The organism is Ruegeria sp. THAF33 (assembly GCF_009363615.1).
Taxonomy (GTDB): Bacteria; Pseudomonadota; Alphaproteobacteria; order Rhodobacterales; family Rhodobacteraceae; genus Ruegeria.
On record NZ_CP045385.1, the window covers coordinates 172,002 to 402,687 of the forward strand.

General features: G+C 57.5%; 202 protein-coding genes, 2 tRNA genes, 5 pseudogenes and 1 riboswitch (2 of these 210 only partly in view). Of the genes and pseudogenes, 114 read left to right on the top strand and 95 right to left on the bottom strand.

The annotated features are described in order from the left end of the window. The 6 genes from hisD to FIU92_RS18050 all read right to left on the bottom strand — a co-directional run. Nucleotides 1-281 carry the start of a histidinol dehydrogenase gene (gene hisD, locus FIU92_RS18025; protein ID WP_152460105.1) on the bottom strand. The gene continues 1,051 nt to the left of window position 1, outside the view, so the window shows 281 of its 1,332 coding nt (coding positions 1-281); it begins with the start codon at nt 279-281; the stop codon falls past the left edge of the window. An 11-nt stretch (nt 282-292) separates the two neighbouring features. Next, nucleotides 293-823, bottom strand: coding sequence for an ester cyclase (locus FIU92_RS18030; RefSeq protein ID WP_152460106.1), 531 nt, complete (start codon nt 821-823; stop codon nt 293-295). A 127-nt stretch (nt 824-950) separates the two neighbouring features. Further along, nucleotides 951-2,105: a carbohydrate ABC transporter permease gene (locus FIU92_RS18035; protein WP_152460107.1), complete on the bottom strand. Its 1,155-nt coding sequence runs from the start codon at nt 2,103-2,105 to the stop codon at nt 951-953. A gap of 1 nt (nt 2,106) precedes the next feature. Beyond that, nucleotides 2,107-3,129: a carbohydrate ABC transporter permease gene (locus FIU92_RS18040; protein WP_152460108.1), complete on the bottom strand. Its 1,023-nt coding sequence runs from the start codon at nt 3,127-3,129 to the stop codon at nt 2,107-2,109. A 66-nt stretch (nt 3,130-3,195) separates the two neighbouring features. Then, the gene (locus tag FIU92_RS18045; protein WP_152460109.1) at nt 3,196-4,407 is read right to left on the bottom strand and encodes an ABC transporter substrate-binding protein; all 1,212 of its coding nucleotides are present in this window, start codon (nt 4,405-4,407) and stop codon (nt 3,196-3,198) included. A gap of 75 nt (nt 4,408-4,482) precedes the next feature. Next, complete coding sequence (locus FIU92_RS18050) at nt 4,483-5,529, bottom strand: ABC transporter ATP-binding protein (RefSeq protein WP_152460110.1); 1,047 nt, start codon at nt 5,527-5,529, stop codon at nt 4,483-4,485. A 152-nt stretch (nt 5,530-5,681) separates the two neighbouring features. Between FIU92_RS18050 and FIU92_RS18055 the strand changes: the two genes are divergently transcribed. Then, nucleotides 5,682-6,695: a nuclear transport factor 2 family protein gene (locus FIU92_RS18055; RefSeq protein WP_152460624.1), complete on the top strand. Its 1,014-nt coding sequence runs from the start codon at nt 5,682-5,684 to the stop codon at nt 6,693-6,695. After that, nucleotides 6,692-7,564 carry an amidohydrolase gene (locus FIU92_RS18060; RefSeq protein ID WP_152460111.1) on the top strand — a complete coding sequence of 291 codons (873 nt, stop codon included), beginning with the start codon at nt 6,692-6,694 and terminating at the stop codon, nt 7,562-7,564. Before FIU92_RS18055 ends, FIU92_RS18060 begins: the two co-directional genes overlap by 4 nt. 98 nt (nt 7,565-7,662) lie before the next feature. Here the strand turns inward: FIU92_RS18060 and FIU92_RS18065 are convergent, their stop codons facing one another. From FIU92_RS18065 to FIU92_RS18080, 4 genes are read right to left on the bottom strand one after another with little or no spacing between them, the layout of a single operon-like run. After that, on the bottom strand, nt 7,663-8,700 hold the full coding sequence (locus tag FIU92_RS18065) for an ACP S-malonyltransferase (protein ID WP_152460112.1): 1,038 nt from the start codon (nt 8,698-8,700) through the stop codon (nt 7,663-7,665). Continuing rightward, entirely contained in the window at nt 8,697-10,886 is a 2,190-nt protein-coding gene (locus tag FIU92_RS18070) for a thiamine pyrophosphate-dependent enzyme (protein WP_152460113.1), read from the bottom strand. The genes FIU92_RS18065 and FIU92_RS18070 overlap by 4 nt, the downstream gene beginning before the upstream one ends. A gap of 11 nt (nt 10,887-10,897) precedes the next feature. After that, nucleotides 10,898-12,100, bottom strand: a complete 1,203-nt coding sequence (locus FIU92_RS18075; protein ID WP_152460114.1) for an acyl-CoA dehydrogenase — start codon at nt 12,098-12,100, stop codon at nt 10,898-10,900. Continuing rightward, entirely contained in the window at nt 12,097-13,272 is a 1,176-nt protein-coding gene (locus FIU92_RS18080) for a pyridoxal phosphate-dependent aminotransferase (protein WP_152460115.1), read from the bottom strand. The genes FIU92_RS18075 and FIU92_RS18080 overlap by 4 nt, the downstream gene beginning before the upstream one ends. Before the next feature lie 98 nt (nt 13,273-13,370). On the opposite strand from FIU92_RS18080, the gene FIU92_RS18085 reads away from it, so the two are divergent. Continuing rightward, entirely contained in the window at nt 13,371-14,267 is an 897-nt protein-coding gene (locus FIU92_RS18085) for a LysR family transcriptional regulator (protein WP_216646608.1), read from the top strand. 44 nt (nt 14,268-14,311) lie between these two features. On the opposite strand, the gene FIU92_RS18090 is transcribed toward FIU92_RS18085, so the two are convergent. Further along, the gene (locus tag FIU92_RS18090; protein WP_152460117.1) at nt 14,312-15,187 is read right to left on the bottom strand and encodes a LysR family transcriptional regulator; all 876 of its coding nucleotides are present in this window, start codon (nt 15,185-15,187) and stop codon (nt 14,312-14,314) included. A 132-nt stretch (nt 15,188-15,319) separates the two neighbouring features. On the opposite strand from FIU92_RS18090, the gene FIU92_RS18095 reads away from it, so the two are divergent. The 13 genes and pseudogenes from FIU92_RS18095 (at nt 15,320) to FIU92_RS18155 (ending at nt 26,691) form a co-directional block, all read left to right on the top strand. Beyond that, nucleotides 15,320-16,285, top strand: a complete 966-nt coding sequence (locus tag FIU92_RS18095; RefSeq protein ID WP_152460118.1) for an NAD(P)-dependent oxidoreductase — start codon at nt 15,320-15,322, stop codon at nt 16,283-16,285. Between the two features lie 35 nt (nt 16,286-16,320). After that, complete coding sequence (locus FIU92_RS18100) at nt 16,321-16,533, top strand: hypothetical protein (RefSeq protein WP_152460119.1); 213 nt, start codon at nt 16,321-16,323, stop codon at nt 16,531-16,533. Nucleotides 16,534-16,631: 98 nt separating this feature from the next. Further along, nucleotides 16,632-17,663, top strand: a complete 1,032-nt coding sequence (locus tag FIU92_RS18105) for a sterol desaturase family protein (protein WP_152460120.1) — start codon at nt 16,632-16,634, stop codon at nt 17,661-17,663. 166 nt (nt 17,664-17,829) lie between these two features. Beyond that, nucleotides 17,830-18,645, top strand: coding sequence for a PaaX family transcriptional regulator C-terminal domain-containing protein (locus FIU92_RS18110; protein ID WP_152460121.1), 816 nt, complete (start codon nt 17,830-17,832; stop codon nt 18,643-18,645). Nucleotides 18,646-18,876: 231 nt separating this feature from the next. Beyond that, complete coding sequence (pcaF, locus tag FIU92_RS18115; RefSeq protein WP_152460122.1) at nt 18,877-20,079, top strand: 3-oxoadipyl-CoA thiolase; 1,203 nt, start codon at nt 18,877-18,879, stop codon at nt 20,077-20,079. A 15-nt stretch (nt 20,080-20,094) separates the two neighbouring features. Beyond that, nucleotides 20,095-21,072: a 1,2-phenylacetyl-CoA epoxidase subunit PaaA gene (gene paaA / locus FIU92_RS18120; RefSeq protein ID WP_152460123.1), complete on the top strand. Its 978-nt coding sequence runs from the start codon at nt 20,095-20,097 to the stop codon at nt 21,070-21,072. Between the two features lie 23 nt (nt 21,073-21,095). Next, nucleotides 21,096-21,380, top strand: coding sequence for a 1,2-phenylacetyl-CoA epoxidase subunit PaaB (gene paaB, locus FIU92_RS18125; protein WP_050604311.1), 285 nt, complete (start codon nt 21,096-21,098; stop codon nt 21,378-21,380). Further along, complete coding sequence (gene paaC / locus FIU92_RS18130; protein ID WP_152460124.1) at nt 21,380-22,138, top strand: 1,2-phenylacetyl-CoA epoxidase subunit PaaC; 759 nt, start codon at nt 21,380-21,382, stop codon at nt 22,136-22,138. The genes paaB and paaC overlap by 1 nt, the downstream gene beginning before the upstream one ends. 6 nt (nt 22,139-22,144) lie before the next feature. After that, the gene (paaD, locus tag FIU92_RS18135; RefSeq protein WP_152460125.1) at nt 22,145-22,603 is read left to right on the top strand and encodes a 1,2-phenylacetyl-CoA epoxidase subunit PaaD; all 459 of its coding nucleotides are present in this window, start codon (nt 22,145-22,147) and stop codon (nt 22,601-22,603) included. Between the two features lie 13 nt (nt 22,604-22,616). Continuing rightward, a complete protein-coding gene (locus FIU92_RS18140) occupies nt 22,617-23,690 on the top strand; it encodes a 2Fe-2S iron-sulfur cluster-binding protein (RefSeq protein WP_152460126.1) in 1,074 nt (357 codons plus the stop codon). A 13-nt stretch (nt 23,691-23,703) separates the two neighbouring features. Continuing rightward, complete coding sequence (locus tag FIU92_RS18145; RefSeq protein ID WP_152460127.1) at nt 23,704-24,465, top strand: Phenylacetic acid catabolic protein; 762 nt, start codon at nt 23,704-23,706, stop codon at nt 24,463-24,465. Nucleotides 24,466-24,546: 81 nt separating this feature from the next. Beyond that, a pseudogene (locus FIU92_RS18150) lies at nt 24,547-24,804 on the top strand (transposase); the annotation flags it as partial. Between the two features lie 255 nt (nt 24,805-25,059). Next, on the top strand, nt 25,060-26,691 hold the full coding sequence (locus tag FIU92_RS18155; RefSeq protein WP_152460129.1) for a bifunctional aspartate transaminase/aspartate 4-decarboxylase: 1,632 nt from the start codon (nt 25,060-25,062) through the stop codon (nt 26,689-26,691). 117 nt (nt 26,692-26,808) lie between these two features. Here FIU92_RS18155 and aspT read toward each other — a convergent pair whose 3' ends face one another. From aspT to FIU92_RS18170, 4 genes and pseudogenes are all read right to left on the bottom strand, one after another. Beyond that, a complete protein-coding gene (aspT, locus tag FIU92_RS18160; protein ID WP_152460130.1) occupies nt 26,809-28,509 on the bottom strand; it encodes an aspartate-alanine antiporter in 1,701 nt (566 codons plus the stop codon). A 234-nt stretch (nt 28,510-28,743) separates the two neighbouring features. After that, nucleotides 28,744-29,337 (bottom strand): annotated as a pseudogene (locus FIU92_RS18165) (transposase). An 11-nt stretch (nt 29,338-29,348) separates the two neighbouring features. Beyond that, nucleotides 29,349-29,552, bottom strand: a complete 204-nt coding sequence (locus tag FIU92_RS22880; RefSeq protein WP_172978536.1) for a hypothetical protein — start codon at nt 29,550-29,552, stop codon at nt 29,349-29,351. Beyond that, nucleotides 29,543-30,673, bottom strand: coding sequence for a zinc ABC transporter substrate-binding protein (locus tag FIU92_RS18170; RefSeq protein ID WP_152460131.1), 1,131 nt, complete (start codon nt 30,671-30,673; stop codon nt 29,543-29,545). The genes FIU92_RS22880 and FIU92_RS18170 overlap by 10 nt, the downstream gene beginning before the upstream one ends. A 57-nt stretch (nt 30,674-30,730) precedes the next feature. On the opposite strand from FIU92_RS18170, the gene FIU92_RS18175 reads away from it, so the two are divergent. The 3 genes from FIU92_RS18175 to FIU92_RS18185 are packed head-to-tail and all read left to right on the top strand — an operon-like array spanning nt 30,731 to nt 32,783. Then, nucleotides 30,731-31,243, top strand: a complete 513-nt coding sequence (locus FIU92_RS18175; RefSeq protein ID WP_152460132.1) for a Fur family transcriptional regulator — start codon at nt 30,731-30,733, stop codon at nt 31,241-31,243. Between the two features lie 2 nt (nt 31,244-31,245). Further along, nucleotides 31,246-31,986, top strand: coding sequence for a metal ABC transporter ATP-binding protein (locus FIU92_RS18180; protein ID WP_152460133.1), 741 nt, complete (start codon nt 31,246-31,248; stop codon nt 31,984-31,986). Continuing rightward, a complete protein-coding gene (locus FIU92_RS18185) occupies nt 31,986-32,783 on the top strand; it encodes a metal ABC transporter permease (protein WP_152460625.1) in 798 nt (265 codons plus the stop codon). The genes FIU92_RS18180 and FIU92_RS18185 overlap by 1 nt, the downstream gene beginning before the upstream one ends. A 124-nt stretch (nt 32,784-32,907) precedes the next feature. Here the strand turns inward: FIU92_RS18185 and FIU92_RS18190 are convergent, their stop codons facing one another. The 7 genes from FIU92_RS18190 to xdhA form a co-directional block, all read right to left on the bottom strand. Next, nucleotides 32,908-33,981 carry a BMP family ABC transporter substrate-binding protein gene (locus tag FIU92_RS18190; protein WP_152460134.1) on the bottom strand — a complete coding sequence of 358 codons (1,074 nt, stop codon included), beginning with the start codon at nt 33,979-33,981 and terminating at the stop codon, nt 32,908-32,910. Nucleotides 33,982-34,012: 31 nt separating this feature from the next. After that, entirely contained in the window at nt 34,013-34,933 is a 921-nt protein-coding gene (locus FIU92_RS18195; protein WP_152460135.1) for an ABC transporter permease, read from the bottom strand. 3 nt (nt 34,934-34,936) lie between these two features. Next, entirely contained in the window at nt 34,937-36,019 is a 1,083-nt protein-coding gene (locus tag FIU92_RS18200) for an ABC transporter permease (protein WP_152460136.1), read from the bottom strand. Nucleotides 36,020-36,082: 63 nt separating this feature from the next. Further along, nucleotides 36,083-37,600, bottom strand: coding sequence for an ABC transporter ATP-binding protein (locus tag FIU92_RS18205; RefSeq protein ID WP_152460137.1), 1,518 nt, complete (start codon nt 37,598-37,600; stop codon nt 36,083-36,085). Then, the gene (gene xdhC / locus FIU92_RS18210; RefSeq protein ID WP_152460138.1) at nt 37,597-38,532 is read right to left on the bottom strand and encodes a xanthine dehydrogenase accessory protein XdhC; all 936 of its coding nucleotides are present in this window, start codon (nt 38,530-38,532) and stop codon (nt 37,597-37,599) included. Before xdhC ends, FIU92_RS18205 begins: the two co-directional genes overlap by 4 nt. Beyond that, entirely contained in the window at nt 38,532-40,934 is a 2,403-nt protein-coding gene (gene xdhB / locus FIU92_RS18215; RefSeq protein ID WP_152460139.1) for a xanthine dehydrogenase molybdopterin binding subunit, read from the bottom strand. Before xdhB ends, xdhC begins: the two co-directional genes overlap by 1 nt. Then, nucleotides 40,931-42,292: a xanthine dehydrogenase small subunit gene (xdhA, locus tag FIU92_RS18220; protein WP_152460140.1), complete on the bottom strand. Its 1,362-nt coding sequence runs from the start codon at nt 42,290-42,292 to the stop codon at nt 40,931-40,933. The genes xdhB and xdhA overlap by 4 nt, the downstream gene beginning before the upstream one ends. A gap of 344 nt (nt 42,293-42,636) precedes the next feature. On the opposite strand from xdhA, the gene dnaE reads away from it, so the two are divergent. The 3 genes from dnaE (at nt 42,637) to FIU92_RS18235 (ending at nt 46,826) form a co-directional block, all read left to right on the top strand. After that, a complete protein-coding gene (gene dnaE, locus FIU92_RS18225; protein WP_152460141.1) occupies nt 42,637-46,137 on the top strand; it encodes a DNA polymerase III subunit alpha in 3,501 nt (1,166 codons plus the stop codon). Between the two features lie 85 nt (nt 46,138-46,222). Continuing rightward, a complete protein-coding gene (locus FIU92_RS18230; protein ID WP_152460142.1) occupies nt 46,223-46,441 on the top strand; it encodes a hypothetical protein in 219 nt (72 codons plus the stop codon). Nucleotides 46,442-46,457: 16 nt separating this feature from the next. Continuing rightward, a complete protein-coding gene (locus FIU92_RS18235; protein WP_253283557.1) occupies nt 46,458-46,826 on the top strand; it encodes a hypothetical protein in 369 nt (122 codons plus the stop codon). A 4-nt stretch (nt 46,827-46,830) separates the two neighbouring features. On the opposite strand, the gene FIU92_RS18240 is transcribed toward FIU92_RS18235, so the two are convergent. Then, nucleotides 46,831-47,025: a SlyX family protein gene (locus FIU92_RS18240; RefSeq protein WP_152460143.1), complete on the bottom strand. Its 195-nt coding sequence runs from the start codon at nt 47,023-47,025 to the stop codon at nt 46,831-46,833. A 129-nt stretch (nt 47,026-47,154) separates the two neighbouring features. Between FIU92_RS18240 and hisS the strand changes: the two genes are divergently transcribed. Genes hisS through hisG form a run of 3 tightly spaced genes read left to right on the top strand, consistent with a single transcriptional unit; the run spans nt 47,155 to nt 50,420 of the window. Further along, nucleotides 47,155-48,642 carry a histidine--tRNA ligase gene (hisS, locus tag FIU92_RS18245; RefSeq protein ID WP_152460144.1) on the top strand — a complete coding sequence of 496 codons (1,488 nt, stop codon included), beginning with the start codon at nt 47,155-47,157 and terminating at the stop codon, nt 48,640-48,642. 3 nt (nt 48,643-48,645) lie between these two features. Then, the gene (locus FIU92_RS18250; protein WP_152460145.1) at nt 48,646-49,734 is read left to right on the top strand and encodes an ATP phosphoribosyltransferase regulatory subunit; all 1,089 of its coding nucleotides are present in this window, start codon (nt 48,646-48,648) and stop codon (nt 49,732-49,734) included. Then, nucleotides 49,731-50,420, top strand: coding sequence for an ATP phosphoribosyltransferase (gene hisG, locus FIU92_RS18255; protein WP_152460146.1), 690 nt, complete (start codon nt 49,731-49,733; stop codon nt 50,418-50,420). The genes FIU92_RS18250 and hisG overlap by 4 nt, the downstream gene beginning before the upstream one ends. On the opposite strand, the gene FIU92_RS18260 is transcribed toward hisG, so the two are convergent. Next, a complete protein-coding gene (locus FIU92_RS18260; RefSeq protein ID WP_152460147.1) occupies nt 50,421-50,852 on the bottom strand; it encodes a DUF1489 family protein in 432 nt (143 codons plus the stop codon). A 129-nt stretch (nt 50,853-50,981) separates the two neighbouring features. On the opposite strand from FIU92_RS18260, the gene FIU92_RS18265 reads away from it, so the two are divergent. Next, the gene (locus tag FIU92_RS18265; protein ID WP_152460148.1) at nt 50,982-53,264 is read left to right on the top strand and encodes an adenosylcobalamin-dependent ribonucleoside-diphosphate reductase; all 2,283 of its coding nucleotides are present in this window, start codon (nt 50,982-50,984) and stop codon (nt 53,262-53,264) included. A 319-nt stretch (nt 53,265-53,583) separates the two neighbouring features. Further along, on the top strand, nt 53,584-53,862 hold the full coding sequence (locus FIU92_RS18270; RefSeq protein ID WP_152460149.1) for a hypothetical protein: 279 nt from the start codon (nt 53,584-53,586) through the stop codon (nt 53,860-53,862). A gap of 296 nt (nt 53,863-54,158) precedes the next feature. On the opposite strand, the gene FIU92_RS18275 is transcribed toward FIU92_RS18270, so the two are convergent. Then, nucleotides 54,159-54,419, bottom strand: coding sequence for a hypothetical protein (locus tag FIU92_RS18275; RefSeq protein WP_152460150.1), 261 nt, complete (start codon nt 54,417-54,419; stop codon nt 54,159-54,161). A gap of 24 nt (nt 54,420-54,443) precedes the next feature. Next, the gene (locus FIU92_RS18280; RefSeq protein ID WP_152460151.1) at nt 54,444-54,902 is read right to left on the bottom strand and encodes a DoxX family protein; all 459 of its coding nucleotides are present in this window, start codon (nt 54,900-54,902) and stop codon (nt 54,444-54,446) included. 95 nt (nt 54,903-54,997) lie between these two features. On the opposite strand from FIU92_RS18280, the gene FIU92_RS18285 reads away from it, so the two are divergent. Further along, nucleotides 54,998-55,963, top strand: a complete 966-nt coding sequence (locus FIU92_RS18285) for a LysR family transcriptional regulator (protein WP_152460152.1) — start codon at nt 54,998-55,000, stop codon at nt 55,961-55,963. Nucleotides 55,964-56,334: 371 nt separating this feature from the next. Here FIU92_RS18285 and FIU92_RS18290 read toward each other — a convergent pair whose 3' ends face one another. The 5 genes from FIU92_RS18290 to FIU92_RS18310 form a co-directional block, all read right to left on the bottom strand. Continuing rightward, a complete protein-coding gene (locus tag FIU92_RS18290) occupies nt 56,335-57,345 on the bottom strand; it encodes a cytochrome d ubiquinol oxidase subunit II (protein ID WP_152460153.1) in 1,011 nt (336 codons plus the stop codon). A 6-nt stretch (nt 57,346-57,351) separates the two neighbouring features. Then, complete coding sequence (locus FIU92_RS18295; protein WP_152460154.1) at nt 57,352-58,725, bottom strand: cytochrome ubiquinol oxidase subunit I; 1,374 nt, start codon at nt 58,723-58,725, stop codon at nt 57,352-57,354. Between the two features lie 206 nt (nt 58,726-58,931). Further along, entirely contained in the window at nt 58,932-59,162 is a 231-nt protein-coding gene (locus FIU92_RS18300; RefSeq protein ID WP_152460155.1) for a hypothetical protein, read from the bottom strand. Nucleotides 59,163-59,469: 307 nt separating this feature from the next. After that, nucleotides 59,470-60,081, bottom strand: coding sequence for a TetR/AcrR family transcriptional regulator (locus tag FIU92_RS18305; protein ID WP_152460156.1), 612 nt, complete (start codon nt 60,079-60,081; stop codon nt 59,470-59,472). A gap of 72 nt (nt 60,082-60,153) precedes the next feature. Further along, nucleotides 60,154-61,428, bottom strand: coding sequence for a serine hydrolase (locus tag FIU92_RS18310; RefSeq protein ID WP_152460157.1), 1,275 nt, complete (start codon nt 61,426-61,428; stop codon nt 60,154-60,156). A gap of 380 nt (nt 61,429-61,808) precedes the next feature. Between FIU92_RS18310 and FIU92_RS18315 the strand changes: the two genes are divergently transcribed. From FIU92_RS18315 to FIU92_RS23215, 6 genes and pseudogenes are all read left to right on the top strand, one after another. Next, the gene (locus FIU92_RS18315; RefSeq protein ID WP_152460158.1) at nt 61,809-62,705 is read left to right on the top strand and encodes a hypothetical protein; all 897 of its coding nucleotides are present in this window, start codon (nt 61,809-61,811) and stop codon (nt 62,703-62,705) included. Nucleotides 62,706-62,853: 148 nt separating this feature from the next. Beyond that, nucleotides 62,854-64,140, top strand: coding sequence for a serine hydrolase (locus tag FIU92_RS18320; RefSeq protein WP_152460159.1), 1,287 nt, complete (start codon nt 62,854-62,856; stop codon nt 64,138-64,140). A gap of 75 nt (nt 64,141-64,215) precedes the next feature. Continuing rightward, a complete protein-coding gene (locus FIU92_RS18325; protein ID WP_254705408.1) occupies nt 64,216-65,496 on the top strand; it encodes a phosphatase PAP2 family protein in 1,281 nt (426 codons plus the stop codon). A 540-nt stretch (nt 65,497-66,036) separates the two neighbouring features. Beyond that, nucleotides 66,037-66,543 carry a hypothetical protein gene (locus FIU92_RS18330; protein ID WP_152460160.1) on the top strand — a complete coding sequence of 169 codons (507 nt, stop codon included), beginning with the start codon at nt 66,037-66,039 and terminating at the stop codon, nt 66,541-66,543. 3 nt (nt 66,544-66,546) lie between these two features. Beyond that, nucleotides 66,547-67,134, top strand: a complete 588-nt coding sequence (locus tag FIU92_RS18335) for a hypothetical protein (RefSeq protein WP_152460161.1) — start codon at nt 66,547-66,549, stop codon at nt 67,132-67,134. Next, a pseudogene (locus FIU92_RS23215) lies at nt 67,119-67,231 on the top strand (IS5/IS1182 family transposase); the annotation flags it as partial. The gene FIU92_RS18335 and the pseudogene FIU92_RS23215, both read left to right, overlap by 16 nt. 30 nt (nt 67,232-67,261) lie before the next feature. Here the strand turns inward: FIU92_RS23215 and FIU92_RS18340 are convergent. Further along, nucleotides 67,262-68,545: a cytochrome-c peroxidase gene (locus FIU92_RS18340; protein WP_152460162.1), complete on the bottom strand. Its 1,284-nt coding sequence runs from the start codon at nt 68,543-68,545 to the stop codon at nt 67,262-67,264. A gap of 3 nt (nt 68,546-68,548) precedes the next feature. On the opposite strand from FIU92_RS18340, the gene FIU92_RS18345 reads away from it, so the two are divergent. Further along, entirely contained in the window at nt 68,549-69,019 is a 471-nt protein-coding gene (locus FIU92_RS18345) for a tetratricopeptide repeat protein (RefSeq protein ID WP_152460163.1), read from the top strand. A gap of 30 nt (nt 69,020-69,049) precedes the next feature. On the opposite strand, the gene dctP is transcribed toward FIU92_RS18345, so the two are convergent. Genes dctP through FIU92_RS18375 form a run of 6 tightly spaced genes read right to left on the bottom strand, consistent with a single transcriptional unit; the run spans nt 69,050 to nt 74,626 of the window. Beyond that, on the bottom strand, nt 69,050-70,111 hold the full coding sequence (gene dctP, locus FIU92_RS18350) for a TRAP transporter substrate-binding protein DctP (RefSeq protein WP_152460164.1): 1,062 nt from the start codon (nt 70,109-70,111) through the stop codon (nt 69,050-69,052). A gap of 24 nt (nt 70,112-70,135) precedes the next feature. Next, nucleotides 70,136-71,425: a TRAP transporter large permease gene (locus tag FIU92_RS18355; RefSeq protein ID WP_152460165.1), complete on the bottom strand. Its 1,290-nt coding sequence runs from the start codon at nt 71,423-71,425 to the stop codon at nt 70,136-70,138. Continuing rightward, complete coding sequence (locus FIU92_RS18360) at nt 71,426-72,013, bottom strand: TRAP transporter small permease subunit (protein ID WP_152460166.1); 588 nt, start codon at nt 72,011-72,013, stop codon at nt 71,426-71,428. A gap of 53 nt (nt 72,014-72,066) precedes the next feature. Further along, nucleotides 72,067-72,582: a flavin reductase family protein gene (locus FIU92_RS18365; RefSeq protein WP_371419761.1), complete on the bottom strand. Its 516-nt coding sequence runs from the start codon at nt 72,580-72,582 to the stop codon at nt 72,067-72,069. Beyond that, nucleotides 72,582-73,472: an aldo/keto reductase family oxidoreductase gene (locus FIU92_RS18370; protein ID WP_152460168.1), complete on the bottom strand. Its 891-nt coding sequence runs from the start codon at nt 73,470-73,472 to the stop codon at nt 72,582-72,584. The genes FIU92_RS18365 and FIU92_RS18370 overlap by 1 nt, the downstream gene beginning before the upstream one ends. Further along, entirely contained in the window at nt 73,472-74,626 is a 1,155-nt protein-coding gene (locus FIU92_RS18375) for an LLM class flavin-dependent oxidoreductase (protein WP_152460169.1), read from the bottom strand. Before FIU92_RS18375 ends, FIU92_RS18370 begins: the two co-directional genes overlap by 1 nt. A gap of 105 nt (nt 74,627-74,731) precedes the next feature. Between FIU92_RS18375 and FIU92_RS18380 the strand changes: the two genes are divergently transcribed. The 3 genes from FIU92_RS18380 to FIU92_RS18390 all read left to right on the top strand — a co-directional run bounded on the left by FIU92_RS18380 (nt 74,732) and on the right by FIU92_RS18390 (nt 77,978). Next, complete coding sequence (locus FIU92_RS18380) at nt 74,732-75,442, top strand: GntR family transcriptional regulator (RefSeq protein WP_152460170.1); 711 nt, start codon at nt 74,732-74,734, stop codon at nt 75,440-75,442. 12 nt (nt 75,443-75,454) lie between these two features. Then, on the top strand, nt 75,455-76,552 hold the full coding sequence (locus FIU92_RS18385; protein WP_152460171.1) for a Gfo/Idh/MocA family protein: 1,098 nt from the start codon (nt 75,455-75,457) through the stop codon (nt 76,550-76,552). A gap of 343 nt (nt 76,553-76,895) precedes the next feature. Continuing rightward, a complete protein-coding gene (locus FIU92_RS18390) occupies nt 76,896-77,978 on the top strand; it encodes a hypothetical protein (protein WP_152460172.1) in 1,083 nt (360 codons plus the stop codon). Nucleotides 77,979-78,095: 117 nt separating this feature from the next. Here FIU92_RS18390 and FIU92_RS23220 read toward each other — a convergent pair. Beyond that, nucleotides 78,096-78,712 (bottom strand): annotated as a pseudogene (locus FIU92_RS23220) (hypothetical protein). Between the two features lie 292 nt (nt 78,713-79,004). Between FIU92_RS23220 and FIU92_RS18395 the strand changes: the two are divergent. The 8 genes from FIU92_RS18395 to FIU92_RS18430 all read left to right on the top strand — a co-directional run bounded on the left by FIU92_RS18395 (nt 79,005) and on the right by FIU92_RS18430 (nt 87,783). Then, nucleotides 79,005-80,045: a GlxA family transcriptional regulator gene (locus FIU92_RS18395; protein WP_152460627.1), complete on the top strand. Its 1,041-nt coding sequence runs from the start codon at nt 79,005-79,007 to the stop codon at nt 80,043-80,045. An 82-nt stretch (nt 80,046-80,127) separates the two neighbouring features. Beyond that, nucleotides 80,128-81,267, top strand: a complete 1,140-nt coding sequence (locus FIU92_RS18400) for an SRPBCC family protein (RefSeq protein ID WP_152460173.1) — start codon at nt 80,128-80,130, stop codon at nt 81,265-81,267. Further along, a complete protein-coding gene (betC, locus tag FIU92_RS18405) occupies nt 81,264-82,793 on the top strand; it encodes a choline-sulfatase (protein ID WP_152460174.1) in 1,530 nt (509 codons plus the stop codon). Before FIU92_RS18400 ends, betC begins: the two co-directional genes overlap by 4 nt. Then, the gene (locus FIU92_RS18410; protein WP_152460175.1) at nt 82,793-83,590 is read left to right on the top strand and encodes an SDR family NAD(P)-dependent oxidoreductase; all 798 of its coding nucleotides are present in this window, start codon (nt 82,793-82,795) and stop codon (nt 83,588-83,590) included. Before betC ends, FIU92_RS18410 begins: the two co-directional genes overlap by 1 nt. 148 nt (nt 83,591-83,738) lie before the next feature. Beyond that, nucleotides 83,739-84,671, top strand: a complete 933-nt coding sequence (locus tag FIU92_RS18415) for a 3-keto-5-aminohexanoate cleavage protein (protein ID WP_152460176.1) — start codon at nt 83,739-83,741, stop codon at nt 84,669-84,671. A gap of 15 nt (nt 84,672-84,686) precedes the next feature. After that, on the top strand, nt 84,687-86,105 hold the full coding sequence (locus tag FIU92_RS18420; protein WP_152460177.1) for an aminobutyraldehyde dehydrogenase: 1,419 nt from the start codon (nt 84,687-84,689) through the stop codon (nt 86,103-86,105). Continuing rightward, nucleotides 86,105-86,839 (top strand): SDR family NAD(P)-dependent oxidoreductase, encoded by a 735-nt coding sequence (locus tag FIU92_RS18425; RefSeq protein ID WP_152460178.1) that lies wholly within the window; start codon nt 86,105-86,107, stop codon nt 86,837-86,839. Before FIU92_RS18420 ends, FIU92_RS18425 begins: the two co-directional genes overlap by 1 nt. Then, nucleotides 86,839-87,783 carry a 3-hydroxyacyl-CoA dehydrogenase NAD-binding domain-containing protein gene (locus FIU92_RS18430; RefSeq protein ID WP_152460179.1) on the top strand — a complete coding sequence of 315 codons (945 nt, stop codon included), beginning with the start codon at nt 86,839-86,841 and terminating at the stop codon, nt 87,781-87,783. Before FIU92_RS18425 ends, FIU92_RS18430 begins: the two co-directional genes overlap by 1 nt. 530 nt (nt 87,784-88,313) lie before the next feature. Here the strand turns inward: FIU92_RS18430 and FIU92_RS18435 are convergent. Both FIU92_RS18435 and FIU92_RS18440 read right to left on the bottom strand, forming a co-directional pair. Continuing rightward, nucleotides 88,314-88,390 (bottom strand) — tRNA-Pro (locus FIU92_RS18435). Between the two features lie 389 nt (nt 88,391-88,779). After that, the gene (locus FIU92_RS18440; RefSeq protein WP_152460180.1) at nt 88,780-89,895 is read right to left on the bottom strand and encodes a class I SAM-dependent RNA methyltransferase; all 1,116 of its coding nucleotides are present in this window, start codon (nt 89,893-89,895) and stop codon (nt 88,780-88,782) included. 297 nt (nt 89,896-90,192) lie between these two features. Here FIU92_RS18440 and FIU92_RS18445 point away from each other — a divergent pair, with 297 nt between their 5' ends. Genes FIU92_RS18445 through nqrF form a run of 6 tightly spaced genes read left to right on the top strand, consistent with a single transcriptional unit; the run spans nt 90,193 to nt 96,065 of the window. Next, nucleotides 90,193-91,536 carry a Na(+)-translocating NADH-quinone reductase subunit A gene (locus FIU92_RS18445; protein WP_152460181.1) on the top strand — a complete coding sequence of 448 codons (1,344 nt, stop codon included), beginning with the start codon at nt 90,193-90,195 and terminating at the stop codon, nt 91,534-91,536. Nucleotides 91,537-91,541: 5 nt separating this feature from the next. Then, nucleotides 91,542-92,750 carry an NADH:ubiquinone reductase (Na(+)-transporting) subunit B gene (locus FIU92_RS18450; RefSeq protein ID WP_152460182.1) on the top strand — a complete coding sequence of 403 codons (1,209 nt, stop codon included), beginning with the start codon at nt 91,542-91,544 and terminating at the stop codon, nt 92,748-92,750. Continuing rightward, entirely contained in the window at nt 92,743-93,570 is an 828-nt protein-coding gene (locus FIU92_RS18455; RefSeq protein ID WP_152460183.1) for a Na(+)-translocating NADH-quinone reductase subunit C, read from the top strand. Before FIU92_RS18450 ends, FIU92_RS18455 begins: the two co-directional genes overlap by 8 nt. Next, nucleotides 93,570-94,223, top strand: coding sequence for an NADH:ubiquinone reductase (Na(+)-transporting) subunit D (locus FIU92_RS18460; RefSeq protein ID WP_152460184.1), 654 nt, complete (start codon nt 93,570-93,572; stop codon nt 94,221-94,223). Before FIU92_RS18455 ends, FIU92_RS18460 begins: the two co-directional genes overlap by 1 nt. Beyond that, on the top strand, nt 94,223-94,831 hold the full coding sequence (nqrE, locus tag FIU92_RS18465) for an NADH:ubiquinone reductase (Na(+)-transporting) subunit E (RefSeq protein ID WP_152460185.1): 609 nt from the start codon (nt 94,223-94,225) through the stop codon (nt 94,829-94,831). The genes FIU92_RS18460 and nqrE overlap by 1 nt, the downstream gene beginning before the upstream one ends. A 10-nt stretch (nt 94,832-94,841) precedes the next feature. Further along, on the top strand, nt 94,842-96,065 hold the full coding sequence (nqrF, locus tag FIU92_RS18470) for an NADH:ubiquinone reductase (Na(+)-transporting) subunit F (RefSeq protein WP_152460186.1): 1,224 nt from the start codon (nt 94,842-94,844) through the stop codon (nt 96,063-96,065). Nucleotides 96,066-96,124: 59 nt separating this feature from the next. Here the strand turns inward: nqrF and FIU92_RS18475 are convergent, their stop codons facing one another. After that, on the bottom strand, nt 96,125-97,138 hold the full coding sequence (locus tag FIU92_RS18475; protein WP_152460187.1) for an NAD-dependent epimerase/dehydratase family protein: 1,014 nt from the start codon (nt 97,136-97,138) through the stop codon (nt 96,125-96,127). A 184-nt stretch (nt 97,139-97,322) separates the two neighbouring features. Between FIU92_RS18475 and FIU92_RS18480 the strand changes: the two genes are divergently transcribed. Next, entirely contained in the window at nt 97,323-98,087 is a 765-nt protein-coding gene (locus FIU92_RS18480; RefSeq protein WP_152460188.1) for a metallophosphoesterase family protein, read from the top strand. An 11-nt stretch (nt 98,088-98,098) separates the two neighbouring features. On the opposite strand, the gene FIU92_RS18485 is transcribed toward FIU92_RS18480, so the two are convergent. Continuing rightward, a complete protein-coding gene (locus tag FIU92_RS18485; RefSeq protein WP_152460189.1) occupies nt 98,099-98,623 on the bottom strand; it encodes a CBS domain-containing protein in 525 nt (174 codons plus the stop codon). Nucleotides 98,624-98,746: 123 nt separating this feature from the next. On the opposite strand from FIU92_RS18485, the gene FIU92_RS18490 reads away from it, so the two are divergent. The 7 genes from FIU92_RS18490 (at nt 98,747) to FIU92_RS18520 (ending at nt 106,202) form a co-directional block, all read left to right on the top strand. After that, the gene (locus tag FIU92_RS18490; protein ID WP_152460190.1) at nt 98,747-98,932 is read left to right on the top strand and encodes a hypothetical protein; all 186 of its coding nucleotides are present in this window, start codon (nt 98,747-98,749) and stop codon (nt 98,930-98,932) included. 66 nt (nt 98,933-98,998) lie between these two features. After that, nucleotides 98,999-100,024 (top strand): FAD:protein FMN transferase, encoded by a 1,026-nt coding sequence (locus FIU92_RS18495; RefSeq protein ID WP_254705409.1) that lies wholly within the window; start codon nt 98,999-99,001, stop codon nt 100,022-100,024. 15 nt (nt 100,025-100,039) lie between these two features. Next, on the top strand, nt 100,040-100,276 hold the full coding sequence (gene nqrM / locus FIU92_RS18500; RefSeq protein ID WP_152460192.1) for a (Na+)-NQR maturation NqrM: 237 nt from the start codon (nt 100,040-100,042) through the stop codon (nt 100,274-100,276). A 71-nt stretch (nt 100,277-100,347) separates the two neighbouring features. Continuing rightward, entirely contained in the window at nt 100,348-102,018 is a 1,671-nt protein-coding gene (locus FIU92_RS18505; protein ID WP_152460193.1) for a sulfatase-like hydrolase/transferase, read from the top strand. A gap of 192 nt (nt 102,019-102,210) precedes the next feature. Further along, complete coding sequence (gene gpmI / locus FIU92_RS18510) at nt 102,211-103,728, top strand: 2,3-bisphosphoglycerate-independent phosphoglycerate mutase (RefSeq protein WP_152460194.1); 1,518 nt, start codon at nt 102,211-102,213, stop codon at nt 103,726-103,728. Then, nucleotides 103,725-104,855, top strand: a complete 1,131-nt coding sequence (locus tag FIU92_RS18515) for a murein hydrolase activator EnvC (protein ID WP_152460195.1) — start codon at nt 103,725-103,727, stop codon at nt 104,853-104,855. Before gpmI ends, FIU92_RS18515 begins: the two co-directional genes overlap by 4 nt. Before the next feature lie 6 nt (nt 104,856-104,861). Then, nucleotides 104,862-106,202, top strand: coding sequence for a S41 family peptidase (locus FIU92_RS18520; protein ID WP_152460196.1), 1,341 nt, complete (start codon nt 104,862-104,864; stop codon nt 106,200-106,202). 42 nt (nt 106,203-106,244) lie between these two features. Here FIU92_RS18520 and FIU92_RS18525 read toward each other — a convergent pair whose 3' ends face one another. The 3 genes from FIU92_RS18525 to FIU92_RS18535 all read right to left on the bottom strand — a co-directional run bounded on the left by FIU92_RS18525 (nt 106,245) and on the right by FIU92_RS18535 (nt 108,982). Further along, nucleotides 106,245-107,771 (bottom strand): MFS transporter, encoded by a 1,527-nt coding sequence (locus FIU92_RS18525; protein WP_152460197.1) that lies wholly within the window; start codon nt 107,769-107,771, stop codon nt 106,245-106,247. Nucleotides 107,772-107,849: 78 nt separating this feature from the next. Further along, a complete protein-coding gene (locus FIU92_RS18530) occupies nt 107,850-108,209 on the bottom strand; it encodes a hypothetical protein (RefSeq protein ID WP_152460198.1) in 360 nt (119 codons plus the stop codon). An 11-nt stretch (nt 108,210-108,220) separates the two neighbouring features. Further along, complete coding sequence (locus FIU92_RS18535; RefSeq protein WP_152460199.1) at nt 108,221-108,982, bottom strand: DUF6478 family protein; 762 nt, start codon at nt 108,980-108,982, stop codon at nt 108,221-108,223. Between the two features lie 252 nt (nt 108,983-109,234). Here FIU92_RS18535 and FIU92_RS18540 point away from each other — a divergent pair, with 252 nt between their 5' ends. From FIU92_RS18540 to FIU92_RS18555, 4 genes are read left to right on the top strand one after another with little or no spacing between them, the layout of a single operon-like run. Next, a complete protein-coding gene (locus FIU92_RS18540; protein ID WP_152460200.1) occupies nt 109,235-112,342 on the top strand; it encodes an ABC transporter transmembrane domain-containing protein in 3,108 nt (1,035 codons plus the stop codon). Then, complete coding sequence (locus FIU92_RS18545) at nt 112,335-113,219, top strand: CPBP family intramembrane glutamic endopeptidase (RefSeq protein ID WP_152460201.1); 885 nt, start codon at nt 112,335-112,337, stop codon at nt 113,217-113,219. The genes FIU92_RS18540 and FIU92_RS18545 overlap by 8 nt, the downstream gene beginning before the upstream one ends. Nucleotides 113,220-113,279: 60 nt before the next feature. After that, nucleotides 113,280-114,209 carry an acetyl-CoA carboxylase, carboxyltransferase subunit beta gene (accD, locus tag FIU92_RS18550; RefSeq protein WP_152460202.1) on the top strand — a complete coding sequence of 310 codons (930 nt, stop codon included), beginning with the start codon at nt 113,280-113,282 and terminating at the stop codon, nt 114,207-114,209. After that, on the top strand, nt 114,206-115,480 hold the full coding sequence (locus FIU92_RS18555; RefSeq protein WP_152460203.1) for a folylpolyglutamate synthase/dihydrofolate synthase family protein: 1,275 nt from the start codon (nt 114,206-114,208) through the stop codon (nt 115,478-115,480). Before accD ends, FIU92_RS18555 begins: the two co-directional genes overlap by 4 nt. A 60-nt stretch (nt 115,481-115,540) precedes the next feature. Here the strand turns inward: FIU92_RS18555 and zapE are convergent, their stop codons facing one another. After that, complete coding sequence (gene zapE / locus FIU92_RS18560) at nt 115,541-116,608, bottom strand: cell division protein ZapE (RefSeq protein ID WP_152460204.1); 1,068 nt, start codon at nt 116,606-116,608, stop codon at nt 115,541-115,543. A 148-nt stretch (nt 116,609-116,756) separates the two neighbouring features. Here zapE and FIU92_RS18565 point away from each other — a divergent pair, with 148 nt between their 5' ends. Then, nucleotides 116,757-117,992: an MFS transporter gene (locus FIU92_RS18565; RefSeq protein ID WP_152460205.1), complete on the top strand. Its 1,236-nt coding sequence runs from the start codon at nt 116,757-116,759 to the stop codon at nt 117,990-117,992. A 45-nt stretch (nt 117,993-118,037) separates the two neighbouring features. On the opposite strand, the gene FIU92_RS18570 is transcribed toward FIU92_RS18565, so the two are convergent. The 6 genes from FIU92_RS18570 to FIU92_RS18595 form a co-directional block, all read right to left on the bottom strand. Next, a complete protein-coding gene (locus FIU92_RS18570; RefSeq protein ID WP_371419762.1) occupies nt 118,038-120,077 on the bottom strand; it encodes a bifunctional aldolase/short-chain dehydrogenase in 2,040 nt (679 codons plus the stop codon). Between the two features lie 75 nt (nt 120,078-120,152). After that, nucleotides 120,153-121,247, bottom strand: coding sequence for an S-methyl-5-thioribose-1-phosphate isomerase (mtnA, locus tag FIU92_RS18575; RefSeq protein WP_152460206.1), 1,095 nt, complete (start codon nt 121,245-121,247; stop codon nt 120,153-120,155). A 121-nt stretch (nt 121,248-121,368) separates the two neighbouring features. Beyond that, nucleotides 121,369-121,824, bottom strand: coding sequence for a YaiI/YqxD family protein (locus FIU92_RS18580; protein ID WP_152460207.1), 456 nt, complete (start codon nt 121,822-121,824; stop codon nt 121,369-121,371). Then, nucleotides 121,821-123,278 carry a Si-specific NAD(P)(+) transhydrogenase gene (gene sthA / locus FIU92_RS18585; protein WP_152460208.1) on the bottom strand — a complete coding sequence of 486 codons (1,458 nt, stop codon included), beginning with the start codon at nt 123,276-123,278 and terminating at the stop codon, nt 121,821-121,823. Before sthA ends, FIU92_RS18580 begins: the two co-directional genes overlap by 4 nt. A gap of 3 nt (nt 123,279-123,281) precedes the next feature. Further along, nucleotides 123,282-124,115, bottom strand: a complete 834-nt coding sequence (gene fghA / locus FIU92_RS18590) for an S-formylglutathione hydrolase (protein WP_152460209.1) — start codon at nt 124,113-124,115, stop codon at nt 123,282-123,284. A gap of 103 nt (nt 124,116-124,218) precedes the next feature. Further along, a complete protein-coding gene (locus tag FIU92_RS18595; RefSeq protein ID WP_152460210.1) occupies nt 124,219-125,148 on the bottom strand; it encodes an AEC family transporter in 930 nt (309 codons plus the stop codon). Between the two features lie 146 nt (nt 125,149-125,294). Here FIU92_RS18595 and FIU92_RS18600 point away from each other — a divergent pair, with 146 nt between their 5' ends. Then, entirely contained in the window at nt 125,295-125,912 is a 618-nt protein-coding gene (locus FIU92_RS18600; protein WP_152460211.1) for a TetR/AcrR family transcriptional regulator, read from the top strand. 106 nt (nt 125,913-126,018) lie between these two features. Here the strand turns inward: FIU92_RS18600 and FIU92_RS18605 are convergent, their stop codons facing one another. Beyond that, nucleotides 126,019-126,312: a hypothetical protein gene (locus FIU92_RS18605; RefSeq protein ID WP_152460212.1), complete on the bottom strand. Its 294-nt coding sequence runs from the start codon at nt 126,310-126,312 to the stop codon at nt 126,019-126,021. Between FIU92_RS18605 and FIU92_RS18610 the strand changes: the two genes are divergently transcribed. Beyond that, a complete protein-coding gene (locus tag FIU92_RS18610) occupies nt 126,296-126,514 on the top strand; it encodes a LysR family transcriptional regulator (protein ID WP_152460213.1) in 219 nt (72 codons plus the stop codon). The genes FIU92_RS18605 and FIU92_RS18610 overlap by 17 nt on opposite strands. Nucleotides 126,515-126,568: 54 nt before the next feature. After that, nucleotides 126,569-126,991 carry a LysR substrate-binding domain-containing protein gene (locus tag FIU92_RS18615; RefSeq protein ID WP_152460214.1) on the top strand — a complete coding sequence of 141 codons (423 nt, stop codon included), beginning with the start codon at nt 126,569-126,571 and terminating at the stop codon, nt 126,989-126,991. 92 nt (nt 126,992-127,083) lie between these two features. On the opposite strand, the gene FIU92_RS18620 is transcribed toward FIU92_RS18615, so the two are convergent. Continuing rightward, the gene (locus tag FIU92_RS18620) at nt 127,084-127,785 is read right to left on the bottom strand and encodes a GntR family transcriptional regulator (protein WP_152460215.1); all 702 of its coding nucleotides are present in this window, start codon (nt 127,783-127,785) and stop codon (nt 127,084-127,086) included. 78 nt (nt 127,786-127,863) lie between these two features. After that, a complete protein-coding gene (locus FIU92_RS18625; protein WP_152460216.1) occupies nt 127,864-129,225 on the bottom strand; it encodes a formimidoylglutamate deiminase in 1,362 nt (453 codons plus the stop codon). Between the two features lie 82 nt (nt 129,226-129,307). On the opposite strand from FIU92_RS18625, the gene hutI reads away from it, so the two are divergent. From hutI to FIU92_RS18690, 13 genes are all read left to right on the top strand, one after another. After that, the gene (gene hutI, locus FIU92_RS18630; RefSeq protein WP_152460217.1) at nt 129,308-130,519 is read left to right on the top strand and encodes an imidazolonepropionase; all 1,212 of its coding nucleotides are present in this window, start codon (nt 129,308-129,310) and stop codon (nt 130,517-130,519) included. Continuing rightward, on the top strand, nt 130,516-132,054 hold the full coding sequence (gene hutH / locus FIU92_RS18635; protein ID WP_152460218.1) for a histidine ammonia-lyase: 1,539 nt from the start codon (nt 130,516-130,518) through the stop codon (nt 132,052-132,054). The genes hutI and hutH overlap by 4 nt, the downstream gene beginning before the upstream one ends. After that, the gene (gene hutG / locus FIU92_RS18640; protein WP_152460219.1) at nt 132,051-132,845 is read left to right on the top strand and encodes an N-formylglutamate deformylase; all 795 of its coding nucleotides are present in this window, start codon (nt 132,051-132,053) and stop codon (nt 132,843-132,845) included. Before hutH ends, hutG begins: the two co-directional genes overlap by 4 nt. Further along, nucleotides 132,842-134,524, top strand: coding sequence for a urocanate hydratase (gene hutU, locus FIU92_RS18645; protein WP_152460220.1), 1,683 nt, complete (start codon nt 132,842-132,844; stop codon nt 134,522-134,524). The genes hutG and hutU overlap by 4 nt, the downstream gene beginning before the upstream one ends. Before the next feature lie 142 nt (nt 134,525-134,666). Continuing rightward, nucleotides 134,667-135,716 (top strand): quinolinate synthase NadA, encoded by a 1,050-nt coding sequence (nadA, locus tag FIU92_RS18650; protein WP_152460221.1) that lies wholly within the window; start codon nt 134,667-134,669, stop codon nt 135,714-135,716. A gap of 6 nt (nt 135,717-135,722) precedes the next feature. Beyond that, a complete protein-coding gene (locus tag FIU92_RS18655) occupies nt 135,723-137,291 on the top strand; it encodes an L-aspartate oxidase (RefSeq protein WP_152460222.1) in 1,569 nt (522 codons plus the stop codon). Beyond that, nucleotides 137,288-138,136: a carboxylating nicotinate-nucleotide diphosphorylase gene (nadC, locus tag FIU92_RS18660; protein ID WP_152460223.1), complete on the top strand. Its 849-nt coding sequence runs from the start codon at nt 137,288-137,290 to the stop codon at nt 138,134-138,136. Before FIU92_RS18655 ends, nadC begins: the two co-directional genes overlap by 4 nt. A 189-nt stretch (nt 138,137-138,325) precedes the next feature. Beyond that, nucleotides 138,326-139,243: a biotin synthase BioB gene (gene bioB / locus FIU92_RS18665; protein WP_253282607.1), complete on the top strand. Its 918-nt coding sequence runs from the start codon at nt 138,326-138,328 to the stop codon at nt 139,241-139,243. Beyond that, nucleotides 139,240-140,373, top strand: coding sequence for an 8-amino-7-oxononanoate synthase (locus tag FIU92_RS18670; RefSeq protein ID WP_152460225.1), 1,134 nt, complete (start codon nt 139,240-139,242; stop codon nt 140,371-140,373). The genes bioB and FIU92_RS18670 overlap by 4 nt, the downstream gene beginning before the upstream one ends. Continuing rightward, the gene (gene bioD / locus FIU92_RS18675) at nt 140,370-140,990 is read left to right on the top strand and encodes a dethiobiotin synthase (protein ID WP_152460226.1); all 621 of its coding nucleotides are present in this window, start codon (nt 140,370-140,372) and stop codon (nt 140,988-140,990) included. The genes FIU92_RS18670 and bioD overlap by 4 nt, the downstream gene beginning before the upstream one ends. Next, a complete protein-coding gene (bioA, locus tag FIU92_RS18680; protein WP_152460227.1) occupies nt 140,987-142,273 on the top strand; it encodes an adenosylmethionine--8-amino-7-oxononanoate transaminase in 1,287 nt (428 codons plus the stop codon). Before bioD ends, bioA begins: the two co-directional genes overlap by 4 nt. Then, nucleotides 142,270-142,890, top strand: a complete 621-nt coding sequence (locus FIU92_RS18685; RefSeq protein ID WP_152460228.1) for a DUF452 family protein — start codon at nt 142,270-142,272, stop codon at nt 142,888-142,890. The genes bioA and FIU92_RS18685 overlap by 4 nt, the downstream gene beginning before the upstream one ends. Then, nucleotides 142,887-143,642, top strand: coding sequence for a methyltransferase (locus FIU92_RS18690; protein ID WP_152460229.1), 756 nt, complete (start codon nt 142,887-142,889; stop codon nt 143,640-143,642). Before FIU92_RS18685 ends, FIU92_RS18690 begins: the two co-directional genes overlap by 4 nt. Nucleotides 143,643-143,646: 4 nt before the next feature. Here the strand turns inward: FIU92_RS18690 and FIU92_RS18695 are convergent, their stop codons facing one another. Next, nucleotides 143,647-144,420, bottom strand: a complete 774-nt coding sequence (locus FIU92_RS18695; protein WP_152460230.1) for a DeoR/GlpR family DNA-binding transcription regulator — start codon at nt 144,418-144,420, stop codon at nt 143,647-143,649. A 217-nt stretch (nt 144,421-144,637) separates the two neighbouring features. Here FIU92_RS18695 and FIU92_RS18700 point away from each other — a divergent pair, with 217 nt between their 5' ends. The 6 genes from FIU92_RS18700 (at nt 144,638) to FIU92_RS18725 (ending at nt 153,049) form a co-directional block, all read left to right on the top strand. After that, nucleotides 144,638-145,582 carry an ABC transporter substrate-binding protein gene (locus FIU92_RS18700; RefSeq protein ID WP_152460231.1) on the top strand — a complete coding sequence of 315 codons (945 nt, stop codon included), beginning with the start codon at nt 144,638-144,640 and terminating at the stop codon, nt 145,580-145,582. Between the two features lie 74 nt (nt 145,583-145,656). Further along, complete coding sequence (locus tag FIU92_RS18705) at nt 145,657-146,679, top strand: glycine betaine/L-proline ABC transporter ATP-binding protein (RefSeq protein ID WP_152460232.1); 1,023 nt, start codon at nt 145,657-145,659, stop codon at nt 146,677-146,679. After that, on the top strand, nt 146,676-148,667 hold the full coding sequence (locus tag FIU92_RS18710; RefSeq protein WP_152460233.1) for a proline/glycine betaine ABC transporter permease: 1,992 nt from the start codon (nt 146,676-146,678) through the stop codon (nt 148,665-148,667). The genes FIU92_RS18705 and FIU92_RS18710 overlap by 4 nt, the downstream gene beginning before the upstream one ends. A gap of 1 nt (nt 148,668) precedes the next feature. Continuing rightward, on the top strand, nt 148,669-149,550 hold the full coding sequence (locus FIU92_RS18715) for a phosphotransferase (protein WP_152460234.1): 882 nt from the start codon (nt 148,669-148,671) through the stop codon (nt 149,548-149,550). An 8-nt stretch (nt 149,551-149,558) separates the two neighbouring features. Further along, the gene (locus tag FIU92_RS18720) at nt 149,559-152,003 is read left to right on the top strand and encodes an FAD-dependent oxidoreductase (protein ID WP_152460235.1); all 2,445 of its coding nucleotides are present in this window, start codon (nt 149,559-149,561) and stop codon (nt 152,001-152,003) included. Nucleotides 152,004-152,269: 266 nt separating this feature from the next. Continuing rightward, nucleotides 152,270-153,049 carry an inositol monophosphatase family protein gene (locus FIU92_RS18725; RefSeq protein ID WP_152460236.1) on the top strand — a complete coding sequence of 260 codons (780 nt, stop codon included), beginning with the start codon at nt 152,270-152,272 and terminating at the stop codon, nt 153,047-153,049. Nucleotides 153,050-153,072: 23 nt separating this feature from the next. On the opposite strand, the gene FIU92_RS18730 is transcribed toward FIU92_RS18725, so the two are convergent. From FIU92_RS18730 to FIU92_RS18765, 9 genes and pseudogenes are all read right to left on the bottom strand, one after another. Next, complete coding sequence (locus tag FIU92_RS18730) at nt 153,073-154,083, bottom strand: iron ABC transporter permease (protein ID WP_152460237.1); 1,011 nt, start codon at nt 154,081-154,083, stop codon at nt 153,073-153,075. Between the two features lies 1 nt (nt 154,084). Continuing rightward, nucleotides 154,085-155,035, bottom strand: a complete 951-nt coding sequence (locus tag FIU92_RS18735) for an ABC transporter substrate-binding protein (RefSeq protein ID WP_371419763.1) — start codon at nt 155,033-155,035, stop codon at nt 154,085-154,087. A 13-nt stretch (nt 155,036-155,048) separates the two neighbouring features. Then, on the bottom strand, nt 155,049-155,825 hold the full coding sequence (locus FIU92_RS18740; protein WP_152460238.1) for an ABC transporter ATP-binding protein: 777 nt from the start codon (nt 155,823-155,825) through the stop codon (nt 155,049-155,051). Then, on the bottom strand, nt 155,822-156,178 hold the full coding sequence (locus FIU92_RS18745) for a DUF1636 domain-containing protein (RefSeq protein WP_152460239.1): 357 nt from the start codon (nt 156,176-156,178) through the stop codon (nt 155,822-155,824). The genes FIU92_RS18740 and FIU92_RS18745 overlap by 4 nt, the downstream gene beginning before the upstream one ends. 97 nt (nt 156,179-156,275) lie before the next feature. Then, nucleotides 156,276-156,473, bottom strand: a riboswitch (cobalamin riboswitch). Beyond that, nucleotides 156,467-157,156 carry a D-lyxose/D-mannose family sugar isomerase gene (locus FIU92_RS18750; RefSeq protein WP_371419764.1) on the bottom strand — a complete coding sequence of 230 codons (690 nt, stop codon included), beginning with the start codon at nt 157,154-157,156 and terminating at the stop codon, nt 156,467-156,469. It overlaps the preceding riboswitch by 7 nt. A gap of 95 nt (nt 157,157-157,251) precedes the next feature. Further along, on the bottom strand, nt 157,252-158,178 hold the full coding sequence (locus tag FIU92_RS18755; protein ID WP_152460240.1) for a carbohydrate kinase: 927 nt from the start codon (nt 158,176-158,178) through the stop codon (nt 157,252-157,254). Nucleotides 158,179-158,208: 30 nt separating this feature from the next. After that, a complete protein-coding gene (locus FIU92_RS23040) occupies nt 158,209-159,267 on the bottom strand; it encodes an ROK family protein (RefSeq protein ID WP_254441684.1) in 1,059 nt (352 codons plus the stop codon). Next, nucleotides 159,244-160,545 (bottom strand): annotated as a pseudogene (locus tag FIU92_RS23045) (GH1 family beta-glucosidase); the annotation flags it as partial. The pseudogene FIU92_RS23045 and the gene FIU92_RS23040, both read right to left, overlap by 24 nt. Next, nucleotides 160,542-161,579, bottom strand: coding sequence for a LacI family DNA-binding transcriptional regulator (locus FIU92_RS18765; protein WP_152460242.1), 1,038 nt, complete (start codon nt 161,577-161,579; stop codon nt 160,542-160,544). The pseudogene FIU92_RS23045 and the gene FIU92_RS18765, both read right to left, overlap by 4 nt. 220 nt (nt 161,580-161,799) lie before the next feature. Between FIU92_RS18765 and FIU92_RS18770 the strand changes: the two genes are divergently transcribed. The 14 genes from FIU92_RS18770 (at nt 161,800) to FIU92_RS18835 (ending at nt 179,137) form a co-directional block, all read left to right on the top strand. Beyond that, nucleotides 161,800-163,158: an ABC transporter substrate-binding protein gene (locus tag FIU92_RS18770; RefSeq protein ID WP_152460243.1), complete on the top strand. Its 1,359-nt coding sequence runs from the start codon at nt 161,800-161,802 to the stop codon at nt 163,156-163,158. Between the two features lie 55 nt (nt 163,159-163,213). Next, nucleotides 163,214-164,221: a carbohydrate ABC transporter permease gene (locus FIU92_RS18775; RefSeq protein WP_152460244.1), complete on the top strand. Its 1,008-nt coding sequence runs from the start codon at nt 163,214-163,216 to the stop codon at nt 164,219-164,221. Between the two features lie 3 nt (nt 164,222-164,224). Beyond that, nucleotides 164,225-165,373: a carbohydrate ABC transporter permease gene (locus tag FIU92_RS18780; RefSeq protein ID WP_152460245.1), complete on the top strand. Its 1,149-nt coding sequence runs from the start codon at nt 164,225-164,227 to the stop codon at nt 165,371-165,373. A 9-nt stretch (nt 165,374-165,382) separates the two neighbouring features. Further along, on the top strand, nt 165,383-167,038 hold the full coding sequence (locus FIU92_RS18785; RefSeq protein ID WP_152460246.1) for an alpha-glucosidase: 1,656 nt from the start codon (nt 165,383-165,385) through the stop codon (nt 167,036-167,038). A 3-nt stretch (nt 167,039-167,041) separates the two neighbouring features. Beyond that, nucleotides 167,042-168,124 (top strand): ABC transporter ATP-binding protein, encoded by a 1,083-nt coding sequence (locus FIU92_RS18790; RefSeq protein ID WP_152460247.1) that lies wholly within the window; start codon nt 167,042-167,044, stop codon nt 168,122-168,124. Between the two features lie 71 nt (nt 168,125-168,195). Beyond that, nucleotides 168,196-168,945 carry a sugar phosphate isomerase/epimerase gene (locus FIU92_RS18795; protein WP_152460248.1) on the top strand — a complete coding sequence of 250 codons (750 nt, stop codon included), beginning with the start codon at nt 168,196-168,198 and terminating at the stop codon, nt 168,943-168,945. Next, nucleotides 168,945-169,991 (top strand): LacI family DNA-binding transcriptional regulator, encoded by a 1,047-nt coding sequence (locus FIU92_RS18800; RefSeq protein ID WP_152460249.1) that lies wholly within the window; start codon nt 168,945-168,947, stop codon nt 169,989-169,991. The genes FIU92_RS18795 and FIU92_RS18800 overlap by 1 nt, the downstream gene beginning before the upstream one ends. Before the next feature lie 22 nt (nt 169,992-170,013). After that, nucleotides 170,014-170,763 (top strand): basic amino acid ABC transporter substrate-binding protein, encoded by a 750-nt coding sequence (locus tag FIU92_RS18805; RefSeq protein WP_152460250.1) that lies wholly within the window; start codon nt 170,014-170,016, stop codon nt 170,761-170,763. Between the two features lie 64 nt (nt 170,764-170,827). Next, nucleotides 170,828-172,474, top strand: coding sequence for an amino acid ABC transporter permease (locus tag FIU92_RS18810; protein ID WP_152460251.1), 1,647 nt, complete (start codon nt 170,828-170,830; stop codon nt 172,472-172,474). Continuing rightward, complete coding sequence (locus FIU92_RS18815; protein WP_172978539.1) at nt 172,471-174,435, top strand: beta-galactosidase; 1,965 nt, start codon at nt 172,471-172,473, stop codon at nt 174,433-174,435. The genes FIU92_RS18810 and FIU92_RS18815 overlap by 4 nt, the downstream gene beginning before the upstream one ends. A gap of 147 nt (nt 174,436-174,582) precedes the next feature. After that, nucleotides 174,583-175,707, top strand: a complete 1,125-nt coding sequence (locus tag FIU92_RS18820) for an extracellular solute-binding protein (protein WP_152460253.1) — start codon at nt 174,583-174,585, stop codon at nt 175,705-175,707. 116 nt (nt 175,708-175,823) lie between these two features. Next, a complete protein-coding gene (locus FIU92_RS18825; protein ID WP_152460254.1) occupies nt 175,824-176,936 on the top strand; it encodes an ABC transporter ATP-binding protein in 1,113 nt (370 codons plus the stop codon). Nucleotides 176,937-176,948: 12 nt separating this feature from the next. Then, nucleotides 176,949-177,869 (top strand): ABC transporter permease, encoded by a 921-nt coding sequence (locus FIU92_RS18830; RefSeq protein WP_152460255.1) that lies wholly within the window; start codon nt 176,949-176,951, stop codon nt 177,867-177,869. Continuing rightward, nucleotides 177,866-179,137 carry an ABC transporter permease gene (locus tag FIU92_RS18835; protein ID WP_152460256.1) on the top strand — a complete coding sequence of 424 codons (1,272 nt, stop codon included), beginning with the start codon at nt 177,866-177,868 and terminating at the stop codon, nt 179,135-179,137. Before FIU92_RS18830 ends, FIU92_RS18835 begins: the two co-directional genes overlap by 4 nt. Nucleotides 179,138-179,177: 40 nt before the next feature. On the opposite strand, the gene FIU92_RS18840 is transcribed toward FIU92_RS18835, so the two are convergent. The 10 genes from FIU92_RS18840 to FIU92_RS18885 all read right to left on the bottom strand — a co-directional run bounded on the left by FIU92_RS18840 (nt 179,178) and on the right by FIU92_RS18885 (nt 190,442). Beyond that, on the bottom strand, nt 179,178-181,094 hold the full coding sequence (locus tag FIU92_RS18840) for a beta-galactosidase (protein ID WP_152460257.1): 1,917 nt from the start codon (nt 181,092-181,094) through the stop codon (nt 179,178-179,180). After that, nucleotides 181,091-181,951, bottom strand: coding sequence for an SMP-30/gluconolactonase/LRE family protein (locus tag FIU92_RS18845; protein WP_152460258.1), 861 nt, complete (start codon nt 181,949-181,951; stop codon nt 181,091-181,093). The genes FIU92_RS18840 and FIU92_RS18845 overlap by 4 nt, the downstream gene beginning before the upstream one ends. Beyond that, a complete protein-coding gene (locus FIU92_RS18850; RefSeq protein ID WP_152460259.1) occupies nt 181,948-182,553 on the bottom strand; it encodes a 2-dehydro-3-deoxy-6-phosphogalactonate aldolase in 606 nt (201 codons plus the stop codon). The genes FIU92_RS18845 and FIU92_RS18850 overlap by 4 nt, the downstream gene beginning before the upstream one ends. Next, complete coding sequence (locus FIU92_RS18855; RefSeq protein ID WP_152460260.1) at nt 182,550-183,443, bottom strand: 2-dehydro-3-deoxygalactonokinase; 894 nt, start codon at nt 183,441-183,443, stop codon at nt 182,550-182,552. The genes FIU92_RS18850 and FIU92_RS18855 overlap by 4 nt, the downstream gene beginning before the upstream one ends. A 4-nt stretch (nt 183,444-183,447) precedes the next feature. Next, the gene (locus tag FIU92_RS18860; RefSeq protein WP_152460261.1) at nt 183,448-184,212 is read right to left on the bottom strand and encodes an SDR family NAD(P)-dependent oxidoreductase; all 765 of its coding nucleotides are present in this window, start codon (nt 184,210-184,212) and stop codon (nt 183,448-183,450) included. Further along, nucleotides 184,212-185,918: an IlvD/Edd family dehydratase gene (locus FIU92_RS18865; RefSeq protein ID WP_152460262.1), complete on the bottom strand. Its 1,707-nt coding sequence runs from the start codon at nt 185,916-185,918 to the stop codon at nt 184,212-184,214. Before FIU92_RS18865 ends, FIU92_RS18860 begins: the two co-directional genes overlap by 1 nt. A gap of 58 nt (nt 185,919-185,976) precedes the next feature. Next, the gene (locus FIU92_RS18870) at nt 185,977-187,317 is read right to left on the bottom strand and encodes an alpha-glucosidase/alpha-galactosidase (RefSeq protein ID WP_152460263.1); all 1,341 of its coding nucleotides are present in this window, start codon (nt 187,315-187,317) and stop codon (nt 185,977-185,979) included. After that, nucleotides 187,314-188,162: a carbohydrate ABC transporter permease gene (locus tag FIU92_RS18875; protein ID WP_152460264.1), complete on the bottom strand. Its 849-nt coding sequence runs from the start codon at nt 188,160-188,162 to the stop codon at nt 187,314-187,316. The genes FIU92_RS18870 and FIU92_RS18875 overlap by 4 nt, the downstream gene beginning before the upstream one ends. Before the next feature lies 1 nt (nt 188,163). Then, entirely contained in the window at nt 188,164-189,090 is a 927-nt protein-coding gene (locus FIU92_RS18880) for a carbohydrate ABC transporter permease (RefSeq protein WP_152460265.1), read from the bottom strand. Between the two features lie 92 nt (nt 189,091-189,182). Then, nucleotides 189,183-190,442, bottom strand: coding sequence for an ABC transporter substrate-binding protein (locus FIU92_RS18885; protein ID WP_152460266.1), 1,260 nt, complete (start codon nt 190,440-190,442; stop codon nt 189,183-189,185). Nucleotides 190,443-190,583: 141 nt separating this feature from the next. On the opposite strand from FIU92_RS18885, the gene FIU92_RS18890 reads away from it, so the two are divergent. From FIU92_RS18890 to FIU92_RS18900, 3 genes are all read left to right on the top strand, one after another. Beyond that, nucleotides 190,584-191,390 (top strand): IclR family transcriptional regulator, encoded by an 807-nt coding sequence (locus FIU92_RS18890; RefSeq protein ID WP_152460267.1) that lies wholly within the window; start codon nt 190,584-190,586, stop codon nt 191,388-191,390. Beyond that, nucleotides 191,387-192,445, top strand: coding sequence for an ABC transporter ATP-binding protein (locus FIU92_RS18895; RefSeq protein ID WP_152460268.1), 1,059 nt, complete (start codon nt 191,387-191,389; stop codon nt 192,443-192,445). Before FIU92_RS18890 ends, FIU92_RS18895 begins: the two co-directional genes overlap by 4 nt. A 318-nt stretch (nt 192,446-192,763) precedes the next feature. After that, the gene (locus FIU92_RS18900) at nt 192,764-194,977 is read left to right on the top strand and encodes an NADP-dependent isocitrate dehydrogenase (RefSeq protein ID WP_152460269.1); all 2,214 of its coding nucleotides are present in this window, start codon (nt 192,764-192,766) and stop codon (nt 194,975-194,977) included. 576 nt (nt 194,978-195,553) lie between these two features. On the opposite strand, the gene FIU92_RS18905 is transcribed toward FIU92_RS18900, so the two are convergent. The 13 genes from FIU92_RS18905 to FIU92_RS18965 form a co-directional block, all read right to left on the bottom strand. After that, the gene (locus tag FIU92_RS18905) at nt 195,554-196,516 is read right to left on the bottom strand and encodes a glycosyltransferase family 2 protein (RefSeq protein ID WP_371419765.1); all 963 of its coding nucleotides are present in this window, start codon (nt 196,514-196,516) and stop codon (nt 195,554-195,556) included. A 266-nt stretch (nt 196,517-196,782) separates the two neighbouring features. Then, nucleotides 196,783-197,892 carry a LysM peptidoglycan-binding domain-containing protein gene (locus tag FIU92_RS18910; RefSeq protein WP_152460270.1) on the bottom strand — a complete coding sequence of 370 codons (1,110 nt, stop codon included), beginning with the start codon at nt 197,890-197,892 and terminating at the stop codon, nt 196,783-196,785. Between the two features lie 44 nt (nt 197,893-197,936). Then, entirely contained in the window at nt 197,937-199,199 is a 1,263-nt protein-coding gene (locus tag FIU92_RS18915; protein ID WP_152460271.1) for a transporter substrate-binding domain-containing protein, read from the bottom strand. Between the two features lie 21 nt (nt 199,200-199,220). Next, nucleotides 199,221-200,003 carry a PP2C family serine/threonine-protein phosphatase gene (locus FIU92_RS18920; RefSeq protein ID WP_152460272.1) on the bottom strand — a complete coding sequence of 261 codons (783 nt, stop codon included), beginning with the start codon at nt 200,001-200,003 and terminating at the stop codon, nt 199,221-199,223. A gap of 3 nt (nt 200,004-200,006) precedes the next feature. After that, nucleotides 200,007-201,047 (bottom strand): FHA domain-containing protein, encoded by a 1,041-nt coding sequence (locus FIU92_RS18925; protein WP_152460273.1) that lies wholly within the window; start codon nt 201,045-201,047, stop codon nt 200,007-200,009. A 201-nt stretch (nt 201,048-201,248) separates the two neighbouring features. Then, on the bottom strand, nt 201,249-203,435 hold the full coding sequence (locus FIU92_RS18930) for a serine/threonine-protein kinase (RefSeq protein WP_152460274.1): 2,187 nt from the start codon (nt 203,433-203,435) through the stop codon (nt 201,249-201,251). Between the two features lie 341 nt (nt 203,436-203,776). After that, the gene (locus tag FIU92_RS18935) at nt 203,777-205,063 is read right to left on the bottom strand and encodes a dynamin family protein (RefSeq protein WP_152460275.1); all 1,287 of its coding nucleotides are present in this window, start codon (nt 205,061-205,063) and stop codon (nt 203,777-203,779) included. Beyond that, entirely contained in the window at nt 205,060-207,102 is a 2,043-nt protein-coding gene (locus FIU92_RS18940; protein ID WP_152460276.1) for a dynamin family protein, read from the bottom strand. The genes FIU92_RS18935 and FIU92_RS18940 overlap by 4 nt, the downstream gene beginning before the upstream one ends. Before the next feature lie 68 nt (nt 207,103-207,170). After that, a complete protein-coding gene (locus tag FIU92_RS18945) occupies nt 207,171-208,043 on the bottom strand; it encodes a hypothetical protein (protein WP_152460277.1) in 873 nt (290 codons plus the stop codon). Between the two features lie 23 nt (nt 208,044-208,066). Then, nucleotides 208,067-208,468 (bottom strand): hypothetical protein, encoded by a 402-nt coding sequence (locus FIU92_RS18950; RefSeq protein WP_152460278.1) that lies wholly within the window; start codon nt 208,466-208,468, stop codon nt 208,067-208,069. A 52-nt stretch (nt 208,469-208,520) separates the two neighbouring features. Continuing rightward, nucleotides 208,521-210,272, bottom strand: coding sequence for a dynamin family protein (locus tag FIU92_RS18955; protein ID WP_152460279.1), 1,752 nt, complete (start codon nt 210,270-210,272; stop codon nt 208,521-208,523). An 8-nt stretch (nt 210,273-210,280) separates the two neighbouring features. Next, entirely contained in the window at nt 210,281-212,293 is a 2,013-nt protein-coding gene (locus tag FIU92_RS18960; RefSeq protein ID WP_152460280.1) for a dynamin family protein, read from the bottom strand. 2 nt (nt 212,294-212,295) lie between these two features. Continuing rightward, nucleotides 212,296-212,889 carry a hypothetical protein gene (locus FIU92_RS18965; RefSeq protein ID WP_253283537.1) on the bottom strand — a complete coding sequence of 198 codons (594 nt, stop codon included), beginning with the start codon at nt 212,887-212,889 and terminating at the stop codon, nt 212,296-212,298. A gap of 662 nt (nt 212,890-213,551) precedes the next feature. On the opposite strand from FIU92_RS18965, the gene FIU92_RS18970 reads away from it, so the two are divergent. Beyond that, a tRNA-Leu gene (locus tag FIU92_RS18970) sits at nt 213,552-213,636 on the top strand. Between the two features lie 454 nt (nt 213,637-214,090). Here FIU92_RS18970 and FIU92_RS18975 read toward each other — a convergent pair. After that, the gene (locus FIU92_RS18975) at nt 214,091-215,269 is read right to left on the bottom strand and encodes an acyl-CoA dehydrogenase family protein (RefSeq protein WP_152460281.1); all 1,179 of its coding nucleotides are present in this window, start codon (nt 215,267-215,269) and stop codon (nt 214,091-214,093) included. Between the two features lie 194 nt (nt 215,270-215,463). Continuing rightward, nucleotides 215,464-216,483, bottom strand: a complete 1,020-nt coding sequence (locus tag FIU92_RS18980; RefSeq protein ID WP_152460632.1) for an AraC family transcriptional regulator — start codon at nt 216,481-216,483, stop codon at nt 215,464-215,466. Between the two features lie 398 nt (nt 216,484-216,881). Here FIU92_RS18980 and FIU92_RS18985 point away from each other — a divergent pair, with 398 nt between their 5' ends. The 6 genes from FIU92_RS18985 to FIU92_RS19010 are packed head-to-tail and all read left to right on the top strand — an operon-like array spanning nt 216,882 to nt 224,069. After that, complete coding sequence (locus FIU92_RS18985; protein ID WP_152460282.1) at nt 216,882-218,195, top strand: amidohydrolase family protein; 1,314 nt, start codon at nt 216,882-216,884, stop codon at nt 218,193-218,195. Nucleotides 218,196-218,222: 27 nt separating this feature from the next. Beyond that, the gene (locus tag FIU92_RS18990; RefSeq protein WP_152460283.1) at nt 218,223-219,206 is read left to right on the top strand and encodes a BMP family protein; all 984 of its coding nucleotides are present in this window, start codon (nt 218,223-218,225) and stop codon (nt 219,204-219,206) included. A 16-nt stretch (nt 219,207-219,222) separates the two neighbouring features. Further along, nucleotides 219,223-220,581, top strand: a complete 1,359-nt coding sequence (locus FIU92_RS18995; protein WP_172978540.1) for an amidase — start codon at nt 219,223-219,225, stop codon at nt 220,579-220,581. After that, nucleotides 220,578-222,098 carry an ABC transporter ATP-binding protein gene (locus FIU92_RS19000; RefSeq protein WP_152460285.1) on the top strand — a complete coding sequence of 507 codons (1,521 nt, stop codon included), beginning with the start codon at nt 220,578-220,580 and terminating at the stop codon, nt 222,096-222,098. The genes FIU92_RS18995 and FIU92_RS19000 overlap by 4 nt, the downstream gene beginning before the upstream one ends. Further along, the gene (locus FIU92_RS19005) at nt 222,088-223,131 is read left to right on the top strand and encodes an ABC transporter permease (RefSeq protein WP_152460286.1); all 1,044 of its coding nucleotides are present in this window, start codon (nt 222,088-222,090) and stop codon (nt 223,129-223,131) included. The genes FIU92_RS19000 and FIU92_RS19005 overlap by 11 nt, the downstream gene beginning before the upstream one ends. Next, the gene (locus FIU92_RS19010) at nt 223,128-224,069 is read left to right on the top strand and encodes an ABC transporter permease (RefSeq protein ID WP_152460287.1); all 942 of its coding nucleotides are present in this window, start codon (nt 223,128-223,130) and stop codon (nt 224,067-224,069) included. Before FIU92_RS19005 ends, FIU92_RS19010 begins: the two co-directional genes overlap by 4 nt. Before the next feature lie 256 nt (nt 224,070-224,325). On the opposite strand, the gene FIU92_RS23050 is transcribed toward FIU92_RS19010, so the two are convergent. The 4 genes from FIU92_RS23050 to FIU92_RS19035 all read right to left on the bottom strand — a co-directional run bounded on the left by FIU92_RS23050 (nt 224,326) and on the right by FIU92_RS19035 (nt 227,750). Further along, entirely contained in the window at nt 224,326-225,150 is an 825-nt protein-coding gene (locus tag FIU92_RS23050) for a hypothetical protein (protein WP_254705410.1), read from the bottom strand. Nucleotides 225,151-225,305: 155 nt separating this feature from the next. Beyond that, the gene (locus tag FIU92_RS19025) at nt 225,306-226,196 is read right to left on the bottom strand and encodes a cation diffusion facilitator family transporter (protein WP_305794679.1); all 891 of its coding nucleotides are present in this window, start codon (nt 226,194-226,196) and stop codon (nt 225,306-225,308) included. A 164-nt stretch (nt 226,197-226,360) separates the two neighbouring features. Further along, nucleotides 226,361-227,269: a cytochrome c gene (locus tag FIU92_RS19030; RefSeq protein WP_152460288.1), complete on the bottom strand. Its 909-nt coding sequence runs from the start codon at nt 227,267-227,269 to the stop codon at nt 226,361-226,363. A gap of 13 nt (nt 227,270-227,282) precedes the next feature. Then, nucleotides 227,283-227,750 carry a cytochrome c gene (locus tag FIU92_RS19035; protein ID WP_152460289.1) on the bottom strand — a complete coding sequence of 156 codons (468 nt, stop codon included), beginning with the start codon at nt 227,748-227,750 and terminating at the stop codon, nt 227,283-227,285. Nucleotides 227,751-227,836: 86 nt separating this feature from the next. On the opposite strand from FIU92_RS19035, the gene FIU92_RS19040 reads away from it, so the two are divergent. The 3 genes from FIU92_RS19040 to FIU92_RS19050 all read left to right on the top strand — a co-directional run. Next, complete coding sequence (locus FIU92_RS19040; RefSeq protein WP_152460290.1) at nt 227,837-228,682, top strand: LysR family transcriptional regulator; 846 nt, start codon at nt 227,837-227,839, stop codon at nt 228,680-228,682. Nucleotides 228,683-229,191: 509 nt separating this feature from the next. Next, entirely contained in the window at nt 229,192-230,334 is a 1,143-nt protein-coding gene (locus FIU92_RS19045) for a sensor histidine kinase (RefSeq protein ID WP_216646611.1), read from the top strand. Continuing rightward, on the top strand, nt 230,331-230,686 hold the 5' portion of the coding sequence (locus tag FIU92_RS19050) for a response regulator transcription factor (RefSeq protein WP_152460292.1). The gene runs 292 nt beyond the window's last position; only the first 356 of its 648 coding nucleotides appear in the window; its start codon is at nt 230,331-230,333; its stop codon lies beyond the right edge, outside the window. The genes FIU92_RS19045 and FIU92_RS19050 overlap by 4 nt, the downstream gene beginning before the upstream one ends.

The window sequence follows — 230,686 nt, forward strand, 5'->3', positions numbered from 1 at the left end:
TCCCGCTGCGCCTGCGCAAAGTTGCGCACCTGTTCCTGCGCGAATTTGATATCGGCCAGCTCACGATCGGACAATTGCCCGATCAGGTCATCAATTTCCTGCTGGCTCAGGCGGAACGAGGCAGGTGAGTAGTTGTCGAACTTCTCACTCAGCTCGCGCACCGCGGAATCCCCACGGGTTTCGATGTCTTTCAGCGTCGCTTCAACCACGGCACGGGTCTTGGCATCATCTTCCGCCCGATCCGCATCGGATTTGCCGCGTTTAAGATACTCGATTGCCATCTTTCCAATCCTCAGTTTTCCGGCCGTGGCGGAGTCTTCTCGCCGCGGTCAAATGCTTCCCAGCCTTCGCTGTTGAATAGGTCCACGCCCAGCTGAGCCGCAACGTGGGCAAAGTCGACATTTACCCAGTTGTCGACAATCTTGCCGTCGACCACTTTCCAGAAGTCCATGTACCTGATTTCGACACGCTTGCCTGTGGGGGCAATGCCCAGAAATTCGCCGGAATGCGTGGCTTCCTGGCGGCCGAAGGCGGCGGCCCATTCACCCATGTAAAGGCGCGCTTCGTCAACGCAGACCTTATCCGAAAACGCGGCTTGAAACGGGCGCTGCCAGTTATCCTGAAATTCCTGCAGGCCGGTCTTGGTGCCGCAGCCCTGATTGCCCATCCAGCGAAAACCTTGGGCGAAGAATTCACCGATGTCATCAATGCGGTGATCATTCAGACCATCAACCATCGTTTCGATCACGCGGCGCGTGTCTTCCGTCTTGCTCATGTCCGTGTCGCGGGTCAGAACCGCTTGTTCGGGACGGGAACCTTTCATTTTTCTATCCTTTGAGGTTGCCGAAGGGAGGGATTGGGACGTGCGGCCCCAATGCTCAGAAAGTCCCTCGGCATCCTGTTCAGCGCCGGGTGGCGCGACATGGCGTTATGTCGGGCGTTCTTGCTCATCAGCCTTTCACCGCCCCGGCTGTCAGACCGCTGACAATCTGGCGCTGGAAAATCAGCACGAGGAAGATCAGAGGCGCGGTGATCGATACGGCAGCGGCAACCGCAACGACCTGATCGGTTGTCGTCGTCTCGCGATTGAACATGCCGACGATGGCGGGAACCATGGTCTGGTTCTGCGCATCAAGCAGCAGCGCGGTGACCAGAAAATCGTTGTACGCCAGCAAGAAGCTGAACAGTCCTGTGGTGATCACGCCTGGCCACATCACCGGCATGATGACACGGCGGAAGGCCTGAAAGTGGCTGCACCCATCCACGCGGGCGGCCTCATCCAGCTCGGCCGGGATGTTCTGGAAGAACGAACGCAGCATCCAGATTGTGAAGGGCTGGTTGATCGCAACCAGAACAGCAATTACCGCAAAAGGCTTGCCGTACAAGGTTGGTGCGTTTTCACCCAAGATCGGGCTGAGCCATTCGGCCGAGTTGATGAACACCGGCAGATAGCCTGCTACCAGAACCGAATGCGGCAATGCCCGGAACACCAGTGCGACGATCAGGATCCAGAAGGCCAACGTTGATCCTGACCGCGCCAGACCGTAGCCCGCCAAAGTGCCCACGGTCAGCGACACTGTCACCACGCCCGTCGTTACGATCAGCGAGTTCTTGAAGTTGTTTGAAAAACCCCGGTCGATCCAGACGGTTTTGTAATGCTCGGTCGTCAGACCAAGCACATCCCGTCCCAGTGGGCCAAACAGCGGGTTCAACACGTTCAGGATTGCAGGCAGGACCACGAAGAACACCAGCAGGAAACCCACCAGCAAGGACAGCACACCGATCAGCCAGCCGAACCATTCCTGACCGGGCTTGGTGTAGGACTTTATCATCGAAGGCAGTGTTTTGGTAGCAGCGAAGATCGTGCCCCAGATAACCGCGATGCCCAGAATGATATCCAGCAGCGACAAGCCCTTTCCGACGCTCAGCGTGGCCGGCCCGAAGATCACGTTCAGCGCGTTGCTGTCGAACGCATCGACGGGTGACTTGAAGCTCATGACCACGATCCAGAAGATCGGAAAGGCCGCGATCAGGCACCAGAGCGCAAGGAAGATGTTCGAGGTCAACCGCAGGCTTAAGGGCTGGCGAAGCGCACGCGAGGACATGTCAGTGACCTCCTTTATGGTCGCGCCATGTACGGCGCAGCGGAAGGATAAGCAGGATGACGACACCGATCATGGTCAGCATCGAGTTGGCGGACGCCCGGCTGATCGACCGGTTGCCGGCCTGATCCGGCGTCAGGTAGTCGAAGGTCAGCCACTGTAGCGAGATGACGTAGCCCTGGCTCGAAAAACCGACGATCTCTTCGAACACGCGGTAGCTGTCCATCAGGTGGATCATCGACACGAAAATGATCAGTGGCATCAGGTGTGGAATGACGATGTATTTCAGGCGCTGCCAACGGGTCGCACCGTCAATCACGGCACTTTCAAGACTGTCCTGATTGACCGTTTGCAGCCCGGCGTAGAAGACGATCGCTGCAAAGGGTGCCACGTGCCAGACGCGGTAGAGCATCATCAGTATTTCGATGGTCCAGGCTTGGGCGAAAAGGGCGATGTCCCGGTTCAGCCACCATTCCATCATTGCGGTCAGGATGCCGTCGCCCCGGAAAAGCCAGTTGATCGACAGCACGCCGATCACGGGTGTGATGATGAAGGGCAGCAAGGACACAAAGATCACCGGCCCGCGGATGGACCGCGCCGCGTTGTTGATCAGTATTGCGATCCCAAGCCCGCACCCGACCACCAGCGGCAGAGTGATCAATGTGAAGGTCAGGGTGAACCGAAGCGCTTTCCAGAAGTTGATCGTAGACAGCACATGCCAACTGCCGTCGCTTATGGCGCGCCATGCGCGTTCAGGCTCCAATACGTTGCGATAGCTTTGCAAGCCGACATATTGGGTTTGGGTAATGACCTCGCCATGTTCGTCAAGTTTTGGCTGCGAAACCATCTCGGTCACGCAGGTCTGCGTCAGGAAACCGGGCGTGCAGGTTTCCTTTTCGACCGTCTCATAGATCGGCTGAGTAACGTAAAAACTCTGCTTGAACACGCTGACCAGAGGAAACGCGATAAAGAGAAGCATCATAAAGACAGAGGGGCCGACAAATGCGGCAAATGTCCGGAAATTCATGGCTCTGCCTTTCTCATGACTCTCGAGGGGAAGGGGCGGGAGGGCCGTAGCCCTCCCACGGGAGGATCAGTTGCTGATCAGACCTGCTTCTTTCGCGGCAGTGATGTAATCTGCCTCGATATCCGCCAGCGTTGTCTGAGCATCCTTGGCGCCGGTCAGGTAGTCGGCAAGACCGTTGCCCAAGGCGGTGTGCATGATGCCCATCGGGCCAGATGCCGGGTATGCCTTTGCGCCCGCTTCAGCCGAAGCGGCTGCTCCTGCCGCCAAAGCACCCGCTGAATAGGCAGGGCTCAGCCAAACAGCGACGTCATTGTTTGCGCTGACCATTTCGCCGTCCATGCCCTCAAGCGCGACGCGGAATGCGGCGTCGGCCTCTTCGTCGCTCATGTTCGAAGCGAGAACGATGCCATCCCACCAGATGGTGGTTGCCGGCGCTGCCGAACCCATAGGAGCGGCTGCCATGGTGACTTTGCCGACGACCTGGCTTTCGGCCTCATCATTCATGGCGGCTGCACGGCTGGCCCAAAGGTTCGCCATGGCGATCTTGCCCTGTTGGAACTGTTGCTGCACGTATGTCGAGTCGGAAACCAGATATTCCGGATCCATGTACTCGGTCATGGCTTTCAGTGTTTCCAGCGCAGCGACGCCCTGCTCGTTGTTGATCGTTGGAACGTTGCCGTCGCCAAAGAACGAGCCGCCTTCGCCAAGGTACATGTTGACGAACTCCTGGCCGAGGTTCCAACCGGTCTTGAACGTTCCCCCGATCGGATAGTCCATGACGCCGGCTTCTTTGATCTTGGCGGCCGCTGCCAGGACGTCATCATAGGTTTTTGGTTCTTCGATGCCCAGTTCAGCCAGAACATCATCGCGATACATCAGGTGCTGCGCATTCACCATCATTGCAATGGCCATGGTCTTGCCATCAACCTTGATCAACTGGTTGGGAAGCAGGTCCTGGCCGTATTTTTCGACCAGATCATCCAGCGGACGGATCGTGCCTGCGTTCAGCAACGGCACCAGGGTCGCGTTTGAAACACCGCCGATCTGATAAAGCGCGGGATCTGCAGCAAATGCTTCGGGCTGCTTTTCGCGGAATTCCTGATCCAGCGATGCGCTGAAATTGCCGCATTCTGCCATCGCATCGGTGACGGCTTTCCACGCTTCAAATCCGGCGGACAGTGATTTTAGCGGCACTTCGTTTTCAAAGGCGCAATCTGCCCACGCGCCGGTGGCGGCGATGGACATGGCACCGGCCATGAGGATCGTCTTGAGTTTCATAGGTTTCTCCCTGTCAGGATCGGTCCGTCGTCGACGTCCGGACCGGTGTTATGCCCTTGCGGGCCGTTTGTGGGGTTAGCCCCCGATCCGCGCACCGCTTCCAGCTTCGAAGAGGTGACAGATATCCGTCGGCACCGAGAACGAGACCGTTTCGCCAATCTCGGCGCGGAATGCTTTGTCTGCTTTCACCGAAACCAGAGCTCCGCCGACCCGAACCGAGATCATGGTCGCGTCGCCCAGCAGTTCCAGCGTATAGATCGGAGCGGTGATCTGACCTTTGCCATCGGCAAGGCTGGCATCTTCGGCCCTGAAACCCAGTGTCATTGGGCCATCCGGTGCATCCACCGCAATTTCGACATGTTCGGCGCGGAATATTCCGCCCGCCACTTCGCCGTCCATCAAATTCATGGCGGGTGAACCGATGAAGCTGGCGACGAACGTATTCGCGGGACGGTCATAAATTTCGGTCGGGCTTCCGACCTGCTGAACCACGCCCTGTTTCATCACGACGACGCGGTCCGCAAGGGTCATGGCCTCGATCTGGTCGTGGGTGACGTAAATGGTGGTGACAGCCAGCTCATGGCTCAGGTTCTTGATCTGGGCTCGTGTGGAAACCCGCAGCTTGGCGTCCAGATTGGACAACGGCTCGTCCATCAGGAACACGTTGGGTTCGCGCACGATGGCACGTGCTAGTGCCACACGCTGTCTCTGTCCACCCGACAACTCGGCTGGCTTGCGATGCAGGAAATCGTCCAGTTCAACCATGGCACTGGCGCGGCGCACTTTCTCGTCGTGTGTTGCCGGGTCGATACCACGCACTTTCAGCGGAAAGCGGATGTTCTCGTAAACGTTCATGTTGGGATACAGAGCGTAGCTTTGGAACACCATCGCCACGTCACGGTCCTTGGGTTCCAGATCATTGACCACGTTGCCGTCGACAAGGATTTCGCCTTCCGTCACGTCTTCAAGGCCGGCGATCATGCGCATTGTGGTTGTCTTGCCGCAGCCTGATGGGCCGAGCAGCACCAGAAACTCACGATCTGCAATCGTGAGGTCGAAATTGTGAACCCCAACGAATGAGCCCCATCGCTTGCCGACGTTCCGCAATTGAATTTCCGCCATGGTGCCCCCTGCAAGGAATCGTTTTGCATACGTTTGCAAAACTGTAATTCGCATGTATCAAATCAGGCAAGACTTTTTTGCATACGTATGCAAAAATAACGGAGAAATCCGACTCAACCTGGCTTCGCGCCGCTCGCAAAACTATGACTACAATGGTAAATACCGTGAACTTTCAGACAGAAAAAAAACTAGTCTCTGCGTTTCACACCGCATTGGAATCCGCCGCAGTGACGGAAACTCCGAAGGTGATGAGCCAATTTTGCGCTCCGGATTCGAGGTGGCGCGGCTTTCATCCGTTCAACGAAATCAACGGCGCCGAACAGGTTGCCCGGAAATTCTGGCAGCCGCTGAAGGGCAGCCTTGCTCATTTGCAGAACCGAGTGGATATTCTGTTTGCGGGGCAAAACTCGTTGCGGAAAGAAACCGACGTTTGGGTTGTCGCCATGGGCCATCTGGTGGGGCTGTTCGACCGACCGTGGTTGGGTATTCGCCCGACCGGCAAGATGGCGTTCCTGCGATATTGCGCGTTCTACAAGGTGGCTGGTGGCAGAATTGTCGAAACAGCGATGTATTTCGACATCCCGCACTTGATGGTCCAGGCTGGCCAGAATCCGTTCCCCCCGCAGACCGCGGCACATCTGGTTCAGCCCGGACCAAGGACCCATGATGGTTTGGTGCTTGGTGAGCAGCCCGCAGACGAAGGCGAAAAAACGCTGGCGGTCATCAACGCGATGATCGCGGATCTGGGCCGTTGGGACAGCGGACTGTCGCTGGAAGAAGAGTTGGCGCGCACGTGGCACCAGGACATGATCTGGTGGGGCCCCGAAGGAATTGGCGCGACCTACACGATCGAACGCTATGCCAGGCAACACTCCGGATCGTTTCGCGCCGCCTTCACGGACCGGTCAAAGACCAATCACGTCTGCCGTCTGGCCGAAGGGCATTACGGTGGCTTCTTTGGATGGCCCAATTTTACTGCCACGCCCACAGGGGGTTTCATGGGGATGCCAGCCACCGGAAAACCCGGCGAATTCAGGGTGATCGATATCTATCGCCGCGTCGAAGACAAGCTGGCCGAAAACTGGATCTTCATCGACTTGCTGCATTTTTGGAAAGGGCAGGGTGTGGATATTCTGGCGCGCACCACCGGGATTGAAGCATCATGAGGATAGATGCGCATCACCACCTGTGGGACCTTTCGGCCGTGCACTACCCCTGGCTTACAGAGAAAGGTATCGTTCGGTTTTTCGGCGATCCGTCTTCCATCCAGCGGGACTATTTGCTCCCGGAGTTTCGCGCAGACGCCGAAGCCATGGGGTTCGGCGCTTCGGTTCACATTCAGGTCGGCGCCGCTGAGCCCTGGGCCGAGGCGCAGTGGGTACAATCCGTTGCCGACCAGTTCCCTGACTGGCCGTTGGTGCAGGTGGCATTCTGCGATCTGACCTCGGATGATCTGGATGCACAGCTCGACCGTCTTCAAACCCTGCCTTCGGTGCGCGGCGTTCGTCAGATTATTGGCCGCGCTCCGGGTGAAGACGCCTCAACTGGCACGAACGCGTTGCTTGAAGACCCAAAGTTCTTGACCGGCCTGAAGCAACTGGGCGCGCGCGGTCTTTCCTTTGATCTTCAGCTGCTGCCAGAGCTGATGGGTCAAACCGCGAATATCCTTGCACAGGCCCCGGAGACCCGGATCGCTCTTTGCCACGCAGGGTCGCCATATGACCGGACTCCGCAAGGGTTGCGACGGTGGGCAGATGAATTGACGGCCTTGTCAAACCTGCCACAAGTCTTTTGCAAACTCTCCGGCCTGGGAATGTTCGACCACGATTGGAATGCTGAGAGCGTCTCGCCGATCGTTTCAACCTGCCTGTCCCAATTTGGCGCCGATCGCTGCATGTTCGGGTCGAATTTCCCGGTCGACAGCCTTACCTCGACCTACAAGGAAACCGTTTCCCGGCATGAGACGCTCATCCCGGGGGCGATGCTGGACGACGTCTTTCGCGGCACGACAGAACGTTTCTATCGCATTGAATAGCGACGGAAACGACAAACCGGACTTCCTGCACTGGTTTTCTGAAACGGCTTGGCAATCCCGGCGCGCCGGCTCTGAGGCTGACCGGCGGGCCCGCAGGTTCATGTCACCTGTTTCCTTTGATCATCCATGCCCATCGAACACAGAATCGGGCTGTTTCTTTGGCGAGACTGAAATGTCGACTTGTCCGACAGTCCGGACCAATTGGTCATGATCAGGCTTTGCGCGACGGCACCGCCCAGCGTGGTGCCGGGACCCGTAACAACGAAAAGATCCGGTGCGAACTCATGCGCGGCCTGTGCGATGGCATGGGTGAAATCATAAGTTTCGGTCACTTGATGGCCCAGGGTGTAATCCCAAAGTGCATTCGGGTCGCAAGCTCCGGGCCACCAAATCCGGCCACGCCCGTCGATCAGGGGCAGGTCCGGTTGTCGGAACAGGTCAGCGCTCAGTCGCGTGCGGCCCTGCGCCGAGACCGGAGTCTGAAGATGCGAATGGAACCCGGCATGGTTGGCCAAGCGCATGGGAAAACGTTCCTGAACCACCGGTACGGCCTTTTCGAGCGCGGCCAAACCGGCGTCGTCACCTGCAAGCACCAACATGCCGCCCAGATCAATCGACAGGGTCAGCGTTGCATCGGTTCGGTCAATGTCATCCACCAAGGCAAGCAGCTCTGCCTTGCGGGCCTGGTCAGGATGCCAGTCGGCATCCACGAAAGGATAGATCAATTGTCCACCGATCATGTTTTCCTGCATCAGAGTGCCCATGGTGTTGACCACCTCGAACCCTCCTTCGGCGGACAGCGCACCGCCGCAGGCCAGCGCCGAATACCAGCCCATCGAATTTCCCGTCACCGCAACCACTTCGATTTTGTCAGGATTGATGGCGCGGAAATCGCCCAAAGTCGCGGCATAGATCAAAGCAGATGCATTGTCGCCGCGCGTGTGCCTGGCAATGGAATATCGGGCGGCACCGTCCAGTTCGCTGAGCGTGTCTTGCCCCTGCGCGCGCCGCATGTCATCAAAGCGTCGCAACAGGGCCTTGTCGCTGAATTGCCGGCCCAAGACACCCAGTTCGGGTCTGTTGTAAGTACCGCGGCCAGGGCAGATGACGACGGCAGTCTGTTTGGCGGAACTCATGTGCCAGCCTCCATCAAGGATCGCGCGGCGGCTTCGATACTGTCCTTCGATGGCATGGTCGCAGCATAGGCCGGGCCTGTTGCGATAAAGCTGTCTTCTGCGGTGACGCGGGCCAGCGGCACATCGCATGTTTCATGAAAATGCGCCATCAGAGCTTCGGCCACGCCGCCATGGTGGCGGGTTTCGTCGACGATCAGGATGCGTTTGGCCCCGATCACGGCCTGTGTCAGTGCCGCTTTGGGCAAAGGGGACAACCAGCGCATATCGATGATCCGTGTCTTGATCCCGTCGGCCAGCAAGGCCGTGCGCGCCTGATGGCTGAGATAGACGCCATTTCCAAAGGTGACGATGGCCAGATCGTCGCCGTCACCATCCACGCCCACCTCGCCGAAGCCGATCTTTTCAGAAGGATCGGGATAGGTTTGCATCCAGCCGCCGTCTCCGGCCTCGTGCAGGTCCCGCATCGGGTATAGGGCGATGGGTTCGAGGAAAACGACCAGCCGCTGTTCTTCACGCGCGAGGCGCACGCATTCACGCAGCATCCGCGCGGCGTCGGCACCGTTCGACGGGCAGGCCAGGATCAGGCCCGGGATGTCGCGCAATACAGCGACCGAGTTGTCATTGTGGAAATGTCCGCCAAACCCTTTTTGATACCCCAGTCCGGCAATGCGCACGACCAACGGGTTGGTGTATTGACCATTCGAGAAAAAGGGCAGGGTGGCGGCCTCACCTCGCAGCTGATCCTCGGCGTTGTGAAGATAGGCCAGAAACTGGATTTCCGGCATTGGCGTGAATCCGTTCTGAGCCATGCCGATCGCCAGGCCCAGGATCGACTGTTCGTCCAGCAACGTGTCGATCATCCGGCCAGGGCCAAACCGTGTTTGCAGCTTTTGGGTCACGCCGTAAACGCCGCCCTTGCGCCCGACATCTTCGCCCATCATGACGATCTCGCCATGTTCCAGCATCAGATCGGTCAGTGCCCAGTTGATCAATCGCGACATGATCTGCGGTTCGGAATGGGCCTTGAGATCGCCGCCGAACACCTCGGCCCGACGCTCGGGTGTTGGGCCATTGGTCGGCGCGCAGGGGCGTGTCGGCGGGATCAGGCTGGCCATTACCTCTTTTGCGTTTTGCAGGCGAGGGCGCGTGATGGCCTGTTCGGCCACGCGGGCGACCCGGGCGCAGGTATCATTGTAGACGCTCAGCGCCTGTTCCGGGCTCATCGCGCCGCACTGATCCAACAGGCGCACGGAATGCAGCAGCGGGTCGTTGGCTTCTTCGGCCTCAACCTCGGCCTTTGGCATATAGGTGGTTGGCATATCGGCCCCGGCGTGACCGTACAGGCGAACAGTCCGAACATGCAGGAAAGCAGGTTTCCTGCGGCTGCGCACATAGTCGGCCGCCTGTTGCGCAACGCGATAGGTGTCGAACAGATCCAACCCGTCGCACGAGAAATACTTCAGGCCCGGACGGTTGGCGAATGTGGCCGCGATCCAGCCTTTCGGCGTTTTGGTCGAGATACCGATCCCGTTGTCTTCGCAGCAGAACAGAAGGGGCAGAGGCACAGATTGAAAGGACGTCCACTGCGCCGTGTTGAACGCGCCCTGTGCGGTGGAGTGGTTGGCCGAGGCATCCCCGAACGAGCAATAGACGATGGCATCCTCGGGCATGTCTGCATGTTCAGGGTGATGACGCCGTGCAGCGGCGACGGCATATGCCGCGCCGACCGCCTTCGGCAGATGGCTGGCGATGGTCGAGGTCTGCGGTGGAATGCACAGCGCTTTCGATCCCAGAACCTTGTGACGCCCGCCACTGATCGGATCCTCGGAAGACGAGGCAAAGGACAGCAGAATATCCCATGTCGGGCTTTGGCCCGGCACCTGATCCGCGCGGGCAATCTGAAAGGCCGCATCGCGGTAGTGCAGAAAGGCCGGATCGGTCGGGCGCAGGGCCGCGGCAACGGCCGCCATGCCCTCATGCCCGGATGACCCGATCGTATAGAACCCCTGGCCCGCCTTCTGCATCGCGCGGCTTTGCCGGTCCAGCGCGCGGCTCAGGCATTGCGCCCTGTAAAGCGCGACGGCTTCATGACCGCTCAGCGGCCCGGCCGGTGCGGACCCTTCGGGAAAGTCCCGCGCCGCAACACGGCGCAGGAAATTGTCATGCACGATTGCGGCGCGATCCATGTCAGATGTCCTTAGGCGAAGGCTTGCAGACCTGTCTGCGCACGGCCCAGGATCAGGGCATGCACATCATGGGTGCCTTCATAGGTGTTGACGGTTTCAAGGTTCACCATGTGGCGGATCACGTGGAAGTCCTGACTGATCCCGTTGCCACCATGCATGTCGCGGGCATGGCGGGCGATCTCAAGGGCCTTGCCGCAATTGTTCCGTTTGATCAGGCTGACCATCTCGGGCGCGGCGCGGGCTTCGTCCATCAGGCGACCCACGCGCAACGCGGCTTGCAGGCCCAGCGTGATCTCGGTCTGCATGTTGGCAAGCTTCAGCTGGAACAGTTGTGTCTGCGCCAGTGGACGGCCGAACTGTTTGCGGTCAAGCCCATATTGCCGGGCCGCGTGCCAGCACGCCTCGGCAGCGCCCATCGACCCCCAGGCAATGCCGTAACGCGCACGGTTCAGACAGCCGAACGGGCCTTTCAAACCTTCGACATTGGGCAGCAGGGCGTCCTCGCCGACCTCGACATTGTTCATCACGATCTCACCGGTGATCGAGGCGCGCAAGGACAGCTTGCCTTCGATCTTGGGCGCCGACAATCCAGCCGTTCCCTTGTCCAGAACAAAGCCCTTGATCTTGCCGCCATGCGCCTCGGATTTAGCCCAAACGACGAACACATCGGCGATCGGGGCGTTCGAGATCCACATTTTCGACCCGTTCAGCAAATAGCCGCCCTCGGTTTTCTTCGCGACAGTCTTCATCGAGCCGGGGTCCGAACCGGCATCGGGTTCCGTCAGCCCGAAGCAGCCGATAAATTCGCCGGTTGCCAGTTTGGGCAGGTACTTCTGGCGCTGCTCTTCGGTGCCGTAAGCGTAGATCGGATACATCACCAGGCTGGACTGCACCGACATCATCGAACGATAGCCGCTGTCCACACGCTCGACCTCGCGCGCGACCAGACCATAGGTCACATAGCTGGACCCTATACCGCCGTATTCCTCGGGAATGGTTGTTCCCAGCAAACCCATCTCACCCATCTCGCGAAAGATGGCCGGGTCGGTTTCTTCATTGGCAAACGCGGCAGTTACCCGAGACAGCAGCTTGTCCTGCGCGTAGGCATGCGCAGCGTCACGAACCATGCGTTCGTCTTCGGCCAACTGGTCTTCCAACAGGAACGGATCGTCCCAGGTGAAAGGGCCAAGGTGCGGGGCGGATTGAGGTTTCATGCAAGTTTCCTTTCCACAGCGGTTTTCAGACGCGCAAGGCCCGCTGCAATTGTATTTTCAGCATATGCGAATGACAGGCGAAGATGGCCCGGCATCCCAAAGGCGCGGCCGGGCACCAGGGCAACGCCGGCATCTTCCAGCAACCACGTGCAGAATTCCGCGTCGCTGTCAAATGGTCCGCCTTGTTCCTTCAACAGGCCAGTGCAGGACGGAAAGGCGTAAAACGCCCCGTCCGGGGTGGAACAGCGCAGCCCGGGTACTGCGTTCAACCCGTCGACGACCAGATCGCGGCGCGCGGCAAAGAGCGCGCGACGCTCCTCCAGCAACTCGGGGTCGCAAGTGATGGCGGCCAGCGACGCCCATTGCGAGATCGAGCATGCCCCCGATGTGACCTGACCCTGAACAGCGACCATGGCGCTTATCAGATCGGACGGTCCGATCCCCCAGCCGATGCGCCATCCGGTCATCGACCACGCCTTGGCCGCACCGTTGACGATCAGCATGCGATGGGTCAGCGCTGGGGCGGCTTCGGCCGCGGACGTGAAAGGTGCAAAGCTGAGATGGCGATAAATCTCATCGGCCAGAACCCAGACCTGCGAGTGGCGCTCCAGCACTTTTGCCAGCCCCGCAAGTTCTTCCTTCGAGTAAATCGCGCCCGACGGGTTCGAGGGTGAATTCAGCATCAGCCAGCGCGTGCGCGGTGTGATGGCGGCCTGCAATTGTTCAGGCAGCAGTTTGAAGCTCTGCTCCATCGGGCACGGCAGAACAACCGGCACCCCACCTGCCATCCGGACAATATCGGAATAGCTGGTCCAATAGGGGGCGGGCATGATGACCTCGTCGCCGGGGTTAAGGCTGGCCAGCATCGCATTTGCGATCACCTGTTTCGCGCCTGTCGATACGATGACCTGAGCCATCTCGGCACCTGCCTGTCGGGCAATTTCCGTGCGCAGTTCAGGCACACCCGCAGTGGGCGGGTACCTGGTTTTGCCCTCCAGTGCCGCTGAATGCGCAGCTTCGACCACATGGGGCGGCGTCGGCAGGTCCGGTTCGCCGGTTGACAGCGCCAGAATATCACGCCCTTGGGTGCGCAGGCGGGCGGCGGCCTCTGAGATCTGGACGATTTCCGACAATTCGATACCGTTCAACCGGTCAGCGCGCTGGAATACCATGAACCTTCCTCTGCAAACAGGTTCGGTTTTAGCCACAAAGTCACTTGAGAAAAATACGCCAATGAGTATCTTTTCAGTGACTAAAACTCATGAGTTCCATGCCCCGGATCAACTCACTGCCATCGCTGGCTCTTATGCGCAGTTTCGAAGCCGCCGCGCGCCATGAAAGCTATACCATGGCGGCCGAAGAGCTTGGCGTGACGCAAAGCGCGATCAGCCGCCAGGTCCGAGAGCTTGAGGCCGCGATTGGCGTTACGCTGTTTCGGCGGGTTGGACGCGCAGTGCGCCTTTCCAAAGCGGGGCGGGCCTTGCGGGACGAGCTGGCAGGTGATCTTGAACGTCTCAGTGGTACGATCAACCGTGCGATTGCAGCCGGAGACGGTGCGTCGCTTTTGACCCTGGCCGTCCTGCCCACCTTTGCGACACGGTGGCTGGTGCCGCGCTTGCCGGATTTCAAAACGCGCCATCCCGGGATCGAACTGGATCTGCACTCTTACACGACGCCTTTCAGCCTTGAAGAACGACGTATGGATCTGGCCATCCATTTCGGGCAGGAGGATTGGCCGGGCGCGCAATTGCGCAGGTTGTTCCCCGAGCATCTGGTGGTCACGGCAGCACCCGCGCTGCTGAGACGTCACAGGCTGGACACCCGCGCACAGACCTTTGAGCTGCCGCTTTTGCATCTGACCTCGCGCCCCGAGCTGTGGTCCACCTATCACTCTCAGCTCGGGCTGGATCCGGGAGCGGTTTTTCCGGGGATGCGGTTCGATCAGTTCTCGATGCTGATCGAGGCCGCCGTCGTCGGTTTGGGTGCCGCCATTCTGCCCTCGTATTTGATTGAAGAAGAGCTGGCGTCCGGTGTTCTGACCGAAATCGGCCAGATCGCCAACACGTCGAACAGCGCCTATTACATCGCGGCGCCAACAGGTCAGAAGAACGAAGCCGTTCAATTTTTTGCAAACTGGATCAGCAAGCAGACGCGGGCACGCGGGTAACTGGTCAAATACAGAAGATCGAACTCACTGCCCGCAGGCACATCTCAGGCGAAAATCTGTTTGAGCCAGGTTTCAAACATCTGTTTGGCAGCAGAGTTCGCGTTTGATCTCTGACCATCGACAAGGAAATGGCTCTGTTCGATTGGAATGGCGTCCCCGACTATCGCGATGGACCTTCCGGCCTTGATTGCGGTTCTGGCAAAGCGCTCAAGGATTACCGCGTATCCTCCACCTTCCGCCACGATGTCCACGGCGGCAATTGTCGTGTCCACGGTGAAGCAAGACGCCGCAGGAGAATATTTTGTGCCGAAAGCGGAAAAATACCGGTGCCACATGTCCTGAAATCCCAAAATCTGTATTTGGGGTTTGACCAGCAGTTCTTGCGCCGAAGGCCATTTCCGATCTCGTGATCCGGCTGCAACCGGTACGATACGTTCGTCCGAGATCTTGCTGAACGGCCCGTCGTTCCATTCCCCGTTCCCCAAACGCAGCTCGACATCGACGTTTTCCCTGCCCGCGGATTCTGCCCAGATATTTGAAACCAACCTGATCGATACACCCGGGTGTGCGCGTGAAAACTCGGGCAATCTGCCGGCAAGGAACAAGCTGGCCGTGGAAATCGGCACACGCACGACCAGCTCGTGCTTGTGACAGGAGCCAAACAGGCTTGCGGTCGACAGGTCGATATCGCCCAAGGCGCGCCGAACTGAAAACGCATACGCCTGCCCGACCTCTGTCAGGCTGAGGTTGCGCGCGGCACGAAAGAACAAAGGGCAGCCCAGCTGTGCTTCCAATGAGCGGACGTGCAGGCTCAGGGCCGTCTGTGTGATGCCAAGTTCTTCTGCTGCAGCAGTAAAGCTCATATGCCGTGCGGCACAGTCAAAAGACCGCAGCCAGACCAGATTGGGCGATTTTGACATTTCCAGCACCAAAAAAATTTATGGATACTGGCGATAATTATTCGTTTTACATGCTGCATTCAACGGCCGTAGATTTCATCAGGGAAAAACAGCGCTGGTCCTCTGATTGGCCACCGGAAAGGGAACGCAGGTATGAAAGTTGGATTTATCGGCCTTGGAAATGTCGGCGGGAAACTCAGCGGCAGTTTGCTGCGCAATGGCGTTGATCTGACCGTACATGATCTGAACTCTGACCTGGTGTCAGGTTTCGTCGACCGCGGGGCAAAGGCTGCCGAGAATCCGGCACAACTGATGCGGGATTGTGATGCGGTGATCACCTGCCTGCCCTCTCCGGCGGCTTCGGACGCTGTGATGGAGGACATGCTGCCCGAAGTGACCGAGGGCAAAATCTGGATGGAGATGTCCACCACGGATGAAGCAGAGGTCAAGCGTCTGGGTGCGATGGTGAAGGAACGCGGTGGCGCTGCCGTCGATTGTCCGGTCTCGGGCGGGTGTCATCGAGCGGATACCGGCAACATTTCGATTTTTGCCGGATGTGATCGCGCCACGTTCGAACGTATTCTGCCCTTTCTGACCACGATGGGGCGTCGCATCCTTCATACCGGTGAACTGGGATCTGCTTCGGTGCTGAAGGTGCTGACCAACTATCTGGCCACTGCAAACCTGATCACCTGTTCAGAGGCGCTTGTCGTCGCCAAGGCCGCCGGAATGGATTTGAATACGGCGTATGAGGCAATGAAGATCAGTTCGGGAACATCCTTCGTGCATGAAACCGAAAGTCAGGTCATCCTAAACGGATCTCGCGATATCTCGTTCACGATGGACCTGGTGTTGAAGGATATCGGCCTGTTTCAGGAGGTGGCGGATCGCGCCGGGGTGCCGCTGGAGATCAATCCGCTGATGATCGAGATTTTCAAGGACGGTATCGAGAAATACGGCCCTCGTGAGTTTTCCCCCAACATCATCCGCCGGCTCGAAGACAAAACCGGGCTGGATATCCGCGCGCCGGGGTTCCCATCGGAAATGCTGGACGATGAACCCGAAGAGCCGGGTTACGAAGTGATCCCGCAAGGATCTGACCTGAAGGCCGCCGAGTAGGGCGGTGCGCGGCGGGCAGGAAACGGATCTACAGCATGGCGGATCATCATTCTTGCGCCGTTGCATTCGCTGACATGGGGGGATCCTGCATCACGCCTGAAGCAAATCGGCTGAAACGTCTGGCCGTTTTTCGTGCCGCCGTTGCTGTGGGGAACGGTTCGCTTTCCGCTGCCGGTGTCCGCAAGAAACCGGATGGGCGGGGCAGGTTGCACAAGGCGCTCGATAACCACCGCCCGTTCCACGAATAGGTCGCATCATGTATCGCCGGCCATCACGCAAATATCCTTACGAGCCGCCTCCGGCTTGGTCCTGAAAAAGGCGACTTTATTCAGGAAAGGACAATCACGTGACGACCCAAGACGCGAACCCTCAGGACATCACCAAAGCAAGCCCCGAGCCCGGCCCCATGAGCCGCGAATGGCATTGGCACCCGGACTTGCCGGTGAAATACGCCCCGTACTGGAACTGGCCACCGAAAATCGACGTCCTGGCGAAATGGGATTGGCAGAACTGGCTTCAGTTCTCGGACCGCTCGATCTTTCTGGCCTTGGCCTTCCTTGTGGCCTTCTGGGTACAACCCGTCGATGCCGGGCAGGCCTCGTTTGCCCCGGGCTGGATGTCATGGGTATTCATTCGGAACTGGGTGCTGCTGTTGATCGTCGCCGGTGGTCTGCACATGTGGTTCTACGGGGTCGACGGGCAGGGAAAGCTGCTGAAATACGACCCACGGCCTTACATGAAGCGCAAGAACGCTTTGTACAAGTTCGGCTATCAGACCTGGGACAACATCTACCATTCGATGGTCTTTGGCGCGACATTCCTGTCGATGCTGGAGTGCTTTCTGCGCTGGATGTACGCCAACGACTATATCGCCACGCTCAGCTTCGCGGCGCATCCGGTCTGGTTCGTGCTGCTGTTTCCGATCCTGGCGATCTGGCAGAGCTTTCATTTCTACGTAGTGCATCTGTTTCTGCACCAGCCGTTCATCTACAGACATGTTCACGCCGTGCATCATCGCAACGTCAACACCGGCCCATGGTCGGGCATGTCGATGCATCCGGTCGAGGCTTTGGGGTATCTCAGTGCCATCCTGATCGTGCTGGTACTGCCCAGCAACCCGGTGCACATGATCTTTCTGGGGTATTGGCTGATGTTGGGTGCCGCCTCGTCTCATTCCGGGTACGAGGCCATCTGGGCGCGCGACCGTCAGGCGTTGTTGATCGGGGCGTTTTTCCACCAGTTGCATCACCGGTATTACGAATGCAATTACGGCAACGCGGAAATGCCCTGGGACAAGTGGTTCGGAACCTATCACGATGGCTCGGAAGAGGCCACGAAACGAACTCGCAACCGCAAACGTGACATGCACGCCAAATAGAGCGGCAGGCAACGCGGCGCGCGCAGGTGGCGCTGCCTCGGCCGATCATTTGTCTTGCCCGACAACGCTTGACTGAACCGACCCCGTTGGCGCAATCCTGACCCTGTACGAAACCGGGCGCGCGGGGCCGGATGGCATTTCCTTCGGGCCCGATTATACTGGGCAAATGAAAGATACCGCTCCAGACTGGTTTGAAACCTGTGTCAGCCGGCTGACCACGACAAGCACCCAGCGGGTGTGGTCTGTTCTGGTCACGATTTTCGGCGATCTGGCGCAGGATGGATCAGATCAGATCAGCGGATCACTCATCACCGCGCTTACGCGTCTGGCGGGGATCAGGGCCGAGGCCACGCGGGTTGCGTTGCATCGGTTGCGCAAGGAAGGCTGGATTGAAAGCACGCGGGTTGGTCGGAACAGTGTGCACAGGCTGACCAGCTTTGGCCGCCGTCAAAGCGTTGCAGCCGCACCGCGTATCTATTCCCGCGACCCGAACATGCCGGATATCTGGCATGTCCTCATCGCCAGCAACTCGGAAAGTTCCCGAAAGGAACTGTCGGACCTGATGCTGACAGGGGATTACTTCTCGCTGAATGCGACTACGGCCATGGCGCCCGGGCCGATGCCGGATGATCTTGAGGAGCTTCTGGGTTTCGAGAGCGACACGATGTCCGTCCCGAACTGGCTTCGCGACCTGTGCGGGCCGGAGCCGTTGAAAACCGCCTATGATCAGTTCTGGGATGCCATTCAGGTGGTTGAGCGGCTTTTGCCCGCAGAGGGGGCGGGCGATCCGATGCGGTCGGCGGTTCTGCGCGTACTGGTGGTGCATGCCTGGCGACGTATCGTTCTGCGCCATCCAAGCCTGCCGCCGGTTTTCCTGCCGGACGACTGGAAAGGCGCCGCGTGCAGAGAAGCTGTCTCGCACTTGTTGGACAGGCTGCCGCGCCCCTCGCTATCGAGCTTGGAAGCCGAGCTGATGGACTGACCCACAGCGGGGCAAAGTTCGGGCGAGCTGTTGGATGTCCTGCCATCGCGAAGGGCTGCGTCGTCTTTTTTGCGGCCAAGAACACCTCTTTGGTCAGCAGTCACCTTTAATGTTACAAGATGTGCGACACATGAGAAGATTGAGTAACATAAGACTTGCATCGAATCAGGGGAGGATTTATTAACCGACCAGACGGTTGATATTGTTCCACGGGAACAGGAGTACTCTAAGATGGACGCTTTCATTTGTGACGCGACGCGCACTCCAATCGGACGCTACGGAGGGGCGCTTTCGTCGGTCCGCACAGATGATCTGGCTGCTCTGCCGTTGGCGGCATTGAAGGCGCGCAACCCTCAGGTCGACTGGGCCAGTGTTGACGACGTGATCTATGGCGATGCCAATCAGGCGGGCGAGAGCAACCGAAACGTTGCGCGTATGGCGGCACTGCTGGCGGGTTTGCCGATTGACGTTCCGGGAACGACGGTGAACCGTCTGTGTGCCAGCGGCATGGACGCCGTGGGAATGGCGGCGCGCGGCATCAAGGCGGGCGACTATGATTTGGCCATTGCGGGTGGCGTGGAAAGCATGTCCCGTGCGCCGTTCGTCATGCCCAAGGCAAGCTCGGCGTTCACCCGCAGCAACGCGGTGTACGACACCACGATCGGGTGGCGTTTCGTGAACCCGAAGATGAAGCAGGCATACGGCGTCGATTCCATGCCGCAAACGGCCGACAATGTCGCCGAAGATTATGGTATCAGCCGGGAAGACCAGGATGCTTTTGCCGCGCGCAGCCAGTCCCGCTGGGCCGCCGCGCATGCCGCTGGGGTGTTCAAGGATGAAATTACCCCGGTTTCGGTTCCCCAGCGCAAGGGCGATCCGATTGTCGTTGATACGGATGAGCACCCGCGCCCGGGAACAACGGCAGAAAAACTCGCGGGTCTGAACGGTGTGAACGGGCCCGACAAAACCGTGACGGCGGGAAATGCGTCCGGTGTGAATGATGGCGCGGCGGCGATCCTGATGGCGAATGAGGCTGCTGCAGCCAAGAACGGTCTGACCCCGATGGCCCGTGTGGTTGGTATGTCGGTTGCAGGTGTTGCACCACGTGTAATGGGTATCGGCCCGGTGCCGGCCAGCCGCAAGGTGTTGGCCCGGGCAGGGCTGAGCGTGGATCAGATGGACGTGATCGAACTGAACGAGGCGTTTGCCTCTCAGGGCCTTGCCACCTTGCGCGAGCTGGGTCTTCCCGACGACGCGCCCCACGTGAACCCCAACGGTGGCGCAATAGCGCTGGGCCATCCCCTTGGCATGAGCGGTGCGCGTCTTGTGCTGACCGCGGCCTATCAATTGAAACGTACCGGCGGGCGCTATGCCCTGTGCACCATGTGTGTGGGTGTCGGGCAGGGTGCGGCCCTTATACTTGAACGCGTGTAACGGAGGAGACGGGACATGTATGCTCAGATGGTAGAATCCGAAGCATCGAATGAAGATCCGGACAAGCTTGCTGAATTCCAGGCGCGGATCGATGCGGATATCAAGATCGAGCCCAAGGACTGGATGCCTCACGGGTATCGCAAGACGCTGATCCGTCAGATTGGTCAGCACGCTCATTCCGAGATTGTGGGTCAATTGCCCGAAGGCAACTGGATCACGCGCGCGCCGACACTGGAGCGGAAGGCGATCCTTCTCGCCAAGGTGCAGGACGAGGCCGGGCATGGTCTTTACCTGTATTGTGCCGCCGAAACGCTGGGTGTCAGCCGCGATGAGCTGACCGAGATGCTGCTGGATGGCCGCATGAAATACTCGTCGATCTTCAATTACCCGACCTTGAACTGGGCCGATATCGGTGCCGTCGGGTGGCTGGTTGACGGCGCGGCGATCATGAACCAGGTGCCGCTGCAAAGAACGTCCTACGGGCCGTATTCGCGCGCGATGATCCGCATCTGCAAGGAAGAAAGCTTTCACCAGCGCCAGGGGTACGATGCCATTCGCAAGATGGCCGAAGGCACGCCGGAACAGCGCAAGATGGCCCAGGATGCGATGAACCGTTTCTGGTACCCGTCACTGATGATGTTTGGCCCGTCCGACAAGGACTCGGTGCATTCGGCTCAGTCGATGGCGTGGAAGATCAAGATCAACACCAATGACGAGCTGCGCCAGAAATTCGTCGACCAGACCGTGCCGCAGGCTGAATATCTGGGCCTGACGATCCCTGACCCGGATCTGAAGTGGAACGAAGAGCGGGGGCATTACGACTTTACGGAACCCGACTGGTCCGAGTTCTTTGACGTGATCAAAGGCAACGGCCCCTGCAACGTGGACCGGCTGGCCGCGCGCAACAAGGCATGGGACGACGGCAAGTGGGTCCGTGACGGGCTGTTGGCCCACGCCCGCAAGAAAAAGGCCGGCAATCTGGCTGCTGAATAAGCTTACCCTGAGGAGGATACCCGATGAATACCGAATGGCCCCTGTGGGAAATCTTCATCCGCGGTCAGCATGGGATGAGCCACCGACATGTCGGTTCGCTACATGCCCCTGACGCGGAAATGGCAATCAAGAACGCGCGCGACGTCTACACCCGCCGCAACGAAGGCGTCTCGATCTGGGTGGTCGAAGCCAACAATATCTCGGCGTCATCGCCCAGCGACAAAGGCCCGCTGTACGAACCAAGCGAAAGCAAGGTGTACCGGCACCCGACCTTCTTCGACATTCCCGATGAAGTGGGGGCAATGTGATGACCCGGGATGAGGCATTTCTGCAATTCCTGCTGCGGATGGGGGACAACACACTGATCCTCGGGCATCGTGTCAGTGAGTGGTGCGGCCATGCGCCGGTTCTGGAAGAAGACATAGCGCTGGCCAACACCGCGCTGGACCTGATTGGCCAGACCCAGATGTGGCTGGGCCTTGCGGGAGAGGCCGATGGTGGCAAAAGCGCCGACGATCTGGCTTTCCTGCGCGACGCCTGGGATTTCCGCAACGTGTTGCTGGTCGAGGTGCCGAACGGCGATTTCGGCCGTACGCTGATGCGTCAATTCCTGTTCGATGCGTGGCACTCGATCATGCTGGGGCGCCTGATGGCTTCCTCGGACGAGCGGGTCGCGGCAATCGCCGCCAAGGCCAGCAAGGAAGTGACCTACCATCTGGAACGTTCGGGCGACACGGTTGTCGGGCTTGGTGATGGAACCGAGGAAAGCCATGCCCGGATGCAGGATGCTCTGGATTACCTGTGGCCCTATGTGGGCGAGATGTTTGCCAGCGACGAGGTGGACGCCCAGATGGTCGCCGCAGGGATCGCTCCGAATCCGGCGGATTTGCGAGAGGAATACGACGCTCTGGTTGAGCGGGTCCTCAATCAGGCAACTCTGACCATTCCGGAAAGCCGTTTTGCCCATAAAGGCGGCCGCGACGGGCGCATGCATACCGAACATCTGGGCCATCTGCTGACGCAGATGCAATGGCTGCAACGCGCCTATCCCGGAGCAAAGTGGTAAAAGCGGATGCGGGTCTCGACTGACCAGATATGGAGCTGGCTGGATGCCGTGCCCGATCCCGAAATCCCGGTGATCTCCGTCGTGGATTTGGGCATTGTGCGCGATGTGCGCTGGGACGCTGACACGCTGGTCGTAACCGTCACGCCAACGTATTCCGGTTGCCCGGCGACATCCATCATTAGTATGGATATCGAAACCGCCCTGCGCGATCACGGCATCGGGGATCTGCGCATAGAAACCAGCATTTCACCCGCCTGGACCACAGAGTGGCTCAGCGAAAAAGGCCGCGCCAAGCTGGAAGATTATGGCATTGCGCCGCCGCAACCCGCAGGCGGCCCGGATCGCTGCCCCCATTGCGGCAGCAAAGCAGTCGAAAAGGTCAGCCAATTCGGCTCGACCCCGTGCAAGGCCCATTGGCGCTGCGCGGACTGTCTGGAACCCTTTGACTATTTCAAGTGCATCTGAGGAGGAGCACCGGATGGCACGTTTTCACGACCTGAAAGTCACCGACATCCACAAAACCATCCGCGATGCGGTTGTCGTTACGCTTGAGCCCGTTAACGGCGCAGCGGAACAGTTCGACTTCGCCGCCGGCCAGTACCTGACGTTCCGGCGCGAATTCGACGGTGAAGAACTGCGCCGCTCCTACTCCATCTGTGCCGGCAAGGATGACGGTGTTCTTCAGGTTGGCATAAAACGTGTCGAGGGTGGCGCATTCTCAAGCTGGGCAAATGAAGAGCTCAACATAGGTGACGTCGTGCAGGCGATGCCGCCCATGGGCAATTTCCATGTACCCATCGATGCGGGTGCGGAAAAACAATACCTTGGCTTCGCCGGCGGATCGGGGATCACGCCTGTTCTGTCGATCCTCAAAACCACATTGGCGCGCGAACCCAAATCCCGATTTACGCTGATCTATGCCAACAAGGGCATCAACACGATCATGTTCCGCGAGGAACTGGAGGATCTGAAGAACCTCTATATGGGTCGGCTGAACGTCATCCACATTCTGGAAACCGACGCGCAGGAGATTGACCTGTTTACCGGTCTGGTAACGCAGGAAAAATGCCGCGAGCTGTTCAAGCACTGGATCGATGTCAAGAATGCAGACACCGCATTCATCTGCGGACCAGAGCCGATGATGCTGGGTATTGCCGCCGCTCTGCGGGAACACGGACTTGAGGACAGCCAGATCAAGTTCGAACTCTTCGCAAGCGCCCAGCCGGGTCGGGCCAGGCGCAAGACAGACGCCGCCGACGCAGGCACGCAGGCAAACCAGACCAGTGCTTCGATCACACTGGACGGTGCGACGCAGACCGTCACCTTGCCGAAGGATCAGTCCATTCTGGATGCCGCCCTGGAAAATGCCATGGACGCGCCTTACGCCTGCAAGGCCGGGGTCTGTTCAACCTGCCGCTGCCGTGTTCTTGAGGGCGAAGTCGAGATGCTCGCCAATCACGCGCTGGAAGATTACGAGGTCGAAAAAGGTTACGTGCTGAGTTGTCAGGCTTACCCGGTGACCGACCGCGTGGTCGTGGACTACGACCAGTAAAGGGAGAGGATCAATGACCGACGCCATGACACTTGACAGCTATCTGGCCGCAGGCGGAGTGCTGACCAATCCGACCAACGTACCGCCGCGTTACCGCGCCGAGCTGATGAAACTGATGGCTACGTTTGTAGACAGCGAACTCGCAGGTGCCGCAGGCTTTGCTGATGTCATCAACCAGGGCCCCGGCATAAAGGAACGCATCGCGGCGGCGAAGATCGTGTTGGAAAAGACGGACCATGCGGATCGGGTTCTGAAAATCATGGGTGAGTTCGGCGCCGACACGGATCGTTATGCCACGCATCACCCGTGGACTGCCCGGTTGGATCGAAAAGCGGATATCGGCGCGACCCGCAGCGAACATGACATGCGGCTTGCGGTGTTCAATTATCCGATTTCCGGTTGGACTGATGCCGTCGTCATGAACCTGCTGATGAGCCGTGCCGTGGCAGAGCAACTGGCGGAGTTCTCGACCGTCTCTTACCAGCCACTGGCCGAGGCTTTTCGGCAGATCGCACCGATCGAGGCGCATCACGGCGAACTGGCGTTGGAAGGCGCTGTGAAGTTGGTTGAAAACGGAGCGTCGCAAGACATGCAAGACGCTGTGGACTATTGGTGGCCACGCGTAGCAGTGTCTTTCGGGAGGGATGACCCGAACCGATTTGAGCATCTGAGATCACTTGGTTTGCGCCATAGCACCAACGCTGCCCTTCGGGAACGTTGGGCTCGGTCAGCGGACGAAGCTCTGAAACAGTTGGGTTTGAAATCACCCTCATAGTGCCACGATGCATCCAATTTCAAGGTACTTCAGGGTACACGTCCTAGAAAACGGAGCGGTGACACGCGTGATCCTTTCTGGTTGACTGACGAGCAGGAGGCCAGGCTCGCCCCCTTCTTAGCAGGGTCGCTTGGCAAGCCTCTGGCTGATGACAAAGGGGTATTAAGCGGGACTATCTTCATCAATCGCAATGGTTCGCGGTGGCGCGACGTTCCCGAGAAATACAGAGCGCACAACTCGCTTTACAGCCGGAGAAAGCGTTGGTGCGAGAAAGGTATCTTCGCCGGAATGCTGGCCGGCCTTGTTGCCGGGCAGGGCGAGAAGAAGACTGTGATGATCCCCATCGTGGCATCATTGGCGTGCCGCCCTGTTGGGCAATAAGCGCGACCTGTTCCAGGATCTTCCAATCAGCGATCGCACCCGCAGCAACAGTCGTTTACTGGTTAGGAATCGCGACCCCAGAGCCTGTTTTGAAGTTCATGGTTTTCTTTTCGTCGGTCGCTCCATTCTGATAGTTCTGTTTACATTTGCTCATCACCTTGCATACGATCCGGTTGAATTCTTTCGATTGTTCTAACGCAAAGGTTTGATGCCATGGCAGAAACGCTGGACCTGCATAAGTTCGAGAACCTAAGTCCTTTCCAGATCAAAGACGAACTCATAAAGCTGGCGCAGAGGGAGTCGCGCCAAATGGCACTGCCATATTTGAACGCAGGGCGCGGCAACCCGAATTGGATCGCTACCAAGGCGAGAGAGGCGTTCTTCCTTTTGGGTCAGTTCGCGATGACCGAGGCACAGCGACATCGCAATGAACCACAAGTTGGACTAGCCGGTATGCCACAAGGGCCGGGATGTTACGAACGGCTCAAGGCATACTGCGCCGAAACGTCGGAAAAAAACGGTCCTCCAGGTGCAGATACTTTGGTGGCCGTGGTGGATTTTGCGATTGAAAAATTTGGTTTCACAGCAGACGATTTCGTACTCGAATTGACCGACGGTATCATTGGCGACCACTACCCGATGCCGGACAGGTGCTTGGAACACAATGAGGCGATCGTCCACGAATACGTGATGTGGGCGATGTGCGCAGGCCATCGGCCCGACGCAAAGTTCGATATCTACGCAGTAGAGGGCGGAACTGCTGCGATGTGCTATATTTTCAAAGCGCTCAAGAACCAGCGGTTGCTTAATGCAGGCGACACAATTGCATTGGGCACGCCGATCTTCACGCCTTATCTGGAAATGCCGGTGCTTGAAGATTACGGGTTGAATACTGTGGATGTGTCTTCTGCTGAAGAAGATCATTTTCAACTTAACGACAACGATTTTGAACTGCTGGCCGATCCCAAAGTCAAAGCGCTGTTCTTGGTCAACCCAGGGAATCCATCCTCTGTCGCGATCAGCCCCGAAGTCATGACCCGACTTGTGGACTTCGTAAAGACCCGCCGTCCTGACCTGATCATATTGACAGATGATGTCTACGGCACATTCGTACCCGACTTTCAATCGGTGATGGGACATCTTCCTGAAAATACGATCGGGGTTTACTCCTACTCGAAGTATTTTGGTTGCACGGGCTGGCGTCTGGGCGCAATTCTGGTGGCCGAGAACAACATCTTTGACAAGATGATTGCTGAGGCACCGGACGAGACCAAAGCTGTGGTGAACGCCCGGTATGAATCGCTGACCCCCGACCCGTCCTCGTTCAAGTTCATTGATCGGATTGTCGCCGACAGCCGGGATGTCGCACTAAATCACACTGCGGGTCTGTCGGTGCCACAACAAGTGATGATGACATTATTCTCGCTTGTTGAATTGATGGACCAAGAGAAAGTTTATCAGAAATTCTGTTGGGGTATCTTGAAGCACCGTTTTGATGAACTGGTCGATGGATTGGGCGTTGAAGTCGCCGACAACCCGTTGTTCGACAAGTATTATGGCATCATAGATTTCGAGTTCTGGCTGCGGAAATACGTCGGCGAAGATGTGGTCGAATGGATCAAGGAAAACGTTCACCCGTTGGATATCTCGTTCAAACTGGCGCAGGACCACGGAATCGTGCTGTTGAACGGGTCCGGTTTTGATGCGCCCAACTGGTCTGCACGCGTGTCTTTCGCCAATTTGGACGACAGCGCCTATCGCCAGATCGGTCGCGCTGTACGGGCTGTGGCCGTTGGATATGTGCAGGCTTATCGCGCGTCAAAAGGATTGCCGTTGCACGGTTAAAAACATGGCCGCTGAGGACGCAGGCGACCCAAACTATCAGCCTGTCTTCTCAGCGGGTCATGTCCTAGCCGCATGCCACATAGTCGCGATCGAAAGTTGAGGTAATTCTGAAGCGACTTACGGTACGAACGCCACAACGAGCGGGCCCCAGAGCGTCAAAAAGATATTTGCAACCGCATAGGTCATGGTGAACGCTGGCGTGGGAGTGGAGTTCCCTGCCTTTTCAAGCAACGTGGCAAACCCCGGGTTCCCGGACCGGGACCCGGTAACAACCGCGCAGGCTTCGACCGGGTTTTTGATGCGCAAGACATAGTAGTTAATAGGGAATTGAACAATCATTGGCATCATTGTGACCAGGACTCCCAACAGAAGCAGGGTAACGCCGTACTGTTGAATTGCTTCCAGAGCAGGTTTACCGGCATTCAAACCAACAACCCCGACGAATACCGCCAATCCGAAACTCTGCAGAAAATTTGCGGCCCCATGGTTGATCCCGCCGATCTTTGGTCGGCGAATACGCAAATACCCGATTATCAACCCTGTCACGAGGCACCCAAGGCCCGAGCCGAGCGACACTTTGGTTCCAGCGATCACGAAGCTGATTTCGCCAATCAAATAGCCAATTGCCACACCAATCCCCAGCGCGATGAAATTTGTGGCCGAAGCCAATGGCGGTACGTATCCCGCCTCTTTTGCCGCTCGGTTCAAGTCGTCTTTGTGGCCGACGATGCAGATCTCATCGCCTGCATGAATTTCGGTATTTTGCAACACCGGCACTTCGTGACCCATTCGGGTAATTTTTGAGATGTGAACGCCGCGTCGTTGATCGGCTGTCAGGGCTTCGCGTAATTCGGCAAGAGTTTTACCTGTCAGTTTCCGATTAGTGACAACAACATTTCGACGTTCTTCCACTACCGTCAATTCAGGTGGGTACTCACCAATTTCTCCGCTTGCACTACCTTCGAACCGGGTCAGGGTTGTAACAAGCCCCGATACAACGATGACGTCTCCTGGGCTGATAATCATGTCCGGTTTGGGATCTAACGGCGCACCTTCATGCAGAATTTTCTCGACGATCAGGTCGCCGTCGTAAGTGTTTTCGATGGATTTAACTGACTTTCCTGCAATCGAGGCGTCGGAACCTACCTGATAGGCACGGGCGTTAAAGCGGTTCATTGGGAGGAACTCGCCTTCTTCCAGTTTGCGGCCACCCCCGCTGAGTTTTTGGGCCAGCTTAATCGCCTCTTTACGCAGATCCACGCGCATTATGATTGGAATGACACTCACCGCCAAAATTGGCCCGATCGAGCCGAAGATGTAAGTGACTGAATATCCCACGGCGATGTTGGTTTTGAGCTTTTCCGCTTCGTCAGCGGCCAGCCCAAGCAGGTCGATGGCATTTCCAGCGGTACCAATGATTGCGGATTGCGTAAGCCCTCCTGCAGCCAGCCCGGCGGCCAACCCTTTGTCCAACCCAGCCAAACGGGCGACGACCACCACAAAGAAAAGTCCCCAGACAGTCATCATAAATGCAGCCAGTAACTTGGTAAGTGCGGTTCGGTTCAGAGCTGCAAAAAATTGAGGGCCACCATTATAGCCGACCATAAAAATGAAGAGAGAGAAGAAAATATTCTGGACATCGGTGCTCAGGTTAATGCCCCCGATTTGACCTACAAGAACGGCCACCAAAAGGGTTCCGGCGATGCCACCAAGTTCGAACTTGCCGACCCTGAACTTTCCAACGCCATAACCTAAGCCCAGACAAAGAAACAGCGCCATAATCGGGAAGGTACGAAGCTGCTCAGAAATCAATTCCATTTTGAAATCTCCTGCGTCTCTCTTCAGGGTCGTTCCGATCAAGATACAGTGACTAACTATATTGAAAACAAAAAAACAATGTGACTGACGTAGCGCGAGGATTTAAGAGCACAGCGCTTTGCATCTCTATTCCGGCGGAAAGGTTTCGAAAAAGAGCTAATGTACATGGGCGAGGATTCCCAGTCAGTGGATGACGGTTTCTTTGAGTGCGGTCGCTGATTGGAAGACCCCGGATCAACGGAGATGGCGAGTTGCCGCACGCCTCCAATTCTTAAGCCCGCCAAACATAGTCTCGATGCAGTTGCGGCGCTTGTCTTCCTTGACTGGCATCACGGCCACGTTCCCCAAGCAGCCAATCCACATTTGGGATGCTACTGAGCAGAGCCCGGGCGTCGATGTAATCATTGTCGCTCCCGGCGGTCACGAACAGGTTGAGCGGGCGACCCTGGCCATCGCAGGCGGGCATCAGCTTGGTATTCATGCCGCCCTTGGTGCGCCCGATCAGGCGGCCACGCCCTCCGTTTTTTCGGCCATACTGGTCTCGGTGCCGTGTGCGATGAGATAAGTCGCGTCCATTGCCCGGCAGGGGATCGTGTTCTTCCTTTCGCCGTGCCCGGCAACCAGTTCGGCCAGCATCCGGGCGAAGATACCCTTCTTGCACCAACGCTTCCACCGGCTGTTAAGCGTCTTGTGAGTTCTGTATTCCTCGGGAGTATCGCGCCACCGCGAACCAATGCAGTTGATGAAGACAATCCTGCGTAACACCGGTTTGTCATCAACCCGAGGCCCGCCGTGCGACTTCACGAAGAAGGGGGCATGCCTAGCCATCTGCGCGCCGGTCAACCAGAAAAAATGACGTGTGTCACCGCCTCGGTTTTCAAGCCGTGAACCGTGCCGCGCAGTGAATACGGATGCACCATGGCATTATTTATGAAGTAGCTGCCGATTTTTTTGGTCTGCGAGTTGATCCGCCCTGTCTTCTGGAATGTTGAACCCGGCCAGTTTCTCAAACTGAACCGGGCTTGCGACAGGGTCAGAGACACTCGGCCAGAGTTTTTGCCATGTTGAGAATAACTTGCGGGTAGAGACCGGCTCCGGGTTCCAGATCAGAGCCCAGCGGATCGATTACGCCCGTTTTCGCCTCGGTCCCGTCTAGCACGGTTTTGACGATACCGGGGTTGAATTGCGGCTCGGCGAGAACGCAGTTGATACCCTCTTCGCGGATACGGGTTTGAATCTCGGCGATACGAGCCGGGCTCGGGTCCGAGGCGTCGGCGATGGAAATCGCACCTGCGGCTGGAAAGTCAAATGCATCCTCGAAATACTGGTAGGCGTCGTGGAACACGACGAAGCTTCCTCCGCGTACCGGTCCAAGCGTCTCGGCCACTTGTTCAGACAGCGCGGCCATTTCAGCGCGCGCGGCTGCGGCATTGGCAAAATATGCACCTGCATTGTCCGGGTCGGCAGACGACAGCTGCGCGGCGATCAGATTCAGCCAGGTTTCTGCATTTGCCGGTGAAAGCCACGCATGTGGGTCGTGCGCGCCATGCGCGTGATCATGATGCTCATCATGCTTGTCTTGATCGGCATGTTCTTCGTGATCGTGATCATCATCCTTGGCGTGGTCGTCGTGATCATGCTCGTGATCATCATCCTTGGCGTGGTCGTCGTGATCATGCTCGTGGTCATCATCCTTTGCATGGTCGTCGTGACCATGTTCATGATCATCATGATCGTGCCGGTCGTCTTCGATGTGCTCATCATCATGATCATGTTCGTCTTCGCCGCCATGATCGTGTGCCTCGAAAACAGCGCTTTCGCGGAACTCCAGAAGAACCGTACCATCCGCGTCAAGAAGGGACGTGACCGTCGCACTGTCGGCAAGGGTTTCGATGGCACTTTCCATCCAAGGTGTCAGGTCTTCTCCTACCCAGAACACCAGATCGGCATCCTGCAATGCGGCCGCCTCGGACGGGCGCAGGTTGTATTCATGAGGCGAGGCACCTGGTGCGACGATCAGGGCCGGTGTTCCGACGCCGTCCATAACCCGGGAAACGAGCGAGTGGATCGGTGCGATATCGACCGCGACGTTCGGAACGTCCGCAATGGCCGTTCCTCCCATCAATGCAACCGTGATCGAAACTGGAAGAAGCTTTCTGGACATCAGACCCTCTGTGTGATTTTATAACGTTACGAGTGGCAATACATGATATGAAATAACATGACAAGCGATACGAACCCTGCCTCTGTCGATGAGGCGGCCCCGGTCGGGTTTCAGGAACATGACCATCAGAGTTGCGTCAAAACTGCGTTGGTATCCGCCGAGGCGCGCTGCAAGGGCGAGGGGCTGCGCCTGACGCCGGTTCGCCGCAAGGTCTTGGAAATGCTGCTGCAAGAGCATCGGGCCCTTGGTGCCTATGCAATTCTTGACCGCCTGCGAGAGGAAGGGTTCGGGTCTCAACCTCCGGTCGCCTATCGGGCGCTTGATTTCCTTGTTCAAAACGGCTTCGTTCACAAGATCGAGCGGCTGAATGCATTCGTTGCCTGCTCTCACCCCGGCGCGTCGCATTCGCCGGCATTCATGATTTGCAGAAAGTGCGATGCCGTTGCCGAGGCGCAGTCCATGCCGGCCAAAGGTGTTCTGGGTGCCGCTGCGCGCGCAGCGGGTTTCGAGATCGAGCGAACGGTTGTAGAAGCCGAGGGACTTTGCCCCGACTGCACCGAAAAGGCCTGAAAATGACGCTCGTCTCGGTCGAGAATCTCAGTGTTCGCTATGGTTCAAACACTGTTCTGAGCCATGTGGACATGGCTGTCGAACCCGGCGAGATCGTCACCATCGTCGGGCCGAACGGGTCGGGCAAAACCAGCCTGTTGCGCGCCATCATCGGTGCGACCAGGCCAAGTGCCGGGCATGTATCGCTGAAACCCGGATTGAAGATCGGGTACGTGCCGCAGAAACTGCACGTGGATCCCACGTTGCCAATCTCGGTCGAGCGATTCATGCGACTGACCGACCGTGTCTCCGGCCGTCAGTGTGTCGAGGCATTGGAAAAAGCGGGCGTCCCGGATCTGTTGAAACGTCAGATGTCGCAACTGTCCGGCGGGCAGTTTCAGCGTGTGTTGCTGGCGCGGGCGCTGATCAACCAGCCTGACCTTCTGCTGCTGGATGAGGCAACCCAGGGGCTGGACCAGCGCGGATCAGCGAGTTTCTATCAGCAGATTGAGGCCGTGCGCCGCGAAACCGGATGTGCAATCCTGATGATCAGTCACGAATTGCACGTGGTCATGAGCGCCTCGGACCGGGTGATTTGTCTGAACGGCCATGTGTGCTGTGAAGGATCGCCGGCGGTGGTCGCTTCGGCACCGGAATACCGGGCCTTGTTCGGAACGGGAACAGGCGGAGCGCTTGCCCTGTACCGGCACGAGCATGATCACCATCACGACCATGATGCAAATCCTCAGGAAGCGGCGGAATGATGCTTGACGATTTCATGATGCGTGCAACGCTTGCAGGTATTGGCGTTGCGTTTGCGGCGGCGCCTCTTGGATGTTTCGTGGTGTGGCGCCGCATGGCGTATTTCGGTGACGCAACCGCACATGCCGCGATTCTGGGCGTGGCCCTGTCACTGACCTTTCAGATGTCGATCTTCACCGGTGCGCTGGCTGTTGCGTTGATTATGGCGCTGACGGTCACTTTGTTGGCGGGTCGTGGCTATGCGATGGACACGCTGCTGGGGGTCCTGGCGCATTCCGCTTTGGCTTTCGGTCTGGTTGCCGTTTCGTTTTTGTCCGGCGTCCGCATTGATTTGATGGCATATCTGTTCGGCGATATTCTTGCGGTATCCCGTTCGGATCTGCTTGTGATCTGGGGCGGCGCGGCGCTTGTCGTGGCGCTGATCGCCTGGCGATGGGCTCAGCTTTTGACGGCTACATTGAACGAGGAACTGGCCTATGCCAGTGGGTTCGACCCGAGGCGGGAACAGTTGATTCTGACTCTGTCTCTGGCGGTGACCGTGGCTGTTGCGATCAAGGTCGTGGGGGTATTGCTGATCGCGGCGATGCTGATCATTCCCGCGGCGGCGGCACGAAATCTGGCCCGCTCGCCCGAATCAATGGCGTTGATAGCGGCAGCAATAGGCGCGATGTCCTCGATTGCGGGGTTACGGGCAGCTTATGTGTTCGATACTCCGGCGGGGCCATCAATTGTCTGCGTCGCCGCAGTCTTGTTTGCCTGTCTCAGCGTGGTGGGGTGGCGAAGACAGGGCAGGGCGTGATGGATCTGAGCTTGATTGCGCTGACCAGGTAAACTCATTCGTTGTTCGGCACTTCAGGTGCGCACAGCACAAAAAAGGGCCCGCACACGGATTGCGGGCCCTTTTTGTTCCTTGACGATACAGCTTACTGCGGAATTTCGCCTTCCAGCCCTTCAACATAGAAGTTCATGCCTGCCAGCGTGCCATCGTCAGCGGTTTCGCCTTCAGCCAGCCAGTCACTGCCGTCCTGCTTCTTCAGCGGACCGGTGAACGCGTGATAGCTGCCATCTGCAAGCGCCGCCTTCAGGGCCAGAGCCTCTTCCTTGACATCTGCCGGAACCGCGTCCGAAATCTCGCCGATTTCAACCATTCCTGCGCCGATACCGTCCCAGGTGTTGGAAGACGTCCAGGTCCCGTCCATTACGGCTTTTGTCCGCGCGATGTAATAGGGGGCCCAGTTGTCGATGATCGATGACACACGCGGAAGCGGTGCGTACTCGCTCATGTCCGACGCCTGACCGAAGGTGATCACATTGCCGGCTTCTTGCGCTGCTGCTTGCGGCGCTGTCGAATCGGTGTGTTGCAGGATTACGTCCGCGCCCTGCTCGATCAAAACGGTGGCGGCGTCAGCTTCTTTCGCCGGGTCGAACCACGTATAGGCCCAGACGATCTTGAACTCGACATCCGGGTTCACTTTCTTGGCGTGGATATAGGCCGAGTTGATGCCGCGGATCACCTCGGGGATCGGGTAGGAGCCGATATAGCCGATGATGTTCGACTTGGTCATTTTACCGGCGATGTGGCCCTGAACCGCGCGACCTTCGTAGAAACGGGCCGAGTAGACCGAGACGTTGTCGGCGGTTTTATAGCCTGTTGCGTGCTCGAACTTCACGTCCGGGAATTTCTTGGCCACGTTGATGGTTGGGTCCATGTAGCCAAACGAGGTGGTAAAGATCAGATCCGCGCCTTCCAGCGCCATCTGGGTCATCACACGCTCGGCATCTGGGCCTTCGGGAACGGATTCAACGAATACGGTTTCAACCTTGTCGCCAAACTCTTTTTCAACGGCCTGCCGGCCTTTGTCATGTTCATAGGTCCAGCCGCCATCGCCGACCGGGCCGACATAGACGAAACCGACCTTGGTCTTGTCTTCGGCCATGGCCCCCGAGGCCAGACCCAGCGCCATGGCGGCGCTCGTCAGAAGTGTAGTGAATTTCATGTGTTACTCCCCAAGTTGGTACTGTTGGCCCCTAGTGTGAGGCATGGAAGGTCCGGCCCAGCGAGGCAGGTGCGCTGCTCTTGTCGGCCGAAAGGATCACAAGCACAAGGATCGTGATGATATAGGGCGACATTGCCAGATACTCGACGGGAATGGCAACGCCCGCTGCCTGCAAATTAAGCTGCAACACGGTAATGCCGCCGAACAAATAGGCACCCAGCAGGACACGCCACGGCTTCCAGCTTGCAAAGACAACAAGGGCCAATGCGATCCAGCCGACACCGGCGGTCATGCCCTCGGTCCACTGCGGCACGCGGATCAGGCTGATATAGGCCCCGCCCAGACCAGCGCAGGCGCCGCCGAACATGATGGCCAGAATGCGGATCTTGATCACCTTGTAGCCCAACGCATGCGCGGCATCGTGGTTTTCACCGACTGCCCGCAGGATCAGACCAAGACGGGTGAATTTCAGCACCGCCCAGACGGCCGCCGTGATCGCGATACCGACATACAGGATCGGGTCATGTTGAAACAGGATCGGACCGACAACCGGAATATCGCTGATCAGCGGAATATGGATGTCGCCCATACTGGGGGGTTTGATCCCCACATAGCTTTGCCCCATCAACGCGCTGAACCCCAGACCAAACAGGGTCAGCGCCAGACCACTGGCCACCTGATTGGCCAGCGCAAACTGCGTCAGCAAGACGAACAGCAGCGATAGAACAGCGCCGCCGATCGCGGCAGCAACAAAGCCCAGCCAGGGCGAGCCGGTCTCGACCGAAATCGCGAAGCCGCTGATCGCACCGACAATCATCATGCCTTCGACGCCTAGGTTCAGAACGCCTGCTTTCTCAACGACCAGCTCTCCGATCGCGGCCAGCAGCAAGGGGGTCGCGGCCACCATCAGTGAAGCGACCAGAAGTACGGGATTGATTTCACCAAGGTCCATGGGTCACGCCACCTCGTTACGGGCCGCACGGATGCGGTAGTTGGTCAATAGGTCGAAGGCCAGCAGGAAGAACAGCAGCATGCCCTGGAACACCTGAATGGCAGCGGCAGGCAGGCCCAGCTGCGACTGCGCGATTTCACCGCCGATATAGGTCAGCGCCATCAGTCCACCGGCCAGCAGAATGCCCACAGGGTGCAGACGGCCCAAAAAGGCCACGATGATAGCAGTGAAACCGTAGCCCACGTTGAAATCGATGCTGACAACGCCTGAAGGGCCGGAAACCTCGAACATGCCTGCAAGTCCTGCAAGCGCGCCGGACAGACCCAGACAGAACAGGATCAACCGGGCCGGGTTCACACCCGCAAATTTCGCGGCGCGCGGTGCTTCACCGGTCAGGCGGATGTGAAAGCCCAGCATGTGCCGGTTCAGCAGGACATAGGCAAAGATCACTGCGATCAACGCGGTCACAACACCCCAGTGCATGCCGGATCCGGCGATCAGTTCGGCATTGTGCGCACTGTCATAGGATTGCAGATTGCGGGACCCCGGGAAGCCAAACCCTTCGGGGTTCTTCAGCAAACCCAGAGAAACCGAGGCCAGCATCTGCTCGGCCACATAGACCAGCATCAACGAGACGAGAATTTCGTTGGTGCCGAAACGCACCTTCAGGAAGGCGGGGATCATGGCCCACAACCAGCCGCCGAAGGCGCCGGCAATCACCATGATCGGAAAGATATAGAAGGCATCCAAAGGGTAAAAGGCCAGCCCGGCACCCGCACCGAAGATGGCGCCCATAATATACTGCCCCTCGGCCCCGATGTTCCAGATGCCTGCACGAAAGCCCAGCGACAGACCGATGGCGATAAGCACCAGCGGAGCGCCTTTCACCAGCAGCTGTGGGCGATAATAAAAGGCGAATTCACCAAAAAGAGGTTCCCAGAAGATGGTGCCGATGGCCTCAACCGGATTCTTGCCCAGTATGGCGAACAGTACTCCGCCAAAAAACATCGTCGCCAAAACTGCAACCAACGGCGTTGCATAAGACCAGACCCTGGAAGGCTGAGGACGTTTCTCCAGCACAATCATCAGCTCGTTCCCCTGACTTCTTCATCTTTTTTCAAATGCTCTCGCCGAAGGCGGCCCAACAGATCAAACATGCGCCACCTCCATTCCGTGGGCACCGCCCATCATCAGCCCGATTTCGTCCACCGTCAGTCCGGTTGTCGGACGTGGCGCGCTCAGGCGGCCCTCGTTCAGCGCAGCAAAGCTGTCCGAGATTTCCATCAACTCATCCAGATCCTGAGAGATGCAGACAACCGCCGTTCCCTTTGCCGCCAGGTCGAGGATTGCCTGCCGGATCGACGCGGCCGCCGCGGCATCCACGCCCCAGGTTGGCTGGTTCACCACCAGCACATCCGGGTTTTGCAGCACTTCGCGTCCGATCACGAATTTCTGCAGGTTTCCCCCGGACAAGGACCGCGCCGCGTTGTCCGGGCCGGGTGTCCGGACGTCAAAAATCTCGATGATCTTCTCCGCAAAGCTCTTGGTCTCGGCCCATTTCAGAAAGCCGTTGCTTTCCAGACCCTCTCGAACGGACCCCGTCAACAGGGCGTTTTCGGTCAGGCTCATGTTCGGGGCGGCGGCATGGCCCAGCCGCTCTTCTGGCGCGGTCAACACGCCAAGTTTGCGTCGCGCGGTCGGGCCCAGCTTGCCGATCGCCTGACCGTTGAACTTGATCGCGTCAGCAGATGTCAGGATTTCACCGGACAGAACGCCCAGCAATTCATCCTGCCCGTTGCCCGCAACGCCGCCAATGCCCAGAACCTCGCCCTTGCGGACGGTCAAATGCACGTTGCGCAATGCGGTGCCGAATTCTGACGGAGAAGGCACCGACAGCCCGCTGACATCCAGCGTCACTGCGCCAAATTCACGCCCCGAACGTTCCGGGGTTTGCAGGGCCGTTCCCACCATCAGTTCGGCCATGTCGCGGGCCGAGGTCTCAGAGGGGACGCACTCGCCCACATTCTTGCCCAGACGCAGGATCGTGGCGTGGTCACACAGTGTCCGTATCTCTTCCAGCTTGTGCGAGATATACAGGATCGACGTGCCCTCGGACCGCAACTTGTTCAGCGTCTCGAACAGGATTTCGACCTCCTGCGGGGTCAGTACCGAGGTCGGTTCGTCCATGATCAGCAGTTTCGGGTCTTGCAGCAGGCAACGGATAATTTCAACACGCTGGCGTTCCCCAGCGGACAGATCGCCGACAGTGCGGAACGGATCCAGCGGCAGGCCGTAGGTTTCCGACACTTCGCGGATGCGCGAGGCCAGATCACCCATGGCGGGCGGGTTTTCCATCCCCAAAGCGATGTTTTCGGCCACGTTCAGGGCGTCAAACAGCGAAAAATGCTGGAACACCATCGCAATTCCGTCAGCCCGTGCGGAGCGGGGCTCGGGCGGCGCAAAAGGCTGACCGCGCAACAGCATGGTGCCACTGTCAGGTTTCACCAGCCCATAGATCATCTTGACCAGCGTGGATTTCCCGGCCCCGTTTTCCCCCAACAGGGCGTGAACTTCGCCCTCTCCGATGTCAAAGGACACCTGATCATTGGCCACGACACCGGGATAGGCTTTGGTCAACCCTTGCAGGCTCAGCAATGGAGTGGTCACGCGCTCAGGTCCTTCTTCAACTCATTCTGCCGGGCCGGGCGCAGCAGTTGCGCTGCGACGCCCACGGCGATCATCTGCGGGTGTTTGCCCAGCGACGGGTCACCAATCGGGCAGGTAATCCGGCTTATCCGGTCGGGCGGATGCCCAAGAGCCGCCAGCCGCGATCGGAACCGCGCCCATTTGGTAGCCGAGCCGATCAGTCCCGCAAAGCGGAAATCGTGCAAAAGCAGCCTGTTGCACAGTTCTAAATCCAGATTGTGTGAATAAGTCAGCACAAGGTGCTCGGCATTGGGCGGTGCATGTCGCACAAGTTCGGCTGGTTTCGTCGCTGGCAGATCGGTCACGCCTGCAGGAATCACGTCCGGAAAGCGCTCGGGGCCGGTATCGACCCAAGTGATCGCAAGATCGGGCAGGGGGGACAGAACATCCACCAGCGCCCGTCCGACGTGACCTGCGCCCCAGATCCACAGGTTTCGTGCCGGTTTATGCACCGGTTCGATCATCCAGCCGTCGATCAGGCGTGGTTCGGGTGCAATGCCCTGACTGCGTGCTGCCGCCAGCACTCGCTTGACCGAAAGAGGCACGGCGCCACCGGATGCTGATCGTGCAATGATCGTATCATCCAGCGTTTCAACCTTCTTGAGATCATAGACTTCGCTGAACAACGAGACCGCTCCGCCGCAACATTGGCCCATGTCCGGTCCCAGCGTGTGATGCGTCAGGCGCGTGGCGACTGTTTGCGATCGTGCGGCCTCTGCGGCCTGGTATTCCAGCGTACCACCACCGATGGTTCCGCTTTGCCCGTCTTTCCAGACCAGCATCGCAGCACCCACCTCGCGCGGGGACGACCCTTTGATCCCGGCGATGACCACCCGAACCACTTTCCCGTGGGTTTTGACCGCCTCCCTCAAAGCCTCAAGGTCAAATCCCATCAGATGCCTCCCTTCATCCTCTGGACCCCGCGCCAAACCTCTTCGGCCGTGGCCGGAGCGTTCAGGGCCGGGTATCTGTCTCCGCAGGCGGCAACTGCGTTCGACAGCGCCAGCCAGGCCGAGATCCCCAGCATGAAAGGCGGCTCGCCCACAGCTTTCGAACGATAGATGGTGTCCTCACGGTTTTCGCCATCCCAAAGCGTGACGTTGAAGATGTCCGGCCGGTCCGAGCAGGCCGGAATCTTGTAGGTCGAGGGCGCGTGCGTGCGCAGGTTGCCCGTGTCATCCCAGACCAGCTCTTCGGTCGTCAGCCACCCTGCACCCTGTACATAGCCGCCCTCAACCTGACCTATGTCCAAAGCCGGATTCAGCGACGCGCCCGCGTCATGCAGGATATCCGTTCGCAGAATGCGGTTTTCACCGGTCAGAGTGTCCACCGCCACCTCGGTAACGGAAGCGCCGTAGGCAAAGTAGAAGAAAGGGCGACCGCGCCCGGCGATCCGGTCCCACTCGATCTTGGGCGTCTTGTAGAACCCGGTCGCCGACAGGCTGACGCGCCCCTGATAGGCCAGTGCGGCGGCTTCGGCGAAGGTGTAGCGCTCTTCTGAGACCGACACCTGCCCATCCGAGAACGTGACCGTCGATGGATCGGCCTGATGACGTTCCGCAAGATAGGCGGCCATCCGGTCGCGGATCGTGTCGCAAGCGGCCTTCACCGCCATACCGTTCAGGTCACTGCCCGAAGATGCCGCCGTCGCAGACGTGTTCGGTACTTTCGCCGTGTCGGTTGCGGTGATTTTCACCATCTCCAGCGGTATGCCAAAGCGCGACGCGGCGACCTGTGCGACCTTCTGGAACAGGCCCTGACCCATCTCGGTGCCACCGTGATTCAGGTGGACTGATCCGTCCTGATAGACATGTACCAGCGCACCCGCCTGATTGAGGTGGGTCAGCGTGAACGAGATACCAAACTTGACCGGGGAAAAGGCGATGCCCTTTTTGATTACACTGTTCTCGGCATTCCATTTCGCGACAGCCGCCTTGCGCGCGGCGTAGTCGCTGGATTTCAGCAACGCCTCGGTCATGCCGTGCAGTTCGAAATCGCTGACCTCCATCCCATAGGGTGTGGTGTTGCCGCCAGCGGGCAGAGGACGCACCGGTGCGTCGCCCATTTCAACGGCGCCGCGGCTGGTCAGGTCTTCGTGCGGATCGGGATGCCCCAGTGGTTTTTCCGTCGGTGTGCTCTCGGCCACAGCGTGCGCGGGTGCATAGTAATTCCGGCGGCGCAGCTCGACGGGATCCAAACCCAGCGCATGCGCGGCATGGTCCATGACCCGTTCGATGCCGACCATGCCCTGCGGGCCGCCGAACCCGCGATAGGCGGTGGCAGATTGGGTGTTGGTCTTCAAGCGGTGGCTTTCGATCCGGGCGTTCGGCAAAAGGTAGGCGTTGTCCGAGTGCAGCATCGCCCGGTCGGCCACGGGCAAGGACAGGTCCTGCGCCCAGCCGCAGATCGCATAGTGGAGGAATGAGACGCCCTGTATATGGCCATGCTCATCGAATCCGGCCTTGTACGAAATGCGGAAAGCGTGGCGCTTGCCGGTGATGATCATGTCATCGTCACGGTCATAGCGCATCTTGCAGGCCTTGCCGGTTGCGCGGGCGGCCACGGCGCAGGCCACTGCCAAAGCGTTGCCCTGACTTTCCTTGCCGCCAAACCCTCCGCCCATGCGGCGGGTCTCGACCCGGACGGCGTGCATCGGAACACCCAGAGCGTCGGCCACTTTGTGCTGAATCTCGGTCGGGTGCTGGGTCGAGCTGTGCACCAGCATATCCGCACCTTCATTCGGCACGGCCAGCGCGGCCTGACCTTCCAGATAGAAATGCTCCTGCCCGCCCAATTCAAACGAACCTTCGATCACATGCGGCGCACTGGCAATGGCCGCATCCGCATCGCCCTTGGCATAGATGCGTGGACCATCTTCAAACCGGCTGTCGGCGGCCAAGGCGTCCGCGATCGTCAGGATCGGCGTTTCCTCGGCATAGTCGACCTTGCCCAATCGCGCCGCTTTGCGGGCGGCCAGATGGCTGGTGGCAACGACCAGGAACACGGGCTGACCGATATAATGCACCGTGCCGTCCGACAGCAGCGGCTCATCGTGGATCGAGGGCGAGACATCGTTGGCAAACGGCAGATCCTCTGCCGTCATGACCATCACGACACCCTCGGCGTTTTTGACAGCCGACAGATCCATTGCGGTGATCTTGCCCTTGGCGATCTGGCTCAGGCCAAAGGCCAGGTGCAGCGTGCCCTTGGGTGTCGGGATGTCATCCACGTACCGTGCCGCGCCCGAAACGTGCAAAGGGGCGGCGTCGTGGGGCAGGGCTTGCGTCACACTCATGCCGACACCTCCAGCACATTGGTGATCTCGCCCTGATCTTCCAGGAAATACCGTTGAAGCATCGCCTTGGCGGTTTCCAGTCGATACAGGGCCGAGGCGCGCATATCCGTGAGTGGCGAAAAGTCGTCGGCAAAGGATGGCAGCGCGGCGTCAACGGTCTTGCGCGTCCACGGTTTGCCGATCAAAGCGGCCTCGACATGGGTTGCCCGTTTCGGAACAGCAGCCATGCCACCATAGGCGATGCGCGCCTGTGTGACGCTGCCCTCCGAAACGGTTATGTTGAAACAGCCGCAGACGGCCGAGATATCCTGATCGAACCGTTTGCTGAGCTTGTAAGCCTTCAGGCGATCTGGCTGGCGGGGGAAGCTGACGGCTTCCACAAACTCGCCCGGAACCCGATCCTGTTTGCCGTAGTCGATGAAGAACTCTTCCAGCGGGATCGACCGCCGCTCGTCGCCCTTGCGCAGGTGCAGTGTCGCGTTCAATGCGATCAGCGCAGGCGGGTTGTCCCCGATGGGCGAACCGTTTGCGATATTGCCGCCCACGGTGGCCGCATGGCGCACCTGCACGCTGGCATAGCGGCGGATCATCTCGGCATAGGACGGATGCAGATCGGCCATCGCCGCGCCCATGCGATTCATGTCTACCATTGCGCCAAAGCGGACTTCTTCACTGCCGAGCGTGATCTTCTTCAAATCATCACAGCGGTTGAGGAAGATCACCGGGTCCAGTTCGCGCAGTTGCTTGGTGACCCAAAGGCCCACATCGGTCGCACCAGCGACCAGAGTCGCATTCGGGTTCTCGGCATACACGGCGGCCAATTCGTCGGATGAGGTTGGCAGCATGCGCGAAGCGGCAATCGTTGCAAGTGGTTTATCTTTGACCCAAACCGGAACGGGCTCTTCCTCGGCCGCTTTCGCTGCACGAATGATCGGCGCATAGCCGGTGCAGCGGCACAGGTTGCCTGCAAGAAAAGTGTCATGGTCCGTTGCACCATTCGTGTGCCCGGCAACCATCGACATGACGAAACCGGGTGTGCAGAAGCCGCATTGCGAACCGTGCAGATCAACCATTGCCTGCTGAACCGGGTGCGCTTCGCCATTCGGGCTGCTGGCACCTTCGACCGTGCGCACCGCTTTGCCATGCAGTTGCGGCAGAAACAGAATGCACGAGTTCAGTGCCTTGGCGCCTTCGTCATCCGTCACCATCACGGTGCAAGCCCCGCAATCGCCTTCGTTGCAGCCTTCCTTGGTGCCGGTCAGGCCGCGATCTTCGCGCAGCCAATCCAGCAGGGTGGCTGTCGGATCGATATCAGCCAACTCCACTGTCTCTCCGTTCAGAAGAAACGTGATGTTCATTCGAGAAACCCGTCGCCTTACCCGGTTGCGCCCTTGTGGCCCTCCTTCGATGCGACGTAGAAAGAGTGGCGGGCGAATTGCTTGCCATGAGATGTTAGAAACAGCGCGGCTTGTCTGGCAAGAAAAACCGCCTCTGTCATACACCATTAGACGTATACGGCCTGTGACCGTCTTTTCTGATTAATGAGCAGCCACTTGTAAATAAAGCGGTTTTTGATTGCGACGCCCAGTCAATCCCGAAGCACCTTCTGAAAAAGCCGAATAATCAATGGCGATTTTTTTTGCGGCAAACGTGAGGCGGTTCAGCCTTTTGCCGCGCAGCCGGCTGGGGTAGCTTGGGCGTCATGAGCAGTTCTCCACGATTCATCCACCTCCGCGTTCACACTGAATATTCCCTTCTGGAAGGCGCCGTGCGGCTGAAAAAGCTGCCGGGCCTGTGCGAGAAGATGGAAATGCCGGCGGTCGCCGTGACGGATACCAATTCGATGTTTTCGGCGCTGGAATTCTCGGTCACCGCAAGCGGCGCCGGGGTACAGCCGATCATGGGGTGCCAGGTCGATCTGACCTATGTCCAGGCCCAGCCGGGCGAGAAGCCAAAGACCCCCGCGCCTCTGGTGCTGCTGGCGCAGTCCGAGACCGGGTACGAAAACCTGATGAAACTCAGCACGTGTCTCTACGTGGACAAGGGCGGGCAACTGCCTCAGGTCACTTTGGAAGAACTGGCCGACCGATCTGAAGGGTTGATCTGCCTGTCCGGTGGACCTGACGGCCCGGTGGGAATGCTACTGCAACAGGGTCAGCGCCCGGCGGCCGAAGCGTTGGTCGATCGGCTGGCGGCAATGTTCCCCAACCGGTTTTATATCGAGCTTCAGCGCCATCCGGGTGAAGATGGCCAGCCCGAGGCCGAACGCCTGACAGAACGCGGCCATGTCGAGATGGCCTATGCCAAGAACCTGCCGCTGGTCGCCACGAATGACGTCTATTTCCCGACGCCGGACATGTACGAAGCGCATGACGCGCTGATCTGCATATCGGAAGGGGCCTATGTCGACCAGCAGGAAGGCCGCCGTCGTCTGACGGCGCAGCACTACTTCAAGTCACAACAAGAGATGGCGACCCTGTTCGCCGATTTGCCCGAGGCCATCGAAAACACCGTCGAGATCGCCAGACGCTGCGCGTTCATGGCCTATCGACGCGACCCGATCCTGCCGAAATTCGCGGATGACGAGGTGGCCGAGCTGCGGCGCATCGCCAATGAGGGCTTGCAGAAACGTCTGGCCGTGATCCCGCATGCGGTGACGCCCGAGGAATACCAGGAACGTCTGGATTTCGAACTGGGCATCATCGAAAGCATGGGTTTCCCCGGCTACTTTCTGATCGTCGCGGATTTCATCCAATGGGCCAAGGATCACGACATTCCGGTCGGGCCGGGGCGGGGCTCGGGCGCGGGCTCGCTGGTGGCCTATGCGCTGACGATCACCGACCTAGACCCGCTGCGCTACAGCCTGCTGTTCGAACGGTTCCTGAACCCCGAGCGGGTTTCTATGCCCGACTTCGACATCGACTTCTGCATGGATCGCCGCGAAGAGGTGATCCGTTATGTTCAGCAGAAATACGGGCGCGACAAGGTGGGTCAGATCATCACCTTCGGTGCCTTGCTGTCCAAGGCCGCCGTGCGCGATATCGGGCGGGTGCTGCAAATGCCCTATGGGCAGGTGGACCGCCTGTCCAAGATGATCCCGGTCGAGGGGGTGAAACCTGTTTCCATCGAAAAGGCGCTGAAAGACGAACCCCGCCTGCGCGAGGCCGCGCGCGAGGAAGAGGTGGTCGACCGCCTGCTGACCTATGGCCAGCAGGTCGAGGGGCTGTTGCGGAATGCTTCGACCCACGCGGCGGGCGTGGTGATCGGTGACCGGCCGCTGGATGCGCTGGTGCCGATCTATCAGGACCCGCGTTCGGACATGCCCGCGACCCAGTTCAACATGAAATGGGTGGAACAGGCCGGGTTGGTAAAGTTCGACTTTCTGGGCCTGAAGACCCTGACCGTGATCCAGAACGCGATGGACCTGATTTTCAAATCCGGGCGCCCGTTGCACATCGCCGCCGATGGCACCGAACTTTATGAGCCGGCTGAGGGGGCTGAGAACCAGATCAACGCCATCCCGCTGGATGATGAGGCCACCTACAAGCTCTATTCCGCGGCCAAGACCGTGGCGGTGTTCCAGGTGGAAAGCTCGGGCATGATGGACGCGCTCAAGCGCATGAAACCCACCTGTATCGAGGACATCGTGGCGCTTGTGGCGCTCTATCGTCCCGGCCCGATGGAGAACATCCCCACCTATTGCGAGGTCAAGAACGGCCAGCGCCAGATCCAATCCGTTCACCCGCTGATCGACCACATCCTCGAGGAAACGCAGGGCATCATCGTCTACCAGGAGCAGGTGATGCAGATCGCGCAGGTCATGGCGGGCTACAGCCTCGGCGGCGCCGACCTGCTGCGCCGCGCGATGGGCAAGAAGATCAAAGAGGCGATGGACGCCGAACGCCCGAAATTCGAGGCCGGCGCGGCCAAGAACGGGGTGGACGCCAAGAAGGCCTCCGAAGTGTTCGACCTCTTGGAAAAATTCGCCAACTACGGCTTCAACAAGTCCCACGCGGCGGCCTACGCGGTGGTCAGCTACCAGACCGGCTGGCTCAAGGCGAACCACCCGGTCGAGTTCATGGCCGGGGTCATGAACTGCGATATCCACCTGACCGACAAGCTGGCGGTGTATTTCGAAGAGGTCCGCAAGGGTTTGGGCCTGCCCTACGTGCCGCCCTGCGTGAACCGCTCGCTGGCGACCTTCGACGTGGTGGATGGCCAACTGGTCTATGCGCTGGGCGCGCTCAAGAATGTCGGCGTCGAGGCGATGAATCTGGTGGTGCAGGGCAGGGGAGACAAGCCTTTCGTCAACCTCTTTGACTTTGCCCGCCGGGTCGACCTGAAAAAGGTCGGCAAACGTCCGCTGGAAATGCTGGCGCGTGCCGGCGCTTTTGATGAGCTCGACAAGAACCGTCGCCGCGTGTTCGAAAGCCTTGACCGTCTGGTACAGTATTCGGCGGCGATCCATGAACAGAAAAACTCCAATCAGGTGTCTCTGTTCGGTGAGGCAGGCGACGACCTGCCCGAACCGCGCCTGTCGCCGACGCCCGACTGGCTGCCGGCCGAGCGCCTCAGCGAAGAATTCAAGGCCATCGGCTTCTATCTCTCGGGGCATCCGCTGGACGATTACATGCCCGCGCTGAAGCGCAAACAGGTGCTGACGCTGGATGAGGTTACGGAAAAGGCCCGGTCCGGTCCGCTCATCGCAAAGATGGCAGGGGTTGTCGCCGGGCGGCAGGAACGGAAATCGGCCAAGGGCAACCGCTTTGCTTTCGTTCAAATGTCTGATCCCACCGGCGCCTATGAGGTCACGCTGTTTTCGGACACGCTGGAGAAGTGTCGCGAGTTTCTGGAAACCGGCGCGCAGGTCGTGCTGACTGCCGAGGCAACGATGGAAGCCGATCAGCTCAAGCTGCTGGGCCGCTCTGTTGGTCCTGCGGATTCCCTTGTGGCCGAGGCCGGAGCAACTGGGCTGCGAATCTACGTTGACGAAGCACAGGCCGTACCAACGGTGGCCAAGGTGTTGGAAGACGCCGCCTCTGCCGCGAAAGGGGCTGCACGGGGACCAGTCCAGTTCATGTTGCTGGACCCCAGCCTGCCCGGCGATATTGAGATGGAACTGGGACGTGAATTCCCAATCAACCCGCAGATCAAGGGCGCGATCAAATCCCTTGAAGGCGTCATGACCGTCGAAGAGATATGACGCCGCTTTGTTGCCAGACTGTTGGTGCCCCGCTAGGCTGACTTGACAGAGATGTCTTTAGGTCATGCCACGGGAGGGCGTTGTTATGACAATAGCAGGTCTCAAGTTCAGAAAGATATTATTCGGCGCAGCAGCGACGCTGGCTTTGGTTTCGGCCTCAGCTGGTCTGGCGGAGGACAAGAAAAAAGAAAACACGATCAAAGGCGCCGTGATTGGCGCGGGTGTCGGCGCGCTGATCGGCGACGGCAAAGGTGCCGCCGCCGGAGCGGTGGCCGGTGCGCTGATCGGCGCGAATTCCAAGTAAGCGGAGGAGCACCCGGATGAGGACGAATTTGCTTAAGCCAGCCGCCACCGCCTTAATGCTTGCAGCGCCCGGATTGGCCCTTGCCGACGAGGAAGCCGAACAGATGATGCAGGACGCGCTGCCGCTGATGTATCACACCTGCACCTCTGTTATCGAAGAGGCTGATGGGAACGAAGAGTACATTCTGGACGTCGTTGGGAAGATGACGGCCCTTTCGCTTTACAACCGTCAGGTTGACATCGAAGCCCACGCGACTTCGGATGAGGAAAAGGCGGCTCTGAGAGAAACATTTGTGGCCGCCTTGAAAGAGGGCTGCACCGGGGACGAAAACGCCCTGTTGGGAGGCGTTGTGGACAACGCGGTAAAATCGACGCTTGGGCTTTAAATCATCAATAGTGAGGCGGTCGTTCGTCACCAAAGACAACGCCGCCTGAACCTTCCTGCGCCCGTTCTGCTTCGCGCTGCAACAGCATTTCAACCCGTTGGGTCAGCCGGTCGATTTCCGACTGTTGTCTGGTGACGACCGTGTTCAGTTCGTCCACGGTACGGGTCAGATGGGCGATCTCTTCTTCCAGATGCTGCATGGGGAACTCCTGTCTTGCGCTGGTCATAGCGACACAGTCGGCCCAAGGCCAGAGAAAGCGCGCCTTGCCCCGATGCGGACCATGGGATAGACCGCGCGCGGAACAAGGACACTCCCAAGGACGCCCCACATGGCCAAGCCCAAGAAACAGCCCCGCCCCAAGGCCGTCACGCCGAAAGGGTTCCGCGACTATTTCGGCGAGGAAGTCACGCAGCGCACCGAGATGCTGCGGACGATTGCGGGCGTGTATCATCGTTACGGGTTCGACGCGCTTGAAAGCAGTGCGGTCGAGACCGTCGAGGCGCTGGGCAAGTTCCTGCCTGATGTGGATCGCCCGAACGAAGGCGTGTTCGCCTGGCAGGAGTTTGACGAGGGCGGCAACGGCGATTGGATGGCGCTGCGCTATGATCTGACAGCACCTTTGGCTCGGGTCTATGCCCAGCACCGCAACGATCTGCCCACGCCCTACCGCCGCTGTGCGATGGGTCCGGTCTGGCGCAACGAAAAGCCGGGGCCGGGGCGGTACCGTCAGTTCTATCAGTGTGATGCGGATACGGTGGGGACGGCCAGCATGGCCGCCGATGCCGAAATCTGCGCGATGCTGTCGGATACGCTGGAAACCGTGGGCATTCCTCGCGGCGATTATCTGGTCCGGGTCAACAACCGCAAGGTTTTGAACGGCGTGCTCGAAGCGATGGGTTTGGGCGAAGACGCAGCCGCCCGTGACAACGTTCTGCGCACCATCGACAAGTTCGACAAGGTGGGCGAGCAGGGCGTGCGCGAGTTGCTGACCAAAGGCCGGCTTGATGCCTCGGGCGCGTTCATCGACGGTGTGGACCTGTCCGAAGATCAGGCCGACCCGGTGATCGCTTTCCTGACCTCCAAGGCTGATGATGCCGCTGGAACGCTGGCCAACCTGCGTGCGGCCGTGGGTGACAGCAAGATCGGCGCCGAAGGAATTACGGAATTGGAACAGATCGGCGAGTTGCTGGCCGCGGGCGGCTATGGCGCTGATCGCATCCAGATCGATCCCTCGGTCGTGCGCGGTCTGGGGTATTATACCGGGCCGGTCTATGAGGCCGAACTGACCTTCGAGATCTTTGATGAGAAAGGCCGCAAGCGGCAGTTCGGCTCGGTCTCGGGCGGCGGCCGTTATGACGATCTGGTCAAGCGCTTTACCGGGCAGGAAGTACCTGCGACAGGCATCTCCATCGGCGTTGATCGCCTGCTCGCCGCGTTGCGCGAAAAGGGCCGGATCAGTGCTCAGGCCACCGGCCCTGTGGTCGTGACCGTAATGGACCGCGACCGCATGGCCGACTATCAGGCGATGGTGGCCGAGCTGCGCAATGCCGGCATCCGGGCCGAGGTCTATCTGGGCAATCCCAAGAATTTTGGCAACCAGCTGAAATATGCGGACAAGCGGAATTCTCCGATTGCAGTGATCGAGGGCGGCGACGAAAAAGCCAAATGCATCGTGCAGATCAAGGACCTGATCCTGGGGGCCAAGATTGCCGAAAGCGCCACGCTCGAGGAATGGAAGGAACGCCCCAGCCAGTTCGAGGTGCCGCGCAGCGATCTTGTCGCCAAGGTGCGCGAGATTCTGGACAGTCAGGACTGAGCCATGCCCAACCGATCCCAGATCCAGGCCCAGGCCGCGATGATGCGCGTGCGCTTCGAGGCCGCCGGGGCGCAGGTCGTCGACCCGCCGCTGCTGCAATCGGCCGAGACGCTGCTGGACCTCTACGGCGAGGATATCCGCGCGCGCGCCTATGTCACCTCGGACGCGCTGCGCGGCGAACAGATGCTGCGCCCGGATTTCACCCTGCCGGTGGTGCAGATGCACATGCGCGACGGGGCCGAACCGGCGCGCTATACCTATTCGGGTGAGGTGTTCCGCCGTCAGGAGCATGACCCCGACCGCGCCAATGAATACATCCAGGTGGGATACGAGGTCTTTGACCGTGACGATCCGGCCGGGGCCGATGCCGAGGTGTTTTCGCTGATGGCGCTTCAGTTGCGCGGGCTGCCCCTGCGCGCGGCAACCGGGGATATCGGTATCCTCACCGCTGCGGTCGAAGGGCTGCGCACGACCGAGCGTCGCAAGGCCGCCCTGATGCGGCACCTGTGGAGACCGCGCCGATTCCGTGTCTTGCTGGATCGGTTTGCGGGTCGCAAGGCGCCCTCGGAAGGGCGCGCCGCGCTGCTGGACGCTGCCGATCCGATGGCGTTTGATGCCCCAATGATCGGCAAGCGCCGCAAGGCCGAAATCGCAGCGCGCATCGAAGCCCTGCGCGAAGACCGCGATACGCCGCCGATTTCCGACAATGAACTGGCCGGGCTGGAAACGTTGCTGAATGTGCGCGAGACCATGCCATTTGCGCTGGAACAGCTGCGCGACGTGGCGGTGGATCTGCCCCAGATCACGCCCGCCTTGGACCGGTTGGAAGCGCGCGTGGCTGCGCTGCAAGCACGTGGCGTCGATGTCGAGCGGTTGGATTTCGAGGCCGCCTATGGCCGGACATCGATGGAATACTACGATGGTTTTGTTTTTGGGTTTTACGCAGAAGGTCGGCCTGACCTGCCTCCGATCGCCACGGGCGGGCGCTATGACGCGCTGACACGGCAATTGGGCCGCGGAGACGAAATCCCGGCTGTCGGCGGCGTGTTGCGCCCCGACCTGATGCTGGAGATCGAGGAGGGTGCTGTATGAGCCTGAAACTGGGTGTGCCCTCGAAGGGCCGGTTGATGGAAAAGACCTTCTCGTGGTTCGAAAAACGCGGCATCACCTTGTCACGCAGCGGGTCGGACCGGGAATATGCGGGCAAGGTCGAAGGGATCGACGGTGTCTCTCTGATCCTGCTGTCGGCGGGGGAAATCCCGCGTGAACTGGCGGCGGGGCGGATTCATCTGGGCGTCACCGGGATCGATCTGGTGCACGAGAAACTGCCGCGCTGGGAACAGCAGGTTGAAGAGGTTTCGCAGCTTGGATTCGGCAAGGCTGATCTGATCATCGCAATCCCGGCATGTTGGGTCGATGTCGATACGCTTGATGATCTGGACGCGGCAGCAGCTGCGTTTCGCAAAACCCATGGCCACCGGCTGCGGATCGCCACCAAGTACCACCGTCTGGTTCGGGAATTCCTGACAGACGCGGGCGTGGCCGATTATACGCTGGTCGACAGTCAGGGCGCGACTGAAGGCACGGTGATGAATGAAACCGCTGAAGCAATTGCCGACATCACCTCGACCGGAGAGACCCTGCGCGCGAACCACCTGAAGATCCTCTCGGACGGTCTGATCCTGCAATCACAGGCCACGCTGTGGCGCAGTCGCGTTGCAAAATATGATCCGACAGAAAAAGCGGTTCTGTCCGAACTGCTGGATCGGTTGCGGTAACTACAGCACACCTATTTCTGCCAGGGCGCGGTTCAGATCATCGGGCAGGGCATCGTCCTGCTCGCGGTTTTTGGGCAAATCGGCAGGGGTATCTTCAGGCTTGAGATAACGCCATCCCTGAAACGGGCGTTTCAGGGCGTTCTGGGTGCGGTGCAGCTTGGGGTCCAGCACAATGGCACAGCGGCGGATACCATCGTCTCCGATCACTTCATCCAGCCGCAGGATCCTTTGGCGACACTGGATTACGCCCTTGATGACCCAATAGATCGATCCGCCGTTCAGAATTTCGGCTTCGCGCTTGGGCCACATGCGGGTGACGTGGCGTGGAAGGCCATCGGCGAACCGCTGGCAATAGCTGTCCTGCCAGGCCATCAGCGTGTCGACGCTTTCCGACCCGACCGAAAGTTTTATGAGGTTTACGTAATTATCCACAGCTTTCCCACAGAGTCGTCCCGAGGATCATCTTTATATTGTAGCTTGGTTCCAGTTGTCATCAAGGTGTTGTGGTGCCCATGTGATTTGAGGTAGTCTGGATACCTCTTTCAGCACAGGGAATCACCAATGAGCCGCTTTGCCGCCCCCATCGCCGAGCAGATCTGGGATATGAAATACCGCTTTAAACAGGCGGACGGCACACCCATCGATCAGACGGTCGAAGACAGTTGGCGACGTATTGCCCGCGATCTGGCGCGGGTCGAAAAAGACCCTGCGCATTGGGAAGAAGAGTTCTATCAGGCGCTGGAGGATTTCAAATACCTGCCAGCCGGGCGGATCACGGCGGGTGCGGGTACCGCGCGGCAGGTGACTCTGTTCAACTGCTTCGTCATGGGCACCGTGCCTGACAGCATGGGCGGCATTTTCGATATGCTGAAAGAGGCCGCGCTGACCATGCAGCAGGGCGGGGGGATCGGGTATGATTTCTCGACCATCCGACCGCGCGGTACAGATGTTAAAGGCGTCGCGGCAGATGCCTCGGGCCCGCTGAGCTTCATGGATGTCTGGGATGCGATGTGCCGCACGATCATGTCCGCAGGCTCGCGCCGTGGGGCGATGATGGCGACCATGCGCTGCGACCACCCCGATATCGAACAGTTTATCACCGCCAAGTCCGACCCGGCCCGTCTGCGCATGTTCAACATGTCGGTGCTGGTATCTGATCCTTTCATGGAGGCGGTCAAAGCCGATGGCCCGTGGGAGCTGGTGTTTGGCGATAAGGTCTATCACACCGTTCAGGCGCGTGATCTGTGGAACAAGATCATGCAGGCGACCTATGACTATGCCGAGCCGGGCGTGATCTTCATCGACCGCATCAATCAGGCCAACAACCTCAGCTATGTTGAGACTATCGCAGCCACCAATCCGTGTGGCGAGCAGCCTCTGCCGCCCTATGGCGCCTGCTTGTTGGGTTCGATCAATCTGGCGCGTTTGGTGGTTGAACCGTTTGAGGCAAAAGCCCGTTTGAATGAAGAGGCCCTTCAAGAACTTGTCGCCACGGCTGTCCGGATGATGGACAATGTCGTTGATGTGTCAAAATTCCCACTGGCCGAACAAGAGGCTGAAGCGCAGGACAAGCGCCGCATCGGGCTGGGCGTGACCGGGCTGGCGGATGCGCTGTTGATGCTGGGCCTGCGTTATGGCTCGGACGAGGCGGCGCGTCAGACCGAGCGCTGGTTGCACGCGATCGCCCGCGCCGCGTATCTGGCGTCGGTCGACTTGGCCAAGGAAAAAGGGGCGTTTCCCCTGTTCGATGCCGAGAAATACCTGGCCAGCGGCACGATGCAGCAGATGGATGAGGATGTGCGTGATGCGATCCGCGAGCACGGCATCCGAAACGCGCTGCTGACCTCGATCGCGCCCACTGGGACGATCTCTCTCTACGCCGGCAACGTGTCGTCGGGGATCGAGCCGGTTTTTGCCTATGCCTACACCCGCAAGGTCTTGCAGAAGGACGGCTCGCGGACCGAGGAAGAGGTGGTGGACTATGCCGTTCAGATGTGGCGCGACAAGTTCGGTGACACAGAACTGCCGGACTATTTCGTGAACGCGCAAACCCTGTCCCCGTCCGATCACGTCAAGATGCAGGCCGCGGCACAGAAATGGATCGACAGCTCGATCTCGAAGACGATCAACTGCCCCGAGGACATCTCGTTCGACGCCTTCAAGGACGTGTATATGCAGGCCTGGGATCAGGGCTGCAAAGGCTGCACCACCTATCGCCCGAATGATGTGACCGGCTCGGTGCTGACCGTCTCGGAAAGCGACGACAAGGTGCCGGGTGAAAGTGCGGATGCGCCGCACGAGGTGGATGGCGGCGATGTCATCTACATGTCCGAACCGCTGGACCGGCCGCAATCGCTTGAGGGTTCGACCTACAAGCTGAAATGGCCCGACAGCGAACACGCGATCTATCTGACCATCAACGATATCGTCATCGGCGGCCGGCGTCGTCCGTTCGAGGTGTTCATCAACTCGAAGAACATGGAGCATTACGCCTGGACGCTGGCCCTGACCCGGATGATCTCGGCCGTGTTCCGGCGCGGTGGTGACGTGTCTTTCGTGGTCGAAGAACTCAAGGCCGTGTTCGATCCGCGCGGCGGGGCTTGGGTGCAGGGCAAGTATATCCCTTCGATACTGGCGGCGATCGGTGGCGTGATCGAGCAGCACATGATCGCGATCGGGTTCCTCGAGGGCGAAGGGATGGGGCTGAAATCCGACCCGCAGGCGCAGGTGGTCAACATGGACGCCCCCCGCGGGAAGGCCTGCCCGTCCTGCGGCCAGTATGACATGGTGATGATCGAGGGCTGCATGACATGCCGCAGCTGCGGGCATTCGAAATGTGGCTGAGACGGGGGGTGGGGTTTCTGTTTGGGTGGGCATAAATAGCCCATAAGGTTGAATTTTGCGCCCATTTGAACGGTCTTTAATGCCCACAGATTCTTAAGGCTTTGAAAAAAATAAAAAAGATTCCTGTAGAGTTTTGAGGCTGTTCTGCGTTGGGCGACCATCGATAACATTCGCGCTATTGACCAAAACCTGAAAATCTCAAGACTGTGGCCATGGAACCAAATCGTCTCATACGCGTCACACGCAAAAGCTGACCAGAATGTTGTACTTGCCCAGCAAAACCGCCCGGGCAGTTCCATGGCTATCGGATACCTAATTGATGAAAAACAAATCGCCTATCGAGGAGTCCCCTCAATACTCCGAATTGAACGCTCGATTTTCCCGTTTTCTCCTGGACTTCCGAAAGGAAAAACTCGCGCAGCAACTTGCCGGAGACGACAAAAACCGTGACGAGATTACTCGCGGAGACTTTCAATCATTCAAAGCGCGGATGACTGAGGGTTTAGAACTAACCGATTACGATCTAGATCGTATTCACCGCCGAGTATTGTCTTTACTTCTCCGCCCCGAAGAGGGCTCGGTGCTACAAGACGAATGAGGCCGGAAGGCGTGAAACTGGCGTGTAGACCGATCCGCTTTGACGATGATTCAGTCCTGAAACTCACTTAAACATCTACGGTCACGTCACTGCGCACTCTCCAGTGACACAACAAACACGTTATTCTAAGCTACTCCCGCTTTTCTCTTATATGCGCAACATCGGCGGGTCGCAGCCCGAAGCGGACAATCATCGTCGGGCTTTGCAAAATCCGAAATGCGGACAATCCTGCCATTCATCTCGCTTAGACGAATGGCAGGACTGGCGCGGTATACCGGTCTGATAACTGAAAGACGCTAAGCTTCGAGCATGACAACAATTGTGTCGGCATGGACACCATCGTGTTTCATCGCCGCCTGGCCGACTGGTCCGTTGTTGATCTCGAAAAACTTGTCCAGATCTGGGATGTTGGCGGACAGGCCGACCTTATTGGGCTCTGTCGGATGGACGAAAGTCACCATGTCGAAGGCAACCTCCTTGAAGATTTCATCGCGCTTGGGGGATGAAAGCCAGTGTTCGACATCGTCCACATCATGCATTGCAATAACTCTGGGCATTGGTCTTCTCCTTGTTGAAAGATCTCAGGTGATAGCGGGAACGGGACGGGTCTGTGCCCTCGGCGTACCTGTCTCAAAAAGAACCGCGAACCTTGAGCGTTGGACCCATAGGATCAGGATTCCGCAAACGATCAGGACAAATGCGAGCGGGAGTCCTCCGGGATTGAGGGTGGCATGAAACAGAACGATAACGGCCATTATCGGTGCCAGCAGGGCCAACCCCAGTGCCGGGGCCCGGTTGGACAGAAGAAGAAGCGCACCTGCCAGTTCGACACCTTTCATCAATGGCCAGAGAAATCCGGCCTCCTTGAGCGCCGCTTCAAGCGCAAGCCCGGCGGAAGAGGTCGGCGGATGTATCAGGTGTGCGCCAGTGAAAATGAACGCAAATCCGTCCAACGCCCCCATCAGAAATATGCCGCCAAGTAACAGACGCGGCGCAGGATCGATCAGAAACGTCCGGAGGTTCGGAAGGGAGAACGGCATCGTGAATTTCCTTCAGGTTGCGATTGCATTTCAGTGCGTTTTCTTCTGAGTATGAGGGTAGGCAGCATCACTCCAGCAAATAGTTTTCAGTCCAGATGAATGAAATTCAGATCAAGAACCTCGACCTGAACCTGCTCCTCGTCTTCCGGGTCCTGATGGAAGAGGGCAGCGTGAACCGGGCCGCCGAACAGCTCGGCCGAACACCCTCGGCCGTGAGTCACGCGCTTGGGCGATTGCGCGAACAACTGGATGACCCATTGCTGGTGCGCGCCGGTGGCATTATGAAACCAAGCCCGCGGGCCGAGGCCCTGTATCGCGAGATCCGACCGATCCTGTCACGGATCGAACGCGTGGTGCAGGCGCCCGCCCCCTTCGAACCCATGACCTGCTCCCGGACCTTTCGCATGGCAGGACCGGCGCTGAATTGCATCGCCTCTGGAGTTGTCTCGCGCATGCAGGCAGAAGCACCGGATGCGGCATTGGCATGGCAACCCTATTCCAAAGATACCATGGATCAGATCATCAAGGGTGAAGTGGATATCGCATTTGGAAACGCCAACTTTCCCTTGCCTGAAGGTCTGAAGGCAAAAGTCCTGAAACCGATGAAACGTTATGTTCTGGCGCGGCGGGGCCACCCGGCGACAAATGACTGGAGCTTGGACAGCTGGATGCGATGGCCGCATGCCGTTGTGCGCATTCCGGCCGCCATCCACGGTACGGTCGAAGAGCATCTTGCCCATCTTGGTCTGAAGCGCCGCATTGGATTTCACGCGGCCAGCTGGTCCGGAATCGCATCGGCGCTGAACGACACAAACATGTTGGGAAACTTCGTTGCGTTAGTCTTGCTGGAGGGCCGCGCTGGCGACGACCTGCAAGTCCTGGAACCGCCCGAACCGATGCCCGATCTTGTCTTTCGTGTCATCTGGAATGCGGAGCTGGACGCGGACCCGGCCCTTGTCTGGATGCGCGGTATTGTTTTGACCACATTTGAAGACCTCGTGGATGAAGCCCAAAAAATCGTGTCAAATCGCGATATCATCGTACCGCGCACCTTCGGTTGATGTTTCAGGCAACCCCAAACACTCTCCATCTTGGAAGCGGTCATTCGTCGTTGGCGCAGCATTGAGCACTTTGGGCTCGAAGCCGTCATTGACGCAATCCCGACAAGTGTCTGCTTCGCGGACAAAGCCCCAATTCGCTGTGGGTGCGCCAATGATTGCTTTCGGAAAATCGGGCCGGTCCAAAACAACCGTGTTTGCCGTTTATTTTGGCGATATTGACGGCTGAAAAATTGAGCAAAAAACGGATTGGATATTTCATGCGGTAGTAAACTGGCCAGAAGCTAAACAAAATAATCATGTCGCCAGAGAAAGCAAGACTTGGTTTCGCCTGGCGCATACGAGTAGAGGACACCAGTTGGAAGTGTCGCCCCTCAGTCGTAGCGCAACTCGGTCGCCTTGCCCCGAAAGATCGTGTAAGCCATCACCGTATATCCGGCGATCACCGGCAAAACAAAGACTGTCCCTATCAGAATGATGAATAGGCTTTCCGGAGCACTTGCCGCTTCATAAATCGTCAATTGCTCGGGGACCACATATGGGTAGAAGCTGTACGCCATCCCGAAAAATGCCAGTGTGAACAGAGTGATAGACGCCGCAAAAGGGAACCAGGCCCAACTGTCGTTGCGGGTTGGCAAGTGACGCAAGGCATACCACAGCAAAGCGATCAAAATGCCCGACATGAGGGGCAGAGGCAGCAGCAGGAAGAACTCGGGGAAGGTAAACCATTTGTCAAAGATGCGTTGGCTTACCCAAGGGGTCGCCAGTGACACAGCGCTGATGCCGGTGATCAGCCCCCAGATGCCACCTTTGGCCCAATCGACGGCTTTTTGCTGCAGCCCCCCGTCGGTTTTGAGAATGACCCAACAGGCTCCGATGAACGAATAGCCAACGGCCAGAAACACGGCCGTGATAGCGGCGAAGATCCAGGTACCGAAAGTGCTTTCCAGCCCCATGACGTATTTGCCCAGCATGAAACCTTGCGCCAATGCGGTCATTAGCGAGCCGGTAAAGAACGCCATATTCCAACTGCTCTTGTGATGCGCCGGGGCTTTGACCCGGAATTCGAACGCGACACCGCGCAGGATCAGGCCAATCAGCATGATGGCTACAGGCAAGTATAGTGAAGTCAGGATAACCCCGTGTGCGGTCGGGAAGGCCACCAAAAGGATGCCGATCGCAAGCACCAACCACGTTTCGTTTGCGTCCCAGAATGGCCCAATTGAGGCAACCATTCGGTCCTTTTCGGCCTCATCGGCGAAGGGGAACAGTATCCCAACGCCCAGATCAAAGCCGTCCAGAACCACGTAGACAAGGATCGAGAGCCCCATAAGCGCAGCGAACGTCAGAGGCAGCCAATGTGTCGGATCACCAAAATAGGTCATGGTCCTTTATTCCGCTGGAACTGCTTTGGGGTATTTTGGCTCTGGCCGGAAGGGTTGGTCGCCTTGCGCCGCCTTCCGAGCCAAATAAAACAGCACGCCGATATACGCCGTGAGAAGTAGGACGTAGATCAGCAGGTAAGCCGCCAGCGTCGTGCCCACCAATGGTGCCGGGACATCAGCCACGGCTTGTTCGGTTGTCAGCACGCCATGAACCAGCCACGGCTGGCGGCCAATCTCGGTTGTGTACCAGCCGGCCAACGTTGCGATCCAACCCGAAAAGGCCATCGGGACCAATGCGATTTGCATGAGTTTGGGCACTCCCGCAGGCCCGCGCCCGCGCCGCATGAACAGCAATGTCGCCCAGCTGAGCAGCAACATGGCCATGCCTGTAGCGACCATGATGCGGAACGACCAAAAGACGGGTGCAACGGGTGGGTGTAGAACTGTGCCATCCTCGGCGACAAAGTCATTCAGGCCGGGCACCACGCCATCGGCCTTATGTGTTAGAATGACCGAAGCGAGGTTGGGGATGCTGACCTCATATTGGTTCTCACGCGCGGTTTCGTCTGGAATGGCAAACAGCACCAGCGGTACGTTAGATTTCGTCTCCCAATTGCCCTCCATCGCGGCGACCTTCTGCGGCTGATATTCAAGCGTGTTCAGCCCGTGCATGTCTCCCATGAAGATTTGCACCGGGATCAACAATGCGCCCAGCCAAGCGCCGGTCATAAAGGTTGCCCGCACGTCCTGCCCGCGATCTCCGAGCAGCCATCGGAAGGCCGAGAAGCCAAGCACCAGGAATGCCACCGTCAGGCCGCTGGCCAGCAGCATGTGGGTCAGTCGGTAAGGCATAGATGGGTTGAATATGATTGCCCACCAATCGGTTGCGAAAGCTACGCCATCCCGCATCTCGAACCCGGCGGGCGTGTGCATCCAGCTGTTCAGGACCAAAATCCAGAAGGCCGACATAGTCGTTCCGAACGCTACAAGGAAAGTCGCGGTTGTGTGCAACCAGTTTGGAACGCGTGAGAAACCGAACAGCATGATGCCCAGAAACACTGCCTCGAGAAAGAAAGCAGTCAGGATCTCATAGGCCAACAACGGCCCGGCGATATTGCCTACGGCCTCCATGAAACCGGGCCAGTTGGTGCCAAACTGAAAAGACATGGTGATACCCGAGACCACACCCATCGCAAATGACAAGGCAAATACCTTCACCCAAAAGCGGTAGGCATCCATCCATTTGGTGTCTTTGGTTGTGTTGAAGCGCAGTTTGAAAAACAGCAGTACCCAACCCAAGGCGATTGTGATCGTCGGGAAGAGAATGTGGAAAGATATGTTTGCCCCAAACTGAATACGGGACAGCAGAAGCGCGTCCATTTTTCACCTGTAGAAGACTTGTTTGAGCCTCAGATAGGTGTGACCGTTTTGGCGTTAAGGGATGTGCGACAGCCGGTCATGCGGCAGGGTGGCGCATGCCTTTGGTTCTCTGGAACCCGGTTTCCCCCCGTTTGTGGGCAAAGTTTTCCGCGACATATCCCTGTGCTCCATCTTTCTCAAAAACCACTGACGACGGACAATCGCGTCTATGAAAGCGCTTCAAAACAGACAAAGACAATCAGTATGGATAAAAACAACAGTGGAGCGAGACGCTTGAATTGATAAAGCTTGCTTCGTGGGTCCGCAGCGGACCAAAGCGGTGCAAAGGCTGCCATTGCTGCAATTCCGTTGCGCCTTTTTAACTTTTCTTGTCGGTTTTTGTTTTGTTGAAACTTAGTTGCTGCGTGAGCGGTCTGGATGTCGTAGTTGTCTTTCATTTGCTACTCCTCGTGACTAAAGGGGAGTTAGAGGTTGAAAATCTATTTCCACAATTGACTGAAAAAAGCGGCAATCTGGCACACTTAGCCGAACGGATACCAGGTTGAAGTATTCGCATAGCTGTCGCGACGGGTTATCGGAGCAGCTGCAAATTTGGGCTCGATGCGGCCATTCTTTGCGGCAAGCATTGTTGGCTGGTCGCAGCCCATAGAGCACGTTGCTCAGATGCATGTTCATTCTGCATATGTGCCTCACAAAACTCTTGAGTGGACCGTGAAAGGTACAGTGCTTGAAAGGATCTGGCTGTCAAACGCCGCGGCTTGGAATGCGATCTGGGATGAACTGCCGCAAATATGAGATCGATGCAGAAAGCCCATCGTCAATCATCTCGGCGGTCAGAGCCCCGTGCCTCTGAAATGATAGGCTGAGGAACAGATCAAATATCTCGATTGCATGGAAGAAACGTAATTCGCGTTGGTCAATGCCGGGCAACACAAAGTAGCCGTCCATGAGCTCGGCGAATTGAACGCCAAGCTCAAAGTCGTTTTGTCTATCGGTAGCCTTGATCGTAGGTGCCGTTGTACTCCCTAAGATAAGTCGGCAATAGCCTGGCTTCCTTTGGTACAAAGCGACGCCTCGGCGTGCTGCGTGTTCGAACAAGCTACGCCAATCCTCCAAGGCAGCGCCTGAGTAGGGCGCGATTATCTCTTCGATCAACTGCTCACCAAAACGAGCGGCCGCAGCTGCAAAAACCTCGTTGACCCCCTTGAAAAAGTGGTAAGCAGAACCTGACGGGATATCGGCTTCTGCCGCGATCCGATGCATGGTGATATCTGGAAGGTCTTCGTTTTCCAGAAGTGTTTCGGCAGCGAGGATCAACTTCAGTCGTCGTTCCTCACCTTTAGCGTAGCGTTTCATTCACAGTCTTGACCATTGGTATATGACACGTCCGTACCAACAACAGGACCCACGCGTCAAATTCCCGCAGCCCTACATCTTTGCTGTTTCATCTAGAATCGCAGGAACAACCTGTAGGAAAATCATGGAATTCATGCGTTCCGTTTCCGTCTGCGGGTAGCCACCGTTCATTGCAATGACGGTTTCACTTTCTGGCTCAACCACCAAAACCTGACCGTGTATTCCGACAAACGCCGCGAATTTGTGTTCACCAATTTCCAAGATCCGGATCTGGTCTTTATACCACCCATTTGGCGCGAGCACGGCCTCTTTTCCGTTGCTCCAAGCACCGCGGACCCTGTCGTTTCCCATCCACAGGGCGTCCAGGAAAGCGGCAGGGATGACTTGATCTCCAGCGTAGTTCTTACCTCCGGCGAGCATCATGCGTCCGACGCGCGCGAGGTCGCGCGTTCTCATGTTCAATCCCCCGGATGCAACTGTTGCTCCCGACGGGTCAGCCATCCAATATGCCTCGCCCTCAGCTCCTAGCTTTGACCACAACTTGTCTTGCAAATACTCGGCCAATCCAACACCGGTCGCCGCTTCGACGGCAAGACCCAGAACTTCCGTGTTGGGGTCCTGGTACTGATAGTGCGTGCCTGGTTCATATTTTCGTTGCGCGATTGTCACCAGATAATCTTCGATGCCGTTCAAACCGCTATCATTGGGTCCGTTCCATTCCTGAGACTCGGTGAATTTTGGGTCCCACGAAAGAAAGGGCGGTGTGGGAATGTCGAGGCCTGAATTCATGTCGGCCACGTCTTGCAACGAAACGCCTTCAAACGCCGTCCCTTTGAACCGTGGCAGATAAGCTTCCACCGGTGCCGTCATGTCCAGCTTACCCTCGGCCGCAGCAATTCCAGCAAGAATGGCAGTGAAGGACTTCGTTACTGACATGTCCAAGTGGGTCGATGTTTCATCCATCCCGTTCCAAAAATGCTGGTGCAGCAGGTCGTCGCCCTTCAGAATTACCATTGAATGGTTCTTGAGCCTGTCCCGTAACAAAGTCTCGATATCCAGTGGACCATCAGCGTCTTCAGCAGTCAGTTCGGACAAGTCGAGACTATTAGACTCCGTCCAGCTCTCGGGCTCAATGTCACCGCTCGGTTCAACAACGTAGTGACGCGTGAACTTGTAGGCATTGGGAAAGGTTACGGCTGCGTTTTCGCCGCTATCCCAGTTTTCTTGGGTGACACCAAAGCCTTCGACTTGATCGAGGAACGCCTGATCTGGAGGCAGTATTGACTGAGCATATGCTGCTGATGACAGGAGAAAGCTAACTGCTACTATACAATTGATTTTGTTCATCTGTTTTCCTTGATGCCGTTGAGCTTAATTCTAATGACTGCGCTGCATATCTTATGAAATCGAAGCGCGGTCAGATCTGAGAAGTGTGCTTCGCGCCATGGGCTGAGCGCGGTATTTGTTATTCGAGTCCAGCTTCACGGATATGGTTACACCAAGAAAGCCGATGTCGACAATAGTCGAGTTTTAGTCGGGATTTCAGCTATGCCGGGTTGTTACTGACGCGCATCCTTGCTAAAAAAATGAGCAATTTAATAACCTTGTGGAAAATCGGTTTCGACAATTTCCCAAACCCAATGCTCTCGAAGTTATCGACACGAGTCGAAAATAGGATATAAGAATCTCGTGGGAGAATCTGGTGTATCTGACCTTAGGAGCTACCCTTGTCTTGCATGGTAATTGGGCCTTGGGCCCGAGCAACTCAGTTAAGCTCGCTGGCCAATCGACTGTGTGTGCTCTCCAGGCTAGTTCTCTTTAGTGTTTTTTGCTCGATAATTTTTTACTCTCTCGCTTATGCGCAGGAAGAGTGCGACGCCGCGTGCCAGGCCGCACGTAAAGCACAGGACCCGCTCGCCGCAGTCACCGCACTACTTACGGATAACACAATCGGCTTTGGCCCCAATAGCGACAGCACAACCTACAATTTTCAACTTCAACCAGTTTACACGTTCGAGGGAGAATCCGCGAATGTGATTTTGCGCGGATTGATACCTTATGTTGGATTGCCTGGCGGTGTAGCGGGCGCAGATGCCAGCCTCCCGGAATTCGCCTTTTCCGACCGTGGCGGAGGAACAGATTTCGGCTTTAGCGATACCATTGTTCAGGCCTTTTATGTACCCGAAGTGGAGCCAGGGACATTTAAGATCGGATACGGCGTCCAACTCTCTTTTGATACAGCTGAAGACGGATTCAACGGACCTGGAAACGGAGCGGGCCTTGCCCTTGTTGGGTTCAATTTTGCTGGCGATTTGTCTTATGGTGGTGTGGTCGGACATCTCTGGGGAGAGGATGATTTTTCTCTCACAACCATACAGCCAATAGTCTTCTACAATTTGGAGGATTTCCTCGGAGGTTCTTACGTCGGCTACTCTAATACAAGTAGCTATAATTGGAGCACAGGTGATTGGGTTGTTCCCGTTGGAGCGACCTTTGGGAAGACGTTTGTCGTGGGTGGCGGAAACGCTATCGACCTTAATGTTGGTGCCTACTATCTCGCCGAGGCGCCGGACAACAGCAATGACTGGCAGCTCAAATTCGGCGTTTCGTGGTTCTTGCCGTGAACCCGCCAAGACCATCCCCATACGATGACTGTCGATGTCATAGAGTAGGCCATCAGGAGAACGTTTTCCCTACTACTTATATCCGCAGAACTCCTTTCCGGCAGTCGCTGTAAGGTTCGCTCAAACAGATGCAAAGAGGTTTTTTGCAATGAGACACATTCCTACAACGGCATTCTGGGCCATTCTGGTTGGAGCGCTGACGGTCAGTGCTGAAGCGACAACCTTTAAAGAGCCGGACGCTGAATTCATCGAAGCTGCGTCAGCAATTGGATTAACAGGAGAGAACTGGGAAACACCTGAATTCATCGCCTCTGCCATGCCACACGTCTACAAGTTTTCCCACAGCTACACGCTGCACAAGGGCGATTATGTTCGTGAGTTGCCCCAAAGCGATCAGGTTCTGAACCTAGAAGAAGTAATGGTTCAGGATTATGACGGGCCAATTTCTGCAAGAGACTTCCTGTTGAACCGGATGCAGAACCACAATGCAGTGATTATTCAAAATGGTGAACTTATTCACGAGCACTATGGAAATGGATTGGACGAGTATTCAACGCATCTCGACATGTCGGTTTCTAAATCCTTTACAGCGATGGCCGCGGCAATTGCTGTTGGAAAGGGTTTGCTCAATTGGGAAGACCCAGCAATCCGGTACGTACCTGAATTAGCAGGGACCGCATTCGAAACCGCCACGGTGCAAGAGATTTCTGACATGCGGACTGCGGTCGTGCTGGCCCCCGGAACAGCAGAAAAATACTGGGATACCCGCCTTTCTGAGGCACAGGGCTATTATGGTCAGGAAAAGTCCGAGGCTTACCCAAACGGCACGATGGACTTCTTTCCTTTGATCACTGAGCGGCAAGACTACGCAATGGGTGAGAAGTACGACTACCAGGATGTCAACAGCGAGCTTCTGGGGCTCATCGTGGACCGCGCGACCGGAGAGTCTTTCACGACAATTCTTGAGCAGGACCTTCTACAGAAGGTGGGTGTCGCTTCAGATGCCCATTTCATGTCCGACAAGAAGGGCCTAGCGATGGGGTCTACAGGCATGAACATGGCTACCAAAGACCTCGCTCGCGTCGGCCTGCTCTTTCTGAATGAAGGCAAGAACGAACTTGGGGAGCAAGTGTTGCCCGCCCAATTTGTCTCTGACCTTTGGGAAGGAAATGAAGCCGTACGCAGCGCTTGGCTTAAGGGCAAAGAATCTGCGCTAGCTCCGGGTTACTACAAAGATCAATTTAGAGTTCTTGAAGTAGGTGATTACCGCATTTTGGCTATGATTGGCGTCAATGGGCAAATGTGCGTCATCAACAAGGAAACAAACTCGGTCATTGCCTTGAACGGTGCGTACCCAATGGCAGAAACCCCTCGTTTCGCCACCATGCAATTCCATCAATTCGTGCCAGCGATCTTAGATGCCATGTCAAATTAGCAGTGGTCGCTGAACCAACTCGTGAGGACAAGTCTGCCCACTAGTTTCAAAGGGGTGCAAGTTGAGGCGTGAACTATGGAAATGTTAAGAAAAGCAACTGCGGTCGTGCTGTGTGCGTCACTAGGTGCGCTGTCTTCTCCGTCAGTTGTATCTGGTGACACAACTGATGACCTCGAAGACGTCGGCGACGTTCTCCAACTGGCAATTCCTCTCGCAGCCCTTGGGATAACTTATGCTAAGGACGACAAGGAGGGGCGACAACAACTCGCAAAGGGTGTTGGCACCACTTTTCTGACCGTTCAGAGCCTTAAGTTTCTTGTGGAGAAATGGCGCCCCAATTACTCGGCGGACAATTCCTTTCCGTCGGGGCACACCGCAGCTGCATTCTCGGGTGCTGCTTTCCTTCAAACACGGTACGGATCCAGCTACGGCGTACCAGCTTATCTGCTAGCGTCTTTTGTCGGTTACACCCGAGTTCGCGCCGAGAAACACTTCTCCGACGATGTCCTGGCCGGTGCAAGTATCGCAATGCTTAGCAATTGGTTGTACGCGACGCCTTTGGAGAAGGGAGTCAAGGTTCTTCCCACAGTCTCGCAGGATGCAGTCGGCTTGCAGGTTTCGATGCTTACTGGATCAAACAAATCGGCAGAGACAAAAGTGACAGAACCCTTCAAACCCAGGTTTAGGTTTTCATTCTCCTTCGGCGCGAGCAGTCTGGACAACAACGACGTACGATCTCCCAGTTCAACCGGCTCACAGCTAGACCTTGAACAGTTTGATACCTTTTCAAACCCGACCACAAGTTCCGCGGCGAGTTTCGAGTATTTCATGTCTGATCAGCATGAGTTCTACGCGGTCCTAAATCCGTTAGAGGTACGAGACGAAGGCACTTTTTCAAACCCCGTTCGGTTTGACGGTACGGTATACCCGGCAAACACCACGACTGCGATGGATTACGTTATGAACGAAATTCGTGGCGGTTACCTGTACAACGTCGTCCCTGAAGGTCGGTTCGATTTGAAAATTGGCGGGGGTCTGACCTTTCAAAATACCTATGTGCGACTTGTTTCCGGCAATTTGGATCGAGAAGTCGAAAGCAACGACTTTGCGCCATACGCGAGCATCCATGCCAGCTATGAGCTGTCTGATCGGTTAGAATTTCAGTTGGGTGTCGACGGCACTTCGTTCGACTCTGTCGAGTTTCTAGATGCGGTCGCCTTGCTGAGCTACAAACTCGCACCACAATGGGATATTGGAGTAGGCGTTCAAAGCTTCAGCCGAAAGCTGGATGTGGCTGAACTGAAGAACAAATACGATGCCACCAGTGTCTTTTTGAATGTTGGGTATTCATTTTGAAAACTTGGAAGCAACCCAAATAGGCTGTTGAGGCTCAAATTACACATCTACCATTGCTCTGACGAATGATCGCGAATGCTGTTAGCGAAACTTTGCAAAGTCCGCTTTCTGCGCATCGCTGTCATTGGAGCTTCGCGCGGCATCAGTCAATTTGGACTCGGTAACGACCGTCGCTGACTTCCGTATATGTGGTTAGAGGAAGCCTCAGGCGGGCCATGCCAACAGTGCTTACAATTCTGCGTTGCGGACAACCTATTTGGCACTCGTTTAGCGAGAGGTTTCCCGAAACTACGCGGTGACTTTCGAAGTGCAGCACACTCCGTCTTGACATAGTGACACGAACTGGTTCAGCTTCAGGTCATGACGTACTCACGCATCCACTGCCATCGAATATCGGTCTGAGGTCGATAACCCACGCGAAATCCGTGGGAGGCAGCATTGGTATGCTGGCGAGGCTTATATCATTGTAATCGCTCCAGATTAGAGTGCACGAGTCGGTTCGATTCCGACTCCTCCTACCATCCTCAGGAGGAGTCCGACATGGCGGACGAAGTCACGAACGCAATTGATTTCAACGACATCAAGCAGTCGGTCGAGAAGAACGTCGGCCACACACCCAAAGGCTGGTCCGGCTTGGTCACGGCGCTCTTTACAGAGGTTAAGGAATACTGCGATCTAAAGGATTTCACCTACTCTTTCATCCTACAGATCAAAGAGAAACTGGGAGAGCTCCGCATCTGCCACCGGTGTGATGATCGACACATCCAATCGATGATCACCTCCACGATTGCACGAGCAAATCGTACCTGTGAGCGATGCTCAAACGCTGCCGAGACCCAGATTTTGGATGGGCGGTACACGACCCTGTGCTGCTGGTGCGCGCATGATGTCGCGAGCAAGAGCCACCCTGAAAGAAAGAGGTTTTTTGGTGTTCGAAAAAAGCCTGCTCGGAATCGAATGACGTGCTCGGTCTGTGGATATTTCGGTCAGATCGACCGAACTGATGACCGCGGACGCTGTCCTGTATGTGTGACGAAAGGGTGGTGAGTGATGCTCAAAATCGTTGTCTACGCAAACGAAAGAGAGATCGCCCGGACCCCAGCCGGGAACGTCAGCGATGACATCGATGGTCTCTGCGACTACGAAGTGCGCGTGAACGAACGAGAGTCTGAGCAGCTCGGTATCGAAGAGAAAGCAGTACGCTTCGATATCTCGCAGCATAATCGCCAGCAGACGGTGTGGACACTCGTTGAGAAGATCGCCGCCATATGGCTGGAGAAGACCGGTGCGCGAGAGCCCCGCACAAAGGCTGACGACGTGACGCGCGCATTCCTGAAGCTGAAGAAGGCCAAATTTCTCGCCGGACAAGCATCGCTGTCTGATCCGATTGGCGCAGAGGAGTTCGACGCGCTCGCTGCTGACGTCGAGATTGATCCACTGACCAGCGCGCTTTTGGCACTGCAAGAGGCAAGGATCGCACTTGGCCGGGCAAAACTATCTGATCCGATTTCCGCAGATGAGATCAGAGCGCGCAAGGTACATGAAGGTAGTGACAACGAATTGCTGTCGCAGATTCGGACGAGCATTCGCGAATTGGATGAGCGCATCGCTAGTGAAGTGAATGCTTCTACAAGTTGAAGAATGCTAGCCGAGTTGCAACACGCTGCGACGTGCCCGCCGAAAGCTCTTCTGCTTCGCCGATTTCGCATCAACCCGTCTCTGGCTCAGCCATTAGTCAACATGAGCTAAATAATATGCGAGATGGCTAAGGAGTAAACCCTTTCGGCACACCGAATATCGGCGAGTCTACGCTGCGACCTGTCAACGAATTCAGAAAAGCAATCAGGTTTTCTATTTCTAATTCCGTGAGTTGGATCGGATCGATATCAATTTTCTTGCGTTGACGTGCCATTTCATATTGGTCCTGCCAAACTAGGAAATCCGTTTTTTGCAACCATGGCACGTGGGGTAAGGCAGCCATTTGTGGGGTCCATTTGTCCAGGCTGGCCTGCGGATCCAAATGATGGCGAATGACGCTTTCAAGATCGGGGAAGGCGCCATTGTGACCGTACGGTGCGGTCAGGGCAACGTTACGGAGCATCGGGGTGCGGAACCTGTAGGCATCCTCAAGGCGGTTGCTTTCACCCATGCGGCCGACATCCCGGACGAAGGGATCCCACTGCCGGGTGCGACCCGGCCCAAAGGGAGGCAAGCCCAGTGCATGGAACTTCTGATCTGACATGAGCGGTCCGCTGTGGCAGGCGGAGCAGCCGGCTTTGCCGTAAAACAGCCTCATCCCCTCGATTTGCGCCGGTGAAAGGGCCTTCGTGTCGCCCGCAAGATAGTGGTCAAACGGGCTGTCGGTGCTGCGCCATTCGATCGCCATGAAAGCGGCCAGAGCGTTGGCGACTTGCGTGATCGTGATGTCCTCGGTCGTCTCGACCTCATCAAAGGCGGCGACCATGGCCGGACCATAGCGCAGATCGGTGCGGACGCGTTTCGCCAGAATGGGCCAGCCCTTGTCGATACGATCATGCACCGCGCCAGTGACTTCATTTTCAGCCACATTGCCCGCCATCTCGAATTGTGAGGTCAGGGGGAACAAAGCCTGTGCCGCCAGCAGGGAGTTCAGGCCCTCGGGCAGCCACTCCTGCGCCGGGGAATTGAAGCCGTTGCCGTAGACGTCGGAAATGCTCAGCCTGCCGTCGTGAAAGACGGTGTGTATGTCCTTGGCCCCAAGATTCCACAGGCCCGGAGAGTTGCGAGGGATGCGTTTGCGTATTCTGTCGGCCCCGGTGCCGGGTGTGCGGTCCGGCCCCAACTCCTGCCCGCCTTCTCCTATGCCCAGAGACAACCCGTCCGAAGTGCCGAAATCCGGGTGGTGACAATGGGCGCAGGCGATGTTGCGGTTGCCTGACAGGATCGGGTCGTAAAACAGTTGATGACCGATGGCGGCCTGTTCCATATCAAAGGGGATAAAGTCATCATCGGTCAGCGGGCGCGGCAAATCCTGTGCCACAGCGGCCCCGACCCAGAAGAAGGCAACCATCCCATGCGCCAGCTTGTTCTTGCCCTTTGCGTATTTGCGTCTCCGGCTCTGGCTGAACTGGAACAAGCGCGCGATATGATGGAAGCCGGACAGTTTGCAGCCGCGCGCGAGGAACTTCTTCCAGCCGCGCGCTCGGGCAACGCCGAGGCTGAAGAGTTGATCGGCGTGATGTACGGGCTGGGTTTGGGGGTCGAGCAGGATTACGAACGGGCTTTTGAATGGTATCTGCGGGCCTCGATGAAGGGGCATCCGGGGGCGCAGTCGGGCGTTGGCTGGTATTACGAATTGGGTCTGGGCATGCCCGCGCCCGATCTGGTGCGTGCGTATATGTGGTACACGCTCAGCGCCATTGGCGGCGACCCCGACGCGGCGATCAGCCTTGAGGAAGTGGTCAAGAAAATGTCGCCGGAGCAGATCGAAAAGGCGCATGTTCTGGTCAACGACTACAAAGGGTGGATGTACCCGTTTCGGTGAGGGCCAGGCCGCAAAGCCCGGCCCAACCGTTCACTTCAGATCCGCATCGCGAGCGGCGTTGACGTCCGCCTCAGCCGCCGCGACCGCCTCGGTCAGTGCAGCAAAGATCTCGTCGCCTCGCGCAACGTTGGACTGGAACCAATCATAGACTGGCGTTGCGGCCTCTTTGAACGCAGCCTTCTGATCGGGTGTCAGCACATAGAGGTCTCCGCCACCGGCGACGAAATCCTCATAGGCTTGGATCGACTTGCGCTTGGGGGAGGCGAAAGTGGCCTGTTGCAGGGCATAGAACCCGTCGACCACGACGCGGCGCAGATCCTCGGGCATCTCCTGGAACTTGGCGTTGTTCATCCACCACAATGCGCCCATATAGGCGTGGCCGTCCAGCGTTACGTATTGCAGGCCCGCATCCGGGAATTTCATGCCCATGATGTCGGTGATGCCGTTCTTGGATCCTTCAACGACACCGGTCTGGAAGCTGGTGAACAGTTCCGGCCACGGGATTGGGGTGGGCGACGCACCTAGCGCCTTGACCAGTTCCTGCGGCAGGTCGGCGACGACGGTGCGGATTTTCAGACCTTCCATATCCGCAGGCTCGGCAATGCGGCGCTGTGTGTTGGCAAAGTTGCGCCAGCCGCCGGTGTTGCCGATGGTCATCAGACGGATCGCGCCGCCCGAGTCCTCAAGCGCCATGTCGCGCATTGTGCGGGTGAAATCGCCCGACAGGACATGCTCGGCAATGCGGTCATCGGCCATCAGATAAGGCAGGTCCAGAACCTGCACGTAAGGAAAGATGCCTGAGGCACCGCCCGAGGTCGAGATGTAGATGTCGATGGTGCCGTCTGCCACGCCCTGCAAGCATTCGGCCCCGTTCGAGCAAAGCTGTGTGCCGATGAACAGTTCGACCTCGATCGCGCCGTTCGAGGCAGATTCGACATAGTTCTTGAAGACGATCAGACCGTCATAATCCTCATCGTTTTCGTTCGAATTTGCGGTTGCGCGCAGTGTATAATCGGCGGCTGTCGCGGCCATGGCGGACGCCGCCACCAGCGATGTGGCCACCGCTGCGGTTTTGATGAATTCTCTGAGCATGCGTTTCCTCCCTGTGGAACTCAGTTAGTTGGCAAATCCCGTTATCCTCGGGATCGTCATGGATAGTGCGGGTATGTAGGTGATCAGGAAAATCACGATGATTTCGACCGCCAGGAACGGCAGGATCGCTTTGGCGATGGTTTCAACCCGTTCGCGCGATACGGCGGCGGCCACGAACAGCACCAAACCCATTGGCGGGGTGGCGAGGCCTACTGTCAGGTTGACGCTCATGATGATGGCAAAATGGATCGGGTCGACGCCGAGGCTGGTGAAGATCGGGCCAAGGATTGGTCCAAGGATGATGATCGCGGGGCCTGCGTCCAGGAACATGCCGACGATGAACAGCAGCAGGTTGATCAGGAACAAAAGGATCAGCGGGTTTTCCGACAGGCTGAGGATCAGCGAGGCCAGTTGTTCCGGCGCATGGCTGAGGCTGACGACCGTCTTGAACGCCATCGCAGCACCAACCAGCAGCAGAACAACGGCTGAAGTCATGCCTGCATTGCTGAGCACCTCGGGGACCTCTTTCCATGTCAATGTCCGCAGGATGAAGAACCCGATGATGAAGGCATAGCCCACGGCGACTGCCGCAGCCTCGGTCGGTGTGAAGATACCACCCAGAATACCGCCCAGAATGATGACCGGTGTCATCAATGGGAAAAAGGCCTTCAAACTGGCCTGACGCCGCTCGGGCCATGTGTATTTGCGGCTGGCGACGGGGAAGTCATAGCGGTCGGCCATCAGTTTGATCATCAGCATCAGACCGACACCGACCATCACGCCCGGAACGATCCCCGCCAGAAACAACGCGGCCACGCTTTCGCCCATCACATAGGCATAGATGATCATGATGCCCGAGGGCGGAATGATCGGCCCGATCACCGAACTCGCCGCCGTGATCGCGGCGGCGAATTTACGGGTATAGCCCTGTTTCTCCATCGCCGGGATCAGCATCGACCCTAGCGCCGAGGTGTCCGCCACGGCGGACCCCGAGAGGCCCGCGAACAGAATCGAACTCAGCACGTTCACATGCGCCAGACCACCGCGCAGATGACCCATCAGAGCCTGCGAAAACTCGACAAGGCGGATGGTGATGCCGCCTCGGTTCATAAGCTCTCCGGCCAGCATGAAGAAGGGGATCGCCATCAGAGGGAAGCTGTCCATGCCGTTATAGACGTTGCGATACAGCAACGTGATGTCGTTCGTCTGGCCGTTCAGCCACAGCAGGATTCCGGGCGCCGCCAGCAAAGCGAAAAAGACCGGCAGGCCGATCAGCAGGAAAATCAGGAAGGTGGGCAGGAACCAGATCAGCATTTATTCGGCCCCCACTGCCGCATCAGGAATTTCAGGCAACAGGTGGCCGCCGCCCAGCAGAGTGATGAAGGATCGCAGGATCAGCTCGATATTCACCGAGATCAGCAGGATGACTCCCACCAGCAGCGATGCCATCATCCAACTGCGCGGAATGCGATACCATTCGTCGAACCCGAAAGAGGTGGGCAGATACAGCGCGGCAGTGGCGAACTTGCCGCCAAAGCCAGTGACCTCGGACCAGCCGATATTGACCGCGACCAGCAGGACGGCGAGCGCGATCAAAAGCAGGAACAGATTCAGCGTTTGGCCGATGATGCGGGGAAGGAGGCGTTCCAGCATGTCGATGGCCACAAAACCGCCGCGCCGAAAGGCTGTGGGGGCCATCAGACCGGTCATCCACAACATGCAGAACCGCGCGGCCTCGTCCGGCCAGGGCAGCGCATTGCCCAGAACGTATCGGAAAAACACCTGGATCAGAATTGCGATCACCATGAGCGCAATCGCAACAACACCAACCGCGCGGCCCAGACGCAGCACGGTTTCGTTCACGAATGCAATCAGTGCAAGCACCGATGCCAGTCCGCCCATGCGGATCCTCCCTTGGTCAGCCGCGGGTGTCCCCCACGGTCATCAAATCGCGCTTAGACTTTCGCGAATTGGCCGAGTTTCCCGGCATAAAAGGTCAGCGCGTCTCCATCCGACATACTGGCCCGTAGAACCTTTCCAACCACAATAACGTGATCGCCTGCATCGTGATAAGCGTGCTGTTCGCATTCGAACCGCGCAAGGCAGTCCGCCAACACCGGCGTCCCATTCTTACAGCGCCCGTGGGTGATGTCCCGCAGTGCAAAGGCGTCTTTCGAGCAGCCGAAACACAGCTCGGCCTGGTCCGAAGACAGCACATGCACGCTGAAATGGCGCGCCTTGTGGAAATAGGGGAAGCGACGCGAGTTTCGGTCTCCGGCCCACATGATCAGCGGTGGGTCAAGCGACAGGGACGAAAAGCTGTTGGCGGTGATGCAGACCGGACCGTCCGCGCTGTCGCAGGTCACGATGGTGACACCGGTTGCAAAGCGGCCGAAGGCGTCGCGCAGGGTACGTGTGTCGTCCTTATGTGGAATGAAGGTGCGGGTCATGTCCTTTGAGATTGCGTTCATCATGGTACCTCGTGCCCCAGTGCCGCCTCGTACAGGCGGAACCAGCTTTCGCGATCCAGTTTGACTTTCAATGCGTCCGAGGCGCGTTTGATCCGGTCAAGATTGTTGGTGCCCAGAACCGGCAGGATGTTGGCTGGGTGGGCCAACAGGAACGCCACTGCGACGGCGGCGCGATCCACGCCAAACCCGGCTGCGACTTCATCGGCGACGACCCCAACCGGCGGGTTTCCGGCCATCAACAGGCCTCCACCCAGCGGCGACCATGCCATCAACGGATGGCCATGCTGTTGGTGAAACGCCAGATCACCGTTGGTGAAAGGGCTGATCTGACCCAGAGAAATTTCGATCTGGTTGGTGACCAACTGCGTTTTCATCGCCGATTGCAGCAACGACCAATCCCACGGGCGGAAGTTTGACACACCCACCGCACCGACCTTTCCACTGGCGACGACCTCATCCAGGGCGGCTCCGGTTTCATGGTGGTCCATCATGGGGTCCGGGCGGTGGATCAACAGCAGATCGATGTGGTCAATCGCCATTTCCGACAGCGACGTGTCGACTGATTTCAGAATGTGGGCGCGCGAGGTGTCGTAGTATTTTACCTTCGCATCCGCGTAACGGCCAACCGGCGCGACGATGTCGCATTTGGTGACGATCTCCATCTTCTGACGAAGGTTTGGATTGGCGCGCAGGGCGGCACCCAGCACGGCCTCGGCCTTGTAGCCGCCATAGATGTCGGCCTGATCGAAGGTGGTGATACCCTGATCCAGACAGGTCTGAATCTTGGCCTCGACATGGGCCGCGGACGTGTCACTGTCATCGCCCAACCGCCACATGCCATAGACAAGGCGGCTCATCTCCAGCGAGTCAGATAGTTTCACACGTTGCATCAGCGGCGTTCTCCGTTGCCCAGCGGTGTGGCCGGGGTCGTTTTGGGAACCCTTCCGTAAGCTTCGGGAAGGGAACAGGTTTTCAAATTCGGCAACACGCGGGCGCCGAAATGGCGGGCTTCGTCCAGATGCGGGTAGCCCGAGAAGATGAAAGCGCGGATGCCCATCTTCTGGTATTCCTCGATCTTCGACATAACCTGATCCGTCGATCCGACCAGAGCGGCACCGCAACCAGACCGTGCCCGGCCAACACCGGTCCAGAGACCGGGTTCGACATAGCCGTACTCATCCGCCAGATCGCGGTTCCTGGCCTGATGCGCCACCCCCAGCGAGGTCGAATCCAGCGCCCGTTCGCGGATGGCGCGACCGTATTCGTCGTCCAGCTTCGAGACGATGTAATCCGCGTATTCCTGTGCCTCAACCTCGGTATCGCGAACGATCATATGGACACGCAACCCGTAATCCAGCGTGCGGTCGTAGTTTTCAGCGACAGCGTGAACGGCCTTCATCCGTTCGGCCAGTTGATCCTTGGTTTCAGGCCACATCAGGTAGACGTCACAATGCTCGCCGCACAGATCCAAAGCAGAGGGAGAATAGCCGCCGAAATAAAGCAGCGGCCCGCCGGTCTGATATGGCTTGGCCGGGTCGGTGGTCAGGCCCGAGAAATTATAGACCTCGCCTGCATGATTGATCTCATCCCGCGTCCAGGCCTGTTTCAGAATCTCCACCACTTCGCGCGAGCGCTGATAGCGGAACGCGCTGTCGGCCTTCTCACCGGGAAAGTCGGATGAGATGATGTTGACCGTCAAACGCCCCTTCAGCATGTGGTCCAGCGTTGCGATGGTGCGGGCCAGCATGATCGGTTGCATCTCGCCACAGCGCACGGCGGCCAGCAGGTTGATCCGCTCGGTGATCGGGGCGCAGCCGGCGACAAAGCTCAGCGTGTCTTGACCGACCTGATAGGAGGACGGGCAGAGGATGTTGCGAAAACCCTGCGCCTCGGCCTCTTTCACAATGTTCGAGCAATGCTCCCAACTCGACCGCAGGGCACCATCGGGAACGCCAAGGAACTGGTAATCATCGGAACACAGCGCAGCGAACCAGGAAACTTCGGCCGCATCCAGATCGGGGGATGTGATGGGGACGATGCTCATTTGATTCACGCTCCGTACATCTTTGACTTTCCTCTTGCGTAGCAATCGCTTTGATGTAGATCAATAGTGTATCAATTTTTCCTGCGACCGAGTGAAGCGTCTGCCGTGCCTGCATCCAACCGAAACCCCAATGCCCTGCCGGTATATATTCAGATCGCGGAACTTCTGATCCGTGACATCGCGGCTGGTCGCCTTATTGACGGTGAACGATTGCCGCCCGAGCGCGAGATGGCCGCAGAGCTGAATGTCTCGGTTGGAACGCTGCGAAAGTCGCTCTCAGAGCTGGAAAAAAAGGGGATGTTGGAGCGTATCCAGGGCTCGGGCAACTACATACGCGAGACCGGTACGCAAAACAGCGTCTATGCAATGTTCAGGCTGGAACTGCCGGAAGGGGGTGGCCTGCCTCGTGCGGATATCCTGTCGGTTGACCATCTGAAAAAGCCGATCGATCTGCCGAAATTCGGTGCTTCTGACGCCGGTTCGCGTGTCCGGCGGATGCGCTACCTGAATGATACAATCATCGCTGTCGAAGAAATCTGGCTGGACGAATCAGCGGGCCTGATCGACCAGAGCCTGCTGTCCGACTCGCTCTATCGCTACTATCAGCGCCAGTTGGGCTTTTGGATCGCAAGAGCCGAAGACAGGGTTTCGGTCCGGCCTCTACCGGACTGGACGCCTTCTGGCTTCACCAAGCCAGCCGGCCAAGCAGTCGGTTACATCGAGCGTTTCAGCTGGTCGGAAAGCGCCGAACCCGTCGAATTCTCAAAAACTTGGTTCGACCCGGATCGGGCCAATTACGTACAACGTCTGAAGTAAAAGGAATTGCGCATGACCCGGACCATCAAATACGGGCTGATTGGATGCGGAATGATGGGGCAAGAGCACCTGCACAATATCGGATTGCTGGAAGGTGCCAGTGTGGCTGCGATCTATGAACCCGATCAGGAGATGGCAAAAGCCGCCAAGGAAATTGCGCCAACTGCAACCATGGTAGGTTCCGTGCAAGAGCTACTGGCGGTAGAGGAACTGGACTGCGTCGTCATTGTCAGCCCGAATCATCTTCATGTGGACCAGATCTGCGAAATCGCAGAAACACGTCCTCTGCCGCTTTTGGTAGAAAAACCACTGTTCACCGACCCGCAAGACGTGCCCCGACTTGAGCAGTTGCAGCGCGACTACCCCTGCCCGATTTGGGTCGCGATGGAATACCGGTACATGCCCCCTATCGCTGCTTTGATCGACAAGGCCGAGGCGACAGGTGGGGTGAAAATGCTGTCGATCCGCGAGCATCGTTTTCCCTTCCTCGACAAGGTCGGCCACTGGAACCGGTTCAACCGAAATACTGGCGGTACTTTCGTCGAGAAATGCTGCCACTTCTTCGACCTGATGCGTCTGATATTGCAATCCGATCCGGTGCGCATCACGGCAAGCGGCGGGCAGGCGGTGAACCATCTGGACGAAAGTTACGACGGTCAAACCCCGGATATTCTGGATCATGGCTTTGTTCTGGTCGACTTTGCTTCGGGTGCGCGCGCGATGTTGGAACTTTGCATGTTTGCCGAAGGCGCACGCTATCAAGAAGAAATATCGGCCGTCGGACCGGACGCCAAGATCGAGGCGTTTGTCCCCGGACCCGGACGATTCTGGCCCGATCACTTGGGAGCCCCGCCATTGCCTCAGGTGATTTTGAGCCCGCGCAATCCCAAAGGTCCGGTATCAATGGACGTTCCGGTGGACCCCACCCTTTTGGCGGCTGGGGATCACAATGGGTCGACCTACTATCAGCACAAAGGGTTCCTGTCCGTGCTTCGTGGCGAAACAGCAAAGCCGGATGTGAGTTTGCAGGACGGCCTCTGGGCTGTCAGGATGGGGCAAGCGGCGCAACAGGCAATTGAAACCGGTGAAACGGTTTACTTGGCCGACTGATCGGGGCCGGAGTCCCGGGTGCGTTTTGCGATCGCTAAAGGACCCCTTAGACTGTTGCAGGCAATGTCTTTCATCGTATGACTAGGACCACGATCGCTTGATTGGTTTAAGAGGGTCAAGCTCGCTGAAACTTCAATCTGCAGCGCGCTGTGTTTATGCAGAACGCGGCGCTTCTGGAATGTCGGGTCTTTGCTTTTCTGTCTGGTCAAGCGCGTCACGGGGTTCTGAGCTTAGTCACTGTCGAAGATTCGCATTCTAAACTAAGTTGAGCTACAGATTATTGTGCCAACTCAAGTGCCGACAGGTAAAAAGGAACACATAAACTAAATAACATCAGTATCTTATGCGCTTAGTAACGAAACTTCTCTCACTGCTTTGTATTCTGGCCATCTTTTCGGTGACCTCAAGACCTTTGCAAGCTTGCTCAGTCTGCGTGACTTTGCCTGAGGCTTCGTCGGCTGATCACATTATTTCCGCGGACATTATCGTTCTGGCCGGTCCCACACCGGACAACCCGTTCCGGTTTTCTCCGGTTCACATTCTGAGAGGGACAGAACAGAAAATCTCAACGCTGCCGGAAATACCGTTTCTGATCGAAAGCAAGACCCGCGCAGCTTTCCGGTCCAATCCAGAAAAGACGGTTCTCTTCACCTATGGCGCAACCGACAAGGATGGTGCAGGGCGTAGCATTTCAAGAAGCTGGAAGCGCTTATTCATGATGACGCCAGACAGATCTCGGTTTGTTGAGGATTTAATAGCTGTTGGAGGATCGTGGGCGTACGGCGACAATGACGGCTCGGAGCGTGTTATGTTCTTTGCGGGCTATCTAAGCCACGAAGATCATGTGCTGAGAAACATCGCTATGGTTGAAATCTACCGTGCCCCATATGAATTTGTTCATCCACTTCGGAACACGGTGCCTACTGAGCAGCTCCTGCAAGAATTTCGTAGTCTGAACAGGATCAGTTACATACCCGTCGCGGTGCGTCTGCTTGGCTTGCAATCTGATGAACAGGCAGCCTCTGTTGTGCGTTCGCGATTTGAACAGGTTTTGAAAAGCAATGGTCAAAACCTTTATGAATGGGCTCTCGCAGGTATCGAAATCGACGGCGCCCTTGCAGTTACTGCGATTGAGCGAGCACTGCAGCGCCCCGGCTGGCAACCGCCCGAAAAGCAATCCCTGATCCGGGCTTTGACCGAAGGCGGCACGGTTTTGCCTGAACTTCGCGCTCAGATTATTGGCATTTTCGCGAGTGAACTCGAAAAGGACCGTAATCTAGCGCCGCGGATCGCAGTTGCCATGCGGAACTGGGGCGAGACCGCCCTGAATCACCAATTTCAAGCGCTTATCGTGAGGGGCGAAATTGATCCCGCGACACAATTTGTTCTCGGAACAATAATCGGCGCGGGGCAGGTCACCGATTGAAAGTGAGCTGTGCGCTGTTCTTTGGCACAAGTAATGCGAAATGGATCTCGATCGCCCGTTTTCAGAGTTTTTTTGGCGTTGGTCTCTTTGTAACGCAGGGTCTGGTTCGGTTTACGTTTAAGTAAAAGTGGCAGCGGCTTTGTTCTGAAACCTACGGTTTCTGATTGTTTGCTTCTTGATCTCCACTCTTATGTTCAGGATTTTGGCGTCTCGGCCATGATAGACCTCGGCGGGTGTCAAGTTGGCCAGTCTCTCGGGGTAACAGTAGTTGTTGTTGTGATCGACAAAGGTGCCGATCTGTCGCTCAAAACCTTTGGGTAAGAAGTAAATTTCCAAGAGAACCCAGTTCTTCTTAGTTTGGTACCAACGCTCGAACTGGAGTGGGGTTTGTGTGTGGTGCGGCGCACCGTGCACGTGATCCGAGACAGTCCACCAGATCACCCGCGGCGTATGTCGAGCCGTTTTCGCTGAGCAGCCTTGGCTCGTGTGCGACCATGACGTGATCTCAGTCCGAGGCCTCAGGGGCAGTCACCTGCCGAGCGGTGTCGCCCGCAAGACGGGCTCTCCCGGCTTCCGGGAACTCCTTCGACCAGAATATAATAGCTTTCGGTAATGCCCTCGCGGAGACACAGCGCCGCAATGCTATCCTCATCGCGCAGACCGGCCGGGACATTACCGACATTCTATTCGGCCCAGTAATGTTTGCGGGTCTTGCGTTTGATGTTCCTGACCAGCTTTTAATCTGCGTTTTTCTAAGTTCCGGATTTCTTGTTCATCTTAGCTTGCTAGTAGGTTCAATGAACTCGAACTCCTCCGTTACACAGATACCCAAATCTACCAGGTGGGTGCTGAAGTCAGACAGCCGAAAATGGAAGATCCTTCGTCGCAGTTCGAGGCGAAAGATAAGCTTAAGTCGCTGCAATGCACGTTGCGCTTCGCGCCTGATTCAGCCTTGAGTTGGTCGTCGATTTTACTTGTTTGGCCGCACTGTCTACCGTTGAGAATGAACAGAAGGGAGTTGGCGACATGGTCGAGGGCGGCGGGCCGGACAGAACAACCGAACTGAGAATCGCTGTAACACCATTTTTCAACCTGGCGGCCACGATGTCATTTATCGATCCATTTCGTGCCGCCAACTATCTCGAGGGAACAACACGGTTCCGATGGCAACTTGTGTCCGAGGCGGGCGGAATGGTGACGGCCAGCAATGGCGTTGAAGTCAACACTGCGAGGTTCTCGGAGGCGGGAATGAACAAAGCGGACATGCTTTTCGTCTCGTCAAGTTGGGAGCCGGAGCGCCATGTTTCTGCAGCATTGCGCGCGAACCTCAGAAATGCCGCGAAACGTCAGGCAATCTTGGGCGGGCTAGATACAGGTGCCTTTGTTCTGGCCTATGCCGGGTTGCTGGAAAACTATACGGCAACAGTCCATTACGAACATATAGATGCGTTTCAAGAATTGTTCCCCAAGACGGGCATCAGTGAAGCGCTTTGGGTTATTGATCGCCGTCGTGTGACTTGCAGTGGGGGTGCGGCTTCGCTCGATCTTGCCCTGCATCTGATCCAGCAGTCTCATGGTAGCGCTCTTGCAAATGCCGCTGCACGCTATGTGTTTGCCCCCCCGATACGCGCCCACGGGGCATTGCAGTACCCCGAGAATACCGAGCCTTTGGGCAACTCCGTTCCAACAAATGTGCGTGCCGCAATTCGTGTCATGGAGGCAAACCTTGAAACGCCACTCTCCATTGCGGAGGTTTGCAGGCATGTCGGGTTATCGCATAGGCAACTTGATCGGCTCTTTGCGCAATGCGTGCGAAAAACACCAGCACTTTACTACCGCGATATCCGCCTCGACCGGGCCCGCGGCCTTGTGACTCAAACTGACCTGACCATGTCGGAGATTGCCTTTGCGAGCGGATTTTCAAGCCAGGTCCACTTTAGTCGGGCCTACAAGGACCGCTTCGGTCTCCCGCCAAGCAAGGATCGTGTGCAGGGACGCATTCCATTCGAGTTCCGAGCATGGCCAATGCACCGCGCACCAAAGCCTAAGGCGAAAAAAGTTAAGTAGTCGGCGATTCATGGTAAGTCTTGTGGTTTGATCCGCGAAATGCTGGTGCAGTGAGTTCCTGATTCCAGTCGTGAGGACAGCCATGACGCAGTTTCCAGATCAAAACGCGTTCGAAGCAATAAAGTCTGGCTTCGACCCAGATCCAAATCGTGCGCTTTCGTTGCGCAAAGAGGCTTACATTGACGCAAACTGGTTTGAGGTCGACCGTACGGAGATCCTTGCCAAGTCTTGGCAATGGGTTTGTCACGTCGAAAAGCTGCGTACGCCGGGGTCATACGTCGCCACACATATCGCGGGGCACCCAATCGCTGTCGTCAGGGATAGGGAAGGGGTCTTGCGCGCCTTCTACAACGTCTGCAAACACCGCGCCCATGAGCTGTTGAGTGGCGAAGGCGAGACGACCCGTATCATGTGTCCCTACCATGCTTGGGTCTACAAGCTTGACGGTCAACTTGTCCGCGCACCTGAAACAGACCACCTGGAGGCCTTCACGCCACGCGATATCTGCCTGGATGCTGTTCAAGTGGAAGAATTTGCCGGTTTCGTTTTCGTCAACCTCGACACGCAAGCTGCCTCGCTGTCGGATCAATCCGGCAATCTGGAGACCGAAATCCGCCACTGGGCCCCTGATATCGAACAACTTACCTTCGGGAAAAGACTGACATACGATATCAAGTCGAACTGGAAGAATGTCGTCGACAATTTCCTTGAATGCTACCACTGCCCGACCGCCCACAAGGACTTTTGCGATCTTGTGGACATGGATACGTACAAGGTCACGACCTACGATATTTATTCCAGTCACATGGCAGAAGCGGGGCAGAACGCCAATTCCGCCTACGACGTCTCCAACGCGACTGTAAAGACCCATGCGGTCTGGTGGCTGTGGCCCACAACTTGTCTGATGCGATACCCGGGCCGGTCCAGCATGATCGTGCTGAATGTCATTCCGGTCGGACTAGATCGCACGTTGGAGACCTATGACTTTTTTCTTGAGACGCCCGAGCCTGATCCGATGGAAATCGACGCGATGCGCTATCTGGATGAAGTGCTTCAGGTTGAAGACATCAATCTGGTCGAAAGTGTACAGCGAGGAATGAAAACGCCGGCCTTTACGCAAGGTCGAATCGTGTCGGACCCTTCAGGATCCGGCAAATCCGAACATGCCGTTCATCACTTCCACGGGCTGGTACTTGATGCTTACGCAAAGGCCGCTCCATGATGCAGCCGAATATTGTTGTGGTGATGGCCGATCAGTTGGCACCACATTTCATTGGTGCTTATGGGCACAAGGGCGCCAAAACCCCACACATGGACAAACTCGCGGCACGCGGGATGCGATTTGACGCCGCTTATTGCAACTCGCCGCTCTGTGCGCCGTCGCGATTTGCTTTCATGTCCGGGCAATATGTCAGCCGAATTGCGGCTTATGACAACGCGTCGGAATTCCGTGCAAGCGTGCCTACCTTTGCACACTACCTCAAGGCTCTGGGATATCGCACGTGCCTGTCAGGCAAGATGCACTTCGTCGGACCTGACCAGATGCATGGGTTTCAAGATCGGATTACGACCGATATCTATCCCGCCGATTTCGCTTGGACGCCGGACTGGGAAGCCCATGATGAGCGGATCGACAAGTGGTACCACAACATGCAGACCGTCAAGGAAAGCGGTGTGGCAATCGCGACATTCCAAACGGATTACGATGACGAGGTCGAGTTCGCAGCGCGCCGGTGGCTGATCGAGCGCGGACGGGATCACGCAGCCGGCGACGTCTCTCCGTTCTGCTTGGTGGCGAGTTTCATCCATCCTCACGATCCATATGTGGCGAAGCCAGAATTCTGGGATCTCTACGCCGATTATGAAATCGACTTGCCGCAAGGCCTTTCTTTGGAAGAGCACGACCCGTTCTCACGCCGTGTGATGGATGGGATCGAAGCCTCCACTGTGCCGCTTTCGGATGAAGAAATCCGCCGCGCACGGCGCGCCTATCTGGCAAATGTGAGCTATTTCGACAGTAAAGTCGGCGCGATCGTCAAGGCGCTGGAAAATACGGGTCAGATTGACAACACATTGATCATTGTGACCGCGGATCATGGAGACATGCTGGGTGAACGGGGTCTTTGGTACAAGATGACGTTCTTCGAACACTCTGCCCGTGTGCCCTTAATCTTCGCAGGCCCGGATGTGGCCGAAGGCACGGCGCCTCACGCGTGCTCTCTCGTCGACCTGCTTCCGACCTTCCTGGAAGTTGCCGGAGGGACACCCGACATGCTGGGCGAGCCTGTTGACGGGCGGTCCCTGATGCCCTTGGCGCGTGGGGAGGATGCACCAGAGGACATTGCCATCGGTGAATACTGCGCAGAGATGACACCTTGGCCTGTCTTCATGATCCGGCGCGGGACACTGAAATATATTCACTGCGATGTGGATCCACCGCAGCTCTATGACCTGTCTCGGGACCCGGATGAGCGTGTCAACTTGGCGGATGACCCGGCCTACAGTGATGCAGCCGCTGCCTTTGCATGCGAAGTCGCTGAGAGATGGGACAGCGAAAGGCTCCGGGTTGATGTTCTGCGCACCCAGAAATCGAGGCGCGCGCTTCATGCCGCGATGGAGGCCGGGGCAAGCGAGCCATGGGATTACAACCCGCCGCGCGACGCCAGTCAGGAGTATGTTCGCAATCACATGGATTGGACTGCGGCAGCCGCGCGCTATCGCTTTCCACCGATGGGGGAAACAAACTGATGGATATTCAAGACGGCAAGGTGGCCCTTGTGACGGGCGGACGGGGCGGCATCGGCCGTGCGATCGTGGATCGGCTGACCCGAGAAGGTGCCGTTGTCTACGCAGCCGATCTCAGTGAAAGCGGATCCGTGTCCAACCCAGCAGGGGCCGATAGCCATTTTCTCCGACTTGATGTCACCTCAGAACCCGAGGCCATTGCAGCTATGGAGAGGATAAAGACTGAGCACGGCAAACTCGATATTCTCGTGAACGCTGCGGGCATCGAGATCGAAAAAACGATTGAGGATACAAGCCTTGAAGAATGGAACCGCTCGTTTGCGGTGAACGTGACAGGCACATTCCTGACGTCCAAATATGCGCTACCTTTGATGCGCAAGGCGGCAAAGAGCGGCAGTTCTGCCTCTGTCATTAACTTCGGATCATATGACGGTTTCATCGCAGATCCGGGACTGGCGGCATATTGTGCAACGAAAGGTGCGGTTCATGCCCTGACCCGCGCGATGGCCTGCGATCACGGGCCCGAAGGCATCCGGGTCAACGCGATTTGCCCTGGCTACATCGACACACCGATGCTTCAAAGCTTTTTCACCGGCGACGGCTCGGGTGGCGGCGGCAAGACGATTGACCAGCTTCAGCAAGCTGTGCGCGATGTGCACCCGATGCGCACTTATGGAACGCCAGACGATATCGCAAACCTCGTGAACTGGCTCGCCAGCGATGAGGCCCGATATGCAAGCGGACAGCTTTGGGTGCTGGATGGAGGCCTTAGCGCTCAAGTCCAGCAGATGCGGCTATGAAATGCGCCGTCAACCCCAGGAAGGTCGCCGACGAGGGTGCTTTACGGCCACGCTATGCGCTTGGTGAACCCCCCGAGATTCACCTGATCTACCGACCCAAAGAGGTGCGTTACCATTTGCGCCGTGTTGTTTCGCAGGAGGCCCCGGAATGCCAAAATCCGTAATCATCACATGCGCACCGACCGGGGGCATCCACACCCCGACAATGAGCCCTCATCTGCCCATTACACCAACCGAGATCGCAACGGCCAGCATAGAAGCCGCCGAGGCCGGTGCCTCCATTATCCATTTGCATGCCCGCCATCCCGAGACCGGCAAACCCGATCCCAGGCCAGAATTGTTCCAGCAATTCATGCCTGTCATCAAACAATCCACAGATGCCGTGATCAACGTTTCAACCGGCGGTGGTCTTGGCATGTCCATGGACGAACGCATGTTGGCGGCCACGACAACAAGCCCCGAAATGGCATCCCTCAATGTGGGGTCGCTGAATTTCGGAATCTTCCCGATGCTTCAGAAATACACCGAGTTTCAGCATGATTGGGAACGCCCTTTCCTCGAAATGACCGAGGATTTCATCTTTCCCAACACGTTCGGGACAATTCGCTACGCCATCGAAAAGCTTGGGGGTGAACATGGCACACGGTTCGAATTCGAGTGCTACGATCTTGGCCATCTCTACAATGTAAAATGGTTCGTTGATCAGGGTCTGATCAATCCACCGTTTTTTATTCAGATGGTGTTCGGAATCCTCGGCGGTGTCGGTGCTGATCTCGACAACCTGATGCATATGCACACCATAGCCGACCGGCTGTTCGGGCCGGAAAACTACGAATGGTCGGTGCTGGCTGCGGGGCGCCATCAGATGCCATTTGCGACTCAGGCGGCCCTGTTGGGGGGCAACCTTCGTGTGGGGCTCGAAGACAGCCTGTTCATCGGCAAGGGCGAACTGGCGACATCCAATGCCCAGCAGGTCCGGAAAATTCGAGACATCGTGGAAAACCTCGGGCTTGAGGTTGCAACACCTGCCGAAGCCAGAGAGCGGCTCGCGCTCAAGGGCGCGGACCGGGTGAATTTCTGATAGAAGGGAACAGGCATGCAAGGCAAATTGCTTATCAATGGGGAGATGGTGGAAGGGGAGGGTGAGGCCCTGGCCATTTTGAATCCCGCGACTGGAGAGAAGATTGGTCAGGTCGCAGAGGCCAGTTCGGACCAGGTAGAGGCCGCAGTAAGGTCATCTGAAGAGGCGTTCGAAACCTTCCGACATGTCCCGCCGGCCGAACGGGCCGTGCTGCTGATGCAAATCGCCGATATTATCGAAGCCAATCAGGATGAGTTGGCGGAGCTTGAAAGCCTTGATGTCGGCAAACCCTGGCCATCGGCACGCGATGATGAGTTCCCTCTTACCATCGACACATTCCGCTTCTTTGCAGGGGCGGCCCGGACCATGACGGGATCGGCCGCGGGCGAGTATGTCATAGGCCACACAAGCATGATCCGCCGCGACCCGGTTGGCCCTGTGGCGGCGATTGCCCCTTGGAATTATCCGTTGATGATGGCCGCCTGGAAACTTGCAGCCCCTCTTGCAGCCGGCTGTACAGTTGTTCTGAAGCCTTCCGAGATCACACCTTTGTCCACGCTGCGGCTTGCTGAACTTTTGCAGGATGTCTTGCCCAAAGGGGTGCTGAATGTGATTCACGGGAGTGGTCCCACGATTGGGGATCAATTGATCAACAGCCCTGAAATGGAAGCGATCACCGTCACGGGGTCTCCGGCCACCGGCATGGCCGCCATGCGCGCCGCCAGCGAGCAAATCCGCCATGTGCATCTGGAACTGGGTGGCAAGGCCCCCGTCATTGTTTTTGATGATGCCGACCTGGGCGCTGTGGCCGAAACGATCCGCTATGGGAGCTTTTTCAATGCCGGGCAGGATTGTGCGCAACCGTGCCGGATCCTGGTCCAGGACAGTGTGTATGAAAAACTCGCGGCCATGGTCGAAGCGCAAGTAAAAGAAATAAAAGTTGGCGCGCCCAAGGCTGAGGGCACCGAAATGGGTCCGATGGTTTCCGCAGCTCAGCGCGACCGCGTTTCCGCCTTTGTCGATCGCGCACGTCCTGGATGCGAGGTCGTCACAGGTGGCGCAAGCGGAGATGGAAACGGGTTCTTCTATCAACCGACGGTGTTAGCAAACGTCGATAATTCAGCAGAGATCGCAACGGATGAGGTCTTTGGGCCCGTTGTGACGCTTTCCCGTTTCTCGGACGCGGATCATGCCGTAAAGGTGGCGAATGCAGGTCGATACGGACTGGCATCCTCGGTCTGGACGACCGACGTGGGACGGGCGATGTCGATTACATCTCGCCTGCGCTACGGGTTCACATGGGTCAATACGCATGGTGTCGGCACACCTGAAATGCCTTGGGCCGCGATGAAAGGCTCCGGCACGGGCTGTGATATGAGCATCTATGCGCTCGACGCCTATACGTCGATCCGTCATGTGATGGTGGCGCACTGATGCGGCTTGCAGGAAAAAAAGCGTTTGTTACTGGCGGGCGCCAGGGAATTGGACGCGCCATCGTCGGTGCTTTCCTGAAGGAAGGCGCCGAGGTGGTGACCTGCGGGCGGGGTGGAGCCCCTGACGGCCTGCCCTGTGAATGGCACGATCTGGACGTCAGTGATCCGGTGAACGTCCAAATGGTAGCCGAGGCTGTGGGTGCGTTGGACATTCTCGTCAACAATGCCGGGGTCCAGGTGGAAAAGTCAGTGACGGAAAGCACCGACGCGGATTGGGATCTAGTGATCGGCGCCAACTGTCGAGGGGTGTTCAACTGCTGCCGTGCCTTTATTCCGACTATGAAATCCGGCGGGAGCATCATCAATATCGGCTCAATCTCTGGCAAGGTCGCGGACCCTTCGATGGCTCTCTACAATGCGTCCAAAGCTTTCGTGCATGGGCTCACGCGATCTATCGCCGTGGATCATGGCCCAAGCCTGCGGTGCAATGCGATTTGTCCGGGATGGATCAATACCGGCATGCTTGAGGCCGCGTTCGAACTTGCAAAGGATCCTGTCGCGGCAAGGCAAGACGCACTGGCCCGTCATCCCGTTCGTCGGTTTGGCGAGCCGGATGACATTGCATCCATGGCTGTCTGGCTCGCCTCTGACGAGGCAAGCTTCGCAACGGGTCAGTTCTTTACCGTCGACGGCGGCATGACGGCCGCGTCGCCACTCAACCCCGGAGTGTTCTGATGTCGGATATCTCACATACTGCAATTCTTGGTGCCGGCGTTATTGGTGCAAGCTGGGCTGCGCTGTTTCTCGCGGCTGGTCGATCAGTTACTGTTTACGACCCGGCACCAAACTCTGAAGAGCAAACCCGCGCTTTCATTGAAACAGCTTGGCCCACGCTTGAAGAACTCGGCCTGACCGACAGAGCCACTCCGAACGCATTGGCGTTTGCAGAAACAGCAGCATCTGCGGTCGATGGTGCAGACTTCGTGCAGGAGAATGTTCCAGAAAGAGAAGCGATCAAACACGCACTCTATTCTGAAGTCGAACCAGCCCTGAGCGAGGATGCGATCGTTTCCAGTTCCACATCAGGCATGACGCTGGAGGCTTTACAAGCTGGCTGGCAAGATCCTGCGCCTTTCATCCTCGGACACCCGTTCAACCCGCCACATCTTATCCCGTTGGTGGAGCTCACTGCAAACGCGCAAACAGGTGATGGCGTTCTCGAACGAGCCGAAGCGTTTTATCACGACATAGGCAAGGTCACGATCCGCATCAGGAAAGGCTTGCCTGGCCATGTGGCGAACCGCCTTCAGGCAGCCGTCTGGCGCGAAGCGGTCCATATGGCTGTCGAGGGCGTTGCTTCGGTCGAAGACATTGACAAGGCCATGTGGGCGGGCCCCGGTCTGCGATGGGCGGCCATGGGGCCGACGATGTTGTTCAATCTAGGCGCGGGAGAGGGCGGTCTGCGCGCCTTTTGCGAACACTTCCGGGATACGTTTAACGGATGGTGGGACGGGTTGGGTCAGCCACACTTGAACGACGACGTTATCGAAACTTTGGTTCAGGGCATAAACGAAGAAGCAAACGGTCGATCCCCGCAGACACTCGCGGCCGAGCGAGATGCGCTTATTGTTGCCATGCAAAAATCCCTCAAAAGCATTCGACTAGAATCGAACACTTGAACGCTGAGCGTTCGTGATAACGCATTGAGGAGGCACCACCGGCCGAATTTCGGAGCCCTGGCTGCGCAGTGTGTCGACAATCCGTTCCGCCGTGGCCGCGCCAAAGCCCTGTTGTAGCCTTGTGATGAGGTTACTGTCGCGGGCGGCAAAGGGTTGGAACATCGAATGTACGACAAAGTCGGTGCTTTTGATTGTCTGGGTCTCTTCCTCGGTCGCGACGTGCTAATTCTTCTATCCGTCGCCTCCGGCATATTGTTTTCAGCTTGGGCATGCGCGGCATGACCCTGGTAAACGCCACTGCCTTTTCTGCGATCTTGCGCGAGACCCTGTAGAATTTCTGCCGTTCCTAAAGCCTGGTTGCGCCCAAGAAAGCTGCGGGTACTAGGGGCTAGAAGATATCAGGGTCCCCTGCTGTGGTAGATTTCTGCCGGTTGGGATGAACTGAGCAAAAACAACCCGCGAAACGTTGCGGAAATCGTTGCGTGAAATACGCTGAAAGCAAAAAAGCGCCCTTGGGCGCCTTGTTTTATTGGTCGGAGTGAGAGGATTCGAACCTCCGACCCCTGCCTCCCGAAGACAGTGCTCTACCAGGCTGAGCTACACTCCGACCGTGGCGGGTGATCTATACGCGGCGCGTCTGATGCGCAAGAGGATTCTGTATTGCGATCACCCGAATCTTTCGAACGCAATAACCAATAAAGGGCCGCGCACCGATGAGTTCGGAACCCGGTAATTTGAACAGGTCTTCACGCCTCGAAAAAACGAGCGTTTGCATGTACGCGTTCTTCTGGTTGACCAACGCGCAAGAGTGTCCGCCAACCTGTTCGCCCCTGCCGGACGGGTCACGATTGCACCGGTGCCAAGATGTCGAGAGGTTCACAGGCACGTTGAGAAACAAGGGAATCGCCCCCTTTGCGGCGGAAACCCTGTGGTTTTCTTGTCCGCTCTCGCCCGCGCAGCCATCGTCATGAATTGGTTGTGAAGCGTCCCAGGCAATCACGGCAAGGGGTCTGTTCGGTACAGACGAATTTTGGTTCCACCATGGTCGACGACCGGCCCTGGCGCCAGCAAAGGCAGGCGTGTGGCCCGGGCAAGCCCCGGAGCGCTGGTGATCACGCCGACCCGCCACCCCCGGAACCGGTTCATCAAGGTCTTGCCCATTGCACCATAGACCGAACGCAAGCGTTTTTCGTCACCAATCCGCGCCCCGTAGGGCGGATTCACAATGACCAGCCCCGCAGGACCTTCGGGGGGTTTTATGTCACTGACGGAACGCTGTTGAAACCGCGTCACAGCGCCGACTTGCGCCCTTTCGGCATTGGCGACCGCCGCGTCGACCGCGCCCGAATTGCGATCCGAGCCGTAGAAGGTAAGCGCGCATTCCGCCGTCTTCGTTTCCTGCCGCATTTCCTGCCACTGATCAGGGTCAAAGCCCGCCAGGTCCTCGAATGCAAAACTGCGGGAGCGGCCAGGGCGCAGACCCAGAGCGATCTCGGCGGCCTCGATCACGAAGGTACCGGATCCGCACATCGGGTCCAATACCGGTTCATCGCCCGAGTAGCCACACTCTCTCAGGAACATGGCGGCCATTGTTTCGCGCATTGGGGCCTTGGCAATGGCTTCCTTGTGACCGCGTTTGTGCAACAGCTCGCCGGAACTGTCGACCGAGATCGTGCAGATGTTTTTCTCGATTCGAAGCAAGACCCGAAGGTTTGCCTCGGATGAAATCGAGGTGCCCAATGTCTCGGATATTGCCCGCTCGATCCTCTGACGAGCTGCACCGGCGTGATAAATTCTGGATTTGCGGCTGATGGCTTCCACCTTGACCGGCACGTCAGGACGCAAAACGGTGCCCCAAGGAAATTTCCGAGCACGTTTGTCCAATTGGGCAAGGTGCACGGCGGGGAAACTGCCCAGTCGCACCAGAACCTTGTTGGCGCCGCGCAGTGTCAGGTTGGCACGCCAGACCTCGGGCCATGAACCCCGACATGTCACCCCGCCGGGTACAGTTCTGACCTGCGCGAATCCGTTGAATTGCGCCTCGTCACCAAGAGGCGCCTCGAGGCCAGGCGTGGCAACCAGAAAGATTTCCAAATCTGTGTCTTTTTCCATTCCGGTTGCTTACACTGGAACCTTGGTGGGCGCGATATGCAATTATACGCCATGGAATCAGAAGAAATGACCGATCAATCGCAGGATTGTGTGGTTCATCCTCAAGTTTTGGCGGTAACAGGTTTGCGTTTGTGACCTTCCCCGCGTAAAGGGTCCTTGATCGGAAATACGCCTGCGGATTTTGGACCGTTTTCGACGCTTTTGCGACGGAGGTTCAAAAAAACCGCGCTATTGCATGACCCCGAAAGGGCGTTGGCAGAGCTGGCGCAGAAAAGAGGCTTGGAAGAACGTAGCAACATGCAAACTTTCAAACTGAAAAAGGGGCTGGATCTGCCGGTGGAAGGCGCTCCTGACCAGACCATTCACCCGGGCCCGGAATACTCGACCGTTGGCGTCCTGGGCGGTGACTACATCGGCCTGAAACCCAAGATGCTGGTGCAGGAAGGCGACAGCGTCGTACGTGGCGCGCCGCTGTTCTGTCACAAGGACGCGCCTGACGCGATGATGGTCGCACCGGTAAGTGGCAGGGTCGTCGCGATCAACCGTGGTGCCCGTCGGGTGCTGCAAAGCGTCGTGATCGAAGTGACAGACGTCAATGACGCCGGTGTTGATTTCTCGGGCATAGGGGATGCCGACAGCGCCGAAGGCGTGACGGCCAAGCTGTGCGCCGCCGGCCTGTGGACGTCGTTCCGCACGCGTCCCTATTCGAAAATGCCGAACCCCGGCGCCAAACCGGATGCGATCTTTGTCACCGCCATGGACAGTGACCCGTTGGCCGCTGACGCTGCCACGATCATTGCCGAGGCGCCCGAAGAATTTTCCGCCGGATTGGCGGCAGTCAGCACATTGACCGAGGGCAAAACCTATCTTTGCCAAAAAGAGGGTGACACGATACCCGGCGCAGATGTCGCCGGTGTCGAAGCTGTATCTTTCGCAGGCCCGCACCCATCGGGGCTGGCCGGAACGCATATTCACTTCCTCGAACCCCTTGCAGGCGACAAGCAGGTCTGGACCATCGGGTATCAGGATGTCATCGCCATTGGCCGCCTGATGCTGACCGGCCATCTGGATCCGAATGTCGTGATTGCCCTGACGGGGCCGGGTGCGCGTCAACCACGTTTGATCCGTACCGTGATGGGCGCATCAACTGACGATCTGACCCGCAACGAAGTCGATGTGGACGGTACGCCCCGTGTCATTTCGGGTTCGATCCTGTCGGGCCGGCACGCTGAGGGCCCGACCGCCTATCTGGGCCGGTTCGCGCGCCAGATCAGCATCATCCGTGAAGATCCCGATCAAATCCCGTTGGGCTGGATTCGTCCGATGCCGTCGAAATACGCGGTCCAGCCTGTATTAGGTTCGGCATTCGCCAAGAAGCTGTATGCCTTTACATCCAACCTGAACGGCGGGCGTCGGGCCATGGTGCCCACAGGTGTTTTCGAAGACCTGATGCCGCAGGACTATCTGCCCACTCAGTTGCTGCGGGCGCTGCTTGTAATGGATACGGACACTGCCCAAGCCCTGGGTGCGCTGGAGCTGGACGAAGAGGATCTGGGCCTTGTGGGCTTTGCCTGTCCGGCAAAATATGAATACGGGCTGGCGCTGCGCGACTGCCTGAGCAAAATTGAAAAGGAGGGCTGAGCCGAATGGGTTTGCGCAGCTTCTTTGACAGAATCGAGCCGAACTTTACCAAGGGCGGCAAGTACGAAAAGTACTTCCCCATCTATGAGATGGTGGAAAGCTTCATCTACACTCCAAAAACCGTGACCACAGTGGCGCCGCACGCGCGGTCCTATGTGGATATGAAGCGGATCATGACCTATGTCGTGATCGCGACGATCCCCTGCATCCTGTGGGGGATGTGGAACACCGGCTATCAGGCGAACTCGGCGATTGCTTTGCTGGGGCCGGAATCGGCCACCGGCTGGCGGATTGCTTTGTTGCAGATGTTCGGGATTTCGCTGGACCCGTCCAGCATTTTAGCCAACGTCATGCATGGTCTGATGTATTTCCTTCCGATCTACATCGTCACGCTTGTCGCGGGCGGTATCTTCGAGGTCATCTTTGCCACCGTGCGCGGGCACGAGGTGAACGAAGGCTTCCTTGTTACATCAATGCTTTACACGCTGATCATGCCTGCTTCGACGCCCCTGTGGCAGGTGGCATTGGGCATCATCTTCGGCGTCGTGATCGGTAAGGAAGTGTTCGGGGGCACCGGCAAGAACTTTCTCAACCCCGCGCTTGTGGGGCGGGCGTTTTTGTATTTCGCCTATCCGGCGCAGATGTCGGGGGATGCAGTCTGGACACCCGTTGACGGGTTCTCGGGCGCAACTGCATTGGGCGTGTCTGCGGCCGAAGGTGTGCAGGCACTGGCCGCCGAAGGCATCACTTGGTCGAGCGCGTTTTTCGGCACCATTCAGGGCAGCTTTGGCGAAACATCGACACTGGCCTGCATGATCGGTCTGGCTTTCCTTCTGATGACCAGGATCGCCAACTACCGCCTGATTGTGGGCTGTCTGGCGGGCACCATCGGCTTTACCCTGCTGTTGAACCTGATCGGATCGGATACCAACCCGATGTTCGCGATGCCGTGGTACTGGCATATCGTATTGGGCGGTTACGCTTTCGGGCTGGCCTTTATGGTGACGGAACCGGTTTCGGCCAGCCACACCAATGTAGGGCGTTATATCTACGGCGCTTTGATCGGAGTCATGGTCGTGATGATCCGCGTGATCAACCCGGCTTTCCCCGAAGGGATGATGCTGGCAATCCTGTTCGGCAACGTCTTTGCACCGCTGATCGATTATTTCGTCGTGCAAGCCAACATCAAACGGAGGGCGCGTCGCCATGTCTGATACGCAATCCCCAGATCAAAACGAGGCACCCAAGGGCGCATTGGCCAAATTCCTGGCGGCGTCGCCGGATTCTGTTGGCAAGACGATCTTCGTCGCCGTTGCCGTCTGTCTGGTCGCCTCGATGGTAGTGTCTGCGGCCGCAGTCAGCCTGCGCCCGGTGCAAGAGGCCAACCGCCTGAAGGACAAACAGGTAAACGTTCTGCAAGTTGCGGGCGTGTTTGAGCCGGGCATCGACGTAACAGAGGCTTTTGCCGCCTTCGAACCACATGTGCTGGAGCTGTCCACAGGCACCTTCGTCGATGATCAGTTTGATCCGACCACGTTTGACGACATCGCCGCCGCCAGCGATCCAGAGCTGAGCGTCGCGCTGGACAATGACCCAGCCGGTATCGGACGCAAATCCAAGTACCGTGTTATCTATCTGCTGCGCGATGATGCGGGTGATCTGGACAAGGTGATCCTGCCTCTGCACGGATACGGCCTGTGGTCGACGCTCTATGGATTTATCGCGCTTGAAAACAACGGCAACGATATCTACGGCCTGCAATTCTATCAGCATGGTGAAACTCCGGGTCTCGGGGCCGAGGTGGACAACCCGCGCTGGAAAGCCTTGTGGAACGGGAAAAAGCTGCGCGACGAAGCAGGTGATCTGCAAATCACCGTTGCCAAATCGCAGCCCGCAGCCGGGCCAGATTTCTATGTGGATGCGTTGGCGGGGGCCACGCTGACCTCGGTCGGCGTCGATAACCTTGTGAAATTCTGGATGGGCGATGCCGGCTATGGTCCCTTCCTGGCCAAACTTCAAGCAGGAGAGATTTGATGTCCCAGACCAAGAAAGAGATGCTGGTCGACCCGCTTGTCGACAACAATCCGATCACATTGCAGGTGCTGGGCATCTGTTCGGCGCTTGCGGTGACATCGTCGCTGCAAGTGTCGATGGTGATGGCGCTGGCGGTGATCTTCGTGACCTCGTTTTCGTCCTTCTTCATTTCATGCCTGCGCAACCAGATCCCCGGTTCGATCCGGATCATCGTTCAGATGGTGATCATCGCGTCGTTGGTGATCCTGGTGGACCAGATCCTGAAAGCCTATGCTTTCGAGATTTCGAAAACCCTGTCGGTTTTCGTCGGCCTGATCATCACCAACTGCATCGTGATGGGCCGCGCCGAGGCGTTTGCGATGAAGAACCCTCCGGTTGCGTCCTTCATCGACGGAATGGGCAATGGCATGGGCTATGGTCTGATCCTGCTGCTGGTCGGCTTCATTCGTGAGCTGTTTGGCGCGGGGTCGCTGTTCGGCGTCACGATTCTGGAAACCGTCAACAACGGCGGCTGGTACGTGCCCAACGGCATGCTGCTGTTGCCGCCCTCGGCGTTCTTCATCATCGGTCTGATCATCTGGGCCTTCCGCACCTGGAAGCCGAACCAGGTGGAAGAGCGTGAATACAAAATTCAGCAGGTAGAGGCCCACTGATGGAAGGTCTGATCTCACTGGCCGTAAAGGCCATCTTTGTCGAAAACCTTGCGCTCAGCTTTTTTCTTGGCATGTGCACTTTCATCGCCGTGTCCAAGAAAATTTCGACAGCGCTGGGGCTGGGGATTTCGGTCATGGTCGTGCAGGCCATCACCGTGCCTGCCAACAACCTGCTGCTGAACTACCTGCTGAAACCGGGCGCGCTGGCCTGGGCCGGGTTCCCGGATGTGGACCTGACCTTCCTTGGCCTGATTTCCTATATCGGCGTGATCGCGGCGATGGTGCAGATCCTCGAGATGGTTTTGGACAAGTATTTCCCACCGCTTTACAACGCGCTGGGGATCTTTCTGCCACTGATCACGGTGAACTGCGCCATCCTTGGCGGGTCGCTGTTCATGGTGGAGCGTGACTATAACTTTACCGAGGCGGCGACTTATGGCTTGTCTTCCGGTTTTGGCTGGGCACTGGCAATCACCGCAATGGCCGGAGTACGGGAAAAGCTGAAATATTCGGACATTCCCGATGGTCTGCAAGGTCTGGGCATTACTTTCATTACCGCAGGTCTGATGGCTATGGCCTTCATGTCCTTCTCGGGCGTGAAACTGTAAGGGGGCGTTGATGGAAACCTTTACCTTAGGCGTAGCTCTTTTCACCGTAATCGTTCTGGCATTGGTGGCCATCATCATGGCCGCCCGATCCAAGCTGGTATCGACTGGAAACGTCAACATTACGATCAACGGCGAAAAGACCATTTCCGTTCCGGCAGGTGGCAAACTGCTACAGACACTGGCTGCCGAGAAGCTGTTCGTTCCTTCGGCCTGCGGTGGGGGCGGCACCTGTGCGCAGTGCCGGGTGCGGGTGCATTCGGGGGGCGGATCGATCCTGCCAACCGAAGAAAGCCATATCACGAAACGTGAAGCGTCATGTGGTGATCGCCTGTCTTGCCAGGTGGCGGTCAAGCAGGACATGGATATCGAAGTTCCGGAAGAAGTCTTCGGCGTCAAGAAATGGGAATGTACCGTTCGGTCGAACGAAAACGTAGCGACCTTCATCAAGGCGTTGATCCTGGACCTGCCCGAGGGCGAGGATGTGAACTTCCGCGCTGGTGGCTACATCCAGATCGAAGCGCCAGCACACCAGTTGAAATACACGGATTTCGACATTGAAGAGGAATATCGCGAGGATTGGGATCGCTTCAATCTGTGGCAATATGAATCGGTGGTGACCGAACCCATCGAGCGCGCCTATTCGATGGCCAACTATCCGGACGAAAAGGGCATGATCATGCTGAACGTCCGCGTGGCCTCGCCGCCGCCGGGGTCCGAAGGCATCCCGCCGGGTCAGATGTCGTCCTATATCTTCAACCTGAAGCCGGGCGACAAGGTCACCATTTCAGGCCCATTCGGCGAGTTCTTTGCCCGTGAAACTGACAAAGAGATGGTCTTCATTGGCGGCGGCGCCGGTATGGCGCCCATGCGCAGCCATATCTTTGATCAGCTCAAGCGTCTTCAGAACCGCAACCGCAAGATCAGCTTCTGGTACGGTGCGCGGTCGAAGAAAGAGATGTTCTTTGTCGAAGACTTCGACAGTCTGGCTGAAGAATTCGACAATTTCGAATGGCACGTGGCCCTGTCGGATGCACAGCCCGAGGACAATTGGAAAGGCTATACCGGCTTCATCCACAACGTTCTGTACGAAGAATACCTCAAGAACCACCCCTCGCCCGAGGATTGCGAGTTCTACATGTGTGGCCCGCCGATCATGAACCAGTCGGTCATCAACATGCTGCTGGATCTGGGCGTGGACCGCGAAGACATCATGCTCGACGATTTCGGCGGGTAAGGAACAAAAAAGAACCGGCTTTGAAGACGCCGGTTCTTTCATTTGGCGATAGGCCTACGTTATTTTCCGTAATAATCTCGGTACCACGCAACGAACTGGGTGATGCCGTCTTTCAGGTCTGTCCGGGGAAGATAGTTTGTCAGTCTTTGTAGCAGCCGATTGTCCGCCCAGGTGGCATGAACATCACCCATCTGCATCGGCATGAAGTTCTTGATCGCCTTCTGCCCCACGGCCTGTTCGATGGCTTCGATGAAATCCATCAGGCGCACTTTTTCTCCGTTGCCGATATTCACGATGCGGTAGGGCGCGACGGGGGACAGGCTGTCTCCGTCCTCGATATCCTCACGGCTGGCAGGCCGCACCGGAGGCACGTCGATCAGCAATCTGATGCCGCGTACAAGGTCTTGGACATGGGTGAAATCCCGGTACATGTCGCCGTGATTGTAAATGTCGATCGGGCGGCCATCCAGGATGGCGGCGACAAATTTGAAATACGCCAGATCCGGCCGTCCCCAGGTGCCGTAGACGGTAAAGAAGCGGAACATGGTCGTCGGCAAATCCCACAGATGCGCATAGGAATGCCCCATCGCCTCATTCGCCTTTTTGGTCGCGGAATAGATGGTCAGCTGGGTGTCGGCTTTTTCGGTCTCGATGAAGGGCATGTCCTCGTTGGCACCGTAAATGGAAGAGGTCGATGCCATCAAAAGATGATCCACCTTATGTTGTCGTGCAATTTCCATCACGTTGAATGTTCCGACGACATTCGATTCAACATAGCTGCGAGGGTGTTCCAAACTGTGTCTCACACCGGCTTGAGCCGCCAGATGAACGATGACTTCCGGCTGAAATTCTTCGGCGACCTGCAACAGCCGATCATAATTTTCCAACCGATCCTCGGTTGCCGTGAATCCGGGTGTCTGAAGCAGAATTTGATGGCGACGCTGTTTCAGGACCACATCGTAGTAATCCGTCATCCCGTCGTAACCATGCACGCGGAACCCTTCCTCTAACAGCAGCTTTGCCAGATGGAACCCGATGAACCCCGCAGAGCCCGTAATCAATACCCGTTTCATAGAACCCTCAAAACGCCCTGCATGATCATCGCCGAACAAAAGGTTCTGCCCCTGATGCCGGGTCAAACATTTTGAACTGCGCCGAAGGTCATATCGAACATCCAGACGTCATTGGTCAACTCTTTGCTGATTCAATCAGATGCTCATTGCCGCCAATGGGCGAGAAGGATAGGGATCAACGTGTATGATTACGAACTGGATCAGACGGTGGTTCGACCGCAGGGCGGGGCGGACAACGAACGCGGTGTCTTGCGACATCGCTCCGGCCGAGAAAGTTACGGCCGTGGGCGATATCCACGGTCGTCTGGACTTGTTGCAGGCGTTGTTGCCCAGACTGGACGATCAGAGCTTGCTGGTCTTTGTCGGAGATTACATCGATCGAGGGCCATACAGCGCGCAGGTGCTGCGCCACCTGTTTCACCTGAGCGAGACGTCAGGAGGACGCGTTCAATGTCTTCTTGGAAACCACGAAGAGTTTCTGTTGCAATTCCTGGAGGCGCCGGAACGCAACGCCCGGCTTTGGTTTCAAAATGGGGGTGTACATACACTGGCGTCTTTCGGGTTGAAGCCGCCCGGGGATATCGACAACAACCAGCAGGTTCGAAAACTGGCGGATGATCTTCGCCTGAAGATGGGGGAAAGCCTGATCAACTGGCTTGCCGACCGGCCTTTGACCTGGACTACCGGCAACGTCACTTTCGTTCATGCGGCGCTGGACCCCCGACATCCGACTGAGGCCCAGGATCGCCAGATTTGTCTTTGGGGACATCCCATGTTTCCCAGGCTGGCCCGCAGCGATGGCCAATGGGTGGTGCATGGCCACACCATTGTGGACCTGCCCCGGATCAGGAACCGGGTGGTATCGATTGACACGGGCGCTTTCGCTTCGGGTCGATTGACAGCCGCAGAGATCAACGCCGGTTGTGTTCGGTTCACCTCGACCGGATGAACAGTGGGCCTTTAACCGACGATCATTTGCTTCATGCGAAGCGCTTCATATTCCAACTCTTTGAGACGGAAGTGGACAACGTCTCCGATCGTGATGACGCCGCACAAGTTGCCGTCGCGCAGCACCGGCATATGGCGAAAACGACCCTCGGTCATTGTTTTCAGAACTTCATTCAGCAGATCATCCGGTGTGCAGGTCTTAACATCCCTGGTCATGAGGTCTTCGACCGATTGCGGAAGGGTCTGGCCGGGTGTATCTGCCATGCGCCGAACGATGTCGCGTTCTGACAAAATCCCCTGCAATGCCCCGTTCTGATCCGTCACGAGAACAGCACCGATCCGCTTTTCTTTCAGCGTGTTGACCACAGAATGGATGGTGTCATTTGGCCGCACCGAAAACACCGCGTCCCCTTTCCCTTCAAGCAGCTTGGCCACGGTTGTCTGCGAATGCGACAGGTTCGATTCCGCAGACTGGCTGTACGTCGTCTTGTCAGCCTTGTCGCCACGCGAAGGCGACTGGTAAGAGGTTGGAGCCATGGGCAATCTCCTTGTGGTACTTGCAAAGTCTTTCCCTTTCACCTTAGCGCAGCTAAACGACCTGTATAGGGTGCAATTGCGCCGATCGGCAAAAACGCGGGCCCGGAAAGGACGTTCAAGCCATTGAGTGAACTCTATCTTACGCCACCCATAGCGGCATTGATCTTCTTTGCCGTTGTTGTTTGTGGCCACAATTTCCGCATGGCGTGGAAGCAACAGCCGCCGGGTTGGCAAAAACGTGCGTGGTTGTTCGGCGTGCCGGCGGGGGTCGGCCTTTTGATGCTGGGTTTCCTGCCGCTGAAGATGTGATCGCAGTTTGACTCTGGCGGGGGCCACTGGCATATGCCGGGCACAGAATTTCCCGGAGATCGCCCGATGCGTCTTATGCCTTTACTGGCCGTTGCCACCCTTCTTTCCGGCTGTTTGTTCGACAAAGAACCCGAGGTGGTTCGTCTGTCGGGCGAAACGATGGGCACGACCTTCAACGTAACCGCGATCGGCGAAGATCTTGATGAGGCCGCATTGGCCGCGGCCGTCGAAGAGACGCTGGCCGAGGTGAACGGCAAAATGTCCAACTGGGATCCAGAATCCGAGGTGTCCGTCTTTTCGGCGTCAACCAGCACAGCCCCCGTTCCGGTCTCGGACGAACTCGCATTGGTCCTTTCGGCCGCCAATGACGTGCACGAAAAAACCGGTGGGACTTTTGATGTAACTCTGGGCCCGCTGATCGAACTTTGGGGCTTTGGCCCACGCAAGCCCGAGGATCCGGTGCCCTCGGATGCTGAAATCGAGGCCGCGTTGAGCGGCGTCGGGCAAGCCCGTTTGCTGACGCTCGACACCGCAGCCGGCACGCTGTCGAAGGCTGATCCGCAGGTGGGCATCAACCTGTCGGCGATTGCGAAGGGCTATGGCATCGATGCGGTTGCCGGCGCTTTGCAGGATGCCGGTATCGACGATTACCTTGTCGAGATCGGCGGTGATCTTGTTGCCAAAGGCAAGAATGAGCAGGGCGAAGCCTGGCGCATTGGCATCGAAAAGCCTGAAACGGGCGCTCAGGGCATTCAATTGATCGTTTCCCTGGATGATCGCGGCATGGCCAGCTCGGGCGATTACAAGAATTTCTTCGAACAGGACGGCGTGCGCTATTCGCATATCATCAATCCGACCACGGGACGCCCGATCACACATCGCACGACCTCTGTCACGGTTCTGGCGGAAAACGCAATGTTGGCGGATGCCTGGGCAACGGCCATGCTGGCTTTGGGTCACGAGAAGGGAATGGACATTGCGGAAAAGCATAAACTTGCCGTGTACTTCATCTCGCGGGATGTGACAGGCGGCGAAGATGCCTATATTACTTCGCACAGTACCGCGTTCAAAAACGCTTTGGGAACCAACTGACAGGCAGGAACCGAGATGAGCACTTTTATTCTGGCCTTTATTCTTTTGGCGCTTGTCATGGTCGGTATGTCATTGGGTGTCATGCTGATGGGCAAGACCATCAAAGGCAGCTGCGGTGGCCTGAATGCGATCTCGGGCGCCGATAAATGCGTTGTGTGCCAAAAGGATGTCGACCCGGACAGCCCGCTGCGCGACCAATTGCAATGCAAACGTGCCAGGAAGATGCTGGAACAGATGGAACATCAGGCCTGAAGCAAGTTTTGCTTCGCTCTGCGAACGGAAGTGGCTAACTAGGTCCTCATGACTTTCGGGGAGGCACCGCGTTGGCCAAGGCAAAGAATATCCTGTTCATCATGTTCGACCAGCTGCGCTGGGATTATCTGAGCTGTTACGGGCACCCACATCTGCATACTCCGAATATCGATCGTCTGGCCGCGCGCGGTGTCCGCTTTGACCGGGCCTATATCCAATCGCCGATTTGCGGCAGTTCCCGCATGTCGACCTATACCGGGCGCTATGTGCATTCCCATGGGGCCTCATGGAACAACATTCCCCTCAAAGTGGGTGAGATCACGTTGGGCGACCACCTGCGCAAGGCGGGAATGGATTGCTGGCTGGTCGGCAAGACCCATATGGCCGCCGATGCCGAGGGGATGGCCCGTCTTGGGCTGGAGCCCGACAGCGTCATCGGCGCCCGCGTCGCGGAATGCGGGTTTGACGTGTTCGAACGCGATGACGGGTTGCGCGCAGAGGGTCCGGACGGATTCTATGACCCGGACGGGGCAAAGAAATACAACCATTACCTTGCAGACAAGGGATACGAGAGCGACAATCCGTGGCATGATTTTGCCAATTCCGGTCTGGATGCCGATGGCAACGTGCTGTCAGGGTGGTTCCTGAAGAATTCATCCGAACCGGCAAATATCGCGGAAGAGGACAGTGAAACACCATATCTGACCACCCGTGGAATCGAGTTCATGGACAGCCATAACGGACCATGGTGCTGTCACCTCAGCTACATCAAGCCTCACTGGCCTTACATCGTGCCGGAACCTTACGCTTCGATGTACGGGCCCGAACATGTCGTGCCCGTGGTCCGCTCGGAAGCTGAGCGAAAAAATGCCCATCCCGTCCTGAAGGCCTTCATGGACACCAAGGTCGGGCAGGCATTTTCGCGCGAGGATGTACGAGAGGCGGTGATCCCGGCGTACATGGGGCTGATCAAACAAGCGGATGACCAGATGGGTCGTCTGTTCGACTGGATGGAGAAAACCGGGCGGATGGACGACACGATGATCGTGCTGACCTCGGATCACGGTGATTTTCTGGGCGACCACTGGATGGGTGAGAAGACTTTCTTCCACGATGCCTCAACCAAAATGCCGCTGATCATTTATGACCCATCACCCGAAGCGGACGTCACGCGCGGCACCACCTGCGACGCGCTGGTCGAGTCGATCGATCTGGCGCCAACGTTTCTGGAACTGGCAGGCGGCGAAAAAGCCGGGCATATTCTCGAGGGGCATTCTCTGCTGCCGATCCTGCATGGTCAGTCCAAAAAAACGCCCCGACAGGTCGCGATTTGCGAGTATGACTATTCCGCGTCCCCCATCGCGCAGCGGCTGAACGTACCCGTTCGTGACGCGGTGATGTTCATGGTCGCGAATGAAAAGTGGAAGCTCATCCATTGCGAGGGCGGGTACAGGCCGATCCTGTTCGATCTGGAAAACGACCCCGATGAACTGGTGGATCTGGGTGACAGCGCGGATCATTCGGAAGTCATCGCGCAAATGTACGATCACCTGTTTGCCTGGGCGCGGCGCCCGTCGCAGCGCACCACCCGGTCCGAACAGCAGTTGATCGATATGCGGACCCGAAGCGGGGGCACGGGCATCATGATCGGCATCTACGACGAAAACGACACGCCGCTGGAACTGACGGTCAATTATCGCAACCGCAAGGCGAAGCCATACACGCGTTACCTCAAAGACTAGTCTCGTCCGGGTTTTCCCCGATAAAACCATGATGGCTTTGCGTCGAAAAATGCAGCGGCTCATTGTCCGCCAGCGATGGGCCGAAGCCGCCAGGCCGTTTGATTAATTCTGCGTAAATTGCCGCAAAGATGGTTCACCCCTTGCCGGCCAGACGCTAGAAGAAGACCCAAGAGCAGTAATCGGAGATTTTCAATGCCAACCCCCAAACCCGTTGTTCTGTGCATTCTTGATGGGTGGGGCGTGTCAGACGACACACAGGCGAATGCGCCCTATCTGGCGAACACGCCGACCTTTGACGCGATCATGGCCAAATGCCCGCACGCCACGCTGACAACGCATGGCCCGGACGTAGGTCTGCCCAGTGGGCAGATGGGTAACTCCGAAGTCGGTCATACAAACATAGGTGCGGGCCGCGTTGTGGCCATGGATCTGGGTCAGATCGACCTGGCCATCGAAGACGGTTCGTTCTTTGACAATGAGGCATTGCAGGCATTCATTTCCAAGGTCAAATCCTCAGGGGGTACGGCTCATCTCATGGGGTTGGTCTCGGATGGTGGTGTTCACGGGCACCTGAACCACATCATCGCTGCAACCAAGGCCATTACGGATGCCGGTGTTCCGGTCGCCCTTCATGCGGTCACGGATGGGCGCGACGTGGCCCCAAAATCTGCGCTGACCTATTTTTCCAAGTTGGAAGAACGGCTGCCCGAGGGGGCACGTGTCGTCACGGTAAGCGGTCGCTATTTCGCCATGGATCGCGACAATCGTTGGGAGCGGATCGCAGAAGCTTATGACGCGATGATCAACGGCAAGGGCAGGGCGGCCGACACCGCACATGGCGCTGTGGACCATGCCTACAACCAGTCTGAGTCTGACGAATTCGTTACGCCGACCGTGTTGCAAGGTTACAAGGGCGTATCCGACGACGATGGCTTTTTCTGTCTAAATTTCCGTGCAGATCGTGCTCGCGAAATCCTGCGCGCGATTGGTGAACCGGGCTTTGCCGAGTTCGAAACCGGGCCGCGGCCGAAACTGTCGGCGCTGCTGGGCATGGTAGAGTATTCGGACGGTCACAACGCATATATGACCGCGGTTTTTCCGAAACGGGCGATTGTGAACACGCTCGGGGAATGGGTCGCCAAGCAGGGGTTGCGTCAGTTCCGGCTGGCTGAAACCGAAAAATACCCCCATGTCACTTTTTTCCTGAACGGGGGCAAGGAGACCCCTGAAAAAGGTGAAGATCGCTATATGCCCAAATCACCCAAGGTTGCGACCTATGATTTGCAACCCGAGATGTCCTCGGCCGAGGTCACAGCCAAGTTTGTCGAGGCGATCGAACAAGGTTACGACCTGATCGTAACCAATTACGCCAACCCTGATATGGTCGGGCATACCGGCGACCTTCAAGCTGCGATCAAGGCATGTGAGGCCGTTGATGCAGGATTGGCTCAGGTCGTTGCTGCCTTGGAAAAAGCAGGCGGCGCAATGATCGTCACCGCCGATCACGGTAACTGTGAAGTGATGGTTGATCCGGAAACCGGCGGTCCGCATACGGCGCACACGCTGAACCCGGTGCCCATAGCTTTGGTCGGAGGGCCAGAGGGCGCGCAGGTGCGTCAGGGGCGGTTATCTGATCTGGCGCCGACCCTGCTTGATTTGATGAACCTGCCCAAACCGCCGGAAATGACCGGAGAAAGCCTGCTGTCATGAGGCTGACCGCCCTAGCGATTGTGCTGCTTTCAGCTTGTCAGGCCTTTGCCCAGACCGACGCTTCTCGGGCGGCGCTGGATGCGGCAAGGATGCTGGAACAGGCGTCGATTTCGCTGAGCGAAGCAGACGGCGCAAGGGATCGGGTGCGGGCGCTGACCGAAACGATACAAGCCTATGAGGCCGGGCTGAGCGCGATGCGGACCGGTCTGCGCAAGGCTGCAACACGCGAAGCGCAACTGAGCGCGCAATTGAGCGCGCGTGAAAAGGACGTCAGGCAGTTGCTTGGTATTTTGCAGACCATCGAAACGACCGCGCCGCCAGTGCTGATGCTGCACCCGTCAGGCCCATTGGGCGCGGCGCGGGCCGGAATGATGCTGTCCGAGGTCACGCCTGGTCTTAACGTAAAAGCGCAAGCGCTGGCACAGGACCTGCAAGAGGTTCAGACCCTGCGTCTGCTGCAACAAAGCGCCTCGGAAACTTTGACCGAAGGGCTGCGCGGTGTGCAGGATGCCCGCACGCGATTGAGCGAAGCGATTGCCGACCGCACTGATTTGCCGCGTCGGTTTGTCGAAGACCCGGTGCGCACGGCCATTCTGATTTCTTCGACCGAGACTCTGGATGGTTTTGCAAGCGGTCTGTCAGAGATTTCAGAAGGCGAGATCATTGAAACCGACGCAAGCATCCTGGATCAGAAAGGACAGATTCCTTTGCCGGTGCAGGGCGTTTTGCTGCACAAGGCCGGTGAACCGGACGCCGCAGGGGTCGCCCGCGCTGGTCTGGTCATCGGCACCCGTTCCCGTGCGCTTGTAACATCCCCCACTGCGGCCACGATCCGCTATCGCGGGCCATTGCTGGATTTGGGAAACCTTGTCATTCTGGAGCCGCAACCGGGCCTGTTGTTCGTGTTTTCGGGCTTGCAAGAGGTCTATGGTCAACCCGGGCAGGTGATCCCCAAAGGCACTCCGGTTGGCCTGATGCCGGGTGAAATGCCGGAAATCGGCGCAATATTGTCAACAAGCGGTGATGGCACTGGAACTGATCGCCCAGAAACGCTCTATATAGAGGTAAGAGAAGATAACAGCCCGGTGGACCCGGAAACGTGGTTTCGGACCGACAAGGATGGATAAACGAGTATGAAGAAATTTGTGATGGCCGGTTTGGCCGGAACGTTGGCAGGCATTCTTGCGACAACACAGATCGCAGGTCCCCTGCTGGCGCAGGAGGCTGTGAACAAGGCCAGCGTCTATGAACAGCTTGACCTGTTCGGCGACATTTTCGAACGCATCCGTGCGCAATATGTCGAAGAGGTCGAGCCCGAAGAACTTATCGAGGCGGCAATCGATGGAATGCTGACCTCTCTTGATCCGCATTCCAGTTATCTTTCGCCCGATGATGCGGAACAGATGCGCGTGCAGACCCGGGGCGAGTTCGGTGGACTGGGTATTGAGGTCACGCAGGAAGACGGTTTTGTCAAAGTCGTGTCTCCCATCGACGACACACCCGCTGACGAGGCTGGGATCGAAGCCGGAGATTTCATCACACATGTGGATGGCGAAAGCATTCTGGGCCTGACACTGGACAAGGCGGTGGATCTGATGCGGGGTCCGGTCGGCTCCGAGATCGTTATTACCGTCGTGCGCGAAGGCGAACCTGATCCCTTCGATGTCACCATTATCCGTGACACGATCAAGCTGACCGCCGTTCGCGCCCGCACCGAAGGCACAAGTGTCGTCCTGCGGGTAACGACCTTTAATGATCAGACTTTCCCCAATCTACAGGAAGGGTTGAAGGAACAGATCGAAGAAGCCGGTGGCATCGACAAGGTCAATGGTGTCGTACTGGACCTGCGCAACAACCCGGGCGGTCTGTTAACACAGGCCATCAAAGTTTCGGATGCGTTCCTGAACGAAGGGGAAATCGTCTCGACCCGTGGACGGGACCCGGAAGAGGGTGAGCGTTTCAACGCCACCCCCGGCGATCTGGCGGAAGGCAAGCCCATTGTCGTGTTGATCAATGGTGGTTCGGCCTCGGCATCTGAAATCGTCGCGGGCGCGCTTCAGGATCATCGCCGGGCCATCGTCGTCGGCACCAAAAGCTTCGGCAAAGGGTCGGTTCAGACGGTGATGCCGCTGCGGGGTGATGGTGCGATGCGCCTGACTACGTCCCGGTATTACACCCCATCGGGGCGGTCGATTCAGGCTCTGGGTGTCAGCCCTGATATCATCGTGGAACAACCCCGTCCGGCGCCAGAACCGGAAGAGGAAGAAGCCAACGCCCGTTCGCGGTCCGAGGCCGATCTGCGCGGCAGCCTCAACAATGACAGCCTCAGCGAAGATGAGATCCGCCAGATCGAAGAAGATCGCGCCAAGGCCGAGGCAACCGCAGAGCTGAGGGAAGAGGATTACCAGCTGGCCTATGCCATCGATATCCTGAAGGGGCTGTCGGCCTTCAACCCCAACGGGCCGTCACAGTAAAATGGTTAGGGCTGCGGATGTCGCAGCCCTTGGCTCCCGGCTTTAGCTTTCGATCCGGTGCAGTTTCTTTTCGTCGAGAAGCAGCGCCAGAACGAGACCGACCGAGACGGACAAGGCCGAAAAGACGAAAGCCATACTCATTCCGCTGTCAAAGGCCGCCGACAATGCCCGTTGAACCGTCTCTGCTTCGCTGGATGACAACCGGCTGATTACCGCATGGGCGGACGGCGTTTCAAGTGTTCCGCCGTTGATCGTGCGAAGCTCTGCTTCGGTCAACTTGATGCCCGAAGCGGCCACATACTGGCGAAGCTCAGACAGGCTGACGACGTACATAATGGCCGTGGCACAGGCGACAGAGATTGCGCCGTAAACCAGGTGGGTCATGAAGCTCAGGCCGCCAACCAGCCCAGCCCGTTCCGGCTTTACGGCACACATTGCAGCAGTTCCGGACGGCCCAACCGTCAATGTTGCGCCCAGCCCGATCATCGCCATGCCGGGCAGGATGCGAAAGTACCCCAGATCACCGGGCAGCACGACAATGGTCGCAGCGCCAATCGTTGCGATCAGATATCCCCAAAACAGCAGCCGCTTGGGGCCGAAATCATTGTAAAGCGTGCCCGAAACAATTGATCCCACGGCAAGCAACACGGTCAGCGGCGCCAAGCCCAGTGCCGATTCAAACGTCGACCAGCCCAGCACCTTTTGCATGTATTGGGGAAAATACAGCAGCCCCACAAATGCCGCGGACACGTTGAACATGTTCAGGCCAAGGGTGATGCGAAACTCGCGGTTTTGCATCATCTGCGGCAAAAGCAGCGGCTCTGTCACGCGTTTCTCGACTTTGGGGAACAGAATGAAAAGCGCAGCGCTGGTGAAAAACAGCATCAACAACGGAACGGACGTCCACCCCCAGTCCGCGCCCACATCCAAACCGTAAAGCAGCAGCAAAACGGCAAAGGACAACACACCCATTCCGGCGAGGTCGAGGTGTTCATCCGGTTTGTGCTGTGTTTCGCGCTCCATCAGGATCAGCGCGGTGGCCATCGAAATGCAGGAAAAGACCACATTGGCGAGGAAAAAGTAGCGCCACTCTCCCAAGTTCACGGCCAATCCGCTGAGCATCGGACCAAACACGTTTCCGGTGGTCACACCTGCTAGAATTAGCCCCATCACCAAGGCTCGATGTTCTGGCTTTGATACTTTGGTTGCCCCGAAGGCCAGCGTGCAGGGCCACACACAACCCGCGCCGATGCCTTGCAGCGCACGCGCAATGACAAGAAAATCAAGACTGGGCGAAACAAAGCACATGACCGAGGAAAACAGAAAGATCGACAGGCCAAAAAGCATCATTCTGCGGTGGCCATACATGTCGCCAAGCCGTCCGCCTGCGACCATGGTCATGGCGAAAAACAAGGCATAGATGTTCAGAACCCATTGGGTGCTGGTGATGTCGGCGTCAAAGCTGCTTTCGATCGCAGGCACCAGCATCAGGGCGCCGGTAAAATCAATACCGATGCCAAATCCGGTAACCATCAAAGCGATGACTTTGACTATGCTGCTGCGATCCATGACAAGGCGCGATCCGCTCTGAAAACGCCAATGATGCACGAATCTGGCAAGATTGACAGGAAAACTAGCAGGAACGGATTAGGGGTCGTCTCGGCAAATCCGGCGGAAAGCGCGTTTCAGCATATCCAGTTCAGCCCGCAGCAAATCAATTTCGGCCCTTAGATCATCTGCGGCGGGCTCACCGGCAATCACCGTGAAGCTTCCCAGTTTTTCGGTTGTGGCTGCATCTGCAACGACGAACGTGTGCACGCCTTCGGATAGGGCTGCAACAGGCACCTGTATGCGCAAGTCCCATCCGTCTTCTGCGGGCGACAGGTCAACATCGCTCAGGGTTTCGCCCTGATAGCTTACCTCGGGGTTAGGCGTACTGCTGGCTTGAATGTGGCCTTGCCAGATTCCGTTTTCGAACCGTATGAAGGTTAGCTTGGTCTGCGTCATGACTGATCTTCTCACAAATCGGCACGATGAAAACGGCAAAACGTAAGATCCCGCACCACCATGCGATTCATCTCGGGCGTTTCAAAAATCAAATCCAGCCAGATTTTTTCGATCCTGCGCTCATTCAGGGGGAGATGCGCCAGATCAAAATCCACGGCCTTTGATACCTCGCTGGGATCAAGGCTTCGCAACACCTGTTCCATATTGGGCCCGTGCTGAATGTTGAGGCGCGCGAAAACGCCCGATGGCTTTTCACACTCGATCAGGGTTTCCAGCCTCACAAGATGCTCGCGCGTTAGATGAATTGCAGCATCCTCAGGCAATTCAACCGAAACGGACAGGAAGGACCCTCCAAAGCTGAAAACCTCGATCACGAGACTGAACGGAGCCAGGTCTCTGTCCCCTCTGTTCCGGACTTGCCGAACGGCGATTTCAGAAAACGGGCAATCGTGGAACACGCTGACTTGACTGTCCAGAACGGTCTTTCGCGGGGCCGAAGCCACACCCGGTTGCGTCAGGGGCGCACGCCATAGGTCGGGGCGGCAGCTCCAGTCTGTTCCGACGGGTTTGGGAAACTGCGTTGACCCAATCGTTGGCCGGATCAGGCGACTGTCTGCCTGCTGTATCAAATGATCAAGATGCCTGCGCAAACCGCGGGCCTGATCCCGTTGCAAGCGCAAATCTGCCTGGGTGGCATACGGCGCCTGATGCGCGGCTCGACGCCAGCGCCCCAGAATCTTGCGATGAAAATAGCGATCCAGAATCCTGCCCATGGCCACGTCGTCCGATAATGCCCGGCCTTAGTCAAGGACAACAGCATGAACAAAACCGCAATAACGGATTTGCTATTGAAGACTTGTGTTTTCCTGTTGGGGTCCCCCCAAAATTTGGTTAGGCGCAACATGCTGAAACTGAACTGGTCTATTCTTGCAATGTACCGGGTCAGTGCTTACCGTTTGGCTCCTGCAAAGTGGGTCATCCCAAGAACAGCCACACAACAGTTTAGCGCATGACAAGGCCAGGTTATGGAGTCCACTTTATTTGCCTTCATTTGGAAATATTCGAAGAAACAGCAACTTGTTCTTCTTCTGCTGACGGTCCTGTCGTTCCCGTTTCTTTACGCCTCGCTGGAACTTCCCAAACAAATCATCAACGACGCAATCGGCGCGCCGGGTGACACGGTAACCATCTGGAACTTCACCGTGACGCAGGTTCAGTATCTGATGATACTGTGCGTTGCATTTCTGGCGACGGTGATCGTGAGCGGTGTCATGAAGATGCGCATCAATACGATGAAGGGCGTCCTAGCCGAGCGCATGCTGCGGCGCCTGCGCTTTACGTTGATCCAACGGTCGATGCGGTTTCCGAAATCCTATTTTGCGACCACCAGCCAGGGTGAGCTGGTATCGATGATCACGTCCGAGGCCGAACCGATGGGTGGCCTGATGGGGGATGCCATCGCGCAGCCGGTTTTCCAGTTCGGCCAGATGATGACGATCGTCACCTTCCTGTTCATGCAAAGCGTTTGGTTCGGGCTTGCCAGTATCGCGCTGATCCCGCTTCAGGCCTGGCTGATCCCCAAGCTTCAGCGGCAAATCAACCTTCTGAACAAGGACCGCATTCAGGAAGTTCGACGTCTGAGCTCAGAGATCGGCGAAACTGCGGCGGGTATCAGCGATCTGCGTACCAACGGAGGGTGGCGCTATCGCCTTGCGCAATTCAGCCATCGGCTGGGGAAACTGTTCGAGATCCGTTTTAAGATCTACAACAAAAAATTCTTCATGAAGTTCCTCAACAACCTGATAACTCAGATGACACCCTTCCTGTTTTATTCAGTGGGTGGATATCTGGCGATCACCGGCGAGGTGACCGTCGGTGCGCTGGTTGCCGCGTTGGGCGCCTACAAGGATCTGAGCGGCCCATGGAAGGATCTGCTGACCTATTACAATCAGGTACAGGACATGTCTTTGCGGTGGGAAATCGTCACCGAGAGATTTGCGCCGGACAACATGATACCGGAAGAGCTTTTCGAGGGTGAGCCTGAAACCATTCCGCGTCTGACTGGCGACATAGAGCTGCGAAATGTGACGGTTCGCGACAGCGATGGTAAAACCGTTCTCGAAGATCTCGATCTGACCATTCCGCGCGGCGCGCGCGTCGCAATTCAGTCTGGACAGGCGTCGGAACGCAGCGCGTTGGGTCAGCTTTTGACTCGTGAGGTGTTGCCGGCTCAGGGTGAGGTGATCATAGCCGGACATAATCTGCGCGGTCTGCATCAGGCCGTCATCGCGGCCCGGATCGGCTATGCCTATTCGCGCCCTTACCTGTTTGACGGGACCTTGGGCGACAACCTCATGATGCCTTTGCGCACGCATCCACGACATCAAGCAGATACGCTCAAGGCCCCGACGCGGTGGCAAATCGAAGCTGTTCGTGCAGGCAATTCACCGGATTCTCTGGACGATGAATGGATTGACCCGGGCCTTGCCGGTCTTGACGATATCGACGACATACGTGACTGGTGGTTCCAGCTGGTGGAAGCGATGGGTATCGACGAGTTCATGTTCCGCCGCACTTTGCGTACGCAGTTCGACCCGGAAATTCACCCGGTCCTGGCACAGGAAGTTGTCAATTTACGAGGGACCATCGCCGAGCGCCTGGCAGAAAAGGGGCTTGATCGATATGTGTACCGTTTCGACCCTGATCGCTTTAACCCGGCAGTTCCGCTGGGCGGAAACCTGTTGTTCGCGGCACCATCCAAGGACATTTCTCCGGATATTTTGGCGGGTGACGAACGGTTCGTCCAGATGCTCAGGGCCCATGATCTGGTTGACGACGTGATCAGCATCTCTCAGGCCGTCATTGACACGCTCAGCAAGACCTTCGGGCGGGACGGGGCGGATCACCCGCTTTTCCTAAGGCTTGGCATGTCCAAGGACATGTATCACAAATTGCTGGATATCGAAGAACGGCGTAAAGCCAAGGGTGATATGGCCGTGAGCGACCAGGAGCGCGCATTGCTACTGACGGTACCGTTCCTGTTAACGGCCGAACAGATCGGCCCAAATTTCCCGGAAGTATACAAGGAAAAGATTCTTGCCATCCGCAAAAGCCAGGCCAAGCGGCTGCGGGATGCGATGGGTGGCATGTTCATGTCAGTTGCGCCGGACATCTTTGTGCCGCGCCTGACCGTGATGGAAAATGCGATCTACGGCCGGGTGTCGTTGATGGCCGGTGCACATGCGGACGAAATAGAAGACGTTGTGGCCGAAGCCATGAACGAAGCCGGCCTGCGACGCCGTGCAGCTGCCATCATCTACGATCTGCCAGCAGGCCTGGGCGGGAACAATCTGCCGACCGTCTTTCAGGAGCGTGCCGCATTCTCTCGCGCGGGTATCAAACGGCCTGACGTCCTGATTCTGGACAGGGCCCTGGCAAGTCACGATTCCGAAAGCCGGTTGCGCACCCGCCTGAAACTGCGGGAATTGTTGCCGGATTCCATTATGATCTTTATGGAAGATCACTTTGCACATCCCGAAGCGTATGATCTGTTTGTGGAAATCAAGGATGGCCGTATCGATGGTGTGTCACGCTCCAAATCCCCGCAAGAAGACAGCACGTCGGACGATCTGAGCCGCAAGCTCGAGATCATTTCGGCGACCGAGTTGTTTTCCGGCGTGGATGGCCGCAACCAGCGGTTGTTGGCGTTCTCAGCGCAATGGTACGAAGCAGCAGCGGGGCAAGTCATTTTCTCGCGTGGTCAGGCGCCGGACGCGGCGTATCTGTGCGTCTCAGGGCAGGCCAGGCTGGACTGGCCCACGGATGATGGAAAAAAACGCCCGATCTCGATCATCGAACCCGGGCGGCTGATCGGTGATCTCTCGATCATAACAGGAGAGCCCAGACAACTGGATCTGGTCGCCACCGAAGATTGCAGGTTCCTGCGTATCGGCGCCGAGGAACTGCGTGCCGTGGTCGAAAGCGACGCTTCGGTTGCTACGCAATTGCTACAGACTGTTGCGGGATATCTGACTACGTTGTCCACAAGAATCAATGCGGCGCAGAACCCCGAGGAGCTGCTCCCGACGATTACGGATCAGGCGATTCAGGAAAGCACGGATAATAATGCCTAAAGCATATTCCGCTCATGACCATCTGGTCGAAACCGCGCGCGGCAAACCGGAAATCTGGCGCCTGTTGCTGGGGCTCTTGCTGGTTGCCGTGCTGGTCAGCGTTCTGAACATGGTGTTTTTTACCGTGGTTGCCGGGATGGGTCCGGAAAGCTGGGCGCAGACGCTTCTGATGGGCGGTTCACCCCTCGCGCTGCTGTTGCTGTTGGCCAGTTTCGGTTTCATCATTCTGGGCGTGGCCGTCGCCGCGCGGCAGGTTCAGCACAGGTCTTTGGTGTCCATCGTGGGCGGGTACCGATTGGCTGCGGGCCAATTCCTTAAAGTGTTGAAAGCACTGCTTATTTTGGGCGTTGTCGGGTTCCTGTTGCCGCCTTATGGCTTTGGCGGATCTCTGTCGCAGAACCTGCCATTGTCAACCTGGCTTCTTCTTTTGCCGGTTTCGGCCCTGGTTGTTCTGGTGCAGACCAGCGCCGAAGAGCTGTTGTTCAGAGGCTATATTCAGCAAACCCTAGCAGCCAGATTCCAATCGCCTGTCATCTGGATGGGGGTACCATCCATCCTGTTTGCAGTTGGACATTACACACCGGACATGGCTGGCGACAACGCGTTGCTGATTGCGCTGTGGGCTTGCGTTTTCGGTCTGCTGACATCGGACCTAACGGCACGGGCGGGAACATTGGGGCCAGCTATCGCCTTGCATTTTTTCAACAACATCATTGCGTTGCTGTTCATCTCGTTGCCCGACAATCTGAACGGGCTGGCGCTGTTCACCCTTCCGTTCGATGCATCCGACGCCGAACAGCTTCGCCCCTGGCTTCTGGTGGACCTTGCCGTGATGTTCGTTTGCTGGCTGGCCGCGCGACTTGCGCTCAGGCGTTGATTGCAATTCCTTCCGTGGCGTCCTATTTGACGTCAACACCGCACAAGTCAAGGTTCCGACATGAACTGGATCACAAACTACGTCCGCCCCCGGATCAACTCGATCTTCTCACGCCGCGAAGTGCCTGAAAACCTCTGGCACAAATGCGACGAATGCGGAACGATGCTGTTCCATCGCGAGTTGGCGGAAAACCAGAATGTCTGCACACAGTGCGACCACCACATGGCGATCAAACCGCGAGAGCGGTTCAAGCACTTGTTTGACGGCGGCATCTTTACCGAACTTGAAGTACCCGCGCCAAAAGACGATCCGTTGCAATTCCGCGATCAGAAGAAATACCCCGATCGCATGAAGGCAGCGCAGAAGAAGACCGGCGAAAAGGAAGCCATGCTGGTCGCCTTGGGTGAAATTGGCCGCACCCCCATTGTGGCCGCCGCGCAGGATTTTTCGTTCATGGGCGGATCGATGGGCATGTATGTCGGCAACGCGATCATCGCCGCCGCGCAGGAGGCGGTAAAACTCAAACGGCCGCTGATCCTGTTCTCGGCGGCCGGTGGCGCCCGTATGCAGGAAGGTATCCTCAGCCTGATGCAGATGCCGCGCACCACTGTGGCAGTCGAGATGCTGAAAGAAGCCAACCTGCCATATATCGTGGTACTGACTCATCCGACAACCGGTGGCGTTACTGCGTCTTATGCGATGCTGGGCGATGTCCATATCTCGGAACCCAATGCGCTGATCTGCTTTGCCGGGCCTCGCGTGATCGAGCAGACGATCCGCGAAAAACTGCCCGAAGGCTTTCAACGCGCCGAATACCTGCTGGATCACGGGATGCTGGACCGTGTCACCAGACGTACCGAAATGCGCGATGAACTGATTACCATCACGCGGATGCTGATGAATCTGCCGCCGGCGATCAAGGGCGATCTGCCGGCACCGGAACCAACCGACGCCATCGAGGCCCCCGCCGAAGAGACAGATCAGAAATGACGGCCAAGACGTCCGACGCCATCCTCGATCGGATGATGGCGCTGCACCCCAAGATCATTGATCTGACCTTGGACCGTGTCTGGCGTCTGCTGGCGGCATTGGACAATCCGCAGCTGAAATTGCCGCCGGTCATCCATATTGCCGGAACCAACGGCAAGGGCTCGACTCAGGCGATGATCAGAGCGGGGCTGGAAGGGGTGGGGCGCTCGGTACATGCCTATACCTCGCCGCATCTGGCCCGTTTTCATGAACGTATTCGATTGGCCGGAGAGCTGATCTCGGAGCCAGAACTGACGGCGGTTCTGGATGAATGCTACGCTGCGAATGGCGGCGAAAACATCACTTATTTCGAGATCACCACATGCGCCGCCCTTTTGGCCTTTGCCCGCGCCAAGGCAGATTTCACATTGCTCGAGGTCGGGCTGGGCGGGCGTCTGGACGCCACAAACGTGATTGAAAACCCGGCCGTCACGGTTATCACTCCCGTATCCATCGACCACGAACAGTTCCTGGGTGATACTTTGGGCAAGATCGCGGCGGAAAAAGCGGGCATCATCAAGCCCGGCGTTCCGTGCATTGTCGGTCCGCAACAGGACGAAGCGCTTGAGGTCATCGAATACACGGCCGCCCGATTGGGTGCGCCTTTGTTGGTTCATGGTCAGCACTGGCACGTGCAGGAAGAAAACGGGCGTCTGATCTATCAGGACGAAACCGGTTTGCGGGATGTGCCTCTGCCCAACCTTCTGGGCGCACATCAGATTCAGAATGCGGGCGCAGCGTTGGCGGTTCTGCGCCATCTGAACATGGGCGACGACGCATACGAAGCTGCCGTGACCAAGGCCGAATGGCCGGCGCGAATGCAGCGTCTGAAATCCGGCCCGCTCGTCGATCAGGCGCCGCAGGCCGAGATTTGGCTGGATGGTGGCCACAACGCCGCCGCCGGAACCGCGTTGGCGGACGTGCTGACGAACCTGCCGCAAAAACCCACGCACATGATCTGCGGCATGCTCAACACCAAGGATGTGACAGGGTATCTTGCACCTCTGGCAGAAAAGGCGACAAGTCTGACAGCCGTGTCCATTCCGGGTGAGACCGCAACGCTCAGCGCGGAAGAAACGGCTGCGGCTGCGGCCAAGGTCAACCTTCCCGCATCCACCGCTGACAGCGTATCGGACGCATTGAAAGTGATCACGGACACTGACCCGCAGGCGCGTGTTCTGATCTGCGGCTCGCTCTATCTGGCTGGAAAAATTCTGCAAGAAAACGCGTAGGTGCGTTCCGGCCTCATGATCTGGCTGACACACTGTCTTGGCGCGGGCGATACGGGCGGATCAGCGCCCCTGTCGCCCCCAATCCTGATCCTGCATTTCCCGCAGGCGTGATGCCGTGCGTTCAAATTCGAAGGTTCCTTCGCCTTCGACGTACAGCATCTCGGGTTCGGCGGCAGCCGAGCAGATCAAACGCACCCTGGCTTCGTAAAGCGCATCAATCAGGGTGACAAAACGTTTGGCCTCGTTGAAATTGTTGCGTGACAGGCGTGGGATGTCCTCAAGCACCAGTACTTTTACCTCTTCGGCGATCGCCAGATAATCACCCGGCCCAAGCATGCGGCCACACAGATCATAGAATGAAGCCCGCGCCACCCCGTTGCGAAAGGCGGGCAATTCAACGGCCCGGCCTTTGACGTGCAACACAAGCGGATCAGCGGGTCCACCGGCAAGATCTGTCCAGACTTCTCTGATCTTCTGCCGGGCTTCTGGGCCAATCGGAGTGAAATAGACCGGGGCACCCTCCAACCGGTTCTGCCGATAGTCCGTGGGCGACACCAATTCCCACACCTGCAACTGCTCTTTGATATGGGCGATGAAGGGCAGGAACAGCTGCCGGTTCAGCCCATCCTTGTACAGATCGTCGGGATGCCTGTTCGACGTGGTAACCACGACCACGCCGCCCTCGTGCAACAAGTCAAACAGCCGCCCGACAATCATTGCGTCCGTAATGTCGGTGATCTGCATTTCGTCAAACGCGAGCAAGCGAACTGAATTGACCACCTCCTGCGCCACCGGTGCCAGGGCATCCTCGACATTCTGTTGCCGGGCCTTGTGCATTCCAGCGTGAATCTCCTGCATGAAAGCGTGAAAATGCACGCGCCGTGCTGGGATATTGCCCAGCGTATCGACGAACATGTCCATCAGCATGGATTTCCCACGCCCGACACCGCCCCACAGGTACAGTCCTTTAGGTGGCGGAGGCGCCTTGCGAAAGAGCCCTCGTTTTACCGGCTTGGACAGCGCCGCCCGGATGCGTTCGAATTGGGGCAGAACGGCCTCTTGCGCGTCGTCGCGTGTCAGCGTTCCGTCCGCAATGCGGGCCTCGTAAAGCGAAATAAGATCCGTCATGAATCCGAGCCTTACCCGTCGCCTCGGCCGTTGAAAAGAAGCCATTTTTGGCGACACATCAATTTTGTTTATCCGTGACCGCAAATCTGCTGAATTGACGGTGACACCAAAAGTAATACGGTCCTTCGGACGTAACGCCTGAGGTCCCATGTCCCAATCCGCCCGCTTGTTGAATCCGATTCTGATTGTCGGATGTATCATCATCACGGTCAGCTTCGCTGTCCGTGCGTCGTTCGGCGTATTCCAGATTCCGATAGCCGATGAGTTCGGCTGGCTGCGGACCGATTTCTCGATGGCGATTGCAATTCAGAATCTGGCCTGGGGCATCGGGCAGCCGATCTTTGCTGCGATTGCCGAAAAGGTGGGCGACCGCCGAGCCATCATCCTCGGCGCTCTCACTTACGCGGCTGGCATGGTGCTGACGGCATGGTCCGTTACGCCGTTCGAGCATCAGATATACGCGTGGCTGGTGGGTTTCGGCATCGCCGGGACCGGGTTTGGTGTGGTTCTGGCGGTTGCCGGGCGCGCGTCCACCGATGAAAACCGCTCCATGTCGCTGGCCATCGTTACCGCCGCGGGCAGCTTTGGGCAGGTTCTGGGGGCGCCGACCGCCGAATGGCTGCTGACTTTCCTGCCTTGGCAGCAGGTTTTTGTCCTGTTCGCCGCGGCAATTCTTGCCCTTGTGCTGACCTTGCCCTTCATGCGTGCACCACAGCCCGTTTCGAAGGCAGAGATGCAAGAAAGCATGAGTGAGATACTGGGCAAAGCGTTCCGCGACCCTTCCTATGCGCTGATATTTCTGGGTTTTTTCAGCTGCGGATACCAGCTGGGCTTCATCACCGCGCATTTCCCGGCTTTCGTGACCGAGATGTGTGGACCAATCCAGCCCGGAGGCGTACTGCATTCCATCGGGATCACCTCCACATCCGCACTTGGTGCGGTGTCGATTTCCTTGATCGGTCTGGCCAATATCGGCGGCACGCTGCTGGCGGGTTGGGCCGGCAACCACTTTCCGAAAAAATATCTTCTGGCCGCGGTTTATACGGGCCGGACGATTGCCGCGGCTTTGTTCATCGTGCTCCCGATCACACCCCTTACGGTCATCGTGTTCTCGCTGGTGATGGGATCGCTTTGGCTGGCCACCGTGCCTCTGACTTCGGGGCTCGTCGCGCATCTATACGGTCTGCGTTATATGGGAACGCTCTATGGCTTTATCTTCTTGAGCCACCAGATCGGCAGCTTCCTGGGCGTCTGGCTTGGCGGACGCATGTATGACCAGTATGGCGACTACAACATGGTTTGGTGGATCGGGGTCGCGATCGGTGCCTTCAGCGCCATAGTCCACCTGCCGATCCGTGAGAACCGAACAGCAGTTCCTGCCTGAGGCACATCGATACGCCACAGGCAGGGAACCAATCGGGCAAAGGCGTTACCGAAGTTCGGCCTCGGTGTTGCCGCCATCCACCGTCACGACATGACCGGTGGTGCGTTCCATCAGCGCCAGCGCAACAAAGGCGTCCGCGACATGCTTCGCCTCGACTTCGCGGCCCAGCAGGTTGCCTGACATATAGGTCTCCTCGGAAACGCCACGTGCGGCAGCGCGTTCCTGAATGAACCCATCCGTCAGCAGGCCAGACCGAATTCGGTCTGCATTCACCCCATTCACACGGATCCCATATTCAGCCAATTCAAGTGTCAACTGGCGCAACAGGAACAGGGTGGCGGCTTTTGGCGTGCCATAGGCCCCCATGTTCCGGCCCGGGTTGATCGCCTGTTTGGAGATATTGAACAGGATCTGACCGCCGCGGCCCTGAGCTTGCATCACTCGCGCAGCCTGTGTCGCAAACGCCTTGTGCGCGAAGAAATTCAGTTCAAAAGCCGCGCGGAATTCGTCGTCACCAAGATCCAGCAAAGCGCCCGAAGTCGCCGAACCGGCATTCGATACCATTACATCGATCCCACCAAACCGGTGTATCGCCGCCGCAATCGCGGCATCTGCGGCGCCTCTCTCGGTTACGTCGCAGGCATATGTCGAATGCCATGTGCCAAGTGTCGATTTGGCTTCGGCCAACGCCCGTTCATCCTGGTCCACCAGAACGACATTTGCACCGGCGTCAGCAAAGGCCTTGGCGGTGGCCAGACCTATCGCCCCTGCACCGCCGGTCACCATCACAATCCTGCCCTGAAGCGGAGGTGGTGAGCTTTTGCCCAGCTTCGCCTGTTCCAATGACCAGTATTCACAATCAAAGCGATCTTTTTCATTGATGGGAAAAAAACCGCCCGCGTCTTCGCCCACTGTTCGAACCCGCAGGTTTTGTTCCGCAAGATCCGCCGCTGCCGAGGCAGCCTTTGCGTTCGGGCCCATTCCCAGGACCCCCACGCCCTCGATCCAGGCATGTTTGGGGTCTTGGGGCAGCAGTTTCTTGGGTTCGTCGGCCTGCGGCGACTGCCGTTCAAAATACGCCCGATAGTCTTTGGCAAACTCTTCGACCTTTGCCTTGATCCGCGCCCGCCCCCCAGACAAATCCGACGCGCGCAATACAAGCGGGCAGCCTTTTGTCCGCAACACGTGATCCGGCGACGCCATGCCCCGCTGGGCCAATGAATCAATATCCGGACGATCGAAAAACTGCATGACATCCGGCCCGTTGCGGAGGTCAAAAACCGGCATCGGGTCATCCCGTTGGGCCGCCACTTCGGCGATGACCCCGCGCAGGATCGGCAATGCCTCAAGATTTTCAGCCGGATCGCGACGGCCAATTGTCGTCAGGTCCTTCATTCCGAAATAGGCAGCAACCTCGTTGGTATGCGCCACGATCCGGTCATAGCTTTCCTGCGCCGTCGCACCGAACGTGAAATGCCCGTGCTGAAGCAGCAGAAGCCCTTCGACATTCGGGTTTTCGTCAAATACCTCGGCCGCCTTTTTGGCCAACCCGAAGCCAGGCATGATATAGGGCACAATGCCCAGTCGGTCGCCGAAAATCTCGCGGCAGACGTCCTCGGCATTTGGCAGATTGGCGAGCACCAGAAAGGGTGTCGCATGCGTATGATCCACATATTTGTGCGGCAGAAATGCATGCAACAGAGTTTCCACAGAGGGGTTCGGAGAACCCGAATCCAACAGATTGGCGCGCTGAACATTGACCATCTGCGCATCTGACAGATGGTCCAATGCGCGCAGTTTCATCAAAGGATCAAGCCACACGCCCGGCAGGCCCGGTGCCTCGATGCTGTCCAGATCCCACCCGGATCCCTTGACATGCAGAACGCGCTGCGGATCACCGAACAGATCAGGGCGTTCCAGTTTGACCGACGTGTTGCCTCCTCCGTGCATCAGGAGGTCCGGGTTCTGACCGATCAGCCGCGAGGTATAGACACGTTCGCCCAGTTCCTGATCTGCGGGGTCTGTTCCGGCCCGATCACGCCATTTCCGTGCCTCGTCGGCCCTGTACCAGTTTTCAATCATCATTCATTCTCAGCAAGTTGAGCGGGTGCATGATCCGCGGGGGCGATTGCACAATTCAGGACTGTGATAAACAAAGTGTTAACCAGCCCGTTCGGGAAACAACCGGGCAAGCCCGTCAGCAGACGCCTCGCTGACGCCGCGCTCGGTGATAAGCCCCGTCACCAGCCGGTTTGGGGTGACATCAAAGGCAGGATTGCCACCTTCCGTGCCATCTGGCGTCACGCGTACATCCGAGATGTTCCCCTGCCCATCAACCCCCATGACATGGGAGACTTCCCTGGAATCACGTTCTTCGATCGGGATTTCGGCGACTCCGTCGCGAACGGTCCAGTCAATCGTAGGAGAGGGCAGGGCGACGTAAAATGGCACACCGTTGTCCCGCGCAGCCAAAGCTTTCAGATAGGTCCCGATCTTGTTGCAAACATCACCTTGGGCCGTGGTTCGGTCCGTGCCCGTAATCACCAAATCAACCAGGCCGTGCTGCATCAAATGACCGCCGGCATTGTCCACGATGTAACGATGTGGAATGCCATGTTCGCCCAATTCCCAGGATGTCAGCGCTCCCTGGTTGCGTGGTCTGGTTTCATCCACCCAGACGTGCAAGGGGATGCCCGCGTCATGTGCGTGATACATCGGGCTTGTGGCCGTGCCCCAATCCACAGTCGCCAGCCATCCCGCATTGCAATGCGTCAGCAACCGAACCGGTTCTCCGGCGGGTTTTCGGGCCGCGATATCCTTGATCAGTTCCAACCCGTGCCGGCCGATTGCGGCGTTGATCTCGACATCTTCGTCTGCAATCTCTTGCGCCAGCGACCAGGCACGCTCGGCACGGTCACCCGGAGCAAGCGGCATCAGCGCTTCTCGGCATCTGTCCAATGCCCAGCGCAGGTTGATTGCCGTGGGTCGGGTTGCATGCAAAACGTCATACGCGGCATCAAAGGAGGCTTCGGAGCTGTCCCAAGACATCTGCTCGGCAATTCCAAACGCAGCGGTCGCGCCTATCAAGGGTGCGCCCCTGACCCACATATCCCGTATCGCAGCTGCAAATTCATCAAGGGTTTTCAGGGTTACGACCCGAAAATCATGCGGCAACCACCTTTGGTCGATGATCCGAACCACGCCTGCCGGTTTGTCCCACCAAATAGACCGATAATGGGTGCCTTGTACTTTCATAACGCAGTCTCCGTGTTCGAAAAGCCTGATCGGAATTCAAGCACAGGGTGCGTTCTAATGAGGTACTTGTAAACGGGCGTTTCTGAATTCGGGTCAGTATTTGATCTGGAAAAAGGAATGGTCATCCCTTTCTGGCGGCACGTATTTCCCGTTCCAAGGCGTCCAGAAACCGCGAGCGGTCGGCTTTGCCGAAGGGTCGCCCACCGCCGCCGGTTCCCAACGGATTGGCCGCGCGCAGATCGGCCATCAAATCACGCATTGCCAGTTGTTGGCCAATATTTGCCGCGGTGAAGGTTTCACCATTCGGGCGTAGCACGCGTGCGCCCGCTTCGACGCATTTTGCGGCCAAAGGGATGTCGGACGTTATGACGACATCCCCTTCTCCACAGCGTTCGGCAATCCATTTGTCGGCCTCATCGGCGCCTTCGGAAACGACAATGACCTGCACCAGCGGGTTGGCCGATGGACGAAGCCCGCCATTGGACACCAGCGCCATCGGCACTTTGTGCCGCGTCGCGACCCGTTCGACCTCGGCTTTTACGGGACAGGCATCGCCATCGACATACAGCGTCGTCACGCCTTCTTTGCCTCTTTCTTTGCCGGTTCCACCGGTTTCTTTTTGACTTTGAATTCCTCGGGTATGGGCATGCGGTTGAACGCATCCAGGCCCGCGATTTTATACGCTTCAGCAAGTGTCGGGTAGTTGAACGTGTTCTGAACGAAGTAGTCCACCGTACCTTTCAGGTTCAACACGGCCTGCGCGATATGAATCAACTCCGTCGCGCCTTCACCAACGATCTGGACACCCAGCACCCTGCGGGTTTTGAGCGAGAACAGCATTTTCAACATGCCGTGTTCCAGCCCCATGATATGCCCGCGTGACGTCTCGCGGAATCGCGCGACACCGACCTCGTAGGGGATGTTGCGCTCCTGCAATTCTTCTTCCGACATTCCACAGGTTGATATTTCGGGCACCGAATAGATGCCATAGGGGTACCACGGGCTTTCCGGCAGCGTGGGCGTTTCAAGCGCGTGACAGGCAGCCACACGCCCCTGCTGCAATGAGGTTGATGCCAGCGACGGATGTCCGATCACATCGCCCGTGGCATAGATATGCGGTACCGCCGTTTGATATGTCTTGCGGTCTACCTTGATCCGGTTGCGGTGGTCCGTCTCCAGCCCGACGGCATCCAGATTGAGTTTGGACGTCGCCCCCATGCGTCCGGCCGCAAACAGAAGCATTTCAGCGCGAACGTGGCGACCGTTTTCAAGGGTCACTTCCACATGTTCACCGGCGTCTTCAATTTTCTCGACAGCCGAGCCCAAACGCAGGTCGACACCGTTTTCCCGGATCTGATGGGTAAAGTCGTGGATCAACCGGCTGTCGATGAAATCCAGAAACGTGTCGCGGGGTTCAATCAGCGTCACACGCACGTCCAGGGCTGAAAACATCGTGGCATATTCCACGCCAATGACCCCGGCACCGATAACGACCAGCGAGCGCGGAATCTCTGCCATTTCCAGAAATTCGTCACCATCCACCACCGTCTTGCCGTTGAACGGGACATAATCCGGGCGATAGGTTTTCGTGCCTGTCGCAATCAGGAACTTCGCGGCCGTCACACGCGTTGTTTCCCCGGCATCGGTTGCGACCTCTACTTCGTGCGGCCCGACAAATCTGGCCAGACCGTCCAGGGTTTCGACGTGGTTCCGATTGAACTGATGCTCCAACACATCGACTTCATGGTCGAGGGTCATATGCAGACGGGCTTTCAAGTCTTCTGCCCGGATCTGATCCTTTACCCGGTATGAACGCCCGTAAAAGCTGCGCTCGCGCCAGCCCGACAGGTTCAGAACCGTTTCGCGCAAGGTCTTGGACGGAATTGTCCCGGTGTGGACAGAGACGCCACCAAAACGGTCTTTGCGGTCGATGACCAGCACACGCCGTTTCAGTTTGCCTGCCTGAATCGCCGCAGAACGCCCTGAAGGCCCGGACCCTATGATGATCAGGTCATAATCGTAGCTGCTCATCCCTCAATCTCCGTATAGTGCCTCGGCATGGAAGATGACGTGATCTTCCATAAACGTGGACACAAAGAAGTACGAATGATCGTAACCCGGCTGGAAGCGATACGTCGCTTGCTGGCGACGTTCGGCGATGGCTTGCGCCAACGCTTCGGGGCGCAGAAAATCCATGAACTGATCGTTTGCACCGGTGTCGATCAGGATCGGACCGTCGAAGCCGGTTTTCTTCATCAACAAGGACGCATCGTGTTTTGACCAAAGCGCTTCGTCGTCACCAAGGTAGGCGCTCAGCTGTTTGCGGCCCCAATCCGCTCCGGTCGGGTTCGAGATCGGCGCAAAGGCTGACACCGAACGGAAGCGTCCGGGCAGGTTCATGGCAAGTGTCAGGGCGCCGTGCCCCCCCATGGAATGGCCCGTTATGGCCTGGCGTTCGCTGTCGATGGCGAAGTTTTCGAACAGCAGGGCGGGCAGCTCTTCGGCAACATAGTCCCACATCCGAAAATGCGGTGCCCAGGGTTCCTGTGTTGCGTTCACATAGAACCCCGCGCCCTGACCCAGGTCGTAATCTTCGTGATCTGCGACGCCGTCACCACGCGGTGACGTATCTGGAAACACCACGGCGATCCCTTGTTCCGCGGCCCACGCCTGAGCCCCGGCTTTGGTCATCGCGTTTTCATGGGTGCAGGTCAATCCCGACAAATACCAAAGAACCGGGACCGGGCCGTCCTTGGCCTCGGCTGGAAGAAACAGGCCAAAAGTCATGTCACACTTGCACGACGAGGAAGCGTGGCGGTACACGCCCTGCACACCGCCAAAACAGGCATTTTCCGAAAGGGTTTCCATCAGGCACCGTCCTTATTTTCGAGTCGCAACATGGCTAACGATCCGCGGACCCGGCGTAAAGTCTGTGCGCCTTCGTTGAGAGTATTTTTCGAAAAGGTGAAGGTCAGGATGTGCCGGCCCAGGCGATCACCATCGGCACGGTGAGAATACTGACGATTGTGGATAGAAGGATTGCCGCCGACGCGCGATGCGGGGCAATGCCGTAATGCGCGGCCAGCATGTAAACATTGCCCGCAACAGGCAAAGCAGCGGCAGAGATGGCAACAGTTGCGGGAAAAGTATCAATCGGTATCAGCCACAACAGAGCGACCGCAACGCAGGCCGGGTGGATCACCAGTTTGCAGAAGCTCAACCAGGCCGCGATCTGGACACGTTCAGCCGACTTGTCCGCCAATGATGCGCCAATGGCGAACAATGCACCCGGAGTTGCTGCCCCACCGAGAATGATAAGAAAATCGCCAAGAGGTTCAGGAACAGGCAATTGCAGCGAGGACCAGATGAGACCGGCCGAGATGGATACGATCATGGGATTGCGGACCAAACCCAGTCCGATCAGCTTGAAGGTGGTCGGGGTCAATCTACCGTCACGGCCGCCGTTGATCAGGATCACGATCAGGGAAGAGAACACGACCAGATCGACGGTCAGGACCAGCATCACGGGCCCGATCGCAGCCTCGGAGAACAAAAGGGAAAGCATGGGCAGCCCGAGGAACCCGACATTGCCGATGGCCGCGCACTGAGCCTCGACCGCAGCAGTCGGAATGTCGAGCCCGCGCAGCCAGGCGATGGCCGACGCCAGAACGTAAACGGTCATGGTTCCCAGCAGATATCCTAGGATGAGCCGGGCATTGAAAATCTCGGCAAAGGGAAGGGTGGCGGCAAAGCGAAACAGCATCGCCGACAATGCAAAGAAAAAGACGAACTTTGTCAGATATGCCGTGGCTTCAGCCGTGAAGAACCGCGTGCGCCCCGCCCAAAAGCCCAGGCCGATAATCGCGAAAAACGGAAGGGTGCGCAGAAAGATTTCGACCATGGGCCCAGTCCTAGCACGGTTTGAACGCGCTGCAAGTCCCAGGCATCAAAGCAAATGCAACCTCCGCTTCGCTGAAATATTCGAGAATCGTTGTATCTAAACCGAACGGTTTATAAACTGGCGCGGCTATCGATCGAGGAGAAGACATGACCCAGACCGCCACCATTCTGCGCACCGGCCGGAAATTCGACCAGGTTCTGCGCGGGGCTCGAGAGGTTTTCATGGCGGATGGGTTTGAAGGGGCAAGTGTGGATGACATTGCCCGCGCGGCTGGCGTGTCAAAAGCAACGCTTTACAGCTATTTCCCGGACAAGCGCCTTTTATTCATGGAAGTGGCCCAGACAGAATGCTGCCTGATGGCCGAGCGGGTCCTCTCGATGATCGACGAAACCAAGCCTGCCCGCGAAGTGCTTCAGATCACGGCGACGCAATTGACGGCCTTCCTTGTGTCAGATTTCGCACAGCAGGTTTTCAGGATCTGCGTTGCCGAACGCGACCGGTTTCCCGAGCTTGGTCGTGCGTTCTATGAGGCAGGGCCGCAAAACGGCCAGCGACAGATGGCCGAGTATCTGGAAAAAGCCGTGGCCAAGGGCGAATTGGCCATTGATGATGTACATATCGCTGCCGAGCAGTTTTCCGAACTGTGCAAAGTGCGAATCTGGACCCGGGCGGCTTTTGGTATTCAGAACACGTTCACCCAGGAAGAAATAGATCAGGTCGCTGCTCAGGCTGTTGACATGTTTCTTGCCCGTTACGGGGTCTGACCCACAAAAGTGATGGCCCGCGTCCGGAACAGGGGCGCAGACCATCGCTCACTCACCAAAACACTCGATACACAACAGTTTAAAGCTGTAAGTCTTGTAAAACCCTTTACTCGATGAAAGTTCTGGCCAGACCCTCGCTGACAGGCTGCGCCAGATACGCAATCACCGCGCGTTCGCCTGTGTTGACGAACAGGTCTGCGGGCTGGCCGGGGACCAAGTTCAAAGCCGCCCGCCCGACAACGCTCAGTTCGCTGGAACACGAGACTTCTTCGGTCGCCAGATTCTGGGTGATGACTACGGTCGCGTCGCCGGTGGCCTTGCTGTCCGAGGTCGGCCCGGGCTCTTGCTCCGCGTTCAGGCTGCCGCTCAGGGTGACGGTGAGAATGTCACCCTTGGCCAACCAGATCGAAAAGCTTGAACAGGAATTGGGAACCGGTCTGTTCCTGCGCCTCAACAACGAGGTGCGCCCGACACTGTACGGTGCCCGTGTGGTTGAACGGGCTGGGCGCCTTTTGAACGATGCGCAGAAAATCCGTGACACCGCGACCGAGTTCCGCGACCCTGAAACAGTTCCTTTGACCGTCGGAATGCCTCCGACTTAGGCCCCTTATCTGACCGGGTATCTCTCTGAACCCTCCAGCTCGCTGTTTCCGTGGATGCGGGCCACGCTGGTCGAGGATCTGCCTGAAAACATGTTGCGTATGGTCGATGATCACTTGCTGGACATGGCGCTTGCGGCGAAGATCAACAGCAGCGCCACTTTGAATTTCACTTCAATCTGGTCGGAACCATTGTTTCTGGCCCTTCGAAAAGGGCACCCGCTTTGCACCTTGTCATCCATCATCCCAGAGGATGCTCCGCCGTATGATTTCATCCGGCTTACACACTGTTTCGGATACGAACTTGAGGTGAGGCTTCCCAAACAAGATGGATCAAGCCGCATCAGCAAAGGTTTCGACCTGACCACGCTGAGGTTCGAGTCGATCTGCCGCCATATTTGCCGTTCCGACGATTGTACAATTGTCTCTGCCCTGGCCGCTGAACAAAGAGAACCAAATCTCTGCTGCTTCGGAAGCTGAGCGGGCAAAGGTGACTGCCACGACAGTCAGGAAGGTGGGATCGAAGCGATAAGGTTTTGCTCCTATGTCAAAACCTGTTCGGTGCTCTGGCCTCAATACGTGGTGCGCATCTGGTATCCCTGATGGAAAGTCATGCGCACGAAAGTAACCGGATCGCTGCGAAACCATGTCGTGCGTTCTAGCTGAAACAACGGTGTGCCGGGCGGTACCGCCAGAAACTCCTGCAAATGCCCTGTTGCCGGGACGGCAGAGAAGGCAATTTCAGCGTTTGAAAACGGCACCTCGGACAGCAGCCACTCATTCGGCCCGGTGGTCAGGAAATCTTCGTCGAGAACCTGAGGCACGGTGCTGACGTTGATCCAGCGTTCCTCGAACTGGAATGGACGGTTGTCGGCGTGGTGCATACATTGCAGATGGACGACCTGCGCACCTTCCGGGATGTTCAGCTTTGCCTGCAACCACGCGGGGCAATCGATCAGTGTTCGGCTGACCAGAGCATAGCGGTATTCGGCGTTCATTTCTTCGATGGTCTGCCGAACGACAGTGATCGGCAATTTCGCCTGCTTTACCGGTGTGGTCACGACACGCGTGCCACCTTTGCGTTTGCGGGTGACAATTCCCTGTTCGGCAAGTTCCCGCAGCGCCCGATTGACCGTTGCCCGCGCAACACCGAATTCGGCTGCCAGTTCCATCTCGGTGGGCAACAGGCTGCCCTGTGGCCAGACACGGGTTTGAATGCGGTTCACGACTTCGTCCCGAATGTCCTGAAAGCCGAGAGGTTTTTGATCGGTCACGTGGTGTTCATCCAATTAGGTACAAACATATTGCTATTATGAGGCCATTTTTGTCAGCCCGTAAAGGCGGCAGCAAGCTCAAAGCCTCGGCATGAGATCAGCCATGGCCCGCCGATAGCCGGATACGATCCGATCCCGAGCAATATGGCGGCCCCGGCGTACCTGATGGCGGCCAGCCGACCACAGATCGGTCACTACGTGGTCCTTCGCGGCAAAAACCAACCCGTCGAGCAACTGTTCAGGACGCAGGGCACAAAGTGCCGGATCCTGGCTGTCGATGGCAACAAGATCCGCCAGCATCCCTGCTGCGATCTGGCCCGCCGCGCGACCCAGGGCCTGCGCACCGCCCAAAGCCGCATTGCAATACAGTGTCTGTCCTACCGAACCGTCCCCTTCGACCAGGACATTGCGCGACAGGTCTCGCAGGCGTTGGGAATACTCCAGCGTACGCAGTTCCTCTGTCATCGAAACCAACACGTTTGAATCCGACCCGACCCCGAAACGACCACCGGCTTCAAGAAAGACGGCCCCATTGAAAGGGCCATCCCCCAAATTGGCCTCGGTGATCGGGCAAAGCCCCGCGACCGCGCCCGTTGCGGCCATATCGCGGGTTTCCTTTTCCGTCATATGAGTGGCGTGGATGAGGCACCAGCGATGGTTTACCGTTGCATTGCTCAGCAGCCATTCCACCGGGCGGGCGCCCAGACCCTCGTGAACCTGCTCAACTTCCATGGGTTGTTCCGCAATGTGGATATGGACAGGTCCCGTCTTTTTTGCGTCCAGAACCCGGGCAAGATCTTGTGGTGATGTCGCGCGCAAGGAATGTGGTGCAATGCCTATCTGACAGTCATCCGGCAGATCGCCCAGTGCCACTTGCGCTTGCTCGACCAACGCCAGATAGCGGTCTACATCATTGCCAAATCGTTGCTGTCCCGATTCCAACGGTTGCTCGCCGACCCCTGCGTAAGAATAAAGTACGGGCAGATGCGTCAGCCCGATTCCCGTCTCGGCCGCAGCAGCCATGATCCGCTGGGACAGCTCGGCAGGATTGCCATAAGGTGTGCCGTTTGGCTGGTGATGCAGATAATGGAATTCGCCAACCGAGGCGTAACCGGCTTCCTGCATCTCCATATAGACCAGAGCGGCGATCGCCTGCACCTGATCAGGCGTCAGGTGCGCAGTGAATCGATACATCAGTTCCCGCCACGTCCAGAAACTGTCGCGACCGGCCTTTCGATATTCGGTCATACCCGCCATCGCGCGCTGAAATGCGTGGCTGTGCAGATTGGCCAGCGCAGGCAGCAAAGTGTCGACGCAAGTATCGCCCTCTTGCGCCGTCGCGCCCTGTTGCAGCGAAACGATCAGCCCTTGCCTGATTTTTACCCGCAGGCTCGTAGCCCAACCGGTGCTCAATAATGCGCGATTAGCGAAGATAGCCATTTTTTACCTCATTTTATGCATAGACATATAAATGATAGAAATGTACTAGAAAAGCAGGAAATGCACGGAGGGTGCGAGTCACATGCAGACGCAAACGCAGGTTTTGACGGATCTTGACGCCGCAACGATGACCGCAGGCGGCGCGCCATACGGCTTGGTCCCGGATGCCGCGATCGCGTTGCAGGACGGGCGCATCGCATGGGTCGGCCCTGTTGCGGATCTTCCTCCTCGTTTCGCCGACCAGCCAAGGGCTCGAATGGGTGGGCGCCTGGTTACGCCCGCCTTGATCGATTGCCACACCCATGTGGTTCACGGTGGCCATCGCGCCGCAGAATTCGAAATGCGCCTGAACGGCGCAAGCTATGAAGAGGTCGCCCGCGCCGGGGGCGGGATCATCTCGACGGTAAAGGCCACGCGTGCAGCCGGAGTGGAGGAGTTGGTCGCACAGGCATTGCCGCGAGTTGATGCGATGCTGGCCGAAGGGGTATCGGTCATCGAAGTGAAGTCCGGTTACGGATTGGATGACAAGACTGAATTGAACATGTTGCGCGCGGCTCGGGCGTTGCCGGATCATCGTCCCGTCCGCGTTCTGACCAGCTTTTTGGGGGCTCATGCGGTGCCTCGGGACTATGAGGGCAGGGCGTCGGACTACATTCATCAGGTCTGCGTTCCCACGCTTCGCGCCGCTCATGCCGAGGGATTGGTCGATGCGGTCGATGCCTTCTGCGAAGGCATTGCCTTTCAACCCGAAGAGCTGATCCCGCTTTTTGATGTCGCGACAGAGCTTGGCCTGCCGATCAAGATCCACGCCGAACAATTGTCGAATTTGGGCGGCGCAAAACTGGCTGCCGGATACGGCGCCCTGTCGGCAGATCATATTGAGTACCTTGATGAAGCGGGTGTCCTGGATATGGCGCAGGCCGGTACCGTCGGCGTTATTCTGCCGGGGGCGTTCTACACACTGCGCGAAACACAGGCGCCACCGATTGACCTGTTGCGCCAGCACGGTGTGCCCATGGCGCTTGCCACGGATTGCAACCCCGGTTCGGCGCCGATGACCTCGTTGCTGCTTGCGATGAACATGGGCTGCACCCTGTTTCGCATGACGCCAGAAGAGGCCCTGCAAGGCGTGACGGTTCACGCGGCCCGTGCTCTCGGGGTGGCTGACTGCGGTCAGATCTCAGTCGGGCGGCGCGCTGATCTGGCGGTTTGGAATGTCGAACACCCCGCGGAATTGGCCTATCGCATCGGCTTCAACCCTCTTCATACCCGCATATTCGGAGGTATATTTTGACGACCCTCACCCTAACCCCGGGTACCGTTACCCTGTCGCAACTGGAACAGGTTTTTCGCGAAGAACGCGCTGTTCGGTTGGACCCCGCTTGCCGCCCGGCCGTCGAAGAAGCGCACAAGCGCATCGCCGATGCGGCGGCGGGAGAGGCCGCCGTATATGGCGTGAACACAGGGTTCGGGAAACTGGCAAGCGTCAAAATCGCGGCCGAGGACACAGCGACCTTGCAGCGCAACCTGATCCTCAGCCATTGCTGTGGTGTGGGCCCTGCGATCCCGCGCGCCCTTGCCAGATTGATGATGGTTCTGAAATTGCTGAGCCTGGGGCGCGGGGCCTCGGGGGTTCGGCCAGAAGTGATCATCCTGCTGGAAGGGATGTTGTCACAAGGTGTGACCCCGGTGATCCCGGCGCAGGGTTCGGTCGGGGCTTCGGGTGATCTTGCGCCCTTGTCCCACATGGCTGCCGTCATGATGGGCGCTGGTGAGGCCGAGTTTGGCGGCGATGTGATGCCCGGTGACGCTGCGCTGTCCAAAGCGGGTCTGCACCCGATCGAACTGGGCCCCAAAGAAGGGCTGGCGCTGATCAATGGCACCCAGTTTTCGACGGCCTTTGCACTGTCCGGCCTGTTTGGTGCGTGGCAGGCGGCGCAAAGCGCGCTGGTTACCTCGGCGCTGACGACGGATGCGATCATGGGTTCGACCGCCCCGTTGCAACCGGAAATCCACACGTTGCGCGGGCATCGCGGACAGATCGAGGCCGGCGTGACCATGCGGGCGCTGCTGGCCGGGTCGGTCATTCGTGAAAGCCATCGGGATGGCGATACCCGGGTTCAGGACCCGTATTGTATCCGCTGCCAGCCTCAGGTGGTGGGGGCCGCGATGGATGTTCTGAGGCAGGCCGCTACAACGCTGGAAATCGAGGCCAACGCGGCGACGGACAATCCTCTGGTTCTTTCGGAAACCGGCCTGATCGTTTCGGGCGGGAATTTTCACGCCGAACCCGTTGGGTTTGCCGCAGACATGATTGCGCTTGCCGTGGCCGAGATCGGAGCAATTGCGCAACGCCGCATCGCGTTGATCGTCGATCCGGCGCTCAGCTTTGATCTGCCGCCTTTTCTGACGCCCAATCCGGGCCTGAATTCGGGCTATATGATCGCTGAGGTGACGACCGCCGCACTGATGAGCGAAAACAAGCATCTGGCCAATCCATGCGTGACGGACTCGACGCCCACATCGGCCAATCAGGAAGATCACGTTTCGATGGCGGCCCATGGCGCGCGGCGATTGGGGCAGATGGTTGCCAATCTGGAACGCATTCTGGGTGTCGAACTGCTGTGTGCCACACAAGGGGTCGAGTTCCGCGCGCCGCTGCCTACGAGCGAAACGTTGCAGGCCGTGATGGCACGGCTGCGTGCCGTGGTGCCGGCCTTGGGGGACGATCGCTATATGGCACCCGAGATCGAAGCAGCCTCGGCCCTGATTGCCAGTGGTGAGATTGCCCGTGGCACGGGCATCGCCATGCCGGAACTTGGCGCATGAGCGGCCCGGTCGAGATTTCGCGCGGTGACGGTCCGATCGTGCTGGGTCTGCCGCATACCGGCACCCATGTTCCGGCCACGATCGAGGCCAAGTTGAATGCGCGGGGTCAAGCTCTAGCAGATACGGATTGGCATGTTCATACCTTGTATGAAGGACTTCTGCCCAGTGCGACCACGGTTCGGGCGATCTTCCACCGATATGTGATCGACGCCAACCGGGACCCGACGGGCGTGTCGCTTTATCCCGGCCAGAACACGACCTCTCTTGTGCCGCTGACGGATTTTGACGGCCAGGGCATTTGGGACATCCCGCCTTCGGAAAAGGATATCCTCGAACGACGGGAAGCTTTTCATGCACCGTATCATGCCGCCCTGAAGGCCGAGCTGGAACGCGTGAAGGCGGCGCATGGGGTTGCGGTGCTGTATGATTGCCACTCGATCCGCAGCCATATTCCTTTTCTGTTCGAAGGTACTCTGCCCGATATGAGCATCGGCACGAACAATGGGGCGACCTGCGCGCCGGAAATCGAAGCCATAGCGCATGAATTCGCGGCGTCCTCGCCCTGTACGGCTGTTCTGAATGGGCGGTTCAAGGGCGGATGGACAACGCGCCATTATGGGCGCCCCTCGGAAGGGGTTCACGCGATCCAGATGGAGCTGGCTCAGTCGACCTACCTGAAAGCTGAAGCGCCGCCCTGGGCTTTTGACACCGACAAAGCCGACCGCCTGCGCCGGTGGCTCAAAGACATTCTTGACGCTATCCATGACACTGCATTGGAGCTTGCCGGATGACCGATCCTCGCAAAAATACCCGTGACATCTATCCCCCGACAGGGCCCGAACTGAACGCCAAAAGCTGGATGACCGAAGCCCCGATGCGGATGCTGATGAACAATCTGCACCCTGATGTGGCCGAGAATCCGCATGAGCTGGTTGTCTATGGCGGCATCGGCCGCGCCGCGCGGACATGGAAAGATTTTGATACCATCGTTGCTAGCCTCAAGGACCTGGAGGAAGATGAAACGCTGGTGGTGCAATCCGGCAAACCGGTCGCCATCGTTCGGACGCATGCCGATGCACCTCGGGTGCTGATCGCGAACTCGAACCTCGTGCCGCATTGGGCCAACTGGGACCACTTCAACGAGCTCGATAAGAAGGGCCTGATGATGTACGGCCAGATGACGGCCGGTTCGTGGATCTATATCGGGACGCAAGGCATCGTTCAGGGCACCTACGAAACCTTCGCCGAGGCGGGACGCCAACACTATGACGGGGACCTGAACGGCAAGTGGATTCTGACTGGCGGTTTGGGCGGCATGGGTGGTGCGCAACCTCTGGCGGCGGTCTTTGCAGGGGCGTGTTGCCTGGCTGTCGAGTGCAATCCAGACAGCATCGATTTCCGCCTGCGTACCAAGTATCTCGACGAAAAGGCCGAGTCGCTGGACGAAGCGCTGGAAATGATCGACCGCTGGACCAGGGCGGGCGAGGCGAAATCGGTCGGTTTGCTGGGCAATGCGGCCGAGATTTTCCCCGAAATCTACCGGCGGATGCAGGCGGGCGGGATGCGCCCTGACATCGTGACCGACCAGACCAGCGCCCATGATCCGGTCAACGGCTATCTGCCATTGGGCTGGGGCATGGCGCAGTGGAAAGACAAGAGGGAAAGCGACCCCAAGGCCGTGGAAAAGGCAGCCCGAGCGTCGATGAAGCAACACGTGGCCGCCATGGTCGATTTCTGGAACGCGGGTGTGCCAACCCTGGACTATGGCAACAACATCCGGCAGGTGGCGCAGGACGAAGGTTTAGAAAACGCTTTTGCCTTTCCCGGTTTCGTGCCCGCCTATATCCGCCCGTTGTTCTGCCGCGGCATTGGCCCGTTCCGCTGGTGTGCGCTGTCGGGTGATCCCGAGGATATCTACAAAACTGACGCAAAGATGAAGGAACTGTTCCCCGAAAACACCCATCTGCACAACTGGCTAGACATGGCGCAGGAGCGCATCGCCTTTCAGGGCCTTCCCGCGCGCATCTGCTGGATCGGGCTGGGCGACCGCCACAAGGCTGGGCTGGCATTCAACGAGATGGTCAAATCCGGAGAACTGAAGGCGCCGGTCGTCATCGGTCGTGACCACCTCGACAGCGGCTCGGTCGCGTCGCCGAACCGTGAAACTGAGGCGATGAAGGACGGCTCGGACGCGGTGTCGGATTGGCCGCTGCTGAATGCGCTGGTCAATACCGCCTCGGGCGCGACATGGGTCTCGCTGCACCACGGAGGCGGCGTTGGCATGGGTTTCAGCCAACATGCGGGTGTCGTGATTTGTGCCGACGGAACCGATGCAGCGGCCAGACGTCTCGAACGGGTTCTGTGGAACGATCCGGCTTCTGGCGTCTGGCGTCACGCAGATGCGGGTTATGAGGATGCCAAGGCCTGCGCACGTGAACACGGGCTGCGTCTGCCGGGGATTCTGGGCTGATTTGCCATTCATCTTTGAATTTGTCTGCATGGCTTAGCGCTAACGTCTCATTTTCCGGTTTCGAACCGGGGATGTTTCCGCTAGGGCTAAGCCGTTAAGCAGCCCGCCAGGCTAACGACAACTGACAAAGGTGGCTCGCCCGTTGCTCGATATTGCACAAGTCCGCACTGTTCTTTCGGACGTCTATGACCTCGCCCCATCGGCCACGTTGGCCAATGAGATGAAAGACACGTTTGCCCGTATGGATCGTGTGATCAGCCCGCCGGATTGGGCGATCTATGCGCCCTATGTGCGGGCGATCAACGCGCTCAAGAAAGAGCGTAACGCCGTGATCCTTGGGCACAATTACATGACACCGGAAATCTATCATGGTGTGTCCGATTTCGTGGGTGACAGCCTGCAACTGGCGATCAAGGCCAGCGAGGTGGAAGAGGATGTGATCGTTCAGGCCGGGGTTCATTTCATGGCCGAGACATCGAAAATTCTGAGCCCCGGGAAAACGGTTCTGATGCCCGACATGGATGCGGGCTGTTCTTTGGCAGAATCGATTACTGCCGAAGGAATCGACGAAATGCGGGCCAAATACCCCGGCGCGCCGGTTGTGTCTTACGTGAACACCACTGCCGAGGTCAAAGCGGCCTCGGATATCTGTTGCACCTCGTCGAATGCCTTGCAGATCGTGAATGCGATGGAGAGCGACACGGTCATCATGACGCCGGATCAGTATCTGGCTCAAAACGTGGCCAATGAAAGCCACAAGAACGTGGTGTTCTGGCCCGGTTCCTGCATCGTGCATGAACAATACACCGCACAGGACCTGCGCGACTTCCGGGAATGGAACCCCGGAACGCGCCTGATTGCGCACCCGGAATGCCCGCCGGATGTGGTGGCCGAGGCGGATTATTCCGGTTCGACCAGCGGGATCATCAAATATGTGCATGATGAGAAACCCGAAAAGGCGATGCTGATCACCGAATGTTCGATGGCGTCGAACATCGCGGATGAACTGCCCGAGGTCGATTTCGTAGGGCCGTGCAATATGTGCCCGTACATGAAGAAGATCACGCTGGAAAAGATCCTCTATGCGTTGCACACGATGGACGGCCAGGTCGAGGTCGCTGAAGACGTGGCAGAAAAGGCCCGCAAATCTGTTCAGGCGATGATTGATCTGTCCCGCAAGCTCGGCATCTGATCGGCAATGACCGACATCACCACGGATCGCGTCGTTATTGTCGGGGCCGGGATCGGCGCGCTTTATGCTGCGCTGAAACTGGCGCCGCGCCCGGTGGTGGTCATCTCGCCTGATCCTTTGGGCGAAGGTGCAAGTTCGGCATGGGCGCAGGGTGGCGTGGCGGCGGCGATGGACCTGGCCGACAGCCCGGAAAGCCACGCCGTTGACACCGTCAATGCCGGGGCAGGCACCGTCGAGCCTGACGTTGCGGATTTGGTGACGCGAGAGGCGCGGGACTATATTCTGGACCTGACCACTTTGGGCACACCATTTGATCGCACCGAGGGTGGCGGGTATGTCCTGTCCCGAGAAGCCGCGCACAGTTTTGCCCGTGTCGTGCGGGTAAAGGGCGATCAGGCCGGCAGTGAAATCATGGCCGCCCTGATCGAGCGAGTGCGCGAAACTCCGTCGGTGCAGGTGTTGGAAGGGGTCCTTGCCGTTGCGCTGGAAGTGACGGATGGGCGCGTGTTGGGCGTGGTTTTGCAGGATGCCTCGGAAAACGGATCCGCGCCTGTGACGCTTCGTGCGCCTGCCGTATTGTTGGCGGGCGGCGGTTCTGGCGGGCTTTATGCCCTGACGACCAATCCGGCCCGCATCCGGGGGCAGGTCATCGGAATGGCCGCACGGGCGGGGGCGCTGATCGCCGATGCCGAATTCGTGCAGTTCCACCCCACGGCCATGGACGTGGGCGAAGATCCGGCCCCGCTGGCGACCGAGGCCCTGCGCGGAGAAGGGGCAATACTGATAAACAAGCACGGCGAGCGTTTCATGCAGGCCGTTCACCCTGATGCCGAGCTTGCCCCGCGCGACGTCGTGGCCCGAGCGATTTTTGCCGAGGTACAGGCCGGCAACCGCCCGATGCTGGACACCCGCAAGGCTTTGGGCGCGCAAATCAACGAACTTTTCCCGGCGGTTGCCGCATATTGCGCGCGCAACGGAATCGACCCGGTCCGGGATGCGATCCCGGTCGCTCCGGCAGCGCATTACCACATGGGCGGGATTGCCACAGGCACTGATGGCCGCGCGACGCTGGATCGGTTGTGGGTGTGCGGCGAGGCGTCTTCGACCGGCCTTCACGGCGCCAACCGGCTGGCCTCGAACGGTTTGCTCGAAGCGTTGGTGTTTGCACGCATCTGTGCCCAGGACATTGCGCGTTCGTTACCGGACACTTCCGCGTCGGAACCTGTGGCCCTTCGATTTGATCAAGCTGACATCCCTGATACGTCCGATGCGGTCAGTATGTTGCGCACGACCATGTCGCGCGATGTTGGCGTTGTCCGGGACCGCGCCGGGTTATGCCGGGCATTGCGCAGGATTGCCACGCTCGAAGAGCAGTATGGCACATGCCCGTCCTTCAGAAACATGTGTGCCACAGCAACCTTGATCGCCGCAGCGGCATTGCAGCGCGAAGAAAGCCGCGGCGCGCATGAGCGATCCGACTTTCCGGAAACTGCCGATGGCCCCGGCAAACGATCCCGGATGTATCTTAGCGACGCGCTGCACATTCGCGCCGAAGCCTGCAAGGAAATATCATGAGTTTTGCGACCCTGCCCGATCTGATCCTCGAACCCGTCATCCGCGCGGCGCTGATGGAGGATCTGGGAGCATACGGTGATGTGACCACCCGCGCCGTGATCCCACCGAACGCGACCTATACGGCCCGGCTGAATGCGCGTGAGGATGCCGTCGTTTCGGGCATGCAGGTGGCGACGATTGCGTTCCGGCTGGTCGACCCGACGCTTGAGGTTGAGGTGCATGTCAAGGATGGCCAGCCTTGTCGGCGCGGCGACACGCTGATGACCATCAAAGGTTCTGCGGCCTCGATCCTGTCGGGTGAGCGGGTCGCGCTGAATTTTGCCGGTCGTCTGACCGGTATTGCCACAAAAACTGCCAGCTTTGTTCAGCAGACAAAGGGCACGAATGCCCGCATGACCTGTACCCGCAAAACCACGCCCGGACTTCGCATCGTCGAAAAACAGGCCGTGCTGCATGGCGGCGGTTTCAATCATCGCTACTCTTTGTCCGACGCGATCCTGATCAAGGACAACCACATCGCCGCCGCCGGGGGTGTGCGTCAGGTTCTTGAGGCCGCCAAAGCGCAAGCCAGCCACATGATGGCCGTCGAGATCGAAGTCGATCGACTGGACCAGCTGGCCGAAGTCCTCAGGATTGGCGGCGCGTCCGTCGTATTGCTGGACAACATGGATGACGAGATGCTGCGCGAAGCGGTTGCCATGGTGGACGGGCGGATGAAGACCGAAGCCAGCGGTAATGTGACGTTGGATCGGGTTGCATCAATTGCGGCGGCTGGGGTCGATTACATCTCGTCCGGGGCGCTGACGCATTCCGCCCGAACCGTTGATCTGGGTCTTGATTTCTGAAAAATTTCTGAAAAGCGCGGCATTTCCGCTTGATTTGGGATCGTTTGCGCCAACACGGTTGCGCCTTCAGGTTTTATCGATAATAAATCCACGGCAACGCAAGCTGCAGGAAGTTTTATAGATAAAATGATCATCCCTCATTCCGGCTGGACCCGAAAGTCTGCGCAAGCTGTTCATGACCTCCCGTTGATGGACCTTCTGTTCCGGGCACAGACCGTGCACCGCGAGAACTTTGATCCGAACAAGATCCAGACCTCTAAGCTGCTGTCGATCAAAACCGGCGGGTGCGCCGAGGATTGCGCCTATTGCTCGCAATCGGCCCGCAACGGATCCACCCTGCCTGCATCGAAGCTGATCGAGGTTCAGCGTGTACTGGCCGAGGCCAAAAAGGCCCGCGACGGTGGCGCGACCCGGTTCTGCATGGGGGCCGCCTGGCGCGAGCCCAAGCCGCGCGATATGCCTGCCCTGATTGCCATGGTGGAAGGCGTCAAGGCGATGGGCATGGAAACCTGCATGACGCTGGGCATGCTGGATGACACCCAGGTGGTTCAACTGCGCGATGCCGGGTTGGACTATTACAACCACAATATCGACACGTCCGAACGCTATTATTCCGAAGTGATCACCACCCGTACTTTCGCGGACCGGATCGACACGATGAACCGGGTGCAGGAAGCCGGAATCAAGGTCTGCTCGGGTGGTATTCTGGGGATGGGTGAACACACTGGTGACCGTATCGATATGTTGCTGACTTTGGCCAACATGACCCCGCCGCCAGATTCGGTGCCGATCAACATGCTGATGCCACAGGCTGATACCCCGCTGGCTGATGCGGAACCTGTTGATCCAATCGACTTTGTGCGGATCATCGCAACCGCTCGCATCCTGATGCCTAAAGCCTATGTTCGGTTGTCCGCCGGGCGCAGCGACATGAGCGACGAGATGCAGGCGATGTGCTTCTTCGCCGGAGCAAATTCCATCTTTGTCGGTGAAACTCTTTTGACGGCGGAAAACCCCGAAGAAGACACCGACTCGATCCTGTTTGCAAAACTTGGCCTTCAGGCCGAAACGGCTGAAGACCATAAGCGCACGGAAGCCGCCGAATGAAAGCAGTCGAACGACTGGAATCCATGCTGGGTGCGCTGGAAGCCAGGCACCGCCGCCGGGTTTTGATCCCGGCGCGCGGGCTGGATTTTGCGTCCAACGACTATTTGGGCTTGGCCGGGTCAAGCCTGTTGCAAGAGGCCGCACAGGCGGCGCTGGCCCGCGGCGTGCCCGTAGGCTCGGGCGGCTCGCGGCTGCTGCGGGGAAATCACCCAGAGCATGAGGCGCTGGAACACGAAGCAGCTGCGTTCTTTGGGGCCGAGGCCGCATTGTTCATGGGGGGAGGGTTTCAGGCCAATCAGGCAATCTTTTCCACCCTTCCGGCTGCCGAGGATCTGGTTTTGTATGACGAACTGGTTCACGCCAGCGCCCATGAGGGGATGCGCACCAGCCGAGCGGACCTGCGCGCTTTTCGTCACAACGACGTCGCGGATGCGCGCAACGTTCTGACCGAATGGCGATCCGCTGGTGGGTCGGGTCAGGTGTGGGTCGCCGTTGAAAGCGTCTATTCCATGGAGGGCGATCTGGCTCCGCTGGAAGATTTGTCATGTTTGGCGCGTGAAGCCCAAGCTGTTCTGATCGTGGATGAGGCGCACGCCACCGGCGTTTTCGGGGCAAATGGCAAAGGTTTGGCGCATGATCTGAACGCTGACCTTCTGACCCTGCACACCTGCGGCAAGGGGCTTGGAGTTTCCGGCGGGCTGATCTGTGGCCCGCGGGCGATGATCGATACCCTGATCAACCGCGCACGGCCCTTTATCTTTGCAACGGCGCCGTCCCCTCTGAATGCTGCGCTGGTACGGGCTGTCCTGCGTGAATTGGCCGGGAATGACGATTTGGTCACTGCTGCACGCAAACGTCTGCGCCATGCACATGAGGCGGCCCGCGAAACAGGGTTGCCTGACGCGGCCTTGAACAGCCAGATCATTCCCGTCGTTCTTGGGGACGAGGTCCGCACGATGGCGATGGCACAGGCATTGCAACATCAGGGGTTCGACATTCGCGGCATTCGCCCGCCCACCGTTCCAAAAGGTACATCCCGTCTGCGCGTCTCGATCACCGGGAATGTCAGTCCTGAGGACATTTCGGCCCTGTTTGCAACCATCTCCAGCCATCAGTCGGAGGCCGCATGAGCGCTCTGGTCATTGTCGGAACCGACACGGGCGTCGGAAAAACAGTTTTTTCGGCTGGCCTGACGGCGGCCCTGAACGCCACTTACTGGAAGCCGGTTCAATCGGGGCTCGAGGATGCGACGGACACGGAAACCGTCTGCACCTTGTCCGGTGTGGACGTGTTGCCCGAGGCGTATCGCCTGAACATGCCTGCCTCACCCCATCTTTCTGCCGAGGATATGGGCATAGAGATCGATCTGTCCCGGCTCGCGCTGCCGCAAGTTGACGGGCCGCTGGTTGTGGAAGGGGCAGGGGGGCTGATGGTGCCTCTGAACCGCAAATCCTACTATCTGGATCTGATTGCCCAATGGCAGGCCCCGGTCGTTCTGGTCGCACGCACGGCGTTGGGAACGATCAACCACACCACGTTGTCCTTGATGGCGCTTCGAAGCGCTGGGTGCGAGGTGGTCGGCGTTGCCTTTGTCGGAGATCCGGAGCCCGACGTGGAACAAACCATCGTCGAAATGAGCAAGGTGCGACACCTCGGACGTCTGCCTTATCTTGGCGACCTGACGCAGCAGGGTTTGTCAGATGCCTTCTCGTCCATAGACGTGGCGACCATACGGAGGTTTCTGTGACCCCGCTGGAGTTTGACGCCCGCCACCTTTGGCATCCCTATACCAACGTGGCCGATCCCGGTGCGATGCATCTCATCGACCGGGCCGAGGGCGTGTATCTTTACCGGGAGGACGGCGCAAAGATGATAGACGCCATGTCGTCATGGTGGTGCGCCATTCACGGCCACAAGCATCCCGAAATTACGTCCGCCATGCAGTCCCAGCTGGAAAAGATGCCTCATGTGATGTTCGGGGGGCTGACACACCATCCGGCCATTGATCTGGGGCGCAGGATGGTCGACATGTTGCCCGAGGGGCTGGATCGCATTTTCTATTGCGACAGTGGGTCTGTTTCGGTCGAAGTGTCGATGAAGATGGCGGTGCAGTATCAAATGGCCCATGGCCGCATCCGCAAATTCGAATTTGCCACAATTCGGGGCGGCTATCACGGTGACACGTGGAAAGCGATGAGCGTCTGTGACCCAGTGACGGGTATGCACGGGCTGTTCCGAGGGGCTTTGTCGATCCAGCACTTCCTGCCGCGTCCCCAAGTTCGGTTGGGGGATGACTGGCCCGAAGATCCGGCGCTGAACGGATTAGAGGCGCTGGAGCGACTGTTGGCCGACAAGGGCGATCACCTCGCGGCCCTGATCCTTGAGCCCGTGGTTCAAGGTGCCGGGGGCATGTATTTCTATCATCCCCAATGGCTGCGCGCGGCACGCGCCATGTGCGATGCCCATGACGTGCTGATCATTTTTGACGAGATCGCAACCGGATTTGGCCGAACCGGCAAGCTGTTCGCCACCGATCATGCGGGCATAACCCCGGATATAATGTGTCTGGGCAAGGCATTGACCGGGGGGCATATCTCGTTTGCTGCTACCGTGACCAGCAAGCAGGTGGCGTATGGCATTGGCAACAGTGAGGCCGGAGTGTTCATGCACGGCCCGACCTATATGGCCAACCCTCTGGCCTGTGCCGCTGGTTCGGCCAGCCTCAGACTGCTGGCCGAGGGGGACTGGCAGCGCCAGGTGGCCGATATCGAAGACCAGATGCGGACCGAACTGGAGCCAGCGCGCAGTTTGCCGGGCGTTGCAGATGTCAGGGTTCTTGGCGCTATTGGCGTTATCGAAATGAAGGAAACGGTTGATCCTTCGGTTGCTCATCGGCTGGCCCCTGAAACCGGAGTGTGGCTGCGCCCCTTTGCGCGAAACATCTATTGTATGCCGCCTTACATTGTTTCACCTGATGAGCTCGGCCGGATCACCAGCGCGATGGTCGCTTTAGCCGGGGGGCAGCAATGAAACACCAGTGGCTGGCGCAATCGGATGACAGCAAGCTGACACTGGTCTTCGGGGGGTGGGCGCTGGGTGCTGCCCCGTTCCGCGGGCTGACCGGAGGCGGATCTGTTCTGCTGGTGGATGACTATACCCGGCTCGATGATCCCTTGCCCGATCTGGCCGGGTTTGACCGCGTCGAAATGCTTGCGTTTTCCTTCGGTGTCGCATCCGCGGCCCATTGGCTGGCCAGCACAGGGTTTCGCCCTGACCGGCTGGTTGCCGTCAGCGGTACGTTGCATCCTGCCTGCGCAGACCGGGGCATCGCGCCCGATATTGTCCGGGCCACGGCGGATCAGCTGTCATCGGCAAGTTTCGTCAAGTTTTGCCGACGCGCCGGACTGTCTGCTGACATACCTGAACTGGACATCGAGCGGGCAAGAAAGGAACTTCACGCGGTCATCGAACGTGGCTCGGCGCCTGATCCCGGCTTTGATCGGGTTTGGATATCAGAGCGGGACCGGATCATTCCGACCAATGCTCAGAGGGCGGCCTGGGCCGCAACCCCGGATGTGGTCAAGGGCGTTGCCGCTCCGCACGTGCCATTTGAACCGGGCCAAAGCTGGGCGGAGTGGATGTCATGACGGCGCAATTGGCGGACAAGGTTCAGCGAAGCTTCAGCCGAAGCTTCCAGACTTACAACGATACAGCCAGCCAGCAGGCCTGGGTTGCTCGCAAGCTGGTTTCCGAGATGCGCCGGGTTGGCGCGCCGAACCGGTTTGATGTGGCCTTCGAGCTGGGATGCGGCACTGGCCATCTGACCCGGTTGCTGCGGCAGAACTTTGACCTTCCCGATCTTCACCTGAACGATATCGCGCCGCAGGCTCGGGCGACGGCAGATGCGGAAAATGCGGCCTTCATTGCCGGAGACGCCCGCCTGGTCGAATGGCCCGCAAAGCTGGATTTGGTCGCATCGGCCTCGATGATCCAATGGATGGAGGATCCGGCCGGTTTGCTGCAACAGGTTGCCGAGGCGCTTGAACCCGGAGGATGGCTGGCGATTTCCGGGTTCGGTCCATTGCAATATCAAGAGCTTGCGCAAATCGGATCGACAGCCCGTGCACCGGGCCTATTCCTGCCTGACACCTTTGCAACCGCCATAGATGGGCAGTTTAAGATTCTGACGGTTGGCCAAAGTGTTCGGCCATCCTATTTTGACACGCCCAGAGATGTACTGAAACATTTGCGCAGTACAGGGGTAAATGGCCGGGCTCAGGGTGCATGGACCCGGTCCACCTTGGCCCGGTTCGAAGCTGACTACGTTCAGAAGTTCGGAGCTGACGGCAGGGTTCCTCTGACTTACCACCCGGTGTGGGTCATTGCCGAAAAGCGTTAGGCGCTTATTCGGCGACGACAAGGTCGATTTCATTCGCCGATAGCATCTGGCAGATATCCTCGGGCGGGATCACATCGGTAAAGAACAGATTGATCTTGTCGGCAGGTTCCAATGTGACCGGCGCGCGCTTTCCCAGCTTTTCGCCATCGGCCACGACAATGCGGACCTGTGCGTTTTGAATGGCGACGCGGGCCAAGTTTGCTTCTTGCAGGTCGTGCAGCATAAAGCCCGGGTCCGCGTTGACCGCCCCGACTGAAAGAACGGCGAAACGGACGTTCAAACGTTTGATCAGGTCCTGAGCTTCAACGCCGAATGCGCCCCCATCGTGCGACCGCAGCTCGCCACCAGCCATGAACACCCGGTTGTTGTTTCGTGAAGCCAATGCCTGAGCGACAAAAACCGAGTTCGTCACGACAAAGAGATCGCTGTGGTTGCAAAGCGCCTGCGCCACATAAGCGGTAGTAGAGCCGATATCGAGGAAAACGGAGTCGCCGTTACTAATGACCTCGGCAACCGCCTTCGCCAGCTTCTCTTTCGCGTCAACCTTCTTGTCCAGGCGGCTTTGCAGCGACGGTTCCAGAATGTCTTCGAGAAGATGAACCCCGCCATGGACCTTGCGCACGATGCCGCGTTCTTCCAGATTGCGGACGTTTCGCCGAATGGTTTCCAGGCTGACCCCAAGTTCATTCGCCAGAACGCTTACCCGGCACGACCCGCCCGCGCGAAAAAGGGCGCGCAGGATTTCTTCTTCTCGTTGGTTTGTGGTTGGCAGGTTCATGTTTCGCGCTCTGATGGCATTGTCATAAGGGACGTTAAGCCATACCACAATACCCACATAAAGCAACGCTGCACGAGAGAAAGGCTTAAAAAACTTGCCTTGATCAGGAAAAAGTGTGGCTTTACGTGGTTTTTATTGACACAAAACCCCACGATGTGGTCGTCTGTACTCAATACCACCGATTCATCGAAAAAAATCACGACAGGGAGAAGGTGTTATGAATTGTAAAATGGGAATTTCCGCGCTGGCCATCATGGCCGCCGGAGCCGCAACAACTGCATGGGCTGTTGAGTCCACGGACCCAATCAAACTGACGCTGCACGACTGGTCGGGGCAGTTGATCAATACCAAGATCATGGGTTCGATCCTGGAAGAAGCCGGGTACAACGTTGAATATGTTCAGGCGGATTACATTGCTCAGTTCGCCGGTCTGAAAACGGGTGACCTGCATCTGGCAATGGAAATCTGGGAAACGACCGGACGCGAAGCGCTGGACGAGGCAACCGGCACCGGCAAGGTCGTCAATGTCGGCGAAACCGGCCTGATGGCGATCGAAGAATGGTGGTATCCCAGCTACATGAAGGAACGGTGCCCGGGATTGCCGAATTGGGAGGCGCTGAAAGACTGCGCCGAGGAATTCGCGACGGCGGAAACTGCTCCGAACGGGCGTTATGTCGGCGGCCCGGTGACCTGGGGCGGCTTCGATGACGAGCGTGTCGAAGCGCTTGAACTGGATTTCGAAGTCGTCCATGCGGGCACCGACGCGGCCCTGTTCGCAGAATTGGAATCCGCTTATCAAAGACAGGATCCAATTGTTCTGTGGGTCTACGTCCCGCATTGGGCGCCGGCGAAATACGAAGGCGAGTTTGTCGAGTTCCCGCCATTTACGCCAGAGTGTTACAGCGACCCTTCTGTCGGCGTGAACCCGAACATGGCCTATGATTGCGGCAAACCGCGTGGCCCGATCTGGAAAGCAGCCTGGTCTGGCCTGCAAGAAAAATGGCCGGGCGCTTATGACATCATCGAAGCCTACAAAATCAACAATGATGAAATGAGCGCCTTGGTTGGCAAGGCCGACCTGGACGGCGTGGAAATCGACAGCGTTGTTGCAGAGTGGATGGAGACCAACAAAGACCGCTGGTCTGGTTGGATCTCGAAGTAATCCACTGGCCAGAGCGGGCCTGTCGCTCTCTCGGACCGCTCTGGCCTTTTTCGCGAATGAACCGGACCACCCTGATGCCCCCCAAGACCAAACTGTCGTGCCGAAACGTCTGGAAGCTTTATGGCCCCAACGCAGATCGGTTGCTGCGGACAACCCCCGAACCTACGGCAGAAGAAATTCGCAAGGCAGGCGTGATCGGCGCAGTGCGCAACGCCAATATCGAGATCTCGGAAGGTGAGATTTTCGTCATCATGGGCCTGTCGGGGTCCGGCAAATCCACTCTGGTTCGGTGTTTGTCTCGGTTGATCGAACCAACCGCCGGAGAAGTTCTGTTCGACGATGCTGACCTCTTGCGTGCCAGCGAGAATGAGCTGATCGAAATCCGGCGTCACAAGATGGGCATGGTGTTCCAGCATTTCGCGTTGCTGCCGCATTTGACCGTTTTGCAGAATGTGATGTTTCCGTTGACGATTCAGGCCACACCCAAACCCGAAGCCGGCGCCAAGGCCCGCGAGGTGGTGGAACTGGTCGGTTTGAAAGGGCGCGAGGATTATTACCCGCGTGAGCTGTCCGGGGGCCAACAACAGCGCGTCGGCATCGCCCGTTCCTTGGTGACCGAGCCTGATCTATGGTTTCTGGACGAGCCGTTCTCGGCCCTCGATCCGCTGATCCGGCGCGAGATGCAGGATGAATTCCTTAGGTTGCAGGAGCGGTTGCACAAGACCATCGTTTTCATCACCCATGATTTCGAAGAGGCCGTTCGCCTGGCCGACCGCATCGCCATCATGAAGGACGGAGAGGTGATCCAGATCGCCACGCCGGAAGAGCTGGTGATGCACCCGGCCACAGACTATGTGGCTGAATTCACGAAACATATTCCCCGTTCAAAGGTCCTGACCGTCGGCGGTGTCATGACCTACGGCGCTGTGGGCGAGGGCGATCCGATCTCTCAATCCACACGCATCTCGGACGTGGCGGAACGGATTATCGCGGCAGATGCGCCGATCGCCGTCGTGGATGCAGAGGGCCAACCCGTCGGAGCGATTGACCGCAAGGCCGTTGCGCATGTGCTGTTCGGCGGCGGAGACACGGCATGATCCGCCTGACCCGCAGCCAGATGGCAATTCTGCTGCTTGTTCTGATCACCATCGTGCTTGGCTATTTCGGTCGTGATTTGAGCAAGGCGCTGGATGCGCGCTGGTTGACCAAGTTCCCTTCGGCCTGGGTGATCCCGTTCAAAACCTACATTTCCTCGGCGATGACATGGCTGATCGAGGATGCCGCCATCGGGCCGGTGTCCTTCACCGATGTCACCCGCGCCATCGCGTGGTTGATCGAGCAGCCCTACAATCTGGTATTGGCCCTGCTGGCCGACGGCTTTGTCAGCGGTCAGGGAAATGACGCGCAGGTCATCCTGCCTGCGATCAGCTGGATCGTGGTCATCACCGCCGTTGTCGCCTTGGGTCAATATTGCCGTGACTGGGGATTGGCCGCTCTGGTCGGGGCCTGCTTCGTCTATCTTGCAGTTTTCGGACAATGGGACAGCGCCATGGTGACGCTGGCCTCGGTCCTGATCGCGGTGCCGATTGGAGCGGGCGGCGGGTTGCTGTTGGGCATTCTCGCCTATCGCCATCCGCTTTTTGAAAAGATCATCTCACCAATCCTGGACCTGATGCAGACGATCCCGATCTTTGCCTATCTGGTGCCGATCCTGTTCATGTTTGGCTTTGGCCCGATCTCTGCCTTGGTCGCGACGATCATCTATGCGACCCCGCCGATGGTGCGGATCACAACGCTGGCGCTGAAAGGTGTGGATCCTGAGATTCTGGATTTCGGACGCATGGCGGGCACGACCCGGCGGCAGTTGATGTGGCGTGTGCTTGTGCCCTCGGCCAGCCACAGCCTGATGGTGGGCGTCAATCAGGTGATCATGCTGACCCTGAACATGGTCATCATCGCCTCGATGATCGGGGCTGGGGGGCTGGGCTTTGACGTCCTCGCCGCGCTCCGCCGTCTGGACATTGGGGCAGGGTTCGAAGCCGGCATCGCCATCGTGGTACTGGCCATCGCCGTCGACCGTCTGAGCCAGGCCTTTGCCGAACGGATGGGGCAGGTGCATCATGAGGTCCCCGGCTCGTGGATCGCGCGTCATCGGCGGACGGTTCTGGTTGTGGTCCTGATGCTGCTGACCTGGGTGCTGGGACAGTTCTCGCCTCTGTTGCTGGAATATCCTGAAAGTCAGACCATTACCACCGGCGCGTTCTGGGACAACACGGTCGAATACCTGAACGTCAACTATTTCGACACGTTCGAGGCCATCAAGGTTTTCTTCCTGACCTGGTTCATGATCCCGATCAAAACTGTTCTGCTGGGCATCCCGTGGCCATGGGCCATCGCGATGCTGTTCCTGTTGGGCTGGCACGCAGGCGGTTGGCGGCTGGCGTTGCTGTGTGGCGGAATGGCCTCGCTGATACTTGTGTCGGGCCTGTGGTCAAAGGCGATGGTGACAGTGTATCTGTGCGGCGCATCTGTCATTCTGGCGACGCTGATCGGGGTGCCTCTGGGTGTTCTGGCGGCACTGAACAAACGCGCTGGAACGGCCATCAACCTGCTGATCGACACGCTGCAAACCCTGCCCAGCTTTGTTTATCTGATCCCTGTCGTCATGCTGTTCCGGGTCGGCGATTTCACCGCCCTGATTGCCATCGTTCTCTATGCGCTGGCCCCGGCGGTCCGTTATGCCGCCCATGGTGTGCGCTCGGTAAGTGAGGAACTGATCGAGGCGGGTCTGGTTTCGGGCTGCACCCGCAAACAACTGCTGCGCCATATCCGCCTGCCGATGGCGTTGCCTGAAATCCTGCTGGGCGTCAATCAGACGATCATGCTGGCGCTGTCGATGCTGGTGATCACCGCCCTCGTCGGCACCCGCGATCTGGGGCAGGAGGTCTATATCGCCCTGACCAAGGCCGATACCGGCCGCGGTCTGGTGGCCGGCCTGTCGATTGCCTTCATCGCCATCATCGCTGATCGGTTGATCAATGCCAGTGCCCGCCAGGCCCGCATCCGCTTTGGACTGGAGAGTTGATATGAGCCATCCCGACCTGATGACCCGCATCCGCGCTCTGCCGATCTGGCAGGGAGAGATCGAGGCCACTCCGCTGACCGGTGGCATCACCAATGTGAACTACAAGGTCACGGACGGCAGCGGGTCTTATGTGGTTCGTGTGGGCGACGACATCCCCCTGCATCAGGTGATGCGGTTCAATGAGCTGGCCGCCAGCAAAGCAGCCAATGCGGCGGGTCTGTCGCCTGCCGTGCTGCATTCCTCGGGCGATTTGACAGTGCTGGAATTCATCGAAAGCCGCACATTGACGGAAGAAGATGTACGCCACCCGAACATGCTGCCCCGAGTTCTGGAATTGGTGAAGGCCTGTCATGTCGAAGTGCCGAAACACCTGCGCGGGCCGTCGCTGGTATTCTGGGTGTTCCATGTCATCCAGGACTATGCCGCAACGCTAACCGAAAATGACAGCGCCCATGCAAAGCTGATCCCCGATCTGATAGACGCAGGCACGCTGCTGGAACGTGAGGCAAGGCCGTATGACATCGTGTTCGGCCATAACGACCTGCTCTGCGGCAATTTTCTGGACGACGGCAACCGCCTTTGGCTGATCGATTTCGACTATGCCGGGTTCAATTCTCCGCTGTTCGATCTGGGCGGGCTGGCGTCGAACAATGGCCTGTCGTCTGAACAGGAAGACTGGGTGTTGGAGAGCTATTTTGAAGCCCCGGTCACCGACGATCTGCGCCACCGCTATGCGGCGATGAAATGTGCCTCGCTGCTGCGGGAAACCATGTGGAGCATGGTGTCCGAGATCACCTCGGATATCGACTTTGATTACGCAGCCTACACAGCTGAAAACCTGGCGCGGTTCCGCGCGGCCCTTACCGATTTCAAAAATACCTGAGGACAGACATGACCGACCTTCCGACAACAGCCAAAGCCGTCATTATCGGTGGCGGGATCATCGGCTGCTCGACCGCGTATCACCTGGCCAAGCTGGGCTGGACGGATACGGTGCTGCTGGAGCGCAAGAAGCTGACCTCGGGCACCACCTTCCACGCCGCGGGTCTGGTGGGGCAGTTGCGTTCGAACGCCAATATCACGCAATTGCTGGGTTATTCCGTCGATCTGTACAACAAGATCGAAGAGGAAACAGGGCTTGGCACTGGCTGGAAGATGAACGGCGGCTTGCGTCTGGCCTGCAACGAAGAGCGCTGGACCGAGGTGAAACGCCAGGCCACTACGGCGCATTCCTTTGGTCTGGACATGCAGCTTCTGACCCCATCCGAGGCGCAGCAGCTTTGGCCCTTGATGGATGTCTCTGACGTGATCGGCGCGGCTTATCTGCCGACAGACGGTCAGGCGAACCCGTCAGATATCACGCAGGCATTGGCCAAGGGCGCCCGCATGGCCGGGGCGAAGATATTCGAAGATACCAAAGTCACCGATATCGAAATCGAAGATGGCAAAATTCGTGCGGTAATCACCGAGCAAGGTCGGATCGAGTGTGAAAAGGTGATCTGCTGCGCCGGGCAATGGTCCCGCACCTTTGCCAGCCGCTTTGGCGTCAACGTTCCTCTGGTTCCGATGGAGCACCAGTACATGGTGACTGAACCTTTCGACGTGCCCGGCAATCTGCCCACTCTGCGCGATCCCGACCGGCTGACCTACTACAAGGAAGAAGTCGGAGGTCTGGTCATGGGCGGCTATGAGCCGAACCCGATCCCCTGGGCCACCAAGGGGATTCCGCAAGGTTTCCACTATACCCTTCTCGACAGCAACTTCGATCATTTCGAACAGCTTATGGAACTTGCGCTGGGTCGCGTGCCCGCGCTGGAAAACGCCGGCGTCAAGACGCTGACCAACGGGCCGGAAAGCTTCACGCCCGACGGCAATTTCATCATCGGCGAAGCGCCCGAGTTGAGGAATTTCTTCGTCGGTGCGGGCTTCAATGCCTTTGGCATCGCGGCTGGCGGTGGTGCGGGCATGGCGCTGGCAGAATGGGTGCACAAGGGTGAGCCGCCCTTCGATTTGTGGTCTGCCGATATCCGCCGCTTTGGCCGCCCGCATTTCGACACCGACTGGGTTCGCACCCGTACCGTCGAGGCATATGGCAAACACTACACAATGGGTTGGCCGCATGAGGAACATGACTCGGGCCGCCCCTGCCGAAAATCGCCGCTTTATGACACGCTGAAAAAGCAGGGCGCTTGTTTTGGCGAGAAACTGGGCTGGGAACGCCCCAACTGGTACGCGGACGCGTCAAAGGGCGAGGTGCCCAAGGATGAATACAGCTTTGGCCGCCAGAACTGGTTTGATGCCGTCGGGCGGGAACATAAAGCGGCACGTGAAGCGGCTGTGTTGTTCGATCAGACCTCTTTCGCCAAATTCGCCCTCAAGGGCCCCGATGCTTTGGCAGCGATGAACTGGATCTGCGCCAATGATGTGGACAAGCCGGTTGGCGCGCTTGTCTATACCCAAATGCTGAACGACAAGGGCGGGATCGAGTGTGACCTGACCGTTGGGCGCGTGGCCCATGATGAGTTCTATATCGTCACCGGCACCGGCTATGCCACCCATGACTTCGACTGGATCAACCGCAGCATTCCCGAGGGCATGAATTGCCAGCTTTTCGATATCACCTCATCGAATGCGGTTCTGTCATTGATGGGGCCAAAATCACGTGAGATTCTGGCGCCGGTGACGCGCGATGACGTCTCGAACAGCGGGTTCAAGTTTGGCACGATCCGCACCATCGGCATCGCCGGGTGCCCGGTTAAGGCGCTGCGCGTGACTTATGTGGGTGAACTGGGCTGGGAACTGCACCTGCCGGTGGAATATGCACAGACCGTGTATGACGCCTTGATGGAGGCAGGGCGCCCGCATGGATTGATCAATGCGGGCTACAGGGCGATTGAATCGCTGCGTCTTGAAAAAGGCTATCGCGCCTGGGGCTCGGATATCGGGCCGGATCATACGCCGTTCGAAAGCGGCTTGGGCTGGGCCGTGAAACTCCGGAAAAATATTGATTTCAAAGGGCGCGCCGCCTCTGAGGCGCAAAAAACCGGCGGCGTAAAGAAGATGCTGGCATGTTTCACGGTTGACCCCGAGGTTGTTCTTCTGGGGCGTGAAACAATCTATCGGAATGGCGAAAGGGTCGGATGGCTGACTTCGGGCGGCTATGGTTACACCGTCGAAAAGTCGATCGGCTACGGTTACATCCGAAACGCCAACGGTGTCGACGCACAATACGTCACATCAGGGACATATGAATTGGATGTCGCCACTCAGAGGGTTCCTTGCGAAGTGACGCTGCAACCGCTTTACGACCCGCAGATGAGCCGGGTGAAGACCTGACCCGAGGGTGCAAGAGCAGATCTACCGACACACGCACGGCGATCGGAACACATGGGGAAAGCATGCAAACAGGGCAAATCCGCCCCGAGTGTCCGAATGTTCGTCGAATCTGACGGATTTCGATCCATAAGCCATTGATAAAGTTTCAGTATTGTCACACCTCATGCCCATCTGAAAACTGAACTGCAAGACTTCTCATTCAGCTTTCAGGGCAAACAACCTTTCATCCGTCGGAGATTGGATGACTTCAGCCGAAAGGACCGGAAATGGTAACCCCAGATGCGTTGACTGAGCATGCGATGAAGATTGCTGATATTACCTCGGAGTCCGCGATGCGGTTTTTTCGGGGGTCTTTGGGCATTGAATTCAAACAGGATGAAAGCCCGGTGACGCAGGCCGACAAGGCAGTTGAGGCAGAAGTACGCTCTTACCTGAAACAGCATTTTCCCGGACACGGCATCTTTGGCGAAGAGCACGGGCAAGAAGCAGGCGACGGGCTTCATATGTGGGTGATTGACCCGATTGACGGAACCCGTTCGTTTCTGTCCGGCCATCCTTTGTTCGGGTTCCTTTTGGCGCACCTTGTGGATGGGCGCCCTCGGTTGGGCCTAGTCGGAATGCCGGCCTTACATGAGACCTATTTGGGTGTGGTCGGTGACGGCGCCAGCCTGAACGGGCAACCGATAGAGGTGTCGAACACCACGCGTCTGGATCAATCGGTTTTGTACGTGAATGAAGGCGACAAAATTTATCGCGATCATCCTGACCTGTTCAGCCGGCTGATGAATGCAGGGCAGACGCGCCGATTTGCCTATGATTGTTATCCCCATGCCTTGCTTGCTTCGGGCCATGTCGATGCTGTGGTGGATTACGATCTGCAACCTTATGACTATCTGGCGCTCTCACCTCTGATCACGGCTGCTGGCGGAGTGATGACCGATTGGCACGGGCATGCGTTAACCCTCGATTCAGATGGCGCGGTCGTTTCCGCCGCAACCCCTGAACTGCATGCTGAACTGCTTGACCTCATCAATGTCGAAAAATGACAGTGTTGCGCAACCTTGGAAAACTATCTCCCGCGATCAGATTTGAACAAATACAAAAAGACAAAAAGTGATCCTATCGACGTTGTGACGATTCCCACGGGCAACTCCTGCGGAGCCAGAAGAAGGCGTGACAAGATATCGGACAATGTCAGCAGAATCGCGCCCACGATCGCCGAGACGATCAACAGGTTTCGGTGCAGAGTTCCGGCGATGCCGCGTGCAATATGAGGCACCATCAGCCCGACAAAGCCGATGACACCGGCAACGGAAACGAAACTGGCGGTCGCCAATGCGGCAACGAAAAACATGCTGAACCGCAGTCCTTGAACGGGAATACCCAGTGACGAGGCTGTGAAATCCCCGGTCAGCAGCGCGTCAAGCCACCGGCTGCGGTAAAGTGAATAGCTCAGGATCAGGCCCAGTCCGATCAGGACAAGCGGGAATGTTTCCCATCTTGCCAGTCCCAGGCCGCCAAGCATCCAGAATATCACCGAATGAGCAGCGCGATTGTCGCCAGAGAAAATCAGGTAGTTGGTGATCGCGGAAAACAGAAAGGACACCGCCAGGCCAGCCAGGATCAGTTTTTCGGGTGCGCTTGTACGCAAGCCCTGAACCAGCGCCAGAACAATGCCGGAGGCGATCAGACCACCGCAAAATGCTGCCAACGGTAACGTCCAGATTCCCAGAACATCACCCGTGACGGTGATCACCAGAACGGCGCCGGCAGCAGCACCCGAGGACAGACCGAACAGAAACGGATCTGCCAGGTCGTTTCGCGTCGTTGTTTGCAAAACGACACCAACGACGCCCAGTCCCGCACCAATCACGGCGGCAAACAAGGCACGGGGCAGGCGAAGGTCGAAGACGATCCGGTGCAAGGGCGACATGTCTCCTTCCACCAGACCGGTTCCGAGGCCGATGGCCGAAAAAACTTCGCGTATGGGGATTGGGGTGGTCCCGTAGACGATCGACAACAGCAAAAGGGCGGTCAGAACAACCGCCCCCAGCACTATCAAACGGCCCAATCGGACCATATCAGTTGGTCTCCGGGTGCATCGCCTTCGCCATCTTCTCGATCGCCTCGATATTTGCCGGGCCGGGCGTCAGTTCCTCGTAACGCAGGCCAATCCAGCGCTCGTTCTTTACCGCGTCCGTTTGTGACATCACCGGGTGATCCTTGAGGAACTGAAAGGTGTCCTCTGCGCCGTTGCCGGACTGATAATCGAGCAGCACCAGAAATTCCGGGTTGGCCGCTGCCACGGCCTCCCACGACGTGCGGCCCCAGCTGGTATCCAGATCATGCGTCACGTTCGCGCCACCCGCCGCTGTGATCATCGCATCGGGAATGGCGAACTTGCCGGCGGTGAATGGAGCATCGGCCGGTCCGTCCAACAGGAATACGCGGGGCTTTGCCAGATCGGCTGTTTTTGCTTCGATGGCTGACAATTTGTCTTTCCAGCCGGCAACCAGCGCCTCGGCCTTGTCTTCGACATGCATGACCTTGCCCAGACGCAGAACGTCATCAAACAACAGGTTCATGCTGGCCTCGGGGCGATCCTTGTCCAGATGCACGCAGCTTTCGGTCAGGATCATGGTCTTGATACCAAAAGGTTCCAGTGTGTCGGGCGTGACGTCACCGCCGGGTTTCATGCCATAGTACCAACCGGCAAAAAACAGATCGGGTTCGACGGCCACAAGGTTTTCAATGGTCGGGTATTTGGGGGCAAGCTCTGGGATATCGCCACGCTGAGCATCAAAATCAGGGCTTGTTTTGTACCAGCCGGTAATTCCGGTAAGCCCCACGATCTTGTCCTGAAGGCCGAGCGCAAAGGCCATATCCGCCATGTTCATGTCATGTACGACCAGGCGTTCCGGCGCCGAGTCAAAAACCAGCGGTTCACCGCAATTGTCCACGGTGACGGCTTCCGCTGCCGCGCCACCTGCCAAGCCAGCGAAAACAACCACCGGCCAAAGTTTCTGCATCATATTTAAGTTCCTGTTATTGTGACAATTTCCGTTTTCGGATATCCAGTGCGGGGATCATGCGGCCTTCGTGCTGAAAGCACAGATAATCCACGCCGAATGTCTCACGTACCCGGTCTGGGGTCAGAACTTCGACAACAGGCCCGAACCCCGTCAGACGCGTGGCTTTCATCAGCGCCACATGGGTGGCGAATTCCGGGATCATGACCAGATCATGGACGATCATGACGACCGTTACCCCCAGATCAGCAACCAGAGACAGCATGTGCCCCTTGGCATCGGGGTCCAGATGGTTGGTTGGCTCGTCTAGAAACAGCAAGGACGGGTTCTGGGCCAACGCGCGCGCGATATGTGCGCGCTGACGTTCTCCGCCGGACAGTTGACCCATCGTTTTGTTGGCAAAATGCGACAGCTCGGTCGTCGTCAGAACCCGTTCCAGATCAGCCTTGTGCTGAGCCATCGAACGTTCGCCCTGAATCGGGATTTGCCCCAGCGCAACATAGTCTTGCAGGCGCATCCGCCCGTCAGGCATTTCCTGCTGCCCGACCACAGCAATGGAGCGGGCACGTTGGCGGGCGGACAGGGTCCGAAGGCTTTGGCCTTCTATCCAAACATCACCCAAGATAACCCGTTCGATCCCGCACAGCAGTTTCAGCAGAGTGGTCTTGCCGGCGCCGTTCGGCCCGGCGATTGCCAGAATTGATCCTTCTTCCAGGCGAAAGGACACATCCTGCAACAGGACATCGCCATTGAGCGCGTAGTACTCCAAATTCTCTGCAACCAGAAAGCTCATGATACCCCCCCGGACGGCAATGCGGGTATGCGCGACAAGGTCTTTGCGAAAAGGGCAGGGGGGCGGTCCGAGGCGCTGGTCCAGCCATCGTCACTGTCGCCGAACTGGGTCGCGAATTCGACCAGGGCGGACAGGTCGTGTGATGTCGTGATATCGCCAAACAGGTACTGCGCTTTTCCCGGGGCCTGAAATCCGACGGTCATGGCCCGTTCACAACCTGCCATGCACGCCACCATTCGGGTTTCAAAACCGTCAGGCAACCGGGCATTCAGCACGTCTTGCGCGGCCTCGGCAGACATCGCCCCCTGACATGTTGAACAGATCAGAACGTAGTGATCAGAATAGCAGGTCATAGCCATCTCCGTCGTTTGCCAGACGCAGACAGAGGGCACATACCCAGATATTACGCAAACGCGCCATCAAGCCTCCTTCCGAGACGCCCCGCCTCGGGTTGGTTTATAGTGCGATGGCAGGTCTCCTGACTTGCGGGTCGTTGCTTGGCCGACCTTCCCAACCCATGCGGGTCAGTGGTGAAGTGGCGTCGCTCACCGCTTACAGTTGCGGGGGCAGTCACGGACTTGGCACATTCCAGCGCCGCACCGTGTTCCCATTTTCATCCCTTACGGAACCATCCCGCTCAGCTAGTCCGGCAATGCCAGACTTGTCAAGCGGCAGACGAACGCGTTGGTAGATGGAATTGCAATAGCCGCGCCAGCTGTCCTGCTGCGCCAGCCCGGACCGAACGGTGTCAATAGTCTGGTACAAGAAGGAAATCCGGCTCGAGAATCTTTCTCGACCTTTGAAAACCGTGGAATTGGCTTTTCAAACCCAATGTCGGTGCGGTCGTTATTCACGGTCGATACCTCGCCAATAAGGCAATCGCCGCGCTCGGCCCAAAAAGCGTGCCAGATGCCGGGCATCAGAGTTACGCTTTGCCTCGGCTTCAGCCGCACGTACTCTTGGGGTTGCAAGGTTACAGGGCAGGCATCGCTGGGGACCGTCACCGGGTTGTCGCGGTCGACGCCACCGTTTGGATCCGACGCATGAATTTCCAGAACGAGATCGCCGCCGCCCCGGTTGATGATGTCTTCTGCCTTGATAATATGCCGGTGCAACGGAGAAAGCTGATTGTCTTTCGAGATCAACAGTTTTCTGCACAGAGCATCCCACGCCCGGATTTCAGATCCTTCGTCTAAACCAGTGCGTAGAGTGAACGGGAATAGGTAATGTTCGTCGAAATGGCCTTGTGCGTAATCGGTAATATCCCAGCCCGCGGCTGCGGATCGTTTTGGCCAGAGGGCTGCGCATTTTCTCGGGCGACCAATCCGCAAAGGGTGGCAACACGGCGCCGAAGGATTGAATGAACGCCTGTGCCTAGGGCTTGATGTGGTTGATTTCGGATCGTTTCATCATACCATCCCGCAGATCACAGTTCGTGCGACCAAGGGGGCTCCGCCCCGGCTCGGGAAACGGTCACGGCCGCGACGTCAGCGCCCAGTTCCATGGCTGCTTGCAGGCTTTCAACCGTCAATCCGCGCAGACCTGACTTGGTCAGATGCCCTGCGCGGCTGAGCTCGGTCAGAACGCCGGCGTTGAACGTGTCACCTGCGCCGATCGTATCGACCACTTCAACGGGTTTCACAGGAACCGAGACTTCGGAACCATCCGCCAGGTAACCGTGCGCCCCGTCACTGCCACGCGTGACGATGACAACGGAAGGACCCGCCTGCAACAGCACAGACGCTTTTGCGGATTCGGATTCAGCGCCCGGAATGATCCAGTCCAGGTCCTCGTCTGAAACCTTGACGATATCCGCACGCGAGATCATGCGGTTCAAACGCGTCCGAAATCGGGTTTGATCCTTGATGAAATCCGGGCGGATATTCGGGTCCAGCATCACTGCCCGGTTGGAACCGTGGCGGTCCAGAAGGGCGGCATATGCATCTGCGCAAGGTTCACACGCAAGGCTGATTCCACCGAGATACAGGGCAGAGACGGCTGGAAGCTGATCGGGCATGTCTTCGGGCAGCAACATCCTGCCTGCGGTGTTTTCATCAACAAAGCTGTAAGACGCGTGTCCATCCGAGAGCTGCACAAAGGCAAGCGTGGTGGGACGGTCCGAGGTGATCACATGTGTCGTGTCCACATGGCTCGCTTTCAGCGCATCGATCAATTGCTGGCCGAACATGTCCGATGACAAACCTGTCAGCATCCCAACCGGAACACCCAGACGTCCCATCGCGACGGCTGTGTTCAGAACTGCACCACCAGTATGTGGCACAAAGCCCAGTGCACCCGATGCGGTCGGTTCTGAAATCATATCTATCAGCGCTTCACCACAGCACAGGATCATGTCTTGGTCCTTTTAGGTAAGAAACTTCGGTTAGTCTGGTTGCTGTCTCAGCGCGTTCTTGCAGAAGTTGTTTGCGCCGATGATCCCGAACTCTGCCTGTTCAGACACGTAAAGGTTCAGGGAGCGGCGCAAATCGCTGAAGCGGCCGCCGCCGTTGAACGCATCCTTGAAGTTGTCACTGAATAGCCAGCGGTTTTTCTCGGCAACGCCGCCGACGAGGAAAACGCCCCCCTCCGGCATCAAGGTGACCGCCAGATCACCCATCAAAGCACCCAGATGGGTGGTAAAAATCTGCGCGGCTTTTTCGGCGACCAGATCGGTGCCGTTACGGGCATCGTTCAGAATGTCCTTTGCAGAGCGCGCCTGAGTTCGCGCTTGACCGGCTGCCAATTCAACTGCCTGATACAGGATCGGCAGGCCGGTTCCGCTTAGGAACATTTCTGCTTCCAGCGCTAGGCTGTCCCCAAAGAAACAGCCCGGTGCGATGCGACGTGCCGCCTCAAAGATATCAACTTCGTCGCGATGGCGCGGGTACAGGCCCACGTGCCCGCCTTCGCCGGAAACCGTGTGATACCTGCCTTCGGAATATAGCAACGCACCAACGCCAAGCCCGGTTCCGGGCCCTACAACCAGCCGTGTGCCTGCGGGCGGCGTTGCCTGACCCTGCAAGACCGCAACATCCGACCGGGTCACCTCGGCCACCGACCACGCCGCAGCGGTGAAATCATTTATGACAAAGGTGCGCTCTGCTCCTGTTGCTTTCGCCAACTCGGTTTCCGAAAGATCCAGGTTTGCGTTTGTCAGCTGAATCGTTCCGTCCCTGACCGGCCCGGCTCCGGCTGCTACGACGGCCTGTGGGTTGGTTCCGATTTCGTCCCTAAGGTCATGGAACGCCTCCAGCAGATCTTCCAATGTACCTGTCGGGTGTTTCCGAAGGTCTGCCAACTCTCCGTTCGTGACGACGCCCAGACGTGTGTTCGTACCGCCGATATCCGCGACCAGATTCCAATGCTCATGCACGGCACCGAATGGTTGCGCTAACGGCTGAGAGACGCTCTGACCCCCGGACAGGGCGGATTTCAGCGCCATGAAAGACGCTTTGGGCGTTCTCGCAAGTGTTTCGAAATCCACGTCCACCAGTCCAAACCTCTTCTCGTACCCGAAGGCCCATTCATAATTGTCCAGCAGCGACCAGACAAAATAGCCATTCACCGGAACACCTTGTGCCAAAGCGTCCAGCACGGCCGCAAGGTGCTTGTCGAGATAATCGATACGATCATCGTCCTGCACGCGCTCCTCACTCGCCATACCGTTTTCGGTGATATAGATTGGCAACGCGCCCGTATAGTCTTTCCTTGTTCTGACAAGAAAGCGGGTAAGGGCAGAGGGATCGATTTCCCATCCCATCTGCGTTTTGGGTAACGGTCCGGGAACCTCTTGCAGGCTGGGCCAGGCGGCGTCCGCCGGGGCAATCAATTTTCGGGTATAGTAGTTCAACCCGCACCAATCGACCTGTGTGCCGATGGTTTCAAAGTCGTTCTGCCAGCCCTTGGGCAAGTGCGGCTCCAACCCCTCCAGGGCTGTTTGGGGATATTCCTTGTTGAAAACACCGCCAAGGAAGAATCGGTTGTAGATCGCATCGTAGCGATCTGCCGCAAGCCGCGCTTCCGCGCTGTCATCTGCTGGCTCGGACCATTCGAGGTTGAACACAGCACCCAGATTGCCCATCCCAAGACTGCGCATGGCCTGAATCGCCCGCCCGTGGGCCAACAAAACGTGATGCATTGCTCGGGCCGCGGCGCGGATATCGCGCAGACCGGGCGCATGGTGGCCTTCAAAATGGCTAAGCCAACTGACACACCAGGGTTCGTTGATCGGCGCGGCACTGAACATCCGGTCTCCGATCCGACCCATGATGACCTGCGTATAATCCGCGAACCAATCCGCGATATCGCGATTGCACCATCCGCCCTGATCCGCAAGCGCTGACGGCAGTTCCCAATGATAAAGCGTCACGCAGGGGCGGATACCGCGTTCCAGCAGGGCGTCCGCCAATCGGTCATAATAGTCCAGCCCGGTCTGATTGACCTGACTACGCCCGTCCGGCAGAACGCGTGCCCAGCTGGTCGAAAAACGATAACAGTCAAACCCGGCCTCGCGCACCAGATCGAAATCCTGCTCGAACCGGTTCAGGTGATCGCAGGCGACGTCTCCGTTTTCCCCGCGCACCACGTTGCCCGGCGACGCCGCAAAGGTATCCCAATGAGTTCGCCCCGCCCCGCCCTGCGCGTGTCCTTCAATCTGGTACGCAGAGGTGGCAACACCAAAGAGAAAATCTTTGGGAAAATCAGCGCGTGCGTGTTTCATAGTTGCACCCTGTTGGGCGCAGGGCCGGTTGACCTGCCCACGACCAGCTCGGCCTCCAGCAGCCTGGTTTTGACGGGATCATTCGGGGATTTGATGCGCTGGATCAACATGTCAGCCGCCATTTCACCCGCCTGACGGACGGATGAGCGTGTTGCCGTGAAAATCGGAACATCCTGCCCGTTCTTCAAATAGGACAGGTCGTCGTCATGGGCGATCACTGACACATCCGTACCCATCTCAAGCCCGTTTTCGGACAGCGCACGCCGTACGCCGATGGCAGAGATCATCGATGAACACAAAATAGCGGTCGGGGGGGACTCCAGGCGCAACATGTTCTGCGTTTCGTGATGGCCGTAAACCTCTGTCATTTCAGCGCTGCGCATCAGATCGGCATCGGGCGCAAGCCCGGCCTGACTAAGCGCCTCAAGATATCCGTCGCGGCGGCGTTGGGCAAAATCCATATCTTCCAGACCGTTGATCAGAGCGATACGGCGATGGCCAAGGTCAATCAGAAAGCGTGTGGCGCGCATGAACGAACTTTTGTTGTTGACGTCGATCCAGTCATATTGAGCGTCGACGCCGGTCGAGCGTCCGTGCACGATGAATGGGACGCCCATGCGGGTCAGGACTTCGATCCGTGGTTCGTTCACTTTGGGGCCTTGCAGCACGACTCCGTCCACCGCGCCGCGCTGAAAGAGGCTCCGATACGCCTCTTCAATCGAAGTGTCGTCGGCGTTGGTGAACATCATGTCATAGCCATGTTCAGCGTATTTCTTTGCGGCACCGGCGACGAAATCCCCGAAGATCGGGTTGACCATTTCATGTTGGGACGAGCTGGGAATGACGTGGCCGATCACCATCGATCGTCCTGTCGCAAGCCCTTTGGCGCGACTGTTCGGCCGGTACCCGTGTTTGCGCGCCGCGGCTTGAACGCGCGCACGTGTGTCCTCGCTCACTTCGGGGTACCCGTTCAGCGCCCGGCTGACCGTAGTTTGCGAAAGGCCCAGAACTTCCGAGAGCTGCTTCAGGTTCATATTACGATTCAAAGCGCCTTCAATTGAGTGGCTCTTTTTTGTTTTGTGAGCAAATACGGCATCCGTCAACTTGTTTTGCGTTGAAAGCAGAAAATATAATTTATTTTGGCGCTGGGAAGCAAAATATTGACAGGGCGCCAATGTTAGCGGATAACACACATCATCCAAAGCGCTTTGAAAGCGAGTTTTTGAATACATGAAAGCTTGGGAGGAGGATTTGATGAAACACGGGCTTTACGCAGGTGCGGCGGCACTCGCCCTGATGGCCGGATCAGTTCAGGCAGAGGGTGAGATGATCCATGCCGTCGGCGAGGGCAGTTTTGACTGGGATGGGTTTCAGGCCTTTGCCGAAGCGAATGATCTGTCCGGCGAAAGCCTGACCATTTTCGGCCCCTGGCTGGCTGGCGAGGGCAAGTCCTTCGAAAACCTCGTGGCCTATTTCGATGAGGCAACAGGCGCGAATTCCAGCTATGTGGGTTCGGATTCTCTGGAACAGCAGATCCTGATTGATGCGGCCGCAGGCTCGGCGCCGAATCTGACTGTTTTCCCGCAGCCTGGTCTGGCGGCAAACCTCGCAAAACAGGGCTATCTGACGCCATTGGCCGAAGGCACTGCGGACTGGATCAAGGAAAACTTCGCCGCCGGTCAATCCTGGGTCGATCTGGGTACGTTTGAGAACGCGGAAGGGTCTCACGATTTTTACGGGTTCTTCTTCAATGTGAACGTCAAATCGCTGGTTTGGTACGTGCCCGAAAACTTCGAAGACTTTGGGTATGAAGTGCCCGAAACCATGGAAGAGTTCAAAACTCTGATGGATCAGATGGTCGAGGACGGCGAAACGCCCTTGTGCGTCGGTCTGGCCTCGGGCGGCGCAACGGGCTGGCCCGCAACGGACTGGGTCGAGGATCTTATGCTGCGTACGCAACCACCTGAAGTCTATGACCAATGGGTGTCGAACGAAATGAAGTTCGATGATCCCCGCGTCATAGCCGCGATTGAGGAATATGGCAGCTTTACCCGCAATGACGACTATGTGGTAGGTGACGCAGACGACACAGCGGCAATCGATTTCCGTGACAGCCCCAAAGGTCTTTTCGATAGCCCGCCCGCTTGCATGATGCATCGTCAGGCTTCGTTTATTCCCGCCTATTTTCCAGAAGGCACGGAATTGGGGGTGGATGCTGATTTCTTCTACTTCCCGGCTTATGCCGAAAAAGACCTGGGGACACCGGTGCTTGGGGCAGGGACATTGTTCACAATCACCAACGCAAACCCCGCAGCCGAAGCCTTTCTGGAGTTCCTCAAGACACCTTTCGCCCATGAGATCATGATGTCGCAGGATGGTTTCCTGACGCCCCATCTGGGTGCAGATCCCGCGAACTATTCGAATGATTCACAGCGCGGACAGGGCGAAATTCTGACCAACGCAACGACCTTCCGCTTTGACGGGTCCGACCTGATGCCCGGTGCAGTCGGGGCGGGTACGTTTTGGACCGGGATGGTCGATTACTCGTCGGGTGCAAAAGATGCAGCCACCGTGGCACGTGAAATCCAGGCATCCTGGGACGCAGCCAAGTGACCAACTTATGGGGCGGTCCCGGGGCCGCCCCACTTGCCAAACGGATGGGCGCACCATGACACCCGCACTTCAAGGCCTGCTGACGATCGCCATCGGCGTGTCGGGTTGCGTGGGCTACTTCTATCTTTCCAACCAGATTCTGGACAAAATCCTGTTTCCGCCGCGCGGTCCGAATGCGGGCCGAAACATCAACCGCGCGAACTTGATCCGTCCATGGTTGTTCCTGTTCCCGGCGCTTGCCGCGCTGGGGCTTTATCTAGCGTATCCGGTGGTCGAAACCTTGCGCCTTTCACTGACAGAGCGCGTGCCCGGTGGCGGATACCGATGGGTTGGCCTGGACAATTATACCCAAATGGCGGCTGAGCCGAAGTTTTGGGAAGCCATGCGCAACAACATGTTCTGGCTGATCGTCGTGCCAGCCATGTCAACGGCTTTTGGTCTTCTCGTGGCGCAACTGACCGACCGAATCCGTTGGGGAAACTTTGCCAAGTCCCTGATTTTCATGCCGATGGCCATTTCATTTGTTGGTGCATCGGTGATCTGGAAACTGGTTTATGACGCGCGACCAGCTGAACAAGACCAGATAGGCATCCTGAACGCGCTGTACATCTTCTTCGGCGGCAGTGAACCCAACACGTGGTTAACAATTCCATTCTGGAACAGTTTCTTTCTGATGGTTGTCCTGATCTGGATTCAGACGGGTTTCGCCATGGTGATCCTGTCGGCGGCCTTGCGCGGTATTCCCGAAGAAACCATCGAGGCGGCCATCTTGGACGGGGCCAATCCCTTTCAGATCTTCTTCAAGATCAAGGTGCCGCAGATCAAAACCACAATCCTTGTTGTTTGGACGACGATCACGATCACCGTTCTCAAAGTGTTCGACATCGTCTTTGCAATGACCAATGGCCAGTGGGAGACGCAGGTGCTGGCAAACTACATGTATGACAAGCTTTTCCGCGCCAATGACTGGGGTGTCGGGTCGGCCTCGGCCATGGTGATCATGCTGCTTGTTGCACCGATCCTCGTCTGGAACGTGCGCAACGCGCGCAAAGAGATGGAGTAAGCCATGAGCGATATCGCCGGAACCAAACCCGCGCTCAGATGGGTGGTGCATCTGTCAGTCGTCTTTCTTGTGACCCTTTGGGTCATCCCCACGCTTGGCTTGCTGATTTCGTCTTTTCGGACGGCAGATCAGATATCGTCCAGCGGCTGGTGGCGGTCGCTGTTTCCCTCCGAGCAAAATCTGACCCTTCGCAGTGCCGCGCCCGATACGCAGGTGCTGGAAAACGGAGTGTATGTCATTCAGGGGGCGTTGTTCGGCGAAGATGAGCAAGCAACGATTTCCAGATGGGGTATCAGTTCGCGCGAGGTAGATGCATTTGAACCGGGCCAAACAGCAGAACTGCGCCGAGGTGGTACGATCACGGTGGATGCGGCCGGCAACTACCGGATGGAAAACACCGAGGAGTTCACCGGAAAACGTGGCGTGCGCATCTTTGTTACGGCCGAATTGCCGCCCGAGTTCACCTTGGAAAACTACCAAAAGGTTCTTCTGGATCAAAGCAGTACGGACAGCATGGCCAAGGCGTTCTTCAACACGCTGACCGTAACCATCCCGGCGACCATAATTCCGATTTTGGTTGCCGCCTTTGCAGCTTATGCACTGGCTTGGATGGATTTCCCCGGACGCGCCTTGCTGATCGCGGCTGTTGTTGGTCTTTTGGTCGTGCCGCTTCAATTGGCCTTGATCCCGTTGCTGAAGTTTCACCTCAATATCGGGATCGGCAAAGGCTATCTGGGTGTCTGGCTTGCGCATACAGGGTTTGGGATGCCCCTGGCGATTTACCTGCTGCGCAACTACATGGCCGGATTGCCACGAGATCTGATCGAAAACGCCCGCGTCGACGGTGCCACCGAGTTTCAGATCTTCACCAAACTGATCCTGCCACTCAGCTTCCCGGCGCTGGCGTCTTTCGCGATCTTCCAGTTCCTGTGGACATGGAATGACCTGCTTGTCGCCAAGGTTTTCCTGATCGACGCGACCGGCCAGACAACCGTGATGACGAACCGCATCGTCGAGCTGCTGGGTACGCGTGGCGGCAACTGGGAAATCCTTGCGACCGCTGCCTTTGTCTCGATCTTCGTGCCGCTGGTCGTCTTCTTCGCAATGCAAAAATACCTGGTCCGCGGCCTGTTGGCCGGATCTGTCAAATAGAGGCGTCTGATGAACGTGCAGAACAACCTTGAACAATACAAAGCAACGAAACTGTCTTCGGACTGGTGGCGCGGGGGGGTGATCTATCAGATCTACCCACGCAGTTTTCAGGACAGCAACGGGGATGGGATCGGCGATCTGAGGGGCATCACTGCGCGACTGGATTACATCGCCTCGCTGGGCGTTGATGCGATCTGGATCTCGCCGTTTTTCAAATCGCCGATGAAGGATTTTGGCTACGATGTCAGTGATTACCGCGATGTCGATCCCATGTTCGGGTCGTTGGCGGATTTCAAAGCGCTTCTGGATCAGGCCCATGCGAAGGGTCTGAGGATCATGATTGATCTGGTTCTGTCGCATACATCCGATCAGCACCCTTGGTTCAGCGAAAGCCGCAGCAGTCGGGAAAACCCGAAATCCGATTGGTATGTTTGGGCGGATCCCAAACCGGATGGCACGCCACCGAACAACTGGCTTTCGATCTTCGGCGGCTCGGCCTGGCAATGGGATGCCCGACGGCTGCAATATTATCTGCACAACTTCCTGACATCGCAGCCGGATCTGAATTTCCACTGCCCGGATGTTCAGGATGCGTTGCTGGACGTAGCGCGGTTCTGGCTTGATCTGGGGGTGGATGGCTTTCGGCTGGATACCATCAATTTCTATTTCCACGACAAGGCGCTTCGCGACAATCCTGCGCTGCCGATGGATCAACGCAACGCCACGATCGCACCGGCCGTGAACCCCTACAACCATCAGGACCACCTGTTTTCAAAAAGCCAGCCCGAGAACATCGCCTTCCTCGAAAGACTGCGGGCCTTGACGGACGAATATGAAGGCCGGGCTTGTCTGGGCGAGGTCGGAGATGCGCAGCGTGGGCTAGAGATCATGGGCGAATACACATCCGGGGATAAGCGGATGCACATGTGTTATGCCTTCGAGTTCCTGGAAAAACGTGCATTGACAGCCACTTACACAAAGCACGTTTTTGACCAGCTGGAAGCGAAGGCAGGTGACGCATGGCCATGTTGGGCATTTTCCAACCACGACGTGCAACGTCACGTCTCGCGCTGGAATTTGGATGTCGCGGCAGCCCGCCAGCACGCGGTTCTCATGATGTGCCTGCGCGGCTCTGCCTGCCTGTATCAGGGCGAGGAGTTGGGCCTGCACGAAGCGGATGTGCCGTTCGAGAAACTGCAAGACCCCTATGGCATCGAGTTCTGGCCCGAATACAAGGGCCGCGACGGCTGCCGCACACCGATGGTTTGGGCAGCACAAGATGAACAATCGGGTTTCAGCACCGCAGAGCCCTGGCTGCCGGTAAGCGCACAGCAGGCCGGGCAGGCGGTGGACCGATTGGAGGCGGATCCAAGCTCGATGTTGAACCACTATCGTCGCGCCATCGCCTTGCGGCATGCGCATCCTGCTTTGGCAAACGGGGCGCAGACCGGCATGACGGAAACGGGTTCGATTCTGTCTTTTGTGCGTGAGGATTCGCATGAGCAGATATTCTGCGCCTTCAATCTGGGCACGGATTCTGCCGCGTTCAAGCTGCCCGAAGGCAGTTGGCAGGTGATGGGTCAGGACCTCGGCGGTGTCGAAGGAAGCGGCAACGTTGTCCTGAACGCGGCGCAGTTCATCCTGATGTACAGGAAAAAGGGATAAAGCATGTCTGAACTCAACCTAACGGATGTCGCCAAGTCCTATGGCCCTGTCGATGTTTTGAAGAACATCAACCTCGACATCGAACAAGGCGAATTGATCGTTTTTGTCGGTCCTTCCGGATGCGGCAAGTCCACCCTGCTGCGGATGATCGCCGGGTTGGAGAAGATTACAGGCGGCACGCTGGAAATCGAAGGGCAGGTCATGAACGATGTTCCTCCTGCACAGCGGGGCATCGCGATGGTGTTTCAAAGCTATGCTTTGTATCCCCACATGACCGTTCGCGAGAACATGGCCTTTGCCCTGAAAATCGCGAAGATGCCCACAGCCGAGATTGATGCTGCCGTAGACCGTGCCGCTCGAATCCTTCAGCTGGAACCATTCCTGGACCGCCTGCCAAAAGCTCTTTCTGGGGGGCAGCGTCAACGGGTTGCCATCGGGCGCGCGATCGTACGTGACCCAAAGGTGTATCTGTTCGACGAACCCCTCTCGAACCTCGACGCGGCACTTCGGGTGGCCACGCGGATCGAGATCGCGCGTCTGAAAGAGGCCATGCCTGACAGCACCATGATCTACGTGACCCACGATCAGGTCGAGGCGATGACCCTGGCCAGTCGGATCGTGGTATTGGCCAACAAGGGCATCGCGCAGGTCGGGACACCGCTTGAACTGTATGAGGCGCCTGACAACGAGTTTGTTGCGCAGTTCATCGGTTCGCCGTCCATGAACCTGCTTTCCGGCACAATCACCGGAACCGGCGAAATGACCACCGTTGAACTGTCATCAGGCGGGATTGCAAGATCCGCGGTTCCAACCGAAGACAGTGAGCTGGGTAAAAAGGTCAATATCGGGGTGCGCCCCGAAGACTTGGCCATGGCGGAAGAATCCGCGATTCTGTCCGGCAAGGTGGATTTCACCGAAGCCCTGGGCGAAGTCACGCTGCTGTATTTTGAGAAAACCAATGGTGCGGATGCAGTCATTGCAAAGCTGCCGGGGGTTCAGCGGAACCTGCGCGGCCAGACGGTCTCGGTCACGGCCGCACCGGACAAGGTGCATCTGTTCCACAATGGATTGTCCATGCGTAAATAGCAGCGAAACGCAGTTCTTGACAGAATTGCGTTTTGTGTTTCACCATAATTGAAACGTTTCAATGGTGAAAAATGCGGGTATCGGCGCAGCTTTACACGGTTCGGCAATGCGGTGACCTCACGGACCAACTGAAGTTGGTTTCTGCTTGCGGGTTTTCGGATATCGAAACCACCGGTCTGCATGACATGACACCGCAAGAGATGGCGCGCATCGTCCATCAATCAGGTCTTATCCTTCGTTCTGCACATTTCGATTGGGAGGAGTTCCACGAGCGTTTCGATGACATCGTTGAAGTACTTCACCTTTTGGAATGCCAGGTGGCGGTCATGCCTTGGCTGGCGCCACAGGCGCGGCCCGGCACTGTCGAGGGATGGAAGGCAGTGTCGGGCCAGTTGTCCGATTGGGCGGATCGACTGAGGGATCACGGCGTAAGTCTTGCCTATCACAACCACGATTTTGATCTGTTCGGGGCGCCGGGAAAAACGCCTCTTGAACAGATTCTGGCGCAAGAAAACATCTATTGGCAACCTGATATCGGTTGGATCGTCGCGGCTGGTCAGGACGCGGCTGACCTGCTGGCGCGCCATGCGGATCGCATCCTGTCTGTTCATGCAAAGGACGTGGACCCGCAGAGCGGATCAGGCGACAGGCGCTGGCGCAATCCGGGTGAGGGTGTTGTCGATTGGGACGCCACGATACGAGCCCTTTCAACCACCAAGTGCACCGACCTTTTCGTCGAGCATGATGAAACCGCCGATCACAGGCGCACCTTGCAAACGGGGCGGTCGTTTTTGACTGAACGGCTTGGGGGTATCGGCTGATGGCGCGGGCAACGATCAAATCGATCGCCCGTATGACCGGCTATTCAGTCGGCACGGTTTCAAACGCACTGCGCGGCGCTTCTTCGGTAAAACGGGAAACGCGGGAGGAGATCCAAAAGGCGGCGTCCGAGCTTGGGTATCGGGTCAATCTGGATGGCCTGAAACTGCGCACCAATAAATCCTACAGGATTGCGGTATTGGTCAGCGTTTCGGGCAGTGCCGCTGAAGAGTGGGAGGGTGTGGAGTTTACCCGGATTCTGGCCGGAATATCCGACGCGGTTCAAGGGTCACGCTATGAGTTGAGCGTCTTCAGTGTACGAGATGTTGAAGCCGCATTGCAGACCCTACATTCCATCGTGCAGGAAGGGTTGGCAGACGGCGTGATCTTTTCCGGAACTCGCGTGAATGACCCGCGTATCGCCTATCTGCAAGATAAAGGTTTTCCGTTTGTCACATACGGGATGAGTGACAGTGCCCAACCACATCCTTACGTGGATCTCGACAGTCAGGCTGCTGCTTTTGATGCAACGGCTCGGCTGCTGGCATTGGGGCACAGGCGGATAGCGCTTATCAACCCGCCGGATGACCTGATCTATGCCCGTCAACGTCGCCAGGGATATTCAGATGCTCTGACAGCAGGTAGCATGGAATTTGACCCGGCCCTTGTTCTTCCCGGCCCGACCACGGCGAAGACCGGGCAAAGGGCCTTTGCGGCGCTCATGCGAATGCACAACCGGCCAAGCGCCATCATTTGCGCGAACGAGGCGATGACCCTTGGCGCCTTGTCCGCTGCGGCCGACATGGGCGTTCAGGTCGGCAGGGATGTCGTTGTCATTTCAAACGACGATCTGAAACTTAGCCAGTATTTCATACCCCCGCCCAGCACCTACTATTTGCCGATAGGCGAGACCAGCCGCAAGCTTGGGGAATTCATGCTTAAAGCACTGGACGGCGTTGATCCGTCGGAAACTCAAAAAAAGATCAGGGCCACGTTGATCGAGCGGCAACCTGACACCCCGGCGCCGGGTATGGCGCAGACCAACTGAGCCAACAGAGGAGAAACCGAACATGTTCAAAAATCTATTTGCCGTTGCAACGCTTGCAATGCTGACAGCGCCGGCGGCCTTTGCCGCCGATCTGGAAGGTCGCGTTCTCAAGATCGGAACGGATGCGACCTATCCCCCGATGGAAACCGTCGACGAAACAACCGGTGAAATCGTAGGCTTTGATGTCGATGTGATGAATGCAATCTGTGAAAAGATCAATTGCGTTCCGAATTTCGTAAACACCGCTTGGGACGGTATCTTTGCGGCGCTTCAACAGGGTGAGTTCGACCTGGTCATCTCGGGCGTATCGGTCACGCCCGAACGTGAAGAAACTATGGACTTTTCCGAACCGTACATCGTTGTCAGCCAGGCCATTTTGCTGCAAGTCGACAACGCGGATATGACGCTTGAGGATTTCAAAGCGGGTGGCCAGAAACTGGCGGCACAAACAGCGACGACCAACGCCCAACTGGCGGAAGAGCTTGTAGGGCGCGAGAATGTCAGCCTCTACGACAACTTCTCGGCGGCTATTCTGGCGCTTCAAAACGCAGACGTGCAAGGGGTGATCATCGATGGCACCTCTGCCGCGGCCTACGAGCAGGAGTTTGCCGGAGAACTGACCGTGGGCATCACAGGCCTGCAATCGGATCCATTGGGAATCGTGTTTCAGGAAGGTGACCCGACGGTGGATGCAATCAATGCCGGTCTCGCCGCCATTCAGGAAGACGGCACGCTGGACGCGCTGAAGGCCAAATACTGGGGCACAAACTGATCCTTCAAGCCTTTCTGGGCCCGGGGGCTAAGGCTGCCGGGCCATGTTTCAGCGGAGAAGTTCCATGTCGCGTCTCAGCACGATCCGCCCGAGCAATCTTGTATTGCTCGCAGCCGCTCCCTTCATCATCTATCTGTTCGCCACGTCCTCGAAATATCTGCGATCTCTGATCGCAATTCTGGGGATAGGCAACAATGCAGGGCCGATTTTCGTCGGCTTTCTGCTGATCGTCTCGGTTGCAATCCTTGGATATCTCTGCGCCCGGCATGCACGTTTTACCAATCACGCCCCCGGCTGGTTGCGGGTTTCGGCCCTTGCGGCGCTGCCCGCGTCAGTTGCGCTTTTGGTCATGAGCTTTGTATCTCCACAGCTTTTGATGCCCTTCGCGGAATCCGTTTTCTTTCATGCGCTCAGCGAGAACACATCAACCCTGATCGACCGGTCCAGTCAGACGTGGGTGTTGTATCCCGAAGTCGTGACCCAGGTTCAAACAGGACTGCAAGTTCTTCTGGCCGCATACACAGCTGTTGTCGCCTTGAGCCTGCTGTCCGCGGCGTTGCAACCCCCTTGGCGCGGCCGCGTTCTTTTGGGGCTGGAATGCCTTACAGGTGCGGTTTTGTTCTATCTGATGTTCATGGCCTACTGGCAGTTCGCGACGGGCGTTGCCATTACGTTCCGCGCAGCCATCTTCGCCTATATCTTCTCGGCCATTCTGGGCCTGATCTGGGTGGGGCTGCAATCGTTCAAACCACGGGCGCGCACCACGATCCTGTATGGTTCCATCAGCCTGTCATTGCTTGCGATATCAGCCTTTTTCTTCGTGCAGCCGCAGGTCAGTTACGTTCTGGTCGGAAGCACCGAAGGGCGCATCGCCATTGTGCGCGGCACGCCACAGGCGCAGGCTGACATCATCCGGTTTGGAGAGTTCGACGGTGCCGGCGAACAACAATACCGCATACGCAGCGCCACTGATGCAGCGGCCGCCCTGGAGCAGATTGAAACCGTAGACAGCGTTTCCGGAGCGTTTGTTCCCGTGGATGCTCATTCACAAGGCTATCCGGTTCTGTGGCAGACCAGTTTCTTGCCTGACAAATACCGGAATCCCGCTCTGGCTTTTGCTGTTTTCGGCTTTCTGCTGCTGACGCTGACCATTGGCGGCGCACAGCACAAGCTGCATCCCTTGGCGGTCGGGGCCGAATTTTTCGTGGACACGATACGCGGCATTCCGATGTTGGTGATCATTCTTTACATCGGCCTGCCCTTGGCGGGCGCGGTCAAGGATGCCACGGGCGGCGGCATTGATATGACCAACATGACACGCGGGATCATCGCGATTTCGGTCGGGTATTCGGCCTATATGGCTGAAATTTTCCGATCTGGGATCGAGGCCATCCCGAAAGGGCAGCTGGAAGCAGGCAGTTCGCTGGGCTTGTCGCGCTGGCAGACGGCGCGGCTGATCGTTCTGCCACAAGCCCTGCGGATCGTCACCCCGCCATTGGGCAACGAATTTATCGCGATGATCAAGGATACCTCGTTGCTGTCCATCCTGTCCGTCCGCGACATGACCCAAAGGATGCGAGAGTTTCAGGCAGCTAGCTTTCTGCCTTTTGCGCCGTTCAATACGGCAGCAATTCTGTACGTGGTACTCACCCTCTGTTGCGCAAGCTTCCTGAAATGGATCGAACGGCGCACGGCAAAGGACAACCGATGAGCAAACTGGAGCTTGGGGTTTGCTACTACCCCGAACAATGGGACCCGTCCCAGTGGCGCAGTGACGCCGCGCGGATGGCCGGGATGGGTTTGGATTGGGTTCGGATCGCCGAGTTCACCTGGGGTCTGATTGAACCGGAACGCGGGCGGTTTCACTGGGACTGGTTGGATGACGTCATCGAGATTCTGGGGCGGGCCGGTCTGCGGATTATGATGTCGACTCCAACGGCTGCGCCACCCAAGTGGCTGATTGATGAGCACCCCGAAATTCTGCCGGTTGGCCCGGACGGCCGGGTCAGGGGTTATGGTTCCCGCAGACATTATTGTTTTTCCAGTGACGTGTACCTGGCCGAGGCGCAAAGGATCGCCACGGAATATGCCGCCAGGTATGGCCAGAACCCTCATGTCCATGCCTGGCAGATCGACAATGAGTACAATGACCACGACACCGTTCTCAGCTATTCCGATGCCGCACGGGCGGGATTTCGGCGATGGCTGGCAAAACGATACGGTACAATTGACGCATTGAACGAGGCCTGGGGGACCGTGTTCTGGGGGAGCCTCTATTCCGGCTTTGACCAGATTGAACTGCCCAATGGTTTGGTTGCTACACCCAACCCCACCCATGCCCTTGATTTCAGGCGCTATTCTTCGGACCGGGTGCGGTTGTTCAACAAGACACAGGTGGACGTGCTGCGCGAACATGCGCCGGGTCGAGATATCACGCACAACTTCATGGCCGGTAGTTTCGAATTTGATCACCACGCAGTGGCCGCCGATCTGGATATCGTCGGCTTTGACAGCTACCCGCTGGGTAATCTGATGGGCTCAACCCTGTCAGAGAAGGAAAAGCGCCGTTATCTGCGAACCGGCGCGCCTGATTATCAGGGGTTTCATTGCGACTTGTATCGCAGTCAGGGGCGGGGGCGGGTATGGGTGTTGGAACAGCAGCCGGGGCCGGTGGACTGGGCGGCACAAAACCCTTCCCCAGCCGAAGGGATGGTTCGGCTTTGGACCTGGGCCGCATATGCACACGGCGCGCAAGCTGTGATGTTTTTTCGATGGCGCCAGGCAAAGTTCGCGCAGGAACAATACCATACAGCCTTGCTGCGCTCGGATGACAGTCTGGATCAAGCCGCGCTCGAACTGGCTCAGATTGTGAAGGATCGCGAAAACCTGCCGTCAACGACGCGCGTTAAAGCCTCGGTGGCGATGATGCTGGATTACGCTTCGATCTGGGCGGCCGATATTCTGCCGCATGATGATGACTTCCCCAATTCCCATATCTTCCGCGAATGGTACACCGCCTTGCGCTGTCTGGGGGTGGACATTGATTTTGTGGGTCCCGAGGATGGTTTGGAAGGTTACGCACTGATCGTGCTGCCGCAAAGCATGATCGTGACCCCAGATCTGGCCGCAAGACTTGAGGTTTCGGGGGCAAAGCTTTTGATTGGTGCCCGATCCGGCAGCATGACACCTCAAATGCAAACCCCTTCGAATCTGGCGCCGGGTGCGTTGGCGGATCTGACCGGCGTCCGTGTCGTCCGTGTCGAATCGCTCCCGGATATTGCAAGGGAATCCGTGCAGTTGCAGAACGGTCAGCTTTTTGGCTTTGGCGGTTGGCGTGAAATCGTCGAGACCGAGGCAAATGTCCTGGCGCGCTTCAAAAGTGCCTATTGCGACGCCAGCCCAGCGGTCGTCCGGTCGGATCGTGCGACATATCTGGCAATGGTACCCGGCGGTGCGCTCGTGCACGAGATTATGCGCGATGTCTTGGAATGGGCAGGGCTGAAGCCTCTGGACTGCGATCCAGACCTACGCGTAACCCGACTCGGTACGTTGCATTTTGCTTTCAATTTTGGTGACATGTCCAAACCCCTGCCTGGTGGTGGATCACGACGAATTTTGATCGGCTCGGATCCGGTTGGCGCGCGCGATTTTACCGTATGGCAGGTAAACTAACGCTCTGAAATTCAACCGAAACGTGTCAAGAACAAAAACTGGACATAAGAATTCCGTAAACTGTCACTTTTGGACTGACGAACGGGCACAGAAAGTCCTATGAATAAAAATACAAAAACAAACTCATCCAACAATGGGAGATCACCTATGGCTAAACATTCTTCATTTTCGAGACGCTCTGTGTTGAAAGGCGCAGGTGCCGCGGCACTTGCGGCACCCCTTTACAGCAAGAGCGCTCTGGCTTCGTCGGGCGAAATCAACATTCTGATGTGGTCGGACTACCTGCCGCCCAGCTTCATCGAAGAGTTTGAGACGCTTACTGGAATCAAGGTGAACTATACCGGTATCGGCTCGAACGAAGAGATCATCAACAAGATGAAGGCCACCAAGGGCCAGGGTTTTGATATCGTTTCACCGACCAACAACCGGTCGTTGCAGTGGGAACCGCTGGAGCTGCTCCAGCCTTTCGACATGAACAAGGTTCCGATCGATCTGGTGAATCCTGCCATGGCCAAGATTGGTACTGATGCGTGGAACTTTGGCGATTCAGGTGCGCACTGGCTGCCGCATATCTGGGGTACAGAAGGTATCGCTTACCGTACTGACCTGTGGCTACCGGATGGTGATGCGCCGTCCTATGGCGACGTGTGGTCGGAAGCGAACGCCGGGAAAACCATGGGCCGCGCGCATTCCATGATGCTAGGCGCCGGCCTTTATATGGAACGCGCTGGCGAGATGGAGCCGGGTTCGGTTTGGGCGGCATATGGTGATGAAGACACCATGCGTAAGGTTTGGGGCCAGATCACCGATTGGTGCGTTGCACGCAAGGACCGCATCAAACTGATCTGGAACGACGCCGACACACAGAAGAACGGTCTTCTGAACGAAGGCGTTATTGTTGGCCAAACCTGGGACGGCCCACCCCTTGCACTGAAATCCGCAGGCGAGCCAGTACACTATCAGGCGCCTGTCGAAGGTGCGATGGCTTGGGTGGATGGTATGTCCATGCCGACTGGTGCCGCGAATATCGATCAGGTTTACGCTTTCATCGACTTTGCCTATCAGGCCAAGCCGGCCGGTGTTGCGATTGACAGCCACGGCTACAACTCGCCGGTATTGGGAGCCGACCAGTATTCCGGCGACACCTACAAGAAGAACTTTGCCGAGGCCTATCCGGGCGACTCGCTGGCCAATCTCAATCCGTGGCCTGCAGAAGCGCCGTGGTATGCTGAAACCCGGACCGAGTTCGTCAACAAGTTCAAGAGCGCTTAAGCGTTCCGAACCTTCGCCCTCCGCATCCTGCGGGGGGCACCCATCTGCGCGCCGTCCCGGCGTGGCGGACACTAATACTGTGTGGTGACAACACGCACCTCAGGGAGAAACCAAAAATGAGTGCAGGGGTCGGAGTCGATCTGGAAAACCTGTGGATCCGTTTCGGCGACTTCGTCGCCGTGCGCGATGCAAACGTCAACATCAACGGGGGCGATTTCTTTTCGTTCCTCGGGCCATCGGGCTGCGGAAAAACAACCATTCTGAGGGCAGTGTCCGGCTTTCTTGAACCAAGCGAAGGCAACGTCCTGATTGGTGGCAACAATATGCGCGGTATCGGGCCCAACAAGCGCCCGACGGCGCTGATCTTTCAGAACCTCGCATTGTTCCCGCTGATGAAGGTCTGGGAAAACATCACGTTTTCCATGGAAATCAAAGGGGCCAGTGCCGCCGAACGCCGCAGGCGCGCCGATGAGCTTCTGGACATGATTGCGTTACCGGGGCAAGGGGACAAGCTGCCAAGCGAATTGTCAGGCGGTCAACGTCAGCGTGTTGCTATTGCCCGGGCACTCTGCGCTGAGCCAGACGTGTTGTTGCTGGACGAGCCCCTTTCGGCACTTGACCTGAAGCTGCGCCAGCACATGCGGACCGAGTTGCGTGAAATTCAGCAGCGCGTGGGCATTACCTTCATCTACATCACACACGACCAGGGCGAAGCGCTGACCATGTCGGACAATATCGCCGTCATGCGTGCCGGTGTGATTGATCAAATCGCCGACGGGAAGACGATTTACAACGATCCCAACACGGCTTTCGCGGCTTCATTCGTCGGCGAAAACAATGTGTTCCGCGGTAAAATCAAGCAAGTGATGGGCAAGGAAGCTTTGATCGCGACCAACCGTTCGGGTGATCTGGTGGCAAGGATTTCGACGGCCAATCAGGGCAAAATGAAAGAAGGTGATGACGCGATGATGTTCATCCGTCCCGAGGCCTTTGCGATTGCCCCAGATGGCGCAACGGGCGATCACTTCGTCACCGCCCGGGTCAATCATGAAGAGTTCGAGGGCAACGTCTTTAACATCTTCACAGAAGGTGAAGGCGGAAAAGAAATCAAGGTCTCGATCCCCAACCATGGGCAATCTTTCGAGGACCACACCGGACAGAACATCACGCTGGAATACGAGACGCATAACGCGGTCATCGTTCCTGCCGGTGAACTGGCAGCGGAATAGGGGGACGATCTCATGCCCCGATTTCTGAAAGAATTCTTCAATCGCAACGGCACCGGTATGGGCTTGGCGATCCTGGGTCTGGTTCTGTTCTGGACCATCGGCCTTATCATCCTGCCGCAGCTGTCGATGCTGGATTTCTCGTTCCGTCCAAACCTCCCGCCTCCAGAGATTGGCGGGCCGAAGGACGTCTATACGCTGGAGAACTACAAGTACCTGGTATACGGCCCTGAAGGCGGCAGTCAGGATTACAACACGGTTGACCTGCGGGTGTTCTTCCGCACCCTCGTGGCGGCCGTTTGCGTCACGATTTTCAACCTGATCATCTGCTATCCGATCGCCTACTATCTGGGGCAGTCCGAAGGCAGCCATATCCGCATCTTCGCGATCATGCTGATCATCCCTTACTGGATCAACGAAATCCTGCGCGCCTTTGCGTTGCGCATTATCTTCGGTGAAACCGGTGTTCTGAACACGTTGTTCGTGGGGCTGGGGGTCTGGGATACGCCGTTCGACTTCATCCGGAACGATATCGCGCTCTATGCCGGGCTGGGCTATGCCTATATTCTGCTGATGATCTTCCCAATGTATAACGTCATAGAAAGCCTGGACAAAAATCAGATCGAAGCCGCGCGCGACCTTGGTGCGCCGTGGTGGCGGATACATTGGCGTGTGGTCATTCCTTATGCCAAGCCAGGGATCAGTTCGGGCTGTACGATGGTGTTCATGCTGTCTGCAGGCGCGCTGGCGGCACCGCAGATCTTGGGCGGGCCGTCGTCGCTGTGGTTCACACAGCTGATCTATCAGCAGTTCAACGATAACAACGACTGGCCGCAAGGGGCTGCTTACGCGATCGTCCTGCTGGTGACCTGTATCCTGTTCGTGCTGGCCATGATGCGCCTGTTCAAAGTGAACATGGGGGATATCGGGAAATGAACAATTCCTTCCTCCGCATAAGCATCTGGGTCTATCTGGCGATTTTCTTCCTGTATCTGCTGGGACCGCTTGTGATCATGTCGATCACCGCGTTCAACTCGTCCGGCTTCCCACGGATGAGCCCGTGGGAATGTCTGACCTTCCAGTGGTTTGGCGAGCTGTTTCAGGATCAGCGCATCCTGAACGGCATCAAGAACTCGCTGATCATCGGGATCGGCACGGTCATCCTGTCAGTGGCCATGGGTCTGGCGGGTGCACTGATGCTGACCCAGATCTGGCCAAAACTGCGGGCGACTTACTATACGATCATTATCGCTCCGATCCTGATCCCGGGTGTTGTTCTGGGTATCTCGACGCTGGTGTTCTGGGATCGTATCAACCGGATGCTGGGACTGGGGGCGGACAGCTTCCTGTCAAATGGCATTTTTCTGACGGTGATCGGCCAATCAACCTTTATCGCCAGCTACTGCATGCTGGTGTTGGTGGCACGCTTGCAGCGCTACGACGTTGCCTTGACCGAGGCTGCGCTGGACCTTGGTGCCAGCCACGCACAGGCCTTCCGCAAGATCCTGTTGCCGTTCATGCGCCCGGCGATTGCATCGGCAGCGGTGTTGGCGTTCCTCGCATCGTTCGAAAACTACAACACCACCACCTTTACCTTCGGTGAATACCCGACGTTGACGATCGAACTGGCCCAAAAGGTCCGTTATGGCATCACACCCGCGATCTCGGCGCTGGCCTTCATCATCGTGGCGCTGACAGTGTTCTTCGCTCTGCTGAACGAAGCCAAGCTGAAACGTCAGGAACTGGTGGCAGCGGCGCGCAAGAACGCGACGGTTGAAGAGCTGGCCGGCAAGATCAAACTGCCCAGCTTCTTTTCCGGCAACATGGCAGCGGTTCTGCTGGTTGTATTTGCCGTCGCAACGATCACAGTTGTCGGCACTGCGGCCACCTACAATCCGGCGCAGTGTATCGCCGATGTCCGCGAGCAGAAGAAGCTGGAAGCGGAACAGCGTATTCAAGAGTTGCGCAAACAGCGTGAAGAACGCCTCAAGCAACGCGAAGCTGAAGAAGCGGAACAGGGCGGTGTTCAAACCACCCCGAAACCGTCGAACAACAGCGGCTTTGGCAATGTTTTTGCACCGAACTCTTTAGGGGGCGACGAAAAAGAAGGCGCAGATGGTGGGTCTGACTCCGAAAGCGCTCCGTCCAACAACAGTGGTTTCGGCGGGGTGTTTGACCCCAATAGCCTGCAAAGCGACGAATAGCAGCGCAGCTTCCTAATCTCGGCACCCGCCCGGATTGACCTCAGGTCGGTTCGGGCGGATTGCGTTTCAGGATTTTGACGTCACAACCTTCAACGGTGAGCCCGTTCCAATCCACCGGCCCGGCGTTGTAGTTGATCAGGAAGTCATGATTGGCCGTCTCGCGCAGTCGCAGGCCTTGCGGCATCCTGCGCAATGTCAATTCGGCTTCTTCCGCCGCCATGGCTATCACGCGGTCCCAAAGGTCTGCATCGGGGAAGCCGGCCAAGTACCAGATTCCGTCCCCTGCCTTGAGAGCAGGTGTTCCGTCTTCGAAACTCAGCAGGTCTTTGGCCGTTCCAGACAATCGGTCGATCCAATGCCGCGCCGTGCCGCCACCCTTGACCGTGCGTTCAACCGTGGGCGGCAGAGTTTCGACCAGATCGACATCGCAACCGATCCTGCTCAGACCGGGTCTGCCCTTTTCAGGAATTTGAAAATCGCAGGTGATCGCGCCGCTACGCGGTCCCAGAATGGCAAGATCGCATCTCTCTGCCAGGCGTTGTTCCAAATCAGGATCCATTGTGGCCAAACCGGGGGCAAAGATCACCGAGTAATCACCGGGAATGTCCTTCGCCGAAACAAAGTCTACCGACAGACCGGCCCGTCGCAGCGCGCGATATGCGGAAAAAACCAATCGGAAATAGTCAAATCCCGCGCCTTGTGGTTGTGTGGACCACGCCCAGTCCGAGGCGTAATCAAACAGAATGGCCACTTTGGCCTGTATCTGTTGCACCGCACCCAACGAGTTCAGGTCATCTGCGGTCTGGCGGGCTTCTGCCAGTGCAGCAGCAGGGTGATTGTTCGACGTCAGCAAGCCGGCATGCATTTGCTCTTGCGCAAACGGGGCTTGCCGCCATCGGAAATAACTCACCACCTCGGCGCCATGAGCAACGGCCTCCAATGACCAAAGCCGCACCATTCCGGGCAGCGGCGCCGGATTATACGGTGCCCAATTCACCGGGCCGGGTTGTTGTTCCATCACCCACCAACGGCCGCGCCCGACCGCCCGGTAGAGATCATGATGAAACGCCTGCATGTCCGGATCGCCCTGTTGCAAAAAGGCGGTCTTGTGCGCGTCGTCGGCGTCCAGGCGGTCCGACAGAAAACCGATCGGATAACTGTCCCAGGTAGCGATATCCAGATCCGCGCCAACTTTGAAATGGTCGAAGTCCAGAATACGGCCCATGTAATTGTGCAAGAGCGGCGCATCGGTCAACGGCCGCAGCGCATCCACCTGTGCTTTGTTGAAACCCGCGACCTGATCCGAACTGAAGCGCCGGAATGCCAGTACATGAGCCGGGTTAGGCTCGGTCACGGTTTGATTGGGCAGGTCGACTTCGCTGAAGTTGCGATATTCCATCGACCAGAACACATTGCCCCACGCTTGGTTCAGCGTTTCAATTGTTCCATACCGTTCGGCCAGCCAATGGCGAAACGCCTGTTGGGCAGCAGCGCTGTAGCTGAGAGTGGTGTCGTGACACCCGTATTCATTGTCAATCTGCCACGCGACCACATGCGGGTTCTTACCGTACCGTTCACCCAATATCCGCACGATGCGGGTAGATTCGTCGATATAGCTTTGATGGCTAAAACAGTAATGCCGCCGTGATCCGAACTTGCGCAGGTTGCCGTTTTCATCGGCGGCCAGCATGTCCGGGTGTTTGTCCAACATCCAGCGCGGCGGCGTTGCGGTTGGCGTGCCCAGCACGACCTTCAATCCGGCTCCACCGAGTGTCTCAATCGCGCGATCCAGCCATTCGAATTTAAAAACGCCGGATTGCGGCTCGATGCGGCTCCACGCGAACTCGCCAATACGCACCCATGTCAGGCCTGTTTCGACCATTTGCGCGGCATCGTCGGCCCACATCGTCTCTGGCCAATGTTCAGGATAATAACAAACGCCCAGTTCCGGCTTCATAAGATGACCTTGTGTTCTGCCTGACCCTGACCTGCGTTTCGCGCGGCAAAGGTCATGCCGTTGGTCGGTTGGCTGTCTATTGCTTCTGCGCTCAATCCCTGACGGGCCGTTGTGCAGAAAAGCGTATTCAGTTCATTGCCCCCGAAAGCGGGACATGACGTATGGGATGCGTCAAATGCAACGGCCTTCAGAAACATGCCGTCGGCCGTGTATGCCGCAATCCGGCTGGCACCCCATTGTGCAATCCAGATATTCCCCTGGGCATCAATGACCGCACCATCCGGGTTCAGACCTTCTTTGCGCAAATCCAGAAAAACTGCGCTGTCGCCTTCCGGCCACCCGGTTTCGGCGTTCAGACGCCAGTGCCTGACTTGTTTCGTTGCGGTGTCGCAGAAATAGGCCACCGAACGATCGGGGGCAAAACAGATCGCGTTTGAGATTGTTACATCTGGAACCAATCGCCTCAACTCGCCTCTCCAGAAGCGATAGATTGATCCGGCGCCGGGTTCCGCTTGCTTGCCCATTGTGCCGATCCAAAACCCACCCCAAGGATCAGCGCGGCCATCGTTTGAACGGGTGACGGGGTTGTCGGCTTCCAGAGGCGTGATCAAGTTCCGCTTTCCGGATTGCAAATCAAAACGCCACAGCCCCGTTTCCGACGCCATAAGAAGCGTATCGCGATCCACCCAGCCCGCGGCCGAGACATGTTCATCGAAGCTCCAGCTTTTTGGCGCGTCCCGCTCGCGGGTCATCAGACGTTTGCCTATGATATCGAACCAGAAAAGCTGACGCCTTTCAGGATGCCACAACGGGCCTTCGCCCAACTCGCAGGGGCGGTCGTCAAAGATGGTGCTCATCCGGCGGCCTCGTCATAGGCCGTAACGATATGCCGGGCGCGCTCGGCGATTTCGGCGACATCCATCCCGGGTTTGTAAAGTGCAGAGCCTATCCCAAAGCCATCTGCGCCCGCTTTGATCCACTGCCCGAAATTGTCGGGTCCGGCACCGCCAACAGCAAAAACAAGCGAGCCTATGGGCAAAACCGGTCGTAAGGCGGCCAAACCCGCCGGACCAGCCATCACCCCGGGGAACAGCTTCAAACCGGTGGCACCGGCCTTGAGGGCCGCAAAAGCTTCGGTCGGGGTGTAAACCCCCGGCCAGCTTTGCAGGCCCAACGCGACGGAACGCTTGATGACCTCGGCGTCATAGTTGGGCGATACGATCAACTTGCCTCCGGCGGCCGACACAGCGTCCACCTGATCGACTGTCAAAACAGTGCCCGCGCCGATCAGGGCCTGGTTTCCAAACGCATCAACCAAAGTGCTGATACTGTCGAGCGGATCCGGAGAATTGAGCGGCACTTCGATCCGGTCGATGCCGGCATCGATAATGGCGCGGCCAACGGCTTTGGCTTCGTGTGGTTGCAAGCCACGCAATATGGCGATGATGGGACGGCTCATGCGGTTTGCCTTGTCATGTTTCGGGCCAGCGCAAGTCCGGCCAGAGTTGCCTCGGTGGCGTTTGCGGTTTCCACGAACGCGCCTTGCCGTTGCAGGGCTGCTGCATATGTCTGCGACACGCCTTCCGCCCCGATAATGGCCAGTTGCTGCCCCAGCCAATAGGGCCGCGTCGCGGCCAGTTCGGCACCGATCAACATTCCGGAAAGGCGCGCACGCGCGGTGGCTTTGGCCTGACCTTGCAGCAAGTCCGCCGCTCGCAAGTTAAAGAGACGCGCAGCCAATTGTTCGGGCTTTGACAACGTATCCGCAACCGCCTCGGCGAAGGCGTCTTCGTCCCAGCCCGGGCCTACAGAGTGCCGCAGCACGGACTGACCACATAGCAGGTCGAACAACTCACCCGTCATGAAGGTACGAAAGCTTACAACCTCGCCAGCGCTTACCTGAACCCATTTCGTGTGGGTTCCGGGCAGGCAGATGACGCCATCCCAATTCTGGCGCGTGCCCAGAAATCCGGCAATCTGGGTTTCCTCACCCCGCATCACATCCGGTGGGGTTGTCTGTTTCAGACCAGGTATGACAAAGGCCCGAATGCGCGGGTCTGATCCGGGTACGCGGATCGGGACATCCGGCAAGGGTTCCGACGGCACGGTCGAATAAGGGGCTTCCACCCAGCCCTGTCGTGCGCCGACCATTCCGCAAGCGACCACATCTACCGGCGCGCCGGGCAACCAGTTTTCGATCAAATCCAGCAGGGCGGCTTGAAACCCGTCAGGCCCGACATGCGCCATGCCCTTGTCGGATTGCGCATGGTCCAGCGCAGTCGAACCCTGCATGGCCCAGGCCCGTAAATGAGATGTTCCCCAGTCGACCGCGATCCATTCAGTATTCATAACATCACCCCGAAACCACAACGCCGCCATCAACAGCTATACATTGCCCGGTCATCGCATGACTGGCCCTGGACGCCAGAAAAAGTGTTGGTGCTATCATATCCTCGGGCTTCAGGTGCTCTTTCAGACATTGCCGGTCCAAATGGGCCGCCAGATCCTCGGGCGTGGCCCATTTATCCAACTGTTTTTGCGTCAGAACCCAGCCGGGGGCCAGAGCGTTTACCCGGATTTTCCTAGGCCCCAGTTCTCGTGCCAATGACCGTGTCATCCCCGTGATCCCGGCATTCGAGGTCGTATAGATCGGATAGCCAGCATTGCCCATCATGTAACTGATCGAGCTGAAATTGATGATCGACCCGCCATCTTTCATTTGCCGGGCGGCTTCCTGACACGCGAAATAATAGGCTTTCAGGTTCACCTCGATCATCCAGTCCCAGAATTCCGTCGTGGATTCCTCAAGCGTATGACGTTGGTCGTTGGCCGCATTGTTTACCAAAACGTTCAAAGGGCCATGAGCCTCGGCAGCTTTGACCATCGTCGCGTGCAGCAGTTCGGTATCCGTCATGTCGCCTTGCAGGAACAGCGGCGCGCGGCCGTGCTTGTCGCGCATCTCTTCGACAAACCCGCTGGCATCCGACCGACCAATGAAGGCCACATTGGCCCCCTGTGCCATGAATCCATCTGTCAGCGCCGCACCAACACCCGAGCCACCGCCGGTGATATAGACGGAGGCCCCGTTGAGATCGTGGAATGTAGCTGGTTGGGTCATCAGTGGCTCTCTCTGGTCACGAGGCGGGTGTCTTTGCCAACAAGGAAATCCAGATCCGCCCCCTGATCCGCTTGCAGCACGTGGTCGATGTAAAGTTTTGCATATCCGCGTGTGTAGTGCGGATCATCCGGTTGCCACGCGGCGCGGCGGGCGTTCAGTTCGTTTTCGTTGACAAGCAGTTCCAGTTCGCCACTGCTGGCTGAAACACGGATGCGGTCTCCGGTTTTGACCAGCGCCAGCGTGCCACCCGCCTGTGCTTCGGGGCTGACATGCAAAATGACGGTGCCATAGGCTGTTCCCGACATGCGGGCATCCGAGATCCGGATCATGTCTCGTACACCCTCTTTCACCAATTTCGCCGGAATTGGCATGTTGCCGACCTCGGGCATGCCCGGATACCCTTTGGGGCCACACCCTTTGAGCACTAGGATGCTCTTGGCCGTGACCGGCAGGTCTTCACGGTCGATATTGGCCTTCAGGTCTTCGATGCTGTCGAACACGAAAGCCTCGCCCTCGGTTTCAAGAAGCGCGTCAGCGGCCGCCGAAGGCTTGATGATGGCCCCATTCGGCGCAAGGTTGCCGCGCAGAACACGCAGGCCCGCAGCGGGCTTTAAAGGATCATCGAAGGGACGGATGACGTCGGTATTGAAACACTCGGCTCCTTCGAAGTGAGCCGAGATATCCTTGTTCAGAACCGTCTTTGCCGGGCGCAGGAACGATTTGAGTTCATTCAGTACAACCGGCATGCCGCCTGCGTAGCAGAAGTCTTCCATCAGGTATTTGCCCGACGGCATGCAGTTGACCAGCAGTGGTATTTCGGATCCGATTTCAAAGTCTTTCAGGGTCAAGTCAACCCCGACACGCCCCGCCAGCGCCAGAAGGTGAACCACCGCATTGGTCGAGCCTCCTACGGCCGCGTTGGCGAGGATGGCGTTCTCAAACGCCTCTTTGGTCAGGATGTCCGAGGGCTTGAGGTCTTCGTCGACCATCTCGACGATGCGCCGGCCGGTCATGTGTGCCAGCGCCATGCGGCGAGCGTCGACCGCCGGAAGCGCGGCATTGGTGGGCAGGCTCATGCCCATCGCCTCGACCAGCGACGCCATGGTGGACGCGGTGCCCATGGTCATGCAGACGCCAGCGCTGCGCGACATGCCGGATTCGGCGTTCATGAAATCCTGCAAGGTCATTTCGCCGGCCCGAACCGCTTCGGAAAACTTCCAGACATCGGTGCCGGATCCGATATCCTGCCCGCGGTATTTACCGTTCAGCATCGGGCCTGAACTGACGACGATCGAAGGCAGATCGACTGACGCTGCCCCCATCAACTGCCCCGGCGTGGTCTTGTCGCAGCCGCCCAACAGAACGACCCCGTCAATACCATAGGCGCGGATCGATTCCTCGACATCCATGGCCAGCAGGTTGCGGAACAGCATCGCAGTGGGTTTCATCTGGGTTTCGCCCAGCGACATGACGGGGAATTCTACCGGAAAGCCGCCCGCCTCCCACACGCCGCGTTTTACGCCCTCGGCCAGATCGCGCAGGCCCGAGTTGCAGGGGGTCAGTTCCGACCAGGTGTTGCAGATGCCAATTATGGGTCGTCCGTCAAAAGCGTGGTCGGGAAAGCCCTGGTTTTTCATCCACGACCGGTGGATGAAGCCATCCTTGTCGAGTTTTCCATACCAATGTTGTGAGCGGCGTTTTGTCATTTCTGGCTTTGTTTTTCTTGGCGGAAGTTGGATCTGAGTATTTGTGAAAAGATGAAGATCAGGCGGCGCGGGCCGGGCGGCACCAGTCGGGCAGCCAATCGTTGTGGGCCGTCAGCAGATCCGTGACAACGTTGCGGATCTGGCGCAGGTCCAGTTCGGCGGCGGTGTGCGGATCCATCATCGCGGCGTGATAGATATATTCGGGGTTCTGTTCTGTCAGGGCCCGAACAGTCAGTTCCTGTACGTTGATCTGGGTGCGCATCAGGGCAATCAACTGCGGCGGGATGTCGGTCACGACAGAAGGCTGTACGCCGTTGCTGTCGACCAGGCAGGGGGTTTCGACTGCCGCGCCCATGGGCAGTTGCGGGATCTGGCCGGTGTTGGGCAGGTTGCCATAGGCCATGTAGGGCGTGTTCGTAACGATCGCGTTCATCAGGTCGGCCGCGAATTCGTGGCTGCGCGTGACATCGATATTGCGCCCGTCGGTCAGGGTCTTGGCCTGTTCCTTCCACATCTCGACCTGCTCGATGCAGCGGGTGGGGTATTCGTCCAGCGGGATGGAAAATTCCTCGATCAGGTCCTGTCGCCCTTCCTTGATGAACCACGGCACGTATTCGGCCAGGTGTTCCGAGCTTTCTGTGCAGAAATAGCCCAGGTGATCCATCACCTCGTACCGCACCTTGTTGGGGCAGCGCGGCATCAGCAGCGGTGCCTTCGGGAATTTCCCCGTGTGATAGCCCTGGCGCAGTGCCGGATACAGGTCGCGGCCTTGATGTTCCAGTTTCAGAAAGAATGCGACGTGATTGACGCCCGCGACTTTGTAGCGGAACTCATCCTTTGGCAGATCCAGATCGTGGGCCAGTTCCTCGACTGTATTTTGAACCGAGTGACAAAGACCCACATGTTTCAGGGTCGGGAAGCGTTCGGCCAGTGCCCAGGTGTTGATGGCCATCGGATTTACGTATTGTAGCAATGTCGCGTTCGGACAGAGTTGCATCATGTCCCCTGCGACATCCCAAAGCACCGGAACCGTGCGCAGGCCTCGCATGATCCCTCCGACGCCCAGCGTATCAGCGATGGTTTGACGCAAGCCATACTGCTTGGGGATCTCGAAATCGGTGATCGTGCAGGGCTTGTATCCCCCCACCTGAAACGCGGTGATGACGAAATCGGCCCCGTCCAGCGCCGCGCGGCGGTCGGTATGGGTCGAGACTGTCGCCCCGGCCCCGACCGAGCGGATCATGGAGCGCGCAACTGCTTCGCTTTCCGCAAGGCGCTGGGGGTCGATATCCATAAGCGCAAAGTGACTGTCGGCCAGTGCAGGGGTTAACAGAGCATCCCCAACGATGTTCTGCATGAAAATTGTGGACCCGGCACCGATAAAGGTAATTTTGGTCATTTCACAGCTCCGAGGGTCAAACCCGCAATGAAGTGTTTCTGCATCAGGAAGAACATGGCCACCGGTGGCAGAGCCGCCACGATGGAGCCCGCGCTCATCAATTGATAAGCGGCGCGGAATTGTGCGTTGAAACTGGTGATTCCGGCAGTTACAGGCTGGCTTTCTGCGCCTTGCGTCAGGACGACGGCCCAGAAATAGTCGTTCCAGATGAAGGTGAAGATCAGCACGCTGAGCGCGGCGATCGCGGGCTTCATCAGCGGCAGGACCACGTACCAGAAGATGCGCCATTCGCTGATACCCTCGACCCGTGCGGCCTCGATCAGTTCAAAGGGCAGGGCGCGGATGAAGTTGCGCATGAACAGGGTGCAGAACCCGGTCTGAAATGCGATGTGGAACAGGACCAGCCCGGTCTTGGTGTTGTAGAGCCCAAGTTGCAGGGTCAGGTCGCGAACCGGCACCATCAGGATCTGGAAGGGCACGAAGTTCCCGGCCACGAACATGAAAAATATCCAGAGGTTCGACTTGAACTTGTAGATGCCAAGCGCGAAGCCGGTCATGCAACTGAGGGCCACCGCTCCGATCACGGTAGGGACGGTGATCATAAATGAATTCAGCAGGTAGCGCGGCATGTCCGAATTGAAGAACACCTGACCATAGTTGAAGGCGCCCTCAAAGCTGGACGGCATCCCCCAGTAATTCGCGTTGGTGAAGTCAGCAGCAGGTTTTACCGAGAAAAGAGCAACCGCCAGCAGGGGCCCCAGCCAAAACAGAAGGGCCAATGGAAGCATGGCTTGATACGTGATCTGCGCCGCGCGGGGTTGTTTTTCGATGGGTTTGGGAAACATCTCAGCGCCCCTTCTCTTCACGGTACATCGACCACAGGAAGTAGGCGATGAAGCACAACATGATCAGGAAAAGGATCACGGCGATGGCTGCGCCATAACCCATGCGGAAGCCATATTCGGACAGCGCGACCTCGAACATGTAATAGGCCAGCACGCGGGAGGATCCGAAAGGTCCGCCTTGTGTCATGATTGAGATCAGGTCGAAAGACCGTAATGCGCCGATGATCGTCACGACAAACGCGATAAAGGTTGCGGGCCGCAATTGTGGAATGATGATGTGCCAAAGCATCTTCCAACCCTTGGCCCCGTCCAGGCGTCCTGCTTCGATCTGTTCCGGGTCTACAGCGTTCAGGCCGGTAAGGTACAGGATCATGCAATAGGCGGTTTGTGGCCAGAGGCCGGCGAAGATGATGCCATAGGTCACGAAACGCTCATCGCCCAACACGTTTACCGGGCCGAGGCCGAAGAAGCCGAGGAATTCGTTCAGCAACCCGAAGGTCGGATCGTAGAACCAGGTGAACACGAGCCCCACCACGACCTGAGAAATCACGAAAGGAAAGAAAAACAGGGACTTATACAGGCGGATGCCCCAAACGGTCTGATTCAGGAACAGGGCGATGAACAAACCTGCCGGAATCGCAGCCAGGTAAAGGATCAGCCAGATCAGGTTGTTTTTCATCGAGATGTAGAAAGCATCCCGATCCACCCACTCCCAATAAAGGTCTTCGTAGTTACGAAAGCCAACGTATTCGGCAGCGCCCAGGCCGTCCCACTCGTAAAGAGACAGGTTGAAGGACTGGAATACCGGGATAATCACATAGACCAAAAAGAACAGCATCCCAGGGGTCAGAAACAGCCAGGGTGCGATGCGTTGTTGGTTGCGATGGAACCAGCTTTCCTGTTCTGAGGCGTCGGCTGCAACTGTCATGGGAAACTCGGGTCTGTTGGAGCAAGGCGGGTCGGAACCCGCCCTACGATTCAAAGGAGCGTGGGCCGGGCTTTGGCCCGACCCTGGACTGGTCAGTTATCGTAAATACGCTCGCGCGCGCGTTCGAGTTTGGCCAGTATCCGGTCCAAGTTGTCGGGTTTGACCATGAATTCCTGGAAACCTTCCATGGACACTTTGGCCATTTCCGCAGGCGCGTCGCGGTCCCAGAACTGGGCTACCCCACCGGGGCTGTTGGACGAAAGCATTTCAAAGCCCTGTTGCAGGAACTTGTCGTCATCCACGGCGGATTGCGCGTTGACCGGCAATTGGCCGAGATTTGCGCCGTTGTTGATTTCGGTCTGTTCATCAGCAGAGACCACGAAACGCAGGAATTCGCGAGCAGCTTCCTTGTTCGAAGCATTGGCCGGGATGTGGAACGTGTCGGTCGGGGCGTCTTCGGCCAGCTCAACATCGGGATTGATCGCGACGAACTGGTAGAAATCCAGCTGGTCATCCGTCAGGCCCGCATCGCGTAACGGTGCCACTGCGAAGTTGCCCATCAGATAGGCTGCTGCCTCACCATTGACCATGAAGGGCAGGGCTTCCTGCCAGCTATACGTCTGGTGATTGTCGATGAAGGCGCCCATGTCGATCAACTGTTTCCAGTTGGCGAAAGTCTGTTTTACCCGATCATCTTCCCAGCTGACTTCGCCGTTGGCGAGTTGCTGGTGGAAGTCGAAACCATTGGTCCGCATGTTCAGATAATCAAACCAGCCACCGGCGGTCCAAAGGAACTTGGTGCCAATAGTATAGCAGGCGCGTCCAGAATCGACGATTTTCTGGCAGTTGGACAGTTCTTCTTCCCAAGTGGTCGGCTCGCTCAGGCCTAGCTCGTCAAAGATGTCTTTGCGATAGTAGACACCCCACTGATAATAGGTATAGGGCACGCCCCATTGCTTGCCGTCGATTGTCAACGCGCCTTTGGTCGAAGCGAGGTTGTCTGCGATCTCGGGCTCGGCCCATAAATCTGAAACATCCTCGAACAGACCCGCCTCGACATATGGTTTCATACGGTTGGCCGCGTACCACGTAGCCACATCCGGGGTGTCGGCCGTCAGGAAGTTCCGGATCTGTGTTTTATAGGCTTCGCGGTCGATGACGGTTGTTTCGATTTCCAACCCCGGATGCTGTGCCCCAAACCGTTCGATCATCGCCTCCATCGTCGCGCGTGGCGCCGGGTTCGATGTGTCCAGAAAAATCCGCAGATCTCCGGTGAGTTCCGCAGCAGCTGGCGCTGCCATCGCGACACCAAGCGCCAGCGCAGCCGTCGTGCGCTTGAAAGTTGAATACATGGTTTCCTCCCTGTTGGTCTCCTGCAAAGTTCCAAATAATGAAACCTTGTTTTATATATTGAAAACTACACATCGACTCGGTTACTGTTGTCAAGACCCTCGTGAGGATGGCGAGGGATAATCGGAGGAGAATGATGGCCCGTGTCAGGTGACGGAACTATAGGCAAAGCATGTGATGTGCTGGATCATGTAGCGTCGTTCGAGCGCCCAGTTCGATTCGCTGAACTTTTGGAAAACAGCGATTTTCCAAAGGCGACCCTGTACCGATTTCTGCAATCCCTGACCAACCAGGGAATGCTGTCTTATGACCGCGACAGGCAGACCTATGCGCCCGGGATGCGGTTGGTTCGGTTGGCCCATGCGGCATGGACGCAAAGCTCATTGGCCCCGATAGCGCGGCCTTTTCTGGATGCCCTCAGCCAAGAAACCGGTGAAACCGTGCATCTGGCGCAGCTTGATTCCAGTCAGGTTCTTTACGTCGACAAACGCAACGCCGCACAACCGATCGAGATGTACTCTCAGGCTGGAAAAGTTGGCCCGGCCTACTGCACGGGGGTCGGCAAGGCGATGCTGGCCTTCTTGGACGAAGATGCGCTGAACAAGGCGGTGTCGCAGCAAAGCTATCACCGCTTCACCGACAAAACTCTGACATCCGAAAAGATGTTGCGGGCTGATCTTGACAGAATTCGCAGCCGGGGATTTGCCGTCGATGATGAAGAGCACGAGCCTGGCATCATATGCATCGCCTGCCCAGTTCTGACGTCGAACGGTCGGATGCTTGGGGCGATTTCGATAACCGGGTCCACCGAACGAATGGATTTCGATCAACTCGAAGCCTGGGTGCCGCGCCTGCGGCGTGTGGCCGAACAAATTGGAACCGAGGCACAAGCCTGGCGGTTTCCCGAAACAGGCCAAAGTTCCAAAAACGACAGGATGCTGATGACATGACAGGTGTAACTCTGAATCGGGCAATCAAACGGTATGGTCAGACACAGGTCATTCATGGGATCGATCTGCAAATCGAAGATGGAGAGTTCTGCGTTTTTGTAGGGCCTTCAGGGTGCGGAAAATCCACGTTGTTGCGGATGATCGCAGGGCTGGAAGAAACCTCGGAAGGTGAGATTCACATCGGATCGCGCGAGGTGACACATATGGACCCGGCCAAGCGCGGCGTGGCGATGGTGTTTCAGACTTATGCGCTCTACCCGCACATGTCAGTGGCGGAAAACATGGGATTTGGCCTGCGCATGAACGGTGTCCCAAAAGCCGAGATCGACCAGAAGGTGCAGGAGGCTTCGAGCATTCTGAAGCTAGATCCTTATCTCAAGCGCAAACCCAAGGCCCTGTCCGGGGGGCAACGGCAAAGGGTCGCGATCGGGCGGGCGATTGTACGCGGGCCCGAGGTTTTTCTGTTCGACGAACCCCTATCCAACCTGGATGCTGAATTGCGTGTCGAGATGCGCGTCGAAATCGCGCGTCTGCATCAGGAAATCGGTGCAACCATGATCTATGTGACCCATGATCAGGTCGAAGCCATGACGATGGCCGACAAGATTGTGGTGCTGCGCGATGGCCGGATCGAACAGGTCGGCGCCCCGATGGATCTGTACCGTGATCCTAACAACCGGTTTGTTGCAGGTTTCATCGGTTCGCCCGCGATGAACTTCCTTGATTGCGAATATACTGACGGCCATGTCACCCATCCCGCTTTGGGCCAGCCATTGCCGGTCTCGGCAGCTGTTCCTGCCGGAACGGACAAGGTGACATTGGGGATGCGCCCTGAACATATTCACATCGACCGGTCTGCGGACATCTGCACTGTGGACCTGACTGAAGCGCTTGGGGGTGTATCCTACTCGTATTTGCTGACGCCAAATGGCGACAAACTGATCGTCGAAGAGCGAGATGACCAGCGCAGCAAAACCGGCGACCGGATTGGCATATCCATTCAACCTGACCGTGCCATGGTATTTGATCCCGAGACAGGGCAGAGATTTCGGTAATCCTTGGCCGCAACCCGAAAAACTTCGTGGGACAAGCCGTACAGTTTCATGGAAAACACTTGGCGTGACCTGAAGGGAAACGCCAGAGACAGGTGGGTGAAACGTTGAGCTGATGACATCAAAAGCCATCCACGCCCAGCCCGTGGCAAAACGCGCGGGCACAGATCATTGATTCCCAGCGCAACGTGATTTAAGGGAGGCCCTGTCAAAACAGAGTCACCCAGGGGCGGTATCGTGATCGCGCCCCTCCCGCGCCACGCTGAAGTGGCTTCAACTCTTGGATCGCACGCCCCGAAAGGCTTAAAAAGGTAAAAGAATATGGCAGATAAATCGAACTTCGACATATTGTATACCATTGTAGACGAAGCGCCCGAACTGGCCAGCGCCTCGTTCCTGCCCATCATTCGCAAGTTCGCTTCGGCTGCTGGCGTCAGCGTGGGCACCAAGGACATTTCACTGGCCGGGCGCATTCTGGCAGCCTTCCCCGAGAACCTGACGGATGAGCAGCGTGTCTCGGACGATCTGGCGGCATTGGGTGAGCTGGTAAAGACCCCGGACGCCAATGTGATCAAGCTGCCGAACATCTCGGCATCGGTTCCGCAACTGGTTGCCGCCATCGAAGAGTTGCAGTCGCAAGGCTATAATATCCCGGCCTATCCCGAAGAACCTTCGACCGACGAAGAAAAGGCGATCCGTGCGCGTTATGATGCCATCAAAGGCTCGGCCGTGAACCCGGTTCTGCGTGAAGGTAACAGTGACCGCCGTGCGGCGCGGGCTGTCAAAAACTATGCCCGCAACAACCCGCATTCCATGGGCGAATGGACCTCGGACAGCAAAACCAAAGTCTCGTCCATGTCGGGCAACGATTTTTACGCCAATGAGAAATCGGCCACCATCACCGCTGCCCAGGTAGGCGATGCAAGGATCGAGTTTGTCGGCAAAGACGGCAGTGCGACTGTCCTGAAGGACGCGTGGACGCTGGAAGAAGGCACCGTGGCGGATGCGACCTTCATGTCGGTCAAAGCACTGTCATCCTTTCTTGCAGAGGCCATCGAGGACACCAAGAAAGACGGCACAATGTTCTCGTTGCACCTGAAAGCCACGATGATGAAGGTCTCGGACCCGATCATCTTTGGCTATGCGGTCAAGGCGTGGTTGGCGCCGGTTTTCGAAAAATACGGTGCGGAACTGGATGCGCTGGGTGTGAATCCGAACTCGGGTCTTGGCGACTTGCTTGAGCGGGTACAAAACAATGCCGAGATCGTCGCTGCAATAAACGCGATCAAGGCTGATCGTCCATCCATGTATATGGTGGATAGCGACAAGGGCATTACCAACCTGCATGTACCTTCCGACGTGATCATTGATGCATCGATGCCAGCGGTGATCCGCGCGGGCGGCAAGGGTTGGGATGAGACCGGTGCCAAGGGTGATACAAATTGCGTCATCCCCGACCGGTGCTACGCAACTGTTTATGATGAAAGCATCAAGTTCTTCAAAGCCAACGGTGCATTGAATCCCTCCACTGCCGGTGCGGTCGCAAACGTTGGCCTTATGGCGCAGAAGGCCGAGGAGTACGGCAGCCACCCGACTACCTTCGAGGCGCCCGCAGACGGCACAATGCGCATCGTTCTTGCCAATGGCGAGACCCTGCATTCGCACGAGGTCGAAAAGGGTGACATCTGGCGGGCCTGCACCGTCAAGAAGGCGCCGATCGAGAACTGGATCCAACTGGCGATGGACCGTCAGCGCCTGACCGGATCCGAGGCGATCTTCTGGCTGGATGCGAACCGCGCCCATGACGCCGAGCTGATCAAATACGTGGAACCGGCGCTCAAGGCTGCGGGCGTGGCTGACAAGTTCCAGATCATGGCCCCGCGCGAGGCAACCCGCCAGACGCTGGAAACCATCACCGCCGGAAAGGACAGCATCGCCATCACCGGCAACGTGCTGCGTGACTATCTGACCGACCTGTTCCCGATCCTCGAACTGGGAACCTCGGCCAAGATGCTGTCGATCGTCAAGCTTATGAATGGCGGCGGCCTGTTCGAAACCGGGGCAGGGGGCTCGGCACCGAAACACGTGCAGCAACTGGTCGAGGAAAATCACCTGCGCTGGGATTCGATGGGCGAATTCTGCGCGCTTGGGGAATCCCTGAACTTCCTGGCCGACGTCAAAGGAAACGCGAAGGCAGGTGTTCTTGGCGCTGCGGCAGAGGCCGCAACTCAGGGCATTCTGGACAACAACCGGTCGCCAAGTCGAAAAGTCGGCGAACCGGACAACCGCGACAGCCACTACTGGTTCGCGCGCTACTGGGCCGAAGCCTTGGCAGCCCAATCTGACGATGCCGATCTGGCAGCTGAAATGGCACCACTTGCAAAAGAGCTGGCAGACAAAGAAGAGCAGATCTTGTCGGAGCTGGCCGCAGTCCAAGGACCGTCGGTGGATTTGGGCGGATACTATCACACTGACCCGGCCAAAACCGCCGCTGTGATGCGCCCCAGCGCTACGCTGAACGCAATCATCGGCTGATCGCCGTCGAACAGGCGGGCGAGTTTCGTCCGACATCAAAACACGAAGGGACCGCCTTTGCGCGGTCCTTTTCATGGAACGCGGGATTGCCAAAAGACCCGCGCCGAAGCTTGCGCCTGACGATCTGTAGCTTGCTGTGGCCACGCCGTTAAAACCAACCTTGTCAGGTTCTATGAACGACTTGCGCAATGTGTTCCCGGTAAACACCTGGGCATCAGTTTGGATTTCAGCGCGTGGCCGTCCGGACGCAGGCGCAAGTTTCGATCGCTTTCCTGAAACTGCGAACAGGGCGGTCAGCAAGGATCGAAAGATCCTGATTTTTGGAAAAAATTTAAGATTTACGGGATTCCCCCAATAGCGCCGGTTTTCAGTCCGCGTTAGGTATTTGGGGACAAAGAATTTCACTGGTGAGGCCTTAGGGCTATATCACTCACTCAGAAAAATGGCCAGCATTTGGGGTGCTGGCCATTTGCGTATCTGGTTCACCAAATCCTTGAACAACCAGCGTGTTCAGACGCTTACGCGCGAACAGGCCGTTCATTTGCCTAGCATTGAACTGGGGGGGGGTGGTTCTGATCAGCCAAATCGACGGGTTTGAGCCTCGACAAGCGATGGCTTGATTTGGTCAACGCCTGACGCAGCTACACCTTTGTGCTGCAAATATGACAGACGACGTGCTTCCCTACGGGCAAGAGCCAGAGATTCCAGAATCAAAGCGCAGACGATGGACAACATTGTCGCAACAAAACCGGATACTGCGACGACGACAGACGGAATTCTATCGACAAGTCCTGTTTCCAAAAATTCCCGGAATACGGATACAAACACAACGAGCGAAGGCAAAAACATCAACACGGCCAATGACAGGAAAAACGCAACGGGCTTTTCATCCTTGATCAACAAGCCGATCATTTTGAGAATCCGCCATCCGTCGGAAAACGTTGCCAGCTTGGAGTTCGAATCCGGCAGGCGTGACGAATATCTTGTTTGAACCTCACCGATTGGCATGCGCATCTGCATCGCATGAACTGTCAGCTCTGTTTCAATCTCGAACCCGTTTGATACTGCGGGGAAGCTTTTGACAAAGCGTCTGCTGAAAACGCGGTAACCCGAAAGCAGGTCGTTGATTTTGCTGTTGAAGAAGAATTTCACAAGCCAACTGAACAACGCGTTGCCAAATTTGTGGCCCCGCCGATAGGCTTCGGTTTCTTCATTCACCCGGGCGCCGTTGACCATATCCAGATTCTGCGAAACGAGCAGGTCGATCAATTCCGGCGCCGCCGCGCTGTCATAGGTCGCATCCCCGTCAGCCATAACGTAGACATCCGCATCAACGTCGGCAAACATTCGACGGACCACGTTGCCTTTGCCCTGGTATGTTTCGGAATAGACTAGGGCGCCTGCCTCAAGCGCGACCTTGACGGAGTCGTCGGTGGAATTGTTGTCATATACGTAAATCGTTGCGTCGGGCAGGGCTGCGCGGAATTGCCGAACGGTTTCACCTATGGCAACGGCCTCGTTGTAGCAGGGCAAGATCACTGCAACGTCCAAATCCGATCTGGTCGTGGACGACGGTGAGCTATTCTGAATATCGAAGGCGCCCTGTATCATATGCAAATCACGCTCTTTCATTGGCATCAATTGAATGATGATCGTGCTTGGGGTTAGAAGGTGCTGCGCATTTGAGGCTGTTATGAAGCAGATAAGAGGCCAAAATTTGTCATTGTGAAAAACCTCGTGTTTGACGCTGACAAAAAAGGGGCCGATTGAAGAACCGGCCCCAAAGTTTCAGCTGAACCGAGGGATCAGTTCGAAGCTGCCATCAGTTTTTCGTTGTGCTCGCGCAGCGTGTCGGAGACGATCGCATACCATTCCCCGGTTTCGCGCATCTCGTTCAGGCCTTTGTTCAACATCGCCAGGTATTGCTTGCCGAACGGATTGCTGCGGTGGCTGATAAAGCGCAGCGAGGACAGCGAGGTCACGTACGGGTTCTCAACCAGGTCGTTCTGGTTCAGTCCCATTTCAACCATTGTGTCCGAGAACAGCTGAACTTCAAAAGTTGCAACATCTGCGGTGCCGGTAAGGACCGCGTCCAGGCATTCACGTGCGGTGATCGGCTGCATCAGCGTAATGGTTTCACCATTGTGCAGACCTTCCTGTTCCAGATCATGGATGAACCAGCCATCCATACGGCAGATGGTGGCGCCCTTCAGTTCTTCAAAGGTTGTCGCATTCGCATACTGGCTTTCCGGAATGGTGTAGAACCCGACGACAATGTCATAGACCGGAACAGATGAATCGAACTGTGTGCAGCGCACCTCGGTTTCCCAGGACCATTCGTAAGTGCGGTTGGTGCAATCTGGCATGTTCCACGCCATAGACACGTCAAAGGCGCCAAGAGGCAGAAGAGTTTCCAGGTGCGAGTTCCAGTCATCCACGAAGCTTACGGAATAGTCGCGCGCGTTGCCGCCGCGCTGCAAAGCCGTGGTGCCCAGACGGGTGATTGCTCCGCCACCGTTCAGCGATTCATCTGCGAAAGGTGCCCAGCCATTGCCGGTCACCAGCTTGATCGGCGGCTGGTAGACGCTCGAACGTTTTACGCTGGCTGCACGTTGTTCTTCAGCTGCGATGATTTCCTGCGCGCTCTGACCATTGGGCAGGCTGCCGTCTTCACAGGGAAGGGCCAGAACCAGACCTGGCTCCAGAGCGTTGGGGTTGGTGATTTCGTTCCGGTTCGCGTTGAAGATCGGCTGATAGTTCGACGTGCCATAAGCTGCGATTGCAATGGTCGCCATGGTGTCACCGTCTTGGACGGTATAGTTGGTACAAGCTTCCTGCGCCGCAGCGGCGCCCGCACTCAGAGCAGTGATCGCGGTTGCTGAAAGCGCTACCTTCTTTATCTTCTCGTTAAACATGTCCACTTCCTCCAGACTTTAGTTTGTCAGGCCAGATCGGGGCCTTATCCATTTTCCATTTGATGACGCAGGGCGGTTGACACGATGTCGCGCCATTCGCCCGATTGCTGCATGATTGCCAGACCCTGATTCAGCGTCTCAAGGATCGCTTCCCCATCAGGATTATCTTTGTGGGTCATGACGTTAAGCGACTTGATGGCCGCAAGGTTGGGGTTTTCGATAATCCGGTGCTTGTACCCAAGCCGATCTATTGCCTCGGCTGCCAGATGTGCTTCGATGGCAACGATATCTGCGGTGCCTTCCATCAGAGCGTGAAAGCAATCATCCGGTGACGTTGGGCGCAGAAGTTTGATGACCGGTTCGTACAGGCTTACCGCGTCCATGTGAGACAAAGACCAACCTTCCGGCCGGCAGATCGTTGCACCGGCAAAGTCGGCATAGGTCAATGTCTCTTCATAGCCGGAACCTTCCCGGGCGAAGAACGTATCCACAACCTCGTAGAACGGGTTTGAGAAATTGTAGGTCTCGCACCGGTTGCGATCATCTTCCGACAGCGCAACGGCCTCTTCGCAATTGGGGCGCGACCAGGGGAAGGTGGCGTCAAATGCAAGCGTCGGCATCAACAGGTCCAGATGGGATGACCAGTCATTGACGAACTGAATCTTGTAGGCCTGTTCGGGAGCGGCACGAAACATCGCTGTCTCAACCAGATGGGTATAGAGCCCCCGATTGGGCAGAGATTCATCGGTGAACGGAGCGTAGTTCCCACCGGTGATCAACAGCAATTGACGATCCCGGATTTCGGGCCGTTCACCCGTTCCGGCATTGCGGATCAAAGCAGCAGCTTCGGCGCGGGCGGCTTCGATTTCTTCCTTGGCAGCAGCCCGTGCTGCAACGACCGCGTCTTCACTCGCTTTCTTTGCCTCGGCTTCCGCTGCGGCAACACGTGCTTCTGCTTCGGCCACAGCTTTTTCAGCGCGTTCTTCTGCGGCTTTTACCAGCTCAGCCGCCATTTCCGCAGCCAGCCGCTCTGCCTCGGTATCAGCCAGCACCGGAGCGCGCCCGACATCTTCCAGACATGGCAGTTCCAGAACGTCGCCGACGCGGATAATATTGGGGTTGGAACCGATAACATCCCGGTTCGCGTCGAAAATGATGCGAAAGTCTTCCGTCGCATACACTTCGATTGCCAATTCCCGTAAGCTATCGCCGCGTTGAATTTCATAACTTGAACACGCCTCTTGCGCAGATGCCGCGCCCGTGGCGGCAGCAAGGGCAAGGCTTGATATGAGTAAGTGCTTTTTCATGGGTCCTGTTGCTTTGCCTGTTTAGGTTCTTGTAAGTTTCGCCACTGCGATAGAAAGGTTGTCCTGATCCGGGTCGCCCTTGGCCTGCACGGCCCTCAGCAATGCTTCGGCAATGTCTTGTGCCAGACCCTGTTGATGATCCCGCAGAATGGCCTGAATTTCGGTGTCGCTGATGTACTGCAACCCATCACTTCCAAGGATCAGGACATCGGCGGGCGACACGATCAATGGATCTTCCGGGCAATCCACTTTGGGAATGGCCCCGCCCGTAACCACGGACGTCAATTGATTGCTGTCCATTTCCCGGGCCACCGCTTCGGTGATCTCGCCAGAAGCCACTTTCGACGCAATCACGGGTGCCATCGAGTGATCTTCGTTGACCTGCGTCAACGCTCCATCTCGAAACAGGTAAAGAGGGCTGTCGCCGATCGAAATCCAGAACACACGCCGCCCCAGAAGAAGGACACCCAACATGGTCGATCCCATGTTGAACCCCTGGCCCCGGGCCTCGGTGTAGTTGGCGATCGCGGCATTGGCTTGCATGGCGGCCAAAGGAAGCGCATCTATCGCGGATCCTTCGTTCAGGGTTTCTGCCTCAAGTTCTGCGTCCAGCGCGTCGCGCCAAGCGGCCACTACCATTTCCGAAGCTATTTCACCCGCCTCATGGCCACCCATACCGTCCGCAATCACAACATAGCCCGCGTCCGACGCGTCAAACATGCGGGCCGCAATCGCGTCTTCCTGCGTTTCCCGCTGACCTTGGTTCAGGATCAGCGCAACATCATATGCCGGAGTTGCCAGCATTAATCAGGAATCCCGCCAATCAAAACCGTCGTCACAGAAGGCCATGAACCGGATCGAGGTTTCGCTGATGCGGATCAGGTCTCCGCTGGACAGGGCCACGGTGCTGAGAACAGGTTTGCCGTTCAGACGTACAAGATTGGCCTTGCCGCCATGGCCCAAGTAACACTTCCGGTCTTCGGGATCATAGGCGATGACTGCATGGTTCGAGCGCGAAATGCCGGTATCGCCAAAATCCAACTGAATGGCCTGGTCATCGTTGCGTCCGATTTGCATTAGGCCTTCGGTCAGAGTAATGCTTGAACCCCGTCCCGGACCGGCTGTTACGACCAGCCAGCCCACCGGGAATGTCTCTTGCGCCGCTTCTGCTTTCGCTACGGGTTCGGAGGATTCGATCAGGTCCTGAACATGTGTATCGGCGCGCTCAAATCCCAGAAATGTCGTCTTGACCCGTGAACGGCGATCCTCGACCGGGGCGGGGGCTGGTGCAACCTGCTCAATCACCGGCTCAGCGGTCTTTTCGACCTGCTTCGCTTCTGGGGCCGGAGCTTCCGCGACCTCAACCTCGACGACTTCCGGTTCGGTAGGTTCGGACACGACCTCGGCCGTTGCTTCCTCTGGCGAAGTCTCGGCGGGTGTTTCCGTCACATGCAGGGTGACAACCTGCTCGACCTCAACCAGTTCTTCGACATGCTCTTCCACCAGAACGTTTTTCGGAGCGTCGTCCTCTTCCAAGTTGTCTTCTTCTTCCGAACTGTCTTCGGCGAAGATCGACTCCTCGGGGTCGGTCACTGCCTCCGGCTCGGCCTCGTCGAACTCGGGCATCTTTTCTTCGGGGATCAGTTCATCCGTTTCCTCATAGGATTCGGATGTCATGTTTCCACCAGCCAGGGCGGCGCGCAAAGCGTTGAAATCCGCAATGGGTTCCTGCTTTGCTTCTTCGCTTACGGCGCCGTCTACTGCGGCCGGTTTCTCGGCAACGTCTTCTTCTTTGGATTTGCCGGCACCTTCGAGAAGCCGGCTCAGAGGGCTTTTGTATTTGAACATGGTGTCGACACCTTCAAGTTAGTGACGCAGATAAGCCGCGTCGTAAGCTGCTACTGTTCCCTGCACGTCAGCGCAGAGCCACTCAATGGATACCCATGGGAACTGGTACATTCTGCGGCGGGCCGGTTCCCGCCAGGGTGGCAAAACTTGATACCACCCTCAGCAAACACACACTGGCAGATCACTTTTGAACCGGTCAGATTACTCCTGTGCAAGCTGCATGATTGCGGCCGTCTCGGCCCCATTGCGCAACACTGTCAGATTTGCCTCGGGCTGCTCGCTTGAAACGAGTGCGGCCAGCATCTCATCAAGGCTTTCCGAGCCGTCAAATGTGATGCCGGAATGGCTTTCATTCAGCAGGACATCGTCTTTTTGCAGGCTTCCTGCCGCGTCAGCCGGAACTGCGTTCACCGTGGTTTGCCATCCGCTATTGCCTTCGGCGCTAACGGTAAAGGTGTAACCATTTTCCAATCCAACGGATCGTATGGCGGGAAGGGCCAACAGACCATTTTGCGCCCGGGTCTGACCCAGCGGGCGATAGCGGGCAGCAACCCTTGTGTACCCATCGGCGTCAACCTTCAGGTTATCCAGAACCTGCGCCGCAAAAGGAACATCCTGACGGACTGGGCTGCCATTCAGGGTATAGATGACAGCGCCACGCTGTACCCAATCGCCGATCACGCTCATGTCCTGATTGGCGTCCACCCCCGTAACTGCAATGGTGGCTCCGGTCGAGCCGCGGCGGCGGGATGTCTGGAAGGGGATATCGACATCCCAATGCGCAAACGCCACCTGCTGTTCCGCCGGAACTCCGGCGTTGGCAATTGCATCAGTCGCAGGTGTCTCGATCTCAGACACTGCTGCAATATCAGTCGCTTCTTCCGACTGTGCCGGAACTTCGGAACGTTCAGTGTCTGCGGAGGCTGTTTCTGTGGCAGCTGGCTCCGCAGGTACTGATTGTGCCTGCTCGACAGGCTCTTCCGGTTTGGGTTCGGGTGCAATGGCCACTTCGGGTTCGGGATCGGTGGCCTCTGTGACAGAAGGCTCTGTAACGGGCGCCTCTGTCTCAGCGGATTGTATGTCTGCCGTGGGCTGCGCGACAGGTGTTTCTGCCTGGTCTTCCGCCTTGTCGCCGGACATCACAAAGAAACCACCCGTGGCCAAAGCAACTGCAACAACAGCCGCGCCTGCAATCAGCTTGCCGCTGCCGCCGGACCCGCTCTGAACCACTGTATCGACAGCGACCGGGGTTTCCTCTTTCTTAGAGATTTTGGTAAGATCGACATCTTTTTTGTCTTCGTTGCCAAGAACGATGTCCGAGTTTCCGGCCAGCAGGGCCGTAACTACGGCTTCGGCGTTCTCGCTTTCGGCCTTGATCCGGGCCTTTTCTTCCTCTTTGTCTTTGCGATCCATGCCCACAATCACGGACACGGGCCGATAGGCGAATGTGTCGAACATGACACCGGGGCCGCGGAACATGCGCAACCAATCCAATGCAGATTGAAGACGATCCGTGGCGTGAACTTCCATCGCCTTGTCAATCGCCTCAAGGAACCCGTCTGGGTATCCTTCGAAACGACCGGTCAATGGCGTGTAGGGGTCATCCTGCCCGTTGTTGAACGCGTTCAGGCGGCTCTGGCCGTCGATGGGGCGTTCACCGCTGATCGCGTGATAAAGCGTGGCAGCCAGAACATATAGGTCGCTGCTGGGCCCTTGATCCGCGCCCCGGACATAGAATTCGTGCGGAGAGTATCCATCCTTGATCACGCGCAGGGTCAGCAATGCTGCCGATTTGTTCGCCGCTTGCTCACGTGCGGCGCCAAAATCGATCAGGACGGGGTCTCCGTTTTCATCAATCAGAATGTTGTCCGGCGAAATGTCCCGATGCAACATGCCGCTCTGGTGAATGAAAGACACCGCGGACAGCATTTTTTCGGTGACCTGAACGATGAAATCAGGGCCGCCGTCATTTTCCGGGTTTTCCACGTAATCCAGCAGGTCGCACCCACGGATGAGGTCCATTGCGATATATGCGGTGTCATTGTCTTCGAACACCTGATGCACATCTACGATATTGGGATGTACCAGACGCGCATGATTGCGCGCCTCCTGAATAAAGAGGTCAATGATCGAGCGCAGGTCGTCCTTGAAGGATGGATCGTTTGGTTCGACCAGATCACCGTTGCGGCGGCACAGCGCTCCGGGGAAACACTCTTTGATCACGACGTCGCGCTCCAGGCTGTCGCGCGCCAGGTAAGTGATCCCAAATCCGCCGTTGCTGAGATAGCGGAGGATTTCATACTGCCCGCGCAACAGCTTTGCGCCTGGCTGCAATCCTTCAATTTTCGGTTCGTCGTGCGTCGCGCCGACAGCCTGGTTGTGGCTCATTTCAATCCGCCCGTTCTATTCATTTTGCGGCTTAGAAAAACCGGGCCGACAGCCCACGAACTCACAACCAAAAACAACCGCAGGACACTTGAGAACGGTTAGACGTTTCAAATTTGACTTTATTGGGGCCGCCTGATGGCTTCACTATGGATCGTTTTTCGCATGATGGCTTATGTTGTGCCTAGCGGTGCCTATGAGGCAATATATAGACAATGAATATGGGCTGATTGAAAACTTAAACCCGAAATCAAGCGTGTTGGTCCACGAATTCGAAACAATAAAGGGCCGATTCCTCGGCCCTTCGAATCGCTGCAATGCAGCTCAATCTTGACGGGAAAGCGTCAGGTTCCGGTTTTCGGTTGCGCCGCTGCGACCGTGCTTCCAGCCCAGGCAAGGTTGTCGCCCAGCTGCGCCAGAATGCTGATTGCGTCCTTCAATGGTGCGTCCCCGCTTTCGAATTGCAGCAACAAAAGCAAATCTGTCGCCTTTTCAAATTCTGCGGGAATCCAATCAGCTTTGGGGTCGATTTCGCCACCTTGTTCCAGCCGCTCCGCAAAATCTTCGACGATCTCCTGACAGCTGTTCAGAAACGCGGCCGGTTCGATGTCAGAGGTTTCACGTAGATCTTCATAGATGCTTGCTATTGCGGCCAGCCAGTCCTCGAGAATGGGATTGTTCAACGGGGGCAGGGCAGACCCAAGCGTTGACTGCATCGATGTGGTGTCATTCGAAACAGGCTCTGGCTCTGCGCCCTTCAGCGCCTCAAGATAGGGCAGGAAGTCCTGTTGCAAATCTTTCCGCGCAGCCTCGAGATCGCCACGGCGCCGGTCGGATGCCGCTTCCAGCACGTGTTCCGCAAGGTTCTGCCCGCCGCAGGTTTCCCAAAGCGCAAAGTCGGGCTCGGGCTCTTGCGCCATGGCACGCACGGCGACCGGCGTACCAATTGGGACAACGGCGCGGAACATTCCTTCTTTTTCCTTGTTCAGACGCGCAAGGACGCGGTCCAGGGCACCCTGCACAGGTGGCAGATCGGCATGTGTTACGGCAAGCAGGCTGTTGGCCCTCAGTTCGGGGGGTACCTGAGACCACAAGTGGCGCTCGGTCTCGCGCCAGGCATTGGTTCCATTTGTGCACCAGATGGCACAATCAACGAATTTCAGCAGATCCAAAGTCGGCTTGTAGGTATCATCCAGAGCACCCGAGCCCGGAAGATCAAACAGTGATATTTCCTTGAGGGCCGGAGTATTGATGCCGACCGATATGAAATCGGGCTCCTCCTCGGCCGCTTTTTCCAGCACTATGCCGGAATAGGTCTTCGGTTCCCTGTTCCACCAACCGACAGTCGTTTCGGGCGCATCCGCGTAGGCGACGATCACCAGCGGCAATTTCAGATGCTGCGGGCCAGTTGGCAGAATGTCCGCGCCAGCCAGCATGTTCGCCAGACTTGACTTGCCTGCGCCGAATTCCCCGGCGAAACCGATATTGACCGCGTTTGACAGACGTTCAGCGTGGGACAGAGCCCGCGCACGCATATCCTCCAACGCCTCGTCAGGCGTCAGGTTTTCAGTTGCGGTCAGGAAGCGCTCCAGTTGGCGTACTTCCTTTTCAGTTCCGGGAAATTCAATCATTCCGCAGCCTCTGCTTGTCTTTCATCCGCATCGGGTGTTCCAAAAACCGTCTCCAACTCGGCTGAAATGCGACGCGCTTTGTCGAATGCACCTTGCGCTTCCGCTTGGGCGTTCAGTTCTCCTGAGTTGGACCGGTGTTCAAGATGACCGGCCAGAAGGGCCATATAGTGGTCCAGAACCGTATTCAGCCGTTCCAACAGATCGTCGCGGGTCGTGTCGATCAGGTCATCCCCGATCAGTTCGAATTCCTGCACGATCAGCCGTTCTGCACGCGCCACAACGCTATTTCGCGAGATCAGACGCGACAACCAGTTTACACGCAATTCAACGGTAATGCCACGGGTCAGGGCGGTGGTGTCCGGCCGGAACCAACGCACAGCACTGGTGTTCATGCGATTGTCGACCGGTTCTTGCCATCCCGGCAATGCCCGCAAGGCGGCATTGCAATGCATGTCGATCGCGTAAAGCTCGCTGAGCATGCGCTGCCGAACAACTTGCGACGCCCCCTGTACCAGTTCACGCATACGCTCGCGCAATGGCGTAAAATTGAGCTCGGTCTCTCCGCCTTTTGCCAGCAAAGGCGACTGGCCGTCCGGCCCGCGCACAACGATAGCCACCGATTCCGAGACAGTGTCATCCATGACCCCGCGCAGATTCGACAGGACATCATCCATGTCACGCGTGATCTCCTGCGTTTTTTCAGCAATCAGTTTGCGCAGGTCGCCAAGTGTCTTGTCGCTTTCATCGGCGTTTCGAACATCCGAGCCGTCTTCATCTTGCAGCGCCCGCAAACGAACCTGAGAGCGCTCAAGCTCCCCGCGTGCGAAGCTGTCGAGATGTTGCCAGGCCATCCGCAACTGTTCGTTGATCGGTCCGTCCGTCAAAGCCTGAGTGACATGACGACGCAGATCGGGCAGGCCCGACGCGATCATTGCGGCAAAGCGCAGAACCGCTTCGCGGCTGATCGGTCCTGGGCCTTGTTTGATCTCGGCCACACCGTTGAGATATTGCTGCATCTGTTCCGGGTGGGCGCGCAGCCATGCCAGAACGTGGTCGTGGTTCACTCCGGTTTCATCACCGGTCAGAGCATAATGCGCCCATTGCGCACTGCCCATCAGGACATCAATGTTCGAGTTGCCGAGCGCCTTTTCCAACCCGTCCAGTACATCCAGACGAACCTTGGCCGCGTCTTCGGCGCCGCCGCCCAATTCGTCCACACGGTTGATGAAGACGACGATCTGCCCAAGTTCCAGCGCTTGCATCAACCGGAACAATTTCAGATCCGCGCGCGACAATGCCTGATGCGCGGACAGAACCACCACAAAGAAATCGGATTCCTTCAGATACTGTCGTGAAATTTCTTCGCGGATCAGCAGGGGGTCATTCACGCCGGGCGTGTCGGTGACCGTCAGCGGAAACGGAAAATGGCCCAGGTCAAAATAGACCTCGGCCTTGCGGGTGATGTCGCTGTAAAGCCCGCGATCACTGCCCGGATCCAAAGCCCCGTCTTCGGACGGATCATCCCCGGCACAGACATATCTGGCGAGGTCATCCGACGTCAGTTCGTCCAGATCGTGCTGTTGCCCCAGCAGTTGTTCATAGCTGTCACCCAGACGTCGACGCGCCCGGACCTTCATGGCCTCGACCTGTTCTTCGATCATCTCGCGCTTATAGCTGTCCTCGTCATCGGGAAACATGTTGCGCAGTTCTTCACCTTCGGCGATCAGCGATTGCCATTGGTAATTGTCGAAGAAATGGAATTCGGCACCTTGGGTCCTGCCGGACGGGTGCCCGAAATGCATATCGGTGATAACAGTTGTCCAGGGGTTTACATCCGAAGGCAAATACTCGGCCTGACCGGTGAAGCCGTTGATCAGACGCGATTTTCCAGCCTTGATTTGCCCGACAAACGCAATTGACGGTTTCAGATTGCTAAGATCACCAATGATGCGCGAAATGAACTGGCGCGTTTCATCATTGGTTGCCCCGTTCATTTCTTCTGCTATGCGAATAAGTTCGCGGCGATGTGTTTCACTCATTACTCATTACCCTGGTTACAATAAAAAACAGATTGAAGTAGTCGAAAATTTGAATTCAACGGAGGCAATCATTTTTCGGCCTCCTGCAAAGAGGTCCACAGGTTGACGACCGCCCCCAGTTTGCGGGCTTCGTGGATGGCGACCGCGATCTGACCACCGTCACTCAAAACGGCCAGACCGGCCCCTTTCCCGCCCGATGGCCGCATGACAATCAACTGCGGGTCTTCACTCTCATGCTGAGAGTCGCCATCCCAGTTGGCAAGATCAGCCACAAAACGGGCCAGCGTGTCCTGGTCGGGATGCATCGGCTCAGATGGCTTGCAAACACCTTCCAAAAGAGGTGCGGCTTCGTCCGAACTGTCCACGAACACACGACCCGAGGCGAAGCGGCTCGACGCTTCAAAAAAACGTTGGGCAAGTGTTTCCGCTGCATCGGGTGTTGCCTCGGCGGGCAGAGAGTCATCAACAGGTTTCTCAGCACTCGGGACGACGGAAACAATTGGCTCGGACGGAAGTTCGATGGCGGCGCAGGCTTTCTCGATTTCGCTGAAGGTGATACCTACCTCATCCACTTCAAGCGCTGTGTCCGGTCTGCCCGACGTCAACTCAAGCGGGGCAGGCGAGGCCGAGATCTCCGACACCAATCCAGCCAGCTTCTCGATCAGTTCGGCGCGTGATTCCGTTTCAAAGTCCGGAACCTCACCTGACGGTACCTTGAAGACATCGGTGATCCGGGAGCTGTTCACCTCGATTGCCAGACAATCCCCGTTTGCGGCGGTGAATTCCAACCGGCGCGGCAATACTGTGCCACGGATTGCCCGCAATACCGCAGAACGGCGCGCGGCCGCTGTTTCTCCTGCGATCCTCACGGTCGGAGACAGCCGTGCGACCGAGGTCCGCCTGATATCTTCAAGCAGGTCGAGAATGTCCGTGTCCATCATGCCGTGACCCCCTCTGGTCCCGTTCAAACCGCAGCCGCAACCGGCCCCAGACTGAGATGTGATTTGGTAAGCGCCAGTCCGACATTCGCACTGTTGCGGCAGATATAGCAGACCACATGATCAGGATATTCCTTGGTCCGCAGAAAGATGTTTAGCCTGTCCTTGGAAAAAACGGCGACTTCCCCAAAGCCAGCGCTTTCTTCGTCTGCACTGCCAGCCTGACGCAAGAGCGCTTCAAAGGCTGCAACCCCGCGCCCCTGAAACAGATTGGCCACAGCCACCGCCAAAACATCCAACGAATCCGCGCAGTCGGGATCTGAAACAGAGCTGCCCAAAAGCATCCCTGTCTCCATGTCGATATACCCGGCTGCTATACAGTCGGGTATCGTTTCCATGGCGGAGTTCAGTGCGGTTTGAATAGACATCTAATCCATTGTTTTCATTTATGAGTTTCTCACTAGCTCGATTCGGATACCCTTACAACACATGCCATTCAGCGCCGCTATTTTCTTTGGCTTTCGGAATGGATCGAAGTGCCTCTTTGGTTTGCCTTTCGTTGTGTTCAATGGCGATCTGATCAAACTCGGCCAGAAAGGCCTTGAATACATTCTTCAGCCCTTCTGCATCTTGCGGCAGGTCTTCATTTCTCGAAACCTCCTGCCACATATCCGACGCGCTGAGAGGCGATCCGACCGCAACTTCGGGCAGGCCACTCAGCATGGCAACGCTTCTTTCAACTGCGTCAACCTGTTCGGTGGTGGCCGCTTCGATCAAACCGCTGGTTTCGGGTTCCGGCTCATACTCATCCGCAGTGTTGCCGGTTTGCGCGGCCATCAATGCCGTAATCGAGGATACAGAAACTTCTATGCCGCGATCTTCAGCCAAATCGGCCTGCTCGGATTCCTCTTCTTCGCCATCCGGCACGATCTGGGTCTCTTGCATCGAAGTGTTCAGCGAGGCAAGCACATCATCGGAATTGTCAACAGCCGCAAGAGGCGCGGGACTGATTTCAGCATCATCCAGAGCGCCCGTGTCGTCATCCAATGCGTCCTCCAGATCGGCGTCAACGGACAGCTCGAATTCGTCTTCGTCATCCTCAAGGCCCGCGACATTCGTCAATTCCAGCGGGTCGTTCGAGGTGTCCTTGAAAAAGGAACGCAGATCATCGCTTGTGTCGGGTTCAACGGGCAGCGGAACCGGCTCTGCCGTCATCTCTGCGCGCAGCCGTTCAGCCTCTTCCGCATCGATCCGAACCCGCTCGGCCTCATCCGAGCGCCGCTCGACCCGTGCAGGTCGTACCGGGAAGCTGGTTACAACTGTTTCGCCTACAGCGTTCGATTGCCCGGCGGCCTCCAATGGGTTCACCAACCTCAAGGGTGCGGCTTCGTCTCTGGCAGTCGGCTCGTTTGATGAACGGGCAGGGCGCAAAGGTTTGACTTTGGGTGCGTCGGCTTGGCTCTTGTCGATCTGGTATCGAGCCAACTGATCGGCGCGGTTGTCCATAATCTGTTCCGTGATCTCCAGGAAACTGTCGATCATCTTGCCTCCGCCGCTGCGCGACCACATCTCGGCATCACCTGTCTTGTCCCGGGCAGTGATTGCGTCGCGGGCCGAGAACAGAATGGACCGATTGAACAGGTGACCAGCTTCGCGGTTAACGCGACGCAGTACTTTTTGACGGTCTTTGAGGCTCAGGGCATCTGCCCGCGTCACCAAAAGCAAAGAGTTGTGTTGCAACCTCTCGGGTAGGGAAACCCATGTCGCGCGTTCGGTTTCGCGCCAGGCTTGTGTCGCGTGGGTACACCACAAAACGCCGTTTGCCTGACCCACCGCGCGTTGCCACACATCCGTCGAGATCTTGGGGTCCGAAATGCCGGGTGTGTCGATCAGGTCGACAGCCTCCAGAATATCGGCCTCAAGGAAGATGCGGATGAACTGTGCGTCATTGACGCCAACGGTTTCAAGCTGATCCAGCTCGATCAGTTCAGTGCTTCCGTCATGGCGTTTGATATAGGGCGCTTGATTGCCCCAGCTAAACCAGACCGGTGGCAACTGGGTTGCCGTCACCTGCGTCGGCAAGGTCTGCGTTCGCAGCAAAAAGTTCATCAACGTGGATTTACCGGCGCTGAACTCGCCCATCAGGGCGAAAACCGGTTTGCGACGGGACCACTGCTCGATGCGTTCCCATGCCTTCGGAGAAACAAAGCGTGTTTGTGTATCTTTTGCCATTTTTCTACTTATGCCGCTTCGTTGCTTAGATCTTTCAGTATGTCACCCAGAATCTCGTCCTTGGATTTCTGTGGCTGCAAGCCCGCCATCGCCGCCGCAGTCTGACCCGGGTTCTTGTCGGCAGAAGACGAGATGCTCAGCAGTGTCTCCTTCTGCTCGCGCAGGAAATCCGTCAGGATCGCGCGAACGTTTTCCAGAACCGCCGCGATCTGGTTTTCCTCGATATCCTTGGTGATCGAGTTTGCCTCGGACGCGATCAGCCGCGTGTAATCCGCCGCATATGCCTCAAACCCCTTTCGGCGTTGCCACCAACGTCGCCACCAAGTGCTTTGCAAGTCCAGTGCGATCGTCCGGCCGATGCCGAGAGGCGGCGGAACACGGGGAACAATGGGCGCTTCGATGCTGAATTCGCCCAGATGGTTGCCGAGTATCTTATGATAAAGCGCTTCGACGTCCGCAGCAGCGGTTGCGTACAACGCCCCTGCATCCTTTCGCATGGCGCGGGCGAAACTGAAATAGGCAGCCTTTTGCAACGTCCGCAAACCCGCGGGATCGTATTGCCACGTGCCTTGTTCGCCATTTTTTTCAAGATGCGCGATCAGAGAGTCCGTTGCGCGTTTGACGAAATTGTCCTCGGCTGACTTCAGACGCTCCAACACTTTGTCGCGCAGCGCATTTGTCAACTCGGCGGCTTTCTTTTCGTATTCGGCTGACACCGTGTTTATCGCCTCTTCGGGCGACACGCCGTCAAGATCCCGTGCAACGCCTTCGCCTTCGGACAGATTCTTGGCAACCGCAGTCGCGCGGATCTGACTGGCAATGTTACGCGCCCGATGGCGGACGCGGTCCATCAGGCGCGCTCCGGCACCGTCTGCAATGCGCTCATTCATGGCCAGCAGCAGATCGGGCAGACCGGACAGCGCCCAGATTTTGTCGAGCGAGGCCGCCTGATCACCGAAACCGGCGGCCAGGTAGAACGTATTCAAGGCCTGGCGCGACTCTTCTGTCAGAATATCCGGGTTCCCGGTCAACGCCGCTTCGGCCCACAGTGCGCTGCCAAAAACGACGCTGGTATTTGTGTCGATATTGTTCTGTTTCAGCGTGTCCTGAATGCGGTCACGGATCTCTGGAACCTGGTTCACAGGATCGGACAGCTCGTCGATCCGGTTGACGAACAGGATGATCTGCCGGTTCTCGAACTGCGCGATAATGCGCATCAGGGCCATGTCCATTGTCGTCAGGGCCTGGCTTGCCGCCAACACCACAACGCAGACTTCGGATCCGCGTAGGCTGCGCAGAGTGATTTGTTCACGCACCATGAACGTATCGTTCACACCCGGCGTGTCGCACAGTTTCAGCGCGATGGGGTATTGCGGAATGTCCATATACAGCTCGGCTGATTTGGTAACATCAGCAAACCGGCCCGTTTTGGGGTCAATATCGGGATCGTCTTCATCGCCCAGGCAAACATAACGCTGAATCAGTTCCTCATCGAAATGATCATACTGATGGCTTTGACCTAGGATCAGGTCGAAATGTTTGCCAAGACGTTCCTCTGACTTGGCCTTCATCTCACCGATCTGGCGGCGGATGTCTTCCATCTCGTCATCAGCGCCGGCGCGATTGGCCAATTCGCCAAGACGACCGCCACCGACCATCAGGTTGTCCCATTCTTCCTGCTCGAAAAACGTGAACTTGGCCTTTGTATCACCGGGTGGGCGCGTGTTGATGTTCAGGGTCGTAACCACCGACGTCCACGGGTTGACGTCTGACGGAAGCAGGCCGGGGTGCCCGGCAAGAATATTGACGATCGAGGATTTTCCGGCCTTGACCTGGCCCACCATCGTGACGCTGGCGGTAAAGTTCTCCATCCGGGTCTTGAGCGTCGCCAGCCGTGCCGAGGAGCGCGCATCAGCCACCTCAGTCAGTTGATCAATCTGAGCCGTCAGTGAAGCCATGGTTGCCGTCATCGGTGCCAGTGCTTCGTTGCCCACAGACAAAAGGTGATCGTTGCGCGCCATACTTAACCTCCGGTTCCCGTTGCAGCAATTTGCGGTTCGTGCGCAACACGCCCCGCCGGAACGCTTGTCAGAGTGTCTATCCGCGCGATCAGGTCCAATGCATTGCCTAATATTTCGGCCTCGGCCCGAGGTGAAATGGTTTCGTACGACTTGGAATCGGCCAGAACTTCGATCGAGCTGAAGCGGTCGCCGTTCTCGAGGCAAGCAACGCGGCGCCCGGTTGGGAAACCTTCGGATTTTGCAGCTGGCAGCGGCATGCGTGCGTTCGCAAGCAGGTAATGTTCACCGGAATGCGTTCGAAGGGAAATACCAAAGCCTGTGGTCGGGTGGTCGCGATTCAGAGTCTTGAGCTCACCAAGGAAACTCTCACGAGCGAAGAAGACAGCTTCTTGCTCGGCGGCAGCGGAGGGATTCAAATCGGTCACAGCAGAAAGCCTTGTATTGGAGTTGAGCAAAAAAACTCGTACAGGCGCCAAAGTGGCAAAAAGACTCATTAACTCCTGATAAACAACAAGTACCTTCAAGGCGGTGTTATTTTGGCGCGAATAAGATTTTTTAGCGGTTGAATTGTGGCGGCAATGTGGTCGATCTCTCATAAGAATGCCTCAACCGATGCGAGTATTTCGATGCGGCAGATCGGACCTTGAAACGTCAGACAAGCTTGTATGCAGGCATAGTAGGCGCAGCCAAATGAGGCAAAGGCGACGTCTTCACAGGTGCATTCGAGTGATTTGGAGGTCGAAAATCTTTTAGCTTCATACTTCTGAATAAAAACAAATATTTATGTTTTGTTGCTTTACTGAAAACACCGGATTTGCAGGATGAAGCTATGTGCCTTGGCAGATCCAGCAACGCAGTCTGCGACCGTTTTCGGGATCAGACTGCACCAACTCTGGTCCGTTGTGCCTTGATTCTCCACCAAGTTTGGCGCCACAAGTTCCGACCTGTAGTTCTGGCGTCTATTCAACGTTAGCGCGTTTTTGAACGGCTTGATTGTACCAGGCGTCAACATGTGAACCAAAAGCCGTAAAGCAGCTTCATATAGGTACTCTCAAACCGGTTGCAGGTAGGGTTTCAGATGCCTCTGGTTTCGCAGCCGTTGCGTTGCTTGCGGTATCAACCAGGCCGAAAACAGGTTGCAGTTTTTAACCAGGCAGCCCTGCAAGTCACAAACTTTGTATTCCTCGAATTTTCCCTCTCGCACTCCGATGCAAGCTTTGTTATTGACCGCTTCAATCCAGCGCTAACGCGCTTGGTTGCGGGTGTGGCGAAATTGGTAGACGCACCAGATTTAGGTTCTGGCGCCGCAAGGCGTGGGGGTTCAAGTCCCTCCACCCGCACCAAATGAATTTACCATAATCATCATTATGCGTACTGTGAATGCGCCCGTCTTCAGAGATTGTGGACACCTTCAAGCCCTTCGTTTTCCAAACATATCAGTGGACCCAATTGACTGGGGGACTGCAATGCCCAATGGAGCATACCTGCTTTGGCAGATCTCGGGTTCGTCAGATTGCAATGTTCCGCAGCCGCGATTGGCTTGTTTGGGGTTTGATTGAGTGGTCGGGATTATTGATGTTCTCGCCCCCGTGCCCCTGCCCTTCGCTGGTCACCGTCCCACATGTCAGTGACGTCAGAAAGCAAAGCTTCATACGCTTTGCGCGACCTTGTTCATGGCGAGTTAGCACCACGGTCAACCATTCAGGCAACCGGCCGCAATAATGCGGCCGGCCTTTTGATCTTGCTGATGTCTGCGCAGAATCTCAAATTGGCGCCGATCAAACCGGTGCGGGACATTCAGCCGGTCTCGCCAAAACCTTTCGGTACCGGCAGATCAGGCAGAGTTGCCGCACGTTTTTGCAAGGCCCGCCCGATGACCATACGGCTGATTTCCGTCGTCCCGTCCACGATCCGCAGCATTTGCGCAAGGCGGGACAAGCGATCCAGGCCGTAGGGTTGCAACAACCCCGCACCTCCCAGAACCTGCGTACAGGTGTTTGCAGCTTTCACGGCGGCATCAGGCACAAACCTTTTCGCATGGGCAGCCATCAATGGACCTTCGGGCGTGCCAAGGGCTTCTGCTGCCTTTCGGTAGAGAAGCTTTGAGGCTTCAAGGTCGGTTGCAACCTCGCCCAGCATCCACTGAATCCCGTCCAGATCAAGGTTCCTGCCGCCAAACATCTTGCGGTTCTTGGAATAGGACAACGCCGTATCCAGCGCGGATTGCATCAATCCACAACATCCTGAGGCAATCGAAACACGGGCAATGTCGATGGCCATGAGCGCGCCCTGAAGACCCTGACCAATGGGCAGGATGATGTTGGTTTCATCGACCACGACCTTGTCCATGTACATTTCGGCCAAGGGCAGGAAGTTGTAGGATGGGGTATCATAAAGCGGCCCAAAGCTGAGGCCCGGTGCGTCGGCGGGAATGGCGATCATCGCCATGTCCTTGTGGCCGGGTGCGTCGCTGGTCTTGACCACAGTGAAATAGATATCCGCCTCGGTCGCCAGGCTGACCCATGCCTTCGCGCCGCTGATCGTCCATGTGCCGTCGCCATTGAGAACGGCGCGCGAATACATGTTTGTTGCGTCCGATCCGGATTGTGGTTCGGTCAGTGCAAAGTTCGCCAGCTTGCGTCCAGATGTCAGGTCCCGCGCCCACTTTTCCTTGAAGGCATCCGTGCCATAGCCGCAGCCCGCAAAGGTACAGATGTTGTGCATCGACAGCGCAAAGGCATATGCGCCATCGCCCCGTCCCAGTTGTTCATAAACCTGTATGCCTTCTGCCAGCGGCAAGGCCTGCCCGCCAAACTCTTCGGGGGCGTAGAGCCCCGTCAGACCAGCGGCCCCGGCCTTGTCCGAAGCATCGCGCGGCCACTTCTTCGCGGCGTTCCAGGCATCCACATTGGGCAGGATCACCTGCTCGGCGTGGTCGCGTGCGGCTTGGAGTATGGTGTCGAGTTTGTCTGACATTGGTGGATCCTTTCACGACGGTCATTCTCAGATGGCGCCACAACCGGGAAGCCATGGATGAGCGGGATGATAATTTTTTGAGGGCAAAACTTCCGATAAGAACGTTTTTCTACAGCAAGATATGGCGATCCTGCCCGCTGGGGACCATCTCGTGCAATGACATATCATTGTCCAAAAGTGACAAATCAGGCGCCCTACATTTGCACCCTGCGGTATGAGCTCGGCGTGCTTCCGGTCCAGCGCTGAAAGGCCCGGTGGAAATTGGCCGCCGACGAAAATCCGACATCATGTGCGATGGCTTCAACGCTTTTACGCCCCGCCTGAAGATCACGGATAGCGATATCACGCCGCAGGGCATCCTTGATGGCCTGAAACGATGTACCATCCGCATGCAGCCTGCGGATCAGGGTGCGGGGGGTCATGTGCATCGCGGATGCCGTCTGGGTCAGGGTTGCCGCGTCCCATCCCGATTGGAACAGATAGGTGCGCACCCGCAGCGATTGGGTGTGCTCTCGCGAACTGGTGAAGATCCAGTCTCGGGGTGCGTTGTGCAAAAACCTGTCAAGGTCATTTGTGCTGCGCGCCTGCACTGGACCCAGCGCATTCGGATCGAACGAAATCGCGGTGGCACCTTGGCCGAACCGCAGCGGTGCTGGAAAGATGACCGCGTAATCCTGATCAAAGTCGGGGCGCTCAAACACGAAATCGACAGCCTTGACCGGAACTTCGTGCCCCGCCAGCCAAGACATGAGCCCGTGGGCAAGTTTGAGTATCAGCATGTGCCCGAACCGCTGAACCTGGGCCGCGCCCCGTGGCTTCAGCGTAAGCACCAACATGTTGTCGGCGTCATCCAGAGCAAACTGGTAGTCATCCAGCAACAAGTTCCAGAAGGTCGAAAAGCGGTAAAGTGCCGATGAAAGAGACGTGGCTTCCCGGACTGTCGTCAAAAGATGTTGCAGAGCTCTCGGCCGGATCGGGCGGCTCCAAAGCCCCATCATCTCATCACCGGTCTCAACTGCGGCAAGTTGATAGAGGCATACGATCTGATCCAACGTGACGCGACCATGTGGGTGACGCGTATCTGCGACCAAACCCGACCGGCCGAGAAGCGACGCCATCTGCGCCTCGGGGCATAGCGTACGCAATGCCGTCAGCCAGTCATCGATAAACTGGCTGGAAACCGTGGAAAGGATCGTTGGCGCGACATTGGTCATGACGTGCAAGGAGGTATCACCAAATCCGGTCGAGATGAAACACGGCACTTTCAGATGGCGGATTGTCAATGTCTTCACCACACAACGCTCTGGTTGAACTTATTTCAGTGGGCTGTCGCCTCTGTTCGCCGCACCGGTCATCGAATATCGCTGTGCGTCGGCGGGCCAGAGCTTTTGTTTACGTCAGCAAGCAATCTTGCGGATGAACTGGGCGCTCTTTTGGCTCGGGGCGTTCATTGCCCCAAATCCCGGGTTGTAGACGGCCAAAATTTAATCAGTCGGGCTTTGATAATGAGCAGTTGAGAGGCTGGCACAGGCGCCAATTCCAGAACACCGTAAAAATAAATAGCAATTTTTTTGAATACTTTTACCATGTGGTCAAATTAGGGGGCGGATGAATGTTTGACATCATCATCAGAAGGGCCAGCTTGCCGGATGGCCGCGAACCGGTGGATATTGCGATCAAGGGCGACCGTGTTGCGGAGATTACCGCTGACATCATGGGGGAGGCGCGCGAAGAAATTGATGCAACGGGCCGCCTGGTTTCACCTCCGTTCGTCGACCCGCACTTCCATATGGACGCCACCCTTAGCCTCGGGTCGCCACGTATGAATGTTTCGGGCACGCTTTTGGAGGGCATCGCGCTTTGGGGAGAACTGAAGCCCCTTCTGACGCCCGAAGCGGTAATTGAGCGGGCCATGCGATATTGCGATCTGGCCGTGTCGCAGGGATTGCTGGCCATCCGTTCGCATGTGGATGTTTCGTCAACTCCGTTGGTGGGCGTCGAAGCTTTGCTGGAAGTGCGCAAGCTGGTTGCCCCCTATATTGACCTGCAATTGGTGGCATTCCCGCAAGATGGACTGTACCGCGCGGAAAATGCAGAGAAAAATCTGATCCGGGCGCTCGATATGGGGGTCGATGTGGTGGGCGGCATCCCGCATTTTGAACGCACGATGTCGGAAGGCGCCCGATCGGTCACCAGGCTGGCCGAGATTGCCGCAGATCGCGACCTGATGCTGGACCTGCACTGTGATGAAAGCGACGATCCGATGTCGCGCCATGTGGAAACCCTCGCCTATGAGACCACGCGCCTCGGGCTCGGGGGTCGTGTGACTGCAAGCCACGTCACCGCGATGCATTCATACGACAATTACTATGCTTCGAAGCTTATTCCGCTGATCGCGGAAAGCGGCATGAACGTCGTACCGAACCCGCTTATCAATATCACTCTGCAAGGCCGCTCGGACACTTATCCGCGCCGCCGTGGCCTGACACGCGTACCAGAATTGCGTGCAGCAGGTGTAAACGTTTCCTTCGGGCAGGATTGCACCATGGATCCATGGTATTCTCTTGGGTCCGCCGACATGCTGGAAGTGGCCCATATGGGCGTGCATGCGGTGCCGATGACATCCCGCGAAGCGATGGAATGGGCTTTCACATCCGTTACCCAGAACGGTGCCAAGACCATGGGTCTGCCCGACCCGACAATTCGCAAAGGCGGCCCAGCCAACATGGTTGTGCTGCAAGCGCGTGACCCGATTGAAGCGGTCCGCATGAAAGCCACACGTCTTGCCGTCATCAAACACGGCAAGGTGCTGGCGCGCACCGAACCAAGACTGGCCGCGCTTTCCCTGCCCGGCCGCCCCTCGACCCTGGATCCCGCGGATTACGCGCCCAGGCCCAATATTCAGGAAGACCAAGAACAAAAATAATTGCCACCAACAGAAGAGGATACTCCGATGAAACTCACCACTACACGTCGTCAACTGATGGTCGGCGCCGCGGCCACGCTGGCCCTGCCGGCTTATATCCGCCGCGCCAATGCACAATCTGCGATCCGCGTCGCTGGCGTGCATATGTCTCCGGTCGAAAATGCATGGAACAGCCGGATCCACGTGGCGATGCAGGAAGCCGCCGAGGCTGGTCTGATCGAATATGAGTTTTCAGAGGGTGTCGCTCCGACCGACTATCCCCGTGCGATGCGCGAATACGCCGAAGGCGGCGCTCAAATCATTTGGGGCGAGTCTTACGCGGTGGAACGCGAAGCACGCGAAGTGGCGGGTGATTACCCCGATACCGCGTTTTTGATGGGGTCCTCCGGCGGACCGGAGGGCGACAATTTTGGTGTCTTCGGCACCCGCAACCACGAGGCGGCCTATCTGGCCGGAATGCTTGCCGGCCAAATGTCGGAAAGCAATGTATTTGGTTCCGTCGGCGGTTATCCGATCCCCGAGGTGAACCTCCTGATCAATGCTTTCCGGATGGGCGTCAGTGAAGTGAACCCTGACGCCACTTTCCTTAACGGTTTCATCGGAGCATGGTTTGATCCGGCTCGCGCGCAGGAAGCCGCGATTGCCCAGATCGACGCAGGCGCGGACATCCTGTTTGGTGAACGCATTGGCACCGCAGATGCCGCTCAGGCGCGCGGCGTGAAGGCCATCGGTTCACTGATAGATTATACACCGCGCTATCCCGGTACGGTCTTTGCCAACGCGATATGGAACTATGGGCCAACCATCAAAGCCATCGTGGCGGATGTTCAGGCCGGCAAACCCACTGGGCGCAACTATACCGAATATTCCTTCATGGCCCATGGCGGCAATGAGCTGATCTATGTCGCCGACGAAGTGCCTGCCGACGCCATCCCTGCGATGGAGGCCAAACAGGCCGCGATCCAATCCGGCGAATGGGACGTTCCGATCGACGAAAGCGAGCCCTCCTGATCCCGGGGGCTTTGACGTGACCGACGCCACGGCTCTTGCTGCTGCCGTTTCCGCGGGGCAGATCACTGCCACCGATGCGATGGAAGCAAGCCTTTCCGCCTGCCACGCGCAGGCGGATCTGGGCGCCGTGGTGTTTCTGGACGAAGATATGGCCCGCGCCGGCGCGAGGGCGGCAGATGCAGCGCCATCTGATCGACGCGGGCCCTTTCACGGGGTTCCGTTCCTGGTCAAAGACCTCGGCGGATCCGCCAAGGGACTGCCCGCTGCTGCCGGGTCTGCGGCAATCCGCGCGCAAGGGCGAAAATCCGAAACTGACAGCTGCCTGTTGCAGGATTTGCGCCAGACCGGCCTGATCCCTTTTGGCGTGTCGGCAACACCGCCATTCGGCCTTTCCCTGACATGCGAACCAGATGGCATGGCTGCGGCCCGCAATCCGTGGAATCCCGCGTTGACGCCCGGCGGCTCATCTGGCGGCGCCGCGGCTGCGGTTGCAGGCGGCATCGTCGCCATTGCTCATGCCACGGATGCGGCCGGATCTATCAGAGTCCCAGCCGCGTGCTGCGGCTTGACCGGGCTCAAGCCGTCTCGTGGTGCGGTGCCCGGAGGCCCTGATTTTGCCAATCACCTGATGGGGATAGCGTCAGAACTGGTTCTGGCGCGGTCCGTTCGCGATGTGGAAACCGCCTTTCAAGCCGTAGCCCAGCCCATGGCCCCGGTACATCCGGCGGACCGCCCCCGCATTGCATTGGCACTGCCCGAGCGTTGCGGAACTGACCAGTGCAAAGCCGCCAAGGATGCGGCTGACGCTCTGCGCGATGCAGGCTGCGAGGTGCATGACATTTGTACCCCGGACGAGATGGGGGCCGAGGCTCATGCAATTGCCCGCACGATACTGGCTGTTTCGCTGGCCGAGTGGCTCATTGCACTCAGGCTTTGTGATGACCAGGTTCCACCGCTTGCCGCCGCCATGGCTGCCGAGGGCCGTGCCACATCTGTCACCGCGCTTTTTGCGACCTCAAGACAGCTTGCGCGCCTGACATATCGTGCTCGCAAGATTTTCAGTTCTGTGGATGCTGTCCTGATGCCGGTCATATCGTCTGCGCCGCCCGTTATCGGCACTTTGGACCTTTCTGGCGCCTCCGCAGATGAACACATGGCGCGGCTAGAGGCCTTTGCCCCAAACGCAGCGCTTGCCAATGTCGCAGGCTTGCCGGCTTTGGCATTGCCTTTTGGCATGGCAAAAGGCCTGCCAATCGGTGTGCAACTGATGGGACCACCCGGCTCGGATGTTGGGCTGCTGAAACTCGGCGCTCTGATCGAGGCGCGTGCGCCCGAACTTACCTTTCCGTCTCCAATCGCAGGCCTGCCCACATGAACAAGGTTCTGGAACTTCACGGCATAACAAAGCGTTTTGGAACGCTTACCGCCAATGATGATGTGACCCTGTCATTGGCCCAGGGTGAAATCCTTGCATTGTTGGGTGAAAATGGCGCAGGCAAAACGACGCTGATGAACATCCTGTTCGGCCACTACGCAGCAGACGAAGGCTCTGTCAGGGTGTTTGGCAAAGCGTTGCCTCCGGGTCTGCCCCGCGCAGCGATCGAGGTAGGTGTGGGCATGGTACACCAGCACTTTACGCTTGCGGGCAACCTCACGGTTCTTGAAAACGTCATGCTTGGTTCAGAACCCCTTACACGCGCACGGTCCGCACGTGGCGAGGCGCGCGCAAAGTTGTTGCAGATCGCGGATCGGTTTGGTCTGCCCGTGAATCCCGACGACAGGATCAAGTCCCTTTCCGTGGGTGAACGTCAACGCGTCGAAATTCTGAAAGCGCTGTACCGAGACGCGCGCATACTGATCCTGGATGAACCCACGGCCGTTCTGGCCCGGCCCGAGGCAATGCGCCTGTTCGAGACGCTGCGCGACATGACGAAAGAGGGCCTGTCGCTTATCTTCATCAGTCACAAACTGCATGAGGTCATGGCGACCTCTGACCGTGTGGCCGTTCTTCGTGGCGGTAGGTTGGTCGCGGAACGCAGGACTTCGGAAACCACCCCCGGAGAGTTGGCGGAACTGATGGTTGGCCGCAAAGTGGAACGACCCGTTCGTCAAGACCACGAGATTGGCGCGCCGGTTCTGGTCGCAAACGATGTGCGCGTGAAAGAAGACGGTGAATTGCGGCTGGATGACGTATCATTCACCGTCCATGCAGGCGAGATCCTTGGTATCGTCGGCGTATCAGGCAATGGTCAGGCCTCGCTTGGCGGGCTGTTGTCTGGACTGATCCACCCTAACGCCGGGCAGTTGACACTGCTGAACAAGGATATCGGCCATCTGGGCCCGCGTGGCATGATCCAGGCTGGCGCCGGCAGGGTACCGGAAGACCGCCATGCAGAAGGTGTCGTGGGTGAATTGAGCCTGTGGGAAAATGCAGTTCTTGAACGTCTGCGCACACCGGAGTTTTCGCGCCGAGGCTTTGTCCGACAACGCGCCGCCCGAGAATACACCGCAGGGCTTATCGAACGGTTTGATATCCGAGGGGCCAGTCCCGACACGCGCACACGGCTGCTGTCTGGCGGCAACATGCAAAAATTGATCCTGGGGCGGGTCCTGACCAACGGACCGCGTTTCGTGCTCGCCAACCAGCCGACGCGGGGCCTTGATGAAGGGGCAATTGCCGCAGTCCATGCCGAGCTTCTGGCCGCACGGGCCGAGGGTGCTGCGATCCTGCTTATTTCAGAAGAACTTGAAGAAGCCGTAGCTCTTTCAGACCGAATACAGGCGATCGTTAAGGGTCGATTGTCGAAACCGATATCCGCTGATGAGGCTGACCCGCAACGCCTTGGCCTGATGATGGCAGGTGTCTGGAAGGAAGATGATGATGCGGCTTGAACGACGCACATATGTACCGCTGTACCTTGTGGTCATTGCGCCGCTGGCCGCGATCTTTACCGCGTTGTTATTGGCTGCGGGTTTAATCGCAGCGGCAGGTGTGAACCCATTGACTGCCTATGGTGAAATGCTGACCGGCGCCCTTGGGTCACGCCTTTCGATCACCGAGATGCTGACCCGCGCCACGCCGCTGATATTTACCGGGCTTGCCGCGGCCGTCGCCTTTCGGGCCCGTCTTTGGAACATCGGCGGCGAGGGGCAGTTCTTTGTCGGCGCACTGATTACCGCCTGGATCGGGCATTCTCTCGGGGTTCCCGGGTGGATCGGTATACCGATTTTGATGCTGGCGGGCATGGCGGCGGGTGCGGCCCTGTTGGCGGGCCCCGCTTATATGCGCCTGCGTTTCGGGGTGGATGAGGTGGTGACGACCCTGCTGCTCAACTTCATTGTGATCCTTTTCGTCGGCCTCATGATCGAGGGTCCGATGCGCGATCCGATGGCCTTTGGCTGGCCTTCCTCAGTGCCCGTGGGCGGAGAGTACCGCCTGCCGGATCTTATTCCCCGCACGCGCCTTCATATCGGGTTGCTTATTGCCATCGCGGCAGCAGGTGTTGTTTGGCTGATCCTGGCCCGCACGGTTTTTGGGGCTGAAACACGCGCCGCAGGCTTGAACGCCGGTGCCGCCGCCTTTGCCGGAATTTCCCTTCCCAAAACGATCATGGGTGTGGCCCTGCTTTCAGGCGCTTTGGCAGGTCTGGCAGGTTCCGTCGAAGTCATGGGCGTCACAGCCGGGGTCACCACGACCATGAGCCCCGGATTCGGCTATGCCGGCATCGTCGTCGCAATGCTGGCCGCATTGCATCCGGCGGGTGTGGTCGCCGCCGCGGTTTTCGTCGCCACCGTCTTTGTCGGGGCCGACGCCATGAGCCGCGCAACCGGCGTTCCCAGCTTCATTGCCGACGTGATCGTGGCGCTCTGCCTGCTCACCATGATCGTGGCCCTTCTTTTCACAACGTACCGGGTGCGCCGATGAGTGATGCAATTGATCTGCTGCTGAACACCAGCCTCTGGGCGTCCGTGCTGCGTATCGCAACGCCGCTTATTTTCGGAGTCCTCGGCGCGTTGCTGTGTGAACGTTCGGGGGTTCTCAATCTGGGGATCGAGGGGATCATGACCATGGGCGCGATGAGCGGTTGGCTTGCCGTCTACATGGGCGCGCCTTTGCTGGTTGGCCTGATGATCGCGGCACTTTGCGGCGCGATGTTGGGATTGCTGCACGCCATACTAACGGTCCCGCTTGGATTGTCGCAACATGTCTCGGGGCTTGGCATCACGCTGTTTGCATCCGCGCTGGCCTACTACCTTTACCGGTTGCTTGTCGAAGTGGGCGATCTGCCCCCGACGATAGAACCTTTCCAGCCACTCGATGTTCTGGGTGTTTCCGATATTCCCATTCTGGGTCCGATCCTGTTTTCCCAGGCTCTGCCGACCTATCTCGCGCTGTTTGCGGTGGCTGTGATGGCTTACGTTCTTGCCCGGACACCGCTGGGGCTGGCCATTCGCATGACTGGTGAAAACCCGCACGCGGTTGAGGCACAGGGGCTGAACCCCATTCGCATTCGCATTGGTGCAGTGGTTGTCGGATCAGCGTTGATGGCAGTGGGTGGCGCGTTCCTGACGACAACGGCGTTCAACAGTTTTTTCCCGGGCATGGTTCAAGGACGCGGCTGGATCTGCATCGCGCTGGTTGTGTTCGCAAGTTGGCGGCCTGGCAAGGCATTGATCGGTGCCGTGCTGTTTGCTTTTTTCGATGCATACCAGCTGCGGCTGCAAACGGCGATTGAAGGCGTGCCATATCAACTCTTCCTGATGGCGCCCTATGTGCTTTCCATCGTCGCGCTTGTTCTCGTGGCCCGCAGGGCCGAGGTGCCTGCCGCGCTGATGGCGCCCTATCGGCGCGGTGAACGCTAGGATCAGGGTTCACAACCAGTGGATGACTGGTCGTTGCAAGCGCGAAAGGGGCAGGACACACATGAGACATCGCTTATGGCGGTTTGCGGAATTGGTGACCGTGCCATTCATGTTAGGGGGGACTTTGAGCCAACACCTTGGGCAAGAAGCCATTGATCCCAATGCAGTACGCCGATATCCGCTGGCAAAGCCGATAAGAAAAGGCGGCCTCTGACGATGAGAAGCCGCCTTTTGTCTTTCGTTCTGACGTAGTTGCCTAGTTGCCTGCCGACTGCAATCTCCGACGGTCAGCGGCGGTTGCATTTCTCTCAACGACAGTCCGATTGTACGGGTCTTTCAACTCATAACGGCCAAACTCGATCTCTTCTTTCCAGCCATTGGCATAGTTTACTTCGATATTGTTGCCCTGGCGTTCGATTTTTGTGGGTCGACTTCCAGCAGTGCCGCCTTGCCCTGAAGAGCGCACGTTGTCGATGGAGATACCATTAGCCAATGACCGGAGCCTTGAGACATCGGCGCCTGTCGCCAGCCGTTCTTCCACAGTGCGGTTCTGAGCATTCTTTCTTTCATACCGACCGTTTTCGATTTCTTCCTTGGTTCCATCGGCATAGCGCACTTCGATGCCGTTGGCGTTCGTCTCAACCTTCGTTATGCCGGCCGAGCGCGATGATCCGCCGCCTGACCGGGATTGATCCTTTTTGCCGCTTCCTCGATTTGAACGCTTCGAGTCATCGTCGTCATCGTCATCGTCATCGTCATCGTCGTCGCGACCACCTTTGCCGGATCCGGAATTGTCGCCCCGATCATCGTCGCGGTCATCGTCCCTGTCGTCGTCGCGATCACCACCGCGACCACTGTTGCCCGACCCCGAGTTGTCGTCCCGTTCGCCGCCACGATCATCCCCCCGGTCGTCATCGCCACCATCTCCATCTTTTCCGCTGCCGCTTTTGGCAAAGGCATAGGCTAGTTCAAGGTGCAGGCGACCTTCCGTGTCAAACTTCGGCACGTAAGGCGTCGCGGCAATCAACGAAGCCAGAGCTGCTGTGCTGAGAAGCTGGCCCAGTTTTCCTTGAAGTTTCATTTTTCGCCTCCAGTTCTGTTCGACCCAATTCATGGTGTCGGTGACAGATTATCCGGGGCTATGCGTCCCGACATCGGGCTTAGGTCTGATGAATTGCAAGCCGAACGTCCCATCCATGACCACGACTTGCGTCGCATTCGGTTGCACCGAGTGGCTTAAGAAACCTGGCTGGGTTTTGCTCCGTTGCCCTTCAGTTCGTCATCGGGTTCGAGATGAATGAAAAAGACAGAACCCGGATAAAGACGTTCCAATGCGTGTTCGACTTCATTGCAGATGTCATGGGCCGCGCTGACCGACATTGCGCCGTCCACAACGAGGTGAAACTCGACGAAGATGACATTCGCGGATCTACGCCCCTTGAGGTCGTGATATTCCAGCGCAGCACCTAGGTTGCTTTCAATGGTGCTGGAAACAACCTGCAAGTCATGGTCAGAAAGGCTTACATCCATCAGCCCGTCAACGGACGCACGAATGACTTTCCAACCTTCCCACAGGATGTTCAGCGCGACCAGTATCGCAAGGATCGGGTCAAGGATCAGCCAGCCGGTGACAAGTGCAAGTATAAGCCCCGCGATGACACCCGCTGACGTCATGACGTCTGTAAAAATGTGCCGCGAGCTTGCCTCCAATGCAGGTGAACCCTCACGCCTGCCGATTTTGAGTAACAAGTAGGCCCATGCGCCATTCACGCCCGTTGCAATGACATTGACGGCGATTCCAAGAAAAGGCGCATCCTCAAGATGTGGGGTGGGAAGTGCCAGCACGGCCTCTCTGATGATCAAGAACGCCGCCAACACAATCAATGCGCCTTCGACGACAGCGGAAAGATACTCGGCTTTCTTGTGACCAAAGGGGTGGTTTTCATCAGGGGGCTTGTTTGCGACCCGAACCGCAAAATAAGCCAGCAGGGCCGCTGCGACGTTGACGGTGGATTCCATCGCGTCCGACAACAACGCCACCGAACCTGTCAGCCACCAGGCCAGCAGCTTCAGGGCCAGTACCGCCAGGGATATCGGAATGGACCAAAGAGCGATTTTTTGTGTCATTTGGCCACGACCCTCAATCAATCATGAACAGAAACGCGGGCGCGTGCTGCGTTCCGGTGCCCAGAACGTAAAACAGGAGTTTGGCGAAAAGGGAATAGGCCTTGCGGCTTCGTGCTGACGGCTGGCAAGGACATCTGGCATCGGCCGCATGGCGCCAAAGAGGGTTACTCTAACGGCGAGCCTGTCGGTGACGCGGGCACGGCCTTGAGATAGGCCGCAATCGCCAGACGGTCGTCATCCGTAAGGCGGGATGTGTTTTCGATGACTTCCACCATCTCACCACCCGCGCTGTCATAATCCGGCGTGAAGCCGGATTTCAGATATTCGGCAATATCAGCCTCGGACCAATCCAGTTGGGCAGAAGTCAGACCGGGGATGCGTCCCTTTCCGCTGGGGTTTGGCGCACCTGTCAGCCAGAGATCGCGTTTCAGGCCTCCTAACCCGTTACGCGGCGTGTGGCATTCTGCGCAATGTCCCAACGCCTCTACCAGGTACCGGCCTTGAATTTGCTGGTCAGTCAGATCGCCTTGCACAACCCAGCCCGGTTTCAGATACAACAGCTTCCACCCGCCCAGCCCACGTCGAATATTGAAAGGAAAGCCAACCTCGTGCGCTGCGCTTTGGGTTGGAACCGCCGGCAGAGTACCGAGGAAGGCATGCAGTGAAACAACGTCCTCGGCTGACATGTTGGCGTAGGACGTATAGGGAAATGCGGGAAAATAGTGCTGTCCTTCGGGGCCGGTCCCGTGAAGCAAAGCATTGGCCAGATCCAATGCGGACCACGACCCGATGCCGGCAACCGGATCACTGGATATGTTCGGGGCTATGAACGTGCCGAAATCCGACGCAAACCGACGACCGCCAGCGAGCACCAGCTTTTCCTCACCCGTTGCGTTCGGTGCAGAATGACAGGACGCGCATCCAGCCGCGTAAAACACCGCCTCACCTCGACTGAGATCAGGGACAATCCCGTTCAGTTGTGTCTGGTCAACTGTTTTCGGACGGGTCAGCACCAAACCGACCAACCCGACCAGTACAGCGATACCTGCGGCGAAAATGAACAAACGCCGCATGGCCAGCGCTCCTTTAGTCTTTCGGCGCCCTGTAAGCTTTGTGACAGGCCGAGCACGATCCGCCCAGATCACCCATCGCCGCCTTCAGGGCATCGACATCCTGGCCTGCCGCCGCTTGCATCGCAACCGCGGCTTCGGCCATGGCCTGACCCTTTGCGCTTACATCCGGGAAGTTCTCCCAGATGGCTGGCAAGGCTCGGGTGGACGGGTCGGACGCATTGTCGGATCCGGCAGGCCACATCGCAGATTGATCGATCTGCGTCAGAACAACCAGGTTGTTTGCGGCCCGTGTTGCTGCTTCGGCATCATATTCAACCTCTCCCTTGGCCATGCCGCCCAATGTGCCAAGGTTGAAGGCATAAAGCTGCATGATTGAGGTCCGAGCCTTCACCGCAGGATTTTCGCTTTCATGGGCGATGGCTGATCCAATGATGGCTACCGACAACAAACCTGTAGCAACGGCCGGGATTTTCTTGATCATTGTGCGTCTCCCTGTTCAATGCGTCGGATATTAACCTGAACAATTTTTCTTGTAATTGTTTGTTATTCGTCGTTCCTTGTTAATTTATGCACAACCAAAACTGGGATGATCTTCGATACGCGCTGGCCGTAAGGAAACACGGATCACTGAATGCGGCTGCCGGGGCGCTGGGTGTCACTCATGCAACGGTGCTGCGCAGAGTCGCCGCGCTTGAAAAACGTTTTGGATGCGTGATCTTTCAAAAACACCCGTCAGGGTACACCGCCCTGCCCGAGGCCAGAGCAATTCTTTCGGCGATGGAAAGCGTTGAAGAGGCCGTACTTTCCGTAGAGCGGGCAATAGTGGGGGCAAACCGGTCCCCCGCGGGTCAGGTCCGCATTGCGTCCACGGACAGCCTTTGCCAGCTTGTACTGCCCCAAATACTGACCGAGATATCGCGGCTCTACCCCGACTTGGAACTGACTTTGTTAAGCGGCAACAGCCATCATGATCTGTCGAGGCTGACCGCGGACATCGCCGTGCGACCCTCGATCAAACTTGAAGAAGGGCTTGTCAGCGAACGTGCAGGAACCCTGTCATTCGGCGTTTTTGACGACGGTTCCCCAAACCGAAAATGGATGAGGCTTGATGGGGCGTTGAGTCGCTCGCTTCCCGCCAAATGGCTGGCCGAACATGTCAGTGCCGATGAAATGGCCAACGGGGCAGACAGCTTTTTGGTGCTTCAGCAGATGGCGGCCTCCGGGGCGGGCAAAGCGTTTCTGCCCTCGTTTATTGGGAATGCGGATCCTCGGCTTCATCGGTCGTCAGAAATTGATCCCGGAATAGATGTTCCGCTCTGGGTGGCGACTCTGGACGAGATAGCGCGCACTCCCAGATTTGCCATTGTGCAAAGAGCTTTGGTTGAACGCCTGTCCATTGCTCTGCCGGGGTGACAAAAAAATACTCGCCCGTAGGTGTGGCTCCTCCGAGGACGGCTTTGGGCCGATGCGCTGGTCGTCTGGACGGAGTTTTGAGCGAACTCCGTGTACCTCCTGCAAGGCCACGCGTGCCTTCTGTCCGCCGCCTGCGCGATTGCGCGATCAAGGGGTCGACATGATCCAAATTCTGAAACGGAACGCTGATGAGTTCAGACCAAGGTCGGTGGTGCGGTCAGGGATTGTCGTTCATAGTTGAACACGAAATGAGACCCGAGATTTCCGATCTGTCAGTTCGCAATTGGTCATTGTCGCGAGTTTTCCTTGCGGCCTGCATTGTCGTGATGGGAACGGCCACCGCGATAGTTGGCGTATGGGTGTCAAATCGGATCGAGAATGCAGTTGTGCAAAATTCTGCCAATTCCGCAGCGCTGTATATGGAGAGCATCGTATCCCCTCTCAGCCAGGAACTTGCATACGGGGATCGTCTTTCCGATCAAGCGAGGCGGGCGCTGGACGAAATATTCATGACCCAGCCAATGCGGGACCGCATTGTGTCCTTCAAGTTTTGGAAACAAGGCGGCGTGATCGCGCACGCGTCGGATCCAACCATCATTGGACGCCGTTTCGACCCGACTGACGATCTGAGCCGAGCCTGGAGCGGAGAGATTTCGGGTTCTTTCGAAGATCTCGACCATGCTGAAAGCGCCGCAGAAGCAGCACTTGGGATCCCGCTACTTGAAGTGTACAGCCCGATCCGAGAACTCTGGTCAGGAGATATCATTGCAGTTGCAGAGTTTTACGAGAAAGCTGAACAGCTGGAAGTTGATATGGCCAGAGCCCGCCGGACAAGCTGGCTGGTCGTCGGGTCAGCATTTACAGCAAGTACAATCGTGCTGTTTTCCATCGTGGCAATCGGTGACAACACCATTCGACGTCAGGGGCGCCTGTTGGAGCGGCGTCTGAAAGAGAGTGAGCAGATGGCAGAGCAGAACGCCAGGCTGCGGTCGCGCGTGGTCGAAGCGTCGGAACGATATGCCACGCAAACAGACCGATTTCTGAAGAAGCTTGGTTCCGAGCTTCACGACGGTCCCGCTCAATATCTGTCCCTCGCAGCCCTCAGGTTGGAGGCGGCATTCTCGGACAGGCCTGAAAAGCCTGCGGAGGCCGAGGAGATTCAACAGTCTTTGCAGAAGTCCTTGGCCGAAATTCGAGCGTTGTCGCGGGGGTTGTCCGCTCCGGACATCGACAATCTGGCGCTGATTGATGTGGTGAAAAGAGCGATAGAAGATCACTCGGAACACAGCCCATTGCGGCCGGATGTTTCACTTCAGGGAAGCCAGACGATCGAGTTGTCCGTGTCCGACAAGCTGTGTGTTTTCCGGTTCCTTCAGGAAACGCTTTCCAATGCCGCCAGGTATGCTCCGAATTCTCGATGCACCGTCATTTGCGAGGCGCATAACGATCGGGTCGTCATTCATGTCAACGATGAGGGGCCCGGATTTGACCCCTCGGACGGAAAAGTACTGCGTGACGATGGAGGCCAGGGGCTCTTGGGCTTGCGAGATCGGGTTGAGAGTATCGGCGGCAGGTTCGAAGTCAGGTCAAGCCCTGGCAAAGGCACCTCTGTCACAATGACACTATTTCCCAGAAAGATGAGTACGTCATGACAACATCTGTCGTAATAGCGGATGATCACCCGATTTTCAGGGACGGTTTGCACCGGACATTGGACGAAGCCGATGGGTTCGAAGTTCTCGCTGCCGGCTCGAGCGCGGATGAGGCAATTTCACTTGTCGGCATTCATCAACCTGACATCGCCATCCTTGATCTTTCGATGCCCGGGGGCGGCATTAGTGCGACGCGAAAAATCGCGGCCATGGCAAACCCGCCATTCATCGCGATACTGACGGTCTCGGAAAACAACAGTGACGTTGCGGATGCTTTGGAAGCAGGGGCAATCGGCTACATCGTCAAAGGTGTGACGGCTAGCGAACTGACGGCTTCACTGCGCAGCATCGC

What these genes read in the sequence shown, in the direction of transcription:
- FIU92_RS18370 (WP_152460168.1), bottom strand. Translation starts at nt 73,472, where the DNA reads ATGCAACGTGTGAAACTATCTGACTCGCTGGAGATGAGCCGCCTTGTC.
- FIU92_RS18880 (WP_152460265.1), bottom strand. Translation starts at nt 189,090, where the DNA reads ATGACAGTTGCAGCCGACGCCTCAGAACAGGAAAGCTGGTTCCATCGC.
- FIU92_RS18980 (WP_152460632.1), bottom strand. Translation starts at nt 216,483, where the DNA reads ATGACCAATGTCGCGCCAACGATCCTTTCCACGGTTTCCAGCCAGTTT.
- FIU92_RS18300 (WP_152460155.1), bottom strand. Translation starts at nt 59,162, where the DNA reads ATGAAAGACAACTACGACATCCAGACCGCTCACGCAGCAACTAAGTTT.
- FIU92_RS18410 (WP_152460175.1), top strand. Translation starts at nt 82,793, where the DNA reads ATGGATATTCAAGACGGCAAGGTGGCCCTTGTGACGGGCGGACGGGGC.
- FIU92_RS18975 (WP_152460281.1), bottom strand. Translation starts at nt 215,269, where the DNA reads ATGTCAGACAAACTCGACACCATACTCCAAGCCGCACGCGACCACGCC.
- FIU92_RS19030 (WP_152460288.1), bottom strand. Translation starts at nt 227,269, where the DNA reads ATGCGGCGTTTGTTCATTTTCGCCGCAGGTATCGCTGTACTGGTCGGG.
- FIU92_RS18775 (WP_152460244.1), top strand. Translation starts at nt 163,214, where the DNA reads ATGACACCCGCACTTCAAGGCCTGCTGACGATCGCCATCGGCGTGTCG.
- FIU92_RS18820 (WP_152460253.1), top strand. Translation starts at nt 174,583, where the DNA reads ATGGCTAAACATTCTTCATTTTCGAGACGCTCTGTGTTGAAAGGCGCA.
- dctP (WP_152460164.1), bottom strand. Translation starts at nt 70,111, where the DNA reads ATGCTCAGAGAATTCATCAAAACCGCAGCGGTGGCCACATCGCTGGTG.
- paaA (WP_152460123.1), top strand. Translation starts at nt 20,095, where the DNA reads ATGTATGCTCAGATGGTAGAATCCGAAGCATCGAATGAAGATCCGGAC.
- FIU92_RS18060 (WP_152460111.1), top strand. Translation starts at nt 6,692, where the DNA reads ATGAGGATAGATGCGCATCACCACCTGTGGGACCTTTCGGCCGTGCAC.
- FIU92_RS18790 (WP_152460247.1), top strand. Translation starts at nt 167,042, where the DNA reads ATGTCTGAACTCAACCTAACGGATGTCGCCAAGTCCTATGGCCCTGTC.
- FIU92_RS18870 (WP_152460263.1), bottom strand. Translation starts at nt 187,317, where the DNA reads ATGACCAAAATTACCTTTATCGGTGCCGGGTCCACAATTTTCATGCAG.
- FIU92_RS18320 (WP_152460159.1), top strand. Translation starts at nt 62,854, where the DNA reads ATGAGACACATTCCTACAACGGCATTCTGGGCCATTCTGGTTGGAGCG.
- FIU92_RS18330 (WP_152460160.1), top strand. Translation starts at nt 66,037, where the DNA reads ATGGCGGACGAAGTCACGAACGCAATTGATTTCAACGACATCAAGCAG.
- FIU92_RS18850 (WP_152460259.1), bottom strand. Translation starts at nt 182,553, where the DNA reads ATGAGCCGTCCCATCATCGCCATATTGCGTGGCTTGCAACCACACGAA.
- FIU92_RS19035 (WP_152460289.1), bottom strand. Translation starts at nt 227,750, where the DNA reads ATGATCAAGAAAATCCCGGCCGTTGCTACAGGTTTGTTGTCGGTAGCC.
- FIU92_RS18545 (WP_152460201.1), top strand. Translation starts at nt 112,335, where the DNA reads ATGCCTAAAGCATATTCCGCTCATGACCATCTGGTCGAAACCGCGCGC.
- FIU92_RS18110 (WP_152460121.1), top strand. Translation starts at nt 17,830, where the DNA reads ATGAAAGATACCGCTCCAGACTGGTTTGAAACCTGTGTCAGCCGGCTG.
- FIU92_RS18080 (WP_152460115.1), bottom strand. Translation starts at nt 13,272, where the DNA reads ATGGTATTCCAGCGCGCTGACCGGTTGAACGGTATCGAATTGTCGGAA.
- FIU92_RS18670 (WP_152460225.1), top strand. Translation starts at nt 139,240, where the DNA reads ATGAAAGCAGTCGAACGACTGGAATCCATGCTGGGTGCGCTGGAAGCC.
- FIU92_RS18290 (WP_152460153.1), bottom strand. Translation starts at nt 57,345, where the DNA reads ATGACCTATTTTGGTGATCCGACACATTGGCTGCCTCTGACGTTCGCT.
- FIU92_RS18075 (WP_152460114.1), bottom strand. Translation starts at nt 12,100, where the DNA reads ATGAAACCTCAATCCGCCCCGCACCTTGGCCCTTTCACCTGGGACGAT.
- FIU92_RS18985 (WP_152460282.1), top strand. Translation starts at nt 216,882, where the DNA reads ATGTTTGACATCATCATCAGAAGGGCCAGCTTGCCGGATGGCCGCGAA.
- FIU92_RS18440 (WP_152460180.1), bottom strand. Translation starts at nt 89,895, where the DNA reads ATGGAAAAAGACACAGATTTGGAAATCTTTCTGGTTGCCACGCCTGGC.
- FIU92_RS18695 (WP_152460230.1), bottom strand. Translation starts at nt 144,420, where the DNA reads ATGAACCTGCCAACCACAAACCAACGAGAAGAAGAAATCCTGCGCGCC.
- FIU92_RS18920 (WP_152460272.1), bottom strand. Translation starts at nt 200,003, where the DNA reads ATGCTGGCAACTCCGGCATATGATGTTGCGCTGATCCTGAACCAAGGT.
- FIU92_RS18810 (WP_152460251.1), top strand. Translation starts at nt 170,828, where the DNA reads ATGTCGCGTCTCAGCACGATCCGCCCGAGCAATCTTGTATTGCTCGCA.
- FIU92_RS18475 (WP_152460187.1), bottom strand. Translation starts at nt 97,138, where the DNA reads ATGAAACGGGTATTGATTACGGGCTCTGCGGGGTTCATCGGGTTCCAT.
- FIU92_RS18430 (WP_152460179.1), top strand. Translation starts at nt 86,839, where the DNA reads ATGTCGGATATCTCACATACTGCAATTCTTGGTGCCGGCGTTATTGGT.
- FIU92_RS18805 (WP_152460250.1), top strand. Translation starts at nt 170,014, where the DNA reads ATGTTCAAAAATCTATTTGCCGTTGCAACGCTTGCAATGCTGACAGCG.
- FIU92_RS18375 (WP_152460169.1), bottom strand. Translation starts at nt 74,626, where the DNA reads ATGAGCATCGTCCCCATCACATCCCCCGATCTGGATGCGGCCGAAGTT.
- FIU92_RS18875 (WP_152460264.1), bottom strand. Translation starts at nt 188,162, where the DNA reads ATGTTTCCCAAACCCATCGAAAAACAACCCCGCGCGGCGCAGATCACG.
- FIU92_RS18285 (WP_152460152.1), top strand. Translation starts at nt 54,998, where the DNA reads ATGAATGAAATTCAGATCAAGAACCTCGACCTGAACCTGCTCCTCGTC.
- FIU92_RS18100 (WP_152460119.1), top strand. Translation starts at nt 16,321, where the DNA reads ATGGCGGATCATCATTCTTGCGCCGTTGCATTCGCTGACATGGGGGGA.
- FIU92_RS18830 (WP_152460255.1), top strand. Translation starts at nt 176,949, where the DNA reads ATGCCCCGATTTCTGAAAGAATTCTTCAATCGCAACGGCACCGGTATG.
- FIU92_RS18310 (WP_152460157.1), bottom strand. Translation starts at nt 61,428, where the DNA reads ATGAACAAAATCAATTGTATAGTAGCAGTTAGCTTTCTCCTGTCATCA.
- FIU92_RS18800 (WP_152460249.1), top strand. Translation starts at nt 168,945, where the DNA reads ATGGCGCGGGCAACGATCAAATCGATCGCCCGTATGACCGGCTATTCA.
- FIU92_RS18030 (WP_152460106.1), bottom strand. Translation starts at nt 823, where the DNA reads ATGAAAGGTTCCCGTCCCGAACAAGCGGTTCTGACCCGCGACACGGAC.
- FIU92_RS19045 (WP_216646611.1), top strand. Translation starts at nt 229,192, where the DNA reads ATGACCCAGCCAATGCGGGACCGCATTGTGTCCTTCAAGTTTTGGAAA.
- FIU92_RS18395 (WP_152460627.1), top strand. Translation starts at nt 79,005, where the DNA reads ATGGTCGAGGGCGGCGGGCCGGACAGAACAACCGAACTGAGAATCGCT.
- FIU92_RS18035 (WP_152460107.1), bottom strand. Translation starts at nt 2,105, where the DNA reads ATGTCCTCGCGTGCGCTTCGCCAGCCCTTAAGCCTGCGGTTGACCTCG.
- FIU92_RS19010 (WP_152460287.1), top strand. Translation starts at nt 223,128, where the DNA reads ATGAGTGATGCAATTGATCTGCTGCTGAACACCAGCCTCTGGGCGTCC.
- FIU92_RS18710 (WP_152460233.1), top strand. Translation starts at nt 146,676, where the DNA reads ATGATCCGCCTGACCCGCAGCCAGATGGCAATTCTGCTGCTTGTTCTG.
- hutG (WP_152460219.1), top strand. Translation starts at nt 132,051, where the DNA reads ATGAGCGGCCCGGTCGAGATTTCGCGCGGTGACGGTCCGATCGTGCTG.
- FIU92_RS18175 (WP_152460132.1), top strand. Translation starts at nt 30,731, where the DNA reads ATGACAAGCGATACGAACCCTGCCTCTGTCGATGAGGCGGCCCCGGTC.
- FIU92_RS18825 (WP_152460254.1), top strand. Translation starts at nt 175,824, where the DNA reads ATGAGTGCAGGGGTCGGAGTCGATCTGGAAAACCTGTGGATCCGTTTC.
- FIU92_RS18840 (WP_152460257.1), bottom strand. Translation starts at nt 181,094, where the DNA reads ATGAAGCCGGAACTGGGCGTTTGTTATTATCCTGAACATTGGCCAGAG.
- paaB (WP_050604311.1), top strand. Translation starts at nt 21,096, where the DNA reads ATGAATACCGAATGGCCCCTGTGGGAAATCTTCATCCGCGGTCAGCAT.
- FIU92_RS18335 (WP_152460161.1), top strand. Translation starts at nt 66,547, where the DNA reads ATGCTCAAAATCGTTGTCTACGCAAACGAAAGAGAGATCGCCCGGACC.
- FIU92_RS18250 (WP_152460145.1), top strand. Translation starts at nt 48,646, where the DNA reads ATGCCCAACCGATCCCAGATCCAGGCCCAGGCCGCGATGATGCGCGTG.
- FIU92_RS18185 (WP_152460625.1), top strand. Translation starts at nt 31,986, where the DNA reads ATGCTTGACGATTTCATGATGCGTGCAACGCTTGCAGGTATTGGCGTT.
- FIU92_RS18960 (WP_152460280.1), bottom strand. Translation starts at nt 212,293, where the DNA reads ATGGCGCGCAACGATCACCTTTTGTCTGTGGGCAACGAAGCACTGGCA.
- xdhA (WP_152460140.1), bottom strand. Translation starts at nt 42,292, where the DNA reads ATGAACATCACGTTTCTTCTGAACGGAGAGACAGTGGAGTTGGCTGAT.
- FIU92_RS18515 (WP_152460195.1), top strand. Translation starts at nt 103,725, where the DNA reads ATGAGGCTGACCGCCCTAGCGATTGTGCTGCTTTCAGCTTGTCAGGCC.
- hisS (WP_152460144.1), top strand. Translation starts at nt 47,155, where the DNA reads ATGGCCAAGCCCAAGAAACAGCCCCGCCCCAAGGCCGTCACGCCGAAA.
- FIU92_RS18755 (WP_152460240.1), bottom strand. Translation starts at nt 158,178, where the DNA reads ATGATCCTGTGCTGTGGTGAAGCGCTGATAGATATGATTTCAGAACCG.
- FIU92_RS18230 (WP_152460142.1), top strand. Translation starts at nt 46,223, where the DNA reads ATGACAATAGCAGGTCTCAAGTTCAGAAAGATATTATTCGGCGCAGCA.
- betC (WP_152460174.1), top strand. Translation starts at nt 81,264, where the DNA reads ATGATGCAGCCGAATATTGTTGTGGTGATGGCCGATCAGTTGGCACCA.
- gpmI (WP_152460194.1), top strand. Translation starts at nt 102,211, where the DNA reads ATGCCAACCCCCAAACCCGTTGTTCTGTGCATTCTTGATGGGTGGGGC.
- FIU92_RS18595 (WP_152460210.1), bottom strand. Translation starts at nt 125,148, where the DNA reads ATGGTCGAAATCTTTCTGCGCACCCTTCCGTTTTTCGCGATTATCGGC.
- FIU92_RS18730 (WP_152460237.1), bottom strand. Translation starts at nt 154,083, where the DNA reads ATGGTCCGATTGGGCCGTTTGATAGTGCTGGGGGCGGTTGTTCTGACC.
- FIU92_RS18170 (WP_152460131.1), bottom strand. Translation starts at nt 30,673, where the DNA reads ATGTCCAGAAAGCTTCTTCCAGTTTCGATCACGGTTGCATTGATGGGA.
- hisG (WP_152460146.1), top strand. Translation starts at nt 49,731, where the DNA reads ATGAGCCTGAAACTGGGTGTGCCCTCGAAGGGCCGGTTGATGGAAAAG.
- FIU92_RS18555 (WP_152460203.1), top strand. Translation starts at nt 114,206, where the DNA reads ATGACGGCCAAGACGTCCGACGCCATCCTCGATCGGATGATGGCGCTG.
- xdhC (WP_152460138.1), bottom strand. Translation starts at nt 38,532, where the DNA reads ATGGGATTTGACCTTGAGGCTTTGAGGGAGGCGGTCAAAACCCACGGG.
- FIU92_RS18955 (WP_152460279.1), bottom strand. Translation starts at nt 210,272, where the DNA reads ATGGCAAAAGATACACAAACACGCTTTGTTTCTCCGAAGGCATGGGAA.
- FIU92_RS18965 (WP_253283537.1), bottom strand. Translation starts at nt 212,889, where the DNA reads ATGAGAGATCGACCACATTGCCGCCACAATTCAACCGCTAAAAAATCT.
- FIU92_RS18990 (WP_152460283.1), top strand. Translation starts at nt 218,223, where the DNA reads ATGAAACTCACCACTACACGTCGTCAACTGATGGTCGGCGCCGCGGCC.
- FIU92_RS18765 (WP_152460242.1), bottom strand. Translation starts at nt 161,579, where the DNA reads ATGAACCTGAAGCAGCTCTCGGAAGTTCTGGGCCTTTCGCAAACTACG.
- FIU92_RS18780 (WP_152460245.1), top strand. Translation starts at nt 164,225, where the DNA reads ATGAGCGATATCGCCGGAACCAAACCCGCGCTCAGATGGGTGGTGCAT.
- FIU92_RS18455 (WP_152460183.1), top strand. Translation starts at nt 92,743, where the DNA reads ATGTCTGATACGCAATCCCCAGATCAAAACGAGGCACCCAAGGGCGCA.
- FIU92_RS18530 (WP_152460198.1), bottom strand. Translation starts at nt 108,209, where the DNA reads ATGACGCAGACCAAGCTAACCTTCATACGGTTCGAAAACGGAATCTGG.
- FIU92_RS18700 (WP_152460231.1), top strand. Translation starts at nt 144,638, where the DNA reads ATGAATTGTAAAATGGGAATTTCCGCGCTGGCCATCATGGCCGCCGGA.
- FIU92_RS18495 (WP_254705409.1), top strand. Translation starts at nt 98,999, where the DNA reads ATGCGTCTTATGCCTTTACTGGCCGTTGCCACCCTTCTTTCCGGCTGT.
- pcaF (WP_152460122.1), top strand. Translation starts at nt 18,877, where the DNA reads ATGGACGCTTTCATTTGTGACGCGACGCGCACTCCAATCGGACGCTAC.
- FIU92_RS18270 (WP_152460149.1), top strand. Translation starts at nt 53,584, where the DNA reads ATGAAAAACAAATCGCCTATCGAGGAGTCCCCTCAATACTCCGAATTG.
- FIU92_RS18655 (WP_152460222.1), top strand. Translation starts at nt 135,723, where the DNA reads ATGACCGACATCACCACGGATCGCGTCGTTATTGTCGGGGCCGGGATC.
- FIU92_RS18090 (WP_152460117.1), bottom strand. Translation starts at nt 15,187, where the DNA reads ATGTCAAAATCGCCCAATCTGGTCTGGCTGCGGTCTTTTGACTGTGCC.
- FIU92_RS18615 (WP_152460214.1), top strand. Translation starts at nt 126,569, where the DNA reads ATGCGGGCCACGCTGGTCGAGGATCTGCCTGAAAACATGTTGCGTATG.
- nqrM (WP_152460192.1), top strand. Translation starts at nt 100,040, where the DNA reads ATGAGCACTTTTATTCTGGCCTTTATTCTTTTGGCGCTTGTCATGGTC.
- FIU92_RS18055 (WP_152460624.1), top strand. Translation starts at nt 5,682, where the DNA reads ATGGTAAATACCGTGAACTTTCAGACAGAAAAAAAACTAGTCTCTGCG.
- FIU92_RS18795 (WP_152460248.1), top strand. Translation starts at nt 168,196, where the DNA reads ATGCGGGTATCGGCGCAGCTTTACACGGTTCGGCAATGCGGTGACCTC.
- FIU92_RS18190 (WP_152460134.1), bottom strand. Translation starts at nt 33,981, where the DNA reads ATGAAATTCACTACACTTCTGACGAGCGCCGCCATGGCGCTGGGTCTG.
- FIU92_RS18365 (WP_371419761.1), bottom strand. Translation starts at nt 72,582, where the DNA reads ATGAACGCAATCTCAAAGGACATGACCCGCACCTTCATTCCACATAAG.
- FIU92_RS18855 (WP_152460260.1), bottom strand. Translation starts at nt 183,443, where the DNA reads ATGAATACTGAATGGATCGCGGTCGACTGGGGAACATCTCATTTACGG.
- FIU92_RS18180 (WP_152460133.1), top strand. Translation starts at nt 31,246, where the DNA reads ATGACGCTCGTCTCGGTCGAGAATCTCAGTGTTCGCTATGGTTCAAAC.
- FIU92_RS18085 (WP_216646608.1), top strand. Translation starts at nt 13,371, where the DNA reads ATGCCCCGGATCAACTCACTGCCATCGCTGGCTCTTATGCGCAGTTTC.
- FIU92_RS18485 (WP_152460189.1), bottom strand. Translation starts at nt 98,623, where the DNA reads ATGGCTCCAACCTCTTACCAGTCGCCTTCGCGTGGCGACAAGGCTGAC.
- FIU92_RS18770 (WP_152460243.1), top strand. Translation starts at nt 161,800, where the DNA reads ATGAAACACGGGCTTTACGCAGGTGCGGCGGCACTCGCCCTGATGGCC.
- FIU92_RS18095 (WP_152460118.1), top strand. Translation starts at nt 15,320, where the DNA reads ATGAAAGTTGGATTTATCGGCCTTGGAAATGTCGGCGGGAAACTCAGC.
- FIU92_RS18400 (WP_152460173.1), top strand. Translation starts at nt 80,128, where the DNA reads ATGACGCAGTTTCCAGATCAAAACGCGTTCGAAGCAATAAAGTCTGGC.
- accD (WP_152460202.1), top strand. Translation starts at nt 113,280, where the DNA reads ATGAACTGGATCACAAACTACGTCCGCCCCCGGATCAACTCGATCTTC.
- bioD (WP_152460226.1), top strand. Translation starts at nt 140,370, where the DNA reads ATGAGCGCTCTGGTCATTGTCGGAACCGACACGGGCGTCGGAAAAACA.
- FIU92_RS18065 (WP_152460112.1), bottom strand. Translation starts at nt 8,700, where the DNA reads ATGAGTTCCGCCAAACAGACTGCCGTCGTCATCTGCCCTGGCCGCGGT.
- FIU92_RS18340 (WP_152460162.1), bottom strand. Translation starts at nt 68,545, where the DNA reads ATGGTTGCCTTCTTCTGGGTCGGGGCCGCTGTGGCACAGGATTTGCCG.
- FIU92_RS18040 (WP_152460108.1), bottom strand. Translation starts at nt 3,129, where the DNA reads ATGAATTTCCGGACATTTGCCGCATTTGTCGGCCCCTCTGTCTTTATG.
- FIU92_RS18915 (WP_152460271.1), bottom strand. Translation starts at nt 199,199, where the DNA reads ATGAAAAAGCACTTACTCATATCAAGCCTTGCCCTTGCTGCCGCCACG.
- FIU92_RS18565 (WP_152460205.1), top strand. Translation starts at nt 116,757, where the DNA reads ATGTCCCAATCCGCCCGCTTGTTGAATCCGATTCTGATTGTCGGATGT.
- hutI (WP_152460217.1), top strand. Translation starts at nt 129,308, where the DNA reads ATGCAGACGCAAACGCAGGTTTTGACGGATCTTGACGCCGCAACGATG.
- FIU92_RS18460 (WP_152460184.1), top strand. Translation starts at nt 93,570, where the DNA reads ATGTCCCAGACCAAGAAAGAGATGCTGGTCGACCCGCTTGTCGACAAC.
- FIU92_RS18140 (WP_152460126.1), top strand. Translation starts at nt 22,617, where the DNA reads ATGGCACGTTTTCACGACCTGAAAGTCACCGACATCCACAAAACCATC.
- FIU92_RS18280 (WP_152460151.1), bottom strand. Translation starts at nt 54,902, where the DNA reads ATGCCGTTCTCCCTTCCGAACCTCCGGACGTTTCTGATCGATCCTGCG.
- FIU92_RS18325 (WP_254705408.1), top strand. Translation starts at nt 64,216, where the DNA reads ATGGAAATGTTAAGAAAAGCAACTGCGGTCGTGCTGTGTGCGTCACTA.
- FIU92_RS19025 (WP_305794679.1), bottom strand. Translation starts at nt 226,196, where the DNA reads ATGACACAAAAAATCGCTCTTTGGTCCATTCCGATATCCCTGGCGGTA.
- FIU92_RS18390 (WP_152460172.1), top strand. Translation starts at nt 76,896, where the DNA reads ATGCGCTTAGTAACGAAACTTCTCTCACTGCTTTGTATTCTGGCCATC.
- FIU92_RS18525 (WP_152460197.1), bottom strand. Translation starts at nt 107,771, where the DNA reads ATGGATCGCAGCAGCATAGTCAAAGTCATCGCTTTGATGGTTACCGGA.
- FIU92_RS18685 (WP_152460228.1), top strand. Translation starts at nt 142,270, where the DNA reads ATGAAACACCAGTGGCTGGCGCAATCGGATGACAGCAAGCTGACACTG.
- FIU92_RS18345 (WP_152460163.1), top strand. Translation starts at nt 68,549, where the DNA reads ATGCGCCAGCTTGTTCTTGCCCTTTGCGTATTTGCGTCTCCGGCTCTG.
- FIU92_RS18610 (WP_152460213.1), top strand. Translation starts at nt 126,296, where the DNA reads ATGTCACCCTTGGCCAACCAGATCGAAAAGCTTGAACAGGAATTGGGA.
- hutU (WP_152460220.1), top strand. Translation starts at nt 132,842, where the DNA reads ATGACCGATCCTCGCAAAAATACCCGTGACATCTATCCCCCGACAGGG.
- FIU92_RS23040 (WP_254441684.1), bottom strand. Translation starts at nt 159,267, where the DNA reads ATGGCGCTGAAATCCGCCCTGTCCGGGGGTCAGAGCGTCTCTCAGCCG.
- nqrF (WP_152460186.1), top strand. Translation starts at nt 94,842, where the DNA reads ATGGAAACCTTTACCTTAGGCGTAGCTCTTTTCACCGTAATCGTTCTG.
- FIU92_RS18425 (WP_152460178.1), top strand. Translation starts at nt 86,105, where the DNA reads ATGCGGCTTGCAGGAAAAAAAGCGTTTGTTACTGGCGGGCGCCAGGGA.
- FIU92_RS18705 (WP_152460232.1), top strand. Translation starts at nt 145,657, where the DNA reads ATGCCCCCCAAGACCAAACTGTCGTGCCGAAACGTCTGGAAGCTTTAT.
- FIU92_RS18520 (WP_152460196.1), top strand. Translation starts at nt 104,862, where the DNA reads ATGAAGAAATTTGTGATGGCCGGTTTGGCCGGAACGTTGGCAGGCATT.
- FIU92_RS18895 (WP_152460268.1), top strand. Translation starts at nt 191,387, where the DNA reads ATGACAGGTGTAACTCTGAATCGGGCAATCAAACGGTATGGTCAGACA.
- FIU92_RS18735 (WP_371419763.1), bottom strand. Translation starts at nt 155,035, where the DNA reads ATGATGCAGAAACTTTGGCCGGTGGTTGTTTTCGCTGGCTTGGCAGGT.
- FIU92_RS18570 (WP_371419762.1), bottom strand. Translation starts at nt 120,077, where the DNA reads ATGATGATTGAAAACTGGTACAGGGCCGACGAGGCACGGAAATGGCGT.
- FIU92_RS18745 (WP_152460239.1), bottom strand. Translation starts at nt 156,178, where the DNA reads ATGACCTGCTATTCTGATCACTACGTTCTGATCTGTTCAACATGTCAG.
- FIU92_RS19000 (WP_152460285.1), top strand. Translation starts at nt 220,578, where the DNA reads ATGAACAAGGTTCTGGAACTTCACGGCATAACAAAGCGTTTTGGAACG.
- zapE (WP_152460204.1), bottom strand. Translation starts at nt 116,608, where the DNA reads ATGACGGATCTTATTTCGCTTTACGAGGCCCGCATTGCGGACGGAACG.
- FIU92_RS18865 (WP_152460262.1), bottom strand. Translation starts at nt 185,918, where the DNA reads ATGACAAAACGCCGCTCACAACATTGGTATGGAAAACTCGACAAGGAT.
- FIU92_RS18740 (WP_152460238.1), bottom strand. Translation starts at nt 155,825, where the DNA reads ATGAGCTTTCTGGTTGCAGAGAATTTGGAGTACTACGCGCTCAATGGC.
- FIU92_RS18045 (WP_152460109.1), bottom strand. Translation starts at nt 4,407, where the DNA reads ATGAAACTCAAGACGATCCTCATGGCCGGTGCCATGTCCATCGCCGCC.
- FIU92_RS18445 (WP_152460181.1), top strand. Translation starts at nt 90,193, where the DNA reads ATGCAAACTTTCAAACTGAAAAAGGGGCTGGATCTGCCGGTGGAAGGC.
- FIU92_RS19005 (WP_152460286.1), top strand. Translation starts at nt 222,088, where the DNA reads ATGCGGCTTGAACGACGCACATATGTACCGCTGTACCTTGTGGTCATT.
- FIU92_RS18600 (WP_152460211.1), top strand. Translation starts at nt 125,295, where the DNA reads ATGACCCAGACCGCCACCATTCTGCGCACCGGCCGGAAATTCGACCAG.
- FIU92_RS18480 (WP_152460188.1), top strand. Translation starts at nt 97,323, where the DNA reads ATGATTACGAACTGGATCAGACGGTGGTTCGACCGCAGGGCGGGGCGG.
- sthA (WP_152460208.1), bottom strand. Translation starts at nt 123,278, where the DNA reads ATGAGCAGCTACGATTATGACCTGATCATCATAGGGTCCGGGCCTTCA.
- FIU92_RS18450 (WP_152460182.1), top strand. Translation starts at nt 91,542, where the DNA reads ATGGGTTTGCGCAGCTTCTTTGACAGAATCGAGCCGAACTTTACCAAG.
- FIU92_RS18305 (WP_152460156.1), bottom strand. Translation starts at nt 60,081, where the DNA reads ATGAAACGCTACGCTAAAGGTGAGGAACGACGACTGAAGTTGATCCTC.
- FIU92_RS18725 (WP_152460236.1), top strand. Translation starts at nt 152,270, where the DNA reads ATGGTAACCCCAGATGCGTTGACTGAGCATGCGATGAAGATTGCTGAT.
- FIU92_RS18420 (WP_152460177.1), top strand. Translation starts at nt 84,687, where the DNA reads ATGCAAGGCAAATTGCTTATCAATGGGGAGATGGTGGAAGGGGAGGGT.
- FIU92_RS18625 (WP_152460216.1), bottom strand. Translation starts at nt 129,225, where the DNA reads ATGGCTATCTTCGCTAATCGCGCATTATTGAGCACCGGTTGGGCTACG.
- xdhB (WP_152460139.1), bottom strand. Translation starts at nt 40,934, where the DNA reads ATGAGTGTGACGCAAGCCCTGCCCCACGACGCCGCCCCTTTGCACGTT.
- FIU92_RS18945 (WP_152460277.1), bottom strand. Translation starts at nt 208,043, where the DNA reads ATGATGGACACGGACATTCTCGACCTGCTTGAAGATATCAGGCGGACC.
- FIU92_RS18385 (WP_152460171.1), top strand. Translation starts at nt 75,455, where the DNA reads ATGACCCGGACCATCAAATACGGGCTGATTGGATGCGGAATGATGGGG.
- FIU92_RS18155 (WP_152460129.1), top strand. Translation starts at nt 25,060, where the DNA reads ATGGCAGAAACGCTGGACCTGCATAAGTTCGAGAACCTAAGTCCTTTC.
- FIU92_RS18360 (WP_152460166.1), bottom strand. Translation starts at nt 72,013, where the DNA reads ATGGGCGGACTGGCATCGGTGCTTGCACTGATTGCATTCGTGAACGAA.
- FIU92_RS18070 (WP_152460113.1), bottom strand. Translation starts at nt 10,886, where the DNA reads ATGGATCGCGCCGCAATCGTGCATGACAATTTCCTGCGCCGTGTTGCG.
- bioB (WP_253282607.1), top strand. Translation starts at nt 138,326, where the DNA reads ATGGACCTTCTGTTCCGGGCACAGACCGTGCACCGCGAGAACTTTGAT.
- nadC (WP_152460223.1), top strand. Translation starts at nt 137,288, where the DNA reads ATGAGTTTTGCGACCCTGCCCGATCTGATCCTCGAACCCGTCATCCGC.
- FIU92_RS18540 (WP_152460200.1), top strand. Translation starts at nt 109,235, where the DNA reads ATGGAGTCCACTTTATTTGCCTTCATTTGGAAATATTCGAAGAAACAG.
- FIU92_RS18925 (WP_152460273.1), bottom strand. Translation starts at nt 201,047, where the DNA reads ATGTTCAAATACAAAAGCCCTCTGAGCCGGCTTCTCGAAGGTGCCGGC.
- FIU92_RS18355 (WP_152460165.1), bottom strand. Translation starts at nt 71,425, where the DNA reads ATGCTGATCTGGTTCCTGCCCACCTTCCTGATTTTCCTGCTGATCGGC.
- FIU92_RS18935 (WP_152460275.1), bottom strand. Translation starts at nt 205,063, where the DNA reads ATGATTGAATTTCCCGGAACTGAAAAGGAAGTACGCCAACTGGAGCGC.
- mtnA (WP_152460206.1), bottom strand. Translation starts at nt 121,247, where the DNA reads ATGAAAGTACAAGGCACCCATTATCGGTCTATTTGGTGGGACAAACCG.
- paaC (WP_152460124.1), top strand. Translation starts at nt 21,380, where the DNA reads ATGACCCGGGATGAGGCATTTCTGCAATTCCTGCTGCGGATGGGGGAC.
- FIU92_RS18950 (WP_152460278.1), bottom strand. Translation starts at nt 208,468, where the DNA reads ATGTCTATTCAAACCGCACTGAACTCCGCCATGGAAACGATACCCGAC.
- fghA (WP_152460209.1), bottom strand. Translation starts at nt 124,115, where the DNA reads ATGGAAACCCTTTCGGAAAATGCCTGTTTTGGCGGTGTGCAGGGCGTG.
- FIU92_RS18275 (WP_152460150.1), bottom strand. Translation starts at nt 54,419, where the DNA reads ATGCCCAGAGTTATTGCAATGCATGATGTGGACGATGTCGAACACTGG.
- FIU92_RS18535 (WP_152460199.1), bottom strand. Translation starts at nt 108,982, where the DNA reads ATGGGCAGGATTCTGGATCGCTATTTTCATCGCAAGATTCTGGGGCGC.
- FIU92_RS18835 (WP_152460256.1), top strand. Translation starts at nt 177,866, where the DNA reads ATGAACAATTCCTTCCTCCGCATAAGCATCTGGGTCTATCTGGCGATT.
- nqrE (WP_152460185.1), top strand. Translation starts at nt 94,223, where the DNA reads ATGGAAGGTCTGATCTCACTGGCCGTAAAGGCCATCTTTGTCGAAAAC.
- paaD (WP_152460125.1), top strand. Translation starts at nt 22,145, where the DNA reads ATGCGGGTCTCGACTGACCAGATATGGAGCTGGCTGGATGCCGTGCCC.
- FIU92_RS18295 (WP_152460154.1), bottom strand. Translation starts at nt 58,725, where the DNA reads ATGGACGCGCTTCTGCTGTCCCGTATTCAGTTTGGGGCAAACATATCT.
- FIU92_RS18235 (WP_253283557.1), top strand. Translation starts at nt 46,458, where the DNA reads ATGAGGACGAATTTGCTTAAGCCAGCCGCCACCGCCTTAATGCTTGCA.
- FIU92_RS18200 (WP_152460136.1), bottom strand. Translation starts at nt 36,019, where the DNA reads ATGATTGTGCTGGAGAAACGTCCTCAGCCTTCCAGGGTCTGGTCTTAT.
- aspT (WP_152460130.1), bottom strand. Translation starts at nt 28,509, where the DNA reads ATGGAATTGATTTCTGAGCAGCTTCGTACCTTCCCGATTATGGCGCTG.
- FIU92_RS18885 (WP_152460266.1), bottom strand. Translation starts at nt 190,442, where the DNA reads ATGTATTCAACTTTCAAGCGCACGACGGCTGCGCTGGCGCTTGGTGTC.
- FIU92_RS18930 (WP_152460274.1), bottom strand. Translation starts at nt 203,435, where the DNA reads ATGAGCCACAACCAGGCTGTCGGCGCGACGCACGACGAACCGAAAATT.
- FIU92_RS18715 (WP_152460234.1), top strand. Translation starts at nt 148,669, where the DNA reads ATGAGCCATCCCGACCTGATGACCCGCATCCGCGCTCTGCCGATCTGG.
- FIU92_RS19040 (WP_152460290.1), top strand. Translation starts at nt 227,837, where the DNA reads ATGCACAACCAAAACTGGGATGATCTTCGATACGCGCTGGCCGTAAGG.
- FIU92_RS18265 (WP_152460148.1), top strand. Translation starts at nt 50,982, where the DNA reads ATGAGCCGCTTTGCCGCCCCCATCGCCGAGCAGATCTGGGATATGAAA.
- FIU92_RS18240 (WP_152460143.1), bottom strand. Translation starts at nt 47,025, where the DNA reads ATGCAGCATCTGGAAGAAGAGATCGCCCATCTGACCCGTACCGTGGAC.
- FIU92_RS18815 (WP_172978539.1), top strand. Translation starts at nt 172,471, where the DNA reads ATGAGCAAACTGGAGCTTGGGGTTTGCTACTACCCCGAACAATGGGAC.
- FIU92_RS18785 (WP_152460246.1), top strand. Translation starts at nt 165,383, where the DNA reads ATGAACGTGCAGAACAACCTTGAACAATACAAAGCAACGAAACTGTCT.
- dnaE (WP_152460141.1), top strand. Translation starts at nt 42,637, where the DNA reads ATGAGCAGTTCTCCACGATTCATCCACCTCCGCGTTCACACTGAATAT.
- FIU92_RS18940 (WP_152460276.1), bottom strand. Translation starts at nt 207,102, where the DNA reads ATGAGTGAAACACATCGCCGCGAACTTATTCGCATAGCAGAAGAAATG.
- FIU92_RS18845 (WP_152460258.1), bottom strand. Translation starts at nt 181,951, where the DNA reads ATGAGCACCATCTTTGACGACCGCCCCTGCGAGTTGGGCGAAGGCCCG.
- FIU92_RS18910 (WP_152460270.1), bottom strand. Translation starts at nt 197,892, where the DNA reads ATGTTTAACGAGAAGATAAAGAAGGTAGCGCTTTCAGCAACCGCGATC.
- FIU92_RS18050 (WP_152460110.1), bottom strand. Translation starts at nt 5,529, where the DNA reads ATGGCGGAAATTCAATTGCGGAACGTCGGCAAGCGATGGGGCTCATTC.
- FIU92_RS18415 (WP_152460176.1), top strand. Translation starts at nt 83,739, where the DNA reads ATGCCAAAATCCGTAATCATCACATGCGCACCGACCGGGGGCATCCAC.
- FIU92_RS18900 (WP_152460269.1), top strand. Translation starts at nt 192,764, where the DNA reads ATGGCAGATAAATCGAACTTCGACATATTGTATACCATTGTAGACGAA.
- FIU92_RS18720 (WP_152460235.1), top strand. Translation starts at nt 149,559, where the DNA reads ATGACCGACCTTCCGACAACAGCCAAAGCCGTCATTATCGGTGGCGGG.
- FIU92_RS18690 (WP_152460229.1), top strand. Translation starts at nt 142,887, where the DNA reads ATGACGGCGCAATTGGCGGACAAGGTTCAGCGAAGCTTCAGCCGAAGC.
- FIU92_RS23050 (WP_254705410.1), bottom strand. Translation starts at nt 225,150, where the DNA reads ATGAAACTTCAAGGAAAACTGGGCCAGCTTCTCAGCACAGCAGCTCTG.
- FIU92_RS18145 (WP_152460127.1), top strand. Translation starts at nt 23,704, where the DNA reads ATGACCGACGCCATGACACTTGACAGCTATCTGGCCGCAGGCGGAGTG.
- FIU92_RS18860 (WP_152460261.1), bottom strand. Translation starts at nt 184,212, where the DNA reads ATGACCCAACCAGCTACATTCCACGATCTCAACGGGGCCTCCGTCTAT.
- FIU92_RS18195 (WP_152460135.1), bottom strand. Translation starts at nt 34,933, where the DNA reads ATGGACCTTGGTGAAATCAATCCCGTACTTCTGGTCGCTTCACTGATG.